Here is a 230686-nt window from a genome sequence, read left to right as displayed (position 1 = left end):
ACCTTGGTGCCGGTCGGCTCGATCGATTCGCAGAAGATCGCAGTGCAGTTGGGCTTGGCGAAGATCGCGTCCGCGACGTCGTGCCCGACCTTGCGCGCGTCGACGTCCCACGCCGCGACGACACGGATGTCGCTGGGACGATAGCCGCCGAGGTCCCAGTGCATCAGGCCGACCGTCTCGTTGGCGCCGTCACGATAATGCGACAGGCCCTGAACCAGAGAGCTGGCGCAGTTGCCGACGCCGACGATGGCGATGTTGATGCTCGACATTTTACTTCACGTCCTTTGGGTGTTGGATGGGGTGGAAAGCGATTGACTTGCGGCACCGGCAAGCCGCGCTTCGACCGCGCGGTGCCAGAACAGGCCGATGAGGAGGATGACGGTGAGCGGGATCAGCTCGAACCACCAGAAGAAGCGCGGATTGCCCGCGAGACAGGCGAGGAAGATCGCAAGCACGCGCATATTGGCGCTCAGCAGCCGCATCAGTCCCAGCGGGCCGGTCGCCGCCTCGCCATAGGCGGAACCGACGGAAGCCGGATCGGGATGACGGCGCAGCATATCGTCGAACGCGCGGGAGAAACGGTCGACCGCGTTCGCAACCGAATCGTAAAGACGCACCAGCGGGTTGCCGCTGGGCACGGGCGGCGTGCCCGCATCGCCCTTGACCCGCCGATGGAACCGGTATCGCTCGCCTTCGTAGAGGCTCGATTGCACCGCATGTGCGACGCCGGCCGAGATCGCCAGCGCCCAGCCCTCGACCGTGCCGATCGAGCTGGCGAGGACGACATAGATCAGGATGAAGACGCCGTGGTCGCACAGCCCGTCGAGGAAGCGGCCAAGCGCGCTGGCGGTGCCGGTCGCGCGGGCGATCATCCCGTCGAGCCCGTCGGCGATCAGCCAGCCGACCGACAGCAGCAGCCCGGCGATCGCCCAGCGCCAGTCGGTCCAGTTGGAATAGGCGAAGGCAGCACCGATCCCCAGCGCAAGTCCGCAGACCGAAACCGCGTTGGCCGATATTCCGCGCGCGACAAACCACGGCAACAGGCCGCGGCCTGCCGGGTGGATGATCCAGAGGTTCGTCGGATCCTCGATCCGGCGATCCCGCGACCGATCCGGCGGAGGAATTGTCATGGAGCTGTCACGTACAGCGCGAGGTGGCCACGCAGCAAGCGAATTGATGGAGATCGGATGGAGCGTGGCGCGACGGCCTCACCATCCACCGCGCGCATGCAAACAATGCAACCGGCAGCGGTCGCGATGCTCCGGCGGCGGGGCGTGCCGGCTCCCCGACCGGCGTCCCCCGAACGGGTTCCGGCGGACGGGATCGGGCTGGCTGTCCCGGCGCAAGGAGCGTACAGCTAAACCATTGACGTCAGGGGATTCCAAAGCACGGCGTTGACGGACAGCAATTGGAGCGCTGCCGCTTGCAGAGCCGGAGCTTTCGCATGCACCAGACACCCCAACCCGACTATCTTGCTCGTCGCCATCGCGAGAGCGTCGAACGCGGCGAGGCCGCAAGCGACCCCGCGATCGGCCGGATCCATCGCAAGTTCGCGCAACTTTATGCGACGAAACTCGACGGCGAGCCGCGCCCGGCCGGCCGCTGAAGCAGGCGGTTCGCACCGCCCGCCCGCAATCAGAACACCGCCGCGACGAGCTGGCGGAAGGCATCGGCACGGTGGCTCATCGCATGTTTTGCCTCGGGTGCCATCTCGCCAAACGTCTCCGCATGGCCATTGGGCAGGAACATCGGATCATAGCCGAAGCCGTTGGCGCCGCGCGGCGGCCAGACGAGCGTGCCGTCCACCCGCCCTTCGAACCATTCGACATGGCCGTCGGGCCAGGCGAGCGCGAGCGCGCAGACGAAATGCGCGTCGCGAGTCGGCGCGGGTTGCCCCTCGACCGCAGTGCCGGCGATGTTCTTTTCGGCCAGCTCCATCGCGACGCCGAAATCCTTGGACGGCCCGGCCCAGCGCGCCGAGAAGATGCCCGGTTCCCCGCCCAGCGCGTCGACGCACAGCCCCGAATCGTCGGCAAGCGCGGGCAGGCCCGACAGGTCGGCGGCCTGCATCGCCTTCAACTCCGCATTGGCGACGAAGGTGGTGCCGGTCTCGTCCGGCTCGGGCAGGCCGAGCGATCCGGCGCTGACCGGCTCGATCCCATAGGGCGCGAGCAGCGCGCGAATCTCGCGCACCTTGCCTTCGTTATGACTGGCGATGACGAGCTTGCCCGGCGCGAGCTTGCGAATCGCCTGCGGGTCCCTGCCCTCCCCGCTCACCGCCCGGCGGCCTTGAGCTGGGCGGCGAAGATGTCGTTGCAGCCGATGCGGGCGAGGCGGAGCAGGCGGAGCAGCCCTTCCTCGTCATAGGTGGCGCCTTCCGCGGTCGCCTGCGCCTCGGCGATCTTGCCGTCGGCAAGCAGCACGAAATTGGCGTCGGCGTCGGCCGCGCTGTCCTCGTCATAGTCGAGGTCGAGCACGGGCGTGCCCTGATAGATGCCGCACGAGACCGCCGCGACCTGAGTGAGGATCGGATCGGTGGTCAGCGCGCCCGAGGCGAGCAGCTTGTCCACTGCGATGCGCAGCGCGACCCATGCGCCGGAGATCGCCGCCGTGCGGGTGCCGCCATCGGCCTGGATCACGTCGCAGTCGAGCGTGATCTGGCGCTCGCCCAGCGCGGTGAGATCGGTGACGGCGCGCAGCGAGCGGCCGATCAGCCGCTGGATTTCCTGGGTGCGGCCCGACTGCTTGCCCTTCGCCGCCTCGCGGTTGCCGCGGGTATGGGTGGCGCGGGGGAGCATACCATATTCTGCGGTCACCCAGCCCTGCCCCTTGCCGCGCAGGAAGGGGGGCACGCGCTCCTCGACGCTGGCGGTGACGAGCACCTTGGTGTTGCCGAATGCGATCAGCACCGAGCCTTCGGCATGGATGGTGAAATTGGGCTCGATCGAGATTGCGCGCATCTGATCGGTGGTGCGGCCGCTGGGGCGCATAACGGGAATCTCCTGTGGGTTTCTTGTCCCGGCACCTAAACGCCGGGAACCGAACGCGCCAGTCTCGGTTCGCGATCCGTGGAGGATCATCGATGAAGCGTATCGCGATTTTACTGGCCGGGTTGGGGACGAGCGCCTGTATTCCGCAGGTGTCGCCGCCGGGGGGATCCCCCCGCCCGCCGGTCGCGCCGAGACCGCAGGCACCGCCGCCCCACACGCCCCGGCCGCCGGAAACGCCAATGCCCCCGGTGAGCGGCGAGGCGATCGAATATCAGACCGGGCCGTGCTTTGGCAGCTGCCCGGTCTATCGCTTTCAGGTGAACCCCAACGGCACCGGCAGCTTCACCGGCATCCGCTTCACCGCCGTCACGGGCCAGCGCAGCTTCCGGGTGACGCCGCAGCAGGCGGCGGCGCTGGCGCAATCGCTGGCCCCGTGGCGCCCGGCGACCGGGCGGACCCGGCGCTATGCCCATGGCGAGCCGGGATGCGAGCGGGCAGCGACCGACATGCCCAGCGCCGAGATACGCTGGCGCGGGCGGCGCAGCACCACGACGCTCTATTTCGACTTCGGCTGCGACCGCGACGCCAACCGCGCCATGGCCGCCGCGATCGGCAATGCGCCCGACCTGATCCCCGCGCTCGCGCCCTTGATCGGGGCCCGCCCCTAAACGAGCCTCGCCCTTGAGCCGCGGCGCGGGTGCGTTACATGACTATCCTGTGACCACCCCGCCGATCACCGAGCTGACCGACCGCGCCCGCGACATTTTTCGCGTGGTGGTCGAATCGTATCTGGATGCGGGTCAGCCGGTCGGGTCGCGGACGATTTCGCGCGTGGCGGGCCTCAACCTCTCGCCCGCATCGATCCGCAACGTGATGCAGGACCTGGAGGAGTTCGGGCTGCTCGCCGCGCCGCACACCAGCGCGGGGCGGATGCCGACCGAGCTGGGCCTCAGGCTGTTCGTCGACGGGATGATGCGCGCGTCCGAACCCTCGGCCGAGGAGCGCGCGGCGATCGAGTCGCGGGCGGGCGGCGGCGGGCCGGTCGAGGAGGCGCTGGCCAGCACCACCGCCGCGCTCTCCGGCCTGTCGGCCTGTGCCGGCATGGTGCTGGTGCCCAAGGCCGAGCGCGTGCTGCGCCAGTTCGGCTTCGTGCCGCTGGGGCAGGACCGCGCGCTCGCGGTGCTGGTGGGCGAGGACGGATCGGTCGAGAACCGCGTGGTCGAGCTGCCGCCGGGCATGCCGGTCGCCGCGCTGGAACAGGCGGCCAATTATCTGACCGCGACGCTGGGCGGACTGACGCTGAGCGAAGCGCGCGCGCGGGTCGAGCGCGAGCTGCGCGCCGAGCGCGCGGCGCTGGACGATGCGGCGCGGGCGCTGGTCGAGCGCGGGCTTGCCGTCTGGTCGCAGGATGGCGACGACCGGCCGGTGCTGATCGTGCGCGGGCAGGCGCGGCTGATCGACAGCGCGGCGGCCGACGACCTCGACCGGGTCAGCCAGCTGCTCGACGAGCTGGAAGGCAAGGAGGAGATCGCCCGCCTGCTCGACAGCGCGCGCGAGGGCGAGGCGACGCGCATCTTCATCGGATCGGAGAATAAATTGTTCGCGCTATCGGGGTCGTCGGTGATCGCGAAACCGGTGCGCGCGCTCGACGGGCGGGTGGTCGGCGTGGTCGGTGTGATCGGACCGACACGGTTGAACTATGCCCGCGTCGTGCCCATGGTGGATTTCACCGCGGCGACACTCGCCAGATTGCTGGCCTGAAACACGAAGAAAAACAGGGACCATGACCGAAGAAAGCAAGACCGAAGCGACCGAGGACCTCCGCCAGGAGACTGCAGAGGGCGCCCCCGAAGTCGCCGAGCACGATCGCGTCGCCGAGCTGGAAGCGCAGCTCGCCGAGGCACAGTCCGCGAGCCTCTATGCCCGCGCCGAGGCCCAGAACCTGCTGCGCCGCGCGCAGAAGGAGGCCGAGGACGCGCGCGCCTATGCCGCGACCAGCTTCGCCCGCGACATCCTGTCGGTTGCCGACAACCTTGCCCGCGCCCTTTCCGCGATTCCCGAGGAACTGCGCGAGGACGAGAAGCTCAAGGGCCTCGTCACCGGGCTTGAGGCGACCGGCCGCGAACTCGACAGCGTGTTCGCGCGGCACGGCATCTCCAAGGTGTCGGCGCTGGGCGAGGCGCTCGATCCCAACCGCCATCAGGCGATGATGGAAGTGCCGAGCGCCGACGCCGCCCCGGGCACGATCGTGCAGGAAATCCAGACCGGCTACATGATCAAGGACCGGTTGCTGCGCCCCGCGCTGGTCGGCGTGGCGCGCAAGCCGGACTAGCCCCACCGGAATCCGTCACCCCGGCACAGGGCCGGGGTGACGATATCGTTATCGTATGTAGCGCCCCGCCGCCGCTTCCCCTATCTCCCTTCCATGTCCGCGCGTTTCGACTCCGTTCCGCACCGCCGCGCGATCGTCGACCGGCGGGCGCTGGCGGACGAGCTGGCGGCGATCACTGCGCCCGATACGATGCGGCTGCGCCAGGCGGCGGCGCTCCGGCTCAAGGCGGCGCTGGAGGCCGGGCGTGGCGAGATCGCCCGGCGGCTGGAAGAGCATCCCGCACGCGGGCATGAGAGCGCGGCGAGCGGCGCGTTCCTGATGGACCAGCTGCTCCGCGTGCTGTGGGACTTCACCCTCGCGCGGCTCTATCCCAACAGCAACCCGAGCGCCGCCGAGCGCATGGCGCTGGTCGCGGTCGGCGGCTATGGCCGCGGCGAGATGGCGCCGTTCAGCGACGTCGACATCGCCTTCATCACCCCGTGGAAGCAGACCAGCTGGAGCGAGCAGGTGATCGAATCGATCCTCTACTCGCTGTGGGACATGGGGCTGAAGGTCGGGCACAGCTCGCGCTCGCTCGACGAGATGGTGCGCGAGGCCAAGGCGGACGTGACGATCCGCACCGCGCTGCTCGAGGGACGATATGTCTGGGGCGACACCGCGCTGTATGACGAGGCGTCGGCGCGCTTCAAAACCGAGGTGCAGAAGGACAGCGCCCGCGCCTTCATCGCGCAGAAGCTGGACGAGCGGAACGAGCGCCACCGCAAGATGGGCGACAGCCGCTATGTCGTCGAGCCCAACGTCAAGGAGGGCAAGGGCGGACTGCGCGACCTGCACACGTTGTTCTGGATCGGGAAGTACGCGCATGGCGTGGTCGAGCCGGCCGAGCTTGTGGGCGCCGGCCTTTTGACCAAGCTGGAATATCGCCAGTTCCGCCGCGCGGAGAATTTCCTGTGGGCGGTGCGCTGTCACCTGCACAATCTCGCGGGGCGCGCCGAGGATCGCCTGACCTTCGATTTCCAGCGCGAGATCGCCGAGCGCATGCGCTACGCCGACCGGCCGGGCAAGTCGAAGGTCGAGCGCTTCATGCACTTCTACTTCCTGCAGGCGAAGATGGTCGGCGACCTGACCGGCGTCTTCCTCGCCCATCTCGACGAGAAGTTCGCCGCGCGCGGGAGCCGTTTCGGGCTGCCGCGCATCCGCCGCTCGCCCGCGAAGCTCAAGGGCTTCGTGCTCGATCGCGGGCGGCTGGCACTGCCGCGCGATACGTTCTTCGCCGAGGACCCCGTGCGGCTGCTCGAGGTGTTCCAGCTTGCCGACCTGCACGGGCTGGAAGTGCATCCGCTGACGATGCGTGCCGCCGCGCGCGACGCCAAGCTGATCGACGAGAAACGCAACGATCCCCGCGCCAACGCGCTGTTCATGGACGTGCTGACGTCCCCGCGCGATCCCGAGACGGTGCTGCGCTGGATGAACGAGGCGGGGGTGTTCGGCCGTTTCGTACCCGACTTCGGCCGCGTCGTCGCGCAGATGCAGTTCGACATGTACCACCATTATACGGTGGACGAGCATTCGATCCGTGCGATCGGGCTGCTCAGCCAGATCGAGAAGGGCGACCTGAAGGAGGACCATCCGCTCGCCAGCGGCATCCTCGACCAGATCGCCTCGCGGCGCGCGCTCTACGTCTCGGTGCTGCTCCACGACATCGCCAAGGGGCGCGGCGGCGACCATAGCATCCTCGGTGCCGAAGTCGCCCAGCGGCTGGGCCCGCGATTCGGCCTGACCCCGGCCGAGACGGAGACGGTGGCCTGGCTCGTCCGCTGGCACCTGCTCATGTCCGCCACCGCGTTCAAGCGCGACCTTTCGGACTTCAAGACGATCCTCGATTTCGCCGAGGTGGTGCAGTCGCCGCAGCGGCTGATGATGCTGCTGGTCCTCACCATCGTCGATATCCGCGCGGTCGGCCCGGGCGTTTGGAACGGGTGGAAACGCCAGCTGCTCACCAACCTCTTCGACAGCGCCGAGGAGGTGCTGCGGCTGGGCCACAAGCAGAAGGGCCGCGGGGAGCGGATCGCGGCGAAGCAGGCCGAGCTGTCGGCGGCGATCGGCCGCGACATGAGCGCGCTGATCCGGCGGCTGCCCGACGCCTATTGGGTCGCCGAGCCCGAGGATGTGATCGAGCGCAACGCCCGCTTCATCGAGCGCGCGGGCGACGCACAGCTCTCGGTCGAGGCGACGGTCTATCCCGATCGCGGGGCGACGCTGGTGACCGTCTATGCAGCGGACCATGCCGGCCTGTTCTACCGCATCGCCGGCGCGATCCACGCTGCGGGCGGCAACATCATCGACGCGCGCATCCACACCACGCGCGACGGCATGGCGATCGACAATTTCCTGGTGCAGGACCCGCTCGGCCGGCCGTTCGACGACCCCGGCCAGCTCGGCCGGATCGAGACCGGTATCGCGGAGGCGCTGGCCAACCGCGCCAAGCTCACCGAGCGGCTCGCGGCCAAGCCCCTGCCCCGTCCGCGCGCCGACGCCTTCGCGATCGAGCCGGCGGTGCTGATCGACAACAAGGCGTCGAACCGGTTCACGGTGATCGAGGTCAACGCGCGCGACCGGCCGGCGCTGCTCCACCACCTTGCCTATGCGCTGTTCCAGTCGAAGGTGACGATCCACAGCGCGCACGTCGCCACCTATGGCGAGCGCGCAGTCGACACTTTCTATGTCACCGATCTGACCGGCGACAAGATCAGCGCGGTACTGCGGCTCAAGTCGCTCGAGCGGCGAATGCTGGATGCCGCCACCGGGTTGGGAGAGTTCGCGACAGCCGCGTGAGCACGCCGTTGCAATTCCGCCACAAGTGAGTTAGTCCGGCAACACACTTACTTCCGGAATTTCCACCATGCAGACCCAGAGTCTCGATACAGCCGAAACCCCTGCCCGTTCGGGATGGCTGCGCGGCCTTCGCAAGCGTTGGGTCAGGTGGACGGCAGCACTGGCGGTCATGGGGTTCGGCGTCTTCATCACGCTGAGCATCTGGGCCGAGCCGGGCTCGCCGGTCGCCTTCCATGGCGGCAGGCTGATGGCGAGCGGACGGCTCCAGCAGGTATTGAACGACCCATCGGCCGCTGGTGGCGAATATGGTCCGACTGTTGGCAAGGACTTCACCGACAAGGCGGGGCGCAACTGCCGCCCGTTCGCGCAAGGCGCGATCGATGGCACCGCATGCCGGATCGACGGCGAGTGGCGGGTGATCGAGATGCGCCAGCGCTGACGCTGGGCAGTTACAGGCAGCCTGAAGAGGCAATCGAAGCCCACTTCCTTCCCTCCGTCATCCCGGCCTTGTGCCAGAATGACGGAGGGAACCGCACCCGCCTAGCCGAACCCGACTTTGCGTCCTAGGATCGCGCCACCGGCAAGGAGATGGATCGATGGGCGTACTCGGTATCGGCGGGTTCTTCTTTCGCGCAAAGGACCCGGATGCGCTGGTCGCATGGTATCGCGAGCATCTGAATATCGGCATGGGGTGCAATGCTGAAGGCGAGGGCGATCCCGAAGACTGGTTCTGGCAGACCCAGGGCGGGCCGACGGTGTTCGCGCCGTTCAAGGCCGACACCGACTATTTCGCCGCCGACAAGCAGTTCCTGATCAACCTGCGCGTCAGCGACCTCGAAGGGATGCTGGAGCAGCTCAACGCCGCTGGAATCGCGATCATCACCAAGGACGAGTGGGATACGCCGGAAACCGGCAGGTTCGCGCGAATCCACGATCCCGAGGGCAATGCGATCGAGCTGTGGGAGCCGCCGGCACAATGAACAAGGCCCTGATCTTCGCGCTGCTGGCGGTCGCGATCAGCCTGGTCACCGTCTTCATCGCGGTCAATGCCGCACGGGCCAAGGCCGCGAAGCCGAGCGGCGACGGCGGCACCGGAACCAACGGCGATTCGCCGGACGGGGGTTCGGATGGAGGAGGCGGCGGCTGCGACTAGGCGCAGCCGCAAATCGGGTCACTTGGGCGAAAGCACCATCAGCATCTGACGGCCTTCCATACGCGGATAGGACTCGACCTTCGCGTCTTCGGCGCAATCGTCCTGCACGCGCTTGAGCAGCGCCATGCCGAGCTGGCCGTGCGACAGCTCGCGACCGCGGAAGCGCAGGGTGATCTTCACCTTGTCGCCCTCACCGATGAACTTGTGGACCGCCTTCATCTTGGTCTCATAGTCATGGTCGTCGATGTTCGGACGCATCTTGATCTCCTTGATCTCCTGCGTCTTCTGCGACTTGCGGGCGAGGTTCGCCTTTTTCTGCGCCTCGTACTTGTACTTGCCGACATCGAGGAACTTGGCGACGGGCGGATCGGCGTTGGGCGACACTTCGACCAGGTCGAGGCCGAGCTCCTGCGCCTGTTCCATCGCTTCACGCGTGTACATCACGCCCAGATTCTCACCCTCATGGTCGATCACGCGAACCTTGGGCGACTGGATGAATTCATTGAAGCGCGGGCCGGTGGGCACCGGGGGCGCGAACCCGCGCCGGGACATGGGAGGACGTATAGGAACAGCTCCTGTTACAGTTATAGACCGATAAGATAGCGCGCCACAGCGCGACAGGGTAGCCCTGCCGCGCGCCTTCAGGCGAAAAAGCCACAGGCTGTGGCGCGAACGCTACGCAGATATGGGCCCTGCGGCCGGTCGGGGCAAGCTGAACGCCCGAATTTGTGACGCCGGGCCGCTGCCGCGACTAACCCAGCGGCCAGAGCCGGTCGACAGGCCGCTCAAGGACTCGCGCAGCAGCCGGGTGGAGGAGTCGCGGCGCGAGCCGGCCCTCCGCAACGGCCTTTGCCAGCCATTGCTCGATATTGCCGCCGCTCTCGATCCAGGTGTCGGCGCGCAGCAGCGCGTAGAGCCCGGCGGCGAGGACATGCATCCCGTCATCTGCCTTGCGCCAGCGGTCGGCGGGGTTGCGCGCGACGCCCAACGCCTCGCTGATCAGCTGATCGAGCGCCTGGCACAAATCCTCGTTCAGATAGCCTTTGAGCGTGGTGTAGCCCCAGCGCGGATCATGCTCGCGGACAATGCGCATCATCACTGCATCCTTTTCGAGCAGCGCCATCGCCGCCCTGGCCGCGGCGCCCTCCATCGGGATGGGCGGGTGCAGCATCTCGTGCGCGGCGATTCGAACGGTGAGCGCGACGTCATAATCGGCGGACTGGAGGAAGGTCTGGCCCTGCGCCTTGATCCCGTGCGGCTTGGAGAATTGCAGCAGCACGATCGAGATTTCCGGCTCGAAGGCGCGGCCGGTTAGCTTGCGCTGCCATTTGATCACATCGTAATTCGCCAGCGCGCGGGCGATTTCGGCGGCGCGCGCCTCGATCCCCGCCGCACGTTCGGCACGAAAGGCGGAAAAGCCCACGTCGCGCATCGCCGCGAATACAGCGCGCAGCCTTGGCGCGTTGGCGGTGAGCCAGGCCCAGTCCTTGGCGTCCCAATAGGGGCTGGCCTGATAGGCGGGGCGCACGCGGCCCTCCAGATCGTCGAAATTGGCGATCACCGCATCGAGGGTGGAGAGATCGGCGCCCGACAAAGTGGTGGAGAGATTGGGGCCGAGCAGACCGTAGTCCTTGCCCGCCTCCTTCCACAGCTTCGGGATATCGGCGCGAATCGCTTCGGGCAGCTTGGGCGCGAAGGCGGCGGCATCGGCGGCATAGTAGGTCTGGTAGAGTGGCTCGCCCGAAAGCGGGCCGAGAAAGGCGAATGCGTCATGCCCTTCCGACGACCCGACCTTCCATCGGGTAACGGGTGGCTCGGCCCGCGCAGCGGCGGGAAGGATGGCGCGGGCGGCGGCGAGCGAACCCAGCGTGGCGGTGAGGAAGAGGCGGCGGTCCATGACTGTGCTATTAGACTAAGGCACCAGACCCCGGCTTGAACGGACTTTGCCTAACCCGCCGCCTTGAGTTGCGACGGCGTGAATCCGGTCAGCGCCAGCGCGGCGCGGGCGAAATGCGCCTGATCGGCGAAGCCATGATCCGCAGCGAGCGCGGCCAGCGTCCCGTGCCAGCCGGCCAGCGCACGCACGGCGCTGCGGGTGCGCAGTTCGAGCCGGAAGCGCTTGGGGCTGACGCCATAGGCACGCGCGAAGCCGCGGCTGACCGAAGCGGGATCGAGGCCGGCACGATCGGCCCAGGCCGTGATCGACAGCGCCGGATCGCGGGCGAGCGTAGCGGCGAGGAGGTCCGGCCAGTCGCCCGGCCCAGAGGCTGCGGGCATCGCGGTCTCACGAACCAGTTCGGCGGCGGCATGGGGATCGCGTGCGGCCAGCCGGACGATGGCGTCGGCATCGGCGAGCCGCACCGGGCCCTCGGCAAGACCGGCAGGAAGCGGCAGGTTGAGGACCCGCGCACCCGCAGCCCCGAATCCGTCCTGATGCGCCGACCAGCCGTGATGGACCAGCGCCATCCCCGCTTCGGCGCGGATACGCCCGCCCTCGCCCGCTTCGAGATAGCCGCCGTCGAGCACGACCGCGACATAGCCCGAATCATGCCGGTGCCGCGCCAGCGCCTCGCCGGGAGCGTGGCGCGTCCAGCGCTTCATCCCGCGCGGCCGGGATGGCGGAAATGGATCACCGGATAGGGCCGGCCCTGCGGATCGGTTTCGGAGCGGCCGGTGCGGACAAAACCGCGCGCTTCGTAGAAGGGCGCGGCGTTGCTCGCCTGTTCGCTGGCATCGACCAGCGCATTGGGCGCGAGCGCGAGCGCGTGATCGACCAGCGCCGTCCCGATCCCGAGGCCATGCACCGCCGGATCGACGAACAGCGCGTCGATCATCTCGCAATCCATGACGAGAAAGCCCTGCGGACGGTCCGCGTCGTCGACCGCGAGCCACAGCGGCGCATTGGGCAGGAACTGCTCCGCCACCACGCGATCGATCTCGATCCGGTCTTCGGCGCTGAGAAAGCCGTGCGTCGCATCGACCGCGGCGCGCCAGATCTCCAGCGCACGCGGCACGTCCGCAGCGGTTCCGGCGCGGATCATCCCTGAAGATCGGGCGGCGTGGCTTCGCCCTTGAGCCAGGAAATCGCCTCGGCGAGCGGGATCACGCGCTGGCCTTCGACGCCGAGGGTACGGATCGCGACGGTGCCTTCCTCGGCCTCGCGCTTGCCGACCACCAGCAGATGCGGGACCTTCGCCAGCGAGTGCTCGCGCACCTTGTAGTTGATCTTCTCGTTGCGCAGGTCGCTCTCCGCACGGATGCCGGCGGCCTTGAGCCGGGCGACCGCGTCCTTCGCATAATCATCGGCGTCGGAGACGATCGTTGCGACCACCGCCTGGGTCGGCGCGAGCCAGGCGGGCAGGCGGCCGGCGAAGTGCTCGATCAGGATGCCGATGAAGCGCTCATAGCTTCCGAAGATCGCGCGGTGGAGCATCACCGGGCGATGCCGCTCGCCATCCTCGCCGATGTACGAGGCGTCGAGTCGGTCGGGCAGCACGCGATCCGACTGGATCGTGCCGACCTGCCACGTCCGCCCGATCGCGTCGGTGAGGTGCCATTCGAGCTTGGGGGCATAGAAGGCGCCCTCGCCCGGCAGTTCTTCCCAGCCATAGTCGGGCGTGTTGAGGCCCGCCGCGGCGACGGCGTCGCGCAGCTCGTTCTCGGCCTTGTCCCACATCTCCTCGGTCCCGAAGCGCTTTTCGGGGCGCAGCGCGAGCTTGATCGAATAGGTGAAGCCGAAATCCTTGTAGACGCGGTCGGCGAGCGCGCAGAACGCCTTCACCTCGTCGACGATCTGATCCTCGCGGCAGAAGATGTGCGCGTCGTCCTGGGTGAACTGGCGCACGCGCATCAGGCCGTGAAGCGCGCCGTGCGGCTCGTTGCGGTGGCAGCAGCCATTCTCGTAGAAGCGCAGCGGCAGATCGCGGTACGACTTGATCCCCTGACGGAAGATCAGGACGTGCGCCGGGCAGTTCATCGGCTTCAGCGCCATCCAGTCGGCATCGTTCGAGACGATCGGGCCGTCATCATCGACGTTGGGCACCTCGTCGGGAATGACGAACATGTTCTCGCGATACTTGCCCCAATGCCCGGACTGCTCCCACTGGCGCGCGTCCATCACCTGCGGCGTCTTGACCTCGCGATAGCCGGCGCCGTCGATCGCGCGGCGCATATAGGCCTCCAGCTCGCGCCAGATCATATAGCCCTTGGGATGCCAGAAGACGCTGCCATGCGCCTCCTGCTGGAGGTGGAACAGGTCCATCTCCGCACCCAGCTTGCGGTGGTCGCGCTTGGCCGCTTCCTCGAGCTTGTGGAGGTGCGCGTCGAGCTGCTTCTTGTTGAGCCAGCCGGTGCCGTAGATGCGCGTCAGCTGCGCATTCTTCTGGTCGCCGCGCCAATAGGCGCCCGCGACGCGCATCAGCTTGAACGCCTGCGGATCGAGCTTGCCGGTCGAGGCGAGGTGCGGGCCGCGGCACATGTCGAGCCAGTCGTCGCCCGACCAATAGACGGTCAGCTCCTCGCCCTCGGGAAGCTCCTTCGCCCATTCGGCCTTGAAGCTCTCACCCTCGGCGGTCCAGCGGTCGATCAGCGCCTGACGGCTCCAGACCTCGCGGCGGAGCGGTTTGTCGGCGCGGATGATCTCGCGCATCTTCTCCTCGATCGCGGGCAGATCGTCCATCGAGAAGGGATCGCGCGAGGCCGGGGCCATCACGTCGTAATAAAAGCCGTCGTCGGTCGCGGGACCGAAGGTGATCTGCGTGCCCGGGAACAGCGCCTGCACCGCCTCGGCGAGGACGTGCGCGAAATCGTGGCGCGCGAGTTCGAGCGCGTCCGCCTCGTCGCGCGCGGTGACCAATGCGAGGGCAGAATCGCCCTCCAGCGGGCGGCCGATGTCGCGCAGCTCGCCGTCGACGCGCGCGGCGATCGCCGCCTTGGCCAGTCCCGGACCGATCGCGGCGGCGATGTCCGCGGGGGTAGTCCCCGGCGCTACCTCGCGGACGGAACCGTCGGGCAGCGTAATTCGGAACATCTCGGACACGGGATCGGGCTTTCTGCTAGGGTCGTTGGAGCGCGGCTTATGCCCGCGCTGGTACAATATAGGCAAGAAGGCAGACGAAACGATGCCCGACCACCGCGTCACCGCGATCCTGCCCTGTCACGACCTCGACCGCAGCCAGGCATTCTACGAGCGGATCGGGCTGGTGCTCGACAGCGACTATGGCGATTACCGCATCCTGAGCGACGGCCGGGGCTGGCACCTGCACCTGCGCGCGCAGGACATGTCGAAACTGCAGGCACCGCACAATCCGTTCGGCCTGTACCTCTATGTCGAGGATGTCGACGCGGTGGCCGACAGAGTTCGCGAAGCGATCATCGAGCCGGGCGCGCCGCACCTCAAGCCCTGGGGAACCTACGAGTTCGCGGTGAGCGATCCGGACGGCGTACTGGTGCGCGTCGGCCGCGTCGCGCAGTAGCTATCCGCCCGCCAAGCGCCGCGCTAAAGGCGGGCGAATGGCCCTTGCCCGCCTTGTCCTCACCGATTTCCGCAATCACGCCGCGGCGACGCTGACGCCCGGCGCCGGCTTCGTGGTGCTGACCGGCGACAACGGCGCGGGCAAGACCAATGTGCTGGAAGCCGTCTCGCTGCTCGCCCCCGGCCGCGGCCTGCGCCGCGCGCCGCTGCCCGAGATCGCCCGGCAGGGCGGCGGCGGCGGGTTCGCGGTGGCGGCGACCCTGGCCGAGAGCGTCGAGATCGGCACGGGCACGCAAGCCTCTGCACCGGAGCGGCGGGTGGTGCGCGTCAATGGCGCAGCGGCGGCGGCGACCAGCCTCGCCGAATGGCTGACAGTGCTCTGGCTGACCCCGGCGATGGACCGGCTGTTCGTCGAGCCGGCGAGCGAGCGGCGGCGCTTCCTCGACCGGCTGACGCTGGCGCTGGCACCCGGTCATGCGCATCACACAGCGCGCTACGAAGCGGCGATGCGCGAGCGCAACCGGCTGCTCGGCGCGGACGAACCCGCCGACCCGGACTGGCTGACCGCACTGGAAGCCCGGATGGCGGAGCATGGCGCGGCGATCGACGCCGCGCGGCGCGGCGCGGTCGAGGCGTTGGCGGCGCGGCTGGCCGATCAGCCCGAGGGCGTGTTCGCACGGGCGGGACTGACGCTGGAAGGCGAACCGATAGCCGACCTCGCACAGGCACTGCGAGCAGGCCGTGCGCGCGATGCTGCGGCCGGGCGCACGCTGACCGGGCCGCACCGTCAGGATCTGTCCGTCACGCACCTCGGCAAAGGGCAGCCTGCGCAACTCTGCTCGACCGGGGAGCAGAAGGCGCTGCTGCTGGGCATTGTCCTCGCCCATGCCGAGCTGGTCGCCGACCGCACCGGCCGCGCACCGATCCTGCTGCTCGACGAAGTCGCCGCGCATCTCGACCCCAGTCGGCGGCGCGCGCTGTTCGATCGGCTGGCGGGGCGCGGACAGGTATGGATGACCGGCACCGAGGCCGAACTGTTCGACGGGATCGGCGAAGCTGCACGCTATACGGTGCGCGACGGGATCATTCTGCCAGGCTGACCGTCACGCAGCTTTTGACTGCCGGCACGATTCCCAGCATGTTTTTTGCGGGGGGAATTGAGCGATGCTGACCATTACCTTTGGTGAGCCGGCGTTCGACTGGACCTTTGCGGTCCAGACGGCCGGTTTGGCGCTGTCGCTGTTGACAACCTTCATCGCGTTTCAAGTCTGGCGAGTGGCCGGCAAGATCCGGAATCTCGATTGGATCAAGGTGCAGAACGAAGCGTGGAACGCCTACAACGCGCTGAAACTGACTTCGGAGAACGAGGCGCATTTCCGCGCGGTCGACAACCTCGTGGGCGGGCGCGATGTACCGAGGGGTATTCTGGAAAGCTATCCGGTCCGTGCGGTCATGTTCTCACGAATGAACATCATGGAGCGGGATTTCAGGGCGCTGCTGTACAAGCTCGTCCGCAACTATGACGGCTTTTACCTGGTCAACGAGATTCGCGAGTCCCGCCAGAACGCCCGGATCATCATCAATTTTCTGGTGAAGAGCGGATATGATCCGATGTTCGTGATGTTCTACCGGCGGGTCGCCCGCGAGTTCGCTGACAAGCCGAGGCTGACGACGATGAATGTGGATGCCATGGCGATCCTGCAAACTGTCAGGCGCGACAACGAACATCGCCGCACCAACGATCACCTCGAAGTACCTGAAGGGGTGCCGATCTAGCCGGGGCGCCGGCGCCGCACCGATCCGCGATGCGCGAGCTGGCCGCGCCGTTCCAGCATGGCCATCCGGCCGGTATAGCCGATCGCGAAGACCATGAAGGCGATCGTGACGGCGAAGACGAGAAGCGCGTCCATCATCACGCGCTCCACATCGCGTGGAGAGCGGCGATCAGCGTGATCCCGCTGACCATGCCAAGGATCAGCTCGAGCGGCTTGCAGGCGCCGAGCCAGTCGGTGATCCGTTCCCATCGAGTGCGATGGGCGTGAACCATTTGTCGATCACGTTCCATGCCGCATCACATGGCGCGAAGACCCATAAAATTGCCACGTCGAACCCGCGCGGTCGCCATTAAGTTTTCATAAGCGCGGCGGCGCCACGGGGTGACCCATTTTGCTTCCGTTTCGTGACTCGCGACCCTATATGCTCGGCATGGAATCGAACGATCAGAACACCCCCGAAAACACCCCGAACAGCAACAGCTACGGCGCCGACAGCATCAAGGTCCTCAAAGGCCTCGACGCAGTCCGCAAGCGGCCCGGCATGTATATCGGCGACACCGACGACGGTTCGGGCCTGCACCACATGGTGTTCGAGGTTTCGGACAATGCGATCGACGAGGCGCTGGCCGGTCATTGCGACAGGATCATCATCCAGCTGAACGCCGACGGATCGGTGAGCGTCGAGGATAACGGCCGCGGCATCCCGACCGGCATCCATGCCGAGGAAGGCGTGTCGGCCGCCGAGGTCATCATGACCCAGCTGCACGCCGGCGGCAAGTTCGAGAACACCAGCGACGACAATGCCTACAAGGTGTCCGGCGGCCTGCACGGCGTGGGCGTTTCGGTGGTCAACGCGCTGTCGGAGTGGCTCGACCTCAACATCTGGCGCGACGGCGAGGAGCATTACATGCGCTTCGCCTATGGCGACGCGACCGCGCCGCTCAAGGTGATCGGCCCGTCGAACGGAAAGAAGGGCACGCGCGTGACCTTCCTCGCGTCGACCGAGAAGGTTCCCGGCGACGGCGGCACGTTCAAGAACCAGATCGAGTACGACTTCGAGAAGCTCGAGCATCGCTATCGCGAGCTGGCGTTCCTCAATTCGGGCGTGCGCCTGTTCCTGCGCGACGCGCGGCACGAGGAAGTCAAGGAAGTCGAATTGTTCTACGAGGGCGGGATCGCCGCGTTCGTGAAGTGGCTCGACCGCAACAAGTCGCCGCTGTTCCCCGACCCGATCTCGGTCAACGGGCAGCGCGACGATATCGGCATCGACGTCGCGCTGGAGTGGAACGACTCCTATTACGAGAACGTCCTGTGCTTCACCAACAACATCCCGCAGCGTGACGGCGGCACCCACCTCGCCGCGTTCCGCGCGGCGCTGACCCGCACGATCAACAGCTATGCCGACAAGTCGGGGCTGCTGAAGAAGGAGAAGGTCACCCTCACCGGCGACGACATGCGTGAGGGCCTCACCGCGATCGTCTCGGTCAAGCTGCCCGATCCCAAGTTCAGCTCGCAGACCAAGGACAAGCTGGTCAGCTCCGAAGTGCGCCAGCCGCTCGAAGCGCTGATGGCCGACAAGATGTCCGACTGGCTCGAAGAAAATCCGGCGCTGGCCCGCGCCATCATCCAGAAGGTGATCGACGCCGCCGCCGCGCGCGAGGCCGCCAAGAAGGCGCGCGAACTGACCCGGCGCAAGGGCGTGATGGACATCGCGTCGCTCCCGGGCAAGCTCGCCGACTGTCAGGAGCGCGATCCGGCCAAGTCCGAACTGTTCCTGGTCGAGGGTGACTCGGCCGGTGGTTCCGCAAAGCAGGGCCGCGACCGCCACTTCCAGGCGATCCTTCCGCTGCGCGGCAAGATCCTGAACGTCGAGCGCGCGCGTTTCGACCGGATGCTGTCGTCCAAGGAGATCGGCACGCTGATCCAGGCGATGGGCACCGGCATCGGCCGCGACGACTTCAACCTCGAGAAGCTGCGCTACCACAAGATCGTCATCATGACCGACGCCGACGTGGACGGCGCGCATATCCGCACGCTGCTGCTCACCTTCTTCTACCGCCAGATGCCCGAGATCATCGAGAACGGGCACCTCTTCATCGCCCAGCCGCCGCTGTACAAGGCGAGCAAGGGACGGTCGGAAGTCTATCTCAAGGACGATGCGGCGCTCGACGACTATCTGGTCGAGGCAGGCGTCGGCGGCAACCGGCTTGAGACGAGCGAAGGAACCATTCTCGGCCAGGATCTTGCGCGGCTGGTCGAACATGCCCGCCGCATGAAGACGCTGATGCGCTATGTCCCGCGCCGCTACGATCCCGCGATCATCGAGGCGTTGGCCCTGGGCAGTGCGCTCGATCCCGAAGCGACGCGCGAGCAGCGCGGCGAGCGGCTCGCGGCGGTGACCAAGCGGCTCGACCTGACCGACGAGGATGCGCGCTGGTCGGCGCGCGTCACTGAGGATGGCGGCTTCCATTTCGAACGGCTGTGGCGCGGCGTGACCGATCACCACATCGTCGAGGCTGCGTTCCTGACCTCGGCCGAGGGCCGCAAGCTCCATGCGCTCGCGGCCGAGCAGGCCGAGAGCTATGCCGCGGTGTCCAAGCTCGTTTCGGTCAAGTCGGCGCAGGCGGAAGCCGAGGCGGCGCCCGCCGTCGAGGGCGAGGATGAGGAACCCGTGGTCGCCGCCAAGGGCGAGACCCTGGTCTCGCGCCCGAGCGAACTGCTGAACGCGATCCTCGCCTCGGGCCGCAAGGGGCTGTCGATCCAGCGCTACAAGGGGCTGGGCGAGATGAACGCCGAGCAGCTGTGGGAAACCACGCTCGATCCGCAGAATCGCTCGATGCTGGTGGTGGCGATCGATCAGGCGGATGTGGCGGACGAGATCTTCACCCGCCTGATGGGCGATGTGGTCGAGCCGCGCCGCGAGTTCATTCAGGAGAATGCGCTCAGCGTCGCCAATCTCGACGTCTGATCAGGGCGCGGGGCGCCTGCGCCCCGCCAGCCATTTGCGCACCCGGCCGGTATTGGCTTCGGTGAGCATCGAGAAACCATAGGCGAAGAACAGCGCAGCGAGGAAACCGAGGCAGACGAAGAGGAGCGACGTCATCGACGGCTCCTCCCGGACCGCGCCGACCTCGATCCCGGCGATCATCGCGAGAACCGGAAAATGGGTGACGTAGAGCGAAAAGCTTGCGCGGCTGCCATAGTGCGCCAGCCCCGTCAGGGCTCGTGGAAAGGCCGGGCGCATCGCGAGCAGCGCAGCCAGGAACGCGGCGAAGCTCAGGGCCACCGGAAACTCCCAGCCCGGAAGAGGTGCGGTGCGCTCCCAGGCAAGGATCGCCAGACCTAGAACGCCGGTCGCCCCGAGCGTGACACGCCGGCACAGCACTGCCTGCGCGATGCCCTTGCGCTCGACCACCCGGACCAGTGTGCCCAGCAGCCAGCAGACAAAGCCGAGCAACACCGAGGGGTACCAGAAGAAGATCGCCATCGCGATCAGGACCGGGGCCGGCCGTCGCGTCCGCCACAACAGGATCAGCGCCGGATACCAGAGATAGAACCACCATTCCCAGGCAAGGCTCCAGAGCGGCCCGTTGGTGCCCAGCGGGTGCACCAGCGTGTCCTGGAGGAAGAACAGATTGCCGATCCACACCGGCCAGGCGAGGTTCGCCGCGACGTCGGTGCGCAGGACATAGGTGTTGGTCAGGCCGAGATGCGTCGGCGTCCGCAGCCAGAACGTCCCGATCAGGTCGAGGCTGCCACCGATCAGCAGCGCCGGGATCAGGACGATCCATATCCGGGTCAGCCGGCCGGAAAGATATTCCTTCCAGCTCCAGCCCCGTTCGAGCCGCTGCTCGACCGATCGCGCGATCCAGTAGCCGGAGAGAACGAAGAACAGGATGACCGCGGCGTGCGAGAAGCCGGCGACGAAATAGCCGATCTTGGCCCAGAGCGGCGCGTCGCCATGATAGTCGGCGATGGTGAGATGCCAGGCGTGCGCGAACGCGACGACCGCGGCCAGCACGAATCGGGCAGCATCCATATAGGAATATACCGCGTTGCGCTCGCCACCGGTTTCGGCAGCGGATGTCGTCTTGGCCCCCATAGTTACGGATACGCATTAGTCGCAGCCGCCCACCGCGTCACCATCCGTAACATTTCGTAGCGGATGGTCGCGGATTCGGGGCGACGCAACGCTGCGCGGATTGCCGTCCGGTGCCATTGTTGTTTCACCCGTGCCCGCAAAAGGGGACGGGGCATGCGGGGTTTCTTCATCGGCGCGCTGGCGCTGGCACTGACGGTTCCGGCCGCGGCGGCGAATGACGAGGCGGAAGCCGGCGCCGACCTCGGCAGCGGCATGGCGAGCTATTTCAGCCGCGAGATGGCGGGCAATCGCACCGCCAATGGCGAGCGCTGCGACCCCGATACGCTGACCGCCGCGCACCGCACCGCGCCGTTCGGCAGCCGGATCCGCGTCACCAGCCTGTCCAGCGGCAGGAGCGTGGTGGTGCGGATCAACGACCGCGGACCGTTCAGCGGCGGGCGCGTGATCGACCTCTCGCACGCCGCCGCGCGCGAGATCGGGATGCACCGCACCGGCACCGCCAGGGTCAGCCTCGCACTGCTCGACGACTGAGGCACTTTCCGCATACCAGTTGCAGTTTCAGTCTATACCAATTTTGCGCTCGACCTAGACCAGAAAAGCCGTCACCATCCCGGTAAATAAGATCGGGAGGGGAGTTTATGACGGCACAGCCTGCGGTCGCGGGCCGGAACGAGCGCAAGGTGATCATCGCCTCGTCGCTCGGCACGGTGTTCGAATGGTATGATTTCTACCTGTACGGGCTGCTGGCGACGGTCATCTCCGCGAAATTCTTCTCCGGGGTGAACGAGACGACCGCGTTCATCCTCGCGCTCGGCGCCTTCGCCGCGGGATTCGCGGTGCGCCCGTTCGGTGCGCTGGTGTTCGGGCGGCTGGGCGATGTCGTCGGGCGCAAATACACCTTTCTCGTCACCATGGGCCTGATGGGCCTGTCCACCTTCGCGGTCGGCATCTTGCCGAGCTACGCCAGCATCGGCGTCGCAGCCCCGATCATCCTCGTCGCGCTCAGGCTGGTCCAGGGCCTGGCGCTCGGCGGGGAATATGGCGGCGCGGCGACGTACGTGGCCGAGCATGCTCCAGAGGGGAAACGCGGCCTGTTCACCAGCTGGATCCAGACCACCGCGACACTCGGCCTGTTCGCCGCGCTGCTGGTGGTGATCGGCATCCGCACCGCGATCGGCGAAGCCGCGTTCGCCGATTGGGGCTGGCGCCTGCCCTTCCTCGTCTCGATCCTGCTGCTCGCCGTGTCGCTGTGGATCCGCCTCCAGCTGGCCGAAAGCCCGGTGTTCCAGAAGATGAAGGAGGAGGGCACGACCTCCAAGGCACCTTTCACCGAGGCGTTCGGCCAGTGGCGCAACCTGCGCACCGTGCTGATCGTGCTGCTGGGTGCCGTCGCGGGCCAGGCGGTGGTCTGGTACACCGGCCAGTTCTACGCGCTGTTCTTCCTGGAGAAGACGCTGAAGGTCGATGGCGCGACCGCCAACATCCTGATCGCGATCGCGCTGGCGCTCGCCACGCCTTTCTTCGTGATCTTCGGGGCCCTGAGCGACAGGATCGGACGCAAGAAGATCATCCTGACCGGCTGCGCGCTGGCCGCGATCAGCTATTTCCCCACCTTCCACGCGCTGACCCAGGCGGCCAATCCTGCCCTTGCGGCAGCGCAGAGACAGGCGCCGGTGACGATCATGTCGAGCAACGACATCTGCTCGGTCCAGTTCGACCCGATCGGCGGCAACAAGTTCGACCAGTCGGGCTGCGACATCGCCAAGGCCTATCTCGCCAAGTCGGGCATCCCCTACAAGAGCGTGCCCGCGACGCTGCCGCCCGGCGCGCCGACGCTCAAATTCACGACCGTGCGCGTGGGCGAGGAGGATCATCCGGCGCCTGACCCGGTCGGGATCGCTCCTGCCGAGCGTGCCGCCGTGATCGCCGCCTATCAGGCGGAACTCAAGACGGCACTGACCAGGGCCGGCTACCCAGCCAAGGCCGATCCTGCGGCGATGAACAAGCCGCTGATCGTCGCCCTGCTCTTCTGGCTCGTGCTGCTGGTGACGGCAGTCTACGGCCCGATCGCCGCGCTTCTGGTCGAAATCTTCCCGACCCGCATCCGCTACACCGCGATGTCGCTGCCCTATCATATCGGCAATGGCTGGTTCGGCGGGTTCCTGCCGACGATCGCCTTCGCGATGGTCGCGGCAACCGGGGACATCTATTACGGCCTCTGGTATCCGATCATCGTCGCGGTGCTGACGCTGATCCTCGGCCTACTGTTCCTTCCCGAAACCTTCCGCCGCCGGATCGACGAGTCCGCGACATAATCAGTCACGCTTGTCGTCTCCCAAGTAACGATCCGGTTGACGCTGGCCATGCCGCAGTGCAGCACGCGCGCATGGCCAGCGCTCCACCGATCACGAACAACCCCGACATCCGCTATCTGGGCCGCGTCCTTGGCGACGTGATCCGCGCCTATGGCGGGGAGGCATTGTTCCGGCGAATCGAATATATCCGATCGGCATCGGTCGACCGGCATCGCGGCATCGCCGGCGCGGACAGCATCGATCCGGGCCTCGGCAGCCTGAACCTCGACGACACGCTCGATTTCGTGCGCAGCTTCATGCTGTTCTCGATGCTCGCCAACCTGGCTGAGGACCGGCAGGGCGTGGCGGCGGAGACGGGCGCCGATGTCGAGCACGCGATCGCCAGGCTCAAGGAGCATGGCGTCGATGCCGCCCGGATCGCCGAACTGCTCGACCATGCGCTGGTCGCGCCGGTGCTGACCGCCCACCCGACCGAGGTGCGGCGCAAGTCGATGATCGACCATCGCAACCGCATCGCCGAGCTGATGGCACTCAAGGACCGCGGCATCGTCGAGACCGCTGATGGCGATCTGGTCGACGAAGCGGTGGTGCGGCAGGTGGCGCTACTGTGGCAGACGCGCGTGCTTCGGCCCGAACGCCTCTACGTCGCGGACGAGGTCGAGACTGCGCTGTCCTACATGCGCGACGTGTTCCTGCCGGTCCTGCCCGCACTCCACGCGCGATGGGACCGCGCGCTGGGCAGCCGCGTGCCGGCGTTCCTGCGCCCGGGCAACTGGATCGGCGGCGACCGCGACGGCAATCCCTTCGTCACCGCCGATTCGCTGCGGCTGACCCTGTCGCGCTCGGCTGAGACGGTGCTCAACCACTATCTCGATGCGGTCCATGCGCTCGGCGCCGAACTGTCGATCTCGAGCCACCACGCCGAAATCGATCCCGGCGTCGTCGCCCTCGCCGACGCCAGCGGCGACGCCGCCGCCAGCCGCGCCGACGAACCCTATCGCCGCGCGCTGTCGGGCATCTACGCCCGGCTCGCCGCGACCTATCGCGATCTCACCGGCAAGGCACCGCCACGCCCCGGGGCGCTGACCGGCGAACGCTATCCCGATCCCGCGGCGTTCCGCGCCGACCTCGCCACCGTCGCGCACGGTCTTGCCGCGCAGGGCGCCGAGACGCTGGCGTCGAGCGGCGCGCTCGGCCGGCTGATCCGGTCGGTCGATATCTTCGGCTTCCATCTCGCCACGCTCGATATGCGCCAGAACAGCGCGGTGCATGAGCGCGTCGTCGCCGAGCTGCTCAAGGTCGCGGGCGTCGAGGCCGACTATGCCGCGCTCGACGAGCCCGCGCGGGTCGAGCTGCTCCGCCGCGAACTCGCCTCGCCGCGTCCGCTCACCAGCCGCTACGCGAGCTATTCGGACGAGACCGCATCCGAACTGGCGATCGTCCAGGCCGCGGCCGAGGCGCACCAGCGCTACGGCCGCGCGGCGATCCGCCAGTATATCGTGTCGATGGCGCAATCGGTGTCCGACCTGCTCGAAGTCCATGTCCTGCTCAAGGAAGCCGGGCTCTACATCCCGGGCGAGGAGCCGCAGGCTCACGTCATGGCGGTGCCGCTGTTCGAGACGATCGCCGATCTCGACGCTGGGCCCGACATCATGCGCGCATGGTTCGCGCTGCCCGAGGTCGCGAAGATCGCCGGCAAGCGCGGGCATCAGGAAGTGATGATCGGCTATTCGGATTCGAACAAGGACGGCGGCTACCTCACCTCGACCTGGGGGCTGTCCAAGGGTTCGACCGCATTGAAGCCGGTGTTCGAGGAAGCCGGGATCGGCATGCAGCTGTTCCATGGCCGCGGCGGCGCGGTCGGGCGCGGCGGCGGATCGTCGTTCCAGGCGATCCAGGCGCAGCCCGCGGGCACCGTGCAGGGCCGCATCCGCATCACCGAACAGGGCGAGGTGATCGCGGCGAAGTACGGGACGCGCGAGAGCGCGCAGACCAACCTCGAGGCGATGGCGTCGGCGACGTTGCTCGCGAGCCTCGAGCCGCAGCAGCTGAGCACCGCCGATGCCGCGCGGTTCGAGGCGGCGATGGAGGAACTGTCGGGCACGGCGTTCGGTGCCTATCGCGGGCTGGTCTACGGCACCGAGGGCTTCACCAGCTTCTTCCGCCAGATGACGCCGATCGCCGAGATTGCGGGCCTCAAGATCGGCAGCCGGCCGGCGAGCCGCAAGAAGAGCGACGCGATCGAGGACCTGCGCGCGATCCCCTGGGTGTTCAGCTGGGCGCAGGCCCGCGTGATGCTGCCGGGCTGGTACGGCGTCGGCGCGGCGCTGTCGGACTTCAGGGACCGCGGGCTGCTGCGCGAGATGGCGGCGGGCTGGCCGCTCTTCGCCTCGGCGCTGGCGAACATGGAGATGGTGCTGGCCAAGTCCGACATGGGCATCGCCGCGCGCTACGCCGGACTGGTCGAGGATCGTGCGCTGGGCGATGCGATCTTCTGGCGCATCCGCGACGGCTGGCAGTCGACGCACGACCAGCTGCTCGAGGTGACGCGCCAGACGCGGCTGCTCGAGAAGCATCCGGCGCTCGAAACCTCGATCAAGCTGCGCCTTCCCTATATCGAGCCGCTCAACCTGCTTCAGGTCGAGCTGCTCAAGCGCCACCGCGCGGGCGAGACCGATCCCAAGATCGAACAGGGCATCCTGCTGTCGATCAATGCGATCGCGACGGCGTTGAGGAATTCGGGGTAACCTCCATTCCATCACGCTGAACTTGTTTCAGCATCCAACCTGCCACCCGCGGCTCGGTCGCCTGTGGAGACATGGATCCTGAAACAAGTTCAGGATGACGGTGTGAGGGGGTCGGCCCCTCACCCCTCCAGAAACGGCGCGGCGATCTCGTCGCGCACGCGCACCAGCCTTCCGGTCGCGCGGTCGAGCATCGCCCAGGTCGAGACCGCCTCGACCTTCACCTTGCCGTCGGCACCGGTGAAGCGCATGTGGCGGTCGAAGCGGGCGCCGCGCGGCGGATCGGGCACCCAGGTCTCGGCGGTCACCGTCTCGCCTTGGGACACGTTGCCGCGATAGTCGATCTCGTGCCGGGTCACGACCCAGATATAGGCGTCGTGATGCTCGGGTGCGGCGACCGCGTGCCAGTGCGCCACCGCGACATCCTGGATCCAGCGGACCCAGACCGCATTGTTGACGTGACCGAGCTCGTCGATGTCGTCCGGCCCGGCGGTGATCGTGCGTGTGAAGCGCGCCATAGGTTGACGTTTACGGCACCTATGGCGCGCTGCAAAGCTCAGTCGAACGCCATCCGCTCGTTGCCGACGAAGCCGAGCTTCGTCACACCGGCCCGCTTGACCGTATTGAGGACCGTGGCGAAGCGTTCGTAGCGTGCGGCTTCGTCGGCCCTGAACTGGAGCACGCCGCTCTCCGCAACGGTCGCGTCAAGCAGAGCCGGAAGCTCGGCATCGCTGATCGGCCGCCCGTCCCAGGCGAGGTTGCCCGCAGCACCGATGTCCAGACGGTGGGGCAGCTCAGGCGCCGTCTTCGGCGGCCCCGCCGGCAGGTCGACCGGCAGCTTGTGCATCGCGGCAGGGATGGTGACGATCAGCATGATCAACAGCACCAGCAGCACATCGATCAGCGGGGTGGTGTTGAGCGCGGAGATCGGCTCGGGCTCACGATAAGCAATCGAACGACGCATAAGGCACCTCCTATCGCTAGCGATGTTGCATCATCACATATCTGGTACCGAACGCAAGTCGCTTCATCAGCTTTGATATTTCCAGTGGCGCTTCTTGCCCGCGCGGATCCAGGCCATCGCCTCGGCCAGCCTTTTGTCGCGCGTCGCCTCGCGCTTGGCTTCGCCGATCCATTCGCAATAGTCGCGGCGGCAGCTGGGCGCGAAGGCTTCAAAGTTGGCGGCGGCTTCCGGATCGCGGGCCAACGCCTCGGCCAGCACCTCGGGTATCTCGGCCTCGGGCCTGGGCGGCTTTGCGGCGCGCTTCGGCCGCTCCCCCGACTCGATCAGCGCCACCGCCTCGCGCACCTGTGCCTCCATCGCGGCTTCGTCAGGCAGGTCGGCGAGCGATGCGATCCGGCCGAACTGGCCCATCGCCTCCCCCTCTTTGCCCGTCGCCATCTGCTCGCGATACCAGAAGCCGAAGCTCGCATGCGCCTTGAACGCTGCCATGTTCGCGAGCGGCCGGCCGCGATGCGAGAAAGCGGGCATGCCCCATTTGATGCTTTCCTCGACCTCGGGCAGGCGGCATGGATCCGGGCACGCAGCCAGATAAGGACTGGCCGGGCGAAATCGGCCTGACGCTCGATATAGGAATCGACCCGAGGATCGGTGGCCATGGCGCGCTCCTGTCGCCGGGATGCTCGGCCCGAAGCATGCGACAGTCAATCGCTGCGGAGCGCTAGGCGTCGTCTTCCTCGTCCGCGTCGAACTCCGCCACATCGCCCTCGGCGTCGTCGGCGATCATCTCAAGTTCGTCGTCGTCCTCGGCGTCGATCTCCTCGCCCAGATCGGGATCGAGATCGGTCTGGACCAGGCCATCGGTCGGGCCGTTGCGCGTTACTTCGAGTATCTCCGCGCGCTGGCTCTCGTCATAGCCATCCTCGTCATAACCGTCGTCGCCGGGCCCGCGCCCGGGAACCTGATGACCGCCCATCGCAGCCCTCCTTGCTTCTCCTGAAGGCTGGAACGGCGGGAGGGCGCGCACGGTTCCTTGAAGCCGTGGCGCGCCGGGTCAGCTGCGGCGGAACAGCTTGCCGCGTTCGGTGACGAAGACGATGACGAGCGCGGCAAGGCCCAGCACGGTGAAGCCAAGGTAGAGCGGCACCGTCGTCCCGTCGAACGACTGGCCGATCACCGCGCCGAGCACCGCGGCGCCCATCGTCGCGATGAAGCCCTGAAGGCTCGACGCGGTGCCCGCGATCTCACCCATATTCTCCATCGCCATCGCCGAAAAATTCGAGTTGGCGAGGCCCATCGCCGCCATCATCGGCGCCTGCAGCGCGATGAACACCCACAGAGTCTCGCCCCCCAGCAGGATCACGATCAGGTGGATCACGGCGAGCGACGTCGTCGCCACCAGCGCGAAGTGCGAGAGAAAGCGCATCCCGAACCGCATCACCAGCCGCGAGTTGAGGAACGATCCGAGCGCCATCAGCCCGGCGACCGACGCGAACACCAATGTCAGCAGTTCCGGCCGCTTGAACACATCATAGACGATCTGCTGGATCGACCCGATGAAGGAGAAGAAACAGCCCGAAATGGCGGTCGTCGCGAACGTGTAGCCGACGGCCCAGCGGTCGCGGAACATCTTGCCATAGCCGCGCCAGATCGCGCGCAGGTCGAGCGGCTGGACCGCGTCGCGCGGCAGGGTTTCGGGCATACGGGCGGTGAACCAGATCAGCACCAGCGCCGCGATGATCGCGATGCCGCCGAAGATCAGCCGCCACGATCCGAAGATGATCACCATCAGCTGGCCCCAGGCGGGCGCCAGCACCGGCACGATCATGAAGGTCATGAAGGCAAGGCTCATCACCCGCGCCATCGCCCGCCCCTGGAAACAGTCGCGCACCAGCGCCACCGTCACCACGCGCCCCGCCGCGACCGCCGCCCCGCTCGCCGCGCGGGCGAGCAGCAGCAGCTCGAAACTGCCCGAGAAGGCGGCAACCGCGTTGGTCACGACATAGCAAGCGAGCGCGCCCATGATCACCGGCTTGCGCCCGAACCGGTCCGCGAGCGGACCGTGGAACAGCTGTGCCACGGCGAAACCGAGCATGAAGGCGGTGATGACGTACTGGCGGTGATTGGGCTGAGTGACGCCCAGCTCGTCGCTGATCGCGGGCAGCGCCGGGAGCATCGAATCGATCCCGAGCGCGGTCAGTGCCATGATCGCTGCGATCAGCGCGACGAACTCGCCCATCGGAATGGGCGAGCGGTTCGCCGCCTCGCCGGGTTGATGGGTCTGCGCGTCCATGCCGCGCCCAATGCCGCATCGCTCCGGATGCGTCACCCCGCGCCTTGATTTATTTTCTCGATATGCCTAGTGTATTGCATAACTAACACGGTGGAGCTTGCGTATGACCCGGCACTGGCTTGTCCTTCCCCTGATGGCGGCGCTCACGGCCTGCGGCGACGGGTCGGGCGAGGGCAATGGCGCCAGCATCTCGGTCAAGAGCGGCGAAGGCGAAGCATCGATCAGGGCCGACAAGGACGGCCGCGTCGCCGTCAAGGCACCGGGCTTCGAAGGATCGATCAAGCTCCCCAAATTCGATCTCGGCGCAGACAATTTCGAGGTCGACGGGCTGAAGCTCTATCCCGGCTCGACCATCGCCAGCCTCAATGTCGACGCCAATCAGGACAAGGGCGGCGAGGACAGTGTCCGCGTCCAGTTCGACGCGCCGGCCGCCGCGGACAAGGTCCGCAACTGGTTCCAGGAGCAGATGCAGACCGCCGGCTTCACCGTCGCGGCGAAGGACGGCCAGCTCAGCGGCAAGACCAGCGAGGGCAGCGACTTCACGCTCGACATCGACGCTGCGGGCGACTCGAAGAGCCGTGGCACGCTGACCGTCCTCGGCAAGTAATCAGGTCCGTCGCTGCGTAGGCGATTGGTCGTGGGAGGGGTACGCGGCACCGTGCCTCTCCCGCCTCTGTTCCAAGACGCCGCGAAGGTCTATTTCCGGGAGAATCGTTTCCGGAGTTACCTTGAATGTCCGACACTCTTCTCGCCGAAGTCCCGCTGGTCAGCCTGGCCGATCAGAAGAGCGATCCCGATGGCTTCGCCGCGGCGCTCGGCGGTTCGTTCGAGCGGTTCGGCTTCGCGATGGTGTCCGATCACGGCGTCCCCCAGGATCTGATCGATCGCGCCTGGGCGGCGACCAAGGCGTTCTTCGACCTGCCCGAGGAGGAGAAGCGCGGGTATTTCGTTGCGGGCGGCGGCGGCGCGCGCGGCTACACCCCGTTCAAGACCGAGATCGCCAAGGGCGCCGAGTATGTGGACTTGAAGGAGTTCTGGCATATCGGCCGCGAGCTGCCCGCCGGGCACCGGTTCGAGACGAACATGGCCCCCAATATCTGGCCCGACCGGCCCGAGGGGTTCCGCGACACCTTCCTCGAACTGTTCGCCGCGTTCGACACCGCGGGCGACAAGCTGCTCTCGGCGATCGCCCGGCACCTCGGCCTCGAGCCCGACTGGTTCGACCCTGCGGTCAAGGACGGCAATTCGGTGCTGCGCCTGCTCCATTATCCGCCGGTGACCGAGGACGCGCCGAACGTGCGCGCCGGGGCGCATGAGGACATCAACCTGATCACGCTGCTGCTGGGCGCCGAGGAAGCAGGCCTTGAGCTGCTCGACAAGGACGGCCAGTGGCTACCGGTCAAGCCGCCCGAAGGCGCGATGGTGGTCAATGTCGGCGACATGCTCCAGCGGCTGACCAACCATGTCCTGCCCTCGACCACCCATCGCGTGGTCAACCCGCCGGTCGAGCGCCGCGGCACCCCGCGCTATTCGATGCCCTTCTTCCTCCACCCCGCGCCCGATTTCCTGATCAAGGCGCTACCGCAATGCGTGACCGCGGAGAATCCCGAGCGCGAGCCGCCGATCACCGCGCACGACTATCTGGCGGAACGCCTTCGCGAGATCGGCCTCACAAAGAAATAATAGGGTTGCGGCGCTCCGGGCATTCTCTAGCGGGAGTGCCAGGAGATTTAGACATGACCGAACCGTTGCGCGTTGCTCTTGCCGGCCTTGGAACCGTGGGTGCGGGCGTCATTCGCCTGATCGACGCCAATGCCGAGCTGATCGCGCGCCGTGCGGGCCGGCCGATCGAGATCGTCGCGGTTTCCGCGCGCGATCGCGCCAAGGATCGCGGCGTCGACATCACGCGCTTCGACTGGGTCGACGACATGACCGAACTCGCCCGCCACCCCAAGGCGGACGTGGTGGTCGAGCTGATCGGCGGCTCCGATGGTCCCGCGCTTGCGCTCGCGCGTGCGACGCTCGCGGCGGGCAAGGGCCTGGTCACCGCCAACAAGGCGATGATCGCGCATCACGGGCTCGAACTCGCTCAGGTCGCCGAGAAGAGCGACACGCCGATGAAGTTCGAGGCGGCGGTCGCAGGCGGCGTGCCGGTGATCAAGGGGTTGCGCGAGGGCGCAGCGGCGAACCAGATCGACCGCGTCTATGGCATCCTCAACGGCACCTGCAATTTCATCCTCTCCAAGATGGAAGCCGAAGGCCGCGACTTCGGCGAGGTGCTGGCCGAGGCGCAGGCGGCGGGCTTTGCCGAAGCCGATCCCAGCTTCGACATCGACGGCGTCGATGCCGCGCACAAGCTCTCGATCCTCGCGAGCATTGCGTTCGGCACCCAGCCGGCGTTCGGCGACGTCGCGATCGGCGGCATCCGCCATTTGCTCGCCGCCGATATCGCCGAAGCCGCGGCGCTGGGCTATCGCATCCGCCTACTCGGCATCGCGGACCTGAGCGGCAATGGGCTGTTCCAGCGCGTCCACCCCCACCTTGTCCCGCTTTCGCATCCGCTGGCGCATGTCCTCGGCCCGACCAACGCGGTCGTGGCGGAAGGCAATTTCGTCGGCCGGCTGCTGTTCCAGGGCGCGGGCGCGGGCGACGGCCCGACTGCGAGCGCCGTGGTCGCCGACCTGATCGACATCGCCCGCACCGAATTCGGCCCGCCCTATGCGATGCCCGCCACCAGCCTGGCCGCCGAGCCGGTCGCCCCCACCGGCGAACGGCGCGGCCGCGCCTATCTGCGCTTCACCGTCGCCGACAAGGTCGGCGTGCTCGCCGAGATCGCTGCAGCGATGCGCGATGCCGGCGTCTCGATCGAATCGCTGATCCAGCGCGGCGCGATGGCCGATGGCAGCGTGCTCGTCGCGATCGTGACGCACGAAGTGCCCGAGCGTTCGATCGCGCAGGCGCTGGAGAAGCTGCGCGGCTCGCCCAGCCTGGCCGGCGAGCCGATGTGGATGCACATTCTGGGCGAATAGTCCGCTACCAGTCGCTCGCGCTGGAAACGCCGCTCAACAGCGCTTCGGTTGCTTCGCATGGCGGCCCGATAAGACCCCTTGCGGTCATGCGGAGAACCGGTGGCTCGTCGCGCCGGTCCCGCTGCGGGCGCAGTTCGACGACGTGGACATGCGTCACGATACTGCCGCCATGATAATACCAGGCAATCGTGCGATCCGCGAAGGCGTAGGCGCGGAGGAACTGCCGGTGCGGCAGGTTCTTCGCGCTGTCGACAACGTCGAACGGCACATAGGGTTCGCCAACATCTGCGATCACCAGACCGACTCGCCTGAACTCGTCGGCGATGTCTGGTGCGTCGCGCAGTGACGTCTTGGCCTGCGCGGGCTTCGAGAAGCTGCATTGCGCGGGCAGCTCGACGACCGGATCCGTAGCGACACTCTGGGAGAATGCCGGGCTCGCGATCGCGGCCAGACCGAACGACAGCACCGCGCCGGTCCCCGCCAATCGGCTCACGGCGCCGGCTCGCGCTTGCGCATCGCCTTGCCGTCGAAACCGACGCCGATCGTCACGCCGACCATCCCGCCGCATTGGGTGAGGAACGGGCCGCTGACGCCGCACTGGAACATCACGTCCTCAAGCACCCGCTCGGTCTGGGCAGGCACATTATCCGCCGCACGGACGCTGACGAACGGGACGCGGTATTTCTTATCGGCCTCCCGCAGCGCGCAGATCGTCACCTCGTCGGGATCGCCGGTGGTCTTGCACGGGATGATGGCACGGGTCTTTTCGCGATACGCCTGCATCGCGGCATCGCCGCCGCCAGCCTGAAGCGTAAACGCAAGCACAAGCAACACGGACATGGGCATAACCCTCCGCTCGTTGCGATAGCATAACAAAGGCGCTGGGAAAACGCCTCAGTCGATGCGCGTGTGCAGCAGCTCCTGGCCCTTCTTCGGGCAGACCGGCGCGCCCTGCACGCCGCAGGGCATCCCGGTCGACCGGACCACGTCCATCTTGCCGCTATGCTCCTGCGTCGTCACACCGGTCAGCCGATCGCCCGGCGCAGCGGACTGGGAGCAGCTTCCGGTGAGACACAGGGATGCCGGCTGCGGCACCGCGCGCCGCACGGCCTTTCGCGCGGTACGTTTGCGCACCACGGCCGCGGGGCGAGCGCGTTTGGGAAGGGTTACGATCTTCGGCGGCTCACCCGCCACACTCAACGCCAGCAGCAAACTCAACATCCCGAACGCCCTGTCCAGTCCCAGGTTACCTGCCGAACGCCGCGAACCGCATCTGGTTTCGCATCATTGCGGCTTTTGAACGGATGACAGCGTTGGCCCCCATCGACAAGGACGCCACGCGCTCCTATCGCGCAGCGGAAACGAATTGAGAGAGGGCTTCGCCGATCATGCAGACCGCCAGCAAGGTGCTCGACCGCGTTCTTGTGCTCGAAATGGTGCGTGTCACCGAAGCCGCGGCGATCGCCGCCTCCAAACTCACCGGCCGCGGTGACGAGAAGGCGGCCGATGCCGCCGCGGTCGAGGCGATGCGTGCCTCGCTCAACTCGCTCTACATGGACGGCACCGTCGTGATCGGCGAGGGCGAGCGCGACGAGGCGCCGATGCTCTATATCGGCGAGAAGGTGGGCAGCGCACCGGGCAAGGGCCCGAAGATCGACATCGCGCTCGACCCGCTCGAAGGCACCACCATCTGTGCCAAGGCGGGGCCGAACAGCCTTGCCGTGCTGGCGATCGCCGAAGAGGGCAACCTGCTCAACGCCCCCGACGTCTATATGGACAAGATCGCAGTCGGCCCGGGCTATCCGCCGAACGTCATCGATCTCGACAAGTCGCCGACCGCGAACATCGAGGCGATCGCCGCGGCCAAGGGCGTCAAGCCGAACGAGATCATCGCCTGCGTGCTCGATCGTCCGCGCCACGAGAAGATGATCGCCGAGCTGCGCGCGATCGGCTGCGGCGTGGTGCTGATCGGCGACGGTGACGTTGCGGGCGTCATCGCCACCACCGATCCCGACACGACGATCGACGTCTATATGGGCCAGGGCGGCGCGCCCGAGGGCGTGCTCGCCTGCGCCGCGCTGCGTTGCGTCGGCGGCCAGTTCAAGGGCCGGCTCGTCTTCCGCAACGAGGATGAGCGGTCGCGCGCGCGCCGCTGGGGGATCGAGGATCTCGACAAGCAGTACGACCTGACCGAGCTGGCCAAGGGCGACTGCATCTTCGCCGCGACCGGCGTGACCGACGGATCGCTGCTCGAAGGCGTCAAGCGCAAGCCGGGCAAGATGACCACCGAAAGCGTCGTGATGCGCTCAAGCTCGGGCACCGTCCGCTGGGTGCGGGGCGAGCACCGCAACGGATGACGAGGCTGCACGGTTGATCCACTGGGCGCTGCTGGCGGCACTCATCGCCGCCTATGCCTGGTATCTCCGGGGCGGCGGGGTGCCGCCGCAAACCAGCCGGATCGACCGCTATCGCCGCTGGATGCGCCGCGCGCCGCTGGCGTTCGGGATGACCGCGATCGCCGCGCTGGCGATCGGCGGGCGGCTCGACGCGCTGACCCGCCTGCCGCCCGAGTTCGCGGCGCTGGCGGCCGAAGCGCGCTGGCTTGCCGGTTTCGAGGGCGCGGCGTTCGAGGCCGCGGTGCTGGGGGGCCTGGCCGGCGGCGCGCTGATCGGACTTCTCCTCGCGCGCTGGCGATTGGGACGCGGGAAACCGCCGTTCAGCGCCGGCGATATCGAGCGTATCCTGCCGCGCAACCGCAGCGAACTGGGCTGGACCGCCGCGCTGGGCACCGCCGCGGGGATCGTCGAGGAGCTGTTCTTTCGCCTTGCCCTGCCGCTGTTCGCGACGCTGGCGACCGGAAGCGCGCCGCTTGGCTTTACGCTCGCGACGTTGCTCTTCGCCGGCGCGCACCGTTATCAGGGCTGGGCCGGCATGGCCTTCTCCGCCCTCGCCGGCGCGCTGCTCGCGACGATCTATCTGGCGACGGGCGATCTGTGGTTCGCGATGCTGGTGCATGTGCTGCTCAACCTCAACGGCCTCGTCCTGCGCCCGGCATTGCTTCGGCCAAGGAGCGATTGACAGCGACGGATACCGCCCCTCTATTCCCGCTCAAACCCGGGAGAGAGTGAATGTATCGCCGCACCGCCGCCCTTCTTGCCGCCGCCCTCGCCGCCACCGCATTGACGGCCCCTGCCCCGGCACGCCAGGCGACGACGACGACGCCGCCGACAGCGGCCTTCACGCGTGAGGAAATCATGATCCCGATGCGCGACGGGACCCGGCTGCAGACGGTGATCCTGCGCCCGACGGACAAGGCCGGGAAACTGCCGATCATCCTGCGGCGCACGCCCTATGGCGTCCCCAACGCCGCACCGCGCTCGACGCCGGAATCGATGCGCTTCCTTATGCAGGACGGCTATATTCTCGTCATCCAGAACATGCGCGGGCGCTACAAGTCGGAAGGCAGGTTCGACATGTCGACGGCGCTCTCGCCGCAAGGGTCGAACGCGCCGGACGAGGCGAGCGACGCGTATGACACGATCGACTGGCTGGTGAAGAATCTCCCCGGCAACAATGGCCGCGTCGGCATGATGGGCGGTTCCTATCCGGGTTATACCGCCGCCGTCGCGCTCGCCCGGCCGCACCCGGCACTGAAGGCGGCGAGCCCGCAGGCGGCGTGGAACGACTGGTGGATGAACGACGACCTGCACCGCTACGGTGCGTTCCGCCTCTCCTACCTCACCGACTGGGCCTATGGCCTTCAGAACAACAAGAATGGCGACGACTTCGACTACAACCCCGGCGGGCCACCGCCGGTGGACCTGTACGACTGGTTCCTGAAGCTCGGCCCCGTCGAGAATCTCGACAAGCTGCATTTCAAGGGCAGCGTGCCGATGCTGACCCAGGTCATCGAACACCCCGACTATGACGATCACTGGAAGCGACAGGTGTGGACCGACCGGCTCGGACGCACCACCGTGCCGACGCTCCATGTCGTCGGCTTCTGGGACCAGGAGGACCCGCTCGGCGGCTGGAAGATCTACGAGCGGATGGAGAAGGACGATCCCAAGGGGCTGAGCATGATCGTCGCGGGTCCGTGGAACCATGGCAGCTGGCGCGATGCGGGCGACAATCTCGGCTATATCCCGTTCGGCAAGCCCAGCGGCACCGAGTTCATGCGCGACATCGAAGCGCCCTTCTTCGCCTATTGGCTGCACGGCAAGGGCCCTCGACCAACCGGCGAGGCCAGGATCTTCCAGAGCGGATCGTGGGAGTGGAAGACCTACGCCAAATGGCCGCCCGCGGAGAGCAAGGCGACCAGCCTCTATCTTCATGCCGACGGATCGCTGTCGTTCACCGCACCCTCGGGCGAAGGCTGCCGCGAATATATCTCCGACCCGGCCAACCCGGTGCCATACCGCGAGCGGCCGATCTCGGTCACCTATCCGTCGCAGGAATGGAAATGGTGGGAAGCGGCGGACCAGCGTTTCGTCAACGGGCGGCCCGACGTGCTGACCTATGTCAGTGCGCCGCTCGACAAGGACCTGACCGTCAGCGGCGCGATCAGCGCAACGCTGCAGGCCTCGACCTCGGGCACCGACAGCGACATGGTCGTCAAGCTGATCGACGTCCTGCCCGACGACTATGACAGGACGACCCCGATCAAGGCGTTGGGCGATTATCCGAAGACGCTCAACGGCTATCAGCTGCCGATCGCGATGGAGGTGCGGCGCGGACGCTGGCTGGAGAGCTTCTCCACGCCCAAGCCGCTGGTTCCGAACAAGGTGGTCGCGTGGAACGTGCCGCTGCGCGACCATGACCATGTCTTCAGAAAGGGGCACCGGATCATGGTTCAGGTCCAGTCGAGCTGGTTCCCGGTGATCGACCGCAACCCGCAGCGTTTCGTACCCAATATCTACAAGGCCAAGCCCGCCGACTTCGTGAAGGCGACCCAGCGGGTGTGCGCCGGATCGCTTGTCACATTGCCGGTTGCGGGATGAAGCGGCGGCTCAGTTCTTGAGCCGCCAGCCGCTCTTGAAGATCCAGCCGATCACGCCGAGGCAGACCAGCATGAACGCCGCGGTGAAGCCGAGGCTGACCCCGATCGACACGTCGCCGGTGCCGAAAAAGCTCCAGCGGAACCCGCTGACGAGGTAGACGACCGGGTTGGCGAGGCTGATCGTCCGCCACGGATCGGGCAGCATGTTGATCGTGTAGAAGGCGCCGCCGAGGAAGGTCAGCGGCGTCACGATCAGCGCGGGCACGAACGAGAGCTGCTCGAACCCCTTGGCCCAGATGCCGATGATGAAGCCGAGCATGGAGAAGGTAAGCGCCGTCAGCACCAGCATCGTCAGCATCATCGCGGGATGCCTGATCGGCACGTCGACGAACAGCATCGCCGTCACCAGGATGATCAGACCGATCGCGATCGACTTCGTCGCCGCCGCGCCGACATAGCTGATCACCATCTCCATCGCCGAGACCGGCGCCGAGAGCAGCTCGTACACGGTGCCGGTGAACTTCGGAAAGTAGATGCCGATCGACGCGTTGGAGATCGACAGCTGCAACAGGTTCATCATGATCAGGCCCGGCACGATGAAGCTGCCATAGGCGACCCCGTCGAGCTCCTGCATCCGCGATCCGATCGCGCCGCCGAACACTACGAAATAGAGCGCCGTGGTGATGACCGGGGTGACCAGGCTCTGCCACAGGGTACGCATCGCGCGCGCCATCTCGAACCGGTAGATCGCCCAGACGCCGTGATGGTTGAACCCCTTCATGCCGCCTTCTCCTCATTTCGAGTTTCGACAAGGTCGACGAAGATATCCTCGAGGCTCGACTTGGAGGTATCGAGATCCTTGAACTGGATGCCGAGATCGCCGAGCTTGCGCAGCAGCGAGGGGATGCCGGTGCGCTCGGCCTGCGCGTCGAAGGTATAGCGCAGGCGATGCCCCTCATCCTCGAGCGCGAGGTGCCATTCCTCCAGCTCGCCCGGAATTGCCGTCATCGGCTCGACCAGCGCGATATCCATTTCGCGCTTGCCGAGCTTCTTCATCAGCTCGGCCTTGCCCTCCACCAGCAGCAGTTCGCCCTTGTTGATCACCCCCACCCGGTCGGCCATTTCCTCGGCCTCCTCGATATAGTGGGTGGTTAGGATGATCGTGGTGCCGCGTTCGCGCAGCGAGCCGATCAGCTTCCACATGTCGCGGCGCAAGGACACATCGACGCCCGCAGTCGGCTCGTCGAGGAACAGGATGTCGGGTTCGTGCGCCAGCGCCTTGGCGATCAGCACCCGGCGCTTCATCCCGCCCGAAAGCTCCATTACCTTGGAATTGCGCTTGTCGTAGAGCGACAGGTCCTTGAGCACCTGATCGATATAGGCATCGTTCGCAGGGCGGCCGAACAGCCGACGGCTGTAGCGCGTCGTCGCCTGGACCGTCTCGAACATGTCCACCGACAGTTCCTGCGGCACGAGACCGATCTTCATCCGCGCCGCGCGCGGCTCGCTGATCGCATCGTGCCCATCGACGACGATCGTGCCCGAACTCGGCGTGACGATGCCGCAGATGATCGAGATCAGCGTCGTCTTGCCCGCGCCATTGGGTCCCAGCAGCGCGAAAATCTCGCCCTTGTTGATGTCGAGATCGACCGATCCCAACGCCTTGTGCCCCGAGGCATAGGTCTTGCTGACACCGCGAACGGAGAGGATCGGCTGCATGAAAGGCCCCCTGATGAGCGCGCGATGTAGGAACGGATGCGCCCCGCGCAACCCGCAATGTTCGTTCTTCGTTCGATTCTTTATTCGGCGGTTTCGCGCGACTTCATCATCGCGCGATAGCCGCTGAGCACCAGCGACTGCGGATCGACCGCCTCGATCACCTGCATTGCCAGCGGTGCGTCGCCCTCACCCGACAGGAAGATCAGCGCGCCGTCGCGGCTATCGACGTCGAAATAGGCGATGGCGGAGACGCCGGGATCGCCGCCCTCGTGCAGCGCCAGCCGCCGCTTGCCGAAGGTCAGCACCTGCCAGCCCAGTCCCATCGCCACGCTGTCCGGGCAGCCCGCGACGGGCTTCGCACAACCCGGCATCGCCACCTGCGGGCGCAACCGCTCGGCCTTGAGCGCCGCGCTCAACCCGTCGCCGCGCGCTACTCCCGCGACGAAGGCCGCATAGTCGCCGACCGTCGTATAGATGTCGTCCGCCCCCAGCCAATGGCCATAGGGGTGCGGCCCTGCGGTTCCGGGGTAACCGTTGCCGTTCGCCGGAACCGCTACCCGGCCCTCCATCCACGGCCGCCAGGTATAGGCGATGCGGGTGAGGCCCATCGGGCGGAACACTTGGCTGTCTGCCAGATCCTCGAAATCCGCGCGCAGCTTGCGTGCGGCGAAGCGTGCGACCAGCTCGATGCCCTCGCCCGAATAGACGAAACCGGTTCCCGGCTCGCGCACGAAGGTCAGCCGCTGGTTCTGCGGCCGCCAGTTGGGGAAGCCGGTCTGGTGGCTGAGCGCCATTCGCGGCGTGAGCCGGTTCGCGCGCGGGTCGCCCGCGACATCGGGGTCCATCCACACGCGCGCCATCGGCTCGTCGAGACCGATCCGCTTCGCCTGGACCAGCCGCATCACCAGTTCGGCGGTCACCGGCTTGGTCATCGACGCGACGTTGAACAGCGTGTCGCGGGTCGCCGGCTGCTTGTCGGTCTGCGCGCCGGCGACCCCGGTCCACACGACCTTGCCGTCGCGGATCAACGCAGCACCGATCGCAGTGCGGGGGTTCGCGCGCGCCAGCGCCGCGATCGCATCGTCACGCGTATGCTGCGCGGTTGCAGGGCTCGCTGCCAGACCAGCCAAAAGGATCGCCAGGACACCGATACGCATACACCCCTCCCCTCTCGACGCTACCCCTTCTTGCGCGCCGCCTTCACCGCATCCTGAAGGACCTCATAGGGCACCATGCCCGAGATCACCCGGTCGCCGACCACCCAGCTCGGCGTGCCGGTGACGCCGAGCTTGCCTGCGGTATCGAGGTTGCGGGCGATCTCGGCCTCGACGCGCGGCGTGGCGAGCGCCGCCTGCGCCTTCGCATCGTCCAGCCCCGCCGATGCCGATGCCGCACGGATCGACGCCTCGCTCAGCTGACCGGCCGAATAGAGCGCGGTGTGGAACGGCTTGAACTTGCCCTGCTCGGCTGCAGCGAGACCCCAGCGCGCCGCGACCCGGCTGACCTCGCTCAGGACCGGCAGCTCGCGATAGACGATGCGGACATTGCTGTCCTCTGCCACCAGCCGCGCGATCATCGGCAGGCTGGCGCGGCAATAGCCGCAGGCATAGTCCATATAGACCGCGACGGTGACGTCGCCCTTCGGATTGCCTTCCCATGCGCTCGCATATGGCTCGGTGATCGCCGAACGGCTCGACGCGACGGCCTTTCCGGTCTCGCGCTCCTGCAGACGCTTCATCGCCTCTGGCAGGATTTCGGGATTCTCGAGCACATAGTTGCGCACGATCTTGCCGACCCGCGCCTCGTCGATCCCCGCGACACCGGCCGGAACCAGCGCCTGAACGCCCAGCACCGCGCCCGCGCCAATCGCCGCGGACAACGCCAGCAAGCCGGCAAGCGCCAGCGGATTCTTCACCATAGCCTCACTCAACGTCTCTTCCTGTCCTGCATCATCGCCTGCGCGGCCATGACGATGTCCTGCGCGCGAATCCAATCGGGCGAGCCTTGCGGCAACCCCGCCATTGCCGCCTGCGCACTGGTCAGCGCACGGCCCATATCGCCGATCATGCTCGCTCGCTCCGCGGTGGCGAGCGCGGCACGGGTGCTGTCGCCCTTGCGCTCATAGACCATGCCGAGCTGGTACCAGGCGAAGGGGTTTTCCTTGTCGCGCACCACCGACTGGCGCAGCACCTTCTCCGCCTCGGGCAGCAGTGCCGGATCTTCCACAGCGAGCAGCGCGTGGCCGAAGGTGGTGGCGATCAACGGCTGATAGTTGGTGCGCGTCGTCGCCTCGCGCAGCGGCGGGATCGCCTCTTTGGGCTTGCCCGACTCGAGCAGGATCTGCCCTTCCAGCTCAAGGAAATAGGGATTGTGCGGCTCAGCCTTCACCAGTGCGGCCGCCTCGGCCGCGGCTTGCTGCGGGTAACCGGACTTGTGATAGGCATAGGCACGCGCGTACCGCGCCGGCACGGTCGTGTCGGTCTCGGGATAGCGGCGCAGCGTATCCTTGGGATCGGAAACATAGCCGCGCAGTTTGGCCTGCATCCGGCGGAAGCGCTCCTCAAGCGAAGGATCGCTGGGCTTGCTCCACGCCGGATCGGCCTGGAGATCGGCAGTCAGCGTCGCGATGCGGTCGCCCGACATCGGATGGCTCATCACATAGCTCTGCTCGCCGCCGCGCTTCAGACCCCAGCGATATTCCTGTTGCTGGAGCTTCTTGAAGAAGTCGAGCATCCCGCGCCCGCTGACGCCGGCGCCCGAAAGATATTTGACGCCCGCGGCATCGGTGGTGGCTTCCTGCGCGCGGCTGAAGGCAAGGAAATTGCCGAGCGCTGCGCGCTGACCCATCTGCATCAGTCCAATGCCCGCGTCCGCCGATCCCGCGGCCATCGCGGCGGCGCCGAGCAGCAGGCTCAGAATCGTGATGCCGGTGGCTCCCTTGGCCATCCGATCGCCCAGCGGAACGTGCCCGCCGGTGACATGGCCCAGTTCGTGCGCGATCACCCCCTGCACCTCATTGGCGCTGGAGGCGGCATCGATCAGGCCCGAATGGATATAGACCGCCTGCCCGCCTGCGACGAAGGCATTGATCGACGGATCGTTGATCAGGATGATCCGGACATTGTTGGGCTGAAGATTGGCGGCCTTGATCAGATCGCGCGACATGTCCGCGAGCAGCGCCTCGCTCTCCGCGTCGCGCAGGATCGACTGAGCAAAAGCCGGATTCGCGATGCCGATGAGCAGCAGGAGCGCGAAGAACGATACGAAGCGCTTCATGGCCGGCATCATGGCGGATTATCCCCTGCGATCAAGCGCCCGCTGCGGCCGCAAGCCCCCAAACGCGATGGATCAGGCCGCATGAACGATGGGTGAGCGGCGGGAATGGCACCCATTCCCGCCGCCCATCGATCATGCTCCGAAGGTACGCTGCCACCAGCCGCGGCGCGGCTCACCGCCTTCACCTTCGGCTTCGGGTTCGCCATCGGCCGGTTCGGCCGCTGCCGTTTCCGCGGCGGTCGGTTCCAGATCCTGCTCGACCGGCGCGGCGGCCTTGGCCCGGCTACGGCGCTTGGGCTTGGCCGGCGCTTCTTCGGCAACCGGTCCGGCCGCCGCTTCAGCCACCGGCTCCGGCGCAGCCTCGACGGCGGGCGCTTCCGCCTCGACATCGGCCTTCTTCCGGCGCGGGCGCTTGGGCTTGGCCGGCGCTTCCTCGGCAACAACCGGCTCGGCCGCCGCTTCGACCACCGGCTCGGGCGCAGCCTCGACGGCGGGCGCTTCCGCCTCGACATCGGCCTTCTTCCGGCGCGTCCGCTTGGGCTTGGCCGGCGCTTCCTCGACAACCGGCTCAGCCACGACCGCTACCGGTTCGACGTCCCCGGCCGGTTCTGCAACCTCGGCCTCGACGGCCTCACCACCCTCGCCGGTCGCACCACGGCGACCGCCACGACGGCCGCGGCGGCGGCGCTTGCGCGTCTCGCCCTCGTCGGCGGCAGTTTCGGCCAACGTCTCGGCTTCGCCTGCTTCCTCCGGCTCGGCTTCGCCGTCCTCGTCTGCCGCATCCTCAGCGTCCTGACGCTCGCCGTGCTCGCCATGCTCGTCGTCGCGGCGGCCGCGGCGACCACGACGGCGGCGGCGGCGCTTGCGGCCCTCGCCTTCGCCCTCGCCCCGATCGCTGCGCTCGCGGCGCGGCTCGCGGGCCTCGACGTCCTCTTCGTCCTCTTCCTCGTCGATCTCCTCGACGATATCTTCCTCGATCTCCTCGATCGCGGCGGCGAACTTGGGTGCGTGCGCGGGAGGAGGCCCGCTGGCCTCGACCGACATGCGCGCGCCTTCGAGCTCGCCGTCCGACAGGATCTCGACGGTCACGCCATAGCGGTCCTCGATCTCGGCGATGTCGGCGCGCTTCTTGTTGAGCACATAGAAGGCCGCTTCCTGGCTGCACCGCAGCGTCAGCAGCGAGCCGCGGCCGCGCGCGGCCTCGTCCTCGATCAAGCGCAGCGCGGACAGGCCCGCCGACGAGGCGGTGCGGACGAGACCCGTGCCCTCGCAGTGCGGGCAGGTCACGGTCGATGCCTCGAGCACGCCGGTGCGCAGCCGCTGGCGGCTCATCTCCATCAGGCCGAAGGCACTGATGCGGCCGACCTGGATCCGCGCGCGATCGTTCTTGAGCGCCTCCTTCATCGCCTTCTCGACCTTCCGGACGTTCGATCCGTGGTCCATGTCGATGAAGTCGATGACGACGAGCCCGGCCATGTCGCGCAGGCGCAGCTGGCGGGCGATTTCCTGCGTCGCTTCCAGATTGGTCGCGGTCGCGGTCTGCTCGATATTATGCTCGCGCGTCGACCGGCCCGAGTTGATGTCGATGCTGACCAGCGCCTCGGTCGGGTTGATGACGAGATAGCCGCCGGATTTCAGCTGCACCACCGGATGGTACATCGCCGACAGCTGATCCTCGACATGCGCGCGCTGGAACAGCGGCACCGCATCCGAATAATGCTTCACCTTCTTGGCATGGCTCGGCATCAGCAGCTTCATGAAGTCCTTGGCGTGGCGGTAGCCCTCCTCGCCTTCGACGATCACTTCCTCGATGTCGCGGTTGTAGATGTCGCGGATCGCACGCTTGATCAGGTCGCTGTCGCCATAGACCAGCGCCGGCGCCGACGACTTGAGCGTATTCTCGCGAATCTCGTCCCACAGCCGCGCGAGATAGTCGAAGTCGCGCTTGATCTCTGTCTTGGTGCGCTGGAGCCCCGCGGTACGGACGATGCAGCCCATCGTCGGCGGCAGCTTGAGGTCCGACATGATCGACTTCAGGCGCTTGCGATCGGCGGACGAGCTGATCTTGCGGCTGATCCCGCCGCCATGCGCGGTGTTGGGCATCAGCACGCAATAGCGGCCGGCAAGGCTGAGATAGGTGGTCAGCGCCGCGCCCTTGTTGCCGCGCTCTTCCTTGACGACCTGGACCAGCAGCACCTGGCGGCGGCGGATCACGTCCTGGATCTTGTAGCGGCGGCGCAGGTTCATGCGGCGCTGGCGCAGCGCCTCGACCTGATCGTCGCTGCCCTTGCGGCCGCGGCGGCGGCGGCCGCCACTGGCGCTGGCGCCCTCTTCGCCTTCCGAGGTTTCCTCATCCTCGTCGCCCGGACGCTCGACGACCTCGACGTCGCCATCCTCGGCGCCGTCATGCTCGTCATGCTCGTCGTCGTGGTCGTCATCGGCCTCTTCGCGCAGCGCCGCTTCCTCGGCCGCATGCTCGGCCTCTTCGCGCAGCAGCGCGTCGCGATCCTCCTTGGGGATCTGATAGTAATCGGGGTGGATTTCGCTGAAGGCCAGGAAGCCGTGGCGGTTGCCGCCATATTCGACGAACGCCGCCTGGAGCGAGGGCTCCACGCGGGTTACCTTGGCCAGATAGATATTGCCCTTGAGCTGCTTGCGCTCGGCGGACTCGAAATCAAACTCCTCGATTCGGTTCCCTTTGACGACCGCCACGCGGGTCTCTTCCCGGTGGCGTGCGTCGATCAGCATACGCATGGTCATTTAATGTTCTCCGGGCGCGCCGAGCGGTTGTCAGCCGCGGCGCGCGGTCAATGATGCCGACCGCGCAGCAACTGGCGGCGCGGTCGAAATGGGTTTGAAGATTTGCGTCTGCTGCAAGCGCACGCCCGAGCCCGCGGCCCGGATGCTTCACCGTCGCGTACCGGCCGGCCGGAACGGCCTGGCGATCGGAACGACGGGAAAATTGCGACATCACAGCATCAACCTGAATTACCGCCGAAACAGGGTGGCGGCGACTGGCCGGCACAAGCCGGTCGGCGATGCGTAGCACCGCGCAACCGGCCGCGCAACGGATCAGCCCGCGAAGCCCCGAACGGCAAGGACTTGCCACCCATTCCGGCAAAAATGTGCCGAACTGCAAATTAACCCTGCTGTTTCACCTCGTTTGAAGCTGCTTCGTCCTAGTCGTGTCCGGGTCAGGGAATTGATGATGTGAGTAAACGTGCATGCTTTTGGGCTGGACCCCCCCCAGCCCGGCGCGGCATATCGCCCGGGTGTCCTTCTTTCTTGCCCTTCTCGCAGGCTGGCTAACCGGCGCGCCGAGCTGGGCAGGCACGATCCGCGAGATCGACGTTCAGTCGAACCGCATTGTCATCCAGTTCGATGAACGGGTGGCGGCGGCGAGCAGTTTCGTGCTCGCGGGTCCGAACCGTATCGCGCTCGATCTTGCGGGCGCGGCGCCAGGCGCGCGAGCCGATGCCGGCGGACCGGTCAGCAACGTGCGGCAGGCGCAGCGCGGCGACGGGTCGCGCGTCGTGTTCGACCTCGCCCGTCCCGCGATCGTCACGCAAGGCCGCTTCTCCGCCGACGGCACGGCGCTCACGCTCGAGCTGCGCACGGTGGACGATTCGCGCTTCGCCCGCGCCGCGGCCGAAGGACGGATGAGCTTCCTGCCCCCCTTCAGCTTCACCCGCGCGTCGAGCCGCCACAGCTACAGCGTCTCGGTCCCCGTGCCGCCGCGCCCGGCCGCGTTCAAGCTGCCGCGCATTCAGGGCGATGATGAAAGCCGCCCGCTGGTGGTGATCGACGCCGGCCATGGCGGGCACGATCCCGGCGCCATCTCCGCCGACGGGCTTCAGGAAAAGGACCTGACGCTCAAGACCGCGCGCGCGATCCGCGACGAACTGCTCTCCTCGGGCCGAGTCCGCGTCGCGATGACGCGCGAGGACGACCGCTATCTGCTTCACCGCGACCGGTTCGAGATCGCGCGCAAGCTCGGCGCCGCACTGTTCATCTCGGTCCATTGCGACGCCGCGCACAACGCCGAGGCAAGCGGCGCGACCGTCTATACCCTTTCCGAGGTCGCCTCCGACAAGGAGGCCGCGCGCCTCGCCGCGCGCGAGAACAAGTCGGACCTGCTCTCGGGCATCGACCTTGGAGGACAGAATCGCGAGGTTTCCTCGATCCTGATCGATCTGGCCCAGCGCGAGACGATGAACAGCTCGGCCAAGTTCGCCCGGCTGCTCGGCCGCGAGGCGCAGGGGCTGATGCCGGTCAAGGACAATTACCACCGCATGGCCTCGCTGTTGGTGCTCAAGGCCCCCGACGTGCCGTCGATCCTGTTCGAGACCGGCTATATCTCGAACGCAAAGGACGCAGCCTTCCTCAATTCCGCCGATGGTCGCCGCCGCGTGGCGGAAAGCGTGAGCCGTGCGGTCGCCATCCATTTCGCCACCCGGATGGCGGCGCGGTGATTTGTTCCTCCCCCTGAGCTGGCTCAGGAGCGCGGGAGAGCGATTGGGTGAGGCGCCGCCGCGCAGACGGCGGTATCGGCCTAAGCGTTCCTGCCCTCTTCGAGGCAGCCCCTCCGTCATCGCGTCGCGATGCCACCTGCCCCGTCGGGGGAGGAATTGGCCGAGCCGTATCAACCCGCCGCATCCCCGGCTGGAAAGCTCGGCCAATCCTGCTAAACCCCGCCCCAATGGCGGAAGCGACCGAACCCAATTTCACGCTCAAGCTCACCCGAGGGAATGCCGGAGGCCGCTTTGCGGCGCTCCGCAGACGCTGGTGGTTCAAGGTGCTCGCGTGGCTCGCTTTGCTCTCGGGCATCGGCACGGCGGCGCTGTGGGCGCTGTTCCTGCGCGACCTGCCCTCGGTCGACATGCTACGCTCCTATGAGCCGCCGCTGCCCACCAATGTCCGCCAGGGCGACGGCACGCCGCTGCGCAGCTATGCGCGCGAGCGCCGCGTCGAGCTCTCCTACGACGAATATCCCAAGCTGCTGATCGGCGCCTTCCTCTCGGCCGAGGACAAGACCTTCTTCGACCATGGCGGCGTCGATTATCCCGGCCTCGTCCGCGCGGCATGGCAGGGGCTGACCAGCGGCGAGACGCCGCGCGGCACCTCCACCATCACGCAGCAGGTCGCCAAGAACCTGCTGCTCAACAACGAGGTCAGCTACGTCCGCAAGGCGCGCGAGGCGATCCTGGCCTTCCGCATCGAGAATACGCTGTCGAAGGAGCAGATCCTCGAACTCTACCTCAACCAGATCGCGCTCGGCCGGAACGCGTTCGGGGTCGAGGCCGCGGCGCACGCCTATTTCGACAAGGATCTGAGCCAGCTCAGCCTGCCGCAATTCGCCTATCTCGCGATCCTGCCCAAGGGGCCGTCCAACTATATGCCCGAGCGGCATGCCGACCGCGCGATCGAGCGGCGCAACTGGGTGCTCGGGCAGATGCTGGCGAACGGCTATATCGATCAGGCCGCGCATGACGCGGCGGTCGCCGCGCCGCTCGGCGCCGTGCCGCGCAAGTCGCCCACGGTCGATCCGCTCGGCGGCTATTTCATCGAGGAAGTGCGCCGCCAGCTGCTCGACCGCTTCGGCGAGACCGAGAAGGCCGGGCCGTACAGCGTCTATGCCGGCGGCCTGTGGGTCCGCACCTCCTTCGATCCCGAGATCCAGAAGGCGGCGCAGAAGGCCCTGCGCGACGGGCTGCTGCGCTATGATCGCGGCCGCGGCTGGTCGGGCCCGATGCGCGAGGCGGCGTTCGAGGGCGACAATTGGCGCGCGGCACTGCTCAACACCAACATCAACCTCGACTATGAGGACTGGCGCGCCGCCATCGTCATCTCGAAGAGCGGTGGGAGCGCCGAGCTGGGCTTTGGCGACGGGCGCACCGGTACGCTCCCGGCCTCGGGTGCGCAGATGCCGGTGCGCGGCCAGGGCGGCACGGCGTTCAACGCGTTGAAGCCCGGCGACGTGATCGCGGTCGCGCCTGAGGGCGGCGTGTTCGCGCTGCGCTCGATTCCCAAGGTCTCGGGCGGGATGATCGTGCAGGATCCCAGCACCGGCCGCGTCCTCGCGATGCAGGGCGGGTTCGATGCGACGGTTCAGGCGTTCAATCGCGCGACCCAGGCGCAGCGGCAGCCCGGATCGACGATCAAGCCGATCGTCTATTCCGCAGCGCTCGAGAACGGCATGACCCCCGCCTCGATCATCGTCGACGGCCCGTTCTGCGTCTATCAGGGCGCCGGCCTCGGCAACAAATGCTTCCGCAATTTCGGCGGCACGCGCGGCGCGGGGCCGAAGACCATGCGCTGGGGTATCGAACAGTCGCGCAACCTGATGACCGTCCAGGCGGCGAACACCACCGGCATGGAGAAGGTGGTCGATCTCATGCAGCGCATGGGCGTCAGCTCGCAGAAATATCCGCCCTATCTCTCCTATTCGCTCGGCGCGGGCGAGACGACGGTGATGCGGATGGTCAACGCCTATTCGATCCTGGTCAATCACGGCCGCGCGCTCACCCCGTCGCTGGTCGATTTCGCGCAGGACCGCAAAGGCAAGGTGATCTGGCCGCAGAACTGGCGTGCGTGCGACCGCTGCAACATGCCCGACTGGGATGGGAAGCCGATGCCGCGCCCGGTCATCCGCTCGCGTCAGGTGGTCGATGCGATGACCGCCTATCAGATGGTCCACATCACCGAAGGCGTGGTCCAGCGCGGCACCGCGACCATCCTGCGCGATCTCAATCGCCCGATCATGGGCAAGACCGGCACGTCGAACGGTCCGCGCGACGTGTGGTTCATCGGCGGCACCCCGCAGATGATCGCGGGCCTTTATCTCGGCTACGACACACCCACCAATCTGGGCGGCTACGCTCAGGGTGGAACGCTCGCCGCGCCGATCTTCAAGCAGTTCGCGCAAAAGGCGTATGAGGGGCTCGACGTGCTGCCCTTCACGGCACCTGCCGGAATCCGCATGGTCCGCATCGATCGCGCGAGCGGCCGCCGCGTCTATGGCGCCTGGCCGGGCACCGATCCCAAGGCCGCGGTGATCTGGGAGGCGTTCAAGCCCGAGAGCGAACCCCGCCGCCGCGCCCGCCGCAGCGACGAAGCCGAGGCTCCGAAGGCCGAAGCGACCAGGAAGGCCGTGCAGCGGGACGGCCCGCGCGACAGCGACTTCTTGCAACGCGAGGGCGGAATCTACTAGCGGGCGTTCTTATATCGCTGCCCCTCCGGCTTGGTCCGTCACCCCGCACAAGCTGGGGTCTCGTCCGGCAAATGCAGGGTCCGGGGCGAAAGACCCCAGCTGTCGCTGGGGTGACGAACAGTTTGAAAGGTTACGACGATGCGCGCCGAAGCGCAGGCATATGCCGACAAGATCAACGACGCGCTCGCGTTGCTGCGCCGGTTCATCGACTGGGACAAGGCGCTGCGCCGGCTCGACGAGCTCAACGCGCGCGTCGAGGACCCGACGCTGTGGGACAATCCCAAGGCGGCGCAGGATGTGATGCGCGAACGCCGCCGGCTCGACGAATCGATCACCGCGACCCGCGCGATCGAGCGTGAGCTCGCCGAGACGTCCGAGCTGATCGAGATGGCCGAGGCCGAGGGCGACGAGGAAATGGCTGTCGAGGGCGTCGCCGGCCTCGCCGCGCTCGCCGCGCGCGCCGAAGAGGACAAGGTCAAGGCCCTGCTCTCGGGCGAGGCCGACGCCAACGACACCTATCTCGAAGTCCATTCGGGCGCCGGCGGCACCGAGAGCCAGGACTGGGCCGAGATGCTCCAGCGCATGTACACGCGCTGGGCCGAGCGCCATGGCTTCAAGGTGGAGCTGATGGACTATCACGCCGGCGACCAGGCCGGGATCAAGTCGGCGACGCTGCTGATCAAGGGCGAGAACGCCTATGGCTATGCCAAGACCGAAAGCGGCGTGCACCGCCTGGTCCGCATCTCGCCCTATGACAGCTCGGCACGGCGCCACACCAGCTTCTCGTCGGTCTGGGTCTATCCGGTGATCGACGATTCGATCGACATCGAGATCAACGAGAGCGACCTCAAGATCGACACCTATCGCGCATCGGGCGCGGGCGGGCAGCACGTCAACACCACCGATTCGGCGGTACGCATCACCCACGTTCCCAGTGGCATCATCGTCGCCAGCCAGCAGGACCGGTCGCAGCACAAGAACCGCGCCACGGCGATGGGCATGCTGAAGGCCCGTCTGTACGAGGCTGAGCTGGCCAAGCGCGAAGCGGCGGCGATGGGCGAGTACAGCGCCAAGACCGAGATCGGCTGGGGCCACCAGATCCGCTCCTATGTCCTCCAGCCCTATCAGCTGGTTAAGGATCTTCGCACCGGAACCACTTCCACTGCGCCCGCGGATGTGCTCGACGGAGCACTCGACCCGTTCATGGCAGCTGCGCTATCACAGCGCGTGACCGGCGAGACGGTCGAGGTGGAGGACGTGGATTGAGGCCAATGGGCGCCTCGCTGCTGATGCTGGGTGCCCTTGCGATCGCAGGGTGCGACGCCACCGAGCCGCGTCCCGCGCCCAAGCCCGAAGCGGAGCAGGAGCTCACCTTCCCCGCCGCCGACCGCCCGGTCGCAACCATCGTCTCGGCGCGCTGGTCGACCGAGGAAGCGCGCGACCGCCTCAACGAAGCCGATACGGTGATGGACCTGGCGGAGATCAAGCCCGGCACCACCGTCGCCGATATCGGCGCGGGTGAGGGCTATTACACGATCCGCCTGTCGGCGCGCGTCGGCAAGCGCGGCCGCGTGCTCGCGCAGGATATCATCCCGGGGGTGCGCGACGCGCTCGCCCAGCGCGTGTCGCGCGAGCGGCTCGACAATGTCAGCGTGCGCCTGGGCGAGCCCGAGGATCCCAAGCTTCCCGAGAACAGCTTCGACCGTATCCTGATGGTGCACATGTACCATGAGGTCGAGGACCCGTATGAATTCCTCTGGCGGATGCGCCCCTCGCTGCGCCCCGACGGGCTGGTCGTCGTGGTCGATGCCGATCGCGAGACGCAGAATCACGGCACCCCGCCTGAATTGCTCGAATGCGAATTCGCCGCGGTCGGCTACAAGCTGGTGACCAAGCGCGACATGCCTTCCGCGGGCGGCTATCTCGCCATGTTCAAGGCCGAGGGTCCGCGCCCCGAGCCAGAGGCGATCCGCGCCTGCCGCTTCCGGCCCTCGCCAAAGCGGTCCGGCGAGCCCGCGCCCAAGTCGACGACGGACGAATAGCAGCTTACCGGGTTCAGCAATGCTGAGCGGGTTGGTGCCGTTTCAACGGAGCAATCTAGAGCAGCCCCGCGGCGCGGAAGCTCCACGCTTCGCCACGCCCTACCACCAGATGCTCATGCAGCCGCACGCCGAGCGCGCGCAGCGCGTCCGCCAGCCGCCGTGTCGCGTCGCGATCCGCCCGGCTGGGCCAGGCTTCGCCGCGCGGATGGTTGTGCGCCATCACCACCACCGCCGCATCCAGGCTGAGCGCATCGATCGCCACTCGCCGCACCGGCAGCTCGACCGCGTCCGCCGCAACGCCCCGTGCGTGCCGAATCCCGAGCATCCGCCCCTCGCGGTCGCAATAGGCGAAGGCGGCGACCTCGACCTGTTCCCCGGCGACGCTGTCCGCGACAAGCCTGCCGATCGCTTCGAACCGCGTGCCGGGGGATGGGAGAGACGCTTGCAACGTCATTCCGCCATCGTTCCGAAAAGCACTGAACCGGTCGAGCGCAACCGCCTCCGCAGCGGAGCGGCTTTGCTCCAATATGGAGGCAAGACGATCCACAGCTTCGCGCCCGCGCGTGCTTGGCGTCACCCGGGCGCTCGGCTAGGCTCACCCGCGATGCGGCAATATCTCGACTTGATGGAGCGGGCATTGGCCCATGGCGCGGTACAGATGGACCGCACCGGGGTCGGCACGCGCAGCGTGTTCGGCCACCAGATGCGCTTCGACCTTTCCGAAGGCTTCCCGGTGCTCACCACCAAGAAGCTGCATCTGCGCTCGATCATCGTCGAGCTGCTGTGGTTCCTGCGCGGCGACACCAACGTCCGGTGGCTGAACGAACGCAAGGTCAGCATCTGGGACGAATGGGCCGACGCGAATGGCGATCTCGGCCCGGTCTATGGCAAGCAGTGGCGCGACTGGCAGGCGCCCGACGGCAGCCATATCGACCAGATCAAGGAGCTGATCGAGACGCTCAAGACCAATCCCGCCTCGCGCCGCATGATCGTCTCCGCCTGGAACCCGGGCGAGCTCGGCGCGATGGCGCTGGCGCCGTGCCACTGCCTGTTCCAGTGCCATGTCGCCAACGGCAAGCTCTCGCTCCAGCTCTACCAGCGCTCGGCGGACATCTTCCTCGGCGTGCCGTTCAACATCGCGAGCTATGCGCTGCTCACGCACATGCTCGCCCAGCAATGCGATCTCGAACCGGGCGAGTTCATCTGGACCGGCGGCGACTGCCATCTCTATTCCAACCATCTCGAACAGGCCGAACTCCAGCTCTCCCGCGCGCCCGGCCCGCTCCCGCGGCTCGAGATCCTGCGCAAGCCCGCCTCGATCGATGCCTATGCGTACGAAGACTTCGTGCTGCACGACTATGTCGCCCAGCCGCACATCAAGGCCGAGGTCGCGGTCTGATCAGCTTCCATCTCGCGCGGGCCGATAACGGCGTGATCGGGGTGGACGGGCGGCTGCCCTGGCACCTGCCGGCCGACCTCAAGCGCTTCAAGGCACAGACCATGGGCAAGCCTATGATCATGGGCCGCAAGACCTTCGAGAGCTTCCCGAGCCCCCTGCCGGGCCGCCGCCACATCGTGCTGACGCGCGACGCGGCATGGCAGCGCGACGGGGCGGAGGTCGCGACGTCGGTGGACGCCGCGTTGGCGCTGGCCGGGGAAGGCGATGTCGCGGTGATCGGCGGCGCGGAGATTTTCGCGCTGCTCCTCCCGCTCGCCGACCGGATCGAGCTGACCGAGGTCCATCTCTCGCCCGGCGGCGACGCTACCGTCCCGCCCTTCGGCCCTGAATGGCGCGAAACCGCGCGCGAGGATCATCCCGCCGATGGCGACCGCCCCGCGCACAGCTTCGTCACGCTGGAGCGGCGGGCTTGACGTAATCGTCACCCCGGACTTGTTCCGGGGTCCGGCTTGCCCCACACAATGGCGGGCAGCGATTGCGGCACGGCGGATGCCGGAACGAGTCCGGCATGACGGGGAGGGTTTGCGATGAAACGGAAGTGGTGGCTCTGGGCGCTCGCCCTCCTGATGGTTGCTGCCCTCGCCTTCTTCGCGCTCGCCCCCGGCATCGTCGAAAAGGGCATGAACAAGGTCGTTGCGACCAGGCTCCCCAATGTCACGCCCGAGACGCGCAAGCTCCACGCCAGCCTGCAGATCGCCGACCTCCACGAAGACACCTTGCTGTGGAAGCGCAGCCTCAACGATCGCTCGAATCGCGGCCAGGTGGATCTGCCCCGGCTGATCGAGGGCAATGTCGCGCTTCAGGTCTTCTCCTCGGTCACCAAGACCCCCAAGAACCAGAATTACGACGCCAACGGCGCCGATAGCGACAACATCACCATGCTCGCGATCGCCCAGCTCCAGCCGCCGCGCACCTGGACCTCGCTGCTCGAACGCTCGCTGTTCCATGCGCAGAAGCTCGACCGCGCCGCCGCCGCGTCGGACGGCAAGCTGCGCGTGATCCGCACGCCCGCCGATCTCGACGCGCTGCTCGCCGCACGCGCCGGAAAGCCGCAACCGGTCGGCGGCCTGCTCTCGATCGAGGGCCTCCAGAACATGGAGGGCAAGCTCGCCAATCTCGACCGGCTCCACGCCGCGGGCTTCCGCATGGCCGGCCTCACCCATTTCTTCGACAATGAGCTGGCCGGGTCGATGCACGGCATCGCCAAGGGCGGGCTGACCCCGCTCGGCCGCCAGACCGTGCGCCGCATGGAGCAACTCGGCATGGTCGTCGACATCGCGCATGCCAGCCACAAGTCGGTCGCCGAGATCCTCGCCATGGCCAAGCGCCCCGTCGTCTCCAGCCATGGGGGCGTGCAGGCGGTGTGCAAGGTCAACCGCAACCTCTCCGACGAGGAGATTCGCGGTGTCGCGAAGACCGGCGGGGTGGTCGGCATCGGCTATTGGGATGCGGCGATCTGCGGGACCGAGCCGGAAAAGGTCGCCGCGGCGATCGCGCATGTCCGCGACCTGGTCGGAATCGACCATGTCGGCCTCGGCTCCGACTTCGACGGCGCGGTCACCACCGGCTTCGACACCGCCCAGCTGGTCTTCGTGACCCAGGCGCTGGTCGATCGCGGCTTCAAGCCCGAGGAAATCCGCAAGGTGATGGGCGGCAACGTCCTGCGCGTGCTGCGGGCGGGCCTTGCGCCGGGACAGTGAATCCACCGGCGAGTTGGCACTGGCGAAAGCCGCCTCTATAGGCGCGCCCATGGAGCGGCTGGACGGAGCGGTCGCGGTACCGGCGCATCTTCGCGGCGGGATCGTCGCGCTCGGCAATTTCGACGGGTTTCACCGGGGGCACCAGGCGGTGGTCGGCCGCGCGATCGAACGCGCGCGTGCCGAGGGCCGTCCGGCGATCGTCGCGACCTTCGACCCCCACCCGATGCGCTTCTTCCGCCCGGACACGGCCCCCTTCCGCCTCACCACGCTCGACCAGCGCCAGCATCTGTTCGCGCAAGCGGGCGCCGACGCGATGCTCGTCTTCGGCTTCGACGCCGTGCTCGCCAGCCTGCCCGCACGCGCCTTTGCGCAGCAGCGGCTGGTCGAGCTGATCGGCGCGGGCGGGGTCGTCACCGGCGCCGACTTCACCTTCGGCAAGGGCCGCGACGGCGATGTCGCCGTACTGCGCGCGCTGGGCGAAGAGCTCGGCTTCAGCGTCGACACCATCGCCCCGGTCGCGGAGTCGGGCGACGTGATCTCCTCCAGCCTGATCCGCGAGGCGCTGCAGGCAGGCAAGCCGCGCAAGGCCGCGGCGCTGCTCACCCGTCCCTTCGCGATTCAGGGTGTGGTCGAGCCGGGCGCGAAGCTGGGGCGCGAGCTGGGCTATCCCACCGCCAACCTCGGCCTCGGCAGCTACCTCCGCCCCCGCTACGGCATCTATGCGGTGCGCGGGCATCTGCCGGATGGCCGGGTGCTCGACGGTGCCGCGAATCTCGGCATCCGCCCGAGCTTCGATCCGCCGGTCGAGCTGCTCGAACCCTATTTCTTCGACTTTTCGGGCGACCTCTATGGCCAGACGATCGAGGTCGAGCTGATCGAATTCATCCGCGACGAGGCGAAGTTCGATTCGCTGGAGGCGCTGAAGGCGCAGATCGCCGCGGATTGCGAGGCGGCAAAGGCCGCGCTGCGAATTAGCTAGCCCCTCCCGGCCGCGGGAGGGGCATCACGCTTTCACCTTTCCCAGCTTTCCTCTAATCGGCCGAAACGCATGACCGAAAACACTGACTCGCAGCGCGACTGGCGCGACACCGTCTTCCTTCCGAAGACCGACTTCCCGATGAAGGCGGGCCTTGCCGCCAAGGAGCCCGCGATCCTCGAGCGCTGGGCGCGCATCGGCGTCTATGACCGGCTGCGCGAGCAGCGGAAGGGACGCGAGCGCTTCATCCTCCACGATGGCCCGCCTTATGCCAATGGCGACCTGCACATGGGCCACGCCATGAACAAGATCCTCAAGGACATCGTGGTGCGCAGCCAGAGCCTGATGGGCAAGGACGCGCCCTATGTCCCCGGCTGGGACTGTCACGGCCTGCCGATCGAATGGAAGATCGAGGAAGCCTATCGTGCCAAGAAGCTCAACAAGGACGAGGTTCCCCCGGCCGAGTTCCGCGCCGAATGCCGCGCCTATGCCGCCAAATGGGTCGATATCCAGCGCGAGCAGTTCAAGCGCCTCGGCGTCACCGGCGACTGGGACGATCCCTACCTCACCATGAAGTTCGACGCCGAGGCGACGATCGCGGGCGAGCTATTGAAGTTCGCGACCAGCGGCCAGCTCTATCGCGGCGCCAAGCCGGTGATGTGGTCGCCGGTCGAAAAGACCGCGCTGGCCGAGGCCGAGGTCGAATATGAGGACGTGGTGTCGACGCAAATCGACGTCGCGTTCGAGATCGTCGATGCGCCGAATGCACCAGAATTGGTCGGCGCGCACGCGGTGATCTGGACGACCACGCCTTGGACGATCCCGGTCAACCAGGCTTTGGCTTACGGGCAGGATGTGGATTACGCGATCACGACGCTGAGCGATCATGACGGCAAGGTGCTCGGCAGGTATCTGATCGCGACGGACTTGGTCGCTAGCTTTCAAAGTCGTGCTGACAAAACGCTGCGCTCAGGCGACGCGCCTGAAACATTGGGTGTCTGGAGCGTCGATAGCTTCGTGCACGGCGCGCAACTCGCCGGCGCGACCGCTCGCCACCCGATGCACCATCTCGGCGGCTTCTTCGCCAGGCCGCGCCCTTTCCTCCCCGGCGATTTCGTCACCACCGACGCCGGCACCGGCCTGGTCCATATGGCACCCGATCATGGCGAGGACGATTTCCTGCTGTGTAAGGCGCATGGCATCGATCCGGTCTTCGCGATCGATGGCGCGGGCATGTACCGCGCCGACTGGCTGTGGCTGGGCGGTCAGGGATCGGTCATCAACAAGAAGTTCGTCGCCAGCGACGGGCCGATCTGCACCGATCTGCGCGAAGCGGGCGCGTTGCTCGCCGCGTCGGACGATTTCGCGCACAGCTATCCGCATAGCTGGCGTTCCAAGGCGAAGATCATCTTCCGCGCCACCCCGCAATGGTTCATCCCGATGGACCGCGCCGCGGGTACCGTCGCGCAGGCCGAGGACGAATCGGCCGCCGGGGCCGCCGATTTCGCGGGCTTCATGCCGCTCGCGCCGCACAACGCCCCCACGCTGCGCGGCCTCGCGCTCGACGCGATCGAGCGCACGCAATGGGTGCCGGAGCGTTCGATCAACCGCATCCGATCGATGGTCGAGGGGCGCCCGGACTGGGTGATCAGCCGCCAGCGCGCCTGGGGCGTGCCGATCCCGCTCTATGTCCATCGCCAGACCGGCGATTACCTGCGCGACGACGCGGTCAACGCCCGCATCCTCGACGCCTTCCGCCAGGGCGGCGCGGACGCGTGGTTCGGCGCGGACCATCAGGCGCTGCTCGGCGCCGATTACGACCTCGCTGACTATGAGGTGGTCAACGACATCCTCGACGTGTGGTTCGACAGCGGCTCGACCCACAGCTTCGTGATCGAGGCGCGCTATGGCGAAGGCGTCCGCGCCAACCTCTATCTCGAAGGCTCCGACCAGCATCGCGGCTGGTTCCAGTCGTCCTTGCTCGAAAGCGCGGGCACCCGCGGCCGTGCGCCCTATGACGCGGTGCTGACCCACGGCTTCGCGCTGGACGGGCAGGGCCGCAAGATGTCGAAGTCGCTCGGCAATGTCGTCGATCCGCTCAAGATCATCGGCGAAAGCGGCGCGGACATCCTGCGCCTGTGGGTCGCACAGACCGATTATTTCGAAGATGTGCGCATCGGCAAGGAAGTCCTCGCTGGCACGAGCGACGCCTACCGCAAAATCCGCAACACCTTCCGCTACCTCCTCGGCGCGCTCGACGGCTTCACCGACGCGGAGAAGGTGGACGTCAAGGCGATGCCCGAGCTGGAGCTGTACGTGCTCCACAAGCTCGGCATGCTCGACGTCGAGCTGCGCTCGGCGGCCGAGGCGTATGAGTTCAACCGCTACGCCCGCGCGTTGTCGGACTTCATGAACGAGGACCTGTCGGCCTTCTTCTTCGATATCCGCAAGGACTGCCTGTACTGCGATGCGCAGAGCGATCCCAAGCGCCGCGCCTATCGCACCGTGCTCGACCTGCTGTTCCACGCACTGGTCCGCTATGCCGCGCCGATCCTGGCCTTCACCGCCGAGGAAGTGTGGCAGAGCCGCTACCCGACCGAGGACGGGTCGGTCCATTTCCTCGAATGGCCCGAACTGCCGCCGCTGCCCGGCGACGATGCGATCAGCACCGAATGGGCCGATATCCGCGCGCTGCGCGAGAAGGTGACCGAGGCGATCGAGCCCTATCGCCGCGAGAAGACGATTCGGTCGAGCCTTGAGGCGGAGGTGACGGTGCCCGAGATGCTGCGCCCCGCCGCCGAGCTGGCCGAGGTGTTCATCGTCGCCGATGTGAAGCTCAAGAACGGCGACGTCACGGTCGCACGCACCGATCGCCAGAAGTGCGGACGCTGCTGGCGGCTGCTGCCGGAGGTTGAAGCCGAGGGCGCACTGTGCCACCGCTGCGCTCAGGTGGTCTCATGAATCGCAATCGTACCCTTGGTTTCGCGCTCGCCGCGCTGATCTTCATCGCCGATCAGGCGGTGAAGGCGTTCGTCGTCGAAGGGCTGGGCATCGCCTATCCCGGCGCTGTCCGGGAGATACTGCCGTTCTTCGACCTGCGCTTCGTCGCCAATAACGGGGTGTCGCTGGGGCTGCTGGCTGCGGAGACCGAACTGATGCGCTGGGGGCTGGTGGTGATGACCGCAGTCATCGCGATCGGCGTCGGCTTCTGGATGGCGCGCGAGAAGAACCGCGGCGACCTGCTGGCGCTGGCGTTCGTACTGGGCGGTGCACTCGGCAACATCGTCGATCGCACGCGCTTCGGCTATGTCGTCGACTATGCCGATCTGCACTTCGGCGAATGGCGCCCTTTTTTGGTCTTCAATGTCGCCGATGCTGCCATTACCATCGGCGTCGTGATCCTGCTCATCCGGGCGCTGTTCGTGCGTGAAAAACCAAAGGCCGAAGGAACCGGTGCCAAAGCCGCCCCTGTGGAGAATGCCAATGCGTAAATCCGTCCTCATCGCCGCCGTCGGCGGATCGGCGATGCTGCTCGTCAGTTGCGGCAGCGGCGGTATGCTCAACCGCAAGCGCCCCGACGAGTTCGCCGTGGCGCGTCAGGCGCCGCTGGTGATCCCGCCCGATTTCGCGCTTCGCCCGCCCCAGCCCGGCGCGCCGCGCCCGCAGGATTCGGGCGGCCCGTCGCAGCAGGCGCTCGAGGCACTGTTCGGCGGAACCGCGCAGCGCAGCGCGTCCGAACAGGCCGCGATCCAGGCCGCCGGGGGCAACAACGCGGCCGATGTCGGCGTCCGCTCCTCGGCAGGGAGCCCCGGCACCAATGTGATCGACAAGGGCAGCACCACGCGTGACATCGTCGCGGCGCCGCAGGGCGACGGCCGCGACGCGCGCACTGCGACGGGCGCCGCACCGGCGCCGGTAACGCCCGCTCCGACGCCTAGCCCGACGCCGCAGAACTGACCGCAATCCGGCTGAACGAACAAGGGCGGCTGCGTGTGACGCAGCCGCCCTTTTCATGTCCAGCGATCGGAAGAGGGCCGGAAAGCCCCCTTCCTCAAGCGATCAGAATGAGAAGCCGATATAGGCCAGCACGGTCGATCCGCGGCCGCGGCGCTCCGCGAACTTGCCGATACCGACGACATTGGCGTTCGAGATGTCGGTATCGACATAGGTCACGCCGCCCTTGAACGGACCGCCAACCCATTCCGCGCCGACGCTCCAGTCCATATAGTTGTTGTCGATCACGCCCGGCACGTTGAGCGAGCCCAGCGCGCCGCTCGAATAGCCGAGATGCGCCTTGACCGTGATTGGCGTGGTCGGGATGCCGACCGACGCATCGCCATAGACATAGAGATTGTCGTCGTTGCCGCCCTTGACGTCGAAGCCAGCCAGGCCGTCCTGTCCGCCCCAGGCATAGGCCGCGCCGAGCTTGGTCGAGACCGGGCCGATCGTGTAGGTGACCGCGGCATAGGGCTCGAAGAAGTCGGTGTTCACGCCCGCCGCGCCATCGGCGTACATGTAGTAGAGCAGACCGACATCGAAGCCGAGGCCGTTGTTCAGCGTCTTGGTGTAGCCCGCATAGAGATCGATCTCGACATCGCCATAGCCGGTCAACGCAGGCGTGCTGCCATCAAGGCCGCCGTCGATCGTTGATGCCCAGACGCCCGCATACAGGCCCGAACTGTGGTTGAGGTTGAGCGTCGCCTGAACCGCCGGGTCCTCGTTGGTCTGCGTGGTGCCGCGGAAGCGGTAGTCACTGATCAGGGTGACCCCGCCGGAAAGCTTGAACGGCGGCGAGGCTTCGGCAACCTCGGGCGCATCGGTCTCTTCCTGCGCAAAGGCAGGAGTCGCGGTGGCCGCCAGCAGCAGAGCGCCGGCAATGGCTTTGTTGAAACGCATGGGATCCCTTTCGTCTAAATGCGAGTGGTCCCAACCTGCCAGCGACCGGGACGCCGCCTTTGGCTCAGGGTCTTCACCCCGGCGCGGCTATTTCCGATTGCTGAGGGGTCTTTGCAGCATTCCGCTGCGCTGCACAATCGCCTTTCGCCGAACCGTGACAATTGCGCCGCCGATGTTGCGGCGGCGCAACAGGATTGTCACGTTTGTGACGGCCGGGGTCGGCCGCTGGCTTCAGCGAACAGCGACGATCGCATCGACCTCGACCGCAGCACCGCGCGGCAGTGCCGCGACGCCCACAGCGGCGCGCGCATGGCGGCCAGCCTCGCCGAACAGCTTTTCCATCAGCTCGGACGCACCGTTGCCGACCTGGGGCTGCTCGGTGAAGCTGGGTGCCGAATTCACGAATACGCCGAGCTTGACGATCCGCTCGACCCGGTCGAATCCGCCCAGCGCCTTCTCGATCTGTGCGACCAGCATCAATGCGCAGCGCTCCGCCGCCTCCTGGCCATAGGCCACGTCGCGATCCTCGCCGAGGCGGCCGGTCATCACCGCGCCATCCTTGAAGGGAAGCTGGCCCGAAATGTGGAGCAGCCCGCTCGCCAGCACGGTCGGCACATAGGCCGCGACCGGCGCGGCCGCCTCGGGCAGGGTCAGGCCGAGTTCGGCAAGCTTGGCGTGCACATCAGTCATCTAGCATCTCCCAGGGATTCAACTTCGGTTGCCGGTTGCCCGGCGGCAAAACGATCGGAAATCCAGCGCTGCGCTTCGCGCCAGTCGTCGATCCGGGCATGCGCATAGGGCGCGGCAGGGACATGCGGCGCCATTGCCGGCTCGGACACCATGTGCAGCCGGAACACATGCGGCGCCGCGCGCGCGACCGATTCGTGATGCTGGGCAAGATCGTCGACGAATACGGCAACCTGCGCACCATGTTCCGCAACCAGCTGCGCCACGGGCCGGCCCTTGCCGCCCTGATTGCATTCAACGCGATGGACAATGCCATGCGAGTCGAGCTGGGCGATGCGATGCTCGCGGCAATGATCCTTCAGATTGGTCAGGATCACGATATCGGCAGCCTCCGCCAACACCGCCAGCGCCTCGCGGGCGTACGGCACCAGCGTCTGCCGGGCCATCTCGCCCGGGAAGAATCCGTCGAGAAAGCCCCAGATCGCCTCATGCGTCAGCGCGCTGCCGTCACGATGCCGGATCGCGTTGGGCCAATCGTGATTCGACACGTCGAAATCCACGTCATGCGCCTCGTCGAGCCAGACGCTGAAATGCCGCACCATGTGCAGCAGCACCTCGTCGCAATCGCAGATCAGAAGCGGCTTCATGCAATCTCCAGCCTGGCGCGCGCCGCCACCAGCGCCGCGGGCTGGGCGCCGATCGCTTCGGCACAGGCGATCAAATCGGGTTCATAGGCCTCGAGAAACCCGAGCACCGCCGAGAGCACCGAAGGCTCGCCCGCCCGCGCACGCAGATCGGTGGGCGTGAGGCCCGTCATGTCGAGCAACCGATGCGCGCGGGCGACATCGGACACCGTCCAGCCGAGCGCGGCAAGCGCCAGCGCGGTTGCGTCCTCATTTGTCTCGCCAGCGCGCATCGCCTAGAGCTTGCCCGACCTCATTGATGGATAGACTGCGCGTGGCAAAAAGGGTGCTGGTTGTCGAGGACAACGAACTCAACCTCAAACTTTTCTGCGACCTGCTGCGCGCGCACGGCTTCGAGACCTCGCCCGTTCGCGACGGACGCGAAGCAGTGGCGACCGCGCGCGCGTTCAACCCCGATCTGGTGGTGATGGATATCCAGCTGCCGCACATCTCCGGCCTCGACATCATCGGGCGGATGCGCGGCGACCCGGCGCTCAGGGACATCCCGGTGATGGCGGTGACCGCCTATGCCGGACAGGAGGACGAGGCGCGAATCCGCGCGGCGGGCGCCAACGCTTATGTCACCAAGCCGATTTCGGTGATGCGCTTTGTCGCGGAGGTGCAGGCTCTTTTGTAGATAGTCGGCACTGGCAAACGTAAAAGGCCGCACGGCGAATCGCCTGCGGCCCTGGATCCCGGATCGAGTCCGGGATGATGTGCAGCGGCTTACGCCGCCGCCATCACTTGATCTTCGCTTCCTTGAACTCGACGTGCTTGCGCACGACGGGATCGTACTTGCGGAAGCTCAGCTTCTCGGTCTGAGTGCGCGGGTTCTTCTTGGTGACATAGAAGAAGCCGGTATCAGCGGTGCTGACGAGCTTAATCTTGACGGTTGTCGGCTTGGCCATCGCCCGAATCCTGCAGTTTCGTTCAAAAAATAAAGCGGCCGCGCGCTGGCAGGCCGCTGTCAGGAGGGGGCGCATGCCCCGTGGAGGGCGCGATGTCAAGCGCGCGGTCCGCTTTTGAGCCGATTAGCGGGGCGTTAACCATGTCGGGCGCACCGTTCACCCGTAAGGATCGCAGGGGGAGAACCGCGATGACCGATGCACGCAACTGGGTGCTGGCCGACGAGCTTGGTCAGCGAATCGATTCGATCGGTGCGCGCGCGGCGCGGGCCGCGACCGCCGAGCTTGCCGCCGATCTCGACGCGATCCGGCGAATCGCGCTCGCCAACGGCATCACCCCCGCTCTTCCGGTGGTCCATGCGCTCGAATCGGCGCTTGCCGCAGGGCAGCGCGGACCGATGATCGCTGACGGTCTGGCGCTGCTGCGCGATGCGGTCAGCTGCGGACGCGACGATCCGCGTACCGCCGCTGCCTTTACCGCGGCCTGTTCGATCCGCCTCGGCGCCTGATATGACGGCCTGATGGATTCGCTCGTCCCCGCCTTCATCGCCGCCTTGCTGGCGCAGGCGGGGGACCGATCGCCCTGGCTCGTCGCGATCCTGGCCGACCGGTTCGGCAAACCCTTCACGGTCGCCCTTGCCGCCTTCCTCGCGCACGCCGCGGGCAATGCCGTGGCGGCGACCGGAGGCATGCTGATCGCACCGATGCTGACGCCCAATGCCCGCCAGCTTCTTCTCGCGCTGGCGCTGGGGTTCGCAGCGATGGGCGCGCTGTGGCGCCTGAAACCGCCCGATCGGCTTGAGGGCTGGAAGCTCGGAACGTTCGCGACGTCGCTGTTCGGCGTGGGCATCTTTGCCGCAGGCGACACGACGCAGTTCTTCACCCTCGCCTTCGCCGCGCAGGAGCCTGCGCCCGTGCTCGCGGCAATCGGTGCGACGCTGGCGGCTCTGGGTGTGAACACCGCTGCGGCGCTGATGGGCGAGAAGGCATGGCGCAAGCTGCCCATCGGCCCGTACCGCGTGGGTTTCGGTCTGATCTGCCTTGCTCTCGGTGCCGTACTCGCTGCGGGCGCCCTCCGCCTGATCTAGCCGGTCGATTACCCTGATCGCACTTTCCGCAGCGCAACAACGGAGCCTATATGGCAGGGGATCGTTTCATAGCCGAACCCAACCGATCAGGAGCGAATCATGGCCGACCCGAACGCCGCGCTGAAGACCCCGACCGATCTCAACCGCAACGACACCAAGACCGTGGCGCAGGCGCTGAACGGTATCCTGGCGGACAGCTACGCGCTGTATTTCAAGACCAAGAACTTCCACTGGCACGTCTCGGGTCCGCATTTCCGCGACTATCACCTGCTGCTCGACGATCAGGCCGCGCAGATCCTCGCGACCACCGATGTGATCGCGGAGCGCGTGCGCAAGACCGGCAACGCCACGCTGCGCTCGGTCGGCGACATCTCGCGCCATCAGACGATCAAGGACAATGACAAGGACTTCGTCGCGCCCGAGGAGATGCTGGCCGAGCTGCGCGAGGACAATCTCAAGCTGATCGCGCTGTTGCGCGAGGCCAAGGAGATCGTCGACGAGGCCAAGGACAATGCGACCAGCGGCATCCTGGACGAATGGACCGATCAGGCCGAGGAGCGCGCCTGGTTCCTGTTCGAGACCACCCGCAAGGGTTGAGGATACGCCGTCGCCCCAGCGCAAGCTGGGGCCCGTGCGGCAAGTGATTCGCTTCATGGGGAGGGACCCCTGCTTGTGCGGGGGTGACTGTCATTGGGGAAGCGGTGCGTCCCGGCGGATCAGGCCCGCGTCGCGAAGCTCTTCCCACAGCGTCACGGGAATCACCCGCGCCATCAGCGCCAGCGCATCATCGACCTGACGCACCGACCCCATCCCCGGCACCACGGACGCGACCTGCGGATGCGCGAGCGGGAATTGCAGCGCGGCCGCGGCCAGCGGCACGCCATGCTTCGCACAGACATCCTCGATCGCGCCAACCCGTTCGAGGATCGCGGGGGGCGCAGGCTCGTAGTTGAAATTGGGAATGGCGCCGCCGTGGCGTACCCCCTTGGCGAGGATGCCGCTATTATACGGTCCGGCGATCACCAGCCGCACGCCGCGCCGCGCGCAGAGCGGGAGCAGATCGTCGAGCGGATCCTGTTCGAGCAGGGTGTAGCGGCCTGCGAGCATGATCAGATCGATCTCCCCGGCCCCCAGCATCTCGATACACACCGCGACTTCGTTGACGCCAATGCCGATCGCCCCGACCGCGCCCGAATCGCGTAGCTTGAGCATCGCGCGATAGCCGCCGCCCATGAACTCGGCGAACCGCCTCGGATGCGCGGCGCCATGCGCGAAGACCCCGATATCGTGCGCATAGAGGATGTCGATCCGATCGCGGCGCAACCGCTTCAGACTGCCCTCGTACGAGCGCATCACTGCATCATAGCTGTAGTCGAACACGCTTTCGTACGGCTCGGGCGAAACGAAGGCCTGGCGCATCGCCGACAGATCGGCATCCGGCCGCGGATCGAGCCGCCGCCCGATCTTGGTCGAGACGATCGCGCTCTGCGCCGGATCCAGCTCGGCGAGCGCCGCGCCCAACCTTTTTTCGCTCAGGCCAAATCCGTAGTGCGGGGCGGTGTCGAAGGTGCGGACGCCCGCATCCCATGCTCGCGCCACCACGTCGCGCGCCTGAGCTTCGGGCACCGCACGATACAGGTTACCGATCGATGCCGCGCCGAAAGCGAGCTGGCCCAAATTGGTCAGGCGCTCCATCATGCGAGCGTCTGTACCGCGCCGAGTGCGATCCCGCTGCTGTCCTTTGCCGACACCGCCGCATCGCGCGGCTTGCTGGAGACGAGGCCGTCGATCAGCGCCCCCTCGACGTTGCGCAGGGCGACGGTCGGCCGTGCATCGGGCTTCTCCACCGCGAAGCGGCAGTCACGGATCGTCAGCCGCTTGGCGTGGCGTGCCCAGAAGCCGTGCGCGGGCAGCGTCTTGAGGTAGCTCACCTCAAGGCTGGTCTCGCGGCGATATTCGGGCTCGCGCGCCGCGTCCGCCGCAGTGCCGCCGCCGGGCGAGGTCACGTCGATCCCGACGAAGCTCACATCCTCGACCGGGCCGTCGGCAAAACCCTCGACCCCGCACGGTTCGCGCGGATCGGCGCCAGACACCTGCACATTCTCGAACCGCACCCGGCGGATCTTGCCGACCGGCGTGCCCCTGGGCGCGCGCATCCGCGCGGCGTGGTGGACGAACAGCGGATGATTGACGGGATCGCGCAGCGTGATGCCGCTCACCACCACATCCTCCATCAGCCCGCCATCGACGATGCCGATCAGGATGCCGCGGCTGTTGGTGCAGATACAGTCGGCGATGCGCACATTGCGGAAGCCGCCATTGGTCTCGGTCCCCATCTTGATCCGGCCCAGCACGCCGTTGCCGTCGGGCGAGCCATAGTCGGACGGGCGATAGGTGCCGTCGAGCAGCGAACCCATCAAATAGCCGCTGGTCTTGCAGCCCTGGACCAATATGTCCTCGCACATCGTCTTGCGGCCCAGCGCATAGCTGCTCTTGAGCACGATCGCATCGTCCTTGGGCGCGTTGACGGTGCAGTTGGTGACGCGCACGTCGCGGCAGCAATCGATGTCGATCCCGTCGCGATCGGTGTCGATGACGATCCCGTCCAGCGCCATGTTGGTGCAGCCATGCGCGATGATCCCGAAATGCCCGGCCTGCAGGATAGTGAAATCCCTGAGCCGGACGTTGCGGCAGTTCATCAGCCCGACGGTCTTGTTGGCGCGCCCCACCTGCGCGGCTTCCTTCTCGTCGCGCAGCATGAATTCCTTCGGGCTGATGCCGAGCGCCTTTGCCGACTGCCAGTTGTCGCGCTTCCACCAGCGGTCCCCCGGCCCTTCGCGATCAAGGCCCAGGCCGTGCAGCATTCCCGGTCCGATCACGCCGATGTTCGACGCCCCATCGGCATAGATCAAACTGTTGTGAACATGCGTGATCCCGAAATCCTGGAACTGCTCTTCCATATAGTTTTCGGGCGGATCGTAATTGCGCCCGTGGATGTCGGGATCGGCCGCCTCGATCACCGCGCCAGCCGACAATGCCAGCGTGACATTGTCGAGCAGGCGGATCGAGAAGCTGAGATACCGGCCCGGCGGCACCAGCACGACGCCCCCGCCGCGCCCGGCCGCTGCCTGCACCGCGCGGTTGATCGCCGGGCTGTCGATCGTGCGGCCGTCGCCGCGTGCGCCATGCTTGCGGATGTCCTCGACGCCATGCCCGTCGAGCGCGACCTGCGCCGCGGCGGGCGCGCCGAAGAGGAGAGCCAGCAGCCCGAGGGTCGAGCGGCGATCGATGCTTGCATGATGCTCAAACATAATTCATCATACGAATACGAACGGCGTTGTCTACGCCACAAATCAACCCATTGGAGAGTTTATGGGCCGTCTCGAAGGCAAGATCGCACTGGTGACCGCGGCGGGCCAGGGCATCGGCCGGGCCACTGTCGAGGCGTTCGTGCGCGAAGGCGCGCGGGTGATCGCCACCGATGTCCGCGCCGAGGCGCTCGACGGACTGGAGGGCGCCGAGACGCGCCAGCTCGACGTGACCAGCAAGGACGCGGTTGCGGCGATCGCCGCCGAATTTCCCGAGCTCAACGTGCTCTACAATTGCGCGGGCTTCGTCCATGCCGGCACGATCCTGGATTGCGACGAGGATGCGTGGGAGTTTTCCCAGTCGCTCAACGTCACCGCGCAATACCGGATGATCCGCGCCGTGCTGCCCCACATGATCGCGCGCGGCGGGGGATCGATCATCAACATGTCGTCGGTCTGCTCGAGCATCAAGGCGGTGCCCAACCGCTTTGCCTATGGCGCGACCAAGGCGGCGGTGATCGGCCTGACCAAGTCGGTGGCGATCGACTATGTGACCAAGGGCATTCGCTGCAACGCGATCTGCCCCGGCACGGTCGAGACCCCCTCGCTGATCCAGCGGCTACACGACACCGGCGATTTCGAGAAGGCGTACGCGGAATTTACCGCGCGTCAGGCGATGGGCCGATTCGGCCGGACGAGCGAGCTGGCGGCACTGGCCGTCTATCTCGCCAGCGACGAAAGCGCGTTTACTACCGGCACCGTCAACGTGATCGACGGCGGCTGGGTGAACTGAATCGGGATCGGCCCGCTGGATCCTGCCCCGCCCCGTCACCCCGGCCCTGTGCCGGGGTCCACCGGGATGCCAGGGATAGGGCAAGAGGCGTAAAGCCTGACCAGCGCGGCATAGTGGACCCCGGCACAGGGCCGGGGTGACGGACGTTAGGAGAGTGCCCAGATGATTGCCAAAGCCGTTCATCGCCTCACGTTGGCTGCCGCGCTGCTCACCGCAACCTCAGCCTTTGCGCAGGTGACGGTGCATGTCGCGCCGGGTGGCGATGACCGCAATCCGGGAACTGTGGCCAAGCCCGTCCGCACATTGGAACGCGCGCAGACGCTGGTGCGCGCAAGTAACGCAAAGGGCGACGTCACCGTCCTGCTCGCCGGCGGCACCTACACACTGACCAAGCCGCTGATCTTCCGCCGTGCCGATGGTGGGTTGAACGGCAAGAAGGTCGAGTGGCGCGCCGCCGAGGGCGCCAAGCCGGTCATCTCGTCGGGGATCGAGGTCACCGGCTTTGCCTCCTACGACGAAGAGCGCCGCATCTATGTCGCCGCGACCCCCAAGGGGCTCGACACGCGCCAGATCTGGGTCAACGGCACCGTCGCGGAACGCCCGTGGATCGAATTGCGCGCCTCCGACGTGAAGTTCGGCCCCAACGGGTTCGAGATCACCAATCCCAAGTATGGCTATATCGGCAAGCTCGCCCGGCCCGACCGGCTCGAACTAGAGGCGACCGGCTTCTTCACCGACCGCTACTCGCCGGTGAAGTCGATCAGCGGCACCACCGTGACGATGCAGCAGCCGGCATGGGACAACAACACCTGGGGCTATGACACCGTCAGCAAGCCGATCTTCCCCGATGATTCGCGGCTGTTCCTGGTCAACGCGCTCGAGTTCATCGGCAAGACCAACGACTGGCATGCGCGCTATCACCAATGGGTGATCGAGCCCGAGGCGGGCAAGCTCTACCTGCGCACGGGGATCGACGAGGACATCAAGGATCTGAAGGTGGTGGTGCCGACGCTGGAGACGCTGGTTTCGATCAGCGGCACGCCCGCGGCGCCGGTCGAGCGCCTCAGCTTCCGCGGCCTCACCTTCGCGCACACCTCATGGATGGGGCCGAGCAAGCCAACCGGCTATGCCAACCAGCAGAGCGGTGCCTATCTCAGCGACGTCTCGCCCATCCGGCCCAAGGATGCGTGGGAGAAATGCGGCTGGGGCTGCGTCGAATTCGAATCGATGCGCCTCAAATGGCACCAGATGCCCGCCGCGGTGCAGGTGTCGGCGGCGCGCGAGGTAAGCTTCGAGGGCAACAATTTCACTCAGCTCGGCCAGATCGCGCTCGGGATCGGCAACGAGCCGACCGCGCACCTGACCGGCGTCGGGCTTGCGACCGACGGCATCCGGGTTTCGCGCAACCGCTTCTCGATCCTGGCGGGCGGCGCGATCATGGCAGGCGGCGTACGAACCGACGCGCATCACCCCTCCGACCCCAGGCTGATCAACCGCAACCTCGTGATCGAGGACAACACGGTCGTCACGGTCAGCCAGGACTATAAGGACAATGCCGCGATCCTGACGACGTACATCGACGGCGCGACGATCCGGCACAATGACATCAGCGACGCGCCCTACGACGCGATCGCGGTCGGCTGGGGCTGGGGCTATAACGATGCGGGCGGCAACCCGAATTACGACGAGAAGCAGAAGGGCTACGTCCACAATCCGAAATTCACGACGCCGACGACGCTGCGCAACACGCTGGTCGAGGGCAACCGCATCCATGGCGTGAAGCTGTGGTACGAGGATGGCGGCGCGATCTACAATCTGTCGGCCAACCCCAATTCGATCATCCGCAACAACCACATCTTCGACATCTCGAACCGGATCGGCATCTATCTGGACGAGGGCAGCAAGCACTTCACCGTGACCGGCAACGTCGTCGAGACCGGGGGCAAGTGGCTCAACATCAACACCGCAGGGGGTATGTTCCGGCGCCGGATCTCGACCGACAACAAGGCGTCCGGCAACTGGCACAATTCGATGTCGACCGGCGGGCGCTGGCTGCCCGAGATCGGCAACGACGCGCGGGGCAACTTCCTCGTCCCCGACCGCGACTGGCCGGCCGAGGCGCGCAAGGTGATCGAGGAAGCGGGACCGCGGGACTGAGGCAGCAGCGACCCGATGGACGGCGCGGGCGCTGCCGTCCTAGACAGGGGAGATGGGTTTCCTGTGCAGCTTTGCCGAAGCGCCGATCGGACGACTGCGTCACCACGCGAACGAATTGCGCGAGCGCCACTGCCATGACGACCCGTTCGTCGCGGTGGTGCTGTCAGGCGGCTATCAGGAGGCCGGCGACGAAGGCCGGTGGAATGTCCGGCCTGGCGACGTGCTGATCCATCATGCGTTCGAATCGCACCTCGACCGGTTCGATCACCGGGGGGCCGAAGTGCTGGTGCTGCCGGTGCCGCACGCCCTTTCGCAGTCGCGGACGATGCGCGGTCGGGTTGCCGACCCCGATCTGCTGGTCCGCCTCGCCGAACGCGACCTTGGCGAAGCCCAGGCGTCGCTTGCCGGCCAGTTCGCCTCATGCACCGCAGCACCGCTGGATTGGCCCGATGCACTCGCCGCCGATCTGCGCGCGATGCGCGACATCCCGCTCGGTCAATGGGCCGAGCAAGCGGGGGTGCGACAGGAAACGCTAAGTCGAGGCTTCCGCCTCGCCTATGGCTGCACGCCCAAGGCCTATCGCGCGAACGCCTGTGCCCGGGCCGCGGTTTCGGCTCTGCGCGGGACCGACACGCCATTCGCGGCGGTGGCCCAGCAACTCGGCTATGCCGACCAGGCGCATATGACGCGGGCAGTCACGATGTTGACCGGCCTGACCCCCGGCGGATGGCGGCGTAGGTCAAATGGGTTCAATACCGGCGCAGGTGCGGCCCCGTAGGGATCGACCCATCCCCCTCTCGCACGGAGCCCCGACGCATGATCGACCGCCGCACCCTGATCGCCACCGCGCTGCTCCCGGCGCTCGCGCCCGCCGTCCGCGCGCGCGAAAGCCAGAGCGAGGAGGGCACGCGGCTGACGGCGATCTACGAGAAACTGTACGACCGGCTGCTCGAGACCGATCCTGAATTCTGCACCGCGCTGGGGCTCGACAAGGGCGCCTATGCCGGCGCCAAATCGAAGCTGACCGACCGCAGCCCCGCTGGCATCCGCCGCCAGCACGATTTGTATCGCGAGGGGCTGAAGCAGCTCGCCACGATCGATCCGTCAAAATTGTCGGGCATGGACCTGGTCAACTATGAGACCTTCCAAGGCCCCTGGCAGAGTTTCGTCAAGGCGTACGACACGTTCAGCTATGGCCTGCACAGCTGGCCCGAGCCGCATCCGGTGACTCAGCTGAGCGGCATCTACCGCTCGATCCCCGATTTCCTGACCAACCAGCACAGCATCGCCAATGCGGCGGATGCCGAGGCCTATCTGGCCCGCTGTCGGGACTTTGCCAAACAGCTCGACAACGAGACCGGGCGAATCCAAACCGATCATGTCGCGGGCGTCATTCCGCCCGATTTCGTGATCGACCGGACGCTGGAGGTCTATGCCCGGGTCGCAGCCCCCGCGCCGGAGGCCAACATCCTGGTCACCAACCTGACCAGGAAGACCCAGGCGATCCCCGGCGACTGGGCAACGCGTTGCGCGAAGATCGTGAGCGGCGACATCTATCCGGCGATGCAGCGCCAGATCGCCGAGCTGCGCCGGGTGCGCCCGCGCGCCACGCACGATGCGGGCGTGTGGCGGCTGCCGCAGGGTGCCGATTACTATGACTATGCGCTGCGCTACGCGACGACGACCGGGATGAAGCCGCAGGAGGTTCACCAGCTGGGGCTGGAGAAGATGGCTGACCTCACCGCCCGCGCCGACGCGATCCTTCGCGCGCAGGGGATGACCGAAGGCAGCGTCGCGCAGCGTCTGCGCGCGCTGGGCAAGGACCCGCGCTTCATCTATCCCAACACCGACGCCGGCAAGGCGAAGCTGATCGCCGAGCTCAACGCCCAGATCGTCGAGATGCAACGCCGCCTGCCCGAGATGTTCGGTCGGCTGCCCAAAACGCTTGTCGAGATCCGCCGTGTCCCGCCGGAGATCGAGGCTGGTGCGACCGCGGGCTACTACCAGATCCCCTCCGCCGACGGATCGCGACCGGGCGCCTATTACATCAACCTGCGCGACACTGCCGAGAACCCGCGCTGGACACTGCCGACGCTGACCTATCACGAGGCGACCCCAGGGCATCACCACCAGATCGCACTGGCACAGGAAGCGGCGGGGATTCCCCGGCTTCGGCGCCTGCCCGTCTACTCGGTCTATACTGAGGGCTGGGGCCTCTATGCCGAGCAGCTTGCAGATGAGATGGGCGCCTATGCCGACGATCCGTTCGGACGGCTCGGCTATCTCCAATCCTATATGTTCCGTGCGGCGCGCCTCGTGGTCGATACCGGGCTGCATCACATGCGCTGGAGCCGCGAGAAGGCGATCCAGTATATGAACGATGCGCTCGGCACGCCCGAGCGCGGCAACATCACCGAAGTGGAGCGCTATTGCGTGTGGCCGGGACAGGCGACCAGCTACATGGTCGGCCAGACGCGCTGGGTGGCGATCCGTGAGAAGGCACACAAGGCACTGGGCGACAAGTTCGACATCCGTGCCTTCCACGACACCGCACTGGCGGCAGGCGCGATGCCGGTTTCGGTTCTCGAATCGATGATCGACCGCTGGGTCGCGGCACAGCGCGGTGGATGATCGCCGCGCGGTGCCACGCTCATCGCGTCGTACAGCCTCGCCACAGCGGGCAGCGCATCACGGTCTCGTCGCGCTGAAGGCCCGGACCGATCCGATCGCGATGTTGCGGCTGCCCGCGCCGGTGCGCACCGCGGCATCGCGCGGCTTGGGCGAGGCGAGACGATCCACCACCGCGCCATCGACACTTTCCAGTACGACCGAAGGCCGCGCATCTGGCGCTGCGGTGTCGAAGCCGCAATCGGTGACGCTCAGATTACGGACGTGTCGCGCATAGAGGCCGTGCGCGGGCAAGGTGCCCATGAAGCTCGGCTCGAGACTGGAGTTGCGGCGCTCGGGCACCACGCGGTTCGCATCGGCTTCGGTACCGCCGCCCGCCGCGGCGACATCGACGCCGCGAAAACTCACATCCTCGATGATCCCGTCGGGGATGCCGACCACGCCGCACGGATATTCGGCCCGCGCACCCGAGACCTGGATGCCGGTGAAGCGCACCCGGCGGACCTTCGCCACGCCCGCTCCCTTTGGCGCGCGGTTGCGCGCGGACAGGCGCAGGAAGATCGGATGGTTGACCGGATTGACCAAGTTGACGTCGCGGAAGGTGACGTCCTCCAGCACCCCGCCGTCGATCGCGCCGAGCTGAAGGCCGCGGCTGTTCTCGCATATGCAGTCGGCGATGAGGATGTTGCGGAAGCCGGTCGCGCTGTCGGTGCCGAGCTTGATCCGGCCGAGCACGCCGACCTTGTCGGGGGCGAGATAGGGCGATTTGCGATAGGTGCCGTCGAGCACGGAGCCGAGCAGATAGCCGCTGGTCTTGCAGCCGATCACCTGCACGTCCTCGCAGAACACCGGACGCTGGAGCGCGAAGCTGCTCTTCAAGACGATCGCGTCGTCCTTGGGTGCGTTGACCACGCAATTGGTGACGCGCGCGTCACGACAGCAGTCGATGTCGATGCCATCGCGGTCGGTGTCGATCGTCAGTCCGTCGATGCGAACATTGGTGCAGCCCAGCACGTAGCAGGCGAAGTGCCCGCCCTGCAGGATCGAGAAATCCTTGAGCAGCACATTGCGGCAGCGGGTCAGCCCGATCGCCTTGTTGCCGCGGCCTTCATACTCCATCTCGAGCGGGATCGCGCGGCGCGCGGCGTCGGCGCTGAGGCCCTGTTCGGCGGGCGATTTCCAGCCCTCGATCCCGTGCCAGCGCGGCGGCGGGCCTTCGCGGTCGAGGCCGAGGCCATGGATCAGCCCCTGGCCGATGATCGCGATATCGCTGACCCCGTCGCCATAGATCAGGCTGTTGTGGAAATGCGCCAGTCCGTAATCGACCAGCTGCTCCTCGAACACGCCCTCGGGCAGGTCGTACAGTCCCTTGTGCTTCTTCGGGTTCGCCGCCTCGATCACCGATCCGGGGCTGAGGACGAGCGTGATGTGGCTCTTCAAACGGATCGAGAAGCAGAGATAGCGTCCGGGCGGCACCACGATCGTGCCGCCGCCCTTCGCGCTCGCCGCCTCGATCGCGCGGTTGAAGGCAGGGGAATCGATCGCCCTGCCATCACCCTTCGCGCCATAATCGCGGACATTGTGGAAGCCGGTGAGCGATCCGGTCGCACGGACGGGGATCGCGCTGGCAGCGAATGCGGCGCCGGCGCCCAGCAATGCCGTCCTGCGGCTGAATTCGGCCCGTTCCCTGAGCAATAACCCTCTCCTGTCGTTGTCTATCATATGATGAATTAGCGGGACTGGGATCACAAGCCGTAAGTCAGGTTTTACCGATCAACTCGCGATCAGGACCGAGAGGAAGCGCCAGATCGGCACGGCCCGGCATCTCCTGCAGGATCGCCCGGGTGATCCGCTCATAATGCTGGATGAAACGCGCGATCTGCATGTCGCTCATCGCCAGCGCAGGATCGCGGCCCTGCTCGTCGAGGCTGGCGCGCAGGGCCGCCTCCTGCTGCGCCCGCCAGCCGCGCACCACGTCGAAATCCGGCGCGGCGAGAAGCACCAGCCGGTCGAGACGCGCGAACAGTGCCTGATAGGGACCGGCGAGCGCGGCGTTCACCGCGCGGCGCCAGAGCCCGTCCGGATCTTCGGCACGCTCGAGATCGTTGACGGGCGCGATGAGGTCCGCTGCGGGCTGTGCGTGGGCACCGACGCACCAGCCTTCGAAGATCAGCAGGTCGAGCGGGGCATCGATTGCTTCCCACTGCGCTTGCGCAAGCGGCTCGTCGCTGGCCTTGTCGAAGCGCGGCAGGCGCACGGGTTGCCCCGCCCTGACCGCGTCGAGGATCGAACGGCCGAGTGCAACGTCGTGCGTCAGCGGCACGCCGCGCGTGGCGAGCAGCGGGTGGATATCGCGTGCCAACGCTGCCCGCGCCGCTTTGTCCAGATAGAGATCGTCGAGCGAGAGCGTGGCGGCGCGCACGCCGAGCGCATCGACCAGACCGCGTGCGAGGGTCGACTTGCCGCTGCCCTGCGACCCGCAGATGCCCAGGATCAGCGGGCGCGGGCCGAGCCAGCCTCTGGCCGCGCGGGCGACAATCTCAAGCGACGCGGTCAAACGGTTCGTGCCCGGCGAAGAAGGCGTCGAGATTGTCGGCGACCTTCATCCCCATCGCCTCGCGCGTCTCCAGCGTCGCCGAGCCGAAGTGCGGGAGCAGCACGGCGTTGGGAAGGTCGATCAGCGCCGCCTCGACCGCCGGCTCGCGTTCGTACACGTCGAGGCCGGCGGCAGCGATCGTGCCGACCTTCAGTGCTTCCGCCAGCGCGGCTTCGTCGATCAAGGTTCCGCGGCCGGTGTTCACCAGCACTGCGTCTCGCTTCATTGCGGAAAGCGCGGCGGCGTCGATCATGTGACGGGTCGCGGCGCCGCCCGGCGCATGGAGCGAGACCACATCCGCAATGCTCAACAGGCTTTGGAGCGACGCATGATAGTCCGTCTCTGGCACGTCTTCGGCGCGGCTGCGGCTATGGACGGCGATCTTCATCCCGAACGCTTTCGCGCGATCGGCCACGGCGCGGGCAATGCGGCCATAGCCGACCAGCCCGAGCACTTTGCCGCGCAGCGACCGGCCGAGCAGATGGGTCGGGCGCCAGCCGGTCCACTCACCCGCGCGCAGCTCCCGCTCCCCCTCGCCCGCGCGGCGCGTCGCCATCAGGATCAGCGTCATCGCGATGTCGGCGGTGGCGTCCGTCAGCACGTCGGGGGTGTTGGTGACGGCAATCCCCGCCTCGCGCGCGGCGTCGAGATCGATATGCTCGAACCCGGCGCCGTAGTTGCCGATGATGCGCGCGCGGCGGCCTTCGGTCAGGATGACGTCGCGGGTGATCCTGTCGGTCACGGTCGGGCAGAGCGCATCATGCTCGCGCATCGCCTGTGCCAGCGCGGCGGCGTCCATCGACATGTCGGTCTCGTTGCGCGTCACGTCATAGCGGGCGGCGAGGCGCGCCTCCACCGCTTCGGGCCAGCGGCGGGTGAGGAGGATGCGGGGCCTGGTCATTGCGCCAGACTAGCGCCGGCGGAAGACGGGCGCACGCTTCTCGGCAAAGGCGGCGCGGCCCTCCTTCGCGTCGTCGGTGGCGAAGCAGATCGCCTGCAGGTCGCGCTCATATTCGATCGCCTTATCCCACGGCATCGTATGCGCCGCGCGCAGGTTGAGCTTGGCGGTCTCCGCCGCGATCGGTGCGCGCGAAGCGATCGTGCGCGCAATCTCCTGCGCGCGGGCGAGCAGCGCGTCGGGCGCGACGACCTCGCTCACCAGTCCCCAGGCCAGCGCCTTCTCCGCATCGATCATGTCGCCGGTGAACAGCATCAGCGCCGCGTTGGAGGCGCCCATCGAATAGGTGAGGCCCGCCGCCATGCCGCCGCCGCCGATCCAGCCCAGCTTGATCTCCGGCGCGGCGAAGCGGGCGTTGGTGCTGGCGATGCGGATGTCGGCGGCCATCGCCGTCTCCAGCCCGCCACCGAGCGCATAGCCGTTGATGGCGGCCACCACCGGCTTGCGGCAGGCACGCAGCGCGTCACAGTAATCGTCGCGATTGCGGAAATCCCACGGAGTCGCATAGCCGTCGAGCGTGGTGATGTCCGATCCGGCGGAGAAGGCCTTCTCGCCCGCGCCGGTGATGACGACACAGCGCACCGCGTCGCTGCTATTGCACGCGCTCACCGAGGCGATCAGCGCGGCGGCCATTTCGGGCGTCAGCGCATTGAGCTTGGCGGGCCGGTTGAGGGTGATGGTGGCGACATGGTCGGCCACCGTGAACAGCAGGTCGTCGGTCATGTCTCGGCTCCGGCCGGGTGGTGGCTGCGATAGAAGGTTTCGAGGTCGTCGAGGACCGCATTGGCGGCATCGCCGTCGAGCAGGCCCGCGCGCAGCCGCGTCGAGGCAGCCGTCTGGAAGGCGATTGCGCCGTCGTGCCGGGGACGCAGCAGCGCGGATTCGACCGTGGCTAGCGTCGCGGCGAAGAAGCCGCCGGTCGCGGCGTTGATCGCATCGTCGGTCCAGGCCGAGCGCAGCGCGGGCTGTCCCTCATGCTGCGGAATGAAGCCGCGCTGGACCGGCTCCGACATCAGCCAGCGCAGATGATCGATCAGTTCAAGGGTGACGGTGCAGCGCTTCGACACGCCGATCCCGGTGCCGCCCAGCGTCGATCCGATGCGGCCGTCCGGACCGGCGGGTGCGTTCGTGAAACCGACGCCGCGGGTCGCATAGTTCACATAGCCATAGATCAGCGGGCAGAGGTCGATCCCCTCGCCGCGCTCGATTGCGCCGAGCATCGCGATCGGGTTGAGGTCGCGTGCGCGACGGGTGACGTCGCCGGTCAGCGCGGCCATCAGTGCATAGGCCTCGCGCGCGATGGCGCGGTCCATGAAGGTGTCGCGCGGCACGGCGGGATCGAAAGCGAGCGCACCGCAGATCGACTGGAAACTCAGGATCGCGTGCGGCCCGGCGAGCGACAGCGCAACGGCGTGATCCGCGGCAAAGGCGGGCAGCTGCGCCCATTCAAGCGGCGGCAGCGACACCGTTTCGCGCCGATAAGCCATCACCTGGGTCGCCGCGTCGAGGGGAAGCGCCCAATGCCTGCCGGCATAGTGATAGCTGGAGAGCGACGGCCCGGCGACCGCAGCGCGCCATGCCGCAATCGCGTCCGCCCCGAACAGATCCTCGATCGGGATCAGGCAATCCGCCGCAACCGCTTCACCGACATGCGGATGATCGAGCACCACCAGATCATAGCGCGCGCACAAGTCGCCGATCGGGTGCGATTCGAACCCTTCCAGCGGATGCTTGTCCCACCGCAGCGCGATGCCGTCCGCCTGCGCCGCAGCGGCCGCAAGCGCATTGTAGCCGCGCGGATGATCCCAGGTCAGGCCGCGATAATGTGGCATGCTCATGCGTGCTGGCGCACCACGCCCGATTCGATCAGCGCCTCGATCGCCTTCCCATCCAGACCCGCCTCGCGCAGCAGCTCGCGACTGTGTTCGCCGACCAGCGGCGCGCCGCGCGCGACGGTCGAAGGCGTCTTGGAGAAGCGGATCGGGAAGCCCGGCGCCTTCACCCGCCCCTCGGTCGGATGGTCATATTCGACAAAGGTACCGTTGTGTTTGATCTGGGGATCCTCGACCAGATCGGCATAACCGTAGACCGGGCCGGCCCAGATATCGCGCGCGCGCATCGCTTCGAGCCATTGCGCACTGGTACGCGCGGGCAGGTGTTCCCGGACCTTGGCAAAGATCTGGTCGCGCAGTGCCCAGCTGTCGCGCTCGTCGTCGAGGCCCTCGAAGAAGCTGTCCTCGAACAGCTCGCCGAGCTTCTTGAGCGAGGCCATGGCGACGGTGATGTAACCGTCAGCGGTCGCGAAAACGCCGTACGGCGCACGGATATAGCTATGCGCGTGCGGCTCGGCCGATCGCGCTTGCGGCTTCTCGCCCACTGTGAACACCGACAATTCCTGCATCTGAATCGTGGTGATCGCGTCGAGCATGTTGACCTGCACCAGCTGGCCCTCGCCCGTCCGCTCGCGGTGGAACAACGCCGCCAATGCGCCCTCGAACGCCGAATAGGCGGTGACCGCATCGACCAGATACTGGCCCGCGGCGGACGGCGGCGCGCCCTCCGCCCCCGTCGACATCATCGCGCCCGACATGCCCTGGAGCAGCAGATCCTGGCCGGGATAATTGCGGTAAGGCCCGTCCTCGCCATAGCCGGACATCGAGACGTAAACGAGACTCGGGTTGATCGCGCTGAGCGTCGCATAATCGACACCCAGCCGCTCGGCGACGCCGGGACGATAGTTCTGGAGGAACACGTCGGCATCCTTGACCAGTTCGAGCAGCAGCGCCTTGCCCTCAGGCGCCTTGAGATCGACCGCGAGGCTGCGCTTGTTGCGGTTGAGCGAGAGGAACGAGACGTTGATCTTGTTGCCGTTGGCACCGCCGGCAGAGGCGTGACGCTGCCATTCGCCGCTGGTCGGCTCGACCTTGACCACGTCGGCGCCCATGTCGCCCATGCGCTGCGCCGCGAACGGTCCTGCCATCGCGATCGAGCAGTCGAGCACGCGGATGCCGCTCAGGATATTGGTCACGTCGTCTTCCTCAGTTCATGGTCCAGCCGCCATTGACGTGCAGCGTCTGGCCGGTGACGAAACCGGACTCGTCGCTCGCGAAAAAGGCGATGGCGTTGGCGATGTCGCGGGCGGTGCCGCGGCGCTTGATCGACTGGGCGTCGAGCACCATGCGGTTATAGCCCTCGGGGTCGGGATGGATCTTCTCGGCGTCGGTCGGGAAGGCGCCGGGCGCGATCGCGTTGACGGTGACGCCCCAGGCGCCGAATTCGCGCGCCCACGCACGGGTGAGGCCGACCAGCGCCATCTTCGAGGCCACATAGGGCGAGAGGTTGGCCCAGCCGCCCGAAATGGTGATGCTTGAGACGTTGATGATGCGACCAAATCCCTTTGCCTGCATCCCCGGCAGCGCCGCCTGCACCGCGACGATGCCCGCGTCGACATTGACGCGCTGGATCGCCTGATGCTCCGCGATCGAATAGTCCTCGAACGGCTTGGACGGGTAGATTGCGGCATTGTTGATGACGACATCGAACCCGCCGGTTTCCTCGATCAGGATGTCGAGCGTGACGCGCAGCCGGTCGAGATCGGCGAGATCCGCCGTCGAGACGATCAGCCTCCCCGGCCCCTTCCCGCGTGCCGCCGCCTCGAGCGCCTCGACCTTGGCGAGATCATGGTCGATCGCGACCACCGTCGCGCCGCGCTCGATCAGCAGCAATGTCGTGTCGAGGCCAAGGCCGCCGGCCGCCCCGGTGTAAAGAACCGTGCGGCCCTTCACTTGGCGCCCCCGATCGGCGGGAAATTGCCCGAGGGCACGGGATAGTCTTCGGCGGGCTGGAGCGCTACGCCCTCGATCCGCTGCACGGCGTCGGCGACGGCTTCGGCATCGGGGAGGATACGGAAGACGCTGTCGTAGCGCCGCGCCTCGCCATGCTCGAGCCAGATCAGCTCGCCACGCTCGCGCGCGAAATCCTTGCCCATGACATGGTTGGTCGAAGGCTCGATCCCCACGGCGTAATGGCCGGCGTGCAGATTCTGCCACTCGTACATGGCGGGGAACTGGTCCTTGCGCGTCTCGACCTCGAACCCGAAGCCGAGCGCCTCGTTGACCAGCGCGACATTGACCTTGCCGTCTGCATCGGCAGCCATGTCGTGCTGCCACACCTGCTCGTGGAAATTGACGATCGGCGCGGGGAGGGTGCGGTAACCCGTATTCTGGTCGCGATACTTGTCCTGATGCGCGGCCCAGATCACGTCCCGGACCGGCGCGACGTAGCGCGAGCCTTCGGCCACCACCGGATGGCTGACGTTGATATGGTAGCAGTACATGTGCGGGGTGCGGTAGAAGCCGTGATTGACCACGCGATCGTGCAGCCTGATCTCGTCGCCGCCGACATCCGCCTCGATCCGGCGGATGAGATGAAGGTCTTCGCCGAACACGGTCGATTGCTGGACAACCCCCTCGGCCCAGAGGACGCAGCGCTCGCCCTCCCAGCTTTCGCCATAGCCGGTCAGCCGCGCGGGGATGGTGCCGATGCGGCCGTGGAGCGAGGAGGACACCTTCTCGCGCGGGCCGTAATGATAATGGCCGGCGGGATCGTCGTGCATGAACAGGACATGGTCGAGGCCGCAAGTGACGAGCAGGCCCGACATCGAGCGGAACCAGCCAAGGCCGCCCTCGCCCTCATAATCGTGCAGCCCGGGGTGGCGGAAGCCCGAGGGCGAATGCCAGCCGACCGCGCGGCCATTATGCTCGCACTCGGCGATGTCCATCGCGCGATCGACCAGCACCGTGAAACGCAGGCCCGATCCGGTGCGGAACTCCAGTTGCCGCACCCCGCGCTCGACCCCGTCGCCCAGCGTCGACAGACGCACGCCCGCGAATTGCGAAAGCGAACCCGATCGCGCGGCAAGGTCGCGCCGGTTAAGGGTCTCGCCATAGAGCCTTGGCACCATCCCGCTCCATCATCATATTGTACGATGTATGATGTTTAGGGCAGGATGGCGCAACGCGTCAATCGACGTTCCGGAGAATCGTAGAATGCCAATCGTCCGCCGCTGCTTTGCCGTCGATCTGCACGACGATCCCGGCCTGATCGCCGCCTATCGCCGCTGGCACGAGCCCGGCGGGCCGCCCGCCGCGGTGAATGCCGCGATCCGTGCCGACGGAGTCGAGTCGCTCGAAATCTGGCTGATCGGCGACCGCATGTTCATGGTGATGGAACAGGACACCGATCGCGCGCCCGACCCCGAGGTGAAGCGCCTGCGGGACGAAGCGAATCCGGAGGTCGCGGCATGGGACGCGCTGATGGCGAGCTTTCAGAAATCGCTGCCCTTCGCGCCCGATCAGACCTGGGTCGAGATGGAGCGGATCTACGCACTGGCGGAGCAAGCCTAGCCGACACCGTCATCCCGGCCTTCCCGCCGGGATCCGCCAGGGCAGTTGCGGAGGATGGGGCTTCCCCATTGTCCGATACCGGAACCGGCGCTGAAAAATCCGACTGTCGGCAAGCGACCCCCCATTCGGACATTCGCACTTCTTAGCCCCTCCCGCTTGCGGGAGGGGTTGGGGAGGGTCTTCTTGTTCGTTTCCATCCAACCGCTTGGGTCACGTCCTCAGCGAAGGCAGAAGAAGAAGAAGAAGAAGAAGACCCTCACCCCGGCCCTCTCCCGCCAGCGGGAGAGGGAGAAGAAGCGAACGGCAGCTTTCCACCCCAATTTCGGTCGTTCCAGGGGGTGAAGCGGCGGCCAAAAGCGGACTGGCAGGAAGCGATTAATTGCAGCCATTGCGCATAGACCGTCATCCCGGCCTTGTGCCGGGATCCACCGGGAGGCGAGCAGGAGGGAAAAGGCTTGATCGCATCGCCCCGGGGCGCCGTGGATCCCGGCACAAGGCCGGGATGACGGAGAGGGGTTGCGACCACTTTCCATCCCTTCCGGTCATTCGCGCGATGGCACGGCGGCCCTGAGATCCGCCAAGAAACAAACTGCTGGGGTGACGACTTCCAGAGCTACCCCCGCGGCTGCGCCCGCCGCTTTTCCCAGGATCCGGCGATATGCTCGCGCATCGCCTTCGACGCGCGGTCGGGATCGCGCGCGGCGATCGCCTCATAGACGCTGCGGTGCGCGGCATGGGTCAGCTTGACATGCTCGACGCTGAGCTTGCCCGAATAGCCATGGGTGCGCAGCGCTTCGGACTGGATACCGTCGATGATCGCCTTGCTGAGGCGATCGCCCGACATATCCATGATGATGTCGTGGAAGCGCAGATCCTCGACCACATAGGCCGAAGGCATCGTCACCAGCGTTTCGAGCTTGTCGATCTGGGCAGCGAGTTCTGCGACGGCTTCGGGCGTGGCGTTCGCCGCCGCCTTCGCCGCCATGGCCGATTCGAGCAGCGTGCGGATCTCGGACAGATTGTCGAGATAGCGCAGCCCCTCCTCGCCCTGGAACAGCGCGGAGAGGATCATCGGATCGAGCATGTTCCACGCGCGACTGCCGCGCACGATCGTGCCGCGCCCCTGTTGCGAGACGACCAGCCCCTTCTCGGTCAGCGCCGTCGTCGCCTCGCGCACCACGGTGCGGCTGACATCGTACATCTCGCACAGCATGTTTTCGGGCGGCAGCGCGGTGCCGACCGGATAGGTGCCCATGACGATCGCATTAACCAGATCCTCGACCACCGCAGTCGACAGGCGCGGGCGCCGGCGGACCCGCTGATGCGCGGCCGTTGCTTCGCTGTTCATTCGCCTGTCTCGCTCACCCGGTTCGCTTCCCAATCACTCTTGTACGCCCTCGTACAGAAAGGGTGAAGCCGGAAAGCCCGATCCGTCAAGGGCTTGCAGTTCCGCGGGGTTGCGGTTTGCGGGGGCTTGCGGATTTAGAAAGATAATACATACTATGTTTCGACAGCGGGCGGAAGCAATGCCCGGCATAGGGGCCTCACCACGCATGAAGATCACCGGATATCGCAGCCTGACTACGACCCACGACTGGGGTCGGCCGGTGGGCGACGTGAACGGGGTGGTCGAGAGCGGCGTCACCGAAGTACCGATCCTGTTGCTGGAGACTGATGGCGGATTGACCGGCATCGGGCTCGGCCAGCATGTCGATATCGCCCGCGTCTTTCCCGCTGTGGAAGGGCAGGATCCGCGCGCCGTGACCGCGCTTTACGATTCGATGCTGGCGCATGTATTCAAGAGCGGCCACGCCGGCGCAACCTATGGCGCGATCGCCGCGATCGACATGGCGCTGTGGGATCTCAAGGCCAAGATGGCGGACGAACCGCTGTGGCGCACGCTCGGCGCGCTCGACCGGTTCGTACCCGGCTACGCTTCGGGCCTGTGCTACGGCCTGCCCGACGATGCGTTCGCCGCGCATTATCGCGACTGGGCCTCGCGCGGCTTTTCCTCGGCCAAGATCAAGGGCGGCCGCGACACCGCCCGCGACATCGGCCGGCTGCTGACGGCGCGCGATATCCTGTCGGTCAATACCAGCCGCCCCGCGATGATGCTCGACGTCAACGAGGCCTGGAACGTCAAGCAGGCGGTGCGTCATCTCGCCGAGATCGAGGCGCAACTCGACCTCACCTGGATCGAGGAGCCGGTGCGCCGCTGGGACGCCGAAGGCCATGCCCGCATCTCGCGCGCCTGCCGCGCCGCGGTGGCGACGGGCGAGAATCTGACCGGGCTCGATCAGTTCACGCCGCTGTTCGATGCACGGGCGGTGGACGTCGTCCAGACCGGCAGCGTCTGGGGCATCACCCATTTCCTGCGCGTCGCCACCGCCGCGCATGCGCGCAACCTGCCCGTCTCTCCGGTCGGCTACAACGCCAACCCGGTGGCGCATGCCGCCGCGGCGATGCCCAACATGATCGGGATCGAAGTACAGGACTGGAACGCGCCCAGGGGCCTGAAAGTGGACCAGGTCGTGACCGATGGCGGCATCCGCCTGGGCGATGCGCCAGGCCTGGGAATCGAGATCGACGAGGCAGCGCTTGCCAATGGCGCCGCACCCGGCTGGAACAGCAGCGGCGGACCGCATCGGCGCCCGCGCCACGCGGGACTGCGGCTCGTGCCCGATGGGCCGCAAGCGGCCGAGTAAGACCAGACGGAAGCAGAAGAAGCGATCACCGGAGAGACCATGGCCAGCGCCGCCGACACCAACCCCGCATACGTGCTCGGGCCGCAGCGCACGAAGCTGCAGCTGTCGCTGATGGTCAATTTCTTCCTGCTGATGGCGCTCTACAGCGGCGTGATGGGCGTGCTGTTGCCCAATCAGATCGCCGAGTTCGACGAGGCGTCGAAGGTCGGCAACCTCGCCCTGATGTTCGGAATCACCTCGGTCTTCTCGACGTTGACCACCCCGATCGCGGGCGCGCTTTCCGACCGCACGCGCAGCCGCTGGGGCCGCCGTTCGCCCTGGATCGCGATCGGATCGCTGATCGGGTCGGCAGCGTTGTTCGGCGTTTCGTGGATGACCAGCTTCTGGTCGCTGATGGTGCTGTGGGTGATGGCGGCGGTCGCCTACAATTCGATGCAGCCGGCGATGACGACGCTGATCGCCGACCGCTTCGCGCCGGAAAACCGCGGCGCCGTGAGCGGTATCGTCGGTGCGGGCATGACCGCGGGACTGACCGCGGGCACCGTCGTTGCGGGCTACCTCGCGGGCGAACGCGTGCTCGCCTATGGCTTGTTCGCGGGCGCTATCGCCGCCTCGTGTCTCGCTTTCGTCGCGATCAATCGCGAGCCGCGGAGCGACCATCTACCTCACCGGCCGGTGCACTGGCGGGAGTTTCTGAAGGGTTTCTGGATCAATCCGCGCGAGCACCCCGATTTCGCCTGGGCGTTCGCCAGCCGCTTCTTCATCTATATGGGATATCAGGCGGTCGCCGCGTATCTGCTCTATATCCTTCGCGACTATATCGGCCTCGGCAACGAGGCGTCGAACGTCGCCATCGCCAATATGGCGGTCGTCACGCTGATCTGCCTCGTCGCCTCCTCGCTCATCTCGGGCTGGCTTTCGGACAGATACCAGGCGCGGAAACCCTTCGTGATCCTGGGCAGCCTGATCATGGGCTGCGCGATGGTCGCGCCGCTCGCAGCGCCGAGCATGCAGGGCATGTGGGCCTATGCCGCGATCATCGGGGTCGGATACGGCTTGTTCATGTCGATCGACATGGCGCTGATGACCCAGGTGCTGCCCAAGAGCGCACTCGGCGACGAGGGCAAGGACCTGGGCATCCTGACCACCGCGGTGAACATTCCCCAGATCATCAGCCCGTTGATGGCGGCAGGACTGCTGTACCTGTTCGCCAATGACTACCGCGCGATCTTCTGGGTGGCGGTGGTCTTCGTGTTCGGATCGGCATTGTGCGTGCTGCCGATCCGTGGAGTGCGCTGAGCGCCAATTTATAATACGTATTATGATAATTTGACATACGGATTGGCTTGCGTCATTCTCGCGTCAAACAAGGATCTCCAAGGAGGGGAAGATGAAGTTTCGCCGTGCCCTGTTGCTGTGTGCTGTCGCCGGAGGCGCTCTGACGCTGGCCCAGCCCGCCCTTGCGCAGGACGCGCCGGCGGCCGAGGAAGCCGCACCAGCGGAAGAGGAAATCCTGGTCACCGGCATCCGCGCTTCCGAGCGCGCCGCGATCGACATCAAGCGCAATGCGGTCGCCGTGGTCGATTCGATCGTCGCCGAGGATCTGGGCAAGCTGCCCGACCAGAACGTCGCCGAGTCGCTCCAGCGCGTCGCCGGCGTCACGATCGAGCGCAATCGCGGCGAGGGCCGCTACGTCACCGTCCGCGGCTTCGGCCCCAAATTCAATGCCGTCACCGTCAACGGCCGTACGCTGGCGACCGACAATAACGGCCGCGAATTCTCGTTCGACGTGATCCCGTCGGAGATCATCTCGGGCGCGGATGTGTACAAATCGCCCCAGGCGAACCTCAACGGATCGTCGATCGGCGCGACGATCAACGTCAAGACGCTGCGTCCGCTCGACCAGAAGACGGGCTTCAAGTTCGCCGGCGCCGCGACCGGCATGTGGTCGGAGATCGCCGACAGCTGGAACCCCGAATTCTCGGGCGTGGCAAGCTGGAAGAACGATGCCGGCACCTTCGGCGTCGCACTGGCCGGCGTCTGGGCCAAGCAGGACAACCGGATCGACGAGTTCACCATCGGTGCGGGCCATGTCCGCCGCTCGTCGACCGACAGCTACTATACCGCCGGCGGCGTCGCCGGCGCGCGCGTCGGGCCGGGTGTCACGCCCTTCTCAGGCGTCTCGATGCCGTCCAACCTGTCGCCCTTCTTCTTCGAGCGCGAAATGACCCGCTGGGGCTTCAACGCCGCGGTGCAGATGCGCCCGAGCGACAAGCTGACCGTAACGATCGACGCACTGGTATCGAAGGCCCGTTTCATCGAACAGCAGACCGGTCTCGCCTACGATTTCTCGGGCGGCACCCTGGTCGAGCAGGTGGTGAAGGGCGGCAGCATCGTCAACGGCGTCCAGACCGGCGGCGAAGCGGTGTACCAGCGCTATGTCGGCGGCTTCGTCGACCAGATCATCCAGTATGACGACCGCAACGTGACGACGAGCCAGTTCGGCATCAATGTCGACTGGCGCCCGACCGACGACCTCAAGGTCGGGCTCGACATGTCGCTGTCGGACGCGCGCAAGCGCGGGCACGCCAACAACCTGTTCACCACCATCCGCCGCAAGAATATCGATCACTGGTTCGACCGCCGCAGCGGCAGCCCGATCTACGACTACGGCTTCACCAGCCCCAATTACGCCAACGCCGCGACCAACCCGCAGGGCGTGACCGCGCACTATTATATCTGGGGCGGCGGATCGGACGGCGACGACGAGATCGAGGAGTACAAGGCCGACGTCGAATGGAAGCCGGGCGGCGGCAATCTGACGCTGACCGCCGGCGTGATGGCATCGAGCCGGATCAAGTCGATCGACGGCTATGAAACGCCGTTCGATCAGCAATGCCGCTATTGCGGATCCGATCGCGTGCTTCCCGCTTCGCTGTTCGAATCAACCGGCCGCAACTTCTTTGCCAGCCATGACGGCAACATCCTGCGCGACTGGCTGATCTACGATCCGCATGCGCTGGTCCGCCAGGTCGACCAGTTCGCCACCCAGGACGGCCTCGTCTTCGACCCCGCCGTCCGCTCGGCCACGGCTTCCTCTGTGATCGACGAGAAGGTGAAATCGGCCTATCTGATGGGCTCGCTCGATACCGAAGTCGCGGGCATGCCGCTCGTGATCAACCTCGGCCTGCGCTACGAGAATACCGACTACACCTCCTCGGGTGCGTCGCGCACGATCGTCAGCGCCCGTCCGCGGCTCGATGCGAACGGCAACCCGACCGGTCAGAACGACATCATCCTGACCCCCACGGCCGTTCCGGTGAACTTCCGCGGCAAATATGACGACTGGCTCCCGTCGCTCAACATGCGGCTTTCGGTCACGGACGATCTCATCCTCCGCTTCGCCGCATCCAAGGTGATGACGCGCCCGACGCTGACCGACCTGTCCCCGCGCATGTCGGTCCAGACCAATCCGGGCAACGAGACGATCCGTCGCGGCAACCCCGACTTGCAGCCGTTCCGCGCGGATCAGGTCGAGCTCGGTGCCGAATGGTATTTCGCTCGGGATTCGCTGATCAACGTTGCCGCCTTCTACAAGAAGATCGGCTCGTTCGTGACCACCGTCACGACCGACGAGATCGTCGATCAGATCAAGTTCCGCGTCACCGTGCCTGCCAATGGCAAGGGCGCAACCGTGAAGGGCTTCGAGGTCGGCTACCGCCAGTCGTTCGGCAACTGGCTGCCCGCACCATTCGATGGCTTCGGCGTCCAGACCAGCTTCAACTACACCGAGTCCGACGCGCAATATCCCAGCATCGTCGCAGGCCAAAGCTACAGCCTGGAAGGTCTTTCGGAATATTCGTACAGCCTTGTCGGCTTCTACGAGAAATATGGCGTCCAGGCCCGTGTCGCGTACACCTATCGCGACGACTTCCTCCAGACCGCGATCGGCCGCAATTCGGAGCAGGAATATTTCAAGGGCTACGGCCAGCTCGATGTGAGCCTGGCCTATGACGTCACGTCGAACTTCACCATCTTTGCCGACGCCGTGAATCTGAACAATGCCAAGGAGTTCCTCTACTCGATGAGCGAGGACCGCACCAAGGAGTACCGTACCACGGGCCGCCGCGTCTCGGCGGGTGTCCGGGTCCGCTTCTGACAGCCGCCTGCCACCCCTCCCCGGCGCGGCTAAGGGGCGCTTCGTCACGGCCGTCTGGCCATGACGGAGCGCCCCGCTTCATTCGAGGCCGGTACGCGGAACAAATCGCGGATGGAAAAGCGCAGCGCTTCGCCGCATACAGAGAGACCGGCCACGTGCCGCTCTCCTGAAACGGACGGCGCGCGCGAACCGGCAAGGGGAGCAGGAACGGGTGTTACGGGTGAACGAACAGAAGGGCAGCGAGAAGGACGAACCCCGTTTCGGCCGGTTCGCGCGCAACATCCGTTCCAGCCACGATCAGGTGGCGCAGACTCTGGGTAACGAGATCCTTTCCGGCGTCATCGCGCCGGGTGCCAAGCTGCCGCAGGAGGCGGAAATCCTCGCGCGGTTCGGGATTTCGCGCACGGTGTTGCGCGAAGTCTTCAAGACGCTGACCGCGAAGGGGCTGATCGTGTCCAAGACGCGCGTCGGCACCACGGTGCTCGACAGTTCGCACTGGAATTACTTCGATGCCGACATCCTGGCGTGGAAGGTGAGCCAGGGTTTCGACATGGCGTTCCTGCGCGACCTGGCCGAGATCCGCGTCGCGATCGAGTCCGCCGCCGCCCGTGCTGCGGCCGAGCGCCGCACCGACGAGGACCTGGCCGAGATGCGCCGTCACCTCGCGGGGATGCGCGACGCGACCGACAGCGCGCGCGATTTCGCCGAGGCCGACCTCCAGTTCCACAAGGCGATCGGGCGTGCATCGGACAATGCGCTGATGCGATCGCTCTCGGCGGTGATCGAGACCGCGCTGATGGCGTCGTTCCGGATGAGCTCGCCGGTCAACGAGGCCGAAGAACACCAGACCAGCGTCCGCGGCCACGCCCAGATCGTCGACGCGATCGAAGCCGGCGACGGCGAACGCGCCGCGCGCGCCATGCGCGATATCATCGGCCACGGCGTGTCGCGGATCGAGAAGAGCACGGCCAAGCGCCGCAAATAGAGGTTTCGAAGGGCTTCCAGGACCAACCCCTCCACCGTCACCCCGGCCCTGTGCCGAGGTCCACGGCTTCCCGACCAATTCGCTCGAGCCTCCCGTCCTGCACTCGCCTCCCGCTGGACCCGGGCACAAGGCGGGGGTGACGGCCGGCCAGGCCGTGGACTGATAAAAGCGGCCTTTCCCGAAGCGACCCCGTTGCGGTCATTGGTCCTGCGCTCAAAAAAATGCCAATTGCGGGTCATGCCGGATACCGATGCGCTTCTCCGAATTGCATACAACGCAGCAGAAGCGGGTAATTTCGCTCATGCGTTGCAATGCTACGAGAGAGGGGCGGCCCTTGGAGATGCCATGTGCCTCCAAGCTTTGGGCTATATGTACGATGTCGGCGAAGGCGTCGCGGCCGACAAAGCTATGGCGATGGCGCTCTATCGGAAGGCTTGGAAGCGCGGCAGTCATGCGGCAGCTACGAACATTGCGGCACTCTACCGCGAGATGGGGAAGAAGCGGACGATGTTTCGCTGGTACGAGCGAGTTGCCCGGGCAGGCGACGGTAGCGCGCAGCTTGAGATGGCGAAATGCTACCTGAGCGGCACAGGCGTCCGAAAGGACGTGCAGGCGGCCCTTCGGTGCCTCGCCGCTGCGAACGCTTCTGACTACATTACCCAGTACGAACGTGAAGAGGCACAAGCGATGCTGGTGGGGCTGAAACCCGCGATCGTGAACGGCAGCTAACCTCCCTTTCCGGTCGTTCTGGCGCGAGAGCCGCGAGCCAAAAGCGGACTGGCAGTAAGCGACTCCTTTGCGGACGCTTAGGTCAGACGGTGAGGGGCAAAAGCGCAGCGCGAAATGACCGCAGTGCCTCACGGTCGGAAGACCACAGCCATAAATAGCTCAATACGGTTTCGTAGTAGATGGAAACGGCACCCCCGCACCATGATGCGGTAGCCTCGATGTAGTCTTCCAAGTTTTGAAAGGGCGGCAGTTCAATGCCCGCCTCGGGATACGTAGCTGCAAACCGTTCTAACAACGATCTGTGCGGAGCATCGTCGTCAATCTCGGAACTCCACATCGTGAAGCCCCAGCCAGCTTCTCCGCCATTGATATGGCTCGGTCGCACCGCAACCTCTTCTATCTCTCTATATGCTGACATCTGCATGAGGCTATCGTCGTCATCGACCGCTTTCCACCCATTTCGGACATTCGGCCCTCGTGCCGAAAGGGGCCGTTTATGGGTCCACGACCTAACAGGCCGAACAGGGAAACCCGAATATCGGCCCGCCGGCCTTCGATCGGTTGCGCTCCAATTGTAATAGTACTATTATATTTTCAATTCTTCGCGAATCCGAAGGGATTCGAAAGGAGAGCCGACGCCTATGGAGGGATTGGATGACTGACAGCTTGTCGCGGCGACATTTCATGCACTGCGCCGCCTGCGCCACCACCGCAGCCGGGATGGGTGCCCTGCCCGCGAACGCACTCGCCGCGGCCCCGTTTTCCGGCCAGGCTTCGAGCGCGCTCAAGGGCAAGGAAGCGATGCGCGAGTTCGCGTACGGCAAGGTCAAGCTCACCGGCGGCCGCATCAAGCGTCAGTTCGACCATATCCACGCGCATTTCCTCGCGCTCGACAATGACCGCATTCTCAAGGTGTTCCGCCAGAATGCCGGCCTGCCGGCGCCCGGCCCTGACATGGGCGGCTGGTACGACAGGGATGGCTTCGTCGCCGGCCTGACGATGGGGCAGTATATCTCCGGCCTCGCGCGCTATGGCGCAGCGACCGGCGATCAGGCGGCGCACGACAAGGTCAAGCTGCTGGTCAGCGAATGGGGCAAGGCGATGGTCACCGCGACCAACCCCTATGCCGGCCCCAAGGCACAGGCGCAGTGGGCCGCCTATGTCATGGACAAATATGTCGTCGGCCTCGTCGATGCGTATCGCCTGAGCGGAGTCGAGCAGGCCAAGACGCTGCTGCCGATCATCATCGAGAAGTGCCGCCCATATATCTCGCCCGTATCGCGCGACCGCATCGGCAAGACCGAGCCGCCGTACGACGAAACCTATGTCATTTCCGAGAACCTCTTCCACGTCGCCGAGATCACCGGCGACAGGAAGTATCACGATATGGCGGTGCACTATCTGCTCAATAAGGAGTGGTTCGACCCGCTCGCCGCGGGCGAGGACGTGCTGCCGACCAAGCATGCCTACAGCCACACCATCGGCAACGCGTCGGGCGCGCAGGCCTATCTGCATCTGGGCGACGAGAAATATCGCAAAGCGCTGATCAACGCGTGGAAGTTCATGGAGCCCCAGCGCTTCGCCTCGGGCGGCTGGGGTCCGGAGGAGCAGTTCGTCGTGCTGGGCCAGGGCAACCTCGCCAAGAGCCTCAAGACCTCCAAGGCGCATTTCGAGACGCCGTGCGGCGCGTTCGCGGACCTCAAGCTCGCCCGCTACCTGATCCGCTTCACCGGCGAGGCGCAATATGGCGACGGGCTGGAACGATCGCTCTACAACACCATGCTCGCCACGCGCCTGCCCGACAGCGACGGCGGCTATCCCTATTATTCGGACTACGGTGCCAAGGGCGAGAAGCGCTATTACCACCAGAAATGGCCGTGCTGTTCGGGCACGCTGGTGCAGGGCGTCGCCGACTATGTGCTCAACGCCTATTTCCACGACGATGACAGCCTGCTGGTCAACCTCTACACCCCGTCCGAAGTGACCTGGGACCGCCCGAGCGGCGCGGTCGAGCTGGTGCAGGAGACCGACTATCCGGTCGCCGACACCGTGAAGCTCAAGGTGCGCAAGGCGGGCAATGGCCGGTTCGCCCTGAAGCTGCGCATTCCGCACTGGACCAAGGGCGCGAAACTGCTGGTCAATGGCAAGGCACAGGCGGCGACGCCGGGCCAGCTCGCCACGGTCAGCCGGCTGTGGAAGGCGGGCGACATCGTCGAGCTGACCATCCCGCAGCCGCTGCGCACGCTGGCGATCGACCCGGAGAACCCGAACCTGCAGGCGGTGATGCGCGGCGCGGTGATGTATGTCGGCCTGAACCCGTGGGACGGAATCGATCAGGAGACGATCCCGCTGCCGGGCGCGCTCACCCCGATGCCAGGCCATCCCGAATCCTATCGGGCGAAGGTCGGCCAGCGGAACCTGGTGTTCGTGCCCTATTATGCGGTCGATACCGAACGCACGGCGACCTATTTCAAGACGGCGTGATGCGCCGCTTCGAGGGCAAATGCGCCGTCATCTCGGGCGGCAACAAGGGGATCGGCCTCGCCATCGCCGAACGGTTCGCATCGGAAGGCGCGAACATCGTCATCGGTGCGATCGAGGCCGACCTGTCGCCGGCGGAGCAGGCGCTGGCGGGCTATGGCACCGGCGTGGTCGCGCAGCGCTGCGACGTGACCAAAGCCGATGACGTGCGGGCATTGTTCGAGGCCGCCGAAGCGTTCGGAGGCGTCGACATCGCGGTGCAGAATGCCGGGGTCATCACCATCGCGAAGGTCGAGGATCTGACCGAGGGCGAATGGGATCTGAACCTTGCGGTCAACACCAAGGGCGCGTTCCTGTGCTGTCAGGAAGCGATCCGGCGGCTGCGCGCGCGCGGCAAGCCGGGGCGCCTCATCAACACCGCGTCGGGACAGGCCCGCGACGGCTTCATCTTCACCCCGCACTACGCCGCGTCGAAGTTCGGCGTGGTCGGCATGACCCAGAGCCTCGCCAAGGAAGTCGCGACGCAAGGCATCACCGTCAATGCGATCTGCCCCGGCATCATCCACACCGACATGTGGGACTATAACGATCGCGAATGGGGCAGACTGATGGGCGACTATGCCCCCGGCGCGCTGATGGAGGAATGGGTGCAGGGCATCCCGATGAAGCGCGCGGGCACCGGCGCCGACGTCGCCGCGCTCGTCGCCTTCCTCGCCAGCGCGGACGCCAGCTACATCACCGGCCAGACCATCAATGTCGATGGCGGCCTAATCATGTCCTAGGGATTTTGAATGGACCGCGTCACCGCCACCTACGAGATCGAGACTGCCTTTCCGCTCCAGCAAGCCGCGGAGACGATGGCGGGCGAGCAATCGACCGGCACCTTTGTCCGCGTGCCGGGCGAGACCGACGCGCTGCGCGAGGCGCATGCCGCGCGGGTCGAGGAGCTGGTCGAGCTGGGCGAGGTAGCCGAGCCTTCTCTCCCCGGATCGGGCCTGCCCAGCAACTGGGACGGCAAGCGCCGCCGCGCCCGGGCCGTGCTTTCGTGGCCGACCGCGAACATGGGGCTGTCGCTGCCCAATCTGCTGGCGACGATCAACGGCAATCTGTCCGAGCTGAAGGCCTTTTCGGGGCTGCGGCTGATCGACGTGACGCTGCCGCCCGCCTTCCTCGACCGCTATCAGGGACCGCAATTCGGCGTGGCCGGTACGCGCGAACTGGCGGGCGTCCACGACCGCCCGATCATCGGCACGATCATCAAGCCGAGCGTCGGCATGTCGCCCGAAGCGACCGCCGCGCAGGTCAGGACGCTGGTCGAGGCTGGAATCGACTTCATCAAGGACGATGAGCTGCAGGCCGACGGCCCGCACTGCCCGTTCGATGAACGGATCAGCGCGGTGATGCGCGTCATCAACGACCATGCCGACAAGACCGGCAAGAAGGTGATGTTCGCCGCCAATCTGACCGGCGAGATCGACGAGATGCTCGCCCGCCACGATCATGTCGTGGCGGAGGGCGGTACCTGCATCATGGCGAGCATGAACTCGATCGGCCTGCCCGCGATGAAGATGCTGCGCGCGCATAGCCAGTTGCCGATCCATGGTCATCGCAATGGCTGGGGCATGCTCGGCCGCTCGCCCGCGATCGGCATGAGCTACATCGCCTTCCAGAAATTGTGGCGCCTCGCCGGGATCGACCACACCCATGTCAACGGCATCGACAACAAGTTCTGCGAGAGCAACGAGAGCGTGATCGCATCGGCGCGCGAGTGCCTGACGCCGATGTTCCCGGCCCCGCACAAGGGCTGCGAGATCATGCCGGTCTTCTCCTCGGGCCAGTCGGCGAAACAGGCCGCGCCGACCTATGCGGCGCTGGGCAGCGTCGACTGCATGTTCGCGGCGGGCGGCGGGATCATGGCGCATCCCGGTGGCCCGGCCGCAGGCGTGCGCGCGCTGCAGCAGGCATGGGAAGCCGCGGTCGCGGGCGTGCCGGTCGAGCAGGCCGCGAACGACGCGCCGGAACTGAAGGCAGCGCTCGGCGCATTCGGGGGGTGAGCCCGCTCTACGCCTTCATCGGTGACGATTTCACCGGATCGACCGACGTGCTCGAGCAGCTGGCCGAGGGCGGCGTGCCCGCAGTGCTGTTCCTGCGCACGCCCGATGCGGCGCTGCGCGCGCGCTTTCCCGACGCCCGCGCGATCGGCATCGCCAGCGATGCGCGCAGCCGTTCGCCCGAATGGATGGACGCGGAGTTGCCCGCGATGTTCGCCGCACTCGGCGACGCGGCGCTGGTCCACTACAAGACCTGCTCGACTTTCGACAGCGCGCCGCAGGTCGGCTCGATCGGCCGCGCGCTCGACATCGGCGTGCGGACGTTCGGCAGGCCGGCGGCGGCGATCGTGGTCGCAGCGCCGCATCTTGGCCGTTACGTCGCCTTTGCCAATCTGTTCGCGGCGGCGGGCGCACAGGTGCACCGTATCGACCGCCACCCGACCATGTCGCGCCACCCGGTGACGCCGATGCACGAGGCCGACCTGATCCGGCACCTGGCCGCGCAGACCGATGCGACGATCGGCCATGTCCCCCTCGACCGGATTCAATCGGGCGAGGCCGAGGCCGCGTTCGACGCGGTTCGCGGGAATGACGCCGTGCTGTTCGACGGCACGACCTTTGCCGATCTTGCCGCGACGGGCGCGGTCCTTCGCTCGCGCTGCATCCGCTTCGCCGCGGGCAGTTCGGGGGTGACGCGCGCGCTGGTGCTGGCGTGGCAGGCCGCGGGGATTGTCAACGGCAAGCCCGCCGTGACCCGCGCCGCCGAGGTCGATCGGCTGCTGGTGGTGAGCGGAAGCTGTTCCCCCGTGACTGCGCGCCAGATCGCACGCAGCGCCGCGGACGGCTTTACCGCCGCGCGCGCCGATGTGCCCGCATTGCTCGAAGGATCGTCCGCCGAGGAAGCCCGCCTCGCCGATGCCGCGCTCACTGCGCTGGCGCAGGGCAACCGCGCGCTGATCGCCTCAGCGGAAGGACCGCTCGACAGCAACGCGCCTGCTGCTGGCGCGAAACTCGGCCAGGCGCTGGGCCGCGTCACGCGTGAGGTGGTGCGCCGCGCCGGCCTCAGGCGCGTGCTGTTCGCGGGCGGCGATACGTCGAGCCATGGCGTCGCGCAGCTCGGTATCGACGCACTCACCTGGGCAGCGCCGGTCGAGCGCGGTGCACCGCTGGTACGTGCCCATTCAGCCGATCCGGCGATCGACGGGCTCGAGCTGGTGCTCAAGGGCGGGCAGATGGGCGGCGAGGATTTCTTCGAAACCGTTCGCAAGGGCGGCTAAAGGGCAGGCCGAAAAGGCCGCAAAAGGGAGAGCGGAATGACACGGATCGCGCGTTGGGCGATGGGTACGGCATGGGTTGCGCTGGCGGCTACGAGCATGACCCCGAGCCTCGCCCAGGACCGCGGTCCGCACGCTCCGCCCGATCCCGAAGCCTTCCGCAACCCGCCGCCCGAGGTGCGCCCGCACACGCTCTATTTCTGGATGAACGGCAACGTCACCAAGGAGGGGATCGACGCCGATCTTCAGACGATGCGCGACATCGGGCTTGGCGGCGTGCTGATGTTCGACGGCAGCAACGACGTGCCCAAGGGGCCGGTCGACTATCTCAGCCCGCAATGGCTGGAGCTGATGACCCATATGATGGGCAAGGCCGATCAGCTTGGCCTCAAGGTCGGGCTGCACAATGCGCCGGGCTGGTCGTCGTCCGGCGGGCCGTGGATCCGGCCCGAACAGGCGATGCAGCAGATCGTATGGACCGAAGCCCGTGTGACCGGCGACGGCATCGCGCCGGTCAGCGTGCAACTCCCCCAGCCCTATACCAAGCAGGGCTATTACCGCGATGCCGCGGTGATCGCTTTCCCGGCATCGCCCGGCGACGAGACTGCCTATCGCGACGCGGTCGAGACGATGGAGGCCGGCGCCTCCGTCGTGCCCGCGACGCTCACCGACCGCGACCTGCACAGCGCGGTCGAGGTATCGCCCACCGCGCCGTTGGTGGTGACGATGAAGGCACCTTTCGCCGCGCAGTCGATCACGCTCTATGCCGTCAAGGAAGCACCGAACTTTTCCGCGACGATCGAGGCATCGGCGGACGGCATCACCTGGTCGCGGATCGGCCGGGTCAATGTCGGCGCCGAGCGCGGGATCGAATCCCCCGGCACGCTCAACTTCCCGAGCGTCGAGGCGTCGATGTTCCGCATCACCCCCTCCACCCCGGTCCAGCTCGCCGAGGCGCTGCTCTACGCGACGCCGCGGATCGACAATTGGGACACCAAGGCCGAGCATGACTTCGTCATGGCGGCACCGGTCGAGAAGCCGCCGCTCGACCTGAAGGCACGCTATGCGATCGATCCGGCGCAAGTGATCGACATCAGCGCCCATGTCGATGCGGCGGGCACCCTCAACTGGACCCCGCCCGCGGGCGAATGGACCGTGCTGCGCTTCGGCCATACCCCGACCGGCAAGCTCAACGTCGCGGCTTCGGATTCGGGGCGCGGGCTGGAGGTCGACAAGCTCAGCACCGCCGCGGTCGATCACCAGTTCGACAGCACCCTAGCCAAGGTGGTGAAGGCCGCCGGGCCGCTGGCGGGCAAGGCGTTCGACATGGTCGAGATCGACAGTTTCGAGGCGGGCATGCAGAACTGGACGCCCGCCCTCCCCGCCGATTTCGAGAAGCGCAACGGTTACGCGATCACGCAATATCTGCCCGCGCTGACCGGCCGGATCGTCGGCGACCTCGACGTCTCCAACCGCTTCCTGTTCGACTTCCGCCGTACCCTCGCCGACCTGATGGCCGACAATTATTATGGCCGGATGCAGCATCGCGTGAACGACGCGGGTCTCAAATTCCATGTCGAAGGCTATGGCCCCGGCGCGTTCGACGCGCTTCAGGTGTCGGGCCGGGCGCAGGTACCGATGACCGAATTCTGGTCGCGCACGCCCTGGACCGACAACCGCACGGTCAAGATGGTCGCCTCTGCCGGGCACGTCTACGGCAAGAACGTGATCGCCGCCGAGGCCTTCACCGGCGAGGCGGAGACCAGCCGCTGGCAGGATTATCCCTATGCGATGAAGACGCTGGGCGACCAGATGTTCGCGCAGGGGTTCAACCAGATCTTCTTCCACCGCTGGGCGCACCAGGCCAACCCCAAGGCGATGCCCGGCATGGCGATGGGGCCGTGGGGAATCAACCTGGAGGCGTCCAACACCTGGGTGCCGCAGGCCAAGCCGTGGATGACATATCTGTCGCGCAGCCAGTACATGCTGCGGCAGGGCATTCATGTCGCCGACGTGCTGTACTTCGTTGGCGAGGACAGCCCCAATCAGTCCGAATATGTCCGCCCGCAAGTGTCGCCCGACACCCATCCGAAGATCGGCGTGCATTTCGATCCGCAGGTGCCCGCCGGCTATCAATATGACCTGGTCAATGCCGAAGTGCTGCTGACCCGCGCCAAGGTAAAGGACGGGCGGATCGTGCTGGCCAATGGCGCGACCTATCGCCTGCTCGTCATCCCGCAGGACATCGCCAGCATGACGCCTCAGCTCGCCGCCAAGGTGCGCGAGCTGGTCGAGGCCGGGATGGCGGTGCTGGGCCCCAAGCCGACGCATCCGATGACGCTGGCGGGCAAGGCGGACAATGACTCCGCCTTCCGCGCCGCGGTCGATGCGGTTTGGGGCGACGGCAAGGCGGCGCGCAAGGTCGGCGCGGGCCGGGTGTTCCCCGGCGGATCGGTCGGCGACGCGCTGACCGCGCTGAAGGTCGCGCCCGACGCCGAGTGCCGCACCGCGACCCCCGACGGCCAGGTCGCCTGGCTCCACCGCAAGGCCGGGCCGACCCACATCTATTTCGTCGCCAACCGCCAGCGCCGGGCCGAGCGCGTCACCTGCACCTTCCGCGTCGGCAGCGCCGCGCCGTCGCTGTGGGACGCGGAGACCGGCAACGTCACCCGCGCCACGCTGTTCAAGACCGAGCGCGACGCGACCGAGGTGACCTTCGACCTCTCCCCGGCCGGCTCCACCTTCGTCACGCTCGATTTCGCAGCGGGCGCGCGACGGATCGACTGGGTAGCGAAGAACGGGGTCCGCTTCGTCGATACGACCGCCGCACCCGCCCCTGCCGCGAAGACGCCGTCGAACAGCTTCACCATCTCGCTCTGGGCCAAGCCCGATATCGACTTGCGCCTGATGCCCGACGAAAGCGTCGAGGGGCGGATCAACGAGACCGGCAAACACTATCTGATCCCGGCCCGATCGGGCCGCGACATTCATGGGGCCAAGACCGCCATCGCGGGCCTGGCGCTGGGCCGCAACGGCGCTTTCGTGATCGAGCGCGCGGCGCCCGACAGCGTGCCCGCAGTGCTGGTCAGCCATATGCCGGTGGCGGGCTGGACCCATGTCGCGCTGGTCTATGACAAGGGTACGCCCAAGCTGTTCCTCAACGGCAAGCATGTCCGCACCGGCAAGAAGAGCGGCCGCACGGTCTTTGCCGGGGGCGGCGATGCGCCGGCTCCCGTGGGCGTCACCTATTTCTTCGAGGGCAATTTCACCCCCGCGCGTACCGAGGCGCGCGTCCTGACGCCCGATGAGATCGCAGCGGAGGCAGCCGCGGGACCGCCCGCGCCGGTGCTGGCGACCGCACCCGCCGAGGTGTCGCGCGACCGCTATGGCGATCTGCAGGCCTTGGTGTGGGAAAGCGGCGCCTACACCACCAGCGACGGCGGCAAGTTCAAGGCCGAAGTGCCCGAGCCGATCGCGGTCGCTGGCCCATGGGATGTCGCCTTTCAGCCCGGCCGGGGCGCGCCCGCGCAGATCAGCCTGCCCGGACTATACTCGCTGAGCCGCCATGCCGATGCGGACGTGCGCCACTTTTCGGGCACCGCGACCTATACCCGCAGCATCGAGATCCCCGAAGACGCGATCCGCAAGGGCCGGCGCATCTTCCTCGACCTTGGCCGGGTCGAGGTGCTCGCCGGGGTCAAGGTCAATGGCAAGGATCTGGGCGTCACCTGGAAGGAGCCGTACCATGTCGAGATCACCGATGCGGTGAAGCCGGGGGCGAACGCGATCGAGCTGGCGGTCACCAATTTGTGGGCCAACCGGATGATCGCCGATGCCGCGCTGCCCGAAGAGGGTGCGTTCGTCGAGGGCGAGTGGCCGATCGGCCAGCGCATCGCCGTCGACGGCAAGAAGACCGATGTTATGGCGCGCAAGATCACCGCGCTTCCCGACTGGTACAAGGCGGGCAAGAGCAAGCCTGCGGGCGGGCGCGTCACCTTCACCCCCTGGACCTTCTACCAGCCGCATGAGGCGCTGCTCGACTCCGGGCTGCTCGGCCCGGTGCGGGTGGTGTTCGCGGACACGGTGAAGGTCGAATAGCCGCGACAAAAGGGCCGGATGACGCCCGGAGCGAAGGCTTGTCGCCAACCCACAAAAAATCCCCGCGGTTGAACCCGCGGGGACCAGAGGGGGGACTTGTTTTCGCGGGCGCTTCAGAGGGTGAAGCGCACCCCGGCCATCACGGTCCGCGCGTCCTGCTCGTAATTGCCCGGACGGGTCGGCACGCCGAAATAGGTGCGGGTCTTCGAGCGCAGCAGATTGCCGCCCTCGACCGTCACGGTGATCTTGTCGGTGATGTCGTAACCGATCGACGCATCCAGCCAGTCGCGCGCGCGGGTATAGACGGGCACGTTGGTGACGATGTCGTTGCTCAGCAGGCTCGAATAGAATTTGTCGCGCCAGTTATAGGCGAGCCGCGCCGACAGCCCGCCCTTTTCGTAGATCAGGCTGGTGTTGAAGCTGTGCTTCGACAGGTTCGCGATCGGCGTCTGAAGACCGGCGACCGATGTGTCGGTCTTGCTGTCGACGAAGGTGTAATTCGCCTGCACGCCAAAGCCGCCGAGCAGCCCCGGCAGGAAGTCGAAGAAGGTCTGGCCGCCAACCTCGAACCCCTTGACCTTGCCGCCCAGCTCGTTGGTCGGCCGGCTGATGCTGTAGTCGATCCCGTCGATCGTCTGCGGGCTGGTGCGGGTGACGAGGAAATCCTCGATCTCGCGATAGAAGCCGGCGACATAGAGCGAAGTCGTGCTCGACGGATAATATTCCAGGCTGGCGTCAAGCTGATTGGCGCGCAGCGGACGCAGGTCGGGGTTGCCCGCCGACCCGGTGCGCTGCCCCGGCACCAGCGAGAGCGTCGGCGACAGGCTGCTGAAGCCCGGCCGGGTCAGCGTCTTCGCCGCGGCGAGGCGCAGTTGCAGCGTATCGGTGAAGCGGATGCGGACGTTCGCGCTCGGCAGCACGCTCACATATTGCGAATCGATCTGCACCGGGGCGTAGCCGGTCTGATCGAACACCGCCGGGTTCGTCGACCCGGTGCCGGTGCCCGGCCGCTGGGTGAAGGTGGCGCGCGTGCCGTTGACGTTGAGGTTGGTGCGGACGATGCGCGTGCCGACATTGCCGTCGATCCGCACTGGCCCATCGACCTCGAACTTGCCCATCACATAGCCGGCCAGCGTGCTCTCGCCGATCTTGTACCCGAACAGCGGGTTGAACGATGCGGTCGCGGTGATGCCGAGCCGCTGGCGCACGGTGTCGAAGCCATCACCGTCGAGCAGGTTGTGGTTCGCGGCGTAGAAATTCTGCTCGATCAGATCGGTGCCGCCGAACATCTGGTCGAGCGGATTGAGCACGAACAGATCGCTATAGGCCGAGGCCTGGAGCGGCACGCCGCCCGAACTCGGCGTCTGCGAGAAGCGCAGCTGATCCTGCGTCACGTCCGCATCGGTCCAGCGAATGCCGAAGTGCATCGACTTCAGGAAATTGCTGTCGATTTCGAACCAGGCGTCGGTGCGCAGCTGCTTCGATTCGGTCTTCGACAGGTTGATGTTGCGGGCAAGCCCGGCAATCACGAAGCTGTTGAGGCTCGTGAGATCGACCCCGCTGACGCGCGCCGATCCGGGCAAGGTGGTGACGTCGAAATCGACCCGCGGCGCGGTCGTGTCGAGGTTCAGCTCGGTATAATAAAGCTGGCCGTTGCCGCGGGTGTAGGCCGCGTCGATCGACAGGTGTGCGGGCCCCGCGTCGTACTTGATGCCGCCGGCGATCTGCCAGCTTTCCTCATAGGCGTCGCGGTCGGCGCCGAAGGTGCGGACGGGAACGTTGGTGAAGGCGATCTTGCTGACGTCCCGGGTGCCGCTGAAATACTCGACCGACCCCGGCACGAAGCTGCGGTTGCGCAGCGAGCGGATATAGGCGCCATATTGCTGCTGCAGCTGGTTGGCGTCCTGATAGGTGCCCTGCACGTAGAATTCGAGATCGGGGTTGGGCTTGTACTGGATCACCGCGTCGATGCCGATGCGGCGGCGGTCGGCGTTGATCACCGGCTGGTACTGTTCGGAGAGCGAAGCGACGCCGGTACCGATGCCCGGCTGCCCCACCGGCGCGCCGACATTGACGACATGGCTTTCAAAGGCGCGCTGCTGGAACGATCCGGCGACGAGGATGCCGAACTCGCCGTCGCCGACATTCCAGCTGTTGCTGACCAGCGCCGATGCCATCGGATCGACCTTGTCAGCCAGGTCCGAATAGCGGCCACGCAACGAACCGCTGAGCGTGAAGCCCTTCTTGTCGAGCGGCTTGCGGGTGACGACGTTGATCAGGCCGCCGATGCCGCCCTCGACCAGATCGGCCGAGGGCGTCTTGTAGACATCGACGCGCGCGATCAGCTCGGCCGGGATGTTCTCCAGATCGACGCCGCGCCCGCTTCCGCCCGAACGGCCGTTGAAGGTCGAGGCGACCTGCGACAGGCCGCGGATCGTGATGCCCGACCCCTCGCCGCGATCGCGGCCGACCTGGATGCCCGACACGCGCTGAAGCGCCTCGGTCACGTTCACGTCGGGCAGCTTGCCGATATCCTCGGCGACGATCGAATCGACGACCTGATCGGCGTTGCGCTTCAGCCCCTGCGCCGACTGGAGCGAACCGCGGATGCCGGTAACGATGACTTCGGCCTCGGCAGTGTCCGCCGGGGCGCCGCCGTCCTGCGCCGCAGCGGGGATCGTGGCGATCATCGCGCAGAGCGCACCGCCCGCGAGAAGATGGGTGTGAAGACGCATGCGGTGTTTCCCTCTCCCTGACGCGCCTGTGCGACGCGATTCATATAATATGACAATTCACACGACCGCTGAGAGGGGTCAAGTATTTTGTCAGACTATAATGATCGCCGGGTGGAGCAGCGCGGCAGATGGACGCATGGCGGCGTGGCGCGCGCTACGCCGGGGCCGTTCGCGACCCCCAAAGCGCGTAGAACAGCACGTACACTTCGCATGCCGCGGTGAGCAGGAACGAGAGCTGGAGCCCCCATTGGTCGGCCAGCCAGCCCTGCACGATCACCAGGGCACCCCCGGCGATCGCCATGATGAGCAGTCCCGAACCTTCCTCAGTGAGGGGGCCAAGCCCCCTGATCCCCAGCGTGAAGATCGTGGGGAACATGATCGAGTGGAAGAAGCCGACCAGGATCAGCGCCCACATCGCTGTCGGACCGGTGGCAAAGGTCGCAACCAGCATCACCGCGAACGCGCCGATCGCAAAGACCGCCAGCACATGAGCGGCGTCGAACCGCTGCATCAGCGCGCTCCCGGCGAAGCGCCCGGCCATCATGCCGCCCCAGAGGAAGGTGAGGTAATGGCCCGCCTGCTCATGCGTCAGATTCGCGATATCGGGCTGGCTAACGAAGTTCACGAACAGGTTCGCGACGCCGATCTCGGCGATCAGGTAGATGAAGATCGCCGGCACGCCGAAGACGAGGTTGCGATGCTTCCAGAGCGAATGGTTGCGGCGCTCCTCCTTCGCGAGGCGACGGGTTGCGGCGCCCATGGCGGGAAGCGGGAAGCACGCGATCACGAGCGCCAGCATGACCAGCGCCACGGCGACCAGACCATAGGGCAGGATCACCGACTGCGCATCGGCGAACCGCTCGGCCTGGGTCAGCACGGTGCCGGCTTCGGATGTACCGCCTTTCGACCGCCCGAGGATCAGCCAGGCGCCGAATGCGGGCGCGAGCATCGTCCCGGCCGAGTTCATCGCCTGCACTAGGTTAAGGCGCGACGAGGCCGTCTCCGGCCTGCCGACGACCGCTACATAGGGATTGGCCGCGACCTGGAGCAGCGTGATTCCGCTCGCGATCACGAACAGCATCGCCAGCGTCACGCCGTAGGAGGGGATGCTGGCAGCCAGCATCATCCCCGCCGATCCCGCCGCCATCACCAGCAGCCCGGCGACGAGCGACCGCTGATAGCCGATCCGCTCGATCAGCCTGGCAGACGGGATCGACGCGACGAAATAGGCGATGAACCACACGCTCTCGATCAGCGTGGTGCGGGTATAGTCGAGGTCGAACACGCTGCGCAGGTGCGGCAGCAGCGTGTTGTTGATGACCGTGATGAAGCCCCACATGAAGAACAGGCTGGCGAGCAGCGCGAGGGCGCGCCGGTAGCTTTCGGGCGCCGGCGCCGCGGGCACGGCACCGGCCGGTTGCTGGAACGCCATTCGAACCCCTCCCTGGATAGGCACAGCGATCGCCGCTTGCCCGATTATTTATCAGACTATATGCCAGCTCAATGGATCGTCAATCATGGCGGACATACAGCCCGGCCGCGGCGGTTTGGCTCGCGTGCCTGCCTCAAGCTTCTGGAACGAGATGACCGAAGAGCGAAAATTGCGGTCCGCCGCCTGGTTCGACAATCCCGATAATATCGACATGACCGCGCTCTATCTGGAACGCTATCTGAACTTCGGCCTCAGCCTCAAGGAACTGCGCAGCGGCCGCCCGATCATCGGCATCGCGCAGACCGGCAGCGACCTCTCCCCCTGCAACCGCCACCACCTCGTCCTTGCCGAACGGGTACGCGAGGGGATTCGCGACGCAGGCGGGATCGCGATCGAGTTTCCCGTCCATCCGATCCAGGAGACCGGAAAGCGCCCGACCGCAGGGCTCGACCGCAACCTTGCCTATCTCGGGCTGGTCGAGGCGCTCTATGGCTATCCCCTCGACGGCGTGGTGCTGACGATCGGCTGCGACAAGACGACACCCGCCTGCCTGATGGCAGCGGCGACGGTGAACATTCCCGCCATAGCGCTCTCGGTCGGACCAATGCTCAACGGCTGGCACAAGGGCGAGCGCACGGGCTCGGGCACGATCGTGTGGAAGGCGCGCCAGATGCTGGCGGCGGGCGAGATCGACGACGACGAGTTCATCCGCCTCGTCGCGTCCTCCGCCCCCTCAACCGGCTATTGCAACACCATGGGCACGGCGACGACGATGAACTCGCTGGCCGAAGCGCTGGGCATGTCGCTGCCCGGATCGGCAGCGATCCCTGCCCCGCATCGCGACCGGCAGGAAGTCGCGTATCAGACCGGCCTGCGCGCGGTCGAGCTCGTGCGCGCGGACGTGAAGCCGTCCGATATCCTGACGCGCGAGGCATTCGAAAATGCGATCGTCGTCAATTCGGCGATCGGCGGATCGACCAACGCACCGATCCACCTTGCTGCGATCGCCCGCCACATCGGCGTCGATCTGCCCATCGATGCCTGGCAGGAGAAGGGGCACGCAGTGCCGCTGCTGGTCAATCTCCAGCCGGCGGGCGAGTATCTGGGCGAGGATTACTACCGGGCCGGTGGCGTGCCCGCGGTGGTCAGCCAACTGATCGATGCAGGCCTGATCCATGAGGACGCCGGCACCGTGAACGGCAAGTCGATCGGCGCGAATTGCCGTGGCGTCGCGATCGAAGACGAAAAGGTGATCCGCCCCTTCGCGCAACCGCTCAAGGACGCCGCAGGATTCATCGTGCTGCGCGGCAATCTGTTCGAAAGCGCGATCATGAAGACCAGCGTGATCTCCGACGAGTTCCGTGACCGCTACCTCTCCAACCCCGACGATCCCGACGCCTTCGAGGGCCCGGCCGTCGTGTTCGACGGGCCGGAGGATTATCATGCCCGGATCGACGACCCGGCGCTCGGCATCACGCCCGAGACGTTGCTGTTCATGCGCGGCGCAGGTCCGGTTGGGTATCCCGGCGCGGCGGAGGTGGTGAATATGCGTCCGCCCGCCTATCTCATTCGCGAGGGCATCCATGCATTGCCGTGCATCGGCGACGGCCGTCAGTCGGGCACCAGCGGCTCTCCCTCGATCCTCAACGCCAGCCCCGAGGCTGCCGCGATGGGCGGGCTCGCGCTGATCCGCACCGGCGACCGGGTGCGCATCGATCTGGGCAAGGGCACTGCGGATGTGCTGATCCCGAGCGCCGAGCTGGCCGAGCGCCGCCGCGTACTGGCGGAAGCGGGCGGCTATCGCTTTCCGCCCTCGCAGACCCCCTGGCAGGAAATCCAGCGCAAGCTGGTCGGCCAGATGGAAAGCGGCGCGATCCTCGAGGGTGCCGAGCGCTTCCAGCGCATCGCCCAGACCCAAGGCCTGCCGCGCGACAACCACTGACGGATGTCTGGCGTTCGCAGGATCGACGAGTCGCGAATATTAGTCTGACATTTAACCCAAGCAATGCCGGGCTGATGCTTTGCGCCGCGAATATGCTATGCCCATGATGAACAAGGGCGAATGTCGCGGGAAGAGGGTCGTTGGACATCGGGGATCAGGACGACGGCATGCCGCAGACCGGCCGGGGTACGGGCAGGCGACTGCGCGGTGCCGTGGCGCATTATCTGGGTACCGCGATCGTCAGCGGAGCGATCCAGCCCGGCGAGCGACTGACCGGGGAAGTCGATAATTCCGCCGCACTCAACGTGTCGCGCAGCGCGTATCGCGAAGCGGTTCAGGTGCTCACAGCCAAAGGGCTGGTCGAAAGCCGGACCAAGGCCGGCACGCGCGTGCTGCCGCGCAGCCGCTGGAACCTGCTCGACCCCGATGTCCTCGCCTGGGCGTTCTCGGGCGAGCCCGATATCGGCTATGTCCGCGACCTGTTCGAGTTGCGCGCGATCGTCGAGCCGGCTGCGGCACGGCTCGCGGCCGAGCGGCGCGACAAGGAGGATATCCGCGCCATGCGCGATGCGCTCGGCCGGATGCGCCGCCATACGCTCGCGACCGAGGCGGGGCGCGCCGCCGATCGTGATTTCCATGACGCGGTCTTGCGCGCCTCGCGCAATTCCGTGCTGATCACGCTCAGCGCCAGTATCGGCGCCGCAGTCAACTGGACCACCCAGTTCAAACAGCGCGGTCGCGCGCTGCCGCGCGACCCGGTGCCCGACCATGTGCGGGTGGGCGACGCGATCATTGCCGGCGATGCCGCCGCCTCCGAAGCGGCGATGCACGCGCTGGTCGAACTGGCGTTGCAGGACACGCGCTCCGTGATGGCCTGAGACGCGTCTGCGCTCCATTTTATTATCGGACAAATTTTCACGCATCCGGTTGCCCGACAAGCGCGCATCTGATAGCTGAATAATACTATTATATGTGAGCGCGAGGGCGAATTGCGCCCCGGCACGGGAGCGGATCCGCGACGGCAGGCCCGTCCGCGTCCCTCTCTGCGTAACAGGTAGGAGGGGCTGTCGGTGTTCGGACGCAATCTGAAATGGCTCGGCGCGGCGGCGATCGCGCTCGCTGGCACGGCTCCCGGCCTCGCGCAGCGTGCGGAACAATGGCCGATGGAAACCCCGCGCGGGGCCGTCGCGGCGCAGCTCGCCAAGGTGAAGCAGGGCGTCGGCGCCGGGCCTTTCAAATCCGACTGGGATACGCTGCGCGCCTATCGCACCCCCGAATGGTTCCGCGACGCCAAGTTCGGCATCTTCATCCATTGGGGGGTCTATTCGGTGCCGGGCTTCGCGAACGAATGGTATTCGCGGAACATGTATGTGCCGGGCAACAAGGCCTATGAGCACCACCGCAAGACATATGGCCCGCAGGACAAGTTCGGTTACAAGGACTTCATTCCGCTGTTCAGAGCGGAGAAGTTCGACCCCGCCGCCTGGGTGAAATTGTTCGCCGATGCGGGCGCGCGTTATGTCGTGCCCGTCGCCGAGCATTGCGACGGCTTTGCGATGTACGCGTCGGACTTCACCCGCTGGGATTCGTCCGAGATGGGGCCGAAGCGCGACGTGACGGGGGAGATCGCAAAGGCGGCGCGCGCGCAGGGCATGCATTTCGGCCTGTCGTCCCACCGCGCCGAACATTGGTGGTGGTACCACAAGGGCCGCAGCTTCCCCTCCGACGTCGCCGACCCGAAGAATCGCGGCCTCTATGGCCCCGCCGCGCCGACGGGCCTTCCCGCCGACAATCCCGACGCCTGGCCCGACAGCAGCCAGTTGCAGAACTGGATGCCGCCGAGCCGCGAGTTCCTGGACGACTGGATGGCGCGCACGTCGGAGCTGATCGACAAATACCGGCCCGAGCTCATCTATTTCGACTGGTGGACGTCGGCGCCGCTCTACGAGCCGCTGATGCGGGACACCGCGGCCTATTACTACAACCGCTCCGCCGCGTGGCGGCAGCCGGGGATCATCGCCTACAAGGGGTCGCAGTTCGCCGAAGGGTCGGCGATGTTCGACATGGAGCGCGGCAAGAGCGACGCGCTCAAGCTAACCCCATGGCAGTCGGACACGTCGATCAGCATCCACAGCTGGGGCTATGCCCAGAATGACAGCTACCGCACCCCCAAGTCGCTGATCGCCGATCTGATCGACATCGTCAGCAAGAACGGCAACCTGCTGCTCAATGTCGGCCCCAGGGCGGACGGCACGATCCCCGACGAGATCGCCAGCGTGCTCGCCGGCATGGGCGCATGGCTCAGGGTCAATGGCGAGGCGATCTACGGCACGCGGCCCTTCCACTATTTCGGCGAGGGGCCGACCAGCTCGGGGCAGGTGCGCGTCGGCGGGCAGGTCGAGGAATCGTCGAAAAAGGGGTTCGTCCCCGCCGATATCCGGTTCACGACAAAGGGCGACACGCTCTACGTCATGGGTCTGGAGCGACCCGCCGACGGCGCGGTGCTGGTCAAGACGCTCTATGCCGGCACGCCCTATCTGCCCGCACCGATCAGGCACATCGAGCTGCTCGGCAGGGGCAAGATCGACTGGAAGCAGACCGCGCGGGGGCTGGAGATCAGGCTGCCCGCCGACGCCAGTGGCGGCATGCCCTATGCGCTCAAGGTCCGCGTGAAGTGAAGCGCGCGCTGCTGCTCGCCGCCGCGGCACTGGCGGCCCTTCCGGCCGCAGCGGAGGAGATCGCGCTGGTCCCCTATCCGGTGGATCACGAGGCGCGGATCGATTCCCCCGCCGACGCGCGCTTCCTGCTCGATGGCCCGGCGGGCAAGCACGGCTTCATCACCGCGCGCAACGGCAAATTGTGGCGCGGCGACGGCAAGCGCTTCCGCTGCTGGGGCGTCAACATGACGGGTTGGGCGGTGGGGTCGGACCAGATTCCGGCACATGGCGCGGCGACCGCCTATGCCCGTGCGCTGGCGAGGCTCGGCGTCAACTGCGTGCGGCTGCACTTCATCGACATGCCCGACAGCATCGCGCCGATCCGCAACGAGGGCGCGGCGCGAGGGCCGGCGGCGGGGCCGTTCACCCACCGCCCGCGCGGGCTGATCCGCGACGACCTGCCCGACAGCCGGCATTTCAACGCCGAGCGGCTCGACCGGCTCGATTTCTGGATCGCCGAGCTCAGGAAGAACGGTATCTACGTCAACTTCAACCTCAATGTCGGACGCCGCTTCAAGGCGGGGGACGGCGTTCCCGACGCCGATCTGATCGCGCCGTTCAAGGCGTTCACCTATTTCGGCCCCGAGCTGATCGCGCTGCAGAAGGACTATGCGCGCAAGCTGCTGGGCCACACCAACCCCTATACCGGCCTGCGCTACGCCGACGATCCCGCGGTGATGACCGTCGAGGTGGTGAACGAGAATTCGCTGCTCGAGTTCTGGATGCGCAACTGGTTGCGCGGCGAGCGCGTGCCGGGCGGCGAGAATGCCCAGCTCGACACGACCCCGCATTACCAGACGCTGCTGACCGGCCTGTACAATGATTGGCTGGGCAAGCACCGCACGGCGAAGGAGATCGCCAGCCTGCGCGGGATGGCCGGCGTCGCCGAGGGGCAACCGGTGCCGCTGATGCGCCGCGGCGATCACCCCTCAGCACCGCGCCTGCGCTTCGACGCGGAGCTCGGATTCATCACCCAGGTCGAGCTCGACTTCCACGCCGATATGCGCCGGTTCCTGAAGGACGAGATCGGCGTGAAGGTGCCGATCGTCCCCACCGCCGATCACACCTATTTCATGGCCAACCAGCCGCTGATGCGCACCGCGCTCGCTGCGGATTTGCTCGACGCGCATGTCTATTGGCAGCATCCGGCAATCTATGGCCGCCGCAACGAGCCGATGGTCAATGCGCCTGAGCTGTCGATCATCCAGAAGCTGGCGCGCAGCGCCGCGGTCGGCAAGCCGTTCACGGTGAGCGAGGTCAACCACCCCTTCCCCAGCGACTATGGCGCGGAGATGATCCCGATCCTCGCTTCCTATGCGGCGCTGCAGGATTGGGACGGCATCTTCTTCTACACCTTCGAGACCAAGATCGCGGGCGAATGGAAACCGATGATCGGCGACCATTTCGACATCACGCTCGATCCGGTGAAGATGGCGCAGATGCCGGCCGGCGCAATGATCTTCCTGCGCGGCGACGTGTCGGCGGCAAAGCAGGTGCTGACCCGTTCCTATTCAGCCGAGCAGATCAGCGACGCAGCGCGGATGCCGCGCGCGGCGATGCCCTATTATTCGCCGGGCTTCGACATGACGATCCCGCTGCGCCACGGCTCGCGCATCGCCTGTATCGATTGCAAACCGTCGCTGCCCGCGCCGTTGCCCGAGGCCAATCCGATCGTCTCCGACACCGGCGAACTGAGCTGGCAGACCCAAGGCGGCAAGGACGGGCTGGTCCGGATCGACAGTCCGCTCAGCCAGGGGCTGGTCGGCTTCATCGCCGCCAATCGCGACGTACAGACGCGGCACCTGGGCGCCGAGATCAGGAACCGCTTCGCCGCGATCACCCTGTCCTCGCTCGACGGCCAGCCAGTCAGCATTTCGAACCGGATGCTGCTCACCACCGCCGGGCGTGTCGAGAATAGCGGCGCCAAATGGGATGCCCGCCGCGCGATGCTGACCGACTGGGGCACCGCGCCGACGCTGATCGAGCCGATCACCGGCTGGATCCAGCTCAAGGATCTGGAAGGCGCGGTCGGCGTGTTCGCGCAGCCGCTCGACGGATCGGCACGCCCGATCGGGCCGGAGATCAAGGGCAGGATGATCGAGCCGGGCTGGGAGATCGAGGTGGGAACGCCTGCCGCGGCCTCCTACCTGATCCGGGTGATCCGATGATCGGACGGCGCGACCTGCTGGGCGGCGCTATCGCGGGCGCGGGGCTTGCCGCACTTCCGGCACAGGCCACGCACGACCCGCTCGCGCCCTATCGCACGCCGTACAAGCATCCGAAGCTGATCCTCGGCGGCTCGGGCGTGAAGGGCAGCTTTGACGAGAAGGCGGTCGATTGTCCGTTCGTCTTCTCGGCGAACGGCAAATTCTACCTCACCTATGTCGGCTTCGACGGCACCGGCTACCAGACCGGCATCTGCGAATCGCATGACCTGCTGAACTGGCAGCGGCTGGGCCTGATCATGGCGCGCGATCCCGCCGATCCGGTCACGCGCCATAACATCGCCTGCGCCTCGATCCTGCGCGAGAACGATCTGCGCAGCCCGGCCCGGCTGGTGAAGGTCGATGGCCATTATGTCGCCGCCTGGCATGCCTATCCCAGCCCCGGCTATGAGGAAGGCCCGGCGGTGATCGGGCTGGCCTTCAGCAAGGACTTCATGCGCTGGGAACGCGGCCCGGTGATCCTGCGCGCCGAGGATGGCGCGGAATGGGAGCGCGGCGGGCTCTACAAGCCGTATCTGGTCAAGGTCGGCGACACATTCCACCTCTATTACAACGCCAAGACCGCCGGCACGCCGTGGAAGGAACAGACCGGCCTTGCCATCTCGAAAGACCTCAAGCGCTGGACGCGTCACCCGGCCAGTCCGCTGCTGCGCTTCGGCCCCAAGGGCGCGCCCGACGACCGCTTCGCCAGCGATCCCGTCGTGGTTACGCATGAAGGCAAATGGGCGATGTTCTATTTCGGCCTGTCGACCGACGGTTTCGCCCGCGACCTGATCGCGCTCGGCGACAGCCCGACCGCCTTCACCAAGCAGAGCGAGGTGCTGGTCGATGTCGGCCCGCCCGGATCGATCGACGAGAAATATGCGCACAAGCCCGCGGTGATCTGGCACGATGGTGCGCTCTATCACTTCTATTGCGCGGTCAGCGGAAAATGGCCCAACGACGTGCGCGGGCTGGCGGTGGCGCGGTCCCGGCCGTGGTGAACTACCCCCCGCACCCCTGCCGCAGCACCACTGGCAGCGCGGTCTTAGCCATTGCCGTGTAACCCGCGTCATTGGGGTGGAGGTGGTCGCCGATCTGCCAGGCGAGCCGCATCACGCCGGGTTTACCCGGTTCCTGCATCGCCACATCGAAGTCGATCACCGCATCATATTGCCGTGCGTTCGCGCGGATCCAGCGGTTGACCGCCTGCCGCCGCTGCTCGCCCTCCGCATCGGCATAGGCCGCGCCCTCATAGGGCAGCAATGTCCCGACGATGACCTTCAGCCCCGCGGCCTTGGCGCGTGCCAGCAACTGGCGGTGCGCGGCGATGAGCTGCGCGGCACTTGCCTGCTCATGGGCACGCGCCGGGTCGCTGACCCTTCCGATGTCGTTGATCCCTTCGAGGAACACGACATGCGTCACGCCGGGCACGCCCAGCACATCGCGCTCCAACCGCGACAGCGCGTTGGGACCGCGCCCGTTGTTCAGCAGCCGGTTGCCGCTGATCCCGGCATTGGCGACCGACCAGCAACGGCCGCCGGGCGATCCGGCGAGCAATCGCTGGAGCTGGTCGGGCCAGCTCATCGCCTTGCTCTGGGTCGCGCCGGCGCCTTCGGTGATCGAATCGCCGAACGCGACCAGCACGCGGGTCTCGCGACTGCCGGTCACCTCGACGCCCGACACGATGCCCGATGCCCGAGCGCGCTTGGCATCCGTCAGCACCACCGACCCGGTCTGGTTGCCCGGCGCGACATCGACCATCTGCGCATGCGCCGCGGCCTCGGCTTCGCCGGCATAATGGACGGTGACGGCGAACCGCTCGCCCGCCGCGACCGGAAACGCGACCGCGTCGCTGAGATAGGGGGCACGCGCCGGGATGATGACGTCAGCCGCTCCCGCAAAGCGCAGCGCCCGCCAGCTCCCCGGCACCGGCGCGCCCGCGGCATCGAGCCGCACGATCGATGCGCCGCCGAGCCGCAGCGGCGTATCGCCAAGCTCGTTCGACAGCCGGATGCGCAGCGTACGGCCCGCGATCCCGGCGCGTACCACCTGCCGCACCGTCTCGTCGCGATAGGGCCGGCCAAGGCCATCGCGGATCCTGGGCTCATAGCCGATCGGCGGCGCGGTCCACGCCGCGATCCAGCGTTCGGGCGCGGCCGCTGCGGTCAGCAGCAACGCGGCGGCGGGTGCGAGCAGCCACTTCATTTGAGCTGGAACAGCGCCACGCCATGCGCCTTCATCTGCCCCCCAGCCCAATCGCCACTGACGAAGCGCGCACCGCTTGGCGGCGTCAGCGGCCTTGCGCCGGTACCGTGATTGATCACGATCATCACCCGCTTGCCGCCGCCTGCGCGTTCGCTGATCTCGAGATCGGCATGCGCCTCGGGAATGAGCGGCGCGATCTTCGCCTCTCCCAATAGCCGCGCCGCCAGCGTGTTCATCGTCGCCGGATCGAGCCACGCTCCGAAATAGGTGATGCTGCCGCGCCCGACCTTGCGCGTTACCGCCGCGGGCTTGCCGTCGAGCCAGCCGCCGGGATCGGTATAGGTCGCAATCACGCGGACGTCGACGGCATCCGGGCGAATCTCCTCGGCCCAGATCGCGACCTTGCCCTTGCCCAGCTCGCCCTTGATGCCGACCGGCGCGTCGAGCGCATAATATTGCTCGACCATAGCCCCGAGCAGGTCCGAGAGCGGCCCCGGCTGGCGCTGCGGCCACAGCGCGTTGGCATCGTCCTTCATCCCCGAGCGCGGCCCGAGCACGAGATGCCCGCCACCCCGGACATAGGCGGCGAGCCGGTCGGCCTGTGCCTGCGTGACCACGTTGAGGTTCGGCGCGACGACCAGCGGATAGGCCGCCAGCGCCGCATCGGGCGACACGACATGCACGCCCTGGCTCTGCACACGCAGCGGGCGATAGACGTCGGTGAAGGCCTTCACGGGATCGAAGTCGCGATGATGGCGCTGCAGGTCGATCGCCCAGCGGCTGTCATAGGACCAGAGCATCGCGACCTTGGCCGCGGGGCCGGTGTCCGCGAGCAAGGGTGCGGCGGCGGTCAGTTCCTTCGCGATCTGCGTGATCTCGGCATGGATCGGATTGGGTTCGCCGTCCTGCCCCAGCACCGCGCCGTGATAGGTCTCCTGTCCGTTCCGCGCCGGGCGCCACTGCCAGTAGAGCACGCCGTCCGAGCCGTGGCTGACCGACTGCCACGCCAGTTCGCGCACCTGCCCCGGATCGAGCGCGCGGTTGACCGGCACCCAGTCCACCCGGCCCGGCTGCGTCTCCATCAGCCAGAAATTCCGCTGCTTGTACCCGCGGACCAGTGCGTGATTGGCGCCGTTCGCGACCCAGTCCGGGCGGCCATCGGGGATGTAATTGTCCCAGCTCGCCAGATCGAGATCGCGGTGCATGACGAAATGGTCGAAGCCGGCGTTCCAGAACATCGTGTTGGTGGTGATCCACGCGCGCCTGTCGATCAGCGGCCGGATCGCGCGCGCCTGATTCTGGATATAGTCGGTCCACACCGCGGTGGTGAAATGGCGGAAGTCGAGCAGCAGCCCGGGATTCTGCTGACCCGTCTGGCGCAGCGGGATCTGGCTCCAGTCGTTGTAGAACTGGCTCCAATATTGCGTCGTCCAGCGGCGATTGAGCGCGTCGATCGTGCCGTAGCGCTGCTTGAGGAAGGCGTGCCACGCCGCGACCGATTCCGCGTCCCAGGACGGCGGCCCGACCTCATTGTCGACCTGCCAGCCGACCACCGAAGGATGCTTGCCGTAGCGCGTCGCCATCTCCACCGCGATACGGCGCGAGAGCTCGCGGTACCGCCTGCTCGCGAAGGAGAAATGGCGGCGCCCGCCATGGCTGGCGCGCTGGCCGTTCTCGTCGACCCGCAGCGTGTCCGGATAGTTCTGTGTCAGCCAGGCCGGCGGCGCGGCGCTCGGCGTGCCGATCACCACCATGAAACCGCGCTTGACCGCCGCCGCGATCGCGCGGTCCATCCAGGCAAAGTCGAACTTCCCTTCCTCCGGCTCCATCCGCGCCCAGGCGAACTCGCCGATGCGGACGGTGTTGAAGCCCGACGCCTTCATCATGTCGAGATCGACCGCCCAGCGGTCCTCGGGCCATTGCTCGGGATACCAGGCGACGCCGACTGCGATCGCGGGCTTGTCGGCAAAGGCGGTCGCCCGGTTGGGGAAGACGGTCTGCGCGGAAACGGCGGGAGCCAGTGCAAGCGCCGCGGCGGCGGCGAGAAGGATCGTCCGCATCACTTCCCTCCTCGCCGGAGAACCGCGACACCCTCGACAGGCAAGGTCACGCTCGATTTGGAGCCGCCGGCGAGGATGTCGGTCATCGCTTCGGGCAGCGTGACCGTCTGCACGGTGCGGCCATGGTTGATGAGGATGACGATGCGCCGCCCCTGCCCCTCGCGCGTCATCAGCTCGACCTCCGCGGGCACGGGGAAGTCGCGTGCGACCTTCGCGTCGCGCAGCGCGCCGTCGATCAGCGTCTTCATCACCGCATCATCGACCAAGGCGCCGACATAGGTGATGCGGCCCTTGCCGACCGCACGGCTGATCACAGCGGGCTTGCCGTCGAGCCAGCCATTGGCCTTGCCGTAGCGCAGAAGCACCTGCGTATCAGGCGCGCTGGTCGAGAGCTGCTCGGCCCAGATCGTTGCCTTGCCGCCTCCGACATCGACCGCTTCATCGAGCGCGTAGAACTGCTCGACACGCCCGCCCAGCAGTTCCGCGAGCGGCCCGGGCTGGCGCTGCGGTTCGAGCGCGTTGTACGAATCCTTCATCCCCGAACGCGGCCCGAGGATCAGATGCCCGCCGCCGCGCACATAGTCGGTCAGCCGCTTTGCCGTCGTTTCGCTGATGACGTTGAGGCTCGGTGCGACGACCAGCTTGTAGCCCGACAGCGGCGCCGCCTCCGCCTCGACGATGTCGACCGCGCCGCGCGCGTCCTTGAGCGGCTGATAGTAATCGAGCAGCACCTCGATCTGGTCATAGTCGCGATGGTGGAGCTGGAAATCGATCGCCCAGCGGCTGGCATAATCCTGAAGGATCGCGACGTCCGACACCGGATGCGTCCCCGCGATCAGCGGCGTGGCCTTGGCCATCTCGCGCCCGATCTGCTGAACCTCGGCATAGACGGGCAGCGGCTTGCCGTCGGGGCCGATGATCGATCCGTGCATCGTCTCCTGCCCGTTGAGCGCGTTGCGCCACTGCCAGTAGAGGATGCCGTCCGATCCGTGACCGATCGCCTGCCACGCCATGCGCCGCGTCTCGCCGGGGTAGAGCATGTTGCTGACCCCCGCCCAGTTCACGAAACCGGGTTGGATCTCCATCACCCAGAAGTTCCTGCGCTTCCACCCGCGCACCAGATCGTGCGTCGCGCCGTTGCGATAGGGCTTGAGGTGCCCGCTACCGACGTAATTGTCCCATGAGGTGAAATCGAGGTCGCGGTTGGCGGCGTAGCGGTCGAAGCGGTTGGCCCAGCCGAGGCCGCCAAAATTCACCGTGATGAACTGTGCGGGATCGGCGTGCGCGCGGATCGCGTCACGCTGATTACGGTGAAAGTCCACCCATTGGGCGGTGATGAAGCGCTTCACCTCCAGCATCCAGCCGGGATTGGCCTTGTCGTTGCTGAAGGGAACCTGATCCCAGCGGGTATAGCGTTGCGACCAATATTGCGTGGTCCATGCGGCGTTCAATCTGTCGAGCGTGCCGTAGCGCTGCTGAAGCCACGCCACCCACGCCGCCCGCGCCTCGGCATCATAGCTTTCGTCGGTCGGCTCGTTGCCGATCTGCCAGCCCATGACATTGGGCTCCTTGCCCAGCGCCTGTGCCATCCGCTCGACGATCTGCCGGCAGAAGTCGCGATAGCGTTTGGACGAGATCGAGAATTGGCGGCGCCCGCCATGCCCGACCTTCTGGCCGTTGCTCTGGATCTGGGAGACGTCCGGGTATTTCTGCGTCATCCAGGCGGGCGGCGTGTCGCTCGGCGTGCCGATCACCACCTTGATGTCGTATTTGGCCGCCAGCCGCACCGCACGGACCAGCCAGTCCATGTCGTACTTGCCCTCTTCGGGCTCCATCCGGCTCCAGGCATATTCGCCGATCCGCACGACATTGGCGCCGTGCGCCTTCATCAGCCGCAGATCCTCGGCCCAGCGTTCCTCGGGCCATTGTTCGGGATACCAGGCCGATCCGAGCCAGAGCCTGTCGAACTGCTGCTGGCCCGCAGGCGCATCGGTCTGCGCCACCGCGGGCAGCACAGGTGTGGCGGCGAGCAGCGCGAACACCAGAAGCCGCCTCATGCCGTCGCCGCCTTCTGGTCGAAGCCCTTCGAGCTATCGATCAGCGCGAACAGGCCGGCCGCGATCAGCACCATCAGGGCGATGCCCTGAACCGGCAGGTCGTAGCTGCCGGTGCCCGCGATGATATACCCGGTCGCGACGGTGCAAATGAAGCCGCCGAGATTGCCCAGCATGTTCATGAATCCGGTAGCGGTGCCGCCGTAGCGTCCGCCGATCGACATGCACATCGCCCAGGCGGACGGCAGCATCAGGTCCATCACGGCAAAGCTCGCGGCGGCCAGCATCACCACCATCGTCTTGTCGGGGGTCAGGCTCATCATCAGCAGCAGTGCCGCCGTGACGGACAGGCAGATGCCGGTGATCAGGCGATAGGCCAGCTTGAAGCCGATCCGCGCGCCCAGCCGGTCGCTCAGCACCCCGCCGATCAGGTTGCTGACGATGCCCAGCAGGAACGGGATCGCGGCATAGAAGGCCATCTCGGTCGGGGTGAAACCACGGCCGTTGGTCATCCACTGCGCGAACCAGCCGAAGAAGAACCAGCTGCCGAACGCATAGAAGAAATAGGCGACGCCGATCAGCCATAGCTGCGGCAGGCGCAGCAGCTTGCCCCATGGCGTGCCCGAATGGCCCGCCCCTTCATCCTCGCCGATCTCGGCCACTTCCTCGGCCGTGATCCCCGGCTGGTCGGCCGGGCGGTCATGATACCAGCGCCACCACAGGATCGCCCAGACGAAGCCGATCAGGCCAAGGATCACGAACACCATCTGCCAGCCCAGATGCACGTTCATCGGCACCAGCAGCAACGGCGCCAGCGCGCCGCCCAGCCGGCTCGCTGCCCAGATCACGCCCTGCCCGCGCGCGCGCTCGCGCTTGGGGAACCAGCGATAGAGCACGCCCGACATGTTGGGATAGGCGCCCGCAGCGCCAAGACCGAACAGGAAGCGCGCCGCCGTCAGCTGCCAGAAGCTGACGCAGGCCGCGGTGATCGCGGTGAAGAACGACCACCAAACCGTGATCCGCGTCAGCTCCTTGCGATAGCCGAACCGGTCGCCGATCGCGCCCGACGGCACCTCGAACACGGCATAGGCAAAGGTATAGGCGCCGAGCACCCAACCCCATTGCGACGGCGTGAGGCCGAGATCCTTCTGGATCGCCGGACCGGTGACCGCGATCGCCATGCGATCGATGAAGGTGATGACCGACAACGCGGCAAGCAGGCCAAGGACGGCATGCCGCTTCTTCACTTGGAAAGGCCCTTGAGGACTTCCGCCGCGCGCAGCATGCCAAGCTCGGGACTGGCCAGCACCGGCACCTTGACCGCGCCCTCGGGCAGCGCCGCGACGACACGGGCCATCGACGCCTGCGCCAGCACGATCGCGTCGACATCGGCCAGCGCGGTGGTCAGCGCTTCGCCGACGATGCGGTCATGGGTGGCGCCGTCGCCGGCCATCACCGCGTCGAACGCGCCTTCGCACAGATGCGCGACCAGCTCGATCGCCTTGCCCTGCTCGGCGGCGACGCGGCGGACGAGATCCGCGGTGGGGTCGAGCGTGGTCGACAGCGTCGCGACGACGCCGATCCGCGTCGCGCTCGCCACCGCCTGTTCGGCCATGGCGCGATCGACGCGCAGCACGGGCTGATCGTACAGCTCGGCCGCCATCTCGACCGCGCGGCCGATCGACGAACAGGTGACCATCGCGACGTCGCAGCCGGCATCGAAGGTCGAGCCGACCAGCCGGATCACCTGCCGCATCGTCGATTTCTGGAGATGACCCGCCGCGATCGTATTCTTGATCGTGCTTTCATCGACGAAGTGCAGGATGCGCACATCGGGCATCACCCGCGCCGCGATCTCGTTGAACACGCCCGCCAGCATCGGCGAATTATGGACGAGCCCCAGCGTCGGCATCGATCGTTCCCTCTCTCTATCTTGTAAATTCGTAGGTGCCCGGCCCGGCTTCGAAGCGGGTTAGCTCACCTTCCTCCCGCGTCGCTCCGGGCGCGCCGCGCCAGCCGGTGCCGGGCAGTGCGACCTCGGCAATCGTGTTCGCAGGCACGGTGAGCGTGAAGCGATTGAGCCCATCGGCATCGCCGCCGGTCTGCGTCGCGATCAGGCCGACCGGAGACTCGAACCGCGCCGCGACCCGGCCGACCGCAGGCAGCCACAGCGGCCGCACCGCGATCCGGCGGAAGCCCGGCGCCGCAGGCGCGATCCCCGCGAGGCGGCGGTAGAAGAAGCCGACCACCGCACCGAAGGCATAATGGTTGTAGCTGTTCATGCTGAGGTCGCCGGTGTCGCCGTTCCAGCGCTCCCACACCGTCGTCCCGCCCTGCTGCGGCATATAGCCCCAGCTGGGGTAGCCGGTCTGGAGCAGCAGGCCGCTGACCTCGTCCCACCATCCCGCATCGGCGAGCACGTCGAGCAGGTACGGCGTGCCCAGGAAGCCGGTGGAGAGCTTCATGCCCCGACCGCGAATCTCGTCCGTCAGCACCCGCGCCGCCGCCGCGCGCCGCGCCTCGGGCACCAGCCCGAAGGCGAGCGAGAGCACCTGGCTGGTCTGGCTGCCGTTTCCGCACACGCCGTCGGCGCCGACGAACTCGGCGGCATAAGCATCGCGGATCGCCGCGTGCAGCGCGCGATAGCGGTCCGCGTCGGCAGCGCGCCCGGTCGCCGCGGCCATCTCGGCCATCAGTTCGGCGGACCATGCCCAATAGGCGGTGGCGCACAGGATGCGCGGCGTCGTCTCGTCATCGGGCTTGATCGCGTCGACCGACAGCCAGTCGCCGAGGTCGAGGCCACGGTCGTTGCGCCAGACATGATCGGGGTTGGTGCGCGCGACATAGGCCATCCAGCCCTGCATCGCGTCCCAATTCTCGTCGATCACCGCGGTGTCGCCGTAACGCTGCCAAAGCTGCCAAGGCAGGATGATCCCCGCCTCGCTCCACCCCGCGGTGACCACGTCGGGAAACGAGAGCGGCTGGGGCACCACGATCGGGTAGGCACCGTCGGGCCGCTGCGCCGCGCGCGCCTCGAGCAGGAAGCGGCGGATGAAGGGATCGACCTCCATGTTGAATGCCGCGGCGTCGAGGAACACCTGGATGTCGCCCATCCAGCCCATCCGCTCGTCGCGCTGCGGGCAATCGGTCGGTACGGCGAAGAAGTTCGACCGCTGGCTCCACAACGCGTTGTTCCAGATGCGCTGGAGCAACGGCGCGTCGTGGAAGGTCATATGACCCACTTCGCGGCACGCGCTATGGACGATCACGCCCTGAATATCGTCGGCCGTCGGCGTACCCGGATAGCCCTCGACCTCGACATAGCGGAAGCCGTGATAGGTGAAGTGCGGCTCGAAGCTCTCGACCGCGCCGGTCCCGGCGAGGGTGAAGCGGTCGGTGGCCCTGGCGAGGCGCAGGTTGGAAAGGTCCGCGGTGCCGTCGGCATTGAGTAGCTCGGCGAACCTGGCGGTGATCGTGGTCCCCGCAGGACCGCTCGCGCGGATCCGCACCCAGCCCGGGAAGTTCTGGCCGAAGTCGAAGACGAAGCGGCCCGGCGCCGGCTCGCTGACCGACACCGCGCGGCACACGCCGTTGCGCTCGAGCAGCGGCGAGGTCTGCGCGATCAGTTTCGCGCCGGGCGCCGCGCCGATCCTGACGTCCGCCCAGCCCGACGCATCGAACCCCGCCGCCGACCAGCCCCTCACGATCCGCCGCGCATCGAACGTCTCGCCGTCATAGATTTCGGACTTCAGGATCGGCGAGGTCGCGATCTTCCAGTCCGGCCCGGTCGCCACCCAGTCCTGCGTGCCGTCTTCATAGTCGATCCGCAGCATCGCGCGGAACCGCCGCGGCGCCGGGCCGAAGCCATAGCGCTCGATCCGCCAGCCGAAGGGCGAGGCATAGAAGCCGTCGCCCACCACCGCGCCCAGCGCATTCTCGCCCTGCGCGATCAACGCGGTGACGTCATGGGTCTGATAGAGGATATGGCTCTTCGCCACGGTGATCTCGGGCGCGAGGATCGCCTCGCTCACCTTCTGTCCGTTGATCCGCGCATCATAGGCGCCGAGCGCGGTGGCGTAGAGGCGCGCCGACACGACGGGTTTGCGCACCTCGAACCCGGTGCGCAGCAGCATAGCCGGCTCGCTCGGCCGCGGGTCGCCCTGCGCCCAGCTCGTGCTCGGCACGACGGCGGCCCAGCCGGTCGCATCGTAACCGGTGTCAATCCAGCCTTCGGGTGCATCGGGCATCACGCGGAAAGCGCTGCCGGTAATCCGCTCGACGCTGCCATCGGCGCGGTGCAGGCGGATCAGCGCGGCGAATGCGCCGCCATCGACCGGGAAGAAACCAGTCGTGTCCGCCTCGACCAGTGCGCAGACGCTGTTGCGGCCCGGCGTCACCGTCCCTTCGTACGGCGCGAGCGTGCCCCAGAAGGGCAGATGGGTGTCCCAGTCGAAATGCCAGTCGAGCGGCGACTTGACGCCGTTGACCCACACGCCGCGCAGATGGTCCTTGCCCGCGACCAGCACTTCCGCACGCACCAGATCGGCGGGGGCATCGAAATCGATGCGGAAGGCGTGCGGGCGTGCGTCGAGCGAGACGTCGCCCCACACCCAGTTCACCCCGGCGGCACGATCGGCGGCGCCGTTGTCATCCTCCGCCTCGATCCAGTCGCCGCGCCAGTCGGCGGGCGAGAGCAGGCCCGCCTCGAACCATGCGGGATCGGAGGTGACGCCATCGGCTTCGACGGTCCACCAGACGCGCTGCATCGCCGCGAGCGCCGGGCCGCCATAGGCGATGTCGAACGTCGCATCGCTCGCGACGTGGCCGCTGTCCCACAGCAGATCGCCCGCGGCCAGATCGGCCTGGCTCGCCGCGGCGCGGATGCGGTAGCTTATCTGCTTCTCGGCATCCTCGATTCGCCACGACAGGCGCGGATGCGCGACCTGAGTGCCGAGAAGATCGACCGTATATTCGGCGCGAAGATCGGCGACGCGCATCAAAGGGTCAGCCCGAGGCGGTAGATGCGGTTGGCATTGCCGCCGAACAGCGCCGCGCGCTCCTCCGCGCCGAAATCGGCGGTGATCGCGTCATAGGCGTCGAAATGCGTGTCGAAGCTGCCGAACAGCTTGTCGGTCGGGAAATTGCTCGCGAACATCGCACGATCGGTACCGAACAGCTCGATTGTCTCGAGCACATAGGCCCGCGCCTGATCGACATCCCAGGGCCGCCAGGTGAAGCCCATGCCGGAAATCTTGACCGCGACATTAGGCAGCGCGGCGAGTGCCGCCATGCCGCGCCGCCACGTCTCCCAGCCGTCAGCGTCACCGGGGATCGCCATGCCGGTGTGGTTGAGGATCACCTGCGTATCGGGATGCTTGGCGATCAGCTCGGCCAGATGAACGAACTGGCCCGGATAGGCCTGAAGGTCGAAGCTGAGGCCGAACTTCTTCAGAAGTCCAAAGCCGCGCATCCATGCGCTGGTCGTGGTGACGTCGGCGGACGAGTAGCTGCGCGCCGGATCGGGATGCCAGTTGATGATGTGGCGGATGCCACGCACATTCGCGTGCTCGACATGCGCGGACAGCAGCGTCTCGACCTGCGGGTCATCCAGCGCCGCGAAGGCCACGATGCCGCTCGGCATCCCCCGCGTGTCCGCCATGGCCTGAAGCCATTGCGTTTCCTTGAGCGCGTCCGCCGGGTCCGCCCCCGCGTCGATATGCACGATCCCGCGTACGTCCCATTGCTGCGCATCGGCAAGATAGCCGTCGAGCGGGTAGTCCACAGCGATTCTCTCGACGCTGCCATTGGGATTGTCGGTGTCGAACGGCCCGGTCAGCCAGGGATAGCGGATGTGGCCGAGGTCCCAGAGATGGACGTGCGGATCGACGAGGGGGGGACGCTGGCTCATGTCAGTAGGTCGCGCGCCCGCCCGAGGTGTCGAACACCGCGCCGGTCGAGAAGCTCGCCTCTTCGCTCGCCAGGAAGCAGATCATCGCCGCATTCTCGTCCACCGTGCCGAAGCGTCCCATCGGGATCTTCGACAGCATGAAGTCGATATGCGCCTGAGTCATCTGGTCGAAGATCGCGGTCTTCACCGCCGCCGGGGTCACCGCGTTGACGGTAATATTGTCCTTGGCCAGCTCCTTGCCGAGCGACTTGGTCAGGCCGATCACCCCCGCCTTCGACGTCGAATAGGCGGACGCGTTGGGATTGCCCTCCTTGCCCGCGACCGAGGCGATGTTGACGATGCGGCCATAGCCGTTCGCCTTCATGTGCGGGATCACCGCCTTGTCGCAGAAGAAGGTGCCGTTGAGGTTGATCGCCATCACCTGCTGCCAGGCGTCGGACGGATAGGTTTCCAGCGTGGTGTTCGGCCCGGTGATCCCGGCCGAGACGACGAGGATGTCGAGCCGGCCGAGCCTGGCGGCGACGTCCGCCGCCGCTGCGATCACCTGCGCCTCGTCCGACTGGTCGACCTTCGCGGTATGTGCCGCGAAATCGCAGCCTGCCAGCGCCTCGTCGGAGATGTCCCACACGCTGACCTGCGCACCCTCGGCCGCCATCCGCTCGGCCGCAGCACGGCCGATGCCCGCGGCGCCACCGGTGACGACGGCGACGCGGCCCGCGAAGCGCCCGCTCACTTGGCCTGCCATGCGACGAAGTCCTGGCGCTGCTCGCCGAGCTTCTCGATGCCCAGCTCGACCACGTCGCCGGCCTTGAGGTACCAGGGCTCGGGCTTCTGGCCGAGACCGACGCCCGGCGGGGTGCCGGTGGTGATGACGTCACCCGGAAGCAGCGTCATGATCTGCGAAAGGTAGGACACGATCTGAGCGACGGTGAAGATCATCGTCCGGGTATTGCCGTCCTGGACCTTCTTGCCGTTGACCGACAGCCACATCGACAGGTTCTGCGGATCGCCGACCTCGTCGGCGGTCACCATCCACGGGCCGATCGGTCCGAAGGTCGGGAAGCCCTTGCCCTTGTCCCAGGTCATGCCGCGCTCGGTCTGCCAGTGGCGCTCGGACACGTCGTTGACCACGCAATAGCCCGCAACATGGTCGAGCGCGTCGGCCTCGGACACGTTGTGCGCGGCGGTGCCGATGACAATGCCTAGCTCGACTTCCCAGTCGGTCTTCTTGCTGTCCTTGGGGATCGTCACCGGATCGTTCGGCCCCTGGATGCAGCTCACCCATTTGTTGAACACCACCGGCTCCTCGGGAATGGGCAGGTTCGATTCGGCGGCATGGTCGGCATAGTTCAGGCCGATCGCGACGAACTGGCGCGTGCCGGTGACGCACGGACCGTAGCGGACCTCGCCCTCGACCAGCTTGAGCGTCGCCGGATCGACGCCCGCGAGCTTCGCCAGCGTTTCCTTCGACAGCGTCTGCGCGTCGATATCGGCGACATAGTTGGACAGGTCGCGGATGCGGCCATCGGCGTCGATCAGGCCGGGCTTCTCGGCGCCGGGGGCGCCATAACGGCAGAGCTTCATGGGTCTTCCTTCAGTCTTGCAAGTCAGTCGTTGGGATAGGGGCGATGGAGCGCGATGTCGCGGTTGAGCTCGACGCCGAAGCCGGGCTTGTCGAGTTCGCTTGCGCGGATCTTGCCGTTCACCGGCACCGGCTCGCCCAGCAGCTGCGGCGCGAACATCGGCACCACTTCGGTCGGCCCCGGATGCATCATCAGGAACTCGGCGAAGGGCGAGTTGTGGCGCGTCACCACGAAGTGATAGCTGTACACCGACGACCCGTGCGGAACCATCAGCACGCCCTTCCTGTCGGCGTCGTCGGCGATCTTGATCAGCTCGGTCACGCCGCCGCACCAGCCCACATCGGGCTGGATGATGTCGCAGCACTCCATCTCGAGCAGCATCCTGAAGCCCCAGCGGGTCGATTCATGCTCGCCGGTGGTGACGAGCAAGCCGTCGGGCGCGTTCTTCTTGAGCTGCGCATAGCCCCAGTAATCGTCGGGCGAGAGCGCTTCCTCGATCCATTTGAGGCCGCACTCGTTCCAAGCGCGATGCGCGAGACGGGTGGCATAGTCGATGTCGAGCGCCATCCAGCAATCGTACATCAGCCAGAAGTCGTCGCCGCACTTGGCGCGCATGTCGGCGAGCAGGGCGATGTTCTTTTCCATCCCCTCCTCGCCCTCGGCCGGGCCGTGATGCAGCGGCAGCTTGCCGCCGATAAAGCCCATTTCCTTCGCCAGGTCGGGCCGCGCGCCGGTGGCGTAGAACTGCATCTCGTCGCGCACCGCACCGCCGAGCAGGTGATAGACCGGCTCCTGCCGCAGCTTGCCGAGCAGATCCCAGATGGCGAGATCGACGCCCGAAATGGCGTTCACCACCAGCCCCTTGCGCCCATAATATTGGGTCGAAAAGTACATCTGGTCCCAGATCGTCTCATAGTCCGACGGGTCGCGCCCGATCAGGAAGCGCGAGAGGTGCTTCTCGACGATGAAGCAGGCGGGTTCGCCGCCGGTGGTGACGGCGAACCCGATCGTGCCGTCCTCGGCCTCCAGCTCGACCACCAGCGTGCCGAGCACGTTGATGCCGAAGCTCTGGCGGCTCTGGCGGTACTCGGGATATTTCGACATCGGCGTCGCGATATGATCGTCGATCCAGTGGCCCGCGCCCTGATCGTGATAATCGGCGCCGCCGCCGCGCACCGTATAGGCGCGGACATATTTGATCCTCGGAAGACCCACGAATTTCCCTTCGGTCATCGGGCGGCACCATCCAGCACCAGCACCCAGTCATTGCCCGCCGCGGTCTCGCCCGGCGGATCGAAAATTTGCGCGCCGCGGTTGGCGAAGCTGCCCGCGGGGGTGAACCTGCCGTCGCGCGGCGAATACCATTGCGCGGTGACCCGGCTGCCGCTGATCGCGCCGAGCTTCAGCGTGAACGGGCGGCCGGTATAGGTGTAGGCAAAGGCATAGGCCCTGCCGCGACTCGCCAGCACACGGTCGTAGCGCACGCCATTGTCGGCAATCATCGCCTGGTCGGGCACGCGCTCCAGCATCGGCCGCGATTCGATCAGCGTACGCAGGTGGCGCATCTGGTCCGCGCCCGGTGCGCCCGGCGCGGTGAGCGAGGTGTCCCAGCGCTGGTTCGGCTCGAAATTGGCGTCCTTCGAACCCGCCACGAACATCTGCATGACGTGGTTCTCGCCATAGGTGTGGCCGAACGCGCCCGCCATCACGCCCCACCAGGCATAGCGGCGCACGTCCGCCGCCTGCCAGCGCGGCTGGTTCTGCTCGTGCAGGCCGTGCGGAATATTCTCGTAGCTGGGCTCGCCGTCGATCGTCGGCTTGGGCGGGGTACGCGCCAGGTCCTGCTCGACATAGCGCCAATTGTCCTCGCCGATCGCGTTCGGACCTTCCTGCGCATAGCTGCGGTGGCCCGACTGGAACATGTTGAAGTCGAGCCAGGGCGCCTGATGCCATTGCCAAGACGACGCGGTGCGGCCGATCGGGTGGAAGGTCATCAGCTGGTTCGGCGCGATCGTCTTGATCGTGGTGCCGAGTGCGTCCCAGACCGCGGTGCGCATCTCCGAGCGCGTATCGCCACCGTTGAGCCAGATGACGTTGGGCGCCTTGCCGTAACGTTCGGCCATGAAGCGGCCATAGCTCTCGACATTCTTTTCGTTCAGCTGGCGCTCCATCGCCAGGTCGCCCCAGGCGGGCACCATCGCGACATAGATACCGTGCGCCGCCGCGCGCTCGACCACCCAGTCGAGATGATCCCAATAGTCGTACTCGCCGGCCTTGGCCGGATCCTTGCCCGGCGTGGTGCGCGGCCGTCCCGGATCGCCATCGACCAGCGCCGGCGCGTCGTAGCGATTGGTCATCTTGTTGGTGTGCAACACCATCACCTGGACGACGTTGAAACCCTGCCGCTGACGGGTGCTGAGATAGTGCTCGGTCTCTTCGCGGTTGAGGCGGCTGAGCAACAGCCATGCGGTGTCGCCCATCCAGAAGAAGGGCTTGCCGCCCGCTTCGAGATAGCGGTGGTTGGCCGAGACGCTGAGCGGCGGGGTCTGCGCGGCGGCGGGTGCCGCCATCAACGCCGCAAGCCCGGCCAGCAGAAATCTCGAAGCCATTCGCACACTCTCCAGAGCCCGCCGCTGCACACGCGGCACAGGTCATTGTCCACGCACGGACTCGACGTCCGATCCGCGTACATTTTAAATATAATAGTATTATTTGGTCAAGCGTCTCGATGCGTCAAAACCGCTGGCGCAGGGCCACCGGTGGCCCAGTCGAGCAGTTCGATCGTATGGACGACGGGCGTATCGCCGAACCGCGCGATCTGCATGGCGCAGCCGACATTGCCGGTCGCGATCACATCGGCCTGCAAGCGATCAAGGTGCGAGGCCTTGCGGTCGCCGAGCTGATCCGCGATTTCGGGCTGGAGGATGTTGTAGGTGCCCGCCGATCCGCAGCACAGATGCGCCTCCGCCGGGGTGCGGACGGCATAGCCCGCGGCGGCGAGCAGCCGCTTCGGCGCATCGGTCACCTTCTGCCCGTGCTGGAGCGAGCAGGCTGGGTGATAGGCGACCGTCAGCCCGCGCCCGTTGCCCGGCGGCAGGTCGATCTGCGCGAGCAACTCGGAAATGTCCTTCGCCAGCCCCGATACAAGCGCCGCCTTGCCGGCATAGGCGGGGTCGTTGCGCAGCATGAAGCCATAGTCCTTGATCGTCGTGCCGCAGCCCGAGGCGGTCACCACGATCGCCGCGAGCCCGCCGCCGTCGATCTCACGCATCCATGCGTCGACATTGCGCCGCGCCGCGTCGAGCCCGTCCGCCTCGCGTCCCATATGGTGGACCAGCGCGCCGCAGCACCCTTCGCCCGCGGCGAACACGACGTCATACCCCGCGCGGTTGAGCAGCCGGATCGCCGCCGCGCGATATTCGGGCTTGAGCACCGGCTCGGCACAACCCTGAAGCAGCGCGATGCGGCCCTTCGCGCCGGGCACGCTCGCATTCTCCGCAGCGACCGGTGCCGGTACCTGCTTCGGCGCCATCGCCAGCATCGCCGCCAGCGGTTTGACCCCGGCGACCAGCGGCGCGAACGGGCGTCCCAGCCGGGCCAGCAGCAACGCCGCACGGAAGCGGCCGGGATAGGGCAGCACCCAGGCCAGCAGCCGCCGCACCGCGCGCTCATGCCACGGCCGCCCGTAATTCTCGTGGATATACGCCCGTGCGTGATCGACGAGGTGCATATAGTTCACGCCGGAGGGACAGGTGGTCATGCACGACAGGCAGGACAGGCAGCGGTCGATATGCTTGACCGTCTCCGGCCCCGGCTTGCGCTGGTTCTCCAGCATGTCCTTGATCAGGTAGATGCGCCCGCGCGGACTATCCAGCTCGTCGCCGAGCAGCGCATAGGTCGGGCAGGTCGCGGTGCAGAAGCCGCAATGCACGCATTTGCGGATCACGCCTTCGGATGACGCCATCGCCGGATCGGCAAGCTGTTCAGGGGTGAAGCGGGTCTGCATCTAGAATCGTCCCGTCTCGAACACGCCGCCGGGGTCGAAGGCGCGGCGCACCCGCGCCTCGATCGCCGCCAGCGCGCCAGGCTGCGGGTGCAACGCGGGAACCGCGCGGCGCATCGCTTCGCTGGCGCGCCACAAGGTCGCATGCCCACCCGCTGCCTCGGCCGCTGTCCGGATCGCCACCGGACCGGCGTCGCTCGTCAGCCAGATCAGGCCGCCCGCCCAATCGAGCAGCCATTGCGCATCGGGCAGCGCCGCGATCACGCCCGGCGCCTTGCCCGGCGCGACGATCAGCCGCCACAACGGCCATTCGCGGGGCAGCGGCGAGGCATCGCGCACCGCCCGCCACAGCGCATCCGCATCCTCGATCGCGTCGAATTCTGGCAGCATCGCCGCGCGCGCCGCGACCGATTCGGCAAAGCCGTCGAGCCGCAATGCGGTGACCGCCTCGCCCCGCCAGTCGGGCAGATGCGCTGCCGCCGTCACCTCGGCCGCCGATCCCAGCGCGCGCGCCATCGCGGCGACCGCGCCCGCCGCGTCCAGCCCGCGCATCGCCAGCGTCAGCCGGGTGCGCGGCGCGGGCAGCACCTTGAGCGTAACTTCGGTCAGCGCCGCGAGCCGGCCCCAGCTGCCCGCCATCAGCTTGGGCAGGTCGTAGCCGGTGACGTTCTTCACCACCTTGGCCCCCGCGACGAAGCGCTCGCCGCGCCCCGACACCGCGGTGAAGCCGAGCAGATGGTCGCGCGCGCCGCCGCGCGACAGCCGCGCCGGTCCCGCAACCCCGGCCGCAACCACGCCGCCGATGGTGGCGCCGCCGTCATTGCCCAGCATCGCCCCATGATCGAACGGATCGAAGGCGAGCATCTGGCCCTCACCCACGACCAGCGCCTCGATCTGCGCCAGCGGCGTTCCCGCGCCGACCGTCAGCACCAGCTCGGGCGGGTCATAATCGACGATGCCGGAAAAGCCGCGCATATCGACGACCTGCGCGTCGCACGGCGCGCCGATCGCGTCCTTGCTGCCCCCGCCGCGCAGACGGAGCTTACCCCCCGTCGCGATTACCTCGCAAAGCTCGCCAATGTTCGCCGGGCGCAGCATCAGAAGCGCGGCAGTTCGGGGAACGGCACCTGCCCGCGATGGACGTGCATCCGGCCCAGCTCGGCGCAGCGGTGGAGTTCAGGAAACATCTTGCCGGGGTTGAGCAGCAATTCGGGATCGAAGGCGCATTTCACCCGCTGCTGCTGGGCAAGGTCGGTCTCGCTGAACATCGTGTGCATCAGGTCGCGCTTCTCGACCCCGACGCCGTGCTCGCCGGTCAGCACGCCGCCGACCTCGACGCAGAGCTTGAGAATATCCGCGCCGAACGCCTCGGCCCGTTCGAGCTGGCCGGGCTGGTTGGCATCGTAGAGGATCAGCGGGTGGAGATTGCCGTCCCCGGCATGGAATACGTTGATGACGCCGAGGCCGTACTGTTCCGACAGGGCCTTCATCCGCGTCAGCACCTCGGGCAGGCGGCGACGAGGGATGGTGCCGTCCATGCAGTAATAGTCGGGCGAGATGCGGCCCGCCGCCGGGAAAGCCGCCTTGCGCCCCGCCCAGAACAGCGCGCGTTCGGCATCGTCGCGCGACGCCTGCACCGACACGGCGCCGTGGGCGCGCGCGATGGCCTCGACCTCACCGGTGAGATGGCCGCATTCGGCGCCCGGCCCGTCAAGCTCGACGATCAGCAGCGCCTCGACGTCGAGCGGATAGCCCGCGTTGACGAACGCCTCGGCGGCGTTGATCGCGGGCTTATCCATCATCTCCATCCCCGCCGGGATGATCCCCGCGGCGATGATTTGCGCGACGCAGACCCCGGCGCTCTCGACATCGGGAAAGCCGATCAGCAGCGCCTTTGCCGTTTCGGGCCGCGGCAGGATCCGCACGGTGACTTCGGTGACCACGCCGAGCAGACCTTCGGACCCGACGATCACCCCGAGAAGGTCGAGTCCGGCCGGCTCGAGCCCGCGTCCCCCGAGACGCACAACCTCGCCCTCGATCGTCACCAGTTCGACGCCGAGCACGTTGTTGGTGGTGAGGCCGTATTTGAGGCAATGCACCCCGCCCGAATTCTCGGCGACATTGCCGCCGATCGTGCAGGCGATCTGGCTCGACGGATCGGGCGCGTAGTAGAAGCCGGCATCCTCGACGGCGCGGGTGATGGCGAGGTTGGTGACGCCCGGCTGCACCACCGCAACGCGATCGGCATAGTCGATGTCGAGGACGCGGTTGAACCTGGCCATGCCCAGCAGCACGCCATCGGCAAGCGGGAGCGCACCGCCCGAGAGCGAGGTGCCCGCACCGCGCGGCACCACCTTCACCCGGTTTTCGTGGCACCAGCGCAGCACCGCCGCGACCTGTTCGACCGTCTCGGGCAGCACCACCAGCAACGGCACCTGCGCATAGGCGGTCAACGCATCGGATTCGTAGGGGCGAAGCGCTTCGAGCGCGTCGATCACGCCCTCACCCGGCACGATCGCCCGCATCGCCGCCACGATCTCCGCCCGCCGCGCCAATGTCGCGGGATCGGGGGGAGGCATGGCGAGCGACACGGCGCGATGTCCCTACTGCAGGTTCACGAAGGCGCCGCCATCGACCAGCAGCGCCGCACCGGTGACGTATGCGGCCATGTCGGAGGCCAGGAACACGATCGGTCCTGCCAGATCCTCGGACTCGCCCAATCGCCCGAGCGGGATGCGCGCGGTCATGCGGTCGCGCTTGTCTTGATCGGCGAGATCATCCTTGTTGATCTCGGTCAGGATCGTGCCGGGCAGCACCGAATTGCAGCGAATGCCGTGCTTGCCCAGCGCGATCGCGGCGGACTGCATCAGCGAATGCACCCCCGCCTTGGTCGGCGTGTAGTGCGTCTGATACTCGCCGCCGACGAGCGCCGAGATCGACGATACCGCGACGATCGCGCCGCCCTCACCCTGCTTCACCATCTGGTTCGCCGCGGCCTGCACCATGTAATAGGCGCCGTGGAGATTGACGCGGAAAGTGCGGTCGACGGTCTCGACCGGCATGTCGAGAAAGGCATGAAACGGGCAGATGCCGGCGTTGGACACCATCACATCGACGCGGCCGAACGCCGCGACGGCCTTGCTGACGAAATCGGTCGCGGTTTCGGGCAGGGCAACGTCGCCCTTCACCGCCAGGCCACGCTTGCCCAGTGCCTCGATCTCGGCGACGCACGAGGCTGCCTTGTCGTCGCTCGACGCATAGTTGATCGCGACGTTCGCGCCATGCCGTGCGGCGCCGATCGCCGCAGCGCGGCCGATGCCGGTCGATCCGCCGGTGACCAGCACGGTCTTGCCTTCCAGAAGCTTCATTTTACACCTTCAGCAAGGATCGAGCGATCGATCGCCCCGATCCGGTTGACCCCGGTCAGCGTCATCGCGACCTTCATTTCGCGTGCGATCAGGGCGAGCAGCTTGGTCACCCCAGCCTCACCCTGCGCCGCCAACGCATAGACCCAGGCGCGACCGAGCAGCACGCCGTCTGCGCCCAGCGCCAGCATCCGCACGACATCGAGTCCGGTGCGAATGCCACCATCTGCGAGTACGGTGAGCTGACCGCCCACCGCATCGGCGATCGGCGGAAGCGCCCGCGCGCTCGACAGCACGCCGTCGAGCTGACGCCCGCCATGGTTGGACACGACGATGCCGTTCGCGCCGATGGCCGCAGCCTCTCGCGCATCCTCGGGGTCGAGGATGCCCTTGATGATCAGCGGGCGATCCCATTCGGCGCGGATCCAGTCGAGATCCTTCCACTGGATCGAAGGATCGAAATTCTTGCCGAGCCAGCCCATATAATCGCTGAGACCGCTGTCCTTGCCGAGCACGGGGGCGAGGTTGCCAAGCGTGTGCGGGCGGCCCATCAACCCGACGTCCCACGCCCAGTGCGGCTTGCCGATCGCCTGCAGGATCTGGCGCAACCGTGCGTTCGGTCCGGCCATGCCCGAATGTTCCGAACGGTAGCGCGCGCCGGGGATCGGCATGTCGACGGTGAACACCATCGCCTCCGCACCCGCCGCCTTGGCGCGCGCGATCAGGTCGCGCATGAAGCCACGGTCGCGGATCACATAGAGCTGGAACCAGAAGGGGTCGGCCGCCGCTGCCACCTCCTCAAGCGCGCAGATCGACACAGTTGAGAGACAGGTGGGGATGCCCGCCGCCTTCGCCGCGCGCGCCGCCTGCACCTCGCCGCGGCGAGCATACATGCCGCTGATCCCGACCGGGCCGAGCGCAACCGGCAGCGCGACCTCACGCCCGAACAGCGTCGTTTTCAGATCGACGTTCGCGACATCCTTCAGCACGCGCTGGCGCAGCGCGATTGCGGCGAGATCGCTGACGTTCCGTCCCAGCGTCACCTCGTCATAGGCGCCGCCCTCGGCATAATCGAACAGGAAGCGCGGCACCCGCCGCCGCGCCGCCTTCTCGAAATCATGGGAGGAGGCGATGATCATGCGGCACCCTTTCCGGCGGCGAGTTCGTTCAGATATTCCTCGAGATTGCTGTAGCCGTCGCGGTTGCGATCTGCGGCTCCATCGGCCCGGGCGGGATCGAGACCGCGGGCGCGCTCCCATGCATCGGGCATGCCGTCCTGATCGCTGTCGGCCGGTGCGGTGCCCGAACGCAGCGCCGGCCAGCCGCCGTCCTGCGCCTCGTTGTCGATGATCCGCCCGGTTTTGCCGCGCACGCCTGCCACGATCTTGAGGTCAACTGCGTCACGCGCCAGCGAAGCGCCCGCGCCCGCCAACACGCGATCATAGGCCCGCGGCGCCGGATCGGACGCCACCGCGCCGACATCGAGCGGCGCGTCGAGCCAATAGCCGACGGGGATGTTGCCCTTCACCAGCGTCTTCTGATCCGCGGGGATCGCGCCGTTCATGCTGTTGCCGGACCAGAAGGCGCGCGCGAGCTGGTTCTGCTCCTCGAACGCGAAGGCGCCCTTGCTGTCGGGTCCGGCGACATAGGCGTTGTCGATGAAATTGTACCGGGCGTGGGTCGAGACGTCGTAATTATAGCCGGCGCGCTCCTTGCCCCAATTGTAGAAGACGTTGGAGCGGAACTCGAACAGTGCGCCTTCGCTATCCTCGCTCGGCAGCGAATAGTTGCCGGGGCGCGGCATGCGATCGAGATGGTTGGCCCAGAGATTATGGTGCCAGCTGATCTTCGCCCCCCGCGCCGCGCGGATCAGGCTGCCAAAGCCATGCTCGCCCTTGTCGTGGTTCGACTTGCGCAGCGAGTTGGCGATGATCGACCATTGCACGGTCAGATCCCACACCCCGTCACCCGGCTTGTCGTAATGGGTCGATGCCGACAGCGTCTCGTCGATCGACCAGCTGGCCGAGACATGATCGAGGATGATCCGTCGCCCCTTCGTCACGCTGATCGCGTCCTGCTGCGTCCCCGACGCTGCGCCCAGCCGCGCGCGAATGTAACGCACCACGACGTCATTTGCCGCGATGTTGAGCGAGCGGTCGCGGATCGTGATGCCGTCGCCGGGCGCGGTCTGCCCGGCGATGGTCAGTCGCCCGTTGGTGATGGTGATGTCGGACTTGAGCGCGATCGTGCCCGAGACGTTGAACACGACCGTCCGCGGCCGATCTGCCTCCAGCGCCGCGCGCAGACTGCCCGGCCCGGAATCGTTCAGGTTGGTGACCGCGATCACCCGTCCACCGCGCCCGCCTTCGGAAAAACGTCCCGCTCCCTCGGCACCCGGAAAGGCGGGCACCTTGGGAATCTCGCTCTGCGCCAAGGCCGGGCCGGCGCAGGCGAGCGACAGGAAGGTGGAAACCAGCCGCATCAGAAGGACGTGAACAGCGCTTCGCGCGCCAGCCGCAGCGCGGTCACCGCGTCGTGGCGGTCCTGCGCGTCCTGCATCGCCTCGAAGTCGAGCTTGTCGAGCGCGCGTTCGATGCCCTTGAGGAAGCTGATCGCGCCATTGGCGACGGCGACCGAATCCTCGCGGAACGGGAACTGGTCGAGCTGCCACACGCCCTCCCACTGGTTCTTGCGCAGCGTGTAGAAGAATTCGAAGAGCTCGATCGGATGGACCGATCCGGCCATCAGATCATCGTCCCAGCCGCGGAAATTGTCGTTCACGTCCATGCCGAACAAGCGGCCGTGGTCGATCGCGAGCTGCGCTGAATCCGCCGGGCTCTCGCCGCCGTACAGCGCATGGCCGAAATCGAGCAGGATGCCGACATTGGGCAGGCCCATCCGCTCGATGCCCAGCAGGGTGCGCGACACGCTGTCATAGCTCATGTGGCAGCGCGGCTCGCGCGGCTTGTACTCGATCACGAATTTGAGGTCGGGATTCTGGCTGGCCAGTTCGCCGATACCCTCGACGCTCTGCTGCCACAGTTTCCGGTGATCGACCTGGAAGGGATAGTCCCAGCCATCCTGGCCCGGCCAGAGCTTCACATAGTCCGCGCCGAAACGGCGGACGACGTTTGCGGCCTCGTTGCACATCTCGTTGGCGAGGCGGCGGATGCCGGCATCGGGGTTGGTGAAGGCCCCCTTGGCGAACTGGCGCGTGTAGATTTCGGGCGTGATGCCGATGACCGAGAGGTTGTTGCGCTTGAGCGCCTCCTCGACCGTATCGAGCGACAGGCTGGGGTCGACAAAGGGATAGTTGATGTCGACCACCGACAGGTCATCGACCTGCCCGGCGATATCGATCATCTCGATCAGCGACCGCGCCGGGCCATAGCCATCGGTCGCATAGCGATCGACGAAGGTCGCGAAGTGCCAGATGCCGGCCCCGTATTTCTGATTGCTCACATGCTTGATCCTTGTTTCAGGAATGTGCGGCGCAAGACGCCGGAAAGATTCAGGCGACCATCACCTCGACCCCGGCGGCCTCGATCGCGGCGCGGTCTTCGTCGCGGATTCCCGCGTCGGTCACCAGCAGATGCACGAGCTCGATCCCGCCCAGGGCGCTGAACGAGCGCTGCCCGATCTTGCTCGAATCGGCGACGAGGATGACCTTCTCCGCCGCCTCGATCATCGCGCGCTTGACCGGAATGTCGGACAGCGCCGGATAGGTGAGCCCCGCCTCCAGATCGATCGCCGCGGTCGCGAGGAACAGCTTCTGGACGAACAGCCCGCGAAAATAGTCGGCGGAGCGCTCGCCCGACAGCGACAGCGTCGGCGCCTTGAAATGACCGCCGGTCATATGGATGTCGAACCCCGGCTCGGCGCCGAGCATCAGCGCGATGTTCAGCGCGTTGGTGATCACGGTCATGTCGCGCCGGCCGGAAAGCTGCGCGGCGATCTCGGTGGTGGTCGATCCCGAATCGAGGATGATCGTCTCGCCATCACCGACCATCGCCGCCGCCGCGCGGCCGATGCGCTGCTTGGCGTCCATGTTCTCGTGATGCTGAAGCGCCATCGCGCGCACCTGCTGCGTCACCGACTTGAGGAACGCGCCGCCGTGCTCGCGGACGATATGCCCGTCCGACTCGAGCTTCTCGAGATCCTGGCGCACGGTGACTTCGGAAACCCCGAACGCCTCGGCCAGGCTGCGCACGCGCGCGCTGCCCTCTTCCTGAAGCCATTCGAGAATCTTGTTCCGTCGCGCCTCGCCGAGCATCCGCGCCCGCCGCTCGCCGCTCATGCGACCTCCTTGAGCTGCAATGCGCCGCGGAATGGCCCGCACCAGCTGGTCGATTCCGACATCCCCGCTCCTGCCTATCTGCCTGATTTGGCACCCATTCGGGACCATCGGGCCCTCTTCCTTTCCTACCGCCGCCTTTCGGCTCTTGTCAATTTTTACCCATATCGATAGAAAACGAAAATATTCGAAACTTCATTCGATATCGCATATAATATGACTATTATTGCGTTCGGTTTCAACATCCGCTATCCGGCGGGCAGGAGAGGATATGAACAGAGTTGGGCTCGAGAGCCGGAATAACGACACGTACACGCTGGAAACACGTGCTGCGTACGTCCGCGCGCGCGCCAATTGGATGCGCCGCCGCCTGCTCCGGATGATCGTCGATGCCGGTCAGGGCCATCCCGGCGGCGACCTTTCGTCTGCAGACATCCTCGCCACGCTTTATTTCGACATTCTTCGTATCGAAGGGTCCTCCCCTACCGCCCCGGACCGTGACCGTTTCGTGATGAGCAAGGGTCACTGCACCGGCGCCCTGTACACGGCGCTGGCCGGGGCGGGTTTCTTCGAAGAGGAAGAACTCGAAACCTACCTCAAGCCCGAATCGCGGCTGAACGGCCACCCCAACCGCACCTATCTGCCCGGGGTAGAGACCAATACCGGTCCGCTCGGCCACGGGCTTCCGGTCGCCGTCGGCATCGCCGTAGCGGGTCAGATCGACAAGGCGGACTATCGCGTTTTCGCGCTCACCGGCGATGGCGAGCTGCAGGAAGGCAGCATGTGGGAAGCGGCGATGTTCGCCGGCCACCGCGGCCTCGGCAACCTCACCGTGATCGTCGATCGCAACCGGCTCCAGCAGGGGGCCGGGACCGAGGATACCAACAGCCTCGAGCCGCTCGCCGACAAATGGCGCGCCTTCGGCTGGGACGTCGCGGGGGTCGATGGCCATGACCACGCCGCACTGCTCGAAACCTTCGACCGCGCCGCGCAGCCGCGCTCCAAGCCGCTGGTCGTCATCGCCGACACGCATAAGGGCCAGGGCGTCAGCTTCATGCGCGATCAGGCCGGCTGGCACCACGGCGTGCCCAATCCCGAACAATATGCCCAGGCGATCGCCGAACTCGAAGCGGAGATGAACTGATGGCCGCCGCAGCACCCGCCGCCGGCATGTTCGACTGCCGCGACGCCTATGTCCGCACCGTCGAGGAACTCGCCGCCAATGACAGCCGCATCGTCGCAGTGGTCAATGACTCGGTCGGTTCATCCAAGCTCGGCAAGTTTCGCGAGCGTTTTCCGGATCGCCTGATCAATGTCGGCATCGCCGAACAGAATATGGTCGGCGTCGGCGCTGGCCTCGCCAATGGCGGCAAGATCCCGTTCGTCAGTGGCGCGGGCTGCTTCCTCACCGCGCGCGCGATGGAGCAGATCAAGGCCGACTGCGCATACAGCCAGCAGAATGTGAAGCTGTGCGGCATCTCCTCGGGCGTCGCCTATGGCGAGCTCGGAGCGACGCACCACAGCATCGAGGACGTCGCCTGGCTGCGCGCGATCGACAAGCTGACGGTGATCGTCCCCGCCGACCCGTGGGAGACCGCCGAGGCGATCCGCGCCGCGGCCGCGTATGACGGGCCGGTCTATATCAAGATCAGCCGCATGCCCGTGCCCGCACTGGACCGCCCCGAAGGCGCGGCCTTCGCGATCGGCAGGGGTGAGGTGCTGCGCGAGGGCGGCGACATCGCCATCGTCGTCAACGGCACGCTGGTCCACCACGCGCTGGCCGCAGCGCAAACGCTCGCCGCCGAGGGCATTGCCGCGCGGGTCATCAATATGGCGACCGTGTCGCCGCTGGATACCGATCTGATCGCCGCCGCGGCGCAGATCGGGGCGATCGTCACCGCCGAGGAAGGACTTGCGCAAGGCGGCCTTGGCGGCGCGATCGCCGAACATTGCGCGCAGCATGATCCGGTGCCGATGCGGATGCTGGGCTTCCCCGGCTTCCTGCCGACCGGTTCGGCAGCGTGGCTGATGGAACGCTACGGCCTGTCCGCCACCGGCATCGTCGCCGCCGCGCGCGAGTTGCTGGGCACAAGGGCCGCCTGATGTCCGGCCCGGCCATCCTTGCCATCGATCAGGGCACGACCAACACCAAGGCGCTGCTGGTGGCGGCTGATGGTTCGGTGGTGATTTCGCGCTCGCGGTCGATGCAGGTGACCTATCCGCAGCCGGGCTGGGCCGAGCAATCGGCGTCGGACATCTGGGAAGCGGTCGCCGCGCTGATCGCCGAGCTCGTCGCCGCCGCGCCCGACGCACAGATCGCCGCGCTCGCCATCTCCAACCAGCGCGAGACGGTGGTGCTGTGGGAAGCGGACACCGGCCGGCCGGTCGCACCGGCGGTGATCTGGCAATGCGCGCGCTCGGCCGAACGTTGCGCCGACCTGCGCGCCGCAGGGCTCGAGGACGCGATCGTCGCGCGCAGCGGACTCGGTATCGATCCGCTCTTCCCCGCCGCCAAGATCGGCTGGCTGCTCGACACGATCCCCGGCGCCCGCGACCGCGCGAACGCGGGCGAGATCAAATGCGGCACGATCGACAGCTGGCTGTTGTGGAACCTGACGGGCGGCAAGGTCCATGCGACCGATCACAGCAACGCGTCACGCACCCAACTGTTCAACCTCGACACGCTCGATTGGGATGCGGAGCTTGCCCGCATCTTCGACGTACCGCTCGCCATCCTGCCGCGCATCGCGCCGTCGGACGGCGGCTTCGGCACGGTCGCGCCCGGCCTCACCGCGCTGCCCGCGGGCACGCCGGTTCAGGTGCTGCTCGGCGACAGCCACGCCGCGCTGTTCGCGCACGGCATCCTCGCGCCCGGCCGAGTCAAGGCGACGATCGGTACCGGCAGCTCGCTGATGGCCGCCACCGCCGGACGCGTGCGCTCATCGCACGGCCTCTCCAGCACGATCGCATGGAGCCGCACCGGCACCGGCGCGCAGCACGCGATCGAGGGCAATATCTCGGTCTCCGGCCATGCCGCGGCCTTCGCCACTGCCCTGCTCGGCCTCGCCGATGAGCAGGCACTCACCGATCTCGCGGCCAGCGTCGAGAGCAGCGAGGGCGTGGTCTTCGTCCCCGCGCTCGCCGGCCTCGGCGCGCCGCACTGGCAGACCGGCGCGCGCGGTACGATCAGCGGCATGACGCTCGCCACGCGCCCCGCCCATGTCGCGCGTGCGACGCTCGAGGCCATCGCACTTCAGATCGGCGACGTGCTCGACGCGATCGCCGCCGACCTCGGCATCGATTTGCCCGAGCTTTCGATCGACGGCGGCGCGGCGCGCAACGCGCTGCTCGCACAACTGCTCGCCGATCTCACCGGCCGCACCATCGTCCGCCCCGAGATCGCCGAGGCCAGCGCGCTCGGCGTCGCGCGCATGGCGGCCGATGCGCTGGGCCTTGCGGATTCAGGCGCGATGGCCGCCGCGGACCGGTTCGAGCCGAAGCTCGCGGAAGACGCACGCGAGGCGATCCGCGGCAACTGGCGCGAGAGCATCGCCGACGCCGTCATGCGGGCGAACCGCGCACCGCCCGGCTGAGACCGGGACAAACACCGACAGAGAGGCGGAACACCGCCCGGTGAGTTGGGCCGAACCCAGGCCCGTTTGCAAAACAAGGGAAGGAGTGGGGAAATGAAAGTTGCAGTTCTCAATGCATCGCGCAGGACGCGCAATGTGCTGCTGATGACCGGCGCGAGCGCCATTACGCTGCTCGCCGCCACTGCCGCGCAGGCGCAGGATTCCGCGCCGGCAAGCCAACCCGCCGCGGAGGCCGAGCAGGAAGTCGTCGTCACGGGCAGCCGCATCGCGTCGCCCGCGCTGACGTCGCCAAGCCCGCTTCAAGTGGTAACCGCCGAAGCGCTGGAGAATCAGGGCGTGGTCAACGTCCAGGAAGCGCTGCAGCAGAACCCCGCTGTCGGCATTCCCGGCCAGAGCCGCACCACCAATGGCGCGAGCACCAACCCCGGCCTCGCCACCGTCAACCTGCGCAACCTCGGCGCCGACCGCACGCTGGTGCTGATCGACGGCCGCCGCTCGGTCGCAGGTGTCCCCGGCACGGCGCAGGTCGACCTGTCGATGATCCCGACCCCGTTCATCGAGCGCGTCGACGTGCTGACCGGCGGCGCGTCGGCCGTGTACGGCTCGGATGCCGTCGCGGGTGTGGTCAACTTCATCTACAAGAAGAAGTACGAAGGCCTTCAGCTGAACATCCAGGGCGGCATTTCCGAGCGCGGCGACGATCGCCAGTTCGCCGTCAACGCCACCTATGGCGCGAACTTCGCCGACGGCCGCGGCAACATCATGGTCTATGGCGGCTATGTGAACGAGGGCGTGGTCGAGAATGACGGGCGCGACTTCTCACGCCTCGACTATACCAGCCTTGGCACCACCCAGCGCGTCGCGGGCAACAGCGCGAACAACCTGACCGCCGCGCAGAACCTGTTCACGCCCTTCTACAACCCGTCGAACGTCGGCGCGGGCGGCGTGTTCGTCATCGGCAGCCAGACCAACCGCATCATCAACGCCGACGGCACCTTCCGCGCCTACAATGCGGCAACCGACGGCTATAACCGCGAGCAGTACAAGCTGCTCGCCGCACCATCGGAGCGCTACACCTTTGCCGCGCGCGTCAATTTCGATGTGAGCGACGCAGTCAACGTCTTTTCGGAAGTCACGTACACCAACGTGCTCACCAAGGGACGGATGGAAGCCTCCCCGATGCGCACCGACAGCGCGCTCGGCGCCTTCCCCGGCAATGGCGGTTTCTACCCGATTGAGTTCCTGGTCGCGAACCCGACCAACGCCGCCGATGTGCGCCGCCTCGCCAACCCGCTGGTGCCCGCCGCGGTGTTCGCCGCAGCGACCAACCGCAACGTCAACGACGCGATCGCATCGAAGGATCTGAGCTTCCTGCTTCGCACGACGATGTTCGACGGCGGCACCCGCACCATCCCGACCGAGCGCGACAATTTCCGCGTGGTGCTGGGCGGCACGGTCGACCTGGGCAGCAGCTGGAAGTTCGACGCCTATTACCAGTACGGCTTCACCAAGCAGAACCAGTCGATGAGCGGCCTGGCCAATCTGTACAACCTCGCCGAGGCGCTACAGGCGATCCCCGACGTCTTCGACTACAACAACAACGGCAATTTCACCGAAGCGGTCTGCGTCAACGCCTCGGCGCGCGCGCAGGGCTGCGTTCCGATCAACGTCTATGGCCTGAACGCCGACGGCTCGTCGAAGATTTCGGCCGATGCGATCAAGTACATCAAGACCAGCCTGAGCCGCTATTCCAAGCAGCAGATGCACGTCGCCGCCGCCAACCTGACCGGCACGCTGTTCCAGCTTCCCGCCGGTCCGGTTCAGGTCGCGGTGGGCGCCGAGTACCGCAAGGAGGAAAGCCGCGACATCTTCGACCCGCTGACCAACCAGGCGCGCAACGGCTATGTCCAGCTGACCGACACCGCGGGCAAGTTCGACGTCAAGGAAGCCTATGGCGAAATCGTCGTTCCGCTGCTGTCCGACACGCCGTTCTTCGAGAACCTGACGCTGCGCGCGGCGGGCCGCATGTCCGACTATTCGACCGTCGGCACTTTCTATGCCTGGAACGTGGGCGGCGAATGGTCGCCTATCGAGGACATCCGCTTCCGCGCCGTCTATGCGCATGCGACCCGCGCGCCAAACATCGGCGAGCTGTTCGCGGCGCCGGCCGCCGGCATCATCTCGATCACCGACCCGTGCCAGGGCATCACGCTGACGACCACGGGCACGCTGGCCGACAATTGCCGGGCGGTTCCGGGCATCCTCGCCAACATCCAGGCGAACGGATCGTTCACGCTGACCCAGGCGGATCTGGCAGGCGTCGGCGGCCTCACCGCCAACAATCCGAACATCCAGGAAGAAACCGGCAAGACGCTGACGCTGGGCGCGGTGATCAACCCGCGTTCGATCAACGCGCTGCGCAACCTGACGATCACCGTCGACTATTTCGACATCAAGCTGGAGAACGCGATCAGCCGCGTGGCTGCCGCGACCGTGCTCAACAAATGCTATCGCGAGGGGCTGCCGGAATTCTGCCAGTTCGTCACCCGGCGTGCGGGCGCGTCGGGCGCGTACAGCACCGGTTCGGTCGAGCAGGTGGTTCGCGCGCTGGTCAACAGCGGCGGTTCGTTCAGCCGCGGCCTCGACTTCACGCTGAACTACAAGCATGAGGTCGCGGGCGGCACCGCCAGCCTGTCGGCGGCGTGGACGCACCTGCTCAAGAACGGCTTCAGCGCGCTGACCGGCGATCCCTATGACAACACGATGGGCGAGCTCGGCACGCCGCGCGACGCGGTGACCGCGGGCATCGGCTGGGAGAACGACAAGTTCGGCTTCAACGTCAGCGCCGAATATATCGCGCCGCAGGTGCTGGACTATGAGAACTTCCAGACGCTCTATCGCCTGGCGGACGGGTCGGTGCCCGACGAGAAGTATTTCCGCATCGGATCGAAGATCTACACCGACATGCAGGTCCGCTACACCGGGCTCGAGCATTTCGAATTCTATCTCGGCGTGAAGAACCTGTTCGATGTCGAGCGCCCGCCCGTCTGGGGCGGCCTGCCCGGCCCCGTCAACGGCGTGTACGACGTGATCGGCCGCCGCTTCTACACCGGCGCCCGCATCAAGTTCTGACGAAGTACCCCTTGGACAGGGGAGGCCGCGCGCCTCCCCTGTCGCTCTGTTTTCGGATTACCGTCGAGGCCGCGACGGAGACATAACGGTCAGCCACTAGCCCTGGAGACATAGAATATGAGCAGTGCATCTGCCGATCGGGAGGACTGGAAGAACACGATCCTTGCCGGACTCGCCAATTACATCGATGCCGGGTCGATCGTCGCGGGCGCCGTCGCGCTGGCGCTGTGGAAGAAGGAATACGGCCTCGACGACAGCCTGCTGGGGCTGATCGCCGCGTTCGGGCCCAATGCGATCGCGGCGGGGATCGGCGCGCTGATCGGGGGGCGGCTGTGCGACCTGCTCGGGCGCAAGAAGATCTACCAGTACGATATGCTCTTCTACGCGTTCGGCATGCTGTGGCTGGTGTTCGCGATGAACGCGTGGATGGTCATCATCGGCTTCTTCCTGGTCGGCCTCGCCGTCGGCGCGGACATTCCCGCCAGCTGGTCGCTGATCGCGGAAATGGCACCCGACAAGAAGCGCGGCAAGCATAGCGGCGTGGCGCAATTGCTCTGGTATCTCGGCCCGGTCGTCGTGCTGGTGATGGCGCTGGTGCTCGACAAGCTCGGCCTGCTCGGCGTGCGCATCATCTTCGCCCACCTCGCCATCCTTGCCATCGCGCTCACCTTCCTGCGCTCGAAGATGCAGGAATCGCAGCGCTGGGTGGAGGCGCAGAAGAGCGGGGAAACCGCACAGCGCGGCCGCTGGCAGGACCTGTTCACCCGCCAGCATATCGGATCGATGGCGTTCCTGGCGGGCACCTATCTGTTCTGGAATCTGTGGGCCGGCACCAACGGCTTCTTCTTTCCCTATATCCTGAGCACCGTCGGCAGCCAGACCCAGGTGGTGTCGGTCGCGGTCCAGACACTGAGCTTCCTGCTTGGCATGGCGTCGATCTTCTTCATCTTCATGAAGCTGGCCGACCGGGTGAACCAGCGGCTGCTGTTCGGCATCTCGGCCGTCACGCAGGTGATCGGCATGGCGCTGCTCGCGATCTTCCCGCTGACGCTGCCGGTGGCGATCATCCACGTCTTCCTGATGTCGGTCGGCGGCGGCTTCGGCGCACAGAGCTTCTTCCAGCTGTGGAGCTCGGAGATGTTCCCGACGGCGCTGCGCGCCACGGCGCAGGGCGTCATGTTCGCGATCGTGCGTATCGTGCTCGGCGTGTTCAGCTTCTTCGTGCCCGCGCTGGTCGCGACCGGCTTCCACACGCTTGCCTGGATCCTGGTCGGCTTCCTAGCGATCAGCGGCGTGATCGGCTTCGTCTGGGCGCCGCGCAACGAGGGCAAGTCGCTCGAGCAGCTCGACGCGGAGCGCGCGGCATGAGCGTGTCGCGTCGCAATATCCTGAAGTCCGGCCTCATCGCCGCCGGTGCCGCCGCGACCCCTGCCTTCGGGCAGGGCACGGCACGCACCGAACGCTGGGGCGTGCACGAACTGGTCTTCGAAGGGCCGCAGACCGGCAATCCGTTCGACGACGTCCGGATCGCCGCGGTGTTCAAGGGCGCGGGGCGCACGATCCGCGTCCCCGGCTTCTACGACGGCAAGGGCGTCTATCGTATCCGCTTCAGCCCGCCCGAACTGGGTCGCTGGAGCTGGGAGACCGAGAGCAGCGCGAGCGAGATGGCGCACAAGCGCGGCAGCTTCGACTGCGTCGCCCCGTCGGCGGGCAATCACGGCCCGGTGCGGGTGACACAGGACGGCTATCACTTCGCCTATGCCGACGGCACGCCGTTCCGGCAGATCGGCACGACCTGCTACAGCTGGGCACTCCAGTCCGATGCCAAATGCGCTCAGACGCTGGAAACGCTCAGGACCGCGCCGTTCAACAAGCTGCGGATGCTGGTCACGCCGAACGTCGAATCGGTCGCGACCAACCCCTATGTCCGCACCGGCAAGGGACCGCGCGACTGGGACGCGACGCGCTTCGACCCCGATTATTTCCGCCGCTACGAGGATCGCATCGCGAAGCTCGGCGCGCTCGGCATCGAGGCGGACGTCATCCTGTTCCACCCCTATGACGAGAAGCGCGGATACAATGACATGAAGCGGGCGGACGACGAGCGCTTCGTCCGCTACTGCGCGGCGCGCTGGGGCGCCTACCGCCATGTCTGGTGGTCGATGGCCAACGAATATGATGCGGTGAAGACCAAGTCGATGGACGACTGGGACCATCTGTTCGAGGTGCTGGTCGCGGCCGACCCGCACGACCGGCTGCGGTCGATCCACCAGATCAACACTTACTACGACCACCGCAAGCCTTGGATCACCCATGCCAGCGTCCAGAACGGCGCGGCGGTGCTCGACGATCTGCGCGCCGAATTGCACCGCGCGATGACGCTCAAGCCCATCATCTTCGACGAGGTGGTCTATGAGGGCAATTCGACCAAGCGCTGGGGCAATCTCGACGGACAGGGGATGGTCGAGCGCTTCTGGTGGGGGCTGATCGGCGGCACTTATGTGGGCCATAGCGAGACCTATGACCCGACCCAGAATGCCGACTTCTCCTGGCTGGGTCAGGGCGGCGTGCTCAAGGGCACCAGCGCCCCGCGCCTCGCCTTTCTGCGCAAGATCATGGAGGACGGCCCCGCCCCTGGCATCGACGCGATCCAGCCCTGGTGGAACTATCATCTGGGCGGCGTGCCGCACGAATATTATCTGAAGTATTTCGGGACCGACACGCCGACCGAGTGGCAGGTCGTCCTCCCCGGCCGCGGCGGCGATCCCAAGAACAGCTTCCGCATCGACATCATCGACACCTGGAACATGACGATCACCCCGATCGAGGGCGTGTTCAGGATGCAGCAGCGCGACGATTACGACGTCCATGACCCCGCCCGGCCGAGCATCAAGCTGCCGGGCAAGCCGTACATCGCGATCCGGCTGGTCAAGGTCTGAAGTTTCACGAGACCCCCTCTCGGGGTGGCTAGACCTGCGGCTGCGGCGATTACTCGCCGCGGCCGCTTTTTTGTCTAGCGCTCGGCATTGCCGCTGCGGCGCCACCAGCCCTTGAGCAGCCGTGCTGCCATCCCCGACATACCCGGCCGCACGAACAGCCAGTCGCGGATCGCCGGTCCGGCTTCGGCGCCGATCGTGCGCTTGTAGCCGCTGTCGCCCGCGCCCCAGTCGACCGTCTCCATCCCGTCGTCGAGCGCGCGGACGAGGTTGCGGTAATAGAGCAATTTGCCGGGCGAGTGTTTCGCGACGCGCGGGTCGTAGCTGTTGGCGATGGCGTATTTGAGCGTGCCCGCGTTGATGTCGAACGAGAAGGCCGCAGGCTCGCCGTCGATCCGCAACAGCGCCGCCCACATCATGTTCGCGATCACCGGATCGGCGGCGGCGGCGCGCCAGAAGCCGCCATGCCCGTCATCGGTGAACTTGGCGTCGCGGCCGTCGGTGCGCGATGCGATCCAGCTCTTGGTCTCGACCGCGGCGAGCGCATCGAAGGCCTCCGCATTCCAGTCCGCACCCGACACGAAGCTCCAGTCGAGTTCGCCATGCTCGGCGAGATGCTTTTCGTGGAAGCGGTTCTTGCGCAGCGTCGAATTGCGCGGCCAGGTTCCCTCGTCGCGCAGCCCCGTCATGTCGAGCAGGAAGCTCTCAGCCACGAACCGGTCGAGCGCGACCCAGCCCCTTGCCGCCGCCGCCGCGCGCAATCCTTCAAGCGCCGGATCGCCGTCATAGACGGGGCCGATGCGCAGCGCCCGCGCCTCGAGCCTGTCGAGCAGCAGTTCGAAGGCGTCGGCATCGGCGTCGGATGCGACCGGGAAGCTGCGGAAGGGCCAGTAGCAGCCGGGCACCGCCTGCATGCCGAGAAAGCCCGGCCCCTTGCGCACCAGCGGCACTGCGAGAATGGGTACGCCTTCGCGCGCCACCGTCAGCGTCCGGGCCGAGCCGCCATAGGCGGCGAGCGCCGCGGCGAACCAGCCATAGCGCAGGAACCGGTGCGTCGGCGCGGCATGATCCGCCACAAGATCGAGCGCGCTGGACAGGCCATCCCCGATGCTCACGGTGAGCAGCGGAGGCAAACGGGTGAACTCGGCGAGGGGCATCGGCCTTGTCATAGCACGCGCGATACTGGGAATCCGTTACCAATGGGTGCAAGTCGGCTTGGCGGAAACGCCCCGCAATCATACAGTCGCGCGATGTCTCCGATGCTCTCGACCGTCGCCGCCACCATCCAGGTCTCGATCGCTCCCGTCTTCCTGCTCGCGGGTATCGCGGGGATCCTCAACGTACTGATCGGCCGCATGGCGCGCGTGGTCGACCGCTCGCGCAAGATCGAGCAGCTTCATCCGGTATCGCAGGGTGCCGAACACGATCGCCACGTCTGGGAGCTGCGGCTGATCGACCGGCGCTTGTCGGTGATCAACAAGTCGATCTGGCTGTGCGTCGCGAGCGCGATCCTGATCTGCCTGGTCGTCGCGCTGATGTTCGGCGCGACGCTGATCCATCTCGACATCGGCGGCGTGGTCGCGGTGACCTTCATCGCGTCGATGCTTCTGCTCACCGCCGGGCTGATCGCCTTCCTGGTCGAGGTGCGACTGTCGCTTCAGGCGGTGCATATCCGCGAGGAGTTGCTCGAACGCGACTAGCGGCGTTCCCACCATAGCGGAGCGCCTTCTCTTCAAACGGGGTGAACCGCAAGCATCTGCACAGCAACCGCGTCGGCAATCTCGGCCCGACCGACCGGTGCAGATGGCCTTGGCTTTGCAAATCGTGCACAATCCCGGCCATGTCGGGGAACGCCGTGGCGCGCGGGTGCGAAAGTCGATGCGGTCGCGCCGCTCTGTGCCGGGCGGCGTCCGGCTGCCGCCGGACTTGCGTATAGGCCATGGCGGATCGAAGCGACGATCCCGATGCCGACCTGCTGGCCGGAGCGCTTGCGGGCGATCGGGAGGCATTCGGCCTGCTGCTCGAGCGCCACTATGACCGGATCCATGGCCTTGCCTGGCAATTGACCGGATCGCGTGCCGATGCCGATGACATCGCCCAGGACGTGTGCTGCGTTCTGGTCGAGCGGATCGGGACCTTCCGCGGCGAGGCCCGGTTCACGACCTGGCTTTGCGGGATCGTATTCAACGCATGCCGCGACCTGCATCGCCGCCGCCGATCGTTCGGCGGCTTCACCCGGCGATTGTCGGTGCTCGCCGGGCTGGCGCGCGGACCGGACGGGCGCGACCTGCACGATGCGATGTGGGTGAAGAGCGCGATCGCCGGTCTGCCCGCGGCGTATCGCGACACGGTCGTGCTGGTCGCGGGACAGCAATTGACCCATGCCGAAGCCGCAGCGATCCTGGGCATCGCCGAAGCGACGGTATCGTGGCGGATGCACGAGGTGCGGCGAATGCTTGCCGGCCGGCCGGATGCCGGCATCTGAAACGCGCGAATCCGGCGTCCGAAAAATATTCGAGATTCGTACCCAAGGATTTCCCGGCGCTGCGCGTCGAAGGGGGATGCGGACGATGATGCCCGCTGCAACCAAGGGAGAAAGTCATGCCCCGTTTGCCCCAGGTGATCGCGACCGGGCTCGCGCTGGCGCTCGTCGCATCGTGCGCCGGCCCGAGATCGGACAAACCGATATCGTCGGCGGCGGATGCCGCGCAGGAATCCGGAAAGGCGGAGGCCGCGGAGGTCGTCGTGACGGCCGCGCATCTCGGCCGCTCCGAGCCGGACCGGAGGGTGGCGCTCGCCTCTCCGCCGCCGGCACCGCCGCCGCCGCCATCCGTCGTGATGACGGCGAGCCGTGTTTCCCGCTCGTGGAACGAGCCCCGGATCAGCCGTCCCTATTATCAGGATGTCGGACGCGACAAGTTCACCGCGACCGAACAGAATGCCTTCAAGATCGTCCGCGAAGCGCCGGTCTCCACCTTCTCGCTGGATGTCGATACCGCATCCTATTCCTTCGTCCGCGCATCGCTGAACCAGAATATGCTGCCGCAACCCGCGGCGGTGCGGACCGAGGAACTGGTCAACTATTTCCCCTATGACTACGCCCCGGCCCGCGCCGCGAACCAGCCGTTCAGCACGCATGTGGCGGTGTTCCCGAGCCCCTGGTCGCCCGGCCGCCAGCTCGTCCGGATCGGCGTCAAGGGCTTCAAGATCGATCATGCGACGCGGCCGCGCGCAAACCTCGTCTTCCTGGTCGATACTTCGGGTTCGATGAACGCGCCCAACAAGCTTCCGCTGGTCAAACAATCGCTGGCGATGCTGCTCGATCAACTCGACGGCGGCGATAGCGTGGCGATCGTCACCTATGCCGGCACCGCGGGCACCGCGCTCGAGCCGACGCCGGCGCGCCGCAAGGACAAGATCCTGGCCGTGATCGATCGGCTCGGTGCCGGAGGCAGCACCGCCGGCGCCGAGGGCATCCGCCAGGCCTATGCGCTCGCCGCGCAGAATTTCGATCCGAAGGGCGTGAACCGGGTGATCCTGGCGACCGACGGTGATTTCAACGTCGGTATCACCGACCAGAACGAGCTCAAGGGCTTTGTCGAGCGCGAGCGCGGCAAGGGCGTGTTCCTGTCGGTGCTCGGCTTTGGCATGGGCAACTATAATGACGCGCTGATGCAGACGCTGGCGCAGAACGGCAATGGCGCCGCCGCCTATATCGATACCGTGAGCGAGGCGCGGAAAACGCTGGTCGACGAAGCCACTTCGACCCTGTTCCCGATCGCCAAGGATGTGAAGATCCAGGTCGAGTTCAATCCCCGGACCGTCGCCGAATACCGGCTGATCGGCTATGAGACGCGGCTGCTCAACCGCGACGATTTCGACAATGACAAGGTCGATGCCGGCGATGTCGGGTCGGGCCAGACGGTGACCGCGATCTACGAGATCGTGCCGGTCGGCGGACCGCGCACGAGCAGCGATTCGCGCTATGCGCAGGCCATGCCGGCGGCCGCGGGGCTCGCCAGCGAACTGGGCTTCGTCAAGATCCGGTACAAGCTGCCCAAGTCGGACACGAGCCGGCTGATATCGACCCCGATCGATCAGCGGGTGCGGTTCGCTCGGTTCGAACAGGCGCCGGAGGACGCGCGATTCGCGGTTGCGGTCGCAGGCTTTGCCGAACTGCTCCGCGGCGGCCGCCACAATGGGAAGCTGACCTTCGACGACGTGATCCGCATGGCAGGAGGCGCGCGCGGCCCGGACGAGTTCGGCTATCGCTCCGAGTTCCTCCAGCTGGTGCGCGCCGCGAAGACCGCCCGTTCGATGGCAGCGCTCGAACAATGAGGAAAGACAGGGTGCCGCCGCCCGTGGCACCCTGTCGCCAACCCGCTTGCCTTGCGATGGTCTTTCGACCGGGCAGCGATTGCCGCTATAGGTCGATCATGGCCGTCCCCAGCCTTGATCCTGTCCCCGGTCCCTGCGCGCGCGCCGGGCGGGAGGCCTGAATGGGCGACGAGGGCCTTTCCGGCCTGCTCCCCAAGGCGCCGCCGCCGCGCCCGGCCCGGCGCGAGGCTGCGATCGCGGCAGCGATGCGGCGGTTCGACGGCATCGCCGACGCACCGGCCGAACCGCAGCATATGCCTGCCCGGCCGCCATTGTGGAAATCGCGCTGGGGGCAGGCCGGCGCCTTCGCCTCGATCCTGCTCGTCGCGATGATCACCGTCCCGATTGCGCTGGAGACGCCGCCCCGCACCCCGCCCGCCCCGCGATCGCAAGCCCCGGTCGCCGAGCGCGTGGCGAAGGCGGACCCGCGCGCAGATTCCCCACAGGCCCCGGGGCCGGCGCGCCCGGCGAAACCGCCTGCTGCAACCCCGGACGCTCCTTCCGCACCCGCGACGCGTGGGGCAGGCGCTTCGCCCCCCGCGGCCGACACGGCCACGGCCAGCAGCGAAACCGCGCAACCTGAGATGCTGGCCTCCCGGCTCGAGCGGGCGCCGTCACCCCGCCTCGCCCCGCCGGCCCCTCCGCCTCCGGCCGCTCCTCCACCGCCGATGGCCGAGGCGCGTACAGACACACCCTCGATCGTTGCGACGGCCGGGCGGACGCCGCGTCCTGCCATGGAAGCCGCAGCCCCCTTGAGCATGGCCGAGAAGACCGAGGCAACCGACGAAGGCGTTGTGGTCACCGGAGCACGGCTGCCCCGCTCACGCGCAGCTTCGCGCCGCGGCGACTGGAATGCCTGTACCGTGCACGACCCCATGCAGCGCCTGAGCGGCTGCAAGCATCTCGTAAACCCGGCCGCAAAGGGAGATGCGGGCATCGCCGCGGCCCGGCTCGCCGATGGGCTGGCACTGGCATGGCAGGGGGAGTGGGACGCCGCGGTCCGGGCGTTCGACCAGGCGATCGCGCTCGAACCTAAGCGCGCCTTCGCCTATCTCAACCGCGGGCTCTCTTATCAGCGCAACGGCGAGCTGACGCGTGCCGCCGCCGATCTCGATCTGGCGGTGCGCCATGCCCCCCATGCCGCGCGCGGCTATTACTATCGAAGCCTCCTCCGGCGGCAGCAGGGGGACATTCGCGGGGCGGAGGCCGACGCCGCGCGCGCCGTGGAGCGCGACCCGCGCTACGAAACGGTGCTCGACTGAACCTCTGCGTCGCGCGGTTTGCGCCCTTCGAATGACGGCAGCAGGATCGTGGCAAGGCCGAGCAAGGGCAGATAGGCGCAGAACTTATACACCCAGACGATGCCGTTGAGGTCCGCGAGCTGACCGAGGCCCGCCGCCCCGACCCCGCTGATCCCGAACATCAGGCCGAACATCAGCCCCGACACCAGCCCGACCCGGCCGGGGACGAGCTCCTGAGCATAGACGACCAGCGCGGCGAATGCCGATGACATGATGAGGCCGATCAGGATGGCGAAACCTGCCGTCCAGAACAGATTGGCATGGGGCAGGACCATCGCGAAGGGGGCGACTCCCAGGAACGACGCCCAGATCACGGCCTTGCGCCCGATCCGGTCGCCGACGGGTCCCCCCGCAAAGGTGCCCACGGCGACCGCGGCGAGGAAGCAGAAGAGGTAGAATTGCGATTCGCGCGCGGTCAGCTCGAACCGCTCGATGAGGTAGAAGGTGAAGTAGTTGGTGAACGCGCCGATATAGATGAACTTGGCGAACATCAGGATGCCGATCGCGGAGAGCGCACGGACGATTTCACGGCGGCTGTGCGGCGACGCGGTGGAGATCGCCGCCGTGCCGGTCTGCGCCAGGCTATGGCGCACGCGCCACCGGGTGACGCCGAACAGGACCCAGATCGCCGCGATCGCCGCGAAGGCGAGCCAGCCCACCGAAGTCTGCCCGAACGGCAGGACGATCGCCGATGCGATGATGGGCCCGAGTGCGGAACCGGTGTTCCCGCCGACCTGAAAGGCAGACTGCGCCGTCCCGAAGCGGCCGCCCGACGCCATCCGGGCGACTCGCGACGCCTCGGGATGGAAGGTCGCCGAACCGACGCCGATCACGGCGGACGCGAGGATCAGCGCGGCGTAGCTTCCGGCAATCGCCAGCCCGCCGATCCCGGCAAGGGTGACGACCATTCCGAGCGGCAGCAGATAGGGCAGCGGCCGCTTGTCGGTGTAGAGGCCGATCCACGGCTGGAGCAGCGAGGCCGTGAACTGGTAGACCAAAGCGATCCAGCCGATCTGTCCGAAGCTCAGCCGGTACTTCTCCTTCAGCATCGGATAGATGGCCGGGAGCACCGCCTGGATGAGATCGTTGAGAAGGTGCGCAACCGCGACCGCGCCGACGATCTGCACCACCAGCTTCGATCCGTCGGGTCGGGACATCGCCGGCGGGGCGATATCGGGGGAGGCGATCAGGCTGGCGGTGGACTGGGTCACGACGGGGTCTTTCGGTCGGTTGCCGGCGTGCCCCTACCAAGCGGAAACTGTTCCCGCTTCGTTGCGTGAGCCATTCATTTCTGAGAATGGGACAGGATGGATTTCTATCCGGACGAGAATGACGATGTCGCGCGGCCAGTGATCGCGATCGGCCACGCCTTCCCGGACTCGTTCGAGCTGGCCGAGCATCGCCATCGCCGCAGCCAGTTTCTCTACGCGGCGACCGGGGTGATGGCGGTCAGCACCCCCGACGGCGCCTGGGTCGCGCCGCCCGAGCGCGCGGTCTGGATCCCTGCCGGCACGCCCCATTCGGTCCGGATGGTCGGCGCGGTCCAGACGCGCAGCGTTCTGGTCGAACCAGGAGAATGTCCGGGGCGAGGCGAAAAATGCCAGATCGTCGGCGTTTCGCCGCTGCTTCGTCACCTGCTCTCGGCTGCCGCCGGCGTCGCGCCGGACTATGAGATCGACGGGCGCGACGGCCTGGTGATGCGCTTGCTGATGGCGGAGATCGATCAAGCGCCGATGATCCCGCTGGCGGTCCCCTTCCCGACGCACCCCGCGCTTGCGCGGCGATGCCATGCCTTTCTGGAACGCCCGAGTGCCGCCGCGACGATCGACGAATGGGCCGATGCCCTGGCGATGAACCGCCGCAGCTTCACCCGCCTCTTCCGCCGCGAGACGGGGATGAGCTTCGCGGAGTGGCGCCAGCAGGCCTGCCTGTCGGTGGCCCTGCCGAAACTCGCGTCGGGAGAACCGGTCACGTCGATCGCCTATGATCTCGGCTATGACGGGCCGGGCAATTTCTCGACGATGTTCAAGCGCGTGCTCGGCGCGCCGCCCAGCCGTTACAGGTCGCCGTGAAACAGATCAGGTGTTCCTAATAGGAAACGGTGACCGTGAGCGTGTCGCTATAGTTGCCGGGGCGCGGCAGCGTCTGGCCCGACGGGATGCGTCCGAACACGGTAACGATCTGCAACTGGCCGTTACCGGTGTCGCTGGCCGGGCCGGCGCCGGGCGTGCCCGCTACGGTGGGGAACGGGACGGACCGGCCGGCGTCGGCAAAGATGTCGTAGTTGAGCGTGTCGGCCTGCGACGCATGCTTCATCCGCTTCTGCGCGCCCGCGGCATTGATGCCGTCGTCGGTGTGGAGAACCCAGGGCGTCGTGGCCGTGCAGACCAGGCTGACCGACCCCTGATTGTCGATGTTGGCGACCGCCTGATCAACCGTCCCGAACGCAAGCGTCGACGTCGATGTGATGTTACAGGATGACAGCACCTCTGCTGTTACATCCAGCGATCCGGTGTCCTGAGCGAATGAAGGTGTCGCCGATGCCATCAGGGCAACTGCGCCAATCACAGTCATCTTTTTCATTTCTTCCATCCTATCCCGAAATCAACTGGTGCACTTCTCCATGTCTTCATTCTTGTGAGTCGCATTCTGACTCAAACATGTGAATCAATAGGTAACGGTGATCAGAACGGTATCGGCATAATTGCCCAATACCGAAGGAACCGCAGTCCCCGCTGCGATCCTTCCATAGACGGTGTGATTCTGGTTGGCGCTCGTACCCGTGCCATTGACCCCGCCGCTGCCGCCCGTCGTGCTCGTCCCGCCCGTCGCGTCCCAGATCTCCGCATAGGCGTTGGTCTTGTAGAGCTGGTAGGGGAGCCGGCCGGCACCATTCGCCATCTGGCGATTGCCGCTGCCGGGCGCGACCCGGTTGGCGCCGTCACCGATGTAGATGGTGTAGCTGGCACCCGTGCTGCAGATGACGGTGATCGTGCCCTGCGCGGTCACATCGGCCGCAAGCGTGCCGAGACCGCCGATCGTCCCGAAGGCGATGGTCGGCGTCGCCACGAGATCGCAAGTCGCCGTGACCGTCGCGGTGACCGTGCCGTTTCCCGTCACCGTATCGGCAAAGGCCGGTCGCGACTGAACGGTGCAGGCAAGCACCACCAGCGCGAGCCGGGTTCCGTTTCGTCTGGCCGTATCGAACATGCGCGCTCTCCGGATGATCGTCAGTAGGTCACGGTGATCACCACCGTGTCGGTGTAGGTGCCCGGCACGGGCAGCGTGGTTCCTGCAGGGATCGATGCGTAAACCGTCTTGCTCTGCGGCGCCCCGGTGCCCGGATCCGAAACCCCGCCGCTGCCGCCGATCACGGCGGTACCGCCGGTCGCGTCCCAGACCTGGGTGCGCGCGGCATCCTTGAACAGCTGATAGGGCAACCGCGCTGCGCCCTGCGCCATCTGGCGGTTGCCCGATCCGGGTGCGACCCGGTTCTGCCCGTCGCCGATATAGATGGTGTAGGGCGTGTTGCATTCGACGGTCACGGTGCCCTGCGCGTCGATCCGGGCTGCGGTCGGGCCGATGCTGGTGACGTTGTTGAAGTTGATCGCTGGCGTCGCGTTGAGCGTGCACATCTTGGGTACGACGAAGTTCGCGGTGTAGTTGCCGAAAGCCTGTGCACCGGTCAGCGCGCCGAAAAGGCCGCACAGACCAAGCAGCGTCGTCGCCGTCTTGGCCTGATAGATGGTGAAGCTGTTGGTATAGGTTCCCGCCATCTTCCCGCTGGCGGCCCCGGCGGGGACGACGCTGGTGATCGTCGTCGATGTCGATGAGGGGCCGAGTGCCAGCAGCGCGCCATAGGGTCCGTACATCCCGCCCGCATTGTCCATATCGGTAATGGTTACGCTGTGCGCGGGAATGGCGGCATCGAGGCGCATGGTGACGCTGTTCGATCCATTGACGGCGCTGCGCGTATAGGTCGCCCCGACACAGACATTCTGACCGTCAAGCAGTCCGTTGCACGTGATCACGAACGGGAAGTCGATCCGCGCCTCGTTGCCGAGATTGGCGACGGTGTAGGTATAGGTCCGGTTCTGCGACGCGCCCGAGCTGTTGGTGCAGGCCGCCTGTGCCGGTGTTGCCGTCAGCAGCACCGGCAATGCCAGGAGGGACCCGGACAGCGCCTGTGTGCCAAGGCCGAAGGCCGACAGGATGGCGATCAGCCGGCGCGGCAGAGAGCTAGGCTGCGTGTCTGTTACTGGCATGTCAGGGGTCCGATCCTTGTCTGCGGTGACCCGCCATCCCGATAGGAGAAGGTGGCGTGGCATTGCCCGGCGATGCCGCGATCGACCGTCACTCGATTGACCGGCCCGAGGCCGCGCAGATAGACTTCGCCGTCATAGCCGATCACGGCAGTCTCACCGCCCTCGACGGCGGCGACATAGCCCGCCTCGATCGGCCGGCCGGCGCCGTCGTGGAGCACGACCAGGGCGCTGTTGACTCGCCGGGTGCTGAAATCGACGACCGCACCCTGGCGATAGCCGGAGACGGCGATCCGCTCGGTCGCGCCGGCCTCCCAGCCATCGGCCATGGTGGCCGGATCGAGGAAGATCTGTTGCGGATAGTAAGGCACCACATCGGGCAGCAGGACCCGGCCGGCATCGTTCGTTTTCCCCATCCGGACGCCGCCCTGAAGCACCTCCGTGCCAGGGCCGGCATTCTTCACGATGACGAAGCCGTCGCCGATCCGATTGGCCAGGAACACGCCGCCGCCTGCGGCGACGACCGAGCCCTCCATCTCGAGGCTGGCCAGCCAGTCCTCGCCCGACTGAACGATGCGCGCCCGGACCAGCGCCTCGGGAGCACGATAGCTGACATAGGCGCGGCGCGTATCCTCACCGTCCAGGATGGCGCGGTTGGAAAGGCCCCATCCGACATCGCCCTGGCGTTGCCCGGCCAGCCCCTCCAGCTGCGTTTCAAAGGCGGTGCGCCCGCCGTCGCGCTCCGCGCTCGCGGTCAGCATGGTCGATCTGCCGATCCGGATGTTCAGCATCGCGAAGGCGCCGAAGCTGTTGCTGCGATCGAGATCGGAATAGGCGCTGACATAGGCGGTGACGCGGCCCGAAATGGGCCTGGAGAGCGACATGTTGGCCAGACGCTGGCCGCGATTGCGATCCTGGATGTCGTTATAGTTGAGCGACACGGATGTGCCGCCCAGCACGGGCCCGAAGGACAGGCCGGCACGGGTGATGGTCGTCGCGCGCGCCGGCGCCGATGCCAGATCGTCCGACCCGGCGATGCCGCGGCGCTGCCGGTCCCGCACCATCGCGACGCGGGCAAGGTCGAAATAGTCGCCGAAGCTGCGTTCCGTGCCCGCGAAGAGGATCAGCTGGCCGATGCGCCCTTCCGCCTTCACTGCCATGCGGGCGCCGTCATAGCCTTTGTACCGGCTGCCGGAGACGGAAACGGTCAACGCGCCGTGACCGCCCAGTCCCTGGACGATGCCGACCCCGCCATTGACGAGGCCGTCGATCGCACCCTCGACATGACCTTCCACCGTCGTGGCGCCCGTCAGGCCGTAGCGAACCGATGCGGATCCGGAGAAGTTGCTGTCGTAGCTGAACGACGCGAAACCGAAATCGCGGCGGGGAAACCCGAGGTCCAGCGAATATTCGAGAAGGCCGGGCCGAAGCTGCGAGGAGACATAATAATAGTCCCGCACGATCTCGACCTGACGCCCGTTCAGGTCGGTCGTCACCAGCCGGACCTTTCCGCCGGAGACCTGGGGCAGCGACTGGATATCGAAGGGCCCGGACGGAATCTCTCCGGAGAATATCCGCTGCTGATCCAGATAGAGATCGAGGGTGGACGGCAACGCCGCCGATCCGGCGAAGCGCGGCAGCGGCGTGGTGACGATATCGGGACGCTGTTCGAACGCGCTGGCGATCTGAACCCCGCCCAGCCGCACGCTGTTCGACCAGGGCAGTGCGTTCGAAACGAAGTCGCCGACCGCATAGGAACGGACTGCCTCCGGATCGATGAGCCGCCAGCCGCTCTCAAGCCGCACGATGCCCTTGCCGTCCCAGCGGCTGTCGCTGTTGAAGTTGAAATCCGTGGTGAGGGCGCTGCCGCCGATCATGCCCCGGAAACCCGCCGTACCGGCGACGGCTGTTCTCTCCCGCGTCTGGGTCGCATAGATGGCGTAGTTGACGATCGCGCCCGGGGTCGAGCGAAGCTGGCCGGCATCGAACGCACGCCGGCCGGTGCCGAGTTCGATCCGATAGGGATCGAGCGACTGCTCGCCGATGGTGAGTGCGATCGTCTGGCTGGGCTCGTCATACGCGAACCTCAGCCCCGGGATCGCCGAGAGCGCGACCAGATCGTCCTTCACCATCCGGGGATCGACCTGGACGCGAAGCGCGCGCAGCTCGCTGGCGCGCGCAAGCAGGCTCTTGTCCGGCAGTTTCAGCACCGTCAGCAGGACGCCGGTCCGCGCGCTGTTGAGCATCACCGCGAGCAGGAGCGTTTCCCACTCCGTCCGTTCCGGCGCCGACGCGGCCGGCCGGCCGGCGTCGAGACCGGCGGCCAGCGCCGCGCAGGGCAGCGAAGCGGCGTGGATGCCGGCAAGGACAAGAAAGGGCCGGGAGCGTCTCACCGCCCGGTCTCCGCCCGCCCCTCTCAGCGCCTGCCGACGACGATGGCGGCCTTGACGTCGAGCGCGTCGTTCTTCGCGACGAGGCTGACGCTGTCGCCGTCGCGAAGCCGCGCCCCTGCGCCCGGCGCATCGACGGGGAGAGTGAAGACCCGGGTCGCTCCGCCCAGCACATAGCCGTTGAGCCCCCCGCCAAAGCTGAGCGGGTGCCCCGACGGGGTCTGAAGCATCAGGTTGACGATCTTCGCATGACGCTTGCCCTGATTCTCGGCCCGGACATGCACCCCAGCCTCGTCCTGCCAGACGGCCCATTTGAGTTCGGCCATCGCCTTCGCGTCGGTCACGAAGACAGGGAGGGAGTTGCGCAGCACCATCTTGACGCCCTGCCCCGTCGTGCGGGGATCGTCGGGTTGCGGCAGTTCGTCGATCAGCAACCGATAGGCCAGCTCGCCATTCACGGGGGCGATCATCGGCCGGGCGACGCGGATCGTGTAGGACGCCCCCGCGGGCACGGTGATCGCCGGCGGGCTGACGATCATGTCGTCGGTCCTGTCGAGCTGCTCCTGACCGTCCTCGCGCTCGGACCATTCGTAGATGCGGAGCTGAAGGTTGACCGGCCGATCGTCGGTATTGACGATGGTGATGGCCCCGGCCCGCTCGGTTGCCGTCAGATGGACCCCGATCGGCGAAATTCTAAGTCTGGCCGCCCAGGCCGGCGCCACCGGCACCAGGGCGGGGACGCATGCCGCGAGAACGAACGAAATCAGCGATGATCTGGTCATTGTCACCACTCCTCAACGAGGAAGGCGGCTCCGGACGAGGCCAGGAGCCACCGACGAGCGAGGAATGGGATGCAGGACCACCAATGCCGGCGGTATCCCGGCATTTTTTCGGATCGAACGCCATGATAACAATCCCGCTATTCATACCTCACCCATGAGCCGCCTGCCTGTCGCGGCTACAGGGGGAGAATTACCCAATATGGTAAATAAATATTTATTTCGGGTAGGCGGGTAAATTGATCGCTCCCGAATGGAGGTATCGATCACTTTGTAACAAGTACAGGCATCGCACGTCTAATACGCGACCGATAGAGTCCCGGGACCACGACGCCAATGGACAGACAGGAGAGCGGAAGTCGACTTGCGTATCGACTACAGGCCGGCATGTATCGCGAAGAAACTGAGGGAAGCCAACGCCGTCGTAACGTATGAAACACCGACATCCTGGCAGACCGGAGAGAAGGCGGCGACTCCCGGGCCGCGATCGCATCACCTGGACGGGCTCCAGACCAATCGCCGGCTTCGGGATCACGCGCTCCGAATGGCGACATTTCCGCCGGAATGCGGTAGCGGCAAGCAATGTCCATGAGAATTGCACGCCCCGTCCGCGCGCAACGGCACCGCGATGTCGTCTGACGGGTCGCCCCAGATCGGGCCCTTTATTCAGGCCTTTCGCAAGCGGCAGTCGCTGACGCTCGACGACCTGGCGCGGATGTCGAGCGTATCGCGATCGATGCTGTCGCAGATCGAGCGGGGTCAGGCGAACCCGACGCTCGCCACGGTCTGGTCGCTGGCCAACGCGCTCAAGGTCGACGTCGCCGAACTGATCGGCGTCACGGCCCGCGAAGCGCGCGACCAGATCGAGGTGGCGAGCGAGGCGTTCACCCCCGAGATCCGCACCGATGACGGGCTTTGCACGCTGCGCATTCTCAGCCCCGCAAATCACGCGGAGACGCTGGAATGGTATGAACTGCGGTTCGAGCCCGGCGGCAGCCTGGTTTCGCAGCCGCATGCCAAGGGAACGCGCGAGCATCTGACCGTGCTCGAAGGCACGTTCGAAGTCGAGGCCGGCACGCAGAAGGTCGCCGTGCCGCAGGGCAGCACGGCGCGCTACGCCGCCGATGTGCCGCACCGGATCACCAACAAGGCGAAACGCCGCGCCCGTGCGCTGCTGGTCGTCGCCAGCTAGATTCCAGTATAGTGGACTTATGGTCCATTATACCGTATTTGCGCTTTCTCAGGATGAGGGAGTGCCACGATGGCTGGTGGATTCTACGATCGTATCGAAGCAGAGCTGTCCGCAATCCGTGCCGACGGACTGATGAAGCCCGAGCGGGTGCTGACGACCCCGCAGGGCGCCGCCGTGCGCATCGAGGGCGGCCCCCCGTCGATGCTGAACCTCTGTGCGAACAACTATCTCGGCCTTGCCGCCGATCCGCGCGTCGTCGAAGCGGCGATCGCGGCCACGCGCAACTGGGGCGCCGGGCTCGCCTCGGTCCGCTTCATCTGCGGCACCCAGACCCTCCACAAGCAGCTTGAAGCCGAGACCGCCGCCTATCTCGGCTATGACGACGCGATCCTGTTCGCAGCCGCATTCGACGCCAATGGCGGCGTCTTCGAACCCCTGCTGAGCGCCGAGGACGCGATCGTCTCCGACACGCTCAACCACGCCTCCATCATCGACGGCGTCCGGCTGTCAAAGGCCAAGCGCTATCGCTACGCGACGTCGGACATCGCCGATCTGGAGCGAGTGCTGACGACCGCCCGCGCGGACGGCGCACGGACGATCCTGATCGCGACCGACGGCGTCTTCTCGATGGACGGCGCCATCGCGCCGCTGGACGAGATCGCGGCGCTCGCCCAGCGGTTCGACGCCCTGTTGCTGGTCGACGATTGCCACGCGACCGGCATCATCGGCGAAGGCGGGCGCGGATCGGGTGCGTTCCGCGGCGTCGCGGACAAGGTCGATATCCTCACCGGAACCTATGGCAAGGCGCTGGGCGGCGCGATGGGCGGGTTCGTCGCCGCGCGCCAGCCGGTGATCGACCTGCTCCGCCAGCGGGCGCGGCCCTATCTCTTCTCCAATGCGCTCGCGCCCGCCATTTGCGGCGCCAGCCTTGCGGCGATCGGGATCGCCGCTTCGGACGAGGGCGACGCGCTGCGCCGGCACCTGGCGGCCAACGCAGCATTGTTCCGTGACCGCCTCACCCATGCCGGCTTCGACCTGCTGCCCGGCGAGCATCCGATCATCCCGGTGATGCTGCACGACGCGGCCAAGGCGCAACGCGCCGCCGCCGAGCTGATCGACGCGGGCGTGCTGGTCGCCGGCTTCTCCTTCCCCGTGGTGCCGCACGGCAAGGCGCGCATCCGCACCCAGATGTCGGCGGGCCTGACGGCCGATCAAGTCGAACAGGCCGCGGACATCTTTGTTTCGGTCGGCCGCAAGCTGGACCTGATCCCGTGAACGCCATCCCAGCCACATCGCTGCCCCGCGCCGCTCACAGCTGCGCGACCATGCGCGGCCTCGCCAAGCTGCACGCGCGCGAAGGCATCTGGGAGACGGAAGCACCGGTGCCCACGCCCGGTCCCGACGATATCCTGATCCGCGTCCGGCGCACCGCCATCTGCGGCACCGACCTCCATATCTACAATTGGGACGACTGGGCGGCGCGGACCATTCCGGTGCCGATGATCGTCGGCCATGAATTCTCGGGCGAGATCGTCGAAATCGGGGAGGCCGTCACGCGCCCCCTGTGCATCGGGCAACGCGTGTCGGGCGAAGGGCATATCATCGACTTCGACAGCAGCGCGGCGCGCGCGGGCCGGTTTCACCTCGACCCCGGTACGGTTGGCGTCGGCGTCAACCGGCAGGGCGCGTTCGCCGACTATCTGTGCATTCCCGCCTTCAACGTGGTGCCGCTTCCCGACGACGTGTCGGACGATGTCGGCGCGTTGCTCGATCCGTTTGGGAACGCGGTCCACACCGCGCAGCAGTTCGACCTGATGGGCGAGGACGTCCTTGTAACCGGCGCCGGGCCGATCGGAATCATGGCCGCGGCGGTCGCGCGGCGCGCCGGCGCGCGGTCGGTGGTCATCACCGACATCAACCCCTATCGGCTCGATCTCGCCGCCCGGCTCGCCGACGTTCGGCCGGTCAACACGCTGGAAGAAGATCTGCGCGAGGTGATGGCGGCCGAGGGCATCGACGACGGCTTTGCCGTGGCGCTGGAAATGTCGGGCGCCCCGGTGGCGATCAACCAGGCGATCGGCGCGCTGCGCATGGGCGGCGGGCTGGCAATGCTCGGCATTCCGGGCGGGTCGATGGATGTCGCCTGGTCGGACATCATCCTCAAGGCGCTCACCATTCGCGGCGTCTACGGGCGCGAGATGTTCGGCACATGGCAGAAGATGTTCGGCCTGATTCGCGGCGGGCTCGACCTGTCGCCGCTCATCACCCATCGCCTGGATGCGCGCGATTTCCAGCAGGGTTTCGATGCGATGCGCGCGGGCCGCGCCGGAAAGGTCGTTCTGAGCTGGTAGGAAGCCGGGCGACGGCCATCAACCGTCGCCTCAATCCTGTTTCGGGTCCAGCCGGCATCGCCGATGCGGCGACGAGATTAAGAAGCGGACGGCCATCTGCGCAAGCGGCTCGCCTGGCACAGCGCCCCGTGACTGAAAAAAAGAAGCTCAATGCGAAAGATGGCGCACCCGACAGGATTCGAACCTGTGGCCTCTGCCTTCGGAGCCCAAAAAGCTGACCTTCGCTATGGTTTCTCTTTCCACGCTACTGCGCGATAAACCACAGGGATCATTCAGTTTTCTGGCGCCACTGCCCGAAGTCAGTATCCTACAACAGGTCCGAGCTTCCGCTCAGGTGCTTCCGTGGTGCTTCCGCGGGACAACCCTTGGAAGCGGTTTAGAGGCCGCGTGAGTAGGTCAAATGGTAAAGCTCAGCAAGCGCATCGTGGATCAGGCAGAGCCGGGTGCAGCCGACTATTTCATATGGGACGACGATCTGGCAGGGTTTGGCCTGCGGGTCTTCCGTTCGGGCAAGCGCAGCTACCTCGTCCAGTATCGCGCTGGCGGGCGGACCCGTCGCTTCACCATCGGCGCGCATGGGGTCTGGGCTCCGGAGGCGGCCCGCAAGGAGGCGCGTATCCTGCTCGGCCGCATCGCGCAGGGCGAGAACCCCGCCGAGCAAAAGCAGTTCGACACCAAGGCGATCACGGTCAAGGAACTCTGCACCCGCTACCTCGCCGACTGTGAGGCCGGCTTGGTGCCCGGGAAGGGAGGACGGCCCAAGAAGCCTTCCACGCTGAACATCGACCGGAGCCGCATTAGCCGACACATCCTCCCGCTGCTCGGCAATCGTCGGGTCCAAGATTTGACCCAGGCTGACATCACGAAGTTTCTGCGTGACGTGGCCAACGGCAAGACGCGGACCGACGTCAAAACGCGTAAGCATGGTCGCGCGATCGTGCGAGGTGGAATCGGAACCGGCTCGCGCGGCGTAGGCCTTCTAGGCGGCATTCTCACATACGCAATCCGCGAGGGCATCATCGACAAGAACCCGGTCCATGGCGTCCAAAAGCCGAAGGATCGCGTCCGCGACCGGCGCCTGACCGAGCGCGAATATCGGACCTTGGGGAGCCTCCTGGCTGCGGCATCGGACGACCCGCAGTTCGCGACGACCGCGAGGATGGTCCGCACTATCGCTATGACCGGGTGCCGCCGCGGTGAGGTCATCTTTCTCAAGAGCGGTGAAGTCGATCCAGAGCGGAGCTGCATCCGGCTAGTGGACAGTAAGGAAGGCGCGTCGACCCGCGCGATCGGGCTACCGGTCGTCGAGTTGCTCGAGCCGCTCATGTCGGAGGATGAGAGCGCTTGGGTGTTTGCCGGGACGGAAGAGGGCAAGCCGCTCATCGGGCTCCCAAAGCTCTGGGAGAAGCTGATTAGAGGCACTCCGCTCAAAGGCGTTACACTGCATGTGCTCCGGCACAGCTTCGCGAGCGTCGCCAACGATCTCGGCTTCACCGAATCGACCATAGCCGCTCTCGTTGGGCATTCGCGCGGCACGATCACCAGCCGCTACATCCACACGGTCGATACAGCGCTCGTCATGGCCGCCGACACGATCGCGAGCTACATTCAGGCGCTGCTTGACGGGGTGAAAGTCAACCGAACCAGCTACGCCCTAGACCGCGACGCCCGAAAAGCGGCGATGCAGCAGTTTCTGACGCAGAGTCTTGAAGCAGATCGGCCCATCTACCCGTTGGCGGCCTGATGCGCGGTCCCGGGTTTACAGTTGGAACCCGGCAGCTTGGCTCTTGCCGTACCATACACAGGCGCGCAATCATCGGAGATCGCCTGAGAGGCGCCGATGGAGGCGAAGTGGAGCGGATTGAGGAGTTTGTCGACGAACGGCAGAAGGCTTGGTGCATCCATTGCACGCGGTCGCTCGCAGAATGTGAAACGAACGAGGATCATGTCCCTACGAAAAGTCTGCTCAGCAAACCGCGTCCGCACCACCTGCCTGTGGTGACGATCTGTCGCGAGTGTAACAACGGCTTCTCACGGGACGAGCAGTATGCGGTGACCTTCATCAGCTGTGTGCTTGCCGGTTCGTCGGATCCCGAGGCTCAGAACAATCCAAGCGCGGCCCGGGCGCTCAGTGCGAGTCCTGCCCTTCGTGCAATGATCGACAAGTCACGGACCGAATACACGACACATGCTGGGGAGACGCGCTTGCTCTGGCGGCCCGATATGAGCCGCATCGACCGGGTGATTTTGAAGAATGCGCGTGGCCATGCCTATTTCGAGTACGGGGAGCCCATACTGGATGAGCCAGCTCACGTTTGGGCGCGGCCGCTCGAGAGCATGAGCGTTTCTGAACGCGACAGCTTCGAGGGATCAGATGGCCTGGGCGGCCTCTCCGCTTGGCCGGAAGTCGGTAGCCGGATGATGACGCGAGTGGTTACGGGCGAGGACATGCTGGGTGACTGGGTCGTCGTTCAGGACGGCGCTTACAGATACGCCGTCCAGCAGCATGGCGGCCTTCGCGTGCGCTCGGTCTGGGCCGAATACCTGGCGACGGAGGTGCAATGGGATTGATCGATCCGGAGCGCGCCGTTCAGCAGACCGATCTGATCTGGACGAAGCTGTCGAAACTGCGGAACGCAGTCGCCCAGAAGCGTTCGCGGGTGACGTGCCTGCGCCGGTGGAGCGAATTCATCCGCGAGCGTGATGGGCACCGTTGCGTCGATTGTCATTCGCGTAAGGGCCTGTCCGCGCACCACATCTCGCGGAAATGCATGTTCACGGGAGCAGAGTTCGAGACCGGCAACGGCCTGACGCTCTGCCGCGACTGTCACAAGGAGGTTCATCAGGGCTTCAATGGGCGACCGGATCTCTCGCTACCGGTCGATGCACAAGGCGGCGAGAAGCTGCGGCTCATGGAACGGCTCTACAGCATACTCGTCGATGACGCCGTCGATCGCGGACTGATGAACGACGAGCTCTATTTCCTGAGCGACGAAGTCCTTCAGACCTTCGGAAGGATGCAGGGTTACGACCAGCCAGCCTCTTTCCCGGGCGCCCGCCTGGAGCAAGCGTACCTTATGCTGGCCGAGCCGGAGCGGAATGTTCGTCAAGCCATCGGCGAAGCGAATGGGTTCAACCTTCCGAATGGACCGCTGCTGCCCGGTGGCATGGTTCTGATGTTCGAGACCGATACGAGGGCGCGATCGGGCTTCGCCATCCGCCGATATCCGGTCCGCACTGGCCGTGGAGGTCGGTCAGAGCGCTCCTCTTGAGTCGCTGTTCCCCAAATCTTTTGTGTTCCGAAGAACGGCATGTGCGCGCTCCCGCTTGCTCCACGGACCAGGCTGCTTCAGTGCATAATAGCGAGATTTTCCGGCCGCCGGACGGTTCCGTCGCCCTGTCGTTTGGTGCCAGATCGTGGTAGCCCTTCATCCGAAGCGGACCAATGTGGGGAACTCGTTAGGGCTGGCCTTTCGGGCGCATTTCGGCTAGGCAAAACGCCTCAGCTTCGTCTATTCGTAGCGTATGAATGGCGAAACTGCGCTCCATATTGAGGCTAACGGGCGATCGACCGCCGTCGTGGACCTGTTTTGTGGCGCTGGAGGCTTGGCGTATGGCCTGCAGGCGGCAGGTCTCACTGTCAAGGCTGGGGTCGATCTAGACCCAAGCTGTCGCTATCCGATCGAAAAGAACACTGGCGCGGAGTTCGCCCTCAAGGACATCTCCGAGCTGAAACCGGCAGAGCTCAGGCGCTGGTTCGGTGACGCGCAAGTTCGCGTGCTCGCGGGCTGCGCACCATGTCAACCGTTCTCCACCTACTCGCAAAGCCGAAAGTCCGTCGATCGCCGATGGACCCTGCTGAAGCAGTTCCAACGGCTAGCGCTCGCGGTAAAGCCCGAAATCGTCACGATGGAAAACGTCCCCGGGCTGGCCACCCAAGCCGTATGGAAGAGGTTCACCGCAGCCCTGGAGAAGGCCAAGTACCACGTTTCTTGGAGAGAGGTTTCTTGCGACGAGTTCGGAGTCCCGCAGAGCCGACGCCGCCTCGTACTGCTTGCATCCCTTCTCGGCCCCATAGAGCTAAGGCCGGTGGAAGGCGTTTTGAAACTCACGGTTCGAGACGTCATCGAGAACTTGCCGCCGATCGAGGCTGGCTCATCGGCTCCGATCGATCGGCTTCACGCAAGCGCCTCCCTGACCGCTCGCAATCTCGAACGTATTCGAGCGTCGCGGCCTGGGGGCACTTGGCGCGATTGGCCGGAAGACCTGCGCGCACCATGCCATCGCAAGATCACGGGTAAGACCTATCCGTCGGTCTATGGTCGGATGGAATGGGACAAGCCCGCGCCGACCATGACGACGCAATGCTATGGATTCGGCAATGGCCGTTTCGGCCATCCCGAACAGGACCGGGCGATCAGCCTCAGAGAGGCTGCGATCCTTCAATCATTTCCGCGAGAATACAGCTTCCTGGGCGAGGAGGACGACGTCACATTCGAGCGACTTGGCACCCTGATCGGCAACGCTGTCCCGCCCAAACTCGGCGAGGCGATCGGTCGTTCGATCCTGGCGCACATCGACGCTCTGGATAACGATCGTCCAACTCTCGAGGGCCAACTCGACCTGCGCTGAGGTCGGCAGCAGGATCTTTTATGGCTAGACGTCCCCGACCTCACCAAGTCAGCAGTGAACAGCTTGCATCCGCAGAAGCGGAGATCGTCGATCGTTCGCGTCGGATCGACTTCTACATGACGGAGTATTCCGTCGAGTTGCTCGCAGAAAAGATGGCTCGCGAAGAATTCGTGATTCCTGGATATCAGCGGGAGTTCACTTGGGAGCCGGCGCGGAAATCGCGCTTCCTAGAATCCCTGATTATGGGCCTACCCATACCCTTCCTATTCTTTTGGGAGATGGAGAACGGTAAGCTCGAAATCGTGGACGGCTCACAGCGGCTGCGTACCATTCAGGAATACATTCTGGGTGGCTTCGAGTTGGAGCAACTCGAGGAATTGGCGTCACTGAACGGCACCCGTTTTCTGGACCTTTCTCCTGCCCGACAGAGGAAGATCAAGAACCGGTCGATCAGAGGAATCGTTCTGAACGAACACGCCGACGATCAGGCTCGTTTCGATATGTTCGAGCGTATCAACACCGGCAGCAAAGTCGCGAACACAGCCGAGGTCCGCCGCGGCGCGTTGCGAGGGCCGTTCTTGGACCTGGTTCTCGAGCTCTCGCGGCTACCGCGCTTCGCCGAACTGGCTCCCGTCTCGGGCAAGTCGGAACGTGAACGGATTCGCGAAGAGCTCGTCACGCGCTTCTTCGCCTATGGCGACGGGCTGGAGGGCTACCGAGAGCGCCCCTCGCAATTCCTGTTCGATTACACCAAACGCATGAACGAGCGTTTTCAGGAAGATCCCGCATTGGCGCCAGCCTACCGGGAGCGGTTCGAGCGCATGCTCGATTTCGTTGGACGCGCCTTTCCCCAGGGTTTCCGAAAGCCGTCGAACCCGAACAGCACACCGAGAGCGCGGTACGAAGCCATCGCGATCGGCAGCGAAAAGGCACTCCAGGAAGACCCCGGGCTGTTCGTTGCCGTTCCGGAAACCCAGCCATGGCTCGATAGTCAGGAATTCAGCGAGGTCACGACCTCCGACGCAGCGAATACGCGGACAAAGCTCCTCGGTCGCATCGATTACGTCCGGCGAGGCCTGTTGGGGCAGCTTTGATGAGCGATCTGTCGGACCGGTTCGAAGAACGTTTCGCGGAGATCGTCGCATATCTCGACTTGATCGATGGTGTCGAAGCGCTCGTCCGTTCCGGCGTGCCGCGGCTGGGTGACAATGGCCCGACGATCACCGCCCAACAGCAGCGTATCCTCAACTCTGGGGTCTACCTTCAGCTCTATAATCTAGTCGAGGCGACGGTGACCCGGTGCCTCGACGCAGTCAGCAAGGCGGCGATGAGCCGCGCGGAATGGGCACCGGGTGATCTCACAGCAGAACTGCGAAGTGAATGGGTCAAGCATATGGCTCGCACCAACCTTCCGAGCGGGCCCGACAAACGGCTCGAGGATGCGATCTCCCTCTGCGACCACCTCGTTGCGGCGCTCCCGGTCGCAGAATTCGAGATCGAAAAGGGGGGCGGCGGCAACTGGGACGATATCGCCATCAGGAAGGTCGCCACTCGGATCGGCTTCAATCTGCGCGTCAGCCGCGCGGTAGAGCGTGAGGTGAAGCGTAAGATCCGGAATGACCTTGGCGCCATGGCGCTGATCGTGGATCTGAGGAACGGCCTTGCGCATGGGCGGTTGTCATTCGTCGACTGCGGTCAGGACGACGGTGCCGCCGAACTGCGCCAGTTGGCCGAGCGCGTTGCCGCCTACCTGCGCGAGGTCGTGGCCGCATTCGACATCTTTATCGAGGAACACCAGTATATCGTCCCCAGTCGAAGACCAGCCCCCGTCGCGATCGTCGCCGGATGACGCCATTTCGCCGGCTCGTTCGCGGCTCATGGCTAGGATCGGGCCCAAGGATACGAAGCCGGAGCTGATCGTACGCCGCCTCCTGCATCGGATGGGTCGTCGCTTCCGACTGCACCGACGGGACCTACCAGGCACCCCGGACATCGTCCTGCCCGGGCCCCGCAAAGCCCTCTTCGTTCATGGCTGCTTCTGGCATCGCCACCCCGGCTGTCGGAAGGCCAGTACGCCGAAGACAAGGCCAGCCTTCTGGACCGATAAATTCGAGCGCAACGTCGAGCGCGATAGTCGGAAGGAAAGCGAGCTTCGTGCTGCGGGGTACGATGTCCTCATCGTGTGGGAATGCGAAACGCGCGATGCAGGGGCGCTAGAGAACAAATTGCGGACGTGGCTTGCAATGAAGTAAGCCGGACAGGAAGGTGGGCGCTCGGGTGGCTAGCGGGGGCTAGGTTGTCGTGAGTCGTCGATCCTCTTTTTCTTCGAACGAAATCGCGGACATGGGTCGCGACCCGTTCACCAGCACTTGCGTCGGTTGCGATGCGGATCCGCAGTGATGGCGGAGGAACGGACTCTCGAACTAGTAAAGCGAAGGTTACTCGGAGACAGCGAACGGACCCAAGCCCCCCTGGTCCGATCCAGAGTCGACGAGATCTATCTCAAGTACGGCATAGCGCCTGATCAGGCCGCCGTCGTAGAACGTGAGCTCCTATCCGCGGGCGTGTTGATCGACGAGGAAGACGAGTCGGATCAGGAACACGAGGAAGGTGCCACGGCAACGCCTTCGACGACGTCGCCGACGTTCGCCGACGCTCTCAGCCACCTCATGCATCAGGCGAAGAAGCTGCCGCTCTTGTCCCGTCAAGACGAGCAGCGCCTCGGCGAGGCGATCCAGCGCGGGCTCGCCGTGACGCAGACCTCCGAGATGCCGCTTGATGGCCACACGGCACGCTTGGTCGCGAAAGCAAAGGAAGCTCGCGAGCGTCTGATCTCGTCGAACATCCGGCTGGTGGTCAAACTCGTGATGAGGCCCAACTTCCGATACCGAATGGATGTCGACGACTTGGTGCAGTACGGCATGATCGGCCTGATGCGAGCGGCCGAAAAGTTCGACCCCGATGTGGGCACCCGCTTCTCCACCTATGCGACGTGGTGGATCCGCCAAGCGGTGACCCGCGGCATCCACAATGACGGCAACGTCATCCGGCTGCCCGTCCATGTCATCGCGAGCATCCACCGCTTCCGGCGGACGCAACGTCAGCTGGGCTTGACCCAAGGTAGGCGCGAGCACGTCAAGCTCATCGCCGAGAGCCTCGGTTGGACCGACGACTACACGGCGCGAATCTCGCTCCTGTCGGAGATGAATGTCGTATCCTTGGATGCTCCGCTGGGCTCGGACGACGGCAATGGATCGACGCTCGGCGACCTGATGGCGGATACCGCGGACCGGCCCGACGAAGCAGTCGAACTCCTCGACATCAGAGCCGCCGTCCGTAGCTTGGTCGACGATATCCAGGACGAGCGGGCTCGTGACATCGTCAAACGCCGTTTCGGGTTCGACGGCCCGGACGAAACCCTGCAGGAGATCGGTGACCGCTATGAGGTCACGCGGGAGCGTATCCGCCAGGTCGAGGCGAAAACCCTCGACAAACTGGAGAAGCGGGCAATCGCCAAGGGGCTGAGAGGAAACTCGTTTTGACGGACTCGGAACACGCCGAACGCTACCAGGCGGCCGATCGATTCGTATCGTGGCTGGCTGACCGGGTCACGAACGATGCTCGCGGGAGCGGAGTGACCCAGATCGACGTCGATCCTCGTGGCTCCTACTGGTTGGGGCGCCTCGCGCCGCTGGTCGAGATCATGAACTCGACGCTCGGCGAACGTGCCGAGCGTCTGGAGCCGTGCGCGCTAGGACTGAGAGTGTTGCCTGCTCGGGAGCGAGTTACCTTCACAGCCATCGCGTCATTCGTCGTCTGGCGCCGTGTCGGTCAGCAGTGGCAGAAGCCGCCACGCATCCACGTCGAAGTCCCAGTCGAGCTACCCGACAAGGAGGGATCGGCCGAATGGGGACGGGCTGCTTTGTCCGACGCCATTGACGCGGTCGCGCCCGGCTCGGGACTGGCGGCGACGATCCGCACCGAGCTCTCTCGCACCCCCGATGGAAAGCGCGAGCTCTCGATCGAACTCGTCAACGACTCCGACCCCGACCACAAGAACGCCGGCGCGCACGCGAAGGGTCGGTTGTTCGAGTGCAGCTTGCAGGTTCGGAACCTCGCCACGCACGAGTATCTGCTTGAGGAGCTACCGGACAGCTTCCGCTACGATCGTCGCGTCGCCGCCTGGGGCCTGAACTCCGGCGTCGAGCGCGTCGGCGACGGGTTCGTCACGACCGACCTACCCGAATTCGAGAAGAAGCGACCTGTCTATTGGACGGTGCCTGCCGAGCAGCCGGATCTAAGTTTCCAGACCCTATCTTCCGACCCCATACCTCAACTGGAGCGGCTGCACGCGGAGCTGGACACCTGGGGTAAGGAGGCCTGGGCCATCGAGACCATCCGACGCTCCGCCCCGAGTTGGTCTGAGACACTCGAAAACGAGGTTCAGGCCGAAGCTCGGAGCTTCCGGGCCGAGTGCGACCGCATCGCAGCGGGGATCGACTTGTTGAAAGGGAACGCGCTCCTTGCCCGCGCCTTCCAAGCAATGAACGCCGCAATGAGTCACTCCGCCAATGGCAAGTACGACAGCTGGCGCCCGTTCCAGATCGGCTTCATGCTGGCGAACCTCCCGTCGTGCGTCGGCGACGATCAGGATGTTGCCGACATCGTTTGGTTCTCGACCGGAGGGGGCAAGACCGAGACCTATCTCGGCATCATCCTCACGGCTGCGTTCTACGATCGGCTGACCGGCAAGAGCACCGGAATCACGGCTTGGTCCCGCTTCCCGCTCAGGCTCCTCTCGCTGCAGCAGACCCAGCGTTTCGCCAACGCACTGGCCGGTGCGGAACGCGTCCGGCAGGCGCTGAACCTCGAGGGCGATCCATTCTCGCTCGGCTTTCTGGTCGGCGGGGGCGCGACCCCTAACGAGGTCAAGGAAAAAAGTCCCTGGGATCCCGACGACCCGACGATGCCCGACAAACTGCGCATGCTGAAAGTCTGCCCATTCTGTCGCAATGGCGACATCGAGATGCGGTTCGATTGGGCGCTCTGGCGTGTCGACCACATTTGCCGTTCTCCATCGTGCCCTTGGGGAAGCGACCAACCCCTTCCCATCCACGTGGTCGATACGGAGGTCTGGCGCGTGCTCCCGACCGTCGTTGTTGGCACCCTGGATAAGGCTGCGGGCATTTCGATGCAGGCGAGCATGCGCGGGATGATCGCCGAGCCGTCCGGCTTCTGCCCCCGACCGGGCCATGGCCACACCTACGCCACGCGCGCCAATCGTCCTCACGGGTGTCTCGTACCGGGCTGCACATCGCCGCGCGGTCCTCTACCGATGGCCAAGAACCGCTACGGCGTGGGCTTTCGGCTTCAGGACGAACTGCATCTGCTGCGCGATAGTCTCGGTGCGGTGGATGCCCATTACGAGGCACTCTACGACGACCTACAGCAAAGATTGTCCGGCCGACGGCCCAAGATCCTTGCATCGTCGGCGACGCTCAGCGGGTACGAGCGACAGAGCGATGTCCTGTACGGCCGAACGGCTCGCGTGTTCCCTCACCCGGAACCCAAGGTGGGTGAGGGCTTCTGGTCGGGCAAGGGCGAGCAGTCGATGCGCCGGTACTTGGCCGTCGCACCGAGGGGCCAGACGATCGAATATGCCCTTGATCGAATGATCGTCTCGCTGCAGCGCGCGATACGGGAACTCGCCGCCGATCCGGAGAAATCGGCGGCCGACATCGGCGTCGATCCCAAGCACATCGACTGGTTGATCAGCTTCTACGGTACCGATGTCGTCTACGGTAACACCTTGCGCGACCTAGACGCGGTCGTCCGTTCCGGCGAGACGCAGTGGGAAGACGTACCCCCGCCACGACCGAGGGTGGCATCGCTGACGGGTCGAACCGTCTTCACCGACGTTTCAGGAATGCTCGACGAGTTGGAGCAACCCGCGGCCGACTTCGCCGATCGCACCCACGTCGTCGTCGGCTCCTCAATGATGTCGCACGGTGTCGACATCGACCGATTGAACGTGATGGTCATGCTCGGCCTCCCGCTCACCACCGCCGAGTTCATCCAGGCAACGGCGCGCGTGGGCCGTACCTGGCCATCGCTGGTCTTCGTGGTCCACAAGATCGGCCGTGAGCGGGACGCCAGCGTCTATCGTACGTTCCGTCAGTTCGTGGACCAAGGCGATCGCTTCGTCGAGCCGATCCCGATCACGAACAGCAGCCGGCGTGTGCTTGAGCGCACCCTCGCAGGCTTGGCGTTCGGCCGGGTCTTGATGATGCACGAGCCGGAGGCGGGGACCAGCTTGGCCCTCACCCGGAAGCTACGAGATTACCTCGCATCCCGACCCGACTTCGAGGAAGCCGAGGTCGATGCGATCTGCGCCGCGCTCCGCTTTGACGACGATCGGACTCCGCTCCTGCGACAGGAGGTGAAGAACTGGTATCGGCACCTCATGACCGAGGTGCTCGACCCAGCGAATGCCGGACGGTTCGGGAATGAACTCGGCCTTCATGGTGGGCCGATGATGTCACTGAGAGATGTCGAAGAACAGGTCGAGGTATGGGGGCGTGATCCGTCGTGAAGGATAGCAGGAGCGCATCGCAGATTCTTTTCGGCTTCTTGCCGGAGCAGACCGTCGACGTGCGTGGTGGCGTCTGGAAAGTGGCACGGTGGCACGTCAACCAGATACTCGACGTCGATGCCGACGCCTTGCGCCGCGCTCTCATCACGGCCGCCGCCCCTTGGGAGGCGACGGGTCTGGACGGCAACTTCGTCCGGGCGATGCGCTCCGGCGCCGACGTGCGAGTTCATTCCCTCGACCGCGATCGCGGCGTGACGGTCGAGGCATTCCCGAAGAAGTGGCGATGCAAGAGCGAGGGATGCGGAAGGCTGCACGACACGCCCGGCGCTTCTTGTCCCTGCGGCACGAAGGCCCGTCACGGCCAACTGCCGTTCGTGCTGTTCCACGATGCTTGTGGCGAAATCCGCGAACCGTTCTACCCCGCCTGCCCCCAGCACGGTCAGGTTCGCATGCGCCTTCCGGGCACGGCCAACCCCACCGAGATCAGGCTTTCATGCCCGATCTGTAGCGCTCAACTGACCTCCGCGTTTCTCTACACCAAGTGTCGCTGCGGCCAGACGGGCTCACGCCCCAAGGGCGAGCTGATGGAGTTCAACGTCCACCGCGCCGCTGCAGTCTATGCACCCAGGGCGGTCGTGCTCATCAACCCGGCTTCGAAAGCACAGGCGCGTCGTCTCGCCGACGCCGGAGGCGACCGAGCGGCGTTGACTTGGGTCGCCGATGCGATGAACGCCGAATGGGTCGACCGTTTGGACGGCGGCGAAGCGGTCGCCATCCGACGGGAATTCGAACGCATGGGGCTATCGGAGAGCCGTATCGCGGCCGCGCTGACAGCCGCGGGCGTCGAGGAGAAGGCACCGCAGGAAGTGGTGTGCCCACCCGCCGTAGCGGAGCGCGCACGCTTGGAAGCAGGTCAGCTAGCGCTGGCAACGTCGGAGTCCCGTCTCACCGTCGCTCAGATGCTCGCGCGCGCACCTGCGTCCCTCAAAGACCGCTTCGGTCGGGTCTATCCGGCGGCGCTGGCGAGCGCCAAGGTCGAGCGGGTCGACTTGATCGACCGCTTCCCGATCCTCACCGGGCACTTCGGATATACCAGGGGAAATCAGGATCCAGGACAATCGCGGCTGAGGGTCTTCAAGGACAAGACCGCGTTCGTGGTCAACGGCGACCTTGGCGCGACCGAAGCGCTGCTCTTCCGCCTCGATCCGCGAGCAGTGCGCGACTGGCTGAACCGGCGTGGTCACGCACTGGAGCCTGCAACCGACTCGAGATCGGCTTACGAGGCGATCCTGCGCGCCGTTGGGCCCGATCCCGATGCATCACCGATCACGCGTGATGTGACGATCCTGGTCCACAGCATCTCGCACAGAACGGTCCGCCACTCCGCGTTCTTTGCCGGCATCGACCGGAATGCGTTGTCGGAACTGCTTTTCCCCGCGACGCTTTCGTTCATCATGTACGCAGTGCCGAGGGGAGGCTTCGTCCTCGGAGGCCTTCAAGCACTCTACGAGAACGATCTCCACGAGCTGATGACGCGCGTGGTGCACGACGAGTCTCGCTGCGCCCTCGACCCGGGCTGCGCGGCGAACCCGGGCGGAGCGGCATGTGCCGTATGTCTCCACCTTGGCGAGCCCTCGTGTCGCATGTTCAATACCGCCCTGGATCGGAAGGTCATGTTCGGCTCGCAGGGATATTTTTCGAACTAAGCCCAGTTCAGCGCGCGCTTGCGCTGGGGAGGAGCGATAATCCGTAGAACGGTTTTTGCACGGCTCATTCCGACATACGCCAGCTTGTCGGGGACATGCTCGCCGCTCTTTCCGAGACAGAGGACGACTGCTTGGGCTTCCAGTCCCTTGAACCGGGCAATCGTATCGACCGCGACTCCTACCTCTCCCAGAGCTGAGAAACATGCCGTCCCGACTGTCATGGAGCGGAGCTCACGTACGAGCCTCGCGTCCTCGACGAGCACGACCAGCTCGCGTTCGTCGAAGCCCTCGTCCAGCAGCTTCGCCACCTGACCGACGACGGCGGTCGCTGCACGCCGTTCATCCGAGAGGTCGATCCACACCGGCTCGGGTCCTTCGACGAGCTTGTCGGATGCCGGTCGTCTGACGATGTCGCCGACCCGCCGTGCGATTTGGAAGGTGTTCCGACAATTGGTGTCCAAGACGACATGCGGAAGTCGCGAAAGTCGGTCCGCGAGCCGCCCCCACAGATCCTGTTCGACGTCGGCGAACACGTAGAAGAAGACATCGTCCGCATCGCCGAGCTGCTCGAGAATCTCGAGCCAATCATCGGGGAAGTCCTGCCCTTCATCGATGATGATCGCGTCGAACTTCGTCGCAAGTGCACTCGCTGCCTCGAGAAGCAGAAGAGGCGCTTCGGTCGACCACCATTCGGGGCTGGGCGCCGCCGGCACCGTCAATCCCGCCCCTTGAGCTTGTGCGAAACAGAAGGCATGAAAAGTCGTACCGAGAAAACCCTCCGCCGCTCCCGCACGCTTTAACTCGGCGCCGAGCAGTTCGTTGTAGCAGAGCAGAATCGTCCTATCGCCGCGTTCGACACATTGTCGGGCCTTCTCGATCGCAAGCACGGTCTTACCCGTTCCCGGGCCGCCGGTAGTTAGAAGCCGTCGAAAGTTCCTGGTGCTGCGGAAGCCCCGGATCTGATCGTCGGTGAGACGGATCAACTTCGCGCTCGCCTCGTAGGCTCGATCCGATAAGCGTCGGCCGACGGAGACCGTCGGCGCGAGCAGCGAAACCGCGGACCGGATCTCGCTTGCGGTGAGGTTCGCCTTGACCTTCCAGTGCAAGACCAGGCGTTGGATCGCAGAGTCGATGTCGTCGAGGTCCTCGCCACCCAGCACGATGGCACGAGGGGCCGCCGGCCCGAGTTCGGGAAGCCGCCGGAGAAACGGGAAGACCACCGCGTGGCAGGTCGGCACGGCCTTGCCGAGCCGCGCTTTGAGAAACTTGTACAAAGCCGTCTTCGACGCGACCGCTTGCTCAAACGGATCGATATCGCTCGTGTTGCCGAACCTGTCGGTCGTCGTCCAATGCCCCGCGTCGAGGCGTATGTCGCCTCCCTTCGCCTCCAGAACGACTGCGCCGTACTGTGGATGAAGCAGAACGAAGTCGGCTTCGCCGTCGCCCTCGCGTTCCCGTCGGCGGCCCTGCCAAGCTACCGAATGAATGATCGTCCAATCTCCCGAGAGCCGATCCAACGCTTCCGCGGTCTTCACCTCGGAGTCCGGGTCGTACGCGGGAGAAGGTCTTGAGATCACATCAGGCAAGTCGAGCCTCGAATCATTTTCGCCGAGCTGTAGCGAGGATGTCGATCTGTGCCTTCGTCGGCCAGCATCGTCGAGCTTCTTCGGCCCCCCTTCGTATGGCAGCTCGGTCATCTGGCGCGAGCTCCGCACGGCCTGAACACAGGGCAGGACGATCGACTTACGCCTGTCGTCGATCCGAACACGACACCACTGGCCGGGCGGACCCCGCCCGCCCGGCATATGCAAATTGTGACACCCTGCCTTCAAGCGGCTTTTTGATTGTACTGCTTCCGCCGGTACGAGATCGCCGAGTCCGTGACCTCGAAGAAGCGAGCGATCTCGCTGTTCTTCGCGCCTTCCTCGAAGAAGCGATGGAGGCGCCGCTCTCCTGACGTCGTGAATTTTCCCTCGTCGTCGAGATAGCTGCCCTCCGCACCATGCCGCTCCTCGTGGAGCTTCCAGAGCTTATCGGCTACCTTCCGCGCTTCATCGATCGAGTCATTGAGCTGCTCCAGCATCGCGCGCTCCTCGTCCCGCGCATCAGCGATAGTCTTGGTTTTTAGCATGGAAAATCTCCTCAAAAGCCCTCACGCATATAAAGGTCTTCACATTCTTTGACAAGGACTTTTTATGTTTATGAAACGCCTTTCACTTTCTCGCTTGGTATCGTACCAGGCACTGTTGGCGCGAGGCCGAAAGGGGGGAAAGCCTTCCCCTTCGGCCGAGCCTGTCGTCTCGGCCGACCCCTTCTGCGGGGACACCCCGCAACGCCTCGAGAGCGAGAGGGCGGCGGCCGTCGCCGTGACGGGTTGAGGGTCGAGAGAGAGTCTCCCGGCCAGCCCGTCGCGGAGATGACCGATGACCGATATCAAAGTTCTGGACGCCCGCTCCAACCTGCGGGGTGGCTACAAGGTGGATGTATCGCGCGGTGAGCGCGTTGGGCGTGTATCTTCCGAGTGGTTCAACCGCCCGGCCGACGAGCGTTACCTCTCGCTGGCGGACCTGTTCGCCTCTGTTAAGAGCCGCAGCGATAAGAGCCGTACCCGCACCGTAGAGAGCGCCGCAGTTCGTGTGGAAGCCAGCCGCGATGACGCCGAACTCCTATCGCTCTTGCTGCCCGGATCGGACGAACCGATCGCACCGACCCATTGGAGCTTTGGTCAACTCGCCAGCCTCGTCGGCGCGCCAGGCGCCTATCTCCGCCAGCTCCCCGCCGCCTTGGCCGGGATCAACCTGCAATACGGCCTGACCTCGCATCGCGCCGAACAGATCAAGACGCTCGAGACCAACGACGGACGACTTGAGCTCCGCGCCGTGACCGGCCCCGACTACGGCCGCATCTACGATCACGAGCTGGTCGCGGCCGTCCAGCGGATCGCGGGCAACGGGACCGGCGACACGCGCTGGAAGGTGCCCGGCGTGCTCGACTGGTCGACAGGCATTTACAACCCGCGTGTCGATGTCACCCAAGACACGACCACGCTCTACGCCAGCGACCGCGATGTGTTCCTCTTCCTGGTCGACGACCTCAATCCGATCGAGGCCGGGCGGCTGCCGGACGGCTCGCCCGACGTCTACTTTCGAGGCTTCTACTGCTGGAACTCAGAAGTCGGCGCCAAGACGCTCGGCATGGCGAGCTTCTATCTCCGCGCGGTCTGCCAGAATCGCAATCTCTGGGGTGTCGAGGACTTCGAGGAGATCGCGATCCGGCACAGCAAGTACGCCGCCTCGCGGTTCGCGCACGAGGCCGCACCGGCACTGACCCGGTTCGCCAACTCCTCACCAGCACCGTTCATCGACGGCATCCAACAGGCCCGCGCAAAGATCGTCGCCCGCACCGACGAAGACCGATCCGACTTCCTGCGCAAGCGCGGGTTCAGCAAGGCCGAGACCGCCAAAATCTTGGAGCGGGTGCTGAACGAAGAAGGCCGCAAGCCCGAGAGCGTTTTCGACTTCGTCCAGGGCATCACCGCCATCGCCCGCGACAAGACCCATCAGGACGCCCGGCTCGACCTCGAAGGCCGCGCGAAGAAGCTGCTGGATCGCGCCGCTTAGCGGGGTCCGGGTTCCGTCCCAATCCGATCGCCTTTCTGCGGTCCATCCCTTCCTAGAGGAAGAGGTGGGCCGCAGCTTCTTGACGGTGAGAAGGTCGAGAGAGAGGTTCTCACGATCAGCCGTCATGGAGACCGACCATGACTCAAGTCCAGAAGATCGTCCTGAGCTCGTCCCGGGACATTCCCTTCAACAAGCTGTTGCTCAGCCAGTCGAACGTCCGCCGCATCAAGGCGGGCGTCTCGATCGAGGAGCTTGCCGAGGACATCGCTCGGCGCACGCTGCTCCAGAGCATCGTCGTGCGGCCCGTGGTCGATGCCGATGGTGTCGAAACCGGCATGTACGAGATCCCGGCCGGCGGTCGCCGCTTCCGGGCGCTCGAACTGCTGGTGAAGCAGCGCCGCTTGGCTAAGACCGCCCCGGTGCCATGCGTGATCCGCGAGGGCGGCATCGCCGAGGAAGACAGCCTCGCCGAGAACGTCCAGCGCGCGCCGCTCCACCCGCTCGACCAGTTCCGCGCGTTCCTGGCGTTGCGCGAGCGCGGCCAGTCGGAGGAGGAGATCGCGGCCAGCCAGTTCGTGCCAGTGGCGGTCGTCAAGCAGCGGCTGCGACTGGCATCGGTCAGCCCCAAGCTGCTCGACGTCTACGCCGAGGATGGCATGACGCTCGACCAGTTGATGGCGTTCACCGTCAACGCCGACCACGCGCGACAGGAACAGGTTTTCGAGCGTCTCGCGCAATCCTACGAGAAGCAGCCCTATGCGATCCGGCGGATGCTGACCGAGGGTGCCGTCCGCGCCGTCGACAAGCGTGCGCAGTTCATCGGGCTCGACGCCTATGAGGAGGCGGGCGGCACCGTGCTGCACGACCTGTTCGAGGCCGATCAGGGCGGCTGGCTGCAAGACGTCGGCCTGGTCGACATGCTCGTCGCCGAAAAGCTGCGCGAGGCGGCGGATACCGTCCGCGCCGAGGGCTGGAAGTGGATCGATGCCGCCCCCGACTTCGCCTACGGCCACACCTTCGGCCTGCGGCAGTTGCGTGGCGACACGGTGCCGCTGACGCCTGAGGAGGAAGCGACCCGCGATGCGCTCCAGGCCGAACTCGCCGACATTGAGGCGAAGTATGCCGAATCCGACGAGGACTTGCCGGAGGATGTCGATCAGCGCCTGAGCGAGATCGAAACGGCCTTGGCCGCCTTCGACGATCGCCCGGTCGTGTACGAGGCAAGCGAAGTCGAGCGCGCCGGGGCCTTCGTGAGCATTGATCGCGACGGGGCGCTTCGCGTCGAGCGAGGATACGTGCGGCCCGAAGATGAACTGCCGCTACCCGCCGATCCGGAACCGGAGACGGGAGCCGGCCCCGACGGTGACGGGGAAGACGACGGCGATGCGACCGCAGCCGACGGCAGCGCCGGTGCCGACGACCGCATCGAGACGGCGGAGCCGGAAGAGGAGGACGACATCAAGCCGCTCCCCGACCGGCTGATGACCGAACTGACCGCGCATCGGACGCTGGCACTCCGCCACGCGCTCGGCGGGCGGCCGGATGTCGCGTTCCTCGCGGCGCTCCATGCCCTCTGCCTCAAGGCGTTCTACCCGTATGCGCTCGACACTTGCCTGGAGATCGACATCAAAAGCGTCGGCTTCCATTCGCAGGCACCGGGACTGAACGACAGCCGCATCGCCACCGAGATGGCCAAACGGCATCAGGCATGGCGAAACGCGCTGCCCAAGGAGACGAGCGACCTCTGGGACGTGCTCGCGGCGTTCGATACCAACAGTCGCCAGGCTCTGTTCGCGCACTGCGTCTCCTTGTCGGTCAACGCGATGTTCGAAGCTTACAATCGCAAGCCCCGCGCGCTCGCCCATGCCGACCGGCTCGCCCAGGCGGTCGATCTCGACATGGTCGCGGCGGGCTGGACGCCGACGGCGGCCGGCTATCTCGGTCGCGTCACCAAGGCGCGCATCCTCGGCGCGGTGCGGGAAGCCAAGGGCGAGCGGGCCGCGCAGCTGATCGACCATCTGAAAAAGGTCGAAATGGCTGAGAAGGCCGAGATCCTGCTCGAAGGGTCGGGCTGGCTGCCCGAGCCGCTGCGCACACCGGGTCGCGCCTTGCCACCCGTCGTCGAAGCGATCAAGGCCGAGTGGGTCAGGATCGAACGCGAAGCCAACACCGAACCGACCGTCGAAGAAACGGCGGCGGACGGCGGCGAACCGGCCATGGGCGATGAGGCGGACTTCGTCGAAGATGACGATGTCGCGGAAGGCCACGCCCCCTACGCACACGCGGCCGAGTAGGTTCGCTCCCCGACCTGCTCGCTTCGAGGGTCCGCCGTCCCCCCGGCGGACCCTCTTTTCGTCCTGGAGAGCATCTATGCCGGAGCAGGCTTCCAATCTGGCACGCCGTCTCGCCGACCAGGCCGAGGCGGTCTGCCGCCACTATCTGTCGAACGGCCGCCGCGAGGGTCGCTACTGGCTCGTCGGCGACACCCAAAACACGCCCGGTCGCAGCCTCTACGTCCGCTTGCACGATGGCGGCACCAACGGCGGGACAGCGGGCAAATGGACCGATGCCGCCACCGGCGAGCATGGCGATCTGCTCGATCTGATCGCGGCCAACCGCCAGCTCGGCACGCTTCGCGAAACGCTTGACGAGGCGCGCGACTTCCTCTCGCTGCCGCGTCCCGATCCTCCTCCCAGGCAGTTACCGGCACCGACGGGCTCGCCCGAGGCAGCCCGTCGCTTGTTCGCGATGGCACAACCGATCGCAGGCACGCTCGCCGAAACCTATCTGCAAAGCCGCGGACTGAGCGGCCTTCGCCCCTACCAGGCGCTCCGTTTCCACCCGCGCTGCTACTACCGAGGAGATGAGGACGATCCGCGCGACCAGGCGCGCGATACCTGGCCCGCGCTCATCGCTGCCGTCACCGATCTGTCAGGTGTGCAGACCGGAGCGCACCGCACCTGGCTCGATCCGTCGGGCCGGGACAAGGCACCGGTCTCGACGCAGCGACGCGCGATGGGTCAGCTCCTCGGACACGGCGTGCGGTTCGGCGTGGCGCAGGATGTGATGGCGGCCGGCGAGGGCATCGAGACGATGCTGTCGCTCAGATGCGTCATGCCGACCTTGCCGATGGTCGCCGCGCTCTCCGCCAATCACCTTGCGGCTCTTTCGCTCCCACCCACGCTGCGCCGGATTTATCTCGCGCGAGACGGCGATGCTGCTGGTCACACCGGTGTCGAAGCCTTGGCCGACCGAGCGCGGTCGACAGGGATCAAGGCGGTCGTACTCGATGCCAGCCTAGGCGATTTCAACGACGATCTACGCGCCATGGGACCGGCAGCCTTGGCGACCGTATTGCAGGTTCAACTCGCCTCTGAGGATGTGACACGCTTTCTGGACGTCGGCGGCTTGAGCGAGGCTGTGCACGCTTGCTACTATGATTGTTGGTCGGACTTTAGGAGCGTCACGGCTCGCACCGGCTGAGAGCCGCACACACGCCCTTCTGAGAGGGCGATCGGACCGGAGCCGGTCCGGGCCGGCAACAGCTGCGCCCCGCTATTTTCCGCCGTCGGGCTGTGCCCGCCTTTGCATCGCGAAGCAAAATAGCGGTGCTTCGCCGTCCTCCGCTGCGCTTCGGCCGATCGCGCTGACGCGCGTCGGTGCAGGACCGGTCCGCCCCCGCTCTTCGTCGCCTGCGAAGGCCGCGATGGGCGCGGTCGACAGCCGAAGGCGAACCCCCATGACGACCGATCCCGACTTCAACGACCACGAACCCGAGCACGCGGCATCCGCCACCTCGACGCTGCTCGACGAACTCCAGCTTTACGGCCACCGGCCCTTCGACGACGAACCCGACTCCCGGCCACTGCCAGAAATCGCCAAGGTCACCGGCGCAATCGCGGACATCTTTGACGCGCTGGCATCCACCTTTCAGGACACCCGCCTCGAACCCGACCTCGATGACTTGCTCTGGTCGATGGTCAACGTCTTCCACCGCACCACCGAAAGGATCGAACGCGAACTCGACGACAACGAGCAGGCGCAGAAGCGCGGGCAGCGCGAGCAGGACGGCTCGGAGGTCAAGTCGGTCGAGCTGGAACGGCACCTGGCCGAGGGGCTGACGCTGATCGAGCGGCGCAATGCGTTCGAGCTGATGCGCGACCTAGCCGCCGAGCATTTCCAGCTCCACACCCGTAACACCTGGCACCCGCGCACCGGGTCGATGGTCAACCGCAAGCACCTGACCGCGGCGCTGATCGACAGCCGCGACTTCCTGATGGCTCGACGCCGCGCCGAGACGGAGGTGATGCTCCCGGCCGGCCCGAAGATCGGGTTCACCGGCGGCTACGACTGCAACGATACGAACGCGATCTGGGCCGCGCTCGACCGGGTCAACGCCAAGCACCCGGGCATGGTGCTGCTGCACGGTGGCTCGCCGAAGGGAGCCGAACGCATCGCCGCCTGCTGGGCCGATAGCCGCAAGGTGCCGCAATTAGCGTTCAGACCCGACTTCAACCGGCACAAGAACGCGGCACCGTTCAAGCGCAACGACGTGCTGCTGGAGACCATGCCGATCGGGGTCGTGGTGTTTCCGGGTTCGGGGATCTCGGACAATCTTGCCGACAAGGCTCGGAAGCTTGGCATCCCGCTGTTCGACTTCCGTCCGAAAGGAGGCGGCGCGTGAGCGCCGCTTCTCCACTATCGCTGACGATTATGGCGTCGGTGTCTCGGCCGACTTTGACGTAGCGGCCGCCTTCTTCGGCTTTGGACGAGGCAGATTCGCCGCCGTCAGCCGGATTAGAGCGGCGAGAAACGCGCCGTCATCCCAGCGGTCCCCCTCGATCAGAAGGCTGGGCTTCGCGCCCGGGTAAGGCGGCGCTTCTTCGACTGTGCCGACGAATGCCCGACCAGCCTCGGTCGGCTTCACGAACAACTGGTCGTCGCAGATGAGCCCGACGAGTATGCCGTCGCAATAAAGGCCATATTCGCCGAACATCTTGCGCGCCGTGACCGACCCCGCAGCGCCCGCCTGCTCGACGATATATTCCACCGTGCCTTGCTGACTCGTCATTCAAATCATCACCTGATTACTAAAAGCACTCTACCTCTGCACAGCGCCAAGCGACACCTCGTTCCTGTCCCTCTGGCAGAAACCGCCCCTCTCACCTGCGCTACCTTGGTCCGGCCCACGGCCTAATGCCATCAACCCACAAGGGGTCCGCTAAGCAAAGCTTGCGGCCGCTTTGGGCTTCGCCGTCGCGGTGATCGCGGCCGTGGGCCGGACACATCGGGCGCCTGTCGAGCGGGGGCGGTCCCCGCTCCGAGACAGGAGCCGGATCAATGTCCCTCACCACCGCGCAGAAGCTCGCGCTCAATCTTGCAGGCACGCTGATGGTCTGCGTCGTCCTCATCCAGGTCGATGGCGGCTACGGCGTCATGCCCGCCGACGAGTTCGACGGCGAACCCAGCAGCATCGTTCATGAGTACGATCCGTTCGCCCGCTGAGCTCGTCGGCCCACCATGTTGCGGCGTCGGTTTCCGTTTTCGAATTCCGGCGTCACTTCCTTTTTGCTATGGTCTTTGTCGCGCTGTGGAGGTGGCGGGTGCGCGTCTGATCCAATCTGCCTGAAGGACGCCATGCTTACTGCCATACTGCTGAGCTTTGTCGGCATCGGCATGATCTGCTGGTTGCTATTCAAGCTCGCCGTCAATGCGCTTCCCTTCTTTGCGGCGCTCTCGATGGGCATGTTTGCCTATAACACCGACGCGGGACCGATCGGCGCGATGGTCTTCGCAGCGTTGGCCGGCGCGATCGCATTTCTCGCCGGCCCGTTGCTGTTCGCCACCGTGCGTAGCCCTGAATTCCGAACCCTCATCTCCGCAGCCTATGCTGTTCCGGCGGGGCTAGCGGGCTATCACGCCGTCTACGGCATTTCCGAGATCGGCGGCACGGCCGAGCCGTGGCGTGTAGCGTTCGGCATCTTTGGTTCGATCATCGTCGTGCTGGTGGCCTGGACGCGAATGCGTGCCTACAGCCCCGTTGACCCACGCCGGCCCGTCAACGCTACCGGCAGCTCGCTTTCGTCTGGAGGCGCGGCACAGGGCCAATGAGGTTGATGCCACGCCATCGGGGCCGGCGCGTACAGAGCGAGAAGTGGATCACAACTTAGGCCAACGGGCGTGGCCTCCGATCGCTCGTGCATGGAGGCGGCATCATCTCCTTACGGCGACAGGTCCCGGTACTTCGGGGCAGGTGTCGGGTCGATCTCGATGCGCGATGCCACCTTCTGCTCCGACAGAGCCTGTCTTTGCGCGATGGGTATCGTCCAGCTCTTGCGGGTGCCTCAGGGAGGCCACCAGGTCTCCCGTGAGACGTTGTCGGCACGCGGCCCAACCCGTCCTCTCGTTGGCTCGATCTAGCCGGGGTCGGCTTCGCCTCGATCGCCTGAGCCGCAACGGAGCCACCGAACTTTCTTCCCCTGACCTTCGGTCATTCCTCGCGAGGCAAGAAAGCCCGTCGTCTTCCGTCCGCCGCTACGCTTCGGGCCTTCGGCTGCGTCGTCGATCGTCCCCGGCCTTGCGATCGCCATCGAGGCCGCGATGGGCGCGGGCTCGAAACAACGACAGGAGACTTACAATGGCGACCATCGGCACCTTCAAGAAGACCGGCAACGAATACACCGGCGAAATCGTCACCCTCAACCTGCAGACCAAGAACGTCCGCATCGTCGCGGAAGAGAACCGCACCAACGATAACGCGCCTTCGCACCGGGTCCTGGTCGGCCGTGCGGAGATCGGCGCCGCCTGGAGCAAGAGCTCGAACGAAGGCCGCGACTATCTCTCGGTCAAGCTCGACGATCCCAGCTTCACCGCCCCGATCTACGCCAACCTCTTCGACGACGAGGGCGGCGAGACCTACAGCCTGATCTGGTCGCGGCCCAACGGCAAACGCGCCGACTGAGCGCGCCAGACGCCCCGCCCGGGTCCGCCCGGGCGGGGCGCTCTTCTTTCTTTCGATCTTTAATCCTCGGGGCGCAGCAGCTCAAAGGGCTGCAGATCCAGCGCCGTCGCCAGTCGCTCCACCACGTCGATGCCGGCGGCATACTGCGACCGCTCCAGCGAGCTGATATAGGTGCGATCGATATCTGCCCGATGCGCCAGTTCCTCCTGGCTCAGGCCTCGCAAAGCTCGGTAGCGCTTCAGGTTCTGCGCAAGCACCTCTCGGATCGACATCGCCGAGACAGCACCGTCTTGTCGAGTATTTCACCACGGAGTATTCTCGACAGGTGAGCATGCACCGTCTCGTTCGCGTCCCTAGGACCAGCATCGGCCAAGCGCGATTGTCCGGCCGGATATGGCGACCGTCACACCTTTGCGGTTGCTCGGTCGTGCGGCTTGCGGCAGGCCTTAACCATATTCCACCGCAAAGCTCGATCCGATGACGCCAACTCCCGCCATCGCCTCGGAAGCGCCGAGCGCGCCGACCCTGACCGGGTACGACCAGGCGCACACAGTGACCTATTTGCGTCTGCTCGACGCTGCGGACGCCGGTGCCGAGTGGCGAGACGTCGCTCGGCTCGTGCTCGGCTGCGACCCCGACACCGATCCTGATTGCGCCAAGCTGACTTACGATTCGCACTTGGCGCGTGCTCGCTGGATGACGACGAGCGGTTACCAGCACCTGCTTCGAGGCGGCGCACCCAACTGACAGTCACGAGCCTTGTTCTGTGCGCAAGGGTCTTTGCGCGAACACCCTCTTCTCAGCACACGCAATGCTTGCCTATCAATGAGATAGCGCCTCGGCGTCCCGCCGAGGACGACGGTCGAGTATACGTGATGTTGCGTCCCGATTGGCGTAGTGCTGCCGATTATGAGCCGCTCCGCGATGCGGACACCGCGACGCTCGCGGGCGAATTCCTGAAGCGCAACCCAGCCTACATCGCCGACACTGAACGTCTCGCCAAGCTCGCCAGGGCGGGCGAACTCACACTAGCCGACCGCGAGGTGTTCGCGACGGCCTGGGGGTTGCGATTTCGCATCGGACGGCGCTCCGTTGGACTGGACAGCGCAAGCGCTACCGACCGTGGTCGGCGTCGCCACGACACCGCCGGAGCTTACCGGGGCGCATCGACGGGCTGATTCTCGGGCGCTCCGGATGACCTCCGGTCTGCGCGTCGAGCGCCTTACGAGCGACGTGTCCGATGCAGCCGTGCTGCCGCTCGACGCGCTGTTCCCGATCCGCGCCGCCGCCGCGCTCCGGGTCTGGCGCGCGCTGCAAGGCCGTCCGCCAGGGCCCGATCCGCAGGCGCTACCGCCGACACGCCGAACCCGGCTCGTGCTCGCATTGCGGGCATTGGACGCGCGTCAAGCGCATACGAGCTACCGGCAGATCGCTGAGGGATTGTTCGGTCCGCTGCCGCTTCGCGGTGACGCGGACTGGAACAGCCACGACCTCCGCGATCGCACGATTCGGCTTGCACGGCTCGGCCAGGAATTGATGCGCGGCGGCTATCGCCGTCTGCTGCTCTACCCGTACCGGCGCCTCCGCTAGCCCGCACCGACAAACGCAGTGCCTGCCAAAGCGCCGACCCAGCTACGTCGGCGGTCGTGGCGATGTCACGCCCCCGCGACACCGCCATAGGTCTGTCCGACGCCGCTTCGCCAACGTGCCCCTCACTGGCCGATTGCATTCCGCAGTCGCCCGGAACGAGCCGGAGGCACGCTCCCATGTCTACCCAACCCAATCTGCCACCGCGCTATCTGCGCACACCCGAAGCCGCGCGCTTCCTGGGCCTCTCCGGTCGCACGCTTGAGAAGCATCGCACCTACGGCACCGGCCCCCGCTATTCGAAGATCGGCGGTCGCGTCGTCTACCGCTTGGAGGATCTTCAGGCGTGGGTCTCGCGCGGAGAGAAGGCGTCGACCAGCGACGACACCGGCGACACCGTGCTGCCCGCCAAGCGCCACGCCGCCATCTCGCCGGCCTACGCCGGCTTCCGTCGCTGATCGTCGGCCCTGGCGATGCGAAACCGTCACCCAAGCGCAGAGCGCGCGCAGCTGGAGCTGTTCCGCGCGTTGCCCGGCGACCTCGCCGTGCGCGACGCCCAAGACCTCATGGCTTACCCGTTCTTCAGCTTGGCGAAGTCCAAGCGGATCGCGCCGATCGACTTCAAGGCAGGCGCGGTCGCGATCCGCGTCGAGGCTGTCGCCGAGCATGGCATGGCGACCATCTGGGACGCCGACGTGCTCATCTGGGCCGCCTCGCAGATCGTCGAGGCGCGCGACCGCGGCGCGCGCACGTCGCGCCTGATGGCAGCGACACCGTGCGAAATCCTGCGCTTCGTCGGTCGCGGCACCAGCGCTCGCGACTATGAACGGCTGAAGGCCGCGCTCGACCGGCTGCAGTCGACAACCGTCGCGACGACCATTCGGCAGCCGTCTGAACGACGGCGACACCGCTTCTCTTGGGTCAACGAGTGGAAGGAGCGCGTCGACGCAGCCGGTCGACCGCTCGGACTCGAATTGATCGTGCCCGACTGGTTCTACTCCGCCGTTTGCGACGACGCGCTCGTGCTCACGATCGATGACGCGTACTTCGATCTGACCGGTGGACTGGAGCGCTGGCTGTACCGGCTCGTGCGCAAACACGGTGGTCGTCAGTCGGGCGGTTGGAGCTTCGACGTCTCATATCTGCACGCCAAGTCGGGCTCGCTGTCACCGCTCAAGCACTTCGCCTACGACGTGCGCGCCATCGTGCGCGCGCAATCGCTGCCCGGTTACCGGCTCGCGCTGGAGCATGCTGGCGGCCGCGAGCGGCTCGCCTTCGTCACCACGGTCCACCCGCTCGACCTCGCCATGCCGCGCCGCCTGCGCGCCCCCCAGCCTGGGGAAAAGCTGTGAATCCCGTCGTGCTATCGGGGACCGCGGGTGTCGTGCCATCGGGGACCGGACGCTCGTGCTATCAGGGACCGGAAACGCCATTTTCGCATTCTTTAGCAACAGCTTGCGCCCGCCGTAACGTCTGTAACCTAGACTCCTTCGGAGTCTTTCTAACGGGCGCTTCAACTACCGCGCGCGTCGCCATCGCCGCGCCGACCGTGAAGCGAGCGGTGCCGTGACCGCGCTCACCCATGTCGAGCTGCTGCATCTCGATGGTCAGATCGAACGCTGGATCCGGTTCGGCCGGTATGTGTCTGAGCGCATAGTCGACCGCCGCGCGCGCGTCCTTTCGTTCCCGCCCGGCGCGACCTTCGCGTTCGTCCGCTGGCGCGCCGGCGACTACGGCACGGCGGAATCGCGCATCGACATCCTGCGCGCCGTGGCGGCCGGTTCGCCGTTCTCGACCGTGCCGTTCGTGGTCCCGGGCGCGGAGAGCCTGCTGCGGATCAGCGGCTGGCCGAAGGTCCAGCGCGTGCTCGAAGCGATCGACGGCGTCGAGCGCCTCGACGTCGATCCCGCCGACGTCGCCCCCGAGCATTGGCGACACGTCCACAATCAACTCGGTGCCGGTCTCGAGCCGCGCCCCTACGCACCCGCGCGGCACCGCGCGTGGCTGCTCCGTCGAAGGATCGAAGCATGAAATCCCCATCCGTTTCTGCGCGCCGGTTCCCTTGGCGCATCCTGATCGCAACGCAGATCGCCGTGTCCGCGATCGCCTTCACGGCCGTCATCGAAATGCCCACGCGCCTGGTCTGGAACGTAACGGCGAGTGTCCCGACCGGCCTGTACGCGGTGCGCGACGATGGCCGTCTGCGCCCCGGTGTCCTCGTGGCGGTCATGCCGCCGGAACCACTGGCGAGTTGGCTGGTCACCTACGGCTATCTCGGTCACGGCGCGCCACTGCTCAAGCACATCGAGGCGTTGCCCGGCGCGCGCGTCTGCCGCGAGGGCGAGCGCGTGACGGTCGACGGTCGGCTGCGGGCGATCGCCCGTCGAACCGACCGGCTCGGTCGACAACTGCCGCACTGGAGCGGCTGTCGGATCGTCGGCGAGGGTGAACTCTTTCTGCTAAATCCCGACGAACCGAGCTCGCTCGACGGACGCTATTTCGGCCCGCTGCCGCGCGCGAGCGTCATCGGTCGAGCGACGCCGATCTGGCTGGACGGCGACCGATGAACCCGCCGCCGCTGAATCGCAGCCCCGCCTTGGCCAAGGCGAACGCAAAGCGCCGCGAACGTCGCAGTCATCACCCTTTCTTTCGGGTCGCGCTGATCGTCGGCTTGTCGCTCGGCATGTCCGATCCAAGCCGCGCGCAGACTGCGCCATCGACACCAGCCGTGCCGTTGACTGGTCATCCGAATGACGCCCACATCGCGGAGGCCTCGCAGCGTTTCGGCATTCCGGAGGCGTGGATCCGCGCGGTGATGCAAGTCGAAAGCGCGGGCGATCCCGCGGCGACGTCGCACGCCGGTGCGATGGGGCTTATGCAGGTCATGCCCGGCACCTATGCCGAGCTGCGCGCGCGATATGGTTTGGGACCGAACCCCTATGACCCGCGCGACAACATCCTGGCAGGCACAGCTTACTTGCGCGAAATGCACGACCGCTACGGGTCGGCGGGCTTCCTCGCTGCGTACAATGCAGGGCCTGGCCGCTGGGAAGGCTACGCCTATCGTGGTCGTCCGTTGCCTGCCGAAACGGTCGCCTACATGGCCCGGCTGGGCCCGATGGTCGGCGGTTCGGTCGCGCCTTCGTCGACCTCGCCTGCGCCGGTCGATCGCTTCGCCTGGACACGGGCTGCGCTGTTCGTGAGCATTGCGACAGCGTCGGCATTGATGCCACCCGGCGAGGACAATGACGCGATCGAGCCGCCAACGGTGGGTAGAATATCTGCGGTTCGTCCGCCGCAGTCCGAGGCCGGTCGACCGTCAACGGGCACGGCGACCGACGCAACCGACGCAACCGACGCGATATTTGCGATCAAGAGGCCCCATTGACGGGCAGCAACCATGCTCGTGCACGTTCGTGCTACGTCGCAGGTTTGCGCGGGGTGCTGGTAGGCTGGAGAGACCCAACCGAAAGAGGGCAGGATACAAGCCGCAAGGTGCGGGCGGTTGGTTTGGGGAGAAAGGCTAGCGTTTCCAACGCGGCGCGAAACCTTGTCGGGGCATGGCGTAGCTTGCCATCGTCTCCAGCCCTTTGGTTTTGCACCCTTTTTGACAAGGTGTGCCTGGCTTGACCCGCGGTGACGACGATTTTCGCGTCCGCCCGGGCCGCATTCGTTCGACATCGAAGCCGACCGCCAAGCCCTTCCTTCAGCAGGCCCTGCGCGCCACGCAAAAGGCCGGCGGCAAGCGGCCGGCCGGCAAGAGCCAGAAATCGACCTGGGGCCGTGGCCGATCGGCCAGCGTCACTGCATCGCGCTCGCTGATGACCCGCTCGCGCGGCGCCGTCATCAAGGCGCGGGTGGTGCGGCAGGCTCGAACGCCCGGTGCGCTCTCCGCGCACGTCGCCTACCTGCAGCGGGACGGTGTCACCCAGGAGGGCGAACGCGGCCAGCTGTTCGACGCAGAGCGTGAGCGCTTAGATGGCGCATCGTTCGCCAAGCGCTGCGAATCGGATCGACATCATTTCCGCTTCATCGTGTCGCCCGACGACGCCGGGGAGCTTGCTGACCTGAAGTCGTTCACGCGCGAGCTCATGGAGCAGGCCAGCCAGGATCTCGGCACCCGGCTCGACTGGGTAGCCGTCGATCACTGGAATACCGAGCATCCGCACATCCACGTGCTCGTGCGCGGCAAGACCGATGCCGGCGAGGACCTCGTGATAAGCCGCGACTACATCAGCCACGGCATGCGCGATCGCGCGGCGGCTCTTGTTACCCAGGAACTCGGACCCCGTACCGATTTGGAAATCCGCCGCGACCTCCAGAACCAGGTCGATGCCGAGCGCTGGACCAAGCTCGACCGGGCGCTCGCTCGCGAGGCGGCCGGCCGGGACGGAGTGGTGGACGTTCGTCGATCCGTCCTCGGCAACCCGGACCCGTTACGTGAGCAAAAGCTCGGCCGGCTCCGGAAGCTGGAGCGCCTGGGGTTGGCGGAGGGGGACGGCGCGGGGCGGTTCCTTCTGGCCGCCGATGCCGAGGTTCAGCTGCGTGCGCTTGGCGAGCGCGGCGACATCATCAAGCGTCTGCATCGGTCGATGTCTCGCGGTGGACGGGGCGGCGACCTGTCCGGCTTCGTCCTGGAAGGCGAGAACGCCGGGCCAATGGTCGGCCGACTGGCTGCACGAGGGCTCGACGACGAGCTGAAGGGGACCGCCTTCGCCGTTGTCGAAGGCACAGACGGGCGCGCTCACCATCTCCGACTTCCCGATCTCAACGCCGCCGGCGATGGCCCCATCGGCTCAGTCGTGGAACTCCGCCGCTACGCCGACGCCAACGGTCGCGACCGCGTGGCCCTGGCGGTTCGGTCCGACTTGACCATCGAAGCGCAGGTTACGGCACCCGGCGCGACCTGGCTGGATCGTCGGCTCGTCGATCGCAACCCCGAGCCGCTCGGCTCCGGCGGGTTCGGTGCCGAGGTGCGCGCTGCTCTCGATCGTCGAACGGAACATCTGCTCGAACGGCGAGTGGCCAGGCACCAAGGCGAACGGGTCGTCTTTGGGCGCGATCTGCTCGACACCCTACGGCGGGGCGAACTCGCCGCGGTCGGTGCAAAACTGTCGGACGAGACGGGCATGCCTCACAAGCCTGCCGCTGCCGGCGAGACGGTGAGCGGCATCTATCGGCAGCGGCTCAATCTCGCCTCGGGTCGCTTCGCCATGATCGATGACGGGCTCGGGTTCAGCCTGGTGCCGTGGTCGCCCTCGCTCGAAAAGCGACTCGGTCAGCAGGTCGGCGGCGTCGCCCTGCCGGGCGGAGGCGTCGACTGGGTCTTCGGCCGCAAACGCGGCATTGGCATCTAGGCTCGTTCTCGAAGCGCGCCGGTCTCTGCGCGACAAGGTGCGATCACCTTGCGCGCTCTCTTGATCGACTGACGCTATGCGTCTTGGCCTGAGTGCATGTCCGGAACCCGTATCTTTTGGGGCCAGGTGCTCCTCGTCGGCGCGATCGCGCTCCTGTTCGTTTGGGCAGCCACCCAGTGGACCGCGTGGCGGCTGGGCTTCCAGCCGCAGCTTGGGCCACCGATGGGCGAACTGTTCGGCTGGCCGATCTACGCGCCGCCCTCCTTTTTCGTCTGGTGGTACTGGTACGATGCCTACGCGCCTCGGATCTTCATGGAGGGCGCCTACATCGCCTCGGGCGGCGGCTTCGTCACCATCGCCGTCGCGATCGGCATGTCGGTCTGGCGGGCCCGCGAGTCCAAGGATGTCTCGACCTATGGCTCCGCACGTTGGGCGAACCGCGATGAGATGACGTCCGCCGGGCTGCTTGGCGCGGACGGTGTGGTGCTCGGCAAGTTCCTCAACACCTATCTGCGCCACGACGGGCCCGAGCATGTGCTCTGCTATGCACCGACCCGCTCCGGCAAAGGTGTCGGACTCGTCGTTCCGACCCTGCTGACCTGGCCGGGCAGCTGTGTGGTCCATGACATCAAGGGCGAGAACTGGACGCTGACCGCGGGCTGGCGCGCGAGGTTCGGGCGGGTCGTCCTATTCGATCCAACCAACGCGGCGAGCGCGGCCTATAATCCGCTGCTCGAAGTTCGCCGGGGGCCGAGCGAAGTCCGTGACGTCCAGAACATCGCCGACATCTTGGTCGATCCCGAGGGCGCGCTCGAGAAACGGAACCATTGGGAGAAGACCAGCCACGCCCTTTTGGTCGGCGCGATCCTTCACGTCCTTTATGCCGGGACCGACAAGACGCTCGCCGGTGTCGCCGCCTTCCTCTCCGATCCGAGGCGGCCGATCGAGACGACGCTGCGGGCGATGATGACCACCCCGCATTTCGGCGAGGACGGAGTCCATCCCGTCGTCGCCAGCGCAGCGCGCGAGTTGCTCAACAAGTCGGACAACGAGCGATCGGGCGTCCTGTCGACTGCCATGTCCTTCCTGGGGCTCTACCGCGATCCGGTCGTCGCCGAAGTCACGCGCCGCTGCGATTGGCGCATCGCCGACCTGGTCGGAGGCAAGCGGCCGATGACCCTCTACCTCGTCGTGCCCCCGTCCGACATCAGCCGTACCAAGCCGCTTGTCCGGCTGTTGCTCAATCAAATCGGGCGGCGGCTCACCGAAGAGCTCGCGACCGCCAGTCGCCGCCAGCGCCTACTGCTCATGCTCGACGAGTTCCCCGCGCTCGGCCGCCTCGACTTCTTCGAGTCCGCGCTCGCCTTCATGGCCGGGTACAAGATCCGCTCCTTCCTGATCGCGCAGAGCCTCAACCAGATCGAAAAGGCCTATGGTCCGAACAACGCGATCCTGGACAACTGCCATGTCCGGGTCGCCTTCGCGACCAACGACGAGCGGACCGCGAAGCGGGTGAGTGACAGCCTGGGCACGGCGACCGAGATCCGCGATGCGAAGAACTACGCCGGCCACCGCCTGTCACCCTGGCTCGGGCATCTGATGGTCAGTCGTCAAGAGACCGCGCGGCCTCTGCTAACGCCCGGCGAGATCATGCAGCTACCTCCCTCCGATGAGATCGTGCTCGTTTCCGGTTCGCCGCCCGTCCGCGCGAAGAAGGCGCGCTATTACGAAGACCCGCAACTCAAGCGGCGCATCCTGCCGCCGCCGAATATCCAGCGAGCATCGGGGGAGGTGTCGACGACCGCTGGAGGGCGGGACGACTGGACGGGACGCGTCGTGCCTCGGCCCTCGCCCGAGGAAGCCGACGATGCCAATGCCGGATTGCGGCGAGAACCCGAATTGCCGGAGCACGAAGAAGTCGCACCGGTGTCCGCGCCGCCAATCGAGAACGAGTTCGAGCTCGACGGCGAGGAGCCGAACGACGACGCCCTGCGTCAGCAGTTGCTGGCGGGGCGGATCAGTGGCGTCGCCCGCCAAGCCTCGCTCGACCCGAACGACGGCATCGAGCTCTGACCATGGCGAAGAAAGAGCAGTTCACGGTCTATCTCGACCCGTCCACTATGCGCGCGCTCGACGCCTATGTCGCGGAGCGGCGCAAACCGAAGTCGCTGGTCGCCGAGGCGGCGATCACCTCGTTCCTGACACCGGATGACTCAGACCGGAGGGAAGCGGCGATCGCCAAACGGCTCGACCGAATCGTCCGCGTTCTGGAACGGATCGAGCGCAACGACGGTGTAACTTTGGAAGCCGTCGCCCTGTTCGTGCGCTTTTGGCTGACCGCCACGCCAAGCCTACCTGAGCAGACTACTGCGGCGGCGCGCGCCAAGGGTGCCGAGCGATACGACCGCTTCGTCGAAGCACTCGGACGGCGGCTCGCTAACGGACCCGGGCTTCTCAAGGAGGTCGCTCTAGACGTTTCCGGGAACAGTTCGGGCGTCGAATAGATCGAAGCGCATGTAACAGGCGTCGAGTCTGACATCGCGGCTCGTTACCGAATGGCATCCCCGCCGTATCGCTCCCGCACTTCCCCTGCCTTAGCCGCCGACACCGCTACTACGCCGTCACGCCTGTTGCTCCAGCCCCGTTAACGGTCCTCTTACTCGACCCCGTCGCTTCCATCCGGGGTTCGTATCTTGACCGTCACCGCCATTAGCACCGAGCGTCAGGACCGCGGCGCGCGCATGTTACGCACCGCGTTGGGCCCGGACATCGCGGCCTTCCTCGAAGACCCGAGCGTCGTCGAGGTCATGCTCAATCCCGACGGTCGGCTCTGGGTCGATCGGCTGTCCGCCGGTCTCGCAGATACGGGTGAGCGACTGTCCGCTGCCGATGGCGAGCGCATCGTCCGCCTCGTCGCGCACCATGTCGGTGCCGAGGTCCACGCCGGTGCACCCCGTGTCTCGGCCGAACTGCCCGGGACGGGGGAGCGGTTCGAGGGGCTGCTGCCACCGGTCGTCGCCGCTCCCTGCTTCGCGATCCGCAAGCCCGCCGTCGCGGTGTTCACGCTAGCCGACTACGTCGCCGCCAACATCATGGCAGCCGGCTCTGCGGAGACGTTGCGCGAGGCCGTACTGTCCCGCGCAAACATCCTGGTCGCCGGCGGCACCTCGACAGGTAAGACCACCCTCACCAATGCGCTGCTGGCCGAGGTCGCCAAGACCTCGGACCGCGTTGTCCTGATCGAGGACACGCGCGAGCTCCAGTGCCTCACGCCGAACCTGGTCGCGCTGCGCACCAAGGACGGTGTCGCTTCGCTCTCGGATCTCGTGCGTTCGTCGCTCCGCCTGCGCCCCGACCGCATCCCGATCGGTGAGGTGCGCGGGGCTGAGGCGCTCGATCTGCTCAAGGCCTGGGGCACCGGCCACCCCGGCGGGATCGGCACGATCCACTCGGGCAGCGCCATCGGCGCGCTCCGTCGCCTCGAGCAGCTGATCCAGGAAGCGGTCGTCACCGTGCCGCGCGCGCTCGTCGCCGAGACTATCGACGTCATCGCCGTGCTCGCCGGCCGCGGTCCCGACCGCCGTCTCGTCGAACTCGCCCGCGTCGAGGGGCTCGATCCGACCGGCGATTACCGTCTCGCCCCACTCACCCCGCCAGGAGACTGACCCATGACCTCGCTTGGTACCCGCCTGTCCGCCGCCACCGCCGTCGCGACGACCTTCTTGATCACCGGCCCGGCCTGGGCCGCCGGCTCGAACATGCCCTGGGAGGCGCCGCTCCAGAGCATTCTGGAATCGATCGAAGGGCCCGTCGCCAAGATCATCGCCGTGATGATCATCATCATCACCGGCCTGACGCTGGCCTTCGGCGACACGTCGGGCGGTGCCCGCAAGCTCATCCAGATCGTGTTCGGCCTGTCGATCGCCTTCGCTGCCAGCTCCTTCTTCCTGAGCTTCTTCAGCTTCGGTGGCGGGGCGCTCGTCTGATGGGTCTCCCCGACGGCCAGATCCCGGGCTTCACCGCGCCGGTCCACCGCGCCCTCGCCGAGCCGATCCTGCTCGGCGGCGCGCCTCGTGCGGTGGCGATCGCCAACGGCACGCTGGCGGCCGCGATCGGGCTGGGGCTTCGGCTCTGGCTGGTGGGACTCGTGATCTGGCTCGTCGGTCACCTGCTCGCCGTATGGGCGGCCAAGCGCGACGCGCAGTTCATCGACGTCGTCCGCCGCCACCTCCGCTACCCGCCACACCTCGGGGTCTGAGCCATGCTGAACCTCGCCGAGTATCGCAAGAAGCCGCAAGGCTTCGCCGACTTCCTGCCCTGGGCCGCATTGGTCGGCGCGGGGGTCGTGCTGAACAAGGACGGCTCGCTCCAGCGCTCCGCCCGTTTCCGTGGCCCCGACCTCGACAGCGCGACCGCCTCCGAGCTGGTCGGCGCGTCGGCACGGCTCAACAGCGCGATCCGCCGGTTGGGATCGGGCTGGACGCTGTTCGTCGAAGCCAGCCGACAGCCGGCCGAACGCTATCCCGACAGCCAGTTTCCCGATGCCGCCTCCGCCCTGGTCGATGAGGAGCGCCGGGCGCAGTTCGAGGCCGAAGGCGCGCATTTCGAGAGCGCCTATCTGCTCACTTTCGTCTGGCTCCCGCCCGCCGACGATGCCGCCCGCGCCGAGGGCTGGCTCTACGAGGGCCGCGCCGACCGCAACGGATCGGCGCGCGATCATCTCGAACAGTTCGTCGATCGGACCGACCGGCTGCTGAACCTGATCGAAAGCTTCGTGCCCCAGGCGGCCTGGCTCTCCGACACCGAGACCCTGACCTATCTGCACGCCTGTGTGTCGACCGCCCGGCACCGCGTCCGCGTGCCGGAGACGCCGATGCACCTCGACGCGCTGCTGGCCGATCGCCCGTTGACGGGTGGCCTGGAGCCCCGTCTGGGCTCGGCACATCTTCGCACGCTCTCGGTCATCGGCTTCCCGTCCTCGACCTTCCCGGGGATCCTCGACGAGTTGAACCGGCTCGCCTTTCCCTATCGCTGGGTCACTCGCGCGGTCTGCATGGACAAGACCGATGCGGCCAAGCTGTTGGGTCGTATCCGCCGCCAATGGTTCGCCAAGCGCAAGTCGATCGCGGCGATGCTGAAGGAGGTGCTGACCAACGAGGCGTCGTCGCTGATCGACACCGATGCCGCCAACAAGGCGGCCGCCGCCGACGAGGCGCTGCAGGACCTGGGCGCCGATCTGGTCGGCCACGCCTTCGTGACCGCGACCGTCACGGTATGGCACGACGATCCGCGCATCGCCGCCGACCGGCTGCGGCTGGTCGAGAAGGTCCTCCAGGGCCGAGACTTCACGACCATCACCGAGGGCGTCAACGCGGTCGAGGCCTGGCTCGGCAGCCTGCCGGGTCACCTCTACGCCAACGTCCGCCAGCCTCCGATCTCGACGATCAACCTGGCGCACATGATCCCGCTCTCGGCGGTCTGGGCCGGCCCCGAGCGCAACGACCATCTCGACGGCCCGCCGCTGTTCTTCGCGGCGACCGAGGGGTCAACCCCATTCCGCTTCTCGCCCCATATCGGAGACGTCGGCCATACGCTGGTGGTCGGGCCGACCGGGGCCGGCAAGAGTGTGCTGCTCGCGCTGATGGCGCTGCAGTTCCGGCGCTACGCGCAGGCCCAGGTGTTCGCCTTCGATTTCGGCGGCTCGATCCGCGCGGCCGCGCTGGCGATGGGCGGCGACTGGCACGACCTCGGCGGCGCGTTGTCGGACAACGCCATCGAACCGATCGCGCTGCAGCCACTGTCGGAGATCGACGAGCCCGGCCAACGCGCCTGGGCCGCCGAGTGGCTGACGGGCGTACTGTCCCGCGAAGGAATGAGCGTTACCCCAGAGGTCAAGGATCACCTCTGGTCGGCGCTATCGTCGCTGGCGTCGGCGCCGCCGTCCGAGCGGACGCTCACCGGCTTGTCGGTTCTGCTCCAGTCAAACCTCCTGAAGCGGGCACTCCAGCCCTATTGCCTCGACGGGCCCTGGGGCCGCCTGCTCGACGGCGACCATGAGCGGCTCGGATCGGCGAGCGTCCAGGCCTTCGAGACCGAAGGACTGATCGGCACCGCCGCCGCGCCCGCCGTCCTCGCCTATCTGTTCCACCGGATCGAGGCGCGGCTCGACGGCAGCGCGACGCTGGTCATCGTCGACGAGGGCTGGCTCGCGCTCGACGATCCGACCTTCGGCGCCCAGCTGCGCGAATGGCTGAAGACGTTGCGCAAGAAGAACGCGAGCGTTGTCTTCGCTACCCAGAGCCTCGCCGACATCGACGGCTCGAGCATCGCCCCAGCCATCGTCGAGAGCTGCCTCACCCGCATCTTCCTCGCCAACGAGCGCGCGCTCGAGCCACAGATCGCCCGCATCTATGAGAAGTTCGGGCTCAACGACCGCCAGATCGAGATCGTGGCTAGGGCCACGCCCAAGCGCGACTATTACGCCCAGAGCCGTCGCGGCAACCGGCTGTTCGAGCTCGGGCTCGGACCCGTCGCGCTCGCCTTCACCGCCGCCAGCTCAAAGGCCGACCAGGCCGCCATCGCCGACGTTCTGGCGACCAGTGGGCGCGCCGACTTCGCTGCCGCCTGGCTGCGCCGACGCGGCCTCGGCTGGGCCGCCGATCTCATCACCACCCTCGACCCGGAGAAAAGACCATGAAGACCCGATCGCTTTCCCGCGTGCTGCTGGCCGGCTGCGCCGCGCTCTCTTTGGCACTGACAACCACTGCGCCCGCCACCGCCCAGGTCACCGTGTGGGACCCGACCAATCACGTCCAGAACGTGCTCCAGGCCGCGCGGGCCCTGGAGCAGATCAACAACCAGATCGCTTCGCTGCAGAACGAGGCGACCGCGCTGACCAATCAGGCGCGCAATCTCGCCAGTCTCCCGCACTCGTCACTGGCGACCCTGCAGAGCCAGATCCAGCGGACCCAGCAGTTGCTCAACGAGGCGCAGCGGATCGCCTATGACGTCGGCTCGATCGACGACGCCCTCACCCGCGGCGGCTACGCCAACGCCAGCATGACGGCCTCGAACCGCGATCTGCTCGACAGCGCGCGTGAACGCTGGTCGAACTCGGTGGCGGCGTTCGAGGATGCGCTGCGCGTCCAGGCCGGCGTCGTCGGCAACCTCGACGACACCCGCGCCGAGATGTCGACGCTGGTGACCGCCAGCCAGTCCGCGACCGGCGCGCTCCAGGCGGCGCAAGCCGGTAATCAGATCCTGGCGCTGCAATCGCAGCAGATCGCAGACCTCACCGCTGTCGTGGCGGCGCAGGGTCGGGCTCAAACGTTGGAAGACGCCCGCGGGGCGGCGTCGTCCGAACAGGCGCGCGAACAGCTCCGCCGTTTCCTCGCACCCGGCCGGGGCTATGAGCCCGGCGACGTGCGGATGTTCCCCCAGTGACCGTTTCCCGCGACAAGCAGCTGTGGGTGCGGCTCGGCGTGGCGGCGTTCGTGACGATCGCCTCTGCCGTCGCCGTGATCGATGCGCGGCGGGCCCCGCCGGAGTCGGCTGCTGTCGCCAAGGCGATCGAGCCGACAGACCCGGTCGCCTCCGAGCTCGTGCGCTGTGCTGCGATCACCGATCCCGCCGCCGTCGATGCCGCGTGCCGCCAAGCGTGGGCCGCTCACCGCGCCCGGTTCTTCGGGGACGGCGAGCAGGGGCAACGCCCGTGAACGACGTCGGCGTCATCGACCGGTTCCTCGCGGTATTCACCCAATACATCGACTCCGGGTTCGGGCTGCTGTCCGGCGAGGTCGCCTTCCTCGCCACCACTCTGATCGTCATCGACGTGACGCTCGCGGCCCTGTTCTGGACCTGGGCGGCCGATGACGATGTGCTCGCGCGTCTGGTCAAAAAGACGCTGTTCGTCGGTATCTTCGCCTACATCATCGGCAACTGGAACGGTCTGGCCCAGATCATCTTCGAGAGCTTCGCCGGGCTCGGCCTGCAAGCCTCCGGGGGCAGCGTCAGCGCCGCCGACTTCGTGCGGCCGGGTCGCATCGCTCAGGTCGGCATCAACGCCGGTCGTCCGATCCTGGACTCCATCTCGGAGTTGATGGGGTTCGTCAGCTTCTTCGAGAATTTCATCCAGATCGCGGTGCTGCTGTTCGCCTGGGTGCTGGTGATCCTCAGCTTCTTCATCCTCGCGATCCAGCTGTTCGTCACCCTGATCGAGTTCAAGCTGACGACGCTCGCAGGGTTCGTGCTCATCCCGTTCGGGCTGTTCGGGAAGACTGCCTTCCTCGCCGAACGGGTGCTCGGCAACGTCATCTCGTCGGGCGTCAAGGTGCTGGTGCTGGCGGTCATCGTGGGTATCGGCTCGACGCTATTCTCCGAGTTCACCGCCGGGTTCGCCGGCGGCCAGCCGACCATCGAGGACGCGCTCGCCATCGTGCTCGCCGCGACTTCGCTCTTGGGTCTGGGCATCTTCGGCCCCGGTATCGCCAACGGCATCGTGTCGGGCGGACCGCAGCTGTCGGCAGGAGCAGCGGTCGGCACGGGCCTCGCCGCCGGTGGCGTGGTCGCCGCGGGCTACGGCGCGGCGCGGCTGGCAGCAGGTGGACTTGCCGGAGCGGCCGGAGCCGTGGGCAGCCGGACGGCTGCAGCCACGACGGTTCCCGCGACCCGCGGTCCGACCGGGACGGGAGGAGGATCGTCGGGTGGAAGCCCGACGCCAGGCGGTCCCGCGCCCGGCGGCGGCGCTTCCGGCGGCGGCGGTGCGGCTGGCGGAGGATCTACGGTACGGCCCGAGCCGTCCGGTGCCGGATCGGCTCCGACTTCGAGCCCGTCATCCGAGCCTTCCAGCGACGCACCGTCCGGCGGGGCAGCGAGCGACGACACTCCCGCCTGGGCCAAGCAGATGCAGCGCGCGCGGATGGTGAACGAAGGCGTCTCGACGCTGACCCACACCGTGCGCTCCGGCGATCGCGGCGGCTCCGGCTCTTCCATCTCAGTCAGTGAGGATCGCTGATGTTCAAACGACCTTCCGTCCGCTACGGGCGCACGCCCGACCCCGTCACTCCCTATCAGCGCGCCCAGCAGGCCTGGGACGACCGCATTGGTTCCGCCCGCGTCCAGGCCCGCAACTGGCGGCTCATGGCATTCGGCGAGCTCTTCCTCGTCGCCGGCCTGTCGGCGGCGCTCGTCTGGCAGGGCGCGCGGGGCTCCATCGTCCCCTGGGTCGTGCAGGTAGACCGCATCGGCCAGGCCCAGGCGGTCGAGCCCGCGGTCGCCGCCTATCGGCCGACCGATCCGCAAATTGCCTGGCATCTGGCGCGCTTCCTCGAACAGGTGCGGTCGGTCCCGGCCGACCCGATCGTGCTGCGTCAGTCGTGGCTGCGCGCCTATGACTATACGACCGATCGCGGCGCGGCGGCGCTCAACGACTATGCCCGGATCAACGATCCGTTTGCCCGCGTCGGCCAGACCCAGATCGCGGTCGAGGTCTCGAGCGTCATCCGCGCTTCCGCCGACAGCTTCCGCATCGCCTGGGTCGAGCGCCGCTACGAGCAGGGCCAGCTCGCCGCCACCGAACGGTGGAGCGCGATCGTCACGCTCGTGATCCAGCCGCCACGCGATGCCGAGCAGCTGCGCAAGAACCCGCTCGGCATCTTCGTCCACGCCATCAACTGGTCCCGGGAGTCCGCGTCATGATCCTCTTCGCCCCAAGGCGCGCATCGCTGGTCGCGCTGCTACTTTCCACCGTTGCGCTCTCGGCCTGCGCCACCCGCGACAGGCCGCCGGTCATCGCGCTGGACACGCCGCCGCCGGAAATGGTGGCCGCAACGCTCGCGCCCGAACCGGCGACACCGGTGCAGATCGTGGCCATCCCAGAGCCGTTGCCGCTTCCCGGCCAGCTCCAGCCGGTCGAGGCTGATCGTCGTCCCGCAGAATCCAGCGATCCGGGGGCCCGCGTGACCGCCGCCAATGCGGCGGCTCGGATCGAGCCGGTCCGCGACGCCTTCCTCAACGCCGTTCAACTCTACCCCTTCACGGACGGAGCGCTCTATCAGGTCTACGCCTCGCCCGGCCACGTTACCGACATCGCACTGCAGGAAGGCGAGCAACTCGCCGGGACCGGCCCGGTCGCCGCCGGCGACACCGCGCGCTGGATCATCGGCGACACCACGAGCGGCGCGGGTCCGACGACCCGCGTCCATATCCTCGTCAAGCCGACCCGGCCGGATCTGACGACCAATCTGGTCATCAACACTGATCGTCGGACCTACCTGATCGAGCTGCGTGCGCGGCCAACCACCTATATGGCCTCGGTCTCCTGGACCTATCCAGCCGACCAGCTGATCGCGCTCCGCCGGGGCAATGTCACAGCGGCAGAGGCAGCGCCCGTTGCAACCGGCGTCGATCTCGAGCGGCTGCAGTTCCGCTATCGGATCGAGGGTGACGAGGCCTCGTGGCGGCCCGTTCGCGCCTATGACGACGGCGTGCGCGTCTACATCGAGTTCCCGTCCGGCATCGCCCAGGGCGACATGCCGCCGCTGTTCGTGGTCGCGGCGGACGGGCGGTCCTCGGAGTTGGTCAACTACCGCGTTCGTGGTCGGCACATGATCGTCGACCGGCTGTTCGGCGCGGCCGAGTTGCGGCTCGGTGCCGACCGTCGTCAGCAGCGCGTTCGGATCGAGCGCACCGATGGGAGCCGGTCCCGTGACTGACCGCCCGGTAGCCGAACGACCGAACGGCGGTGCGGTCGACCAGGACGCCGACACCGCGCCCGCCCGTTCCGAGCGCGAGATTGCCGACCAGCTAAGACTCCGCCCGGAGTTGCCTGGCGTCACTCGGTTGTCCCGCAAGGTGCTGATCGGCCTCGGCGCGGTCGCCAGCATCGGCATCGGGAGCGCGCTCGTCGTCGCCTTGCAAGGCTCTGAGGAAGACGAGCGCCCGGCCGAGCTCTATAACACCGACCGGGTCGCCCAAGCCGATGGTTTGGGCACTTTGCCACGTGACTACTCCGGGGTGCCGCAGCTTGGACCGCCGTTGCCGGGCGATCTGGGCCGGCCGATGCTGAGCGCGCAGCAGCGAGGCGAGGCCGTGCCTACTGTGCCTCTGCCCGGAGCGCCGGGTACGCCCACGCCCGCGCCGGTCGATCCCGCCGTCCAACGCGCCGAACAAGAACGCGAGGCCGCCCGGACCAGCCGGCTGTTTAACGCGACGGAAAACGGCGCAGCCGATGCGCCCGGTTCGATCGTGCCTGTGCCGGTTCCCCCACCTGCATTGCCCGCGCCTGTGCCGACGACGTCGTCGGCTCCCGGTCGGGGCGAGGCGTTTCTGGCGCGTGATGCCGATCGGCAGACGCAGAGCAGTGAGCGGCTGCGCGCGCCTCTGAGCCCCTATGTCCTTCAAGCCGGATCGATCATACCGGCGGCACTGCTTACCGGCCTTCGCTCGGACCTGCCGGGCCAGGTGACGGCGCAAGTGACCGCGCCGGTTTACGACAGCCCGACCGGCAGCTTGCTGCTGATCCCGCAGGGGTCGCGGCTGATCGGTCAGTATGATGCCGAGGTCGGCTATGGGCAGGAGCGGGTGCTGCTCGTCTGGAACCGTCTGATCATGCCCGATGGTCGCTCGATCGTGCTGGAGCGCCAGCCAGGGGCCGATGCGCAGGGGCATGCGGGTCTACAGGATCGCGTTGACAACCATTGGGGTCGTCTCATCGGCGCGGGACTGATCTCCACCCTGCTCGGTGTGGGAGCGGAACTCGGGACAGACAGCGACAGCGACATCGCGCGAGCCATCCGCGACGGCGTGCAGGAAAGCGTCGGCGATGCGGGCCAGGAGATCGTCCGCCGCCAACTCGATATCCGACCGACGCTGACCATCCGGCCCGGCTATCCGGTGCGCGTGATCGTCACCCGCGACCTGATCCTAGAACCACAGGGAAACGGCCGATGACCAAGCTGAAGCTGGGACCGCTCGCGGACGACAAGCCGGTAAAACTTACCATTGAGCTTCCAGCGGACACGCACCGCGATCTCCGCGCTTACGCAGACGCGTTGGCCCGCGAGACGAAACAGGCGGTGGAGCCTACGAAGTTGATAGCACCGATGTTGGCTCGTTTCATGGCCACAGACCGTGCGTTCGCGAGAGTTCGACGGAGTGTCAGGCTTGATTAGTCTTCGTGAACATCTGACGGGCGAGTGCCAAAAGTCGGGTAAGCGCGGGGTTATCGACTTCAGGACGCCAAAAAGCTTCGACCTGCAAAGTCGCGCCTTCCGAAATGATTGGTAAGATTTTGGTGTTGGCGACGTCGTCTCGTGCCGAGCTTGCCGGCAGAATGCACCAACCGGTTCCGGCTGCAACTAGACCTAGGAGACTATCGAGCGCGACGTTCTGTTCCGAAAAATCGAGGGTCGGGCCGCCCAACTCCCGAACGTGGTTCACAAAACGGCGCCAGTCGTCCCCTGATCGACAAAGAACGATCCGCCCGGCCAAGTCTTCCCAGGTCACGTACCCAACAGGGAAACTCTCGGGTGTGACCGCCACTAGCTGCTCCAACCACAGTTTCTGTCGCAGAAGCCGATCGATCGCTTTCCATCTCGGATGAAGCGGATCGACAATCGCCGTCATGATGATGTCGAACTCGGACGTCTCCAGCCCGACCATCAGATCGTCGTCACAGCGCTCAAAAGATCGCACTGAAACGCTTGGGTTGGCGCTTTGAAACTGCCGCATGAGGTCTACGATCGGTCCGCTGGCAAATGACCAAACGAAGCCGATGTTCAAGCGGCCGTTGATCCCGGCAGCAGCCAGTCGTGCGTCCATATCGGCGCGCTCCATGCGGTCGAGAATGTCGCGAACCGACGCGACATAGGAGCGTCCCGCATCCGTGAGCCGCACGCCGCGAGCCAGCCTGTCAAACAAAGACACACCGATCCGGTCTTCGAGATACCGAATTCGTCGGCTGACTGCCGAGACTTCGACACCCAGACGATCAGCAGCTGCGCTGAAGCTGCCGGCCTCGGCAGCGGCTACGATGATACGGAGATGCGTCAAGTCACCATGCACAGGGGCAAACCCTGCCGCGCCGCCAGCAGGCGTCGTTAGGTTGACGGGGCCGCTCTGGTGGGACCATCGCCGTCGCCGATCAGGGCGCGTCTCGCGCTGCCCTCGAGAATGGGACCAATGACGGAGAGATCTTCAATCCCCAGCTGCGCGCGCCCTAGCCGACGCGCCAGGGTGTCACGCGCCACGCCAAAGGCGAGCGCTTGGCCGAACATCGCATGGGCTTGGATGATGGCCTCCGGGTCATCCGCCTCCAGTCCTCGTGCTCGGGCGCAGAGAGCAGAAATTGCCCGGTGCACGGCCTCGACATAGCCTTCGTAGATCAGATCGAAGGCGCGACCCGGCTGCATTTGCTCGCGCAACATGAATGCACCGCGTGTTGACGCGTCCGGTGTGCCGAAGATCACCCCGACGACCGAACTCAATATCTTACCGACGCGCCAAGCCGCTTCGTCGGGCTTCAGATTGTCTGCGTCTGCAGCGATTGCCTCGGCGGCCGCCCGGATGGCGGCACCCGTCGACTCGACGATATGACTGGCGACAGCCAGATAGACTTCTTCCTTGCCGCCGAAATGATATTGAATGGCGTTGAGATTGACCCCGGCGGCGTCGGCAAGTTGACGCGTCGATACGGCATCGAGCCCTCCACGTCCGAACAGGTCCAGACCCGCTTCCACCAAACGCCTCCGCGTCTCATCGGGGTTGTGCCCCTTGGTCGTCTCAGTTTTGCCCATAGTGTTACTCACTCGAATGAATGGCGCCAGGTTCGGTTCCGAATGGCTCTCACTCGGTCTTGGCGGGGTTCACCGCCATCGTCGAGGGGAGTTGACTCACTCGTTCGAATGAATGAATAGAGGTTCATGGCTGACGCTGAGACCCGGTTCGCCCTGTTGACTGTCGCGATTGATCGATTCGGCATGTGCGGCGTCGACTCAGTCAGCACCCGGGAGATAGCGGCGCTAGCCCAGACGCCGATGTCATCGATCACCTATCACTTCGGAAGCAAGGAACGGCTGTATCTCGCCGCGGCCCAGCATATCGCAGACATTCTTGGACCGCAGGTGCACTTCGCCATCCGAGGTGATCAAGAGAGTCTGCTGACAACTTCCGACGACGCGCGCCTAGAGCTTCGTCGTCTCGTGTCCACCTTGCTGCGCGTGATGCTCGACGAGCGCTACGCTTCCTTCTCGCGGTTTGTCGCGCGCGAGCAAGCGGGGCCGACCGAAGCGTTCGAGATATTGTTCAGCAATATAATGAATCCAGTGCTCGGAAGGTTGCAAGACCTGCTCATGATCGTCTCGGATCATGGTCTCTCCGCCCAAGAAGCGAGGGTGCGGTCGGTCGCGCTGTTGGGACAAGTCCTGATTTTCCGAATGGGACACGCCGCTGCACTTAGAGCTGCCGCATGGCAGCGGCTCGACGACGGCGCGCTGGGGGTGATCGAACATGTCGCGCTCGCCCACCTCGACGCGATCACCGAGAGTTTAGGGAAAGATCGACGCCCCGCGACCGATAGGCCCTTTGGACGGCAGGCGGCACGATGACCGGAGCCGCTCGAGTTCATCGGACCGGCTGGCGCATCGCGCGCGCTGCGGCGGCCTTGCTGTTCGGCACCGCCGGTGTGCTCAAGCTGGTCGGTATCGAAAGTATGGTCGGTCTCTTCGAGACAATCGGGTGGGGCCAGTGGTTCCGCTATTTCACTGCCGGCGTCGAACTGTTCGGCGCCGCGATGCTGATCAGCCGCCGCACAGCCGTTCCCGGAGCAGTAATGCTCGCTTGCGTGTCTTTGGGGGCGACCATCGTAAATCTTTGGGTCATCGGCAGGACCCCGCTTCCCGCTCTGTTTCTCCTTGCACTGACAGTTGGGATCGCGGGCATGCCGATACGGGCTTCACACCGCTACCTATTGAAGAAGGACTGACATGCCGCGTCCCAGCCGTCGCACCCTCGCAATCGCCGTCATTGCCGCAGTCCTGCTCGTCGTCGGCGCGACACTCTTGATCGTGCGCCCCTGGGGCGACGGCGACGAGCCTTTGGAGCTCTACGGCAATATCGACATCCGCGAGGTCGATCTGTCGTTCCGCGTCGACGGCCGGGTCATTGAGGTACTGGTGGACGAAGGCGATACGGTGCGCGCCGGCCAAGTGGTCGCCAAGCTCGACGCCGAGCCCCTTCAGGCCGATCTGGCCGAAGCAGAAGCCAATACCGCCGCACAGCGCGCGCAACTCGATCTCCTCCGCGAGGGCAGTCGCCGGGAGGACATCGCCCAGGCTGAAGCGACGGTTGCGGAGCGGCGCGCTTCGCTCACGAATGCGCAAGGTGACGTCGACCGCTTGACGACGCTGCGGGGCACCGGCGCAATCGCGGAGAGAAGCTGGCTAGATGCCGTCAGCCGCCGCGATGAGGCGGCGGCGCAGCTGCGCGGCGCCCAACAAGCGCTTTCCGAACAGCGAGCCGGCACCCGACGCCAGGAGATCCAGCAATCCGCGAGCAACGTCGACCGGGCGCAGGCGGCTGCCGAGCGCATTCGTATTCGGGTTCAGGACACGGTGCTTCTGGCGCCGTCGGATGGAACGATCCTCACCCGTGCGATTGAAAACGGTGCGAATGTTTCGGCGGGTACGACCGCCTTCACCCAAGCCCTCGCCCAGCCGGTCTGGGCCCGCATCTTCGTCGATGCCGCCAACCTGGGGCTCGTCGCGCCGGGGGCCATGGTCAACATCACCACCGACGCCGCGCCCGGCAAGATCTACAGAGGCCGTGTCGGCTATGTGTCCCCGACCGCGGAATTCACGCCCAAGTCCGTCGAAACCCCGGAACTGCGGACCGATCTCGTCTATCGCGCGCGCGTCATTGTCCTGAACCCGGATTCGCGCCTGCGCCAGGGCATGCCCATCACCGTCCAGTTCGCCGACGACGGCGGTCCGGTCAGAGACCAGGCCCGATGACCGATCTCCAGAACGCCATCGTCTTCGAAAATCTCTTCCGCTGCTTCGGCAAGAACGACGAGGTGGTGGCCATCGATGACCTTTCGGCCAGCATCAAGACCGGCATCATCACCGGGCTGGTCGGCCCCGATGGCGCGGGCAAGACCACGCTGATCAGGATGATCGCGGGCCTGCTCACCCCTACGAGGGGCAAGCTCACTGTCAACGACCTCGAACCGGCCTCTCAGGGCGACGCGCTGCGCCAACAACTTGGATACATGCCCCAGCGTTTCGGCCTCTACGAGGACCTCACCGTCCTGGAGAATTTGACGCTCTACTCGGATCTCCGCGGCGTCGACCCGGCCAAGCGCGCCGACATGTTCGAGCGGATGCTGGAGTTCACCGACCTGAAGCGTTTCACCGAGCGCCGTGCGGGCAAGCTTTCGGGCGGCATGAAGCAGAAACTCGGCCTCGCCTGCACGTTGCTGGGCGATCCGCAGGTGCTGCTCCTGGACGAACCGTCCGTCGGCGTCGACCCGATCTCGCGACGCGAGCTGTGGAAGATGGTCGGCGACCTGGCCGGGGAAGGCAAGACCATCATCTGGTCGACCGCCTATCTCGACGAGGCCGAACGTTGTCCCGAAGTTATCCTGCTCGACCACGGCAAGCCGCTCTACTGCGGCAGTCCCGACGAATTGGCCGAGCGCATGCAGGGACGCAGCCGGCTGATCCGCAACATCACGGGCAATCGGCGCCAGGTGCTCAAACATGCGCTCAAGTCCGACAAGGTCCAGGACGGGGTCATCCAGGGCCGCGCGGTCCGGGTGGTCCTCAAGGACAGGAACGACCCCCTCGATCTGGCTGAGGCCGAGGCGGGCGACGGCGCGACGCTCGAAGAGGTCAAGCCCCGGCTCGAGGACGCGGTGATCGATCTTCTGGGTGGCGGTCCCGGCGGCGAGTCCGTCGTGGCGAAGCTGCTGCAGGATGCCGGTCAAAGGGAAGAAGCCGCCGGCGAAGTCGTGATCGAGGCCAAACACCTTACGAAGCGCTTCGGCGACTTTGCGGCCACCGACGACGTCAGCTTCGATGTCAAACGTGGCGAGATCTACGGCCTGCTCGGCCCAAACGGTGCGGGGAAATCGACGACGTTCAAGATGCTCTGCGGGCTTCTCGTGCCCAGCAGCGGGGACGCCAATGTCCTTGGCTACAGCCTCAAGCGGTCGCCGGGCGATGCGCGCCAGCGGTTGGGTTATATGGCGCAGAAGTTCTCGCTCTACGGCACGCTCTCGGTCCGCCAGAACATGGAGTTCTTCGCGGGCATTTACGGGCTCGACGGCAGCGACCGACGCGAACGGATCGACGCGATGATCGACGCCTTCGCGCTCAAACCCTATCTCGCCATGTCGCCCGACGCGCTGCCGCTCGGCTTCAAGCAGCGCCTCGCGCTCGCCTGCGCGATCATGCATGACCCAGCCATATTGTTCCTCGACGAGCCGACCTCGGGCGTCGATCCGCTCACCCGCCGCGAGTTCTGGACCCACATCAACGGGGTCGTCGAGAAGGGGGTGACCGTGATGGTCACGACCCATTTCATGGACGAGGCCGAGTATTGCGACCGTATCGGCCTGATCTACCGCGGCAAGCTGATCGCGAGCGGCGCGCCGGACGACCTTCGCGCCGAAGCTGCCACCGAAGACGATGACGACCCTTCGATGGAGGACGCCTTCATCGAACTCGTCGAGCGCGCCGATCGCGCCGACGACGAGAGACAAGCGGCATGACCGGCGAGACCCAGAGCCCTGGTCCAAAAACGGGCCAGCTGTCCGGCCGACGGCTGTGGGCGCTGGTGCGCAAGGAGACCATCCAAACGCTGCGTGATCCGTCGAGCATCCTGATCGCGGGACTCATGCCGCTCATCATGCTGTTCCTGTTCGGCTACGGGCTGAACCTCGACACAGGCACGACGCGGGTCGCCGTCGTCATTGAGGACTCTGGCTCGCCGGCGCAGGACGTCGCCGCTGCGATCGCGGGATCGCCCTATCTCAGCGTGACCTATAACGGCGACCGCGAAACCGCTGCCCGACTGCTCGACCGCGGCGAGGTCGGAGGCTTCATCGTCGTGCCGGATGGCTTCTCGCGGGCCGTCGAACGCGGTGGGCGGGGCGAGGTGCAGGCGATCACCGATGGGACCGAGCCGAACACCGCCGCTTTCGTCAACGCCTATGTGTCGGGCGCGGTCTCGGTATGGCGCGAGCAGCGTGGCAGCCGCGAAGCCTCACCCCAGAAGGCGGGTGTCTCTACCGTCGCCCGCTACTGGTTCAATCCTTCGACGATCAGCCGCAACTCGCTGGTTCCCGGCTCGATCGCCGTGATCATGACGGTCGTCGGGGCGCTCCTCACCTCGCTCGTTGTCGCCCGTGAATGGGAGCGTGGCACGATGGAGGCGCTGCTTTCCACTCCGATTACCCGCACCGAACTGCTTCTGACGAAGATCATTCCGTATTTCGGGCTGGGCATGGTTTCCATGGCGATCTGCGTCGTCCTCGCGACCGCCGTCCTTGACGTGCCGTTCCGAGGCTCGCTCCTGTTGCTGTTTCTGGCGACGGCGCTGTTCCTCGGCACCGCTCTTGGACTGGGGCTGTTGCTGTCGACGGCGATCCGCACCCAGTTCAACGCCGCCCAGGCCGCGCTCAACGCCGCCTTCCTCCCCGTCATGATGCTCTCGGGCTTCGTCTATGAGATCGGCAGCATGCCCCAGCCGGTGCAGATCGTCGCGTCGATCCTCCCGGGCCGCTATTTCGTGACCATCCTTCAGACCCTGTTCCAGTCGGATTACGCCGGCCAACTCTATTGGCTGAATGCGATGGCGCTGTCGCTGATCGCCGCAATCTTCCTCGGGCTCACGGCGCTCAAGACCAAGCGGACGCTCGACTGATGTGGAATCGTCTTCGCACCCTCATCGTCAAAGAGCTTCAGGCGCTCACTCGCGACCCGGCGGCGGTGCGCCTTCTGATCATGCCGGTGATCCTGCAGGTCATTCTGTTTCCGTTCGCCGCCACGCTCGACGTGCGAGACGCGTCGATCGGCATCCTCAATCAAGACGGCGGCAAGGCCTCGACCGAGATCGTGCAGCGCATCGCCGCCGCCGAGGCGTTCGGCGAGGTGCGCATACTGACCAGCGACGACGAACTGCGCGATGCCCTCAATCGCCAACAAGTCCTGCTCGCGGTTCGCTTCCTGCCATCCTTCTCTCGTGATCTCGCGCGCGGTGATGCGGCGTCTGTCCAAGTCATCGGCGATGGTCGCCGATCCAACAGTGCGCAACTCGCGCAGGGCTATGTCGACCAGATCGTCCGCGGCTACGGTGCAGAGATATCGGGCGACCCGCGTTCGCGCGGATCATTCGGTTCCGCCGAAGTGGTTACGCGGAACTGGTACAATCCGAACCTTGAAGGACGCTGGTCGATCGTCACTAGCCTGGTAGCGATCATGACGACGCTGGGCGTGTTGATCACGACCGCTTTGTCCGTGGCCCGCGAACGCGAGCAGGGAACGCTCGACCAGATCCTGGTCTCACCCCTGTCGCCGGCGCTCATCATGTTGGGCAAGACGATTCCGGCGGTAATGATCGGAACCTTTCAGGCCACCATCATCGTCCTTGTCGCGATTTTCATCTTTGGCGTTCCGTTCACCGGGTCGCTGCTCGTCTTGTACACCGGCATGCTGCTGTACGCGCTCGCGCTCTGCGGCTTCGGGCTGTTCATCTCCGCGATCTCGGAGACCCAACAGCAAGCCTTTCTCGGCGTCTTCACCTTCATGATGCCTGCGATCCTCTTGTCGGGATTCATCGCCCCGGTCGCGAACATGCCGCTGTGGTTGCAGTGGGTCAGCTGGATCGATCCGCTTCGGCATTTCATCGTCATCGTGAAGGGCGTGTTCCTCAAGGGGAGCGGCTTTGTCGAGATCTGGTCCAGCCTCTGGCCGATCGCCGTGATCGCCGTCGGAACGCTCGGGACCGCATATTTCATCTTTCGGAGAAGGACCGCATGACCAGGAGGTTCGTAACCGCCGCTTTGCCGGCGCTCATGCTCGGGGCCTGCACGGTCGGACCTGATTTCCGCGCGCCGACGCCCGCGATCCCGGCCGCCTTTCGCGAAGCCCCGACCGGGCAGGGTGAGGCGCTCGACCGCTGGTGGACCGGCTATGGCGACCCGACCTTGGTGACCTTGGTCGACCGCGCGCTGGCGGCCAATCCCGATGTCGCGGTGGCCGAAGCGCGTATCCGCCAGGCGCGGGCCCGCACCGACGAAGCGCGGGGCGGGCGATCGCCGCAGCTCGACGCACAGGGCACGACGACGCTCCGCCGGTTGAGCGAGAATGGTGAGCAGTTGGCCAATATCCCGACCGATCTGGTCACGCCGGATTTGGACTACACGGTCTATCGAAGCGGATTCGACGCCAGTTGGGAGTTGGATCTGTTCGGCCGAAACCGCCGACAGGTCGAGGCGGCCGAGGCGCGATTGGGCTCTGAAGCCGAGGCCCGCAACGACACCCTGGTCCGGGTCGCGGGCGACGTCGCCCGCGCCTATGCGGATTTCCGCGCGGCCGAGCGCCGCATCACTGTGGCCAACGAAACGCTTTCGGCATCGCGGCAGACGGCGGACCTCACCCAACGTCTGGTCACGGCGGGTGAAGAAGCCCAATCGGAATCCGATCGGACCGAAAGCCAGCTGGCCGAGAGCGAAGCCGCGATTCCACCGCTCCTGGCCGATCGCAAAGCGGCGCTATATCGCATCGACGTGCTGTTGGGCGCGCAACCCGGGACGGCGGAGGCGATCGTGTCCGATGCCCCCCAAGCGACCCTTCGGGCGCCGGTCCTGCCCTCAGCCCTGCCTTCCGACCTGTTGCGACGACGGCCCGATATTCGGCGCGCCGAGCGCGAACTGGCGGCTGCGACCGCCGATGTCGGCGTTGCGACTGCCGACCTCTATCCCAGCTTCTCGATCACCGGCAGTCTGGGCCTGGAAGCGCTCAGCCTCGGCGACCTGGTCGACAGCGCCAGTCGGTACGGGTCGCTCGTCCCCGGCTTTTCTCTCCCCATCCTGGACGGCGGGCGTCGGCGCGCTGTGGTGCGTCGCCAGCAGGCCGTGTTGGATGAGAAGCTCGCGACCTACAACGCGACGGTCTTGCGCGCCCTCTCCGACGTGGAAACCGCGCTCTTGCGATACAGGGAGGACCGCAACCGGGCCGACCGGCTCCGCGCCGCCCGAGATCGGCTTACGCGCACCCTCGAACTCGCGAGGCTTCGCTATCAGGCCGGCGAAACCGGGCTCACCGACGTCCTGGACGTACAGCGTCAGGTGTCGGCGATCGAAGACCGGCTGGCACAGGCGGAGGCGACCGTGATCGCCGACGCCGTCAGCGTGGACAAGGCCCTCGGCGGGGGGTGGCAGACGGCGACTGACCTCGCTGCCTATACAGCCTCGGATCGACCCAATGCCGGCCGGTGAGCGTTTCGATACGCTGCTGGAGCGCGCGCGCGGTCGCGGCGCGATCAGGATGGCGATCGTCCACCCCACCACGGAAGTCGTCCTGCGTGCCGCGGCGGAGGCACGCGACGCGGGTCTGATCGAGCCGGTTCTCGTTGGACCCGAGAGGAAGATCAATGTCGCCGCAGAGGAAGCTGGCATCGATCTGAACGGCTGGGCGACAGTCCCGACCGAGCATAGCCACGAAGCCGCCGAACGCGCCGGCTTATTGGTGGCAGAGGGCCAGGTGCAAGCCCTGATGAAGGGGGCCCTCCATACCGACGAGTTGCTGCATGCCGTCCTCGCCAATCCGAAGGTTCGCAGCGCTCGGCGCCTCAGCCACGTCTTCATCTTCGACGATCCCGACTATCACAAGCTGTTCATGGTGACGGACGGCGCGATCAACATCGCGCCGACCCTCGCGCAGAAAGCCGACATCGCTCGCAACGCGATCGACTTGTTCGTCTCCCTCGAACTCGGTGGCGATCCTCCCAAGCTGGCGGCACTGGCTGCTGTCGAAACGGTTTCCCCCGATATGGTGGCGACCGTCGACGCTGCCGCCCTCGCCAAGATGGCCGAGCGCGGACAACTCGGTCGTTGCCTCGTCGACGGCCCACTCGCATTCGATAACGCGATCTCTGCGGCGGCGGCGCAAGAGAAGGGCATCCTCTCGGCCGTGGCCGGGGACCCCGACATCTTGCTCGTCCCTAATCTGGAGGCCGGCAACATGCTGGCCAAGCAGCTGACCTTCCTCGGTGACGCTCAGTCCGCCGGAATCGTTGTCGGGGCTCGCCTGCCCATCGCGCTCACCAGCCGTGCGGACGGAGCGCGGTCGCGCCTTATGTCCTGCGCCCTGGCCGTGCTCGCGAGCAGAGCAGGAGTGGCAATGTGACGCCCGCCATCCTGACCCTCAACGCAGGCTCCACCAGCCTCAAAGCCAGCCTTCGCCTGCTGGACGCGCCGACGCAAGTGCTCTGGAGCAGCCAGGCGACCGCCGAGCGCGACGGCTGGCGATTGGACATCGTAGGGCCTGGTGAAACAGTCAACGGTGGGCTGGAGGAGGTGGCCTCGAGGATCCTCGATCAGGCCGCGATCGACATTCCGAGCGTCGAGATTGCTGTCGTCGCCCACAGGATCGTTCACGGCGGTGCCGACTTCAGCGAGCCCACAATACTCGACGACGTGAAGATCGGCCGTCTGCGCGATCTCACCCGGTACGCTCCCCAGCATCAAGGACCGGCGCTCGATATCGCGCAGTCGCTTGGCATCGCACAGCCAGACACCCTCCAAATTGGCTGCTTCGACACCGCATTTCACGCGTCCATATCGCCTCTCAACTATGAGCTGCCGCTCTACGAAGGCTTGCGAAAGCTTGGTTACCGCCGATACGGTTTCCACGGCCTCTCGTACCAGTCGATCGCGGCTCGTTTGTCCGCCGAACGGCCGGAGCTCGAACGCGTCGTCGTTGCCCATCTCGGCGGCGGTTCGAGCCTGTGCGCGCTTCACCATGGACGGAGCGTCGCCACAACGATGGGGATGACCGCACTGGATGGCGTACCGATGAAGACCCGGAGCGGCGCGATCGATCCCGGTGTCATCCTCGACCTCGTCAAGGACGCCGGCGTCGAAGTGGTGGAAGACCTTCTTTACCATAAAAGCGGTCTCGCCTCGCTATCCGGCACCGACGGAGACCTCAGGACGATCCGCGCGACCGATACCGAGGCGGCGGCATTCGCCGTCGACTATTGGGTGCTGCGGATCGCCGAGGCGGCGGCAGCGCTCGGCGTCTCGCTCGGCGGAATGCAGGCCTTGGTATTTACGGGTGGCGTCGGCAGCAACGACATCGCGATCGGCGATGCAGTCGCCGCACGCCTCCATCACCTTCCGTCATTCGAGCTGATCCGTCTGCGAACGGACGAGGAATTGGTGCTCGCGCAGGCCGCCCAGACGCTGATCGGACGTCAAGCGAGAGAACCTCAAAAATAGGGATTGCGGATATGGCCTACCCTAACTTCATGAACAGCTATGACTGGGTCGATGGATGGCGGCAGGCCTGGCGTCTTCCGTCCACACAACTCGGTGCAATGGCGCGTGCGCTCGACGATCGCAACGTGAAGCCGCCCTGGATTGCCGCAGCGCAGGCGCTGGGGTTTGAACCGCCTGCTCTGACACTTCGACGCACACAGTCAGCCTCTTTGTCGCTCCTCCGCCGTCTGACCGAGCCCTACGGCAAACCCGTTTTCGGCATCGACAACGTTGAAATCGACGGCGTCGAACACACGGTGAACGAGGAGGTCATTGTCCAGCGTCCTTTCTGTCGACTGCTGCGCTTCGACGTCGCAAACCGCCAGGAGGCCCCACATGTGCTGCTCGTCGCACCGATGGCAGGGCATTATGCGACGCTGCTCAGGGAGACCGTTCGAGATCTCCTACCCGCCTACACCGTGTTCATCACCGATTGGGCGGATGCTCGCGAGGTGCCTATGCACGAGGGTGGCTTCGACCTCGACGACTACATCGATTATCTTGTCGCCTTCGTCCGACAGCTTGGTCCCACCACCCATCTCGTGGCTGTCTGCCAAGCGGGCGTGCCGGCTGCCGCAACGGTGGCGCTCCTCGAAGGCGGATCGATCGGCGATGGCGTGCTGCCGGCGAGCCTCACCGTCATGGGCTCGCCCATCGACGTGTCGCGCTCGCCGACCCAGGTGAATCAGCTCGCTGCAGGCCATGACGACGGCTGGTTCGCCGACACGCTCATCACCACCGTCCCGGCGCGGTTTCCGGGAGCACACCGTGCTGTGTATCCAGGGTATCTGCAGTTGACGGCGTTCGTCGCCATGAACCCGGAACGCCATCAAAAGTCCGCGCGCGCCGCGATCGATCATTTCGCCGACGGCGACTACGAGGCTGCCGATAAGATCGACAGCTTCTACGGGGAGTTCCTCAGCACGATGGATCTCACTGCCGAGTTCTACCTCCAGACGGTCCATCGAGTTTTCAAGCAAAACGCGCTCGCAAACGGGACGTTCGCATTTCGGGGCACGCCTGTCTCTTTGGACTCTATCGAGAAGACCCCGATTTTGGCGATCGAGGGCGGTCGGGATGACATCACCGGCCTGGGCCAAACGCGCGCCCTACTCGAGCTGACGACCAAGCTTCCGGAGTCGAGCAAACGCCATCTGGTCCTGGAAGAGACGGGTCATTATGGTCTGTTCAGCGGCTCGAAGTTCCGCAGCCAGATCGTGCCGGAGCTCTGTGCCTTCCACGAGAAGATGGATTGAGGGCCGCACAAGCCTCAGTCGCGGTCGCATTGGTCGCGGCAACGCTCGGCGGCTGTGCGACACCCTCGCGGCTGCCGGCAACCGCAGGCATGCAGGCAGTCGCCGTAGTGCCTGGCTATACCGAGCCGATCCGCTTTTGGGCAGATGCTTCGCCGGCCGCGTGGTTGAACTGGCGACAGCGCTGGCTTGCAGATAGGCCGGCAGAAGGGGACCAGTCGTTCGAGATGCTCGCGATATCGAGCGGCTCGGATAAAGGCGCTTTCGCCGCAGGCTATCTCAATGGCTGGAGCGCACGCGGCTCACGACCAACCTTCGCGCTCGTGACGGGGGTCAGCACCGGAGCTTTGATTGCGCCATTTGCGTTTCTTGGCTCGGATGAAGACGCGACCCTTCGCGCGCTCTACACCGGCATCGACGCGAACGACATCTTTCGTCGAACCCCCGTCCGGGGCGCCTTGGGAGGCCCGAGCTTTGCCAGCACCCAGCCGCTTCGTCGGCTGATCGCTCGCCATGTGACTGCGGACATCGTGGACCGTATCGCTGTTCAGCACCGCGCGGGCCGTCGTCTGCTGGTCCTGACAACCAACCTCGATGCTCAGCGCGGCGTCGTCTGGGACGTTGGCGAAATCGCCGCCAGTCGCGCTGCTGACAAGGTCGAGCTCATCCGGAGTATATTGCTCGCGTCCGCCAGCATCCCGGGCGTGTTTCCTCCGGTCGAGGTGGCGGTGCATAGCGGCGCTGAGCCATTCACGGAAATGCACGTCGATGGGGGAACCACCAGCAGCGTTTTCGTCGTACCGGATGCGCTCCTATCCGCAGGCGCCGGTGCGGATGTCCCGGGAGTTCGCCGTCCAGGGATGACCCTTCTCTATAACGGCGTTCTAGCACCGCGTTACATGACCGTAGCGCCAAGTGCGTTCTCGATTATAGAACGGGCGCTTGAAACGGTGATCGGGGCAAGCGATCGGCGCGCGATCGGAAGCTATCGGGCGTTCGCCGAAGGTTCAAACGTAAGCCTATGCATCGAAGCCATCGATCCAACCTTCGACAGTGCGCCGCACGAGCTGTTTGATCGCCAGTATATGATGCGACTTTTCGACTGGGGCCATGCCGCTGGTCGAACCCACGCTTGTCAATCAGGTTTACATGAGCCGAATAATTGAACCTCAAATACTGATGTTAGCCGGGCTCGTCGCCGCATCAAGAGCACTGCACCGTGACTGGCCTCTCACAGCCGATCACTTCCCCCGCTCACGTTCGGCGCGATGGCAGATTAAGCCCCGGCGAGTCCCATCTTGTCGCGACGGTGATTGTTTTGGACAAGGATTTTGATGGTGCGGGTCGCCGGGGTCGAACCGGCACTCCTCTCGGAACTGGATTTTGAATCAGACGCGTCTACGCCGCGATAGCCGGTAGCACGTCTGGAACAGGACAATTTGGCGGGTGGGGCGCGCTGCAACGCACCTACACCTCACCTAGAAACGGCCGGAAACTGTAGCCTTTACGATCACTTACTGCGGCCGCTTCTCGACCGGTGCGCACCTAGCAAGCACCACGGTCATGGAAGGTGAAATGGCGCACCCGACACGATTCGAACGTGTGGCCTCCACCTTCGGAGGGTGGCGCTCTATCCAGCTGAGCTACGGGTGCCGCACCCGAGGAGCTATCCCCGCTCGGGCCCGAAAGGTCAACCTGTGAAGCAGGTCGGCGCCTACCCCCCCGAGAACGGGCTGCGCCACGCTACGGTACGCCTGTTACTGCTTCCGCCACGCTTCCGCGACGATTTTCGGGTTCCGATACGCAAACTGCCCGGCTTGCTAAACGACTGTGTTTATAGTAGAAAACTGGCGCACCCGACAGGATTCGAACCTGTGGCCTCTGCCTTCGGAGGGCAGCGCTCTATCCAGCTGAGCTACGGGTGCGTGGCGACAAGCGCCTAGCAAAGCAATTCGCGGTGCGCCAGCGCTAAACCGCGGGTTCTTTCCAACCCTTGGGCGCGGGCGTCTTGGGCTTGTAGGCGCACAGGTCGGCGACGATGCAACGCCAGCATTCGGGCGTACGCGCCTTGCAGACATAGCGCCCATGCAGGATCAGCCAGTGATGCGCGTGCAGGCGGAAGGGTTGCGGGACATTCCTTTCCAGCTTCTTCTCTACCGCAAGCGGGGTCTTGCCCGGCGCAATGCCGGTCCGGTTGCCGAGGCGGAAGAGGTGGGTATCGACCGCGAAGGTTTCCTGCCCGAAGGCGACGTTCAACACCACGTTCGCAGTCTTCCGTCCGACGCCGGGAAGCGCCTCCAGCGCGTCGCGGTCGGCAGGGACCTGGCTGTCATGGTCGGCGATCAGCGCTTCAGAAAGCGCAATGACGTTCTTCGCCTTCGCGTTGAACAGCCCGATCGTCTTGATGTGCTGCCGCAAGCCCTCCTCGCCCAGCGCGACCATCTTCTCCGGTGTGTCGACCTCGGCAAACAACCGCCGGGTCGCCTTGTTGACCCCGGCGTCGGTCGCTTGAGCCGACAACACCACCGCGACCAGCAACGTATAGTCGTTGACCGACTCGAGCTCGGTCTCGGGATGCGGATTGGCCGCGGCCAGCCGCTCGAAGAAATGGAAAATGTCGGCCTTCTTCAAAGGCCCAGCACCGCATCCATCGTGTAGCGGCCGGCGGGCTTGTCCGCGAGCCACAAGGCGGCCCTGACTGCACCGCGCGCGAAGATGGCGCGATCCTCGGCACGATGCGCCAGTTCGATCCGTTCGCCCGCGCCTGCGAGCACGACCAGATGATCACCGATCACCGTGCCGCCGCGCAGCGAGGCGAATCCGATCGTCCCTTCCGCACGCGCGCCGGTGAGTCCGGCGCGGTCGGCGACGCGGACCTCGCCCAGCGAGACCGCACGCCCGGCCGCGGCTGCCTCGCCCAGCATCAGCGCAGTACCCGAGGGCGCGTCCACTTTCTGGCGGTGATGCATCTCAGCGATCTCGATATCCCAGTCGGGGCCGAGCCGCGTCGCCGCCTCACGCACCAGTCGCGCGAGCAGCACGACACCGAGCGAGGTATTGCCGGTCTGGAGCACCGCGATCTCGCGCGCCGCGTCGTCGATCAGCGCATGGTGCTGCGCCGTCAGCCCGGTGGTGCCGATCACGATCGGCGTACCTGCGGCGCGCGCTGCGGCAAGATGCGATTCGAGCGCGGCAGGCGTGGAGAAATCGACCAGCGCATCGGCGGCGGCGGCGAGCACCGCCGGGTCGTCGCCGGCATCGGCGCCGCCCGCGAACTTGACGCCCTGTTCCGCCAATATGTCGCGGATCGCCACGCCCATCCGGCCGAGGCTGCCATAGATACCAATGCTACTCATGGGTGTTGCTTGGCCGGGGACGGCGCGGACTGCAACAAAGGATTTGGCGACCGTCGGATAGCTGGGGGGCGGACTTTTCGCTTGCCGCGATCATGAGCCACGGCAAATCAGCACGATGCTACTGCGTCTTCTCGCCTTGACGGGCACATGCCTCACCGTTGCAGCCGCCGACCCGGCGCCGCATCAGCTCTATGAAGATGTCCGCATCCTCGCAGCGGACGACATGGCCGGGCGGCTGGTCGGCACCGCCGGCTCGGCCAGGGCGCGCGCCTATCTGAGCGAGCGATTGCGGGCGATCGGTGTCGAACCGGTCCTTGCCGGTTTCGAGCAGCCGTTCGAAGCGGAGCATAAGGGCGAGGTTCTGAAAGGCACCAACCTGATCGGCCGTATCCGCGGATCGGGCACCAGCGACCGGGTGCTGCTGATCGGCGCACATTACGATCATTTCGGCGTTCGCGACGGCAAGGTGCTCAACGGCGCCGACGACAATGCATCCGGCGTCGCCGTGCTGCTGTCGATCGCCGAACATTTCGCGCGCGAGCGGCCCGTCCACGATATCGTCTTCGCGCTGTGGGATGCCGAGGAGCAGGGTTTCTACGGATCGACGGCGTTCGCGAAGGCTCCGCCGGTGACGCTGTCGCGCATCGCGATGAACCTCAATCTCGACATGATGAGCCGCAACGACCGCAACGAGCTATGGCTGGCAGGCGCGTATCATTCGCCGTTCCTGCGCGCACGTTTCGAGGCGATCGTCGCGCAGGCGCCGGTGTCGCTCAAGCTGGGGCATGACGGCCCGCCATGGAAGGACACCGACGACTGGACCGGTGGGTCCGACCATTTCGTCTTTCACCAGCAGGGCATGCCCTTCGCCTATTTCGGGGTCGAGGATTATCCCGACTATCACAAGCCGACCGACGATTTCGCAGCGATCCCGAAGGGCTTCTTCGCCCGCTCCGCAGCGACAGCACTGTTGGCGGCCCAGCTGTTCGACCGGGACCTCGATGCGATCGCCACCGAAGCTGGCCGGGCCAGGTAGCGCCCGTCAGGAGACGGCCTAGCTCGCGCCCTCGAGCGCCTTTTGCCGGCGGCGCTGGACCGAGCTGCCAATGCCCATCGCCTCGCGATACTTGGCGACGGTGCGCCGGGCGATGTCGAAGCCCTTGGAATTGAGCATCTCGACCAGCGTGTCGTCGGACAGGATCTTCCTCGGATCTTCGGCCTGGATCAGCGCGCGAATCGCGCTCTTGACCGCCTCGGCCGAGACCGCGTCACCGCCATCGGCCGACTGGATCGCGCTGGTGAAGAAGTATTTGAGCTCGAACAGCCCGCGCGCGCAGGACAGATATTTGTTGCTGGTCACGCGGCTGACGGTCGATTCGTGCATCTCGATCGCGTCGGCGATCTGGCGCAGCGTGAGCGGGCGCAGGTGCGACACGCCATGGCGGAAGAACGCCTCCTGCTGCTTCACGATCTCGCTCGCGACCTTGATGATCGTGCGCTGGCGCTGGTCGAGCGCCTTGACCAGCCAGTTGGCACTGGCGAGCATGTCGGAGAGCCAGGCCTTGCTCGACTTGTCCTGCGGCCCGGCGGATACCTCGGCATAGTAAGCGCGGTTGACCAGGACCCGCGGCAGGGTCGCGCTGTTGAGCTCGACCGCCCAGGCCTGCCCCCGCGGCGCGACGAAGATGTCGGGTGTCACGCTCGCGACGGGATCGCCGCCGAAACGGCAGCCGGGCTTGGGATCATAGCCGCGAAGCTCGCGGATCATGTCCGCCATATCCTCGTCATCGACCCCGCAGATGCGCTTGAGCCGTGCCAGTTCCCCGCGCGCAAGCAGATCGAGATTGGCGATCAGCGCGGCCATGCACGGATCATAGCGGTCCGCTTCCTTCGCCTGCAGCGCCAGACATTCGGCTAGGTCACGCGCGCCGACGCCGGTGGGGTCGAGCGTCTGGATCAGTGCCAGTACCGCCTCGACCCGCGCGAGCGGCACGCCGAGCCGGGTGGCGATGTCGAGCAGCGAGGCGGTGAGATACCCGGCCTCGTCGATCTGGTCGATCAGGTGCTGGGCAATGAACAGGTCCGCGCCGTCCACCACGGCGCCGGCTTGCGCAAGCAGGTGATCGGCCAGACTGAGATCGGGCGCGCAGAAGCTGTCGAAATCGGGGCCGTCCTCACCCAGACCGCCGCCGCCGGTGCCGGCAAGCCCAAGGCCGCCATCGAGTCCGCCGACCGAATCCGCCGCGCTGTCATGGTGAAAGGTCTCGGCGGTGAAATCGACGTCGAGCGAGGCCTCCCCCGTCGCGTCGCCGCCATCGAGCAGCTCGGTCGAATCGGCGGGGCCGTCGCGCTCGGGAAGCGACTCGGCCTCCGCCGCCTCCACGGGTTCACGCTCGTCGCCGCCGCCCGCATCGAGCAGCGGGTTCTTCTCGAGTTCCTCGGCGATAAAGGTTTCGATCTCGAGGTTCGACAGCGCCAGCAGCTTGATCGCCTGCTGAAGCTGCGGCGTCATCACCAGCGATTGGGATTGCCTCAGATCAAGGCGGGGCGCGAGGCTCATGGGAGGCTAATCGAGGGCACCGAGCATCACAGCGAGAATCCCTCGCCGAGATAGAGGCGCCGGACATTGGCGTCGGCGACCAGGTCCTCGGGCGAGCCGGCAAACAGCACGCGGCCGTCATAGATGATCGAGGCGCGATCGACGATGTCGAGCGTCTCGCGGACATTGTGGTCGGTGATGAGCACGCCGATGTTGCGGGTCTTCAACTCCTTCACCAGATCGCGAATGTCGGCGATCGAGATCGGATCGATGCCGGCGAACGGTTCGTCGAGCAGCATGATCGACGGATCCGCGGCGAGCGCGCGGGCAATCTCGGCGCGGCGGCGTTCACCGCCCGACAGCGCCATCGCCGGGGCATCGCGCAGCCGCGTCAGGCCGAATTCCTCGAGCAACTGGTCGAGCCGCGCGGCACGTGCCGACTTGTCGGGCTCGGACAGCTCGAGCACCGCCGAGATGTTCTTGGCGACCGTGAGGCCGCGGAAGATCGAGGTTTCCTGCGGCAAATAACCCAGCCCCAGGATCGCACGGCGATACATGGGCAGCGGGGTGATATCGACGCCATCGAGCATGATGCGCCCGGCATCGGGCTTCACCAGCCCCATCACCGAATAGAAGCAGGTCGTCTTGCCCGCGCCGTTGGGGCCGAGCAGCCCGACCACTTCGCCCTTGCCGACCGAGAGCGACACGTCCGACAGCACGACGCGCTTGTCATAGGACTTGGCGATCGACACCACCGCCAGCCCCGATGTCGGCGGGGTGCCCGCTTCCGCGGCTACCGGTTCCAGCGTTTCGATATCTGCCATAACGCCCTTCCTGATCGCACGATATGCTTAGCGATTCCTTGCCGCGCAGTCACTTGGCAAGTTTTATGCATGAGAGTTCCGGAAGGGAAGTTAGGGTCGAACCCGGCAGAGCGAAACCCCGCCTGCGGTCAATCGCGCTTGGGGACGGTGAACCGACCGGTGACGCGGCCGCCCGACTGGATCACGCTGCCGTCGGGCGCCTTGGTCGTGCCGACGCCAGAACCGTCCATCGAAGCGCGGCCGGTATCGAGATTGAGCGTCAGCCGCCCGCCGCTCACGCGGTTGCTGCCCTGGACCAGCGAGACATTGCCCATCATCGTGATGGTACGCTTATTGATGTCGTACACGCCATATTGCGCCCGCGCCGTCTGGTCGGGCCGGGTGACGGTAACGCCACCCGCAGCATCGAAGCGCGATACCGAGGGCGATCCGTCGGTGATCTGACCGGTATAGGTGACCGTGACCCGCTCGGCGGTCAGCGTCATGTTACCCTGATTCAGCCGGACCCCGCCCCATAGGACAGCCCGGCCCGAGCGGTCCTGCAGTTCCGCGTGCGGCGCGGCGAAATCGATCGGCGCGTTCGAATCGTGGCGCACCTGCCCCAGCGCCGCGGTACCAATCGCAGCGGTGGTGGCGATCGCAGCGATCGACGCAATGAGGAGCGGACGGGCCATGTTCACCTATTTGCGCGCTTGGGATCGATCCGCAAGCGGGCATTGCCATCGATCCGCACGGTTCGCTTGTCGAGATCGGCGGTCATGCTGTCGCCGCTGAATGCGCCGAGCGGGGTCTTGCCGTCGATCCGTCCCGTGCCGGTCAGGCGCCGCGTCTTGAGATCGATCGTCGAATCGCGCGTGTCGAGCTGGTATCCGTCCGCGCTGCGAAACGCGATCGGGCCATCGACCGCGACCTGTTCGCTATCCATGTCGTAGCGGCCACGCTCGGCCCGCACCTCTGCCGGACCATCGGCCAGGCGGATCGCCGCGGCAAGATTGCTGAGCTGCACCACCGGCTCGGCCGAGCTCTTCTGCACCGCCGAGCCCGCCGTCAGTACGAAGGCCTGCCCCTTGGCGTCTGCGCCGCGATAGCGCGCCGACTGGATGCGCAGCCGTTCATTGGCGATGTCGACCTTGTTCTTGTCGAGCACGAACGAGACGTCCCCGCCCATGAACAGCGGCGCCATCACCAGAAATGCGCCGAGCACGCCGATCCCGGCAGGCAGGATCAGCAGCAGCGTGCGGACGAGATAGTCATGGCTTCCCCCCGGACGCGCCCAGTGCTTGCGGCGCGAGCGTTCCTGGAGGGCGATCTCAGACATGCGAGTTCTCGGTGCAAGAAGAGCGGCGCCAGGCCGCTCCCCCGCCCGGCCACCCATAGGATGCTGCCGCTGGATGGCCGGGCGGGGGAGCGGGCTGGTGCAGCATCACATCAGATATGCGCAAAGATGTCGATCTCGGGCCAACCCGCGAGATCGAGCTCGGCGCGATGGGGCAGAAAATCGAAGCAGGCCTGCGCCAGCGCGGTCCGCCCCTCGCGCGCAAGGCGGCGGTCGAGCTCCTCGCGCATCGCGTGGAGATAGCGCACGTCGGACGCGGCATAGTCCTTCTGCGCGTCGCTCAGCACCGGGCCGCCCCAGTCCGACGACTGCTGCTGCTTGGAGATTTCCTGGCCGAGCAGCTCGCGCACCAGATCCTTGAGCCCGTGCCGGTCGGTATAGGTACGCACCAGCCGCGAGGCGATCTTGGTGCAATAGACCGGCGTCGCCGTGACGCCGAGATAGTGACGAATCGCCGCAAGATCGAAGCGCGCGAAATGGAACAGCTTCACCCGCGCCGGATCGGCGAGCAGCGCGCGCAAATTGGGCGCGGCATAGTCGCTACCCGGTCCGAAACGGACAAGATGCTCGTCCGCGCCGCCATCGGAAATCTGGACGACGCACAGGCGATCGCGCGGGGTGATCAGTCCCATCGTCTCGGTATCGACGGCGATGTCGGCGCCGGGAGCGAACACCCCTTCGGGAATATCTTCTTCGTGCAGGAAAACGGCCATGCGTCCGCCTAGCCGTTTACACCTGAACGCTCAATGCAAAGCTTATGCAGGGGGCCGGCCCTCGCGCTTCAGCTTGGATCGCCGCGCGATCATGTTGAGCGATTCGACCATCGCGGAGAAGGCCATGGCCGCATAGATATAGCCCTTGGGCACGTGCACGCCGAAGCCGTCGGCGATCAGCACCGCGCCGATCATCAGCAGGAAGCCGAGCGCGAGCATGACGACGGTCGGGTTGTGCTTGATGAAGTTCGCCAGAGGGTCGGCGGCGACCAGCATCACGGCGACGGTGACCAGAACCGCAGTGACCATGATCGCGATCTCGTCGGTCATGCCGACCGCGGTCAGGATCGAATCGACCGAGAAGACCATGTCGAGCAGGATGATCTGGAAGATCGCCGAACCGAAATTCAGCCCCACCACCTGTTTCTTGTCCAGGATCTCGTCGTCGCTCGGCACCGGATCGAGCGTGTGGTGGATCTCCTTGGTCGCCTTCCACAGCAGGAACAGGCCGCCGGCGATCAGGATGAGGTCGCGCCACGAGAATGCCGTCTCGAAGCTCGGTGCGCCATGTGCGCCCGTCGCCCCCTGAATGCCCAGGTCGAACACTGGCGTGGTCAGCGACACGATGACCCAGATCATCGACAGCAGCAGGATTCGCATCACCAACGCCAGGCCGATGCCGATTCGGCGCGCCTTCTGCTGCTGGTGCTCGGGCAGCTTGTTGGTCAGGATCGAGATGAAGATGAGGTTGTCGATGCCGAGAACCACCTCCATCACGATCAGGGTGATGAGGGCGGCCCAGGCGGCCGGGTCGGCGATCAATGCTGCGATGTCCATAGGTACTCTCATCTGCCGCCCCTGCGACGCATGCGCAAGTATCTGTTGGAACAGTGCCGAAATCGCGACGAATTTGTTCGCGTCCTGTCCCGTAACCGGCTATGACCCGATTCCATGGGCGTGTCTTCGGAGCGCCGGGATGTCTGCGTCTTCGTCCGGCGTATGACTTTCGCAATTGAGTTGGGCGACCGGGAAGACGAACAGGGCAATGAGTTTTGATCGAGGGCGCCGCGGGGATCGCGGCGGGCGCGGCAGAGACAAGCGCGACGGTTTCGGCGGCGACGATTTCGGTGGTGGCAGCAGCTACGGCGATCGCGGCGGCTTCGGCGGCGGCGGTTTCGGTGACCGCGGCGGCTTCGGCGGCGGTGGTGGCGGCTTCGGCGGCGGCGGCGGTGGTGGATACCGCGGCGGCGGTGGCGGCTTCGGCGGCGGTGGTGGCGGCGGCTTCGGCGGCGGCCGCGGCGGTGGCGGCATGCCTCCGCAGGTCGTTGGCGAAGGCACTGGCGTTGTCAAATTCTTCAACAGCCAGAAGGGCTTCGGCTTCGTCGTCCGCGACGATGGCGGCGAGGATGTGTTCGTGCACATCAGCGCGGTCGAGCAGGCTGGCCTGACCGGTCTGGCCGAGGGCCAGCCGCTGGGCTTCACGCTGGTCGACCGTGGCGGCCGCATCAGCGCCACCGAGCTCAAGATCGAGGGCGAGCCGCTCCCGGTCGAGGATCGCGGCCCGCCGCGCGACCGTGATGGTCCGCGTGCTGGCGCCGCCGGCGGCCCGCAGCGTCAGCTGACGGGTGAGAAGGCGACGGGTACGGTCAAGTTCTTCAACGCGATGAAGGGCTTCGGCTTCATTCAGCGCGACGACGGCCAGCCCGATGCGTTCGTGCACATCAGCGCTGTAGAGCGTGCAGGCATGCCGACGCTCAACGAGGGCGACCGGCTCGAGTTCGAGCTGGAAGTCGATCGCCGTGGCAAGTACGCCGCGGTGAACCTGACGCCGTCGCAGTAATCACGCCATGCTCCGGCTGATCACGGCCGGGCGCGGAGCGACAATGGGGGTCGCCCTGGCCATATTGGCCGGGGCGGCCCCGCTTGTTTCTGCGCCGGCGCCCTCTCTCTCCGCGCGGCAACAGGCAGTCGGAGCGCCGGCCCCGCCCGCCCCCCCGGTCGAGGCCGCGCGGGTGATTGCATCCTATCCGCACGACACCGGGGCCTTCACTCAGGGCCTGTTCTTCAGCGACGGACGGCTGTTCGAGAGCACCGGCCAGCATGGCGAATCGGCAATCCGGGAAGTCGATCTCGCCACCGGCAAGGTGAAGCGCGAAGCGAAGCTGCCGCCCGAATATTTCGGTGAAGGCAGCACCGGCTGGGGCAAGACGATCGTCAGCCTCACCTGGAAGCACGGCAAGGCCTTCCGCTGGGATCGCGACAGTTTCCGCAAACTGGGCGAGTTCGCCTATCCTGGTGAGGGCTGGGGACTGACCCAGGACGGCAGCAGCCTGATCCTGTCCGACGGGAGCAGTGAGCTGCGCTTCCTAGACCCGAAGACCTTTGCCGAACAGCGGCGGGTAACCGTCACCTGGCGCGGCAAGCCGGTAAGGCAGATCAACGAGCTGGAATATGTCCGCGGCGAGATTCTGGCGAACATCTGGCACAGCGGCCTGATCGCGCGGATCCATCCCGAAACCGGGGCGATCAAGGGCGTCATCGATATGCGCCCGGTGATCGCTTCGGTCGAGGTTCGCGACAGCGAGGCGGTGCTCAACGGCATCGCCTGGGACGACAGGACCGGAAAGCTCTACGTCACCGGCAAGCGCTGGCCCAAGCTGTTCGAGATTGCGCTGCCGGGCAGCTGAACCCTATTTCGCGACCGGCTCGGCGCGCCAGGTGGTGAGCCAGTTCACCGATCCGCGGCATTCCGGCATCGATCGTGCCTCGACCAGCCGAAACATCGACCCGTCCCAGACATAGCCCTCCATGCTCCCGCAATCGCCCAGGCCACGGCCCTTGGAATAGCTTTCGAGCCGTCCGGTCTTCGCATCGAAGCTGGCATTGACCAGCGACGGACGGCCATCGTCCGCCTCGGTGAAACCCGGCGGCGAATCGAACTTGGCGAGCACCGGCTGCGCACCGGGCGCGAGGATGTAAGGCTCGGTCGAGAAATTATACGCCCCGCTGCCACAGGGGAGCAGTAGCAGCGTCTTGCCGCCGCCGAGCGCCACCCGTTCGACTTCGGGGAGCTCGCCGGTACCGCCTTCATAGACGGCGCCGCATTCGCTCGACTTGTCGAGCGCCTTGCGCATCGCCGGTGTGAAGGGGGCGGCCACGCCTGCCGGACGGACGAATCCCACTTTGGGCAAAGCGGGCGCTGCCGGGACGGCGCTGGCGGGCTTCACGCCCTTCGCCACCACAGCGGTCACGGTCCCGGCGCGCCCCTGTTCAGCATCGATGAAGCGCAGCGCCGCCGACGATCCCTTGAGCGAGGCCATGCCGGTGACATCGACCTCTGAACCCACCCGCAGGTCGGTACCATCGACCATTGCCGCAACGATCTGCGCGGCCTGCGCGCCGGTGAAGGCGAGCCGGTCGCTTCTGGGGACGCCCCAGAGGAAGAAGCCGCGATCGGTGCTCAGCTGCACCCGGTCGCTGCCCGATTCTCCCGGCAGCTGGATCTCGACCGACCAGCCGCCCGCCGGCCCGGCCGCGCGTTCGATCGAGACCGAGATCTGGTCATAGGGCGAGCCGTCGCCGGGCTGGTTGTCGTCGGGCCAGATCGAGGTCATCTCGCACCGCCTGGCATTGTCGCATGCCACCACCCATGCGCCGAAGCTCTTGATCGGCCCCTGCTTCTGCGCGGATTGCGGCGCCGAGGCCTGCGCCAGAGCGAGCAACGCGATCGTCAGCATCTATTCCCCCTTCTAGCCGTTTCGCGAACGAGTCGGTAGGACGCCTCCATATCAGATTCCGGAGGACATGCATGAAGACGGTTGGCGTGATCGGCGCGGGGCAGATGGGGGCGGGCATCGCCCAGGTTTCGGCGCAGGCGGGCTATC

General features: G+C 66.3%; 211 protein-coding genes and 2 tRNA genes (2 of these 213 only partly in view). 124 read left to right on the top strand and 89 right to left on the bottom strand.

The genetic code is table 11. The features are described from left to right. A protein-coding gene (locus BDW16_RS13540) for an inositol-3-phosphate synthase (protein ID WP_066571625.1) crosses the window boundary here: on the bottom strand, positions 1-269 show its 5' portion. It extends 823 nt beyond the left edge of the window; the window shows 269 of its 1092 coding nt (coding positions 1-269); the start codon lies at positions 267-269; its stop codon lies off the left edge, out of view. A gap of 6 nt (positions 270-275) precedes the next feature. Beyond that, positions 276-1130, bottom strand: coding sequence for a CDP-alcohol phosphatidyltransferase family protein (locus tag BDW16_RS13535; RefSeq protein ID WP_066571626.1), 855 nt, complete (start codon positions 1128-1130; stop codon positions 276-278). Between the two features lie 314 nt (positions 1131-1444). On the opposite strand from BDW16_RS13535, the gene BDW16_RS21365 reads away from it, so the two are divergent. Then, complete coding sequence (locus tag BDW16_RS21365; RefSeq protein ID WP_157081350.1) at positions 1445-1606, top strand: hypothetical protein; 162 nt, start codon at positions 1445-1447, stop codon at positions 1604-1606. 29 nt (positions 1607-1635) lie between these two features. Here BDW16_RS21365 and rdgB read toward each other — a convergent pair whose 3' ends face one another. Together rdgB and rph are read right to left on the bottom strand one after the other, a co-directional pair. Then, the gene (rdgB, locus tag BDW16_RS13530; protein ID WP_066571627.1) at positions 1636-2277 is read right to left on the bottom strand and encodes an RdgB/HAM1 family non-canonical purine NTP pyrophosphatase; all 642 of its coding nucleotides are present in this window, start codon (positions 2275-2277) and stop codon (positions 1636-1638) included. Beyond that, positions 2274-2990 (bottom strand): ribonuclease PH, encoded by a 717-nt coding sequence (rph, locus tag BDW16_RS13525; RefSeq protein ID WP_066571628.1) that lies wholly within the window; start codon positions 2988-2990, stop codon positions 2274-2276. The genes rdgB and rph overlap by 4 nt, the downstream gene beginning before the upstream one ends. A gap of 239 nt (positions 2991-3229) precedes the next feature. Here rph and BDW16_RS13520 point away from each other — a divergent pair, with 239 nt between their 5' ends. The 7 genes from BDW16_RS13520 to BDW16_RS21360 all read left to right on the top strand — a co-directional run bounded on the left by BDW16_RS13520 (position 3230) and on the right by BDW16_RS21360 (position 9310). Then, complete coding sequence (locus tag BDW16_RS13520; RefSeq protein ID WP_241230544.1) at positions 3230-3658, top strand: DUF6438 domain-containing protein; 429 nt, start codon at positions 3230-3232, stop codon at positions 3656-3658. 49 nt (positions 3659-3707) lie between these two features. Further along, positions 3708-4751 carry a heat-inducible transcriptional repressor HrcA gene (hrcA, locus tag BDW16_RS13515; RefSeq protein WP_066571632.1) on the top strand — a complete coding sequence of 348 codons (1044 nt, stop codon included), beginning with the start codon at positions 3708-3710 and terminating at the stop codon, positions 4749-4751. A gap of 22 nt (positions 4752-4773) precedes the next feature. After that, positions 4774-5322: a nucleotide exchange factor GrpE gene (gene grpE, locus BDW16_RS13510; protein WP_066571633.1), complete on the top strand. Its 549-nt coding sequence runs from the start codon at positions 4774-4776 to the stop codon at positions 5320-5322. 93 nt (positions 5323-5415) lie between these two features. Further along, positions 5416-8157 carry a [protein-PII] uridylyltransferase gene (locus tag BDW16_RS13505; RefSeq protein ID WP_066571638.1) on the top strand — a complete coding sequence of 914 codons (2742 nt, stop codon included), beginning with the start codon at positions 5416-5418 and terminating at the stop codon, positions 8155-8157. A gap of 67 nt (positions 8158-8224) precedes the next feature. Continuing rightward, positions 8225-8596: a hypothetical protein gene (locus BDW16_RS13500; protein ID WP_066571640.1), complete on the top strand. Its 372-nt coding sequence runs from the start codon at positions 8225-8227 to the stop codon at positions 8594-8596. Positions 8597-8753: 157 nt separating this feature from the next. After that, positions 8754-9137 carry a VOC family protein gene (locus tag BDW16_RS13495; protein WP_066571641.1) on the top strand — a complete coding sequence of 128 codons (384 nt, stop codon included), beginning with the start codon at positions 8754-8756 and terminating at the stop codon, positions 9135-9137. Next, on the top strand, positions 9134-9310 hold the full coding sequence (locus tag BDW16_RS21360; RefSeq protein WP_157081351.1) for a hypothetical protein: 177 nt from the start codon (positions 9134-9136) through the stop codon (positions 9308-9310). Before BDW16_RS13495 ends, BDW16_RS21360 begins: the two co-directional genes overlap by 4 nt. 18 nt (positions 9311-9328) lie before the next feature. Here BDW16_RS21360 and infC read toward each other — a convergent pair whose 3' ends face one another. From infC to thrS, 5 genes are all read right to left on the bottom strand, one after another. After that, positions 9329-9862, bottom strand: a complete 534-nt coding sequence (infC, locus tag BDW16_RS13490) for a translation initiation factor IF-3 (RefSeq protein WP_066571643.1) — start codon at positions 9860-9862, stop codon at positions 9329-9331. A gap of 199 nt (positions 9863-10061) precedes the next feature. Beyond that, positions 10062-11207, bottom strand: coding sequence for a hypothetical protein (locus tag BDW16_RS13485; protein WP_066571645.1), 1146 nt, complete (start codon positions 11205-11207; stop codon positions 10062-10064). Between the two features lie 50 nt (positions 11208-11257). Next, positions 11258-11911 carry a helix-turn-helix domain-containing protein gene (locus tag BDW16_RS13480; RefSeq protein ID WP_066571647.1) on the bottom strand — a complete coding sequence of 218 codons (654 nt, stop codon included), beginning with the start codon at positions 11909-11911 and terminating at the stop codon, positions 11258-11260. Beyond that, positions 11908-12351, bottom strand: coding sequence for an acetyltransferase (locus BDW16_RS13475; RefSeq protein ID WP_066571649.1), 444 nt, complete (start codon positions 12349-12351; stop codon positions 11908-11910). Before BDW16_RS13475 ends, BDW16_RS13480 begins: the two co-directional genes overlap by 4 nt. Beyond that, positions 12348-14348: a threonine--tRNA ligase gene (thrS, locus tag BDW16_RS13470; RefSeq protein ID WP_066571655.1), complete on the bottom strand. Its 2001-nt coding sequence runs from the start codon at positions 14346-14348 to the stop codon at positions 12348-12350. The genes BDW16_RS13475 and thrS overlap by 4 nt, the downstream gene beginning before the upstream one ends. Before the next feature lie 82 nt (positions 14349-14430). Between thrS and BDW16_RS13465 the strand changes: the two genes are divergently transcribed. The 3 genes from BDW16_RS13465 (at position 14431) to BDW16_RS13455 (ending at position 16559) form a co-directional block, all read left to right on the top strand. Continuing rightward, positions 14431-14784 carry a VOC family protein gene (locus BDW16_RS13465; RefSeq protein ID WP_066572791.1) on the top strand — a complete coding sequence of 118 codons (354 nt, stop codon included), beginning with the start codon at positions 14431-14433 and terminating at the stop codon, positions 14782-14784. A gap of 37 nt (positions 14785-14821) precedes the next feature. Beyond that, positions 14822-15883 (top strand): DNA replication/repair protein RecF, encoded by a 1062-nt coding sequence (gene recF / locus BDW16_RS13460; protein WP_066571658.1) that lies wholly within the window; start codon positions 14822-14824, stop codon positions 15881-15883. A gap of 64 nt (positions 15884-15947) precedes the next feature. Then, a complete protein-coding gene (locus BDW16_RS13455; RefSeq protein WP_066571659.1) occupies positions 15948-16559 on the top strand; it encodes a hypothetical protein in 612 nt (203 codons plus the stop codon). On the opposite strand, the gene BDW16_RS21355 is transcribed toward BDW16_RS13455, so the two are convergent. Beyond that, a complete protein-coding gene (locus BDW16_RS21355; RefSeq protein ID WP_157081352.1) occupies positions 16556-16696 on the bottom strand; it encodes a hypothetical protein in 141 nt (46 codons plus the stop codon). The genes BDW16_RS13455 and BDW16_RS21355 overlap by 4 nt on opposite strands. Continuing rightward, positions 16696-16830 carry a hypothetical protein gene (locus tag BDW16_RS21805; protein WP_255265755.1) on the bottom strand — a complete coding sequence of 45 codons (135 nt, stop codon included), beginning with the start codon at positions 16828-16830 and terminating at the stop codon, positions 16696-16698. Before BDW16_RS21805 ends, BDW16_RS21355 begins: the two co-directional genes overlap by 1 nt. Positions 16831-16979: 149 nt before the next feature. Between BDW16_RS21805 and gyrB the strand changes: the two genes are divergently transcribed. Then, positions 16980-19526 carry a DNA topoisomerase (ATP-hydrolyzing) subunit B gene (gyrB, locus tag BDW16_RS13450; RefSeq protein ID WP_174532012.1) on the top strand — a complete coding sequence of 849 codons (2547 nt, stop codon included), beginning with the start codon at positions 16980-16982 and terminating at the stop codon, positions 19524-19526. On the opposite strand, the gene BDW16_RS13445 is transcribed toward gyrB, so the two are convergent. Further along, positions 19527-20660: an acyltransferase family protein gene (locus BDW16_RS13445; protein ID WP_066571662.1), complete on the bottom strand. Its 1134-nt coding sequence runs from the start codon at positions 20658-20660 to the stop codon at positions 19527-19529. A gap of 153 nt (positions 20661-20813) precedes the next feature. On the opposite strand from BDW16_RS13445, the gene BDW16_RS13440 reads away from it, so the two are divergent. The 3 genes from BDW16_RS13440 to ppc all read left to right on the top strand — a co-directional run bounded on the left by BDW16_RS13440 (position 20814) and on the right by ppc (position 25722). After that, positions 20814-21191, top strand: coding sequence for a septal ring lytic transglycosylase RlpA family protein (locus tag BDW16_RS13440; protein WP_066571664.1), 378 nt, complete (start codon positions 20814-20816; stop codon positions 21189-21191). A gap of 107 nt (positions 21192-21298) precedes the next feature. Next, positions 21299-22975, top strand: coding sequence for an MFS transporter (locus BDW16_RS13435; RefSeq protein ID WP_066571666.1), 1677 nt, complete (start codon positions 21299-21301; stop codon positions 22973-22975). A gap of 71 nt (positions 22976-23046) precedes the next feature. Beyond that, complete coding sequence (gene ppc / locus BDW16_RS13430; protein WP_066571668.1) at positions 23047-25722, top strand: phosphoenolpyruvate carboxylase; 2676 nt, start codon at positions 23047-23049, stop codon at positions 25720-25722. 119 nt (positions 25723-25841) lie between these two features. Here ppc and BDW16_RS13425 read toward each other — a convergent pair whose 3' ends face one another. From BDW16_RS13425 to BDW16_RS13405, 5 genes are all read right to left on the bottom strand, one after another. After that, positions 25842-26237, bottom strand: coding sequence for an acyl-CoA thioesterase (locus BDW16_RS13425; RefSeq protein ID WP_066571670.1), 396 nt, complete (start codon positions 26235-26237; stop codon positions 25842-25844). A 38-nt stretch (positions 26238-26275) separates the two neighbouring features. Continuing rightward, the gene (locus BDW16_RS13420; protein WP_066571673.1) at positions 26276-26683 is read right to left on the bottom strand and encodes an ExbD/TolR family protein; all 408 of its coding nucleotides are present in this window, start codon (positions 26681-26683) and stop codon (positions 26276-26278) included. A gap of 66 nt (positions 26684-26749) precedes the next feature. After that, the gene (locus tag BDW16_RS13415; RefSeq protein ID WP_307693394.1) at positions 26750-27211 is read right to left on the bottom strand and encodes a YdeI/OmpD-associated family protein; all 462 of its coding nucleotides are present in this window, start codon (positions 27209-27211) and stop codon (positions 26750-26752) included. Positions 27212-27401: 190 nt separating this feature from the next. Next, positions 27402-27656: a hypothetical protein gene (locus BDW16_RS13410; RefSeq protein ID WP_066571675.1), complete on the bottom strand. Its 255-nt coding sequence runs from the start codon at positions 27654-27656 to the stop codon at positions 27402-27404. Positions 27657-27734: 78 nt separating this feature from the next. Next, positions 27735-28973, bottom strand: coding sequence for a multidrug effflux MFS transporter (locus tag BDW16_RS13405; RefSeq protein ID WP_066571677.1), 1239 nt, complete (start codon positions 28971-28973; stop codon positions 27735-27737). A gap of 133 nt (positions 28974-29106) precedes the next feature. Here BDW16_RS13405 and BDW16_RS13400 point away from each other — a divergent pair, with 133 nt between their 5' ends. From BDW16_RS13400 to BDW16_RS13390, 3 genes are all read left to right on the top strand, one after another. Next, positions 29107-29580: a hypothetical protein gene (locus tag BDW16_RS13400; protein ID WP_100362764.1), complete on the top strand. Its 474-nt coding sequence runs from the start codon at positions 29107-29109 to the stop codon at positions 29578-29580. 125 nt (positions 29581-29705) lie between these two features. Then, a complete protein-coding gene (locus tag BDW16_RS13395) occupies positions 29706-30656 on the top strand; it encodes an isopenicillin N synthase family dioxygenase (protein WP_066571686.1) in 951 nt (316 codons plus the stop codon). A 53-nt stretch (positions 30657-30709) separates the two neighbouring features. Continuing rightward, positions 30710-32002 (top strand): homoserine dehydrogenase, encoded by a 1293-nt coding sequence (locus BDW16_RS13390; protein ID WP_066571688.1) that lies wholly within the window; start codon positions 30710-30712, stop codon positions 32000-32002. Between the two features lie 4 nt (positions 32003-32006). Here the strand turns inward: BDW16_RS13390 and BDW16_RS13385 are convergent, their stop codons facing one another. The 3 genes from BDW16_RS13385 to BDW16_RS13375 are packed head-to-tail and all read right to left on the bottom strand — an operon-like array spanning position 32007 to position 33223. Next, positions 32007-32495, bottom strand: a complete 489-nt coding sequence (locus tag BDW16_RS13385; RefSeq protein WP_125958836.1) for a hypothetical protein — start codon at positions 32493-32495, stop codon at positions 32007-32009. After that, entirely contained in the window at positions 32492-32842 is a 351-nt protein-coding gene (locus tag BDW16_RS13380; RefSeq protein WP_066571693.1) for a hypothetical protein, read from the bottom strand. Before BDW16_RS13380 ends, BDW16_RS13385 begins: the two co-directional genes overlap by 4 nt. 54 nt (positions 32843-32896) lie before the next feature. Further along, on the bottom strand, positions 32897-33223 hold the full coding sequence (locus BDW16_RS13375) for a hypothetical protein (RefSeq protein ID WP_125958837.1): 327 nt from the start codon (positions 33221-33223) through the stop codon (positions 32897-32899). 167 nt (positions 33224-33390) lie between these two features. Here BDW16_RS13375 and glpX point away from each other — a divergent pair, with 167 nt between their 5' ends. Genes glpX through BDW16_RS13360 form a run of 3 tightly spaced genes read left to right on the top strand, consistent with a single transcriptional unit; the run spans position 33391 to position 37002 of the window. Beyond that, positions 33391-34359, top strand: a complete 969-nt coding sequence (glpX, locus tag BDW16_RS13370) for a class II fructose-bisphosphatase (protein ID WP_066571698.1) — start codon at positions 33391-33393, stop codon at positions 34357-34359. Positions 34360-34372: 13 nt separating this feature from the next. Further along, positions 34373-35080 (top strand): CPBP family intramembrane glutamic endopeptidase, encoded by a 708-nt coding sequence (locus BDW16_RS13365; protein ID WP_066571701.1) that lies wholly within the window; start codon positions 34373-34375, stop codon positions 35078-35080. Positions 35081-35130: 50 nt separating this feature from the next. Next, positions 35131-37002 (top strand): CocE/NonD family hydrolase, encoded by a 1872-nt coding sequence (locus tag BDW16_RS13360; RefSeq protein ID WP_066571704.1) that lies wholly within the window; start codon positions 35131-35133, stop codon positions 37000-37002. Positions 37003-37011: 9 nt separating this feature from the next. Here the strand turns inward: BDW16_RS13360 and BDW16_RS13355 are convergent, their stop codons facing one another. From BDW16_RS13355 to BDW16_RS13330, 6 genes are all read right to left on the bottom strand, one after another. Continuing rightward, on the bottom strand, positions 37012-37782 hold the full coding sequence (locus BDW16_RS13355) for an ABC transporter permease (RefSeq protein ID WP_066571706.1): 771 nt from the start codon (positions 37780-37782) through the stop codon (positions 37012-37014). Then, the gene (locus BDW16_RS13350; RefSeq protein ID WP_066571709.1) at positions 37779-38720 is read right to left on the bottom strand and encodes an ABC transporter ATP-binding protein; all 942 of its coding nucleotides are present in this window, start codon (positions 38718-38720) and stop codon (positions 37779-37781) included. Before BDW16_RS13350 ends, BDW16_RS13355 begins: the two co-directional genes overlap by 4 nt. 80 nt (positions 38721-38800) lie before the next feature. Then, positions 38801-39877 carry a serine hydrolase domain-containing protein gene (locus tag BDW16_RS13345; protein ID WP_083954089.1) on the bottom strand — a complete coding sequence of 359 codons (1077 nt, stop codon included), beginning with the start codon at positions 39875-39877 and terminating at the stop codon, positions 38801-38803. A 20-nt stretch (positions 39878-39897) separates the two neighbouring features. Beyond that, positions 39898-40650 (bottom strand): DsbA family protein, encoded by a 753-nt coding sequence (locus BDW16_RS13340; protein ID WP_237241191.1) that lies wholly within the window; start codon positions 40648-40650, stop codon positions 39898-39900. After that, the gene (locus BDW16_RS13335; RefSeq protein ID WP_241230545.1) at positions 40647-41996 is read right to left on the bottom strand and encodes a M48 family metalloprotease; all 1350 of its coding nucleotides are present in this window, start codon (positions 41994-41996) and stop codon (positions 40647-40649) included. The genes BDW16_RS13340 and BDW16_RS13335 overlap by 4 nt, the downstream gene beginning before the upstream one ends. Positions 41997-42128: 132 nt before the next feature. Next, a complete protein-coding gene (locus BDW16_RS13330) occupies positions 42129-44756 on the bottom strand; it encodes an Rne/Rng family ribonuclease (protein ID WP_218016672.1) in 2628 nt (875 codons plus the stop codon). Between the two features lie 464 nt (positions 44757-45220). Between BDW16_RS13330 and BDW16_RS13325 the strand changes: the two genes are divergently transcribed. The 4 genes from BDW16_RS13325 (at position 45221) to BDW16_RS13310 (ending at position 51248) form a co-directional block, all read left to right on the top strand. Then, positions 45221-46468 (top strand): N-acetylmuramoyl-L-alanine amidase, encoded by a 1248-nt coding sequence (locus BDW16_RS13325; protein WP_066571719.1) that lies wholly within the window; start codon positions 45221-45223, stop codon positions 46466-46468. A gap of 227 nt (positions 46469-46695) precedes the next feature. Next, positions 46696-49206: a penicillin-binding protein 1A gene (locus BDW16_RS13320; protein ID WP_066571726.1), complete on the top strand. Its 2511-nt coding sequence runs from the start codon at positions 46696-46698 to the stop codon at positions 49204-49206. A 138-nt stretch (positions 49207-49344) separates the two neighbouring features. Beyond that, positions 49345-50472 carry a peptide chain release factor 2 gene (gene prfB, locus BDW16_RS13315; RefSeq protein WP_066571729.1) on the top strand — a complete coding sequence of 376 codons (1128 nt, stop codon included), beginning with the start codon at positions 49345-49347 and terminating at the stop codon, positions 50470-50472. 5 nt (positions 50473-50477) lie between these two features. Next, positions 50478-51248, top strand: a complete 771-nt coding sequence (locus BDW16_RS13310; protein ID WP_066571732.1) for a class I SAM-dependent methyltransferase — start codon at positions 50478-50480, stop codon at positions 51246-51248. 55 nt (positions 51249-51303) lie between these two features. Here BDW16_RS13310 and BDW16_RS13305 read toward each other — a convergent pair whose 3' ends face one another. Then, positions 51304-51702 (bottom strand): JAB domain-containing protein, encoded by a 399-nt coding sequence (locus BDW16_RS13305; RefSeq protein ID WP_066571735.1) that lies wholly within the window; start codon positions 51700-51702, stop codon positions 51304-51306. A gap of 150 nt (positions 51703-51852) precedes the next feature. Here BDW16_RS13305 and BDW16_RS13300 point away from each other — a divergent pair, with 150 nt between their 5' ends. From BDW16_RS13300 to BDW16_RS13270, 7 genes are all read left to right on the top strand, one after another. Continuing rightward, on the top strand, positions 51853-52647 hold the full coding sequence (locus BDW16_RS13300) for a thymidylate synthase (RefSeq protein WP_066571738.1): 795 nt from the start codon (positions 51853-51855) through the stop codon (positions 52645-52647). After that, a complete protein-coding gene (locus tag BDW16_RS13295) occupies positions 52644-53120 on the top strand; it encodes a dihydrofolate reductase (RefSeq protein WP_066572799.1) in 477 nt (158 codons plus the stop codon). The genes BDW16_RS13300 and BDW16_RS13295 overlap by 4 nt, the downstream gene beginning before the upstream one ends. A gap of 114 nt (positions 53121-53234) precedes the next feature. Beyond that, positions 53235-54407, top strand: a complete 1173-nt coding sequence (locus BDW16_RS13290; RefSeq protein WP_066571741.1) for a dipeptidase — start codon at positions 53235-53237, stop codon at positions 54405-54407. Positions 54408-54456: 49 nt separating this feature from the next. Continuing rightward, the gene (locus BDW16_RS13285; protein WP_066571744.1) at positions 54457-55386 is read left to right on the top strand and encodes a bifunctional riboflavin kinase/FAD synthetase; all 930 of its coding nucleotides are present in this window, start codon (positions 54457-54459) and stop codon (positions 55384-55386) included. Between the two features lie 69 nt (positions 55387-55455). Further along, positions 55456-58344 (top strand): isoleucine--tRNA ligase, encoded by a 2889-nt coding sequence (gene ileS / locus BDW16_RS13280; RefSeq protein WP_066571746.1) that lies wholly within the window; start codon positions 55456-55458, stop codon positions 58342-58344. Then, positions 58341-58874: a signal peptidase II gene (gene lspA / locus BDW16_RS13275; RefSeq protein ID WP_066571752.1), complete on the top strand. Its 534-nt coding sequence runs from the start codon at positions 58341-58343 to the stop codon at positions 58872-58874. Before ileS ends, lspA begins: the two co-directional genes overlap by 4 nt. Beyond that, a complete protein-coding gene (locus tag BDW16_RS13270) occupies positions 58867-59340 on the top strand; it encodes a DUF3035 domain-containing protein (protein ID WP_066571755.1) in 474 nt (157 codons plus the stop codon). The genes lspA and BDW16_RS13270 overlap by 8 nt, the downstream gene beginning before the upstream one ends. Positions 59341-59442: 102 nt before the next feature. Here the strand turns inward: BDW16_RS13270 and BDW16_RS13265 are convergent, their stop codons facing one another. From BDW16_RS13265 to BDW16_RS13250, 4 genes are all read right to left on the bottom strand, one after another. Then, a complete protein-coding gene (locus BDW16_RS13265) occupies positions 59443-60279 on the bottom strand; it encodes a TorF family putative porin (RefSeq protein WP_066571758.1) in 837 nt (278 codons plus the stop codon). Positions 60280-60510: 231 nt separating this feature from the next. Beyond that, entirely contained in the window at positions 60511-60969 is a 459-nt protein-coding gene (locus BDW16_RS13260; protein WP_066571765.1) for a RidA family protein, read from the bottom strand. Next, on the bottom strand, positions 60966-61613 hold the full coding sequence (locus BDW16_RS13255; protein ID WP_066571767.1) for a hypothetical protein: 648 nt from the start codon (positions 61611-61613) through the stop codon (positions 60966-60968). The genes BDW16_RS13260 and BDW16_RS13255 overlap by 4 nt, the downstream gene beginning before the upstream one ends. Beyond that, complete coding sequence (locus BDW16_RS13250) at positions 61610-61882, bottom strand: DUF3572 family protein (RefSeq protein WP_066571775.1); 273 nt, start codon at positions 61880-61882, stop codon at positions 61610-61612. The genes BDW16_RS13255 and BDW16_RS13250 overlap by 4 nt, the downstream gene beginning before the upstream one ends. Before the next feature lie 41 nt (positions 61883-61923). Here BDW16_RS13250 and BDW16_RS13245 point away from each other — a divergent pair, with 41 nt between their 5' ends. Continuing rightward, positions 61924-62286, top strand: a complete 363-nt coding sequence (locus BDW16_RS13245; protein WP_066572801.1) for a response regulator — start codon at positions 61924-61926, stop codon at positions 62284-62286. 103 nt (positions 62287-62389) lie between these two features. Here the strand turns inward: BDW16_RS13245 and rpmG are convergent, their stop codons facing one another. Then, positions 62390-62557 (bottom strand): 50S ribosomal protein L33, encoded by a 168-nt coding sequence (rpmG, locus tag BDW16_RS13240; protein ID WP_066571778.1) that lies wholly within the window; start codon positions 62555-62557, stop codon positions 62390-62392. Positions 62558-62745: 188 nt separating this feature from the next. Between rpmG and BDW16_RS13235 the strand changes: the two genes are divergently transcribed. The 3 genes from BDW16_RS13235 (at position 62746) to BDW16_RS13225 (ending at position 64239) form a co-directional block, all read left to right on the top strand. Next, positions 62746-63063 (top strand): hypothetical protein, encoded by a 318-nt coding sequence (locus BDW16_RS13235; RefSeq protein ID WP_066571779.1) that lies wholly within the window; start codon positions 62746-62748, stop codon positions 63061-63063. 12 nt (positions 63064-63075) lie between these two features. Then, the gene (locus BDW16_RS13230; protein WP_066571781.1) at positions 63076-63642 is read left to right on the top strand and encodes a TMEM165/GDT1 family protein; all 567 of its coding nucleotides are present in this window, start codon (positions 63076-63078) and stop codon (positions 63640-63642) included. 99 nt (positions 63643-63741) lie between these two features. Continuing rightward, positions 63742-64239, top strand: coding sequence for a Dps family protein (locus tag BDW16_RS13225; RefSeq protein ID WP_066571789.1), 498 nt, complete (start codon positions 63742-63744; stop codon positions 64237-64239). Between the two features lie 90 nt (positions 64240-64329). Here BDW16_RS13225 and BDW16_RS13220 read toward each other — a convergent pair whose 3' ends face one another. After that, positions 64330-65340 (bottom strand): aldo/keto reductase, encoded by a 1011-nt coding sequence (locus BDW16_RS13220; protein ID WP_066571792.1) that lies wholly within the window; start codon positions 65338-65340, stop codon positions 64330-64332. Further along, positions 65337-66953, bottom strand: coding sequence for a rhamnogalacturonidase (locus BDW16_RS13215; protein ID WP_198585793.1), 1617 nt, complete (start codon positions 66951-66953; stop codon positions 65337-65339). Before BDW16_RS13215 ends, BDW16_RS13220 begins: the two co-directional genes overlap by 4 nt. A 61-nt stretch (positions 66954-67014) precedes the next feature. Here BDW16_RS13215 and BDW16_RS13210 point away from each other — a divergent pair, with 61 nt between their 5' ends. The 4 genes from BDW16_RS13210 to BDW16_RS13195 all read left to right on the top strand — a co-directional run bounded on the left by BDW16_RS13210 (position 67015) and on the right by BDW16_RS13195 (position 72531). Next, positions 67015-67743 (top strand): SDR family oxidoreductase, encoded by a 729-nt coding sequence (locus tag BDW16_RS13210; protein ID WP_066571794.1) that lies wholly within the window; start codon positions 67015-67017, stop codon positions 67741-67743. A 162-nt stretch (positions 67744-67905) separates the two neighbouring features. Beyond that, positions 67906-69900: a right-handed parallel beta-helix repeat-containing protein gene (locus BDW16_RS13205; RefSeq protein WP_066571797.1), complete on the top strand. Its 1995-nt coding sequence runs from the start codon at positions 67906-67908 to the stop codon at positions 69898-69900. A 52-nt stretch (positions 69901-69952) separates the two neighbouring features. Next, positions 69953-70678 (top strand): helix-turn-helix domain-containing protein, encoded by a 726-nt coding sequence (locus BDW16_RS13200; RefSeq protein WP_066571800.1) that lies wholly within the window; start codon positions 69953-69955, stop codon positions 70676-70678. Positions 70679-70716: 38 nt separating this feature from the next. After that, positions 70717-72531, top strand: coding sequence for a DUF885 domain-containing protein (locus BDW16_RS13195; RefSeq protein ID WP_066571803.1), 1815 nt, complete (start codon positions 70717-70719; stop codon positions 72529-72531). Between the two features lie 57 nt (positions 72532-72588). On the opposite strand, the gene BDW16_RS13190 is transcribed toward BDW16_RS13195, so the two are convergent. The 8 genes from BDW16_RS13190 to BDW16_RS13155 form a co-directional block, all read right to left on the bottom strand. Continuing rightward, positions 72589-74223: a rhamnogalacturonidase gene (locus BDW16_RS13190; RefSeq protein WP_241230546.1), complete on the bottom strand. Its 1635-nt coding sequence runs from the start codon at positions 74221-74223 to the stop codon at positions 72589-72591. 64 nt (positions 74224-74287) lie between these two features. After that, a complete protein-coding gene (locus tag BDW16_RS13185) occupies positions 74288-75085 on the bottom strand; it encodes a kinase (protein ID WP_066571808.1) in 798 nt (265 codons plus the stop codon). Further along, entirely contained in the window at positions 75069-76025 is a 957-nt protein-coding gene (locus BDW16_RS13180) for a 2-hydroxyacid dehydrogenase (RefSeq protein ID WP_066571813.1), read from the bottom strand. Before BDW16_RS13180 ends, BDW16_RS13185 begins: the two co-directional genes overlap by 17 nt. A gap of 9 nt (positions 76026-76034) precedes the next feature. Then, positions 76035-76805: an enoyl-CoA hydratase/isomerase family protein gene (locus BDW16_RS13175; RefSeq protein WP_066571817.1), complete on the bottom strand. Its 771-nt coding sequence runs from the start codon at positions 76803-76805 to the stop codon at positions 76035-76037. After that, positions 76802-77920 carry a type 2 periplasmic-binding domain-containing protein gene (locus BDW16_RS13170; protein ID WP_198585792.1) on the bottom strand — a complete coding sequence of 373 codons (1119 nt, stop codon included), beginning with the start codon at positions 77918-77920 and terminating at the stop codon, positions 76802-76804. Before BDW16_RS13170 ends, BDW16_RS13175 begins: the two co-directional genes overlap by 4 nt. Next, a complete protein-coding gene (locus tag BDW16_RS13165) occupies positions 77917-79110 on the bottom strand; it encodes a CaiB/BaiF CoA transferase family protein (RefSeq protein ID WP_241230547.1) in 1194 nt (397 codons plus the stop codon). Before BDW16_RS13165 ends, BDW16_RS13170 begins: the two co-directional genes overlap by 4 nt. A gap of 10 nt (positions 79111-79120) precedes the next feature. After that, positions 79121-79867 (bottom strand): SDR family NAD(P)-dependent oxidoreductase, encoded by a 747-nt coding sequence (locus BDW16_RS13160; protein ID WP_066571822.1) that lies wholly within the window; start codon positions 79865-79867, stop codon positions 79121-79123. Then, positions 79864-81045, bottom strand: coding sequence for an aldose 1-epimerase family protein (locus BDW16_RS13155; RefSeq protein WP_066571825.1), 1182 nt, complete (start codon positions 81043-81045; stop codon positions 79864-79866). Before BDW16_RS13155 ends, BDW16_RS13160 begins: the two co-directional genes overlap by 4 nt. An 85-nt stretch (positions 81046-81130) precedes the next feature. Here BDW16_RS13155 and BDW16_RS13150 point away from each other — a divergent pair, with 85 nt between their 5' ends. Next, a complete protein-coding gene (locus tag BDW16_RS13150; RefSeq protein WP_066571828.1) occupies positions 81131-81487 on the top strand; it encodes an L-rhamnose mutarotase in 357 nt (118 codons plus the stop codon). Positions 81488-82100: 613 nt separating this feature from the next. Here BDW16_RS13150 and BDW16_RS13145 read toward each other — a convergent pair. Next, the gene (locus BDW16_RS13145; RefSeq protein WP_066571831.1) at positions 82101-82835 is read right to left on the bottom strand and encodes a FadR/GntR family transcriptional regulator; all 735 of its coding nucleotides are present in this window, start codon (positions 82833-82835) and stop codon (positions 82101-82103) included. A 205-nt stretch (positions 82836-83040) separates the two neighbouring features. On the opposite strand from BDW16_RS13145, the gene BDW16_RS13140 reads away from it, so the two are divergent. The 5 genes from BDW16_RS13140 to BDW16_RS13120 all read left to right on the top strand — a co-directional run bounded on the left by BDW16_RS13140 (position 83041) and on the right by BDW16_RS13120 (position 90065). Then, positions 83041-84192, top strand: coding sequence for a mandelate racemase/muconate lactonizing enzyme family protein (locus BDW16_RS13140; protein WP_066571833.1), 1152 nt, complete (start codon positions 83041-83043; stop codon positions 84190-84192). A 39-nt stretch (positions 84193-84231) separates the two neighbouring features. Continuing rightward, positions 84232-85491 (top strand): MFS transporter, encoded by a 1260-nt coding sequence (locus tag BDW16_RS13135; RefSeq protein ID WP_066571836.1) that lies wholly within the window; start codon positions 84232-84234, stop codon positions 85489-85491. A 91-nt stretch (positions 85492-85582) separates the two neighbouring features. After that, positions 85583-88351: a TonB-dependent receptor gene (locus BDW16_RS13130; protein WP_083954090.1), complete on the top strand. Its 2769-nt coding sequence runs from the start codon at positions 85583-85585 to the stop codon at positions 88349-88351. 220 nt (positions 88352-88571) lie between these two features. Further along, the gene (locus BDW16_RS13125) at positions 88572-89336 is read left to right on the top strand and encodes a FadR/GntR family transcriptional regulator (RefSeq protein ID WP_083954091.1); all 765 of its coding nucleotides are present in this window, start codon (positions 88572-88574) and stop codon (positions 89334-89336) included. A 237-nt stretch (positions 89337-89573) separates the two neighbouring features. Beyond that, on the top strand, positions 89574-90065 hold the full coding sequence (locus BDW16_RS13120; protein WP_100362761.1) for a tetratricopeptide repeat protein: 492 nt from the start codon (positions 89574-89576) through the stop codon (positions 90063-90065). Between the two features lie 82 nt (positions 90066-90147). On the opposite strand, the gene BDW16_RS21115 is transcribed toward BDW16_RS13120, so the two are convergent. After that, positions 90148-90489: a hypothetical protein gene (locus tag BDW16_RS21115; RefSeq protein WP_125958838.1), complete on the bottom strand. Its 342-nt coding sequence runs from the start codon at positions 90487-90489 to the stop codon at positions 90148-90150. A gap of 230 nt (positions 90490-90719) precedes the next feature. Between BDW16_RS21115 and BDW16_RS13115 the strand changes: the two genes are divergently transcribed. Genes BDW16_RS13115 through BDW16_RS13095 form a run of 5 tightly spaced genes read left to right on the top strand, consistent with a single transcriptional unit; the run spans position 90720 to position 99969 of the window. Further along, the gene (locus tag BDW16_RS13115; protein ID WP_083954092.1) at positions 90720-92549 is read left to right on the top strand and encodes a beta-L-arabinofuranosidase domain-containing protein; all 1830 of its coding nucleotides are present in this window, start codon (positions 90720-90722) and stop codon (positions 92547-92549) included. Then, a complete protein-coding gene (locus BDW16_RS13110) occupies positions 92549-93328 on the top strand; it encodes an SDR family NAD(P)-dependent oxidoreductase (protein ID WP_066571841.1) in 780 nt (259 codons plus the stop codon). The genes BDW16_RS13115 and BDW16_RS13110 overlap by 1 nt, the downstream gene beginning before the upstream one ends. Before the next feature lie 9 nt (positions 93329-93337). Next, positions 93338-94600 (top strand): ribulose-bisphosphate carboxylase large subunit family protein, encoded by a 1263-nt coding sequence (locus BDW16_RS13105; RefSeq protein WP_066571850.1) that lies wholly within the window; start codon positions 93338-93340, stop codon positions 94598-94600. Then, positions 94597-95874, top strand: a complete 1278-nt coding sequence (locus BDW16_RS13100) for a four-carbon acid sugar kinase family protein (RefSeq protein WP_066571857.1) — start codon at positions 94597-94599, stop codon at positions 95872-95874. The genes BDW16_RS13105 and BDW16_RS13100 overlap by 4 nt, the downstream gene beginning before the upstream one ends. Before the next feature lie 36 nt (positions 95875-95910). After that, complete coding sequence (locus BDW16_RS13095; protein WP_066571859.1) at positions 95911-99969, top strand: glycosyl hydrolase; 4059 nt, start codon at positions 95911-95913, stop codon at positions 99967-99969. Between the two features lie 113 nt (positions 99970-100082). Here BDW16_RS13095 and BDW16_RS13090 read toward each other — a convergent pair whose 3' ends face one another. Next, positions 100083-102704 (bottom strand): TonB-dependent receptor, encoded by a 2622-nt coding sequence (locus BDW16_RS13090; protein ID WP_066571861.1) that lies wholly within the window; start codon positions 102702-102704, stop codon positions 100083-100085. Positions 102705-102858: 154 nt separating this feature from the next. Continuing rightward, positions 102859-104136, bottom strand: a complete 1278-nt coding sequence (locus BDW16_RS13085) for a sugar MFS transporter (RefSeq protein ID WP_066571863.1) — start codon at positions 104134-104136, stop codon at positions 102859-102861. 151 nt (positions 104137-104287) lie between these two features. Here BDW16_RS13085 and BDW16_RS13080 point away from each other — a divergent pair, with 151 nt between their 5' ends. The 5 genes from BDW16_RS13080 to BDW16_RS13060 all read left to right on the top strand — a co-directional run bounded on the left by BDW16_RS13080 (position 104288) and on the right by BDW16_RS13060 (position 112003). After that, a complete protein-coding gene (locus BDW16_RS13080) occupies positions 104288-106078 on the top strand; it encodes an IlvD/Edd family dehydratase (RefSeq protein ID WP_066571872.1) in 1791 nt (596 codons plus the stop codon). A gap of 167 nt (positions 106079-106245) precedes the next feature. Further along, complete coding sequence (locus BDW16_RS13075; protein WP_100362870.1) at positions 106246-106956, top strand: FadR/GntR family transcriptional regulator; 711 nt, start codon at positions 106246-106248, stop codon at positions 106954-106956. Positions 106957-107148: 192 nt separating this feature from the next. Further along, complete coding sequence (locus BDW16_RS13070; RefSeq protein ID WP_241230548.1) at positions 107149-108756, top strand: alpha-L-fucosidase; 1608 nt, start codon at positions 107149-107151, stop codon at positions 108754-108756. Beyond that, the gene (locus tag BDW16_RS13065; RefSeq protein WP_066571882.1) at positions 108753-110963 is read left to right on the top strand and encodes a hypothetical protein; all 2211 of its coding nucleotides are present in this window, start codon (positions 108753-108755) and stop codon (positions 110961-110963) included. The genes BDW16_RS13070 and BDW16_RS13065 overlap by 4 nt, the downstream gene beginning before the upstream one ends. Beyond that, positions 110960-112003: a glycoside hydrolase family protein gene (locus BDW16_RS13060; RefSeq protein ID WP_066571885.1), complete on the top strand. Its 1044-nt coding sequence runs from the start codon at positions 110960-110962 to the stop codon at positions 112001-112003. Before BDW16_RS13065 ends, BDW16_RS13060 begins: the two co-directional genes overlap by 4 nt. A gap of 1 nt (position 112004) precedes the next feature. On the opposite strand, the gene BDW16_RS13055 is transcribed toward BDW16_RS13060, so the two are convergent. The 19 genes from BDW16_RS13055 to BDW16_RS12965 all read right to left on the bottom strand — a co-directional run bounded on the left by BDW16_RS13055 (position 112005) and on the right by BDW16_RS12965 (position 136477). Then, complete coding sequence (locus BDW16_RS13055; protein ID WP_066571887.1) at positions 112005-113207, bottom strand: SGNH/GDSL hydrolase family protein; 1203 nt, start codon at positions 113205-113207, stop codon at positions 112005-112007. Next, entirely contained in the window at positions 113204-115267 is a 2064-nt protein-coding gene (locus tag BDW16_RS13050) for a beta-galactosidase (RefSeq protein ID WP_066571889.1), read from the bottom strand. Before BDW16_RS13050 ends, BDW16_RS13055 begins: the two co-directional genes overlap by 4 nt. After that, positions 115267-117324: a beta-galactosidase gene (locus BDW16_RS13045; RefSeq protein WP_066571892.1), complete on the bottom strand. Its 2058-nt coding sequence runs from the start codon at positions 117322-117324 to the stop codon at positions 115267-115269. Before BDW16_RS13045 ends, BDW16_RS13050 begins: the two co-directional genes overlap by 1 nt. Continuing rightward, positions 117321-118568, bottom strand: coding sequence for an MFS transporter (locus BDW16_RS13040; RefSeq protein WP_066571897.1), 1248 nt, complete (start codon positions 118566-118568; stop codon positions 117321-117323). Before BDW16_RS13040 ends, BDW16_RS13045 begins: the two co-directional genes overlap by 4 nt. Beyond that, complete coding sequence (locus BDW16_RS13035; RefSeq protein WP_066571899.1) at positions 118565-119233, bottom strand: aspartate/glutamate racemase family protein; 669 nt, start codon at positions 119231-119233, stop codon at positions 118565-118567. The genes BDW16_RS13040 and BDW16_RS13035 overlap by 4 nt, the downstream gene beginning before the upstream one ends. Before the next feature lie 16 nt (positions 119234-119249). Continuing rightward, the gene (locus BDW16_RS13030; protein WP_066571902.1) at positions 119250-122318 is read right to left on the bottom strand and encodes an alpha-L-rhamnosidase; all 3069 of its coding nucleotides are present in this window, start codon (positions 122316-122318) and stop codon (positions 119250-119252) included. Then, the gene (locus BDW16_RS13025; RefSeq protein ID WP_066571906.1) at positions 122318-123229 is read right to left on the bottom strand and encodes an amidohydrolase family protein; all 912 of its coding nucleotides are present in this window, start codon (positions 123227-123229) and stop codon (positions 122318-122320) included. The genes BDW16_RS13030 and BDW16_RS13025 overlap by 1 nt, the downstream gene beginning before the upstream one ends. A 1-nt stretch (position 123230) precedes the next feature. Then, positions 123231-123974 (bottom strand): SDR family NAD(P)-dependent oxidoreductase, encoded by a 744-nt coding sequence (locus BDW16_RS13020; protein ID WP_066571912.1) that lies wholly within the window; start codon positions 123972-123974, stop codon positions 123231-123233. Then, entirely contained in the window at positions 123959-124813 is an 855-nt protein-coding gene (locus tag BDW16_RS13015; protein WP_066571914.1) for a fumarylacetoacetate hydrolase family protein, read from the bottom strand. The genes BDW16_RS13020 and BDW16_RS13015 overlap by 16 nt, the downstream gene beginning before the upstream one ends. 23 nt (positions 124814-124836) lie before the next feature. Continuing rightward, a complete protein-coding gene (rhmD, locus tag BDW16_RS13010) occupies positions 124837-126045 on the bottom strand; it encodes an L-rhamnonate dehydratase (RefSeq protein ID WP_066571916.1) in 1209 nt (402 codons plus the stop codon). Continuing rightward, on the bottom strand, positions 126042-127421 hold the full coding sequence (locus BDW16_RS13005) for a glycoside hydrolase family 140 protein (protein WP_066571919.1): 1380 nt from the start codon (positions 127419-127421) through the stop codon (positions 126042-126044). Before BDW16_RS13005 ends, rhmD begins: the two co-directional genes overlap by 4 nt. 107 nt (positions 127422-127528) lie before the next feature. Continuing rightward, complete coding sequence (glcF, locus tag BDW16_RS13000) at positions 127529-128818, bottom strand: glycolate oxidase subunit GlcF (protein WP_066571924.1); 1290 nt, start codon at positions 128816-128818, stop codon at positions 127529-127531. Then, positions 128819-129913, bottom strand: a complete 1095-nt coding sequence (gene glcE / locus BDW16_RS12995) for a glycolate oxidase subunit GlcE (protein WP_066571926.1) — start codon at positions 129911-129913, stop codon at positions 128819-128821. Then, positions 129913-131406 carry an FAD-linked oxidase C-terminal domain-containing protein gene (locus BDW16_RS12990; RefSeq protein ID WP_066571929.1) on the bottom strand — a complete coding sequence of 498 codons (1494 nt, stop codon included), beginning with the start codon at positions 131404-131406 and terminating at the stop codon, positions 129913-129915. The genes glcE and BDW16_RS12990 overlap by 1 nt, the downstream gene beginning before the upstream one ends. A gap of 12 nt (positions 131407-131418) precedes the next feature. Then, on the bottom strand, positions 131419-132183 hold the full coding sequence (locus BDW16_RS12985) for an L-rhamnose 1-dehydrogenase Lra1 (protein WP_066571931.1): 765 nt from the start codon (positions 132181-132183) through the stop codon (positions 131419-131421). Beyond that, positions 132180-133319, bottom strand: a complete 1140-nt coding sequence (gene lldD / locus BDW16_RS12980) for an FMN-dependent L-lactate dehydrogenase LldD (RefSeq protein WP_066571936.1) — start codon at positions 133317-133319, stop codon at positions 132180-132182. The genes BDW16_RS12985 and lldD overlap by 4 nt, the downstream gene beginning before the upstream one ends. Beyond that, complete coding sequence (locus BDW16_RS12975; protein WP_066571938.1) at positions 133316-134662, bottom strand: pectate lyase family protein; 1347 nt, start codon at positions 134660-134662, stop codon at positions 133316-133318. The genes lldD and BDW16_RS12975 overlap by 4 nt, the downstream gene beginning before the upstream one ends. Next, the gene (locus BDW16_RS12970; protein ID WP_066571941.1) at positions 134662-135642 is read right to left on the bottom strand and encodes a TIM barrel protein; all 981 of its coding nucleotides are present in this window, start codon (positions 135640-135642) and stop codon (positions 134662-134664) included. Before BDW16_RS12970 ends, BDW16_RS12975 begins: the two co-directional genes overlap by 1 nt. Before the next feature lie 49 nt (positions 135643-135691). Next, entirely contained in the window at positions 135692-136477 is a 786-nt protein-coding gene (locus tag BDW16_RS12965; protein ID WP_198585791.1) for a DeoR/GlpR family DNA-binding transcription regulator, read from the bottom strand. A 268-nt stretch (positions 136478-136745) separates the two neighbouring features. Here BDW16_RS12965 and BDW16_RS12960 point away from each other — a divergent pair, with 268 nt between their 5' ends. From BDW16_RS12960 to BDW16_RS12935, 6 genes are all read left to right on the top strand, one after another. Further along, positions 136746-137618 carry a transketolase gene (locus tag BDW16_RS12960; protein WP_083954093.1) on the top strand — a complete coding sequence of 291 codons (873 nt, stop codon included), beginning with the start codon at positions 136746-136748 and terminating at the stop codon, positions 137616-137618. After that, the gene (locus BDW16_RS12955) at positions 137618-138577 is read left to right on the top strand and encodes a transketolase family protein (protein ID WP_066571946.1); all 960 of its coding nucleotides are present in this window, start codon (positions 137618-137620) and stop codon (positions 138575-138577) included. The genes BDW16_RS12960 and BDW16_RS12955 overlap by 1 nt, the downstream gene beginning before the upstream one ends. Further along, complete coding sequence (locus BDW16_RS12950) at positions 138577-140067, top strand: FGGY family carbohydrate kinase (RefSeq protein ID WP_066571948.1); 1491 nt, start codon at positions 138577-138579, stop codon at positions 140065-140067. The genes BDW16_RS12955 and BDW16_RS12950 overlap by 1 nt, the downstream gene beginning before the upstream one ends. A 93-nt stretch (positions 140068-140160) precedes the next feature. Continuing rightward, positions 140161-143199 carry a TonB-dependent receptor plug domain-containing protein gene (locus BDW16_RS12945; RefSeq protein ID WP_066571951.1) on the top strand — a complete coding sequence of 1013 codons (3039 nt, stop codon included), beginning with the start codon at positions 140161-140163 and terminating at the stop codon, positions 143197-143199. Between the two features lie 117 nt (positions 143200-143316). After that, the gene (locus BDW16_RS12940) at positions 143317-144567 is read left to right on the top strand and encodes an MFS transporter (RefSeq protein ID WP_066571954.1); all 1251 of its coding nucleotides are present in this window, start codon (positions 143317-143319) and stop codon (positions 144565-144567) included. Beyond that, complete coding sequence (locus BDW16_RS12935) at positions 144564-146138, top strand: DUF5060 domain-containing protein (RefSeq protein ID WP_066571956.1); 1575 nt, start codon at positions 144564-144566, stop codon at positions 146136-146138. The genes BDW16_RS12940 and BDW16_RS12935 overlap by 4 nt, the downstream gene beginning before the upstream one ends. Positions 146139-146212: 74 nt before the next feature. On the opposite strand, the gene BDW16_RS12930 is transcribed toward BDW16_RS12935, so the two are convergent. Continuing rightward, positions 146213-147292, bottom strand: coding sequence for a GNAT family N-acetyltransferase (locus BDW16_RS12930; protein ID WP_241230549.1), 1080 nt, complete (start codon positions 147290-147292; stop codon positions 146213-146215). Positions 147293-147385: 93 nt separating this feature from the next. Between BDW16_RS12930 and BDW16_RS12925 the strand changes: the two genes are divergently transcribed. The 4 genes from BDW16_RS12925 to BDW16_RS12910 all read left to right on the top strand — a co-directional run bounded on the left by BDW16_RS12925 (position 147386) and on the right by BDW16_RS12910 (position 151774). Next, positions 147386-147835: a DUF2721 domain-containing protein gene (locus tag BDW16_RS12925; RefSeq protein ID WP_066571964.1), complete on the top strand. Its 450-nt coding sequence runs from the start codon at positions 147386-147388 to the stop codon at positions 147833-147835. A 239-nt stretch (positions 147836-148074) separates the two neighbouring features. Further along, positions 148075-148620 carry an RNA polymerase sigma factor gene (locus tag BDW16_RS12920; RefSeq protein ID WP_066571966.1) on the top strand — a complete coding sequence of 182 codons (546 nt, stop codon included), beginning with the start codon at positions 148075-148077 and terminating at the stop codon, positions 148618-148620. Between the two features lie 116 nt (positions 148621-148736). Next, the gene (locus BDW16_RS12915) at positions 148737-150473 is read left to right on the top strand and encodes a vWA domain-containing protein (RefSeq protein ID WP_083954094.1); all 1737 of its coding nucleotides are present in this window, start codon (positions 148737-148739) and stop codon (positions 150471-150473) included. 161 nt (positions 150474-150634) lie between these two features. Beyond that, on the top strand, positions 150635-151774 hold the full coding sequence (locus BDW16_RS12910) for a tetratricopeptide repeat protein (RefSeq protein WP_066571967.1): 1140 nt from the start codon (positions 150635-150637) through the stop codon (positions 151772-151774). Here BDW16_RS12910 and BDW16_RS12905 read toward each other — a convergent pair. Further along, complete coding sequence (locus tag BDW16_RS12905; RefSeq protein WP_083954095.1) at positions 151753-153024, bottom strand: MFS transporter; 1272 nt, start codon at positions 153022-153024, stop codon at positions 151753-151755. The two genes, BDW16_RS12910 and BDW16_RS12905, sit on opposite strands and share 22 nt — an antisense overlap. Positions 153025-153120: 96 nt before the next feature. Between BDW16_RS12905 and BDW16_RS12900 the strand changes: the two genes are divergently transcribed. After that, a complete protein-coding gene (locus BDW16_RS12900; RefSeq protein WP_066571969.1) occupies positions 153121-153885 on the top strand; it encodes an AraC family transcriptional regulator in 765 nt (254 codons plus the stop codon). A gap of 16 nt (positions 153886-153901) precedes the next feature. On the opposite strand, the gene BDW16_RS12895 is transcribed toward BDW16_RS12900, so the two are convergent. The 5 genes from BDW16_RS12895 to BDW16_RS12875 form a co-directional block, all read right to left on the bottom strand. Continuing rightward, the gene (locus tag BDW16_RS12895) at positions 153902-154396 is read right to left on the bottom strand and encodes a Csu type fimbrial protein (protein WP_157926343.1); all 495 of its coding nucleotides are present in this window, start codon (positions 154394-154396) and stop codon (positions 153902-153904) included. 84 nt (positions 154397-154480) lie between these two features. Further along, positions 154481-155023, bottom strand: a complete 543-nt coding sequence (locus tag BDW16_RS12890; protein WP_066571979.1) for a Csu type fimbrial protein — start codon at positions 155021-155023, stop codon at positions 154481-154483. 20 nt (positions 155024-155043) lie between these two features. Beyond that, positions 155044-156078 (bottom strand): Csu type fimbrial protein, encoded by a 1035-nt coding sequence (locus BDW16_RS12885; protein WP_157926342.1) that lies wholly within the window; start codon positions 156076-156078, stop codon positions 155044-155046. Beyond that, entirely contained in the window at positions 156069-158468 is a 2400-nt protein-coding gene (locus tag BDW16_RS12880; RefSeq protein ID WP_066571985.1) for a fimbria/pilus outer membrane usher protein, read from the bottom strand. Before BDW16_RS12880 ends, BDW16_RS12885 begins: the two co-directional genes overlap by 10 nt. A 23-nt stretch (positions 158469-158491) precedes the next feature. Then, positions 158492-159247, bottom strand: a complete 756-nt coding sequence (locus BDW16_RS12875; protein WP_066571988.1) for a fimbrial biogenesis chaperone — start codon at positions 159245-159247, stop codon at positions 158492-158494. A 592-nt stretch (positions 159248-159839) separates the two neighbouring features. Here BDW16_RS12875 and BDW16_RS12870 point away from each other — a divergent pair. The 13 genes from BDW16_RS12870 to BDW16_RS12810 all read left to right on the top strand — a co-directional run bounded on the left by BDW16_RS12870 (position 159840) and on the right by BDW16_RS12810 (position 175717). Next, entirely contained in the window at positions 159840-160436 is a 597-nt protein-coding gene (locus tag BDW16_RS12870; protein ID WP_198585790.1) for a helix-turn-helix domain-containing protein, read from the top strand. A gap of 69 nt (positions 160437-160505) precedes the next feature. After that, positions 160506-161711, top strand: a complete 1206-nt coding sequence (kbl, locus tag BDW16_RS12865) for a glycine C-acetyltransferase (protein WP_066571996.1) — start codon at positions 160506-160508, stop codon at positions 161709-161711. Further along, entirely contained in the window at positions 161708-162787 is a 1080-nt protein-coding gene (tdh, locus tag BDW16_RS12860; protein WP_206432814.1) for an L-threonine 3-dehydrogenase, read from the top strand. The genes kbl and tdh overlap by 4 nt, the downstream gene beginning before the upstream one ends. A gap of 400 nt (positions 162788-163187) precedes the next feature. Next, on the top strand, positions 163188-164531 hold the full coding sequence (locus BDW16_RS12855; protein ID WP_066572002.1) for a tyrosine-type recombinase/integrase: 1344 nt from the start codon (positions 163188-163190) through the stop codon (positions 164529-164531). Positions 164532-164638: 107 nt separating this feature from the next. Next, positions 164639-165358: a hypothetical protein gene (locus tag BDW16_RS12850; protein WP_066572005.1), complete on the top strand. Its 720-nt coding sequence runs from the start codon at positions 164639-164641 to the stop codon at positions 165356-165358. After that, positions 165349-166059: an HNH endonuclease gene (locus BDW16_RS12845; protein ID WP_100362759.1), complete on the top strand. Its 711-nt coding sequence runs from the start codon at positions 165349-165351 to the stop codon at positions 166057-166059. Before BDW16_RS12850 ends, BDW16_RS12845 begins: the two co-directional genes overlap by 10 nt. Positions 166060-166312: 253 nt before the next feature. Then, positions 166313-167419 carry a DNA cytosine methyltransferase gene (locus BDW16_RS12840; protein ID WP_066572009.1) on the top strand — a complete coding sequence of 369 codons (1107 nt, stop codon included), beginning with the start codon at positions 166313-166315 and terminating at the stop codon, positions 167417-167419. 20 nt (positions 167420-167439) lie between these two features. Continuing rightward, a complete protein-coding gene (locus tag BDW16_RS12835) occupies positions 167440-168513 on the top strand; it encodes a DUF262 domain-containing protein (RefSeq protein WP_066572011.1) in 1074 nt (357 codons plus the stop codon). Next, positions 168513-169268, top strand: coding sequence for an MAE_28990/MAE_18760 family HEPN-like nuclease (locus BDW16_RS12830; protein ID WP_066572018.1), 756 nt, complete (start codon positions 168513-168515; stop codon positions 169266-169268). The genes BDW16_RS12835 and BDW16_RS12830 overlap by 1 nt, the downstream gene beginning before the upstream one ends. Continuing rightward, on the top strand, positions 169159-169671 hold the full coding sequence (locus BDW16_RS12825) for a very short patch repair endonuclease (protein WP_255265756.1): 513 nt from the start codon (positions 169159-169161) through the stop codon (positions 169669-169671). Before BDW16_RS12830 ends, BDW16_RS12825 begins: the two co-directional genes overlap by 110 nt. Before the next feature lie 312 nt (positions 169672-169983). Next, complete coding sequence (locus BDW16_RS12820; protein ID WP_157926341.1) at positions 169984-170961, top strand: sigma-70 family RNA polymerase sigma factor; 978 nt, start codon at positions 169984-169986, stop codon at positions 170959-170961. Between the two features lie 92 nt (positions 170962-171053). Beyond that, positions 171054-174011: a helicase-related protein gene (locus BDW16_RS12815; protein WP_198585789.1), complete on the top strand. Its 2958-nt coding sequence runs from the start codon at positions 171054-171056 to the stop codon at positions 174009-174011. After that, on the top strand, positions 174008-175717 hold the full coding sequence (locus tag BDW16_RS12810) for a hypothetical protein (RefSeq protein ID WP_066572026.1): 1710 nt from the start codon (positions 174008-174010) through the stop codon (positions 175715-175717). Before BDW16_RS12815 ends, BDW16_RS12810 begins: the two co-directional genes overlap by 4 nt. Here the strand turns inward: BDW16_RS12810 and BDW16_RS12805 are convergent. Both BDW16_RS12805 and BDW16_RS12800 read right to left on the bottom strand, forming a co-directional pair. Continuing rightward, positions 175714-177414 (bottom strand): nuclease-related domain-containing DEAD/DEAH box helicase, encoded by a 1701-nt coding sequence (locus BDW16_RS12805; protein WP_164519409.1) that lies wholly within the window; start codon positions 177412-177414, stop codon positions 175714-175716. The two genes, BDW16_RS12810 and BDW16_RS12805, sit on opposite strands and share 4 nt — an antisense overlap. A 131-nt stretch (positions 177415-177545) precedes the next feature. Then, entirely contained in the window at positions 177546-177848 is a 303-nt protein-coding gene (locus tag BDW16_RS12800) for a hypothetical protein (RefSeq protein ID WP_066572033.1), read from the bottom strand. Positions 177849-178140: 292 nt separating this feature from the next. Between BDW16_RS12800 and BDW16_RS12795 the strand changes: the two genes are divergently transcribed. From BDW16_RS12795 to BDW16_RS12775, 4 genes are all read left to right on the top strand, one after another. After that, the gene (locus BDW16_RS12795; protein ID WP_066572036.1) at positions 178141-179337 is read left to right on the top strand and encodes a hypothetical protein; all 1197 of its coding nucleotides are present in this window, start codon (positions 178141-178143) and stop codon (positions 179335-179337) included. Positions 179338-179474: 137 nt separating this feature from the next. Further along, positions 179475-181631, top strand: a complete 2157-nt coding sequence (locus tag BDW16_RS12790; protein WP_066572038.1) for a ParB/RepB/Spo0J family partition protein — start codon at positions 179475-179477, stop codon at positions 181629-181631. Positions 181632-181707: 76 nt separating this feature from the next. Continuing rightward, positions 181708-182820, top strand: a complete 1113-nt coding sequence (locus BDW16_RS12785) for a DUF7146 domain-containing protein (protein ID WP_083954100.1) — start codon at positions 181708-181710, stop codon at positions 182818-182820. Between the two features lie 256 nt (positions 182821-183076). Then, entirely contained in the window at positions 183077-184021 is a 945-nt protein-coding gene (locus BDW16_RS12775) for a DUF2493 domain-containing protein (protein WP_066572043.1), read from the top strand. A gap of 27 nt (positions 184022-184048) precedes the next feature. On the opposite strand, the gene BDW16_RS12770 is transcribed toward BDW16_RS12775, so the two are convergent. Beyond that, the gene (locus BDW16_RS12770) at positions 184049-184387 is read right to left on the bottom strand and encodes a TfoX/Sxy family protein (RefSeq protein ID WP_241211986.1); all 339 of its coding nucleotides are present in this window, start codon (positions 184385-184387) and stop codon (positions 184049-184051) included. A 290-nt stretch (positions 184388-184677) separates the two neighbouring features. Here BDW16_RS12770 and BDW16_RS21500 point away from each other — a divergent pair, with 290 nt between their 5' ends. The 3 genes from BDW16_RS21500 (at position 184678) to BDW16_RS12760 (ending at position 186298) form a co-directional block, all read left to right on the top strand. Continuing rightward, positions 184678-184842: a hypothetical protein gene (locus tag BDW16_RS21500; protein ID WP_164519408.1), complete on the top strand. Its 165-nt coding sequence runs from the start codon at positions 184678-184680 to the stop codon at positions 184840-184842. Positions 184843-184857: 15 nt separating this feature from the next. Beyond that, entirely contained in the window at positions 184858-185448 is a 591-nt protein-coding gene (locus BDW16_RS12765) for a hypothetical protein (RefSeq protein ID WP_174532013.1), read from the top strand. A 526-nt stretch (positions 185449-185974) separates the two neighbouring features. After that, on the top strand, positions 185975-186298 hold the full coding sequence (locus tag BDW16_RS12760) for a DUF736 domain-containing protein (RefSeq protein ID WP_066572049.1): 324 nt from the start codon (positions 185975-185977) through the stop codon (positions 186296-186298). A 59-nt stretch (positions 186299-186357) separates the two neighbouring features. Here BDW16_RS12760 and BDW16_RS12755 read toward each other — a convergent pair whose 3' ends face one another. After that, positions 186358-186570, bottom strand: a complete 213-nt coding sequence (locus tag BDW16_RS12755; protein ID WP_066572051.1) for a helix-turn-helix domain-containing protein — start codon at positions 186568-186570, stop codon at positions 186358-186360. Positions 186571-186775: 205 nt separating this feature from the next. Here BDW16_RS12755 and BDW16_RS12750 point away from each other — a divergent pair, with 205 nt between their 5' ends. The 22 genes from BDW16_RS12750 (at position 186776) to BDW16_RS12645 (ending at position 205412) form a co-directional block, all read left to right on the top strand. After that, complete coding sequence (locus tag BDW16_RS12750) at positions 186776-187045, top strand: DNA -binding domain-containing protein (RefSeq protein WP_066572053.1); 270 nt, start codon at positions 186776-186778, stop codon at positions 187043-187045. Between the two features lie 128 nt (positions 187046-187173). Further along, on the top strand, positions 187174-187476 hold the full coding sequence (locus BDW16_RS12745; protein WP_066572055.1) for a transcriptional regulator domain-containing protein: 303 nt from the start codon (positions 187174-187176) through the stop codon (positions 187474-187476). A gap of 16 nt (positions 187477-187492) precedes the next feature. After that, the gene (locus tag BDW16_RS12740; protein ID WP_066572060.1) at positions 187493-187888 is read left to right on the top strand and encodes a DUF2285 domain-containing protein; all 396 of its coding nucleotides are present in this window, start codon (positions 187493-187495) and stop codon (positions 187886-187888) included. A 176-nt stretch (positions 187889-188064) separates the two neighbouring features. Continuing rightward, positions 188065-188343, top strand: coding sequence for a helix-turn-helix transcriptional regulator (locus BDW16_RS12735; RefSeq protein ID WP_054763897.1), 279 nt, complete (start codon positions 188065-188067; stop codon positions 188341-188343). 15 nt (positions 188344-188358) lie between these two features. Continuing rightward, on the top strand, positions 188359-189237 hold the full coding sequence (locus BDW16_RS12730; protein WP_066572063.1) for a replication initiator protein A: 879 nt from the start codon (positions 188359-188361) through the stop codon (positions 189235-189237). Positions 189238-189451: 214 nt separating this feature from the next. Next, on the top strand, positions 189452-189916 hold the full coding sequence (locus tag BDW16_RS12725) for a DUF2840 domain-containing protein (protein WP_066572066.1): 465 nt from the start codon (positions 189452-189454) through the stop codon (positions 189914-189916). Next, positions 189913-190452 (top strand): S26 family signal peptidase, encoded by a 540-nt coding sequence (locus BDW16_RS12720; RefSeq protein ID WP_066572069.1) that lies wholly within the window; start codon positions 189913-189915, stop codon positions 190450-190452. Before BDW16_RS12725 ends, BDW16_RS12720 begins: the two co-directional genes overlap by 4 nt. A 116-nt stretch (positions 190453-190568) precedes the next feature. Continuing rightward, complete coding sequence (locus tag BDW16_RS12715; RefSeq protein ID WP_169803330.1) at positions 190569-191273, top strand: lytic transglycosylase domain-containing protein; 705 nt, start codon at positions 190569-190571, stop codon at positions 191271-191273. A gap of 238 nt (positions 191274-191511) precedes the next feature. Next, positions 191512-193242 carry a relaxase/mobilization nuclease domain-containing protein gene (locus BDW16_RS12710; RefSeq protein WP_066572072.1) on the top strand — a complete coding sequence of 577 codons (1731 nt, stop codon included), beginning with the start codon at positions 191512-191514 and terminating at the stop codon, positions 193240-193242. Between the two features lie 96 nt (positions 193243-193338). Continuing rightward, positions 193339-195315 carry a conjugal transfer protein TraG gene (locus BDW16_RS12705; RefSeq protein WP_066572074.1) on the top strand — a complete coding sequence of 659 codons (1977 nt, stop codon included), beginning with the start codon at positions 193339-193341 and terminating at the stop codon, positions 195313-195315. Between the two features lie 2 nt (positions 195316-195317). Next, positions 195318-195746, top strand: a complete 429-nt coding sequence (locus tag BDW16_RS12700) for a CopG family transcriptional regulator (protein WP_066572076.1) — start codon at positions 195318-195320, stop codon at positions 195744-195746. Between the two features lie 237 nt (positions 195747-195983). Next, positions 195984-196907: a P-type conjugative transfer ATPase TrbB gene (gene trbB, locus BDW16_RS12695; RefSeq protein ID WP_066572825.1), complete on the top strand. Its 924-nt coding sequence runs from the start codon at positions 195984-195986 to the stop codon at positions 196905-196907. A gap of 3 nt (positions 196908-196910) precedes the next feature. Further along, complete coding sequence (locus tag BDW16_RS12690) at positions 196911-197228, top strand: TrbC/VirB2 family type IV secretion system protein (protein WP_066572077.1); 318 nt, start codon at positions 196911-196913, stop codon at positions 197226-197228. Beyond that, the gene (locus tag BDW16_RS12685) at positions 197228-197500 is read left to right on the top strand and encodes a VirB3 family type IV secretion system protein (protein ID WP_066572080.1); all 273 of its coding nucleotides are present in this window, start codon (positions 197228-197230) and stop codon (positions 197498-197500) included. The genes BDW16_RS12690 and BDW16_RS12685 overlap by 1 nt, the downstream gene beginning before the upstream one ends. Before the next feature lie 3 nt (positions 197501-197503). Further along, the gene (trbE, locus tag BDW16_RS12680; RefSeq protein WP_066572082.1) at positions 197504-199939 is read left to right on the top strand and encodes a conjugal transfer protein TrbE; all 2436 of its coding nucleotides are present in this window, start codon (positions 197504-197506) and stop codon (positions 199937-199939) included. Continuing rightward, positions 199936-200685: a P-type conjugative transfer protein TrbJ gene (gene trbJ / locus BDW16_RS12675; RefSeq protein ID WP_066572084.1), complete on the top strand. Its 750-nt coding sequence runs from the start codon at positions 199936-199938 to the stop codon at positions 200683-200685. The genes trbE and trbJ overlap by 4 nt, the downstream gene beginning before the upstream one ends. Beyond that, positions 200682-200957 (top strand): putative entry exclusion protein TrbK-alt, encoded by a 276-nt coding sequence (gene trbK-alt, locus BDW16_RS12670; protein ID WP_066572087.1) that lies wholly within the window; start codon positions 200682-200684, stop codon positions 200955-200957. The genes trbJ and trbK-alt overlap by 4 nt, the downstream gene beginning before the upstream one ends. Continuing rightward, positions 200954-202255, top strand: coding sequence for a P-type conjugative transfer protein TrbL (gene trbL / locus BDW16_RS12665; protein WP_066572090.1), 1302 nt, complete (start codon positions 200954-200956; stop codon positions 202253-202255). The genes trbK-alt and trbL overlap by 4 nt, the downstream gene beginning before the upstream one ends. Further along, positions 202255-202938, top strand: a complete 684-nt coding sequence (trbF, locus tag BDW16_RS12660) for a conjugal transfer protein TrbF (RefSeq protein ID WP_066572094.1) — start codon at positions 202255-202257, stop codon at positions 202936-202938. The genes trbL and trbF overlap by 1 nt, the downstream gene beginning before the upstream one ends. Then, positions 202935-203954: a P-type conjugative transfer protein TrbG gene (gene trbG, locus BDW16_RS12655; RefSeq protein ID WP_066572096.1), complete on the top strand. Its 1020-nt coding sequence runs from the start codon at positions 202935-202937 to the stop codon at positions 203952-203954. Before trbF ends, trbG begins: the two co-directional genes overlap by 4 nt. Beyond that, positions 203947-205191 carry a TraB/TrbI/VirB10 family type IV secretion system protein gene (locus BDW16_RS12650; protein WP_066572826.1) on the top strand — a complete coding sequence of 415 codons (1245 nt, stop codon included), beginning with the start codon at positions 203947-203949 and terminating at the stop codon, positions 205189-205191. The genes trbG and BDW16_RS12650 overlap by 8 nt, the downstream gene beginning before the upstream one ends. Beyond that, the gene (locus BDW16_RS12645) at positions 205188-205412 is read left to right on the top strand and encodes a DUF2274 domain-containing protein (protein WP_066572098.1); all 225 of its coding nucleotides are present in this window, start codon (positions 205188-205190) and stop codon (positions 205410-205412) included. Before BDW16_RS12650 ends, BDW16_RS12645 begins: the two co-directional genes overlap by 4 nt. Here the strand turns inward: BDW16_RS12645 and BDW16_RS12640 are convergent. Next, a complete protein-coding gene (locus tag BDW16_RS12640; RefSeq protein ID WP_066572100.1) occupies positions 205399-206292 on the bottom strand; it encodes a LysR family transcriptional regulator in 894 nt (297 codons plus the stop codon). The two genes, BDW16_RS12645 and BDW16_RS12640, sit on opposite strands and share 14 nt — an antisense overlap. A 47-nt stretch (positions 206293-206339) precedes the next feature. Continuing rightward, positions 206340-206978 (bottom strand): CerR family C-terminal domain-containing protein, encoded by a 639-nt coding sequence (locus BDW16_RS12635; protein ID WP_164519407.1) that lies wholly within the window; start codon positions 206976-206978, stop codon positions 206340-206342. A 183-nt stretch (positions 206979-207161) separates the two neighbouring features. On the opposite strand from BDW16_RS12635, the gene BDW16_RS12630 reads away from it, so the two are divergent. The 11 genes from BDW16_RS12630 (at position 207162) to BDW16_RS12580 (ending at position 219200) form a co-directional block, all read left to right on the top strand. Further along, on the top strand, positions 207162-207845 hold the full coding sequence (locus BDW16_RS12630; RefSeq protein WP_066572103.1) for a CerR family C-terminal domain-containing protein: 684 nt from the start codon (positions 207162-207164) through the stop codon (positions 207843-207845). Further along, complete coding sequence (locus BDW16_RS12625; protein WP_054763918.1) at positions 207842-208222, top strand: DoxX family protein; 381 nt, start codon at positions 207842-207844, stop codon at positions 208220-208222. Before BDW16_RS12630 ends, BDW16_RS12625 begins: the two co-directional genes overlap by 4 nt. Position 208223: 1 nt before the next feature. Next, on the top strand, positions 208224-209249 hold the full coding sequence (locus tag BDW16_RS12620) for an HlyD family secretion protein (protein WP_083954105.1): 1026 nt from the start codon (positions 208224-208226) through the stop codon (positions 209247-209249). Next, positions 209246-211009 carry an ATP-binding cassette domain-containing protein gene (locus tag BDW16_RS12615; protein WP_066572118.1) on the top strand — a complete coding sequence of 588 codons (1764 nt, stop codon included), beginning with the start codon at positions 209246-209248 and terminating at the stop codon, positions 211007-211009. The genes BDW16_RS12620 and BDW16_RS12615 overlap by 4 nt, the downstream gene beginning before the upstream one ends. Then, positions 211006-212163 (top strand): ABC transporter permease, encoded by a 1158-nt coding sequence (locus BDW16_RS12610; RefSeq protein ID WP_066572121.1) that lies wholly within the window; start codon positions 211006-211008, stop codon positions 212161-212163. Before BDW16_RS12615 ends, BDW16_RS12610 begins: the two co-directional genes overlap by 4 nt. After that, complete coding sequence (locus BDW16_RS12605; protein WP_066572123.1) at positions 212163-213278, top strand: ABC transporter permease; 1116 nt, start codon at positions 212163-212165, stop codon at positions 213276-213278. The genes BDW16_RS12610 and BDW16_RS12605 overlap by 1 nt, the downstream gene beginning before the upstream one ends. Beyond that, positions 213275-214738, top strand: a complete 1464-nt coding sequence (locus BDW16_RS12600) for an efflux transporter outer membrane subunit (protein WP_083954106.1) — start codon at positions 213275-213277, stop codon at positions 214736-214738. Before BDW16_RS12605 ends, BDW16_RS12600 begins: the two co-directional genes overlap by 4 nt. Beyond that, positions 214725-215648 carry a bifunctional enoyl-CoA hydratase/phosphate acetyltransferase gene (locus BDW16_RS12595; RefSeq protein WP_066572128.1) on the top strand — a complete coding sequence of 308 codons (924 nt, stop codon included), beginning with the start codon at positions 214725-214727 and terminating at the stop codon, positions 215646-215648. Before BDW16_RS12600 ends, BDW16_RS12595 begins: the two co-directional genes overlap by 14 nt. Next, entirely contained in the window at positions 215645-216742 is a 1098-nt protein-coding gene (locus BDW16_RS12590; RefSeq protein WP_066572129.1) for an acetate/propionate family kinase, read from the top strand. The genes BDW16_RS12595 and BDW16_RS12590 overlap by 4 nt, the downstream gene beginning before the upstream one ends. A 29-nt stretch (positions 216743-216771) precedes the next feature. Beyond that, positions 216772-218037: a polyhydroxyalkanoate depolymerase gene (gene phaZ, locus BDW16_RS12585; RefSeq protein WP_066572130.1), complete on the top strand. Its 1266-nt coding sequence runs from the start codon at positions 216772-216774 to the stop codon at positions 218035-218037. Positions 218038-218126: 89 nt separating this feature from the next. Next, the gene (locus BDW16_RS12580; RefSeq protein ID WP_083954108.1) at positions 218127-219200 is read left to right on the top strand and encodes a patatin-like phospholipase family protein; all 1074 of its coding nucleotides are present in this window, start codon (positions 218127-218129) and stop codon (positions 219198-219200) included. A 410-nt stretch (positions 219201-219610) separates the two neighbouring features. Here the strand turns inward: BDW16_RS12580 and BDW16_RS12575 are convergent. The 4 genes from BDW16_RS12575 to dapB all read right to left on the bottom strand — a co-directional run bounded on the left by BDW16_RS12575 (position 219611) and on the right by dapB (position 221390). After that, a tRNA-Arg gene (locus BDW16_RS12575) sits at positions 219611-219687 on the bottom strand. 195 nt (positions 219688-219882) lie between these two features. Beyond that, a tRNA-Arg gene (locus BDW16_RS12570) sits at positions 219883-219959 on the bottom strand. A gap of 43 nt (positions 219960-220002) precedes the next feature. Further along, the gene (nth, locus tag BDW16_RS12565; RefSeq protein WP_066572142.1) at positions 220003-220665 is read right to left on the bottom strand and encodes an endonuclease III; all 663 of its coding nucleotides are present in this window, start codon (positions 220663-220665) and stop codon (positions 220003-220005) included. Beyond that, positions 220662-221390 carry a 4-hydroxy-tetrahydrodipicolinate reductase gene (gene dapB, locus BDW16_RS12560; protein ID WP_066572145.1) on the bottom strand — a complete coding sequence of 243 codons (729 nt, stop codon included), beginning with the start codon at positions 221388-221390 and terminating at the stop codon, positions 220662-220664. Before dapB ends, nth begins: the two co-directional genes overlap by 4 nt. A 115-nt stretch (positions 221391-221505) precedes the next feature. Between dapB and BDW16_RS12555 the strand changes: the two genes are divergently transcribed. After that, complete coding sequence (locus BDW16_RS12555; RefSeq protein ID WP_066572148.1) at positions 221506-222426, top strand: M28 family peptidase; 921 nt, start codon at positions 221506-221508, stop codon at positions 222424-222426. A gap of 18 nt (positions 222427-222444) precedes the next feature. Here the strand turns inward: BDW16_RS12555 and rpoN are convergent, their stop codons facing one another. The 6 genes from rpoN to BDW16_RS12525 all read right to left on the bottom strand — a co-directional run bounded on the left by rpoN (position 222445) and on the right by BDW16_RS12525 (position 227651). Continuing rightward, complete coding sequence (gene rpoN, locus BDW16_RS12550) at positions 222445-223950, bottom strand: RNA polymerase factor sigma-54 (RefSeq protein WP_066572149.1); 1506 nt, start codon at positions 223948-223950, stop codon at positions 222445-222447. Positions 223951-223976: 26 nt separating this feature from the next. After that, positions 223977-224753: an LPS export ABC transporter ATP-binding protein gene (lptB, locus tag BDW16_RS12545; RefSeq protein ID WP_066572154.1), complete on the bottom strand. Its 777-nt coding sequence runs from the start codon at positions 224751-224753 to the stop codon at positions 223977-223979. A gap of 128 nt (positions 224754-224881) precedes the next feature. Then, a complete protein-coding gene (locus tag BDW16_RS12540) occupies positions 224882-225427 on the bottom strand; it encodes an LptA/OstA family protein (RefSeq protein ID WP_066572158.1) in 546 nt (181 codons plus the stop codon). A gap of 2 nt (positions 225428-225429) precedes the next feature. Continuing rightward, positions 225430-226071 (bottom strand): LPS export ABC transporter periplasmic protein LptC, encoded by a 642-nt coding sequence (gene lptC, locus BDW16_RS12535; protein ID WP_066572164.1) that lies wholly within the window; start codon positions 226069-226071, stop codon positions 225430-225432. Positions 226072-226181: 110 nt separating this feature from the next. Beyond that, complete coding sequence (locus BDW16_RS12530; RefSeq protein ID WP_066572166.1) at positions 226182-226802, bottom strand: ribonuclease D; 621 nt, start codon at positions 226800-226802, stop codon at positions 226182-226184. Positions 226803-226844: 42 nt separating this feature from the next. Further along, entirely contained in the window at positions 226845-227651 is an 807-nt protein-coding gene (locus tag BDW16_RS12525; RefSeq protein ID WP_371836676.1) for a TerC family protein, read from the bottom strand. 196 nt (positions 227652-227847) lie between these two features. Between BDW16_RS12525 and BDW16_RS21800 the strand changes: the two genes are divergently transcribed. After that, a complete protein-coding gene (locus BDW16_RS21800; protein ID WP_066572174.1) occupies positions 227848-228642 on the top strand; it encodes a cold-shock protein in 795 nt (264 codons plus the stop codon). A gap of 43 nt (positions 228643-228685) precedes the next feature. Further along, positions 228686-229489, top strand: a complete 804-nt coding sequence (locus BDW16_RS12515; RefSeq protein WP_066572837.1) for a glutaminyl-peptide cyclotransferase — start codon at positions 228686-228688, stop codon at positions 229487-229489. Between the two features lie 3 nt (positions 229490-229492). Here BDW16_RS12515 and BDW16_RS12510 read toward each other — a convergent pair whose 3' ends face one another. After that, positions 229493-230539: a DUF1176 domain-containing protein gene (locus BDW16_RS12510; protein WP_066572181.1), complete on the bottom strand. Its 1047-nt coding sequence runs from the start codon at positions 230537-230539 to the stop codon at positions 229493-229495. A 71-nt stretch (positions 230540-230610) separates the two neighbouring features. On the opposite strand from BDW16_RS12510, the gene BDW16_RS12505 reads away from it, so the two are divergent. Then, positions 230611-230686, top strand: the start of a protein-coding gene (locus BDW16_RS12505) for a 3-hydroxyacyl-CoA dehydrogenase NAD-binding domain-containing protein (protein WP_066572183.1). It continues 794 nt past the right edge of the window; the window shows 76 of its 870 coding nt (coding positions 1-76); its start codon is at positions 230611-230613; its stop codon lies off the right edge, out of view.

The sequence above is a fragment of the Sphingomonas koreensis genome (genome assembly GCF_002797435.1).
In the GTDB taxonomy this organism is placed as follows: Bacteria; Pseudomonadota; Alphaproteobacteria; order Sphingomonadales; family Sphingomonadaceae; genus Sphingomonas; species Sphingomonas koreensis.
Note: the sequence above shows the minus strand (reverse complement) of the source record. Positions and strands in the feature narration are given on the sequence as shown.

Bases quoted from the DNA above. Each gene is read 5' to 3' on its own strand.
- BDW16_RS13270 (WP_066571755.1), top strand. From the start codon at position 58,867: ATGCGTAAATCCGTCCTCATCGCCGCCGTCGGCGGATCGGCGATGCTG.
- BDW16_RS13425 (WP_066571670.1), bottom strand. From the start codon at position 26,237: ATGGCGCGCTTCACACGCACGATCACCGCCGGGCCGGACGACATCGAC.
- gyrB (WP_174532012.1), top strand. From the start codon at position 16,980: ATGCTCGGCATGGAATCGAACGATCAGAACACCCCCGAAAACACCCCG.
- BDW16_RS12755 (WP_066572051.1), bottom strand. From the start codon at position 186,570: ATGTCGATCCGAGAGGTGCTTGCGCAGAACCTGAAGCGCTACCGAGCT.
- kbl (WP_066571996.1), top strand. From the start codon at position 160,506: ATGGCTGGTGGATTCTACGATCGTATCGAAGCAGAGCTGTCCGCAATC.
- BDW16_RS13355 (WP_066571706.1), bottom strand. From the start codon at position 37,782: ATGAAGGGGTTCAACCATCACGGCGTCTGGGCGATCTACCGGTTCGAG.
- BDW16_RS13255 (WP_066571767.1), bottom strand. From the start codon at position 61,613: ATGAAGCCGCTTCTGATCTGCGATTGCGACGAGGTGCTGCTGCACATG.
- BDW16_RS12735 (WP_054763897.1), top strand. From the start codon at position 188,065: ATGTCTACCCAACCCAATCTGCCACCGCGCTATCTGCGCACACCCGAA.
- BDW16_RS12730 (WP_066572063.1), top strand. From the start codon at position 188,359: ATGCGAAACCGTCACCCAAGCGCAGAGCGCGCGCAGCTGGAGCTGTTC.
- BDW16_RS13045 (WP_066571892.1), bottom strand. From the start codon at position 117,324: ATGAGGCGGCTTCTGGTGTTCGCGCTGCTCGCCGCCACACCTGTGCTG.
- BDW16_RS13120 (WP_100362761.1), top strand. From the start codon at position 89,574: ATGCCGGATACCGATGCGCTTCTCCGAATTGCATACAACGCAGCAGAA.
- BDW16_RS12555 (WP_066572148.1), top strand. From the start codon at position 221,506: ATGCTACTGCGTCTTCTCGCCTTGACGGGCACATGCCTCACCGTTGCA.
- BDW16_RS13115 (WP_083954092.1), top strand. From the start codon at position 90,720: ATGACTGACAGCTTGTCGCGGCGACATTTCATGCACTGCGCCGCCTGC.
- infC (WP_066571643.1), bottom strand. From the start codon at position 9,862: ATGTCCCGGCGCGGGTTCGCGCCCCCGGTGCCCACCGGCCCGCGCTTC.
- BDW16_RS12895 (WP_157926343.1), bottom strand. From the start codon at position 154,396: ATGAAAAAGATGACTGTGATTGGCGCAGTTGCCCTGATGGCATCGGCG.
- lptC (WP_066572164.1), bottom strand. From the start codon at position 226,071: ATGTCTGAGATCGCCCTCCAGGAACGCTCGCGCCGCAAGCACTGGGCG.
- BDW16_RS12615 (WP_066572118.1), top strand. From the start codon at position 209,246: ATGACCGATCTCCAGAACGCCATCGTCTTCGAAAATCTCTTCCGCTGC.
- BDW16_RS13410 (WP_066571675.1), bottom strand. From the start codon at position 27,656: ATGGGCGGTCATCAGGTTCCCGGGCGCGGGCCCGGCGACGACGGTTAT.
- BDW16_RS12510 (WP_066572181.1), bottom strand. From the start codon at position 230,539: ATGCTGACGATCGCGTTGCTCGCTCTGGCGCAGGCCTCGGCGCCGCAA.
- BDW16_RS12920 (WP_066571966.1), top strand. From the start codon at position 148,075: ATGGCGGATCGAAGCGACGATCCCGATGCCGACCTGCTGGCCGGAGCG.
- BDW16_RS13435 (WP_066571666.1), top strand. From the start codon at position 21,299: ATGACGGCACAGCCTGCGGTCGCGGGCCGGAACGAGCGCAAGGTGATC.
- trbG (WP_066572096.1), top strand. From the start codon at position 202,935: ATGATCCTCTTCGCCCCAAGGCGCGCATCGCTGGTCGCGCTGCTACTT.
- BDW16_RS13225 (WP_066571789.1), top strand. From the start codon at position 63,742: ATGGCCGACCCGAACGCCGCGCTGAAGACCCCGACCGATCTCAACCGC.
- BDW16_RS13085 (WP_066571863.1), bottom strand. From the start codon at position 104,136: ATGGCGTTCCAGCAACCGGCCGGTGCCGTGCCCGCGGCGCCGGCGCCC.
- BDW16_RS13180 (WP_066571813.1), bottom strand. From the start codon at position 76,025: ATGACCAGGCCCCGCATCCTCCTCACCCGCCGCTGGCCCGAAGCGGTG.
- BDW16_RS13320 (WP_066571726.1), top strand. From the start codon at position 46,696: ATGGCGGAAGCGACCGAACCCAATTTCACGCTCAAGCTCACCCGAGGG.
- trbB (WP_066572825.1), top strand. From the start codon at position 195,984: ATGTTACGCACCGCGTTGGGCCCGGACATCGCGGCCTTCCTCGAAGAC.
- BDW16_RS12745 (WP_066572055.1), top strand. From the start codon at position 187,174: ATGTTGCGTCCCGATTGGCGTAGTGCTGCCGATTATGAGCCGCTCCGC.
- BDW16_RS13415 (WP_307693394.1), bottom strand. From the start codon at position 27,211: ATGCCCGCTTTCTCGCATCGCGGCCGGCCGCTCGCGAACATGGCAGCG.
- BDW16_RS13080 (WP_066571872.1), top strand. From the start codon at position 104,288: ATGACCGAAGAGCGAAAATTGCGGTCCGCCGCCTGGTTCGACAATCCC.
- BDW16_RS12600 (WP_083954106.1), top strand. From the start codon at position 213,275: ATGACCAGGAGGTTCGTAACCGCCGCTTTGCCGGCGCTCATGCTCGGG.
- BDW16_RS13330 (WP_218016672.1), bottom strand. From the start codon at position 44,756: ATGACCATGCGTATGCTGATCGACGCACGCCACCGGGAAGAGACCCGC.
- BDW16_RS12885 (WP_157926342.1), bottom strand. From the start codon at position 156,078: ATGCCAGTAACAGACACGCAGCCTAGCTCTCTGCCGCGCCGGCTGATC.
- BDW16_RS12530 (WP_066572166.1), bottom strand. From the start codon at position 226,802: ATGGCCGTTTTCCTGCACGAAGAAGATATTCCCGAAGGGGTGTTCGCT.
- BDW16_RS12840 (WP_066572009.1), top strand. From the start codon at position 166,313: ATGAATGGCGAAACTGCGCTCCATATTGAGGCTAACGGGCGATCGACC.
- BDW16_RS13220 (WP_066571792.1), bottom strand. From the start codon at position 65,340: ATGATGGAGCGCCTGACCAATTTGGGCCAGCTCGCTTTCGGCGCGGCA.
- BDW16_RS13505 (WP_066571638.1), top strand. From the start codon at position 5,416: ATGTCCGCGCGTTTCGACTCCGTTCCGCACCGCCGCGCGATCGTCGAC.
- BDW16_RS12720 (WP_066572069.1), top strand. From the start codon at position 189,913: ATGAAATCCCCATCCGTTTCTGCGCGCCGGTTCCCTTGGCGCATCCTG.
- recF (WP_066571658.1), top strand. From the start codon at position 14,822: ATGGCCCTTGCCCGCCTTGTCCTCACCGATTTCCGCAATCACGCCGCG.
- dapB (WP_066572145.1), bottom strand. From the start codon at position 221,390: ATGAGTAGCATTGGTATCTATGGCAGCCTCGGCCGGATGGGCGTGGCG.
- BDW16_RS13360 (WP_066571704.1), top strand. From the start codon at position 35,131: ATGTATCGCCGCACCGCCGCCCTTCTTGCCGCCGCCCTCGCCGCCACC.
- BDW16_RS13405 (WP_066571677.1), bottom strand. From the start codon at position 28,973: ATGGACGCGCAGACCCATCAACCCGGCGAGGCGGCGAACCGCTCGCCC.
- BDW16_RS13215 (WP_198585793.1), bottom strand. From the start codon at position 66,953: ATGTTTGAGCATCATGCAAGCATCGATCGCCGCTCGACCCTCGGGCTG.
- BDW16_RS13335 (WP_241230545.1), bottom strand. From the start codon at position 41,996: ATGAAGCGCTTCGTATCGTTCTTCGCGCTCCTGCTGCTCATCGGCATC.
- BDW16_RS13155 (WP_066571825.1), bottom strand. From the start codon at position 81,045: ATGGTGCCAAGGCTCTATGGCGAGACCCTTAACCGGCGCGACCTTGCC.
- BDW16_RS12985 (WP_066571931.1), bottom strand. From the start codon at position 132,183: ATGAAGCTTCTGGAAGGCAAGACCGTGCTGGTCACCGGCGGATCGACC.
- BDW16_RS12715 (WP_169803330.1), top strand. From the start codon at position 190,569: ATGTCCGATCCAAGCCGCGCGCAGACTGCGCCATCGACACCAGCCGTG.
- BDW16_RS13025 (WP_066571906.1), bottom strand. From the start codon at position 123,229: ATGAGCCAGCGTCCCCCCCTCGTCGATCCGCACGTCCATCTCTGGGAC.
- BDW16_RS13205 (WP_066571797.1), top strand. From the start codon at position 67,906: ATGATTGCCAAAGCCGTTCATCGCCTCACGTTGGCTGCCGCGCTGCTC.
- BDW16_RS12610 (WP_066572121.1), top strand. From the start codon at position 211,006: ATGACCGGCGAGACCCAGAGCCCTGGTCCAAAAACGGGCCAGCTGTCC.
- BDW16_RS21500 (WP_164519408.1), top strand. From the start codon at position 184,678: ATGTCCCTCACCACCGCGCAGAAGCTCGCGCTCAATCTTGCAGGCACG.
- BDW16_RS12940 (WP_066571954.1), top strand. From the start codon at position 143,317: ATGAGCAGTGCATCTGCCGATCGGGAGGACTGGAAGAACACGATCCTT.
- phaZ (WP_066572130.1), top strand. From the start codon at position 216,772: ATGAACAGCTATGACTGGGTCGATGGATGGCGGCAGGCCTGGCGTCTT.
- ileS (WP_066571746.1), top strand. From the start codon at position 55,456: ATGACCGAAAACACTGACTCGCAGCGCGACTGGCGCGACACCGTCTTC.
- BDW16_RS12580 (WP_083954108.1), top strand. From the start codon at position 218,127: ATGCAGGCAGTCGCCGTAGTGCCTGGCTATACCGAGCCGATCCGCTTT.
- BDW16_RS21355 (WP_157081352.1), bottom strand. From the start codon at position 16,696: ATGATGGACGCGCTTCTCGTCTTCGCCGTCACGATCGCCTTCATGGTC.
- glpX (WP_066571698.1), top strand. From the start codon at position 33,391: ATGCAGACCGCCAGCAAGGTGCTCGACCGCGTTCTTGTGCTCGAAATG.
- BDW16_RS13465 (WP_066572791.1), top strand. From the start codon at position 14,431: ATGCCCGACCACCGCGTCACCGCGATCCTGCCCTGTCACGACCTCGAC.
- BDW16_RS13015 (WP_066571914.1), bottom strand. From the start codon at position 124,813: ATGAAGCTCTGCCGTTATGGCGCCCCCGGCGCCGAGAAGCCCGGCCTG.
- BDW16_RS21115 (WP_125958838.1), bottom strand. From the start codon at position 90,489: ATGCAGATGTCAGCATATAGAGAGATAGAAGAGGTTGCGGTGCGACCG.
- BDW16_RS12930 (WP_241230549.1), bottom strand. From the start codon at position 147,292: ATGCCCCTCGCCGAGTTCACCCGTTTGCCTCCGCTGCTCACCGTGAGC.
- BDW16_RS13285 (WP_066571744.1), top strand. From the start codon at position 54,457: ATGGAGCGGCTGGACGGAGCGGTCGCGGTACCGGCGCATCTTCGCGGC.
- BDW16_RS13060 (WP_066571885.1), top strand. From the start codon at position 110,960: ATGATCGGACGGCGCGACCTGCTGGGCGGCGCTATCGCGGGCGCGGGG.
- BDW16_RS13235 (WP_066571779.1), top strand. From the start codon at position 62,746: ATGACCGATGCACGCAACTGGGTGCTGGCCGACGAGCTTGGTCAGCGA.
- BDW16_RS12900 (WP_066571969.1), top strand. From the start codon at position 153,121: ATGGATTTCTATCCGGACGAGAATGACGATGTCGCGCGGCCAGTGATC.
- BDW16_RS13395 (WP_066571686.1), top strand. From the start codon at position 29,706: ATGTCCGACACTCTTCTCGCCGAAGTCCCGCTGGTCAGCCTGGCCGAT.
- BDW16_RS13210 (WP_066571794.1), top strand. From the start codon at position 67,015: ATGGGCCGTCTCGAAGGCAAGATCGCACTGGTGACCGCGGCGGGCCAG.
- rpoN (WP_066572149.1), bottom strand. From the start codon at position 223,950: ATGAGCCTCGCGCCCCGCCTTGATCTGAGGCAATCCCAATCGCTGGTG.
- BDW16_RS13035 (WP_066571899.1), bottom strand. From the start codon at position 119,233: ATGCCGACGCTGGGGCTCGTCCATAATTCGCCGATGCTGGCGGGCGTG.
- BDW16_RS12750 (WP_066572053.1), top strand. From the start codon at position 186,776: ATGACGCCAACTCCCGCCATCGCCTCGGAAGCGCCGAGCGCGCCGACC.
- BDW16_RS13260 (WP_066571765.1), bottom strand. From the start codon at position 60,969: ATGACTGATGTGCACGCCAAGCTTGCCGAACTCGGCCTGACCCTGCCC.
- BDW16_RS13175 (WP_066571817.1), bottom strand. From the start codon at position 76,805: ATGACCGACGACCTGCTGTTCACGGTGGCCGACCATGTCGCCACCATC.
- BDW16_RS12965 (WP_198585791.1), bottom strand. From the start codon at position 136,477: ATGAGCGGCGAGCGGCGGGCGCGGATGCTCGGCGAGGCGCGACGGAAC.
- BDW16_RS13095 (WP_066571859.1), top strand. From the start codon at position 95,911: ATGACACGGATCGCGCGTTGGGCGATGGGTACGGCATGGGTTGCGCTG.
- BDW16_RS13485 (WP_066571645.1), bottom strand. From the start codon at position 11,207: ATGGACCGCCGCCTCTTCCTCACCGCCACGCTGGGTTCGCTCGCCGCC.
- BDW16_RS13020 (WP_066571912.1), bottom strand. From the start codon at position 123,974: ATGGCAGGCCAAGTGAGCGGGCGCTTCGCGGGCCGCGTCGCCGTCGTC.
- BDW16_RS12935 (WP_066571956.1), top strand. From the start codon at position 144,564: ATGAGCGTGTCGCGTCGCAATATCCTGAAGTCCGGCCTCATCGCCGCC.
- BDW16_RS13350 (WP_066571709.1), bottom strand. From the start codon at position 38,720: ATGCAGCCGATCCTCTCCGTTCGCGGTGTCAGCAAGACCTATGCCTCG.
- rpmG (WP_066571778.1), bottom strand. From the start codon at position 62,557: ATGGCCAAGCCGACAACCGTCAAGATTAAGCTCGTCAGCACCGCTGAT.
- lldD (WP_066571936.1), bottom strand. From the start codon at position 133,319: ATGATCATCGCCTCCTCCCATGATTTCGAGAAGGCGGCGCGGCGGCGG.
- glcF (WP_066571924.1), bottom strand. From the start codon at position 128,818: ATGCAGACCCGCTTCACCCCTGAACAGCTTGCCGATCCGGCGATGGCG.
- BDW16_RS21365 (WP_157081350.1), top strand. From the start codon at position 1,445: ATGCACCAGACACCCCAACCCGACTATCTTGCTCGTCGCCATCGCGAG.
- BDW16_RS12775 (WP_066572043.1), top strand. From the start codon at position 183,077: ATGACGACCGATCCCGACTTCAACGACCACGAACCCGAGCACGCGGCA.
- BDW16_RS12685 (WP_066572080.1), top strand. From the start codon at position 197,228: ATGGGTCTCCCCGACGGCCAGATCCCGGGCTTCACCGCGCCGGTCCAC.
- BDW16_RS12945 (WP_066571951.1), top strand. From the start codon at position 140,161: ATGAAAGTTGCAGTTCTCAATGCATCGCGCAGGACGCGCAATGTGCTG.
- BDW16_RS12875 (WP_066571988.1), bottom strand. From the start codon at position 159,247: ATGACCAGATCATCGCTGATTTCGTTCGTTCTCGCGGCATGCGTCCCC.
- BDW16_RS13290 (WP_066571741.1), top strand. From the start codon at position 53,235: ATGAAACGGAAGTGGTGGCTCTGGGCGCTCGCCCTCCTGATGGTTGCT.
- BDW16_RS12690 (WP_066572077.1), top strand. From the start codon at position 196,911: ATGACCTCGCTTGGTACCCGCCTGTCCGCCGCCACCGCCGTCGCGACG.
- BDW16_RS12605 (WP_066572123.1), top strand. From the start codon at position 212,163: ATGTGGAATCGTCTTCGCACCCTCATCGTCAAAGAGCTTCAGGCGCTC.
- BDW16_RS13110 (WP_066571841.1), top strand. From the start codon at position 92,549: ATGCGCCGCTTCGAGGGCAAATGCGCCGTCATCTCGGGCGGCAACAAG.
- BDW16_RS12645 (WP_066572098.1), top strand. From the start codon at position 205,188: ATGACCAAGCTGAAGCTGGGACCGCTCGCGGACGACAAGCCGGTAAAA.
- BDW16_RS13230 (WP_066571781.1), top strand. From the start codon at position 63,076: ATGGATTCGCTCGTCCCCGCCTTCATCGCCGCCTTGCTGGCGCAGGCG.
- BDW16_RS13090 (WP_066571861.1), bottom strand. From the start codon at position 102,704: ATGCGTCTTCACACCCATCTTCTCGCGGGCGGTGCGCTCTGCGCGATG.
- BDW16_RS12950 (WP_066571948.1), top strand. From the start codon at position 138,577: ATGTCCGGCCCGGCCATCCTTGCCATCGATCAGGGCACGACCAACACC.
- BDW16_RS13075 (WP_100362870.1), top strand. From the start codon at position 106,246: ATGCCGCAGACCGGCCGGGGTACGGGCAGGCGACTGCGCGGTGCCGTG.
- BDW16_RS13500 (WP_066571640.1), top strand. From the start codon at position 8,225: ATGCAGACCCAGAGTCTCGATACAGCCGAAACCCCTGCCCGTTCGGGA.
- BDW16_RS13400 (WP_100362764.1), top strand. From the start codon at position 29,107: ATGGCGGCGCTCACGGCCTGCGGCGACGGGTCGGGCGAGGGCAATGGC.
- BDW16_RS12740 (WP_066572060.1), top strand. From the start codon at position 187,493: ATGACCTCCGGTCTGCGCGTCGAGCGCCTTACGAGCGACGTGTCCGAT.
- BDW16_RS13535 (WP_066571626.1), bottom strand. From the start codon at position 1,130: ATGACAATTCCTCCGCCGGATCGGTCGCGGGATCGCCGGATCGAGGAT.
- ppc (WP_066571668.1), top strand. From the start codon at position 23,047: ATGGCCAGCGCTCCACCGATCACGAACAACCCCGACATCCGCTATCTG.
- BDW16_RS13250 (WP_066571775.1), bottom strand. From the start codon at position 61,882: ATGCGCGCTGGCGAGACAAATGAGGACGCAACCGCGCTGGCGCTTGCC.
- BDW16_RS13105 (WP_066571850.1), top strand. From the start codon at position 93,338: ATGGACCGCGTCACCGCCACCTACGAGATCGAGACTGCCTTTCCGCTC.
- BDW16_RS12835 (WP_066572011.1), top strand. From the start codon at position 167,440: ATGGCTAGACGTCCCCGACCTCACCAAGTCAGCAGTGAACAGCTTGCA.
- BDW16_RS13030 (WP_066571902.1), bottom strand. From the start codon at position 122,318: ATGCGCGTCGCCGATCTTCGCGCCGAATATACGGTCGATCTTCTCGGC.
- lptB (WP_066572154.1), bottom strand. From the start codon at position 224,753: ATGGCAGATATCGAAACGCTGGAACCGGTAGCCGCGGAAGCGGGCACC.
- BDW16_RS13455 (WP_066571659.1), top strand. From the start codon at position 15,948: ATGCTGACCATTACCTTTGGTGAGCCGGCGTTCGACTGGACCTTTGCG.
- BDW16_RS13170 (WP_198585792.1), bottom strand. From the start codon at position 77,920: ATGAGCATGCCACATTATCGCGGCCTGACCTGGGATCATCCGCGCGGC.
- BDW16_RS12915 (WP_083954094.1), top strand. From the start codon at position 148,737: ATGCCCCGTTTGCCCCAGGTGATCGCGACCGGGCTCGCGCTGGCGCTC.
- BDW16_RS12625 (WP_054763918.1), top strand. From the start codon at position 207,842: ATGACCGGAGCCGCTCGAGTTCATCGGACCGGCTGGCGCATCGCGCGC.
- BDW16_RS12855 (WP_066572002.1), top strand. From the start codon at position 163,188: ATGGTAAAGCTCAGCAAGCGCATCGTGGATCAGGCAGAGCCGGGTGCA.
- BDW16_RS13050 (WP_066571889.1), bottom strand. From the start codon at position 115,267: ATGCGGACGATCCTTCTCGCCGCCGCCGCGGCGCTTGCACTGGCTCCC.
- BDW16_RS13305 (WP_066571735.1), bottom strand. From the start codon at position 51,702: ATGACGTTGCAAGCGTCTCTCCCATCCCCCGGCACGCGGTTCGAAGCG.
- BDW16_RS13480 (WP_066571647.1), bottom strand. From the start codon at position 11,911: ATGAAGCGCTGGACGCGCCACGCTCCCGGCGAGGCGCTGGCGCGGCAC.
- BDW16_RS13380 (WP_066571693.1), bottom strand. From the start codon at position 32,842: ATGTCCGTGTTGCTTGTGCTTGCGTTTACGCTTCAGGCTGGCGGCGGC.
- BDW16_RS13005 (WP_066571919.1), bottom strand. From the start codon at position 127,421: ATGGCTTCGAGATTTCTGCTGGCCGGGCTTGCGGCGTTGATGGCGGCA.
- BDW16_RS12700 (WP_066572076.1), top strand. From the start codon at position 195,318: ATGGCGAAGAAAGAGCAGTTCACGGTCTATCTCGACCCGTCCACTATG.
- grpE (WP_066571633.1), top strand. From the start codon at position 4,774: ATGACCGAAGAAAGCAAGACCGAAGCGACCGAGGACCTCCGCCAGGAG.
- BDW16_RS13445 (WP_066571662.1), bottom strand. From the start codon at position 20,660: ATGGGGGCCAAGACGACATCCGCTGCCGAAACCGGTGGCGAGCGCAAC.
- lspA (WP_066571752.1), top strand. From the start codon at position 58,341: ATGAATCGCAATCGTACCCTTGGTTTCGCGCTCGCCGCGCTGATCTTC.
- BDW16_RS12785 (WP_083954100.1), top strand. From the start codon at position 181,708: ATGCCGGAGCAGGCTTCCAATCTGGCACGCCGTCTCGCCGACCAGGCC.
- BDW16_RS13150 (WP_066571828.1), top strand. From the start codon at position 81,131: ATGCCAATCGTCCGCCGCTGCTTTGCCGTCGATCTGCACGACGATCCC.
- rhmD (WP_066571916.1), bottom strand. From the start codon at position 126,045: ATGACCGAAGGGAAATTCGTGGGTCTTCCGAGGATCAAATATGTCCGC.
- BDW16_RS13345 (WP_083954089.1), bottom strand. From the start codon at position 39,877: ATGCGTATCGGTGTCCTGGCGATCCTTTTGGCTGGTCTGGCAGCGAGC.
- glcE (WP_066571926.1), bottom strand. From the start codon at position 129,913: ATGCTGCGCCCGGCGAACATTGGCGAGCTTTGCGAGGTAATCGCGACG.
- BDW16_RS12765 (WP_174532013.1), top strand. From the start codon at position 184,858: ATGTTGCGGCGTCGGTTTCCGTTTTCGAATTCCGGCGTCACTTCCTTT.
- BDW16_RS12800 (WP_066572033.1), bottom strand. From the start codon at position 177,848: ATGCTAAAAACCAAGACTATCGCTGATGCGCGGGACGAGGAGCGCGCG.
- BDW16_RS13390 (WP_066571688.1), top strand. From the start codon at position 30,710: ATGACCGAACCGTTGCGCGTTGCTCTTGCCGGCCTTGGAACCGTGGGT.
- BDW16_RS12805 (WP_164519409.1), bottom strand. From the start codon at position 177,414: ATGACCGAGCTGCCATACGAAGGGGGGCCGAAGAAGCTCGACGATGCT.
- BDW16_RS21360 (WP_157081351.1), top strand. From the start codon at position 9,134: ATGAACAAGGCCCTGATCTTCGCGCTGCTGGCGGTCGCGATCAGCCTG.
- trbJ (WP_066572084.1), top strand. From the start codon at position 199,936: ATGAAGACCCGATCGCTTTCCCGCGTGCTGCTGGCCGGCTGCGCCGCG.
- trbE (WP_066572082.1), top strand. From the start codon at position 197,504: ATGCTGAACCTCGCCGAGTATCGCAAGAAGCCGCAAGGCTTCGCCGAC.
- BDW16_RS13420 (WP_066571673.1), bottom strand. From the start codon at position 26,683: ATGCGTCGTTCGATTGCTTATCGTGAGCCCGAGCCGATCTCCGCGCTC.
- BDW16_RS12760 (WP_066572049.1), top strand. From the start codon at position 185,975: ATGGCGACCATCGGCACCTTCAAGAAGACCGGCAACGAATACACCGGC.
- prfB (WP_066571729.1), top strand. From the start codon at position 49,345: ATGCGCGCCGAAGCGCAGGCATATGCCGACAAGATCAACGACGCGCTC.
- BDW16_RS12845 (WP_100362759.1), top strand. From the start codon at position 165,349: ATGGGATTGATCGATCCGGAGCGCGCCGTTCAGCAGACCGATCTGATC.
- rph (WP_066571628.1), bottom strand. From the start codon at position 2,990: ATGCGCCCCAGCGGCCGCACCACCGATCAGATGCGCGCAATCTCGATC.
- BDW16_RS21800 (WP_066572174.1), top strand. From the start codon at position 227,848: ATGAGTTTTGATCGAGGGCGCCGCGGGGATCGCGGCGGGCGCGGCAGA.
- BDW16_RS12925 (WP_066571964.1), top strand. From the start codon at position 147,386: ATGTCTCCGATGCTCTCGACCGTCGCCGCCACCATCCAGGTCTCGATC.
- BDW16_RS12890 (WP_066571979.1), bottom strand. From the start codon at position 155,023: ATGTTCGATACGGCCAGACGAAACGGAACCCGGCTCGCGCTGGTGGTG.
- BDW16_RS12975 (WP_066571938.1), bottom strand. From the start codon at position 134,662: ATGCGGCTGGTTTCCACCTTCCTGTCGCTCGCCTGCGCCGGCCCGGCC.
- BDW16_RS12955 (WP_066571946.1), top strand. From the start codon at position 137,618: ATGGCCGCCGCAGCACCCGCCGCCGGCATGTTCGACTGCCGCGACGCC.
- BDW16_RS13195 (WP_066571803.1), top strand. From the start codon at position 70,717: ATGATCGACCGCCGCACCCTGATCGCCACCGCGCTGCTCCCGGCGCTC.
- trbF (WP_066572094.1), top strand. From the start codon at position 202,255: ATGTTCAAACGACCTTCCGTCCGCTACGGGCGCACGCCCGACCCCGTC.
- BDW16_RS13475 (WP_066571649.1), bottom strand. From the start codon at position 12,351: ATGATCCGCGCCGGAACCGCTGCGGACGTGCCGCGTGCGCTGGAGATC.
- BDW16_RS12830 (WP_066572018.1), top strand. From the start codon at position 168,513: ATGAGCGATCTGTCGGACCGGTTCGAAGAACGTTTCGCGGAGATCGTC.
- BDW16_RS12960 (WP_083954093.1), top strand. From the start codon at position 136,746: ATGAACAGAGTTGGGCTCGAGAGCCGGAATAACGACACGTACACGCTG.
- BDW16_RS13055 (WP_066571887.1), bottom strand. From the start codon at position 113,207: ATGAAGTGGCTGCTCGCACCCGCCGCCGCGTTGCTGCTGACCGCAGCG.
- BDW16_RS21805 (WP_255265755.1), bottom strand. From the start codon at position 16,830: ATGGTTCACGCCCATCGCACTCGATGGGAACGGATCACCGACTGGCTC.
- BDW16_RS13145 (WP_066571831.1), bottom strand. From the start codon at position 82,835: ATGAACAGCGAAGCAACGGCCGCGCATCAGCGGGTCCGCCGGCGCCCG.
- BDW16_RS12515 (WP_066572837.1), top strand. From the start codon at position 228,686: ATGGGGGTCGCCCTGGCCATATTGGCCGGGGCGGCCCCGCTTGTTTCT.
- BDW16_RS13375 (WP_125958837.1), bottom strand. From the start codon at position 33,223: ATGTTGAGTTTGCTGCTGGCGTTGAGTGTGGCGGGTGAGCCGCCGAAG.
- BDW16_RS13135 (WP_066571836.1), top strand. From the start codon at position 84,232: ATGGCCAGCGCCGCCGACACCAACCCCGCATACGTGCTCGGGCCGCAG.
- BDW16_RS12795 (WP_066572036.1), top strand. From the start codon at position 178,141: ATGACCGATATCAAAGTTCTGGACGCCCGCTCCAACCTGCGGGGTGGC.
- BDW16_RS13325 (WP_066571719.1), top strand. From the start codon at position 45,221: ATGCTTTTGGGCTGGACCCCCCCCAGCCCGGCGCGGCATATCGCCCGG.
- BDW16_RS12540 (WP_066572158.1), bottom strand. From the start codon at position 225,427: ATGGCCCGTCCGCTCCTCATTGCGTCGATCGCTGCGATCGCCACCACC.
- BDW16_RS12595 (WP_066572128.1), top strand. From the start codon at position 214,725: ATGCCGGCCGGTGAGCGTTTCGATACGCTGCTGGAGCGCGCGCGCGGT.
- BDW16_RS12620 (WP_083954105.1), top strand. From the start codon at position 208,224: ATGCCGCGTCCCAGCCGTCGCACCCTCGCAATCGCCGTCATTGCCGCA.
- BDW16_RS13495 (WP_066571641.1), top strand. From the start codon at position 8,754: ATGGGCGTACTCGGTATCGGCGGGTTCTTCTTTCGCGCAAAGGACCCG.
- BDW16_RS12910 (WP_066571967.1), top strand. From the start codon at position 150,635: ATGGGCGACGAGGGCCTTTCCGGCCTGCTCCCCAAGGCGCCGCCGCCG.
- BDW16_RS12525 (WP_371836676.1), bottom strand. From the start codon at position 227,651: ATGAGAGTACCTATGGACATCGCAGCATTGATCGCCGACCCGGCCGCC.
- BDW16_RS13130 (WP_083954090.1), top strand. From the start codon at position 85,583: ATGAAGTTTCGCCGTGCCCTGTTGCTGTGTGCTGTCGCCGGAGGCGCT.
- BDW16_RS13440 (WP_066571664.1), top strand. From the start codon at position 20,814: ATGCGGGGTTTCTTCATCGGCGCGCTGGCGCTGGCACTGACGGTTCCG.
- BDW16_RS12705 (WP_066572074.1), top strand. From the start codon at position 193,339: ATGTCCGGAACCCGTATCTTTTGGGGCCAGGTGCTCCTCGTCGGCGCG.
- BDW16_RS13310 (WP_066571732.1), top strand. From the start codon at position 50,478: ATGGGCGCCTCGCTGCTGATGCTGGGTGCCCTTGCGATCGCAGGGTGC.
- BDW16_RS13265 (WP_066571758.1), bottom strand. From the start codon at position 60,279: ATGCGTTTCAACAAAGCCATTGCCGGCGCTCTGCTGCTGGCGGCCACC.
- BDW16_RS13200 (WP_066571800.1), top strand. From the start codon at position 69,953: ATGGGTTTCCTGTGCAGCTTTGCCGAAGCGCCGATCGGACGACTGCGT.
- BDW16_RS13520 (WP_241230544.1), top strand. From the start codon at position 3,230: ATGCCCCCGGTGAGCGGCGAGGCGATCGAATATCAGACCGGGCCGTGC.
- BDW16_RS13300 (WP_066571738.1), top strand. From the start codon at position 51,853: ATGCGGCAATATCTCGACTTGATGGAGCGGGCATTGGCCCATGGCGCG.
- BDW16_RS13140 (WP_066571833.1), top strand. From the start codon at position 83,041: ATGAAGATCACCGGATATCGCAGCCTGACTACGACCCACGACTGGGGT.
- BDW16_RS12790 (WP_066572038.1), top strand. From the start codon at position 179,475: ATGACTCAAGTCCAGAAGATCGTCCTGAGCTCGTCCCGGGACATTCCC.
- BDW16_RS12630 (WP_066572103.1), top strand. From the start codon at position 207,162: ATGGCTGACGCTGAGACCCGGTTCGCCCTGTTGACTGTCGCGATTGAT.